We start from the raw sequence: 230686 nt of genomic DNA, 5'->3' as shown, positions 1-230686 counted from the left end.
TCAATCTGCATGATTGGAATAACCGGTTCCCGTATTGTTTGCTACAATGTACTGGCGTTTGCCATCCACCTGGGAACCACTTCGATCTGCGTGATTGAAATTACCGCCCGTATTATTTGCTATGAGGTGTTGGCATACTCTTACCTCCGGGGCGCTACGATCTGCATGACTGGAAGACCAGGTTGCCCAATGGGCCCCTCCCAAAGGTTCGTCCCTATTTATTGTTTTACGGCATTCAACGCAGTTGTCCATTCCGTAAAAAACACCATTCCCGGGAAACCCATCATCAGGTCACAAAATGCCGGCTTTCCCGCCCGACCGGGCTTCTTAGGGTTTGCCAATTTCCAGGGCCCTGCCGCGCCCCTGCTGCATTCCGTGTTCAGGGCAATGACAGCGCAGCGCAAGCCCACTGACGCTCAGGTATTTAGCAAAATTTTAAAACCTTTTCTGAAATATTTGGATAAACCGTGGATTAAGTCTATTTTTAGTCCACAATTCCTGTAGACTATATTAGTATTATAATTTATGTCGCATAATGAGGTGATCGATAAGGTTGAACAACGCGTTGCCACCGTTGAAACACAAAAGGTGCTCATAGACCTCGTGAACGAGGACAATAAAAAGCAGCACTGGATTTGGGTGTTCATTGGTTTATCCGTGCTGGTGGTGGCCGGCGGGCTGTGGTTCACCTATAATTACGGCATTTCCCAGGAATCGCAGACGCGCATCACCCAGTTCGTTCAAAATACATTTACGGAAAAGCTCCTGTTTTTTATGGGCGTGGGGCTGATGGCGCAGATGGTAGACGGCGCGCTGGGCATGGCTTACGGGGCAACTTCTTCTTCGCTCCTGCTGGGCCTCGGTGTTTCCCCGGCTATGACCAGCACCAGCGTACACGTAGCCGAAGTATTCACCACCGGCGCCTCGGGCATCGCCCACTTCAAACTGGGCAACGTCAACAAAAAACTCTTCCTCCACCTGCTTATTCCCGGCATGATCGGCGCTGTTACCGGCGCCTATTTACTGTCCGACAAAATAGACGGCAATGTGATCAAACCTTTCATGAGCGCATATCTCATGATACTCGGCATATTGATTCTCCGCAAGGCCCTGCAGCGCAACAAGCCCAAGGCAAAAACCCGCAGACTGGGGCCCCTGGCCTTCTTCGGTGGATTTATGGATGCCGTGGGCGGCGGCGGATGGGGACCTATCGTAACCTCTACCCTGCTGAGCAAAGGGCGTACCGTCAACTACACCATCGGTTCCGTAAACGCCGCGGAGTTTTTTATCTCCGTTTCCAGCGCAGGCACTTTCCTGTTATTCAATGGGGTCGATAGCTGGCAGGTGATTATCGGGCTAATCCTCGGCGGGGTGATCGCATCGCCTTTTGCGGCCGTGCTGGTGAAGCGGATGAAACGCAAACCACTGATGATATTGGTGGGCGTGCTTGTTATCGCCATGAGCCTCCGCACCATTTTGCTGGTATTCTGGAAATGATTCTTTCACTTTGCTTCCATAAAAAAAGCGCCCGTTCTTATAACCGGCGCTTTTCTTTTTCAGCTTTGTCTATATCAGATTTTTCCTACCATTTTGCTCGGGTCCACCCAGGCGTCGAACTCTTCAGCCGTCACATATCCCAGCTTCACCGCCATTTCTTTGAGGGTGGTGCCTTCTTTATGCGCTTTCTGAGCAATTTCAGCGGCCTTGTAGTATCCGATTTTTGTATTCAGCGCGGTCACCAGCATCAGTGAATTGTCTACGTGCTTTTTGATGTTGGCTTCGATTGGCGCCAGCCCTTCTGCACATTTATCGTTGAAGCTTACACAACCATCACCCAGCAAACGTGCGGAGTGCAGGAAGTTGTAGATCATCATGGGTTTGAAGACGTTCAGTTCGAAATGGCCGGTAGCGCCGCCGATGTTGATGGCTACATCGTTCCCCATTACCTGTGCGGCAATCATGGTGAGCGCCTCGCACTGGGTGGGGTTTACTTTGCCGGGCATAATGGAAGAGCCGGGCTCGTTGTCCGGAATGAACAGCTCGCCGATGCCGGAGCGCGGGCCAGAGCTGAGCATACGGATGTCGTTTGCGATTTTCATGAGGCTCACCGCTACGGTTTTGAGCGCGCCGTGTGCTTCCACGATCGCATCGTGCGCAGCCAGCGATTCGAATTTATTTTCAGCCGTAATAAAAGGCAGGCCGGTCAATTCGGCGATTTTTTTGGCTACGTTTTCTGCATACCCATCCGGGGTGTTGATACCGGTGCCAACTGCTGTGCCACCCAGCGCCAGTTCAGACAGGTGGGGCAGAGTATTGTTAATCGCGCGCAGGCCGTGATCCAGTTGGGATACGTATCCGCTGATTTCCTGGCCGAGGGTCAGGGGTGTAGCGTCCATGAAGTGCGTGCGGCCGATTTTTACCACATGCATGAACTCTTTGGATTTTTTCGCCAGGGTATCGCGCAGCTTTTTGATGCCGGGAATGGTTACTTCCAGCAACATTTTGTAAGCCGCGATATGCATAGCCGTGGGAAAAGTATCGTTGGACGATTGTGATTTATTCACGTCATCGTTGGGATGTACCGCTTTATCTTTATCGGTGAGCTGGCCGCCGTTGATTACGTGGGCACGGTAGGCCACCACTTCGTTTACGTTCATGTTCGACTGGGTGCCGGAGCCTGTTTGCCATACTACCAGCGGGAATTCCGCGTCGAGTTTGCCTTCCAGTATTTCATCGCATACTTTACCGATGAGCGCTGCTTTTTCAGCGGCCAGTACGCCGGCTTCCTGGTTGGTAAGTGCCGCGGCCTTTTTCAGATAAGCAAATGCACGGATGATTTCTTTCGGCATTTTGTTGATATCCTGCGCAATTCTGAAGTTGTCGATGGAGCGCTGGGTTTGTGCACCAAAGTACGCATTCGCCGGCACCTTCACCTCTCCCATCGTGTCTTTCTCTATCCTGAAATCCATGTTGTAAATATTTTGGGCCACAAATTAATCAATTACCGGCTATTCTCCCCTGAATTTGGCGGCCCGCTTTTCAATAAAGGCGGAAGCGCCCTCCTGGAGGTCCTGCGTGGCAAAGCAGCCGGCAAATTCCTCTACTTCGGTCTCAAACCCGTTGATGTCGTACACAAAGTAGTTGTTCACGCATTTGATCACCTTGGCGATGGCCAGCGGGGCCTTTGTATGGATTTTCTGCAGGATGGAGCGGGTTTTATCGAGCAGCTCCGCGGGTGTGGTGACGTGGTTGACAAGCCCCAGCCGGTGAGCTTCTTCGGCGCCGATCAGATCGGCCGTCATCATTAATTCGAGCGCCTTCCCTTTGCCGACCAGTTGAACCAGGCGCTGGGTACCCCCATAACCGGGAATGATCCCCAGGTTCACTTCGGGCTGGCCGAATTTGGCATTGTCGCTCGCCACCCTGAAATGACAGGCCATCGCCAGTTCACAGCCGCCTCCGAGCGCAAACCCGTTCACCGCCGCAGCAATAGGCTTATGGCTGTCTTCAATCCGCTGGAAAATGACATGCCCCCTTTTGGCCAGCTCGGCGCCCTGTTCGGGCGAAAGCGTCAGGAATTCGGAGATATCAGCCCCGGCGATAAACGCTTTGGGACCGCTGCCCGTGATGAGCGCGCTTTTGACGTCCTTGTTCTTATATACCTCGTCGATAGCCAGGGCCAGTTCCTTCATAACTTCCTGGTTCAGGGCGTTCAGCTTGTCCGGGCGGTTAATGGTGATCTCCAGGATGCCGTCTTTCAGTTCGGTGGTGATGGTATTGTACATATAATGAGTTGTTTTTACCTCCGACTAAATTAACGAAAAAAGGGGCGCAACCCGTGCGCCCCTTTGCTCAAAGCAGTTGGCATACAATTATTTAATCGGTCACCGTCTTTTTTTCGATGATCACCTTGGTGCCTTTGCGATATTTGTCATGATGTCTTTTGTGATAGCGGTCCGTTTCCCAGCGTACACCGAAGTTGTAGCTCAGTGTCACAAACATCATTTTTGCCTTCAGGTCTTTATACGGCTGCTCTTTCACGCCGTTAACCGTTTGGGTGTAATCTTTATTATAGAAATCGTTCAGGTAGTACTGCACTTTCAGGCCAAAACCGGGGCTGAAGCGGAAACCGGCAAAAACAGACGGCATCAGCAGCGGGGTGCGGTCGCTGAACCACTCGTTGAATTTGCTCTTTTTGTCGCCGTGGAGGAAGAATTTCTCCTTGTAATTGAATGCCAGGTCATATTCCCCGCCCATGAAAAAGAAGAACCCGTTGCGCATGTTCCCGAATTTCAGGCCCAGGGGCACACCCAGGGTGTAGACGCGCTGCTTCAGTTTCACGGAATCGTTGGGTTTGGTGATGAGGCCTATATTTTTGATGTTCAGGCCCGAGAAAATGCCGAAGTTATTGGTGAAATCATAATTGTAATTGGTGCCGACGTTAAAAAACACGGTAAACCGGGGGATGTTGCGCACGTGCTCCCCGGCTTTGTCTACATTGGCGAAAGACAGCAGGGGGCCGTTGCCACCGGCGGTGATATAGCCGGTACGCGGTTTGGCGGGGGCATAAAAATGGAAATGGTAAGACACCCGTTTTTTTGGTGCGGAAGAGTCTTCCTGTGCCCGCAGGCCTGTAGTGGTGGCTAACAGCATCAGGATTATTGCGTAGCGGATCACTTTCATAAGTCAATCAATTTTGGAGATGAATGGAATAGGTAACGGCAGGGGATACCCGTCAGCATGCTGCCGTTTCAGAGATTAAGACGACTGGCCTGTAAAAAAGTTTCAAAAAAGTTAAAATTCCCTGTTTTTTTGGGTCCATGCAGCGATATACCCTGCAATTTCCTGGGTATTGGTGCCCGGGGGGAACAGCTTTCCCACGCCCAGGGCGTACAATTCCTGCATATCGGTATCGGGGATGATGCCGCCGCCAGTCAGCAGCACGTCATTCATCCCTTTTTCTTTCATAAGGGCGATAATTTTCGGGAACACGGTCATATGCGCCCCGGACAGGATGCTGATGCCGATGGCGTCCACATCTTCCTGCAAAGCGGCGTTGACGACCATTTCCGGCGTCTGGCGCAGGCCGGTATAAATCACCTCCATCCCGGCGTCGCGCAGGGCGGCCGCTATCACTTTGGCGCCGCGGTCGTGGCCATCGAGGCCCACTTTGGCGACCAATACACGGATGGGGCGTTGAACTGGATTGACCATATTTTCTGATTGGATTGTAAATGTAGGGTTTTCCGGCAAAACAGGCTTACCGGGGCCCCGGCACGTTTTTCCGCGCTTTTTCCAGTTTATCTTACATTTGCACTTCGGAAAAAGCTACAAAATATGAGCGAAGAAAGGTCACTGAACTTCTTAGAACAAATCGTGGAAGATGATATTGCCAACGGCGTCAACGGCGGCCGGGTACTTACCCGCTTCCCGCCCGAGCCCAACGGCTACCTCCATATCGGCCATGCCAAAAGCATCTGCCTCAACTTCGGACTGGCCCAAAAGTACAACGGCCAGACCAATCTCCGTTTTGACGATACCAATCCCGTGACGGAAGATACCGAGTATGTAGACTCGATCAAGGCGGACATCCAGTGGCTGGGGTTTCAGTGGGCCAATGAATTCTATGCTTCCGACTATTTTGAACAGCTGTACAATTTTGCCGTGGAGCTGATTAAAAAGGGCCTGGCGTATGTGGACGATTCCACCGCCGCCGAAATAGCCGCCCTGAAAGGCACGCCCACCGAGCCCGGGAAAGACAGCCCGTACCGCAACCGCAGCGTGGAAGAGAACCTCCAGCTGTTTGCAGACATGCGCGCCGGCAAATATCCGGACGGCGCCAAGGTATTGCGCGCCAAAGTAGACATGGCATCGCCCAACATGCACATGCGCGACCCGCTCATGTACCGCATTAAACATGCCCACCACCACCGCACCGGCGATGCATGGTGCATTTACCCGATGTACGACTTCGCCCACGGGCAGAGCGACAGCATCGAGCAGATCACCCATTCCATCTGTACGCTGGAATTTATCCCGCATCGTCCGCTGTACGACTGGTTCATCGAAAAACTGGGGATATTCCCCTCCCGTCAATACGAGTTTTCCCGCCTGTCCCTCAATTACACGGTGATGAGCAAAAGGAAACTGCTCCAGTTGGTGAACGAAGGCCATGTGACCGGCTGGGACGACCCCCGCATGCCTACCCTGAGCGGATACCGCCGCCGCGGCTACACCCCGTCCAGCATCCGCACCTTTGCCGACCGGATTGGCGTGCAGAAGCGCGATAACCTGATCGACGTAGGACTGCTGGAATTCTGCATCCGCGAGGAGCTGAATAAAACCGCCAACCGGGTGATGGCCGTGATGGACCCGGTGAAACTGGTGATCACCAGCTTCCCTGAAGGGCAAACGGAGGAACTGCAGGCTGAAAACAACCCGGAAGACGAATCCGCCGGTCACCGCAAAGTGACTTTCAGCAATACGCTGTACATTGAAAGGGAAGATTTCATGGAAAACCCGCCGAAGAAGTTCTTCCGGCTGGGGCCCGGACTGGCTGTACGTTTGAAGTATGCTTACATCATCAAATGCGACAGTTTTGAAAAAGACGAGGCCGGCAACGTGACCACCATCTACTGCACCCACCTGCCCGAAAGCCGCAGCGGTGCAGACAACAGCGGCCTGACGGTAAAAGGCACCATTCACTGGGTGAGCGCGGCGCATGCCGCACAGGCCGAAGTGAGGCTGTACGACCGGCTCTTTTCCGTGGAAAACCCCGCTGCGGAAGAAGGCGACTTCAAATCGTTCATCAACCCGAATTCCCTGCAGGTCATCTCTAACGCCATGGTAGAGCCTTCATTGCTCGAAGCCAAAGCCGGCGACCGGTTCCAGTTCCTGCGGAAGGGTTATTTCTGCGTGGACCAGGACTCCACACCCGGCAAACCGGTATTCAACCGCACGGTTACCTTAAAAGACACCTGGGCGAAAGAAGCCAAAAAGTCATAACAATAAAAAACTCCGGAAGCATCGCCTCCGGAGTTTTTTTTATGGGAAGAACCGCGCTTATGCGAAAGCCGCCAGTCCCAGTTTGATCCTTTCAATCGTTTCCGCTTTGCCCAGCGTTTCCGCGATCACAAACACCGGCGGGCCGAATTTGCCGCCGCAGAGCATGATGCGGAAGGGCAGCTGCAGTTCGCCCGGTTTGATGTTTTTTGCCGCGGCCAGTTGTTTGAAACTGTCTTCCAGCGGTGCGAAAGTAAAGTCTTCCAAACCTTCCAGCACCTGCGCCCACTCTTCGAAGAAAGCCTGTTTCTCCGCACTCCACTTGGGTTTCACCGCATCGGCATCGTACTTTTCAGGGCGTATGAAGAAAAAGAAACCGTGGTCCCATATCTCATTGATAAAATGACATCTTTCTTTCACCAGGCCTGCGATGCGGGCCACGAAGGCCGGCTCCGCCACCATGCCTTTCTCATCCAGTACCGGCTGGAAAAGCTTGGCCAGCAAGGCATCGTCGGTTTTAACGATGTACTGGTGGTTGAACCATTTCGCTTTATCGTAGTCGAACTTCGCGCCGCCTTTGTGCACCCGTTCGATGGAGAAATGTTCGATCAGTTCTTCCATGGAAAATATTTCCTGGCCTGAACCGTCGTTCCAGCCCAGCATGGCCAGCATATTCACGAATGCTTCCGGCAGGAAGCCGATTTCGCGGAAACCGCGGGTCAGTTCGTTGGTTTTCGGGTCCGTCCAGTTCATGGCATAAACGGGGAAGCCTAAACGATCGCCGTCGCGTTTGCTGAGTTTGCCGTTGCCGTCCGGTTTGAGGATCAGCGGCAGGTGCGCCCATTGCGGCATATCCGCTTCCCAGCCCAGGTATTTCCAGAGCAGGATGTGCACCGGTGCGGAAGGCAGCCACTCTTCGCCGCGGAAAGCGTGGGTGATCTTCATGAGGTAATCGTCTACCACCACGGCCAGGTGATAGGTAGGCATGCCGTCTGCTTTCAGCAGCACCTTATCGTCTACCGTCGATGTCTGGAAGCTCACTTCGCCGCGGATCATGTCGGAAAAGCGCAGTTCTTCGTTCTCCGGCATCTTGATGCGGATTACGTGCGGCGCGCCTTTTTCGAGCAGTGTGGCTACTTCCGCAGCGTCCAGCACCAGCGAGTTGCGCATGGTTTTGCGTATGCTGTAATTGTATTGGGGAGAATGGTTGCCCCGCGCTTTTTCCACTTCGCGCATGGCCTCCAGTTCCTCGGGCGTATCGAATGCATAATAGGCATATCCTGCGGCCACTAACTGTTCCGCATACTGGCGGTACAGCGCTTTCCGTTCACTCTGGCGGTAAGGCGCATAAGGACCGCCTTTCAGCGGGCTCTCATCCGGCTCCAGTCCGCACCAGCGCAGACATTCCATGATATATTCCTCCGCACCCGGCACATAGCGGGTTTGGTCGGTATCTTCTATTCTCAGCACAAATTCACCGCCGTGGTGGCGGGCAAACAGGTAATTGAACAATACGGTGCGCACGCCGCCCAGGTGTAAACCGCCCGTAGGGCTGGGCGCAAAGCGCACTCTTACTTTTTTCTGACTCATACGGGGCAAAAATAATAATTTCGGGTCAGGGAACGCGCTGTAAATCCTGATTCATATGTTCTATTTGACGAAAACACCCGGCATCCTGAAATCGCTCTACAAAAGCTGCATCTGGAATTTCTCACCGGCCACCAACGCCGTGTACCTCACTTTCGACGACGGCCCGCACCCTGAAGCCACACCTTTCGTTTTGGAACAATTGAAGAAATACGATGCCAAAGCCACCTTTTTCTGCATCGGCAAAAACGTGGTGGAGCATCCCGATATTTATCAGCAGATATTGCTCGACGGCCATTCCGTGGGCAATCATACCCATAACCACCTCAACGGCTGGAACACTTCTACAGACAAGTACATCGCCAATATCAGGGAAGCTGCGGGTTACATCCGATCCGACCTTTTCCGGCCGCCTTACGGGCGCATCTCTCCCTTCCAGGTAAAAGCGCTGAAAAAAGATTACCGCATCATCATGTGGGATCTGCTGAGCGCCGATTTCGACACCGACATCACCGGCGAAACCTGCGTACAGAATGTAGTATTCAAGCTGCAACCCGGCTCCATCGTGGTTTTTCATGACAGCCGGAAAGCCTGGGACCGGATGAGCTATGCCCTGCCCCGGGTACTGGAACATTGCAGGCGCAAAGGCTGGAAGGTGGAAGCCATCGTATAAAAAAGCGCGGTCCGGATACAGCACGAAGAACTTCCTCGTTTGCCTGCTTCAAAATATCTTCCCGACCATTTTTCACAAGAAAAATACCCGGTCACTGCATCAAACCAGCATGAACAACAATGCCCTCATAAACAGGGATGAAATTTTTCTATACAGTTAGCGACATTATGTTAAGCTGCTACCTCAATCAACTGAATAGCAACTGTTTGGAGTGGATTCCCGGGAAAAGGGGCACTTGCGCACCATGTCCATCAGGCAGGTTTGAAATTATTGATAACCAATGGTCTACCAAAGCCTCTTCAAAGCCCCTCCGGAGATGCGCCGTAGATGAAGCATAGCCCCAGCGTAGATGAAGCGTAGATACCACCAGATGCAATTATGTTGCAAATCCAGGATGACACCCCTCCTTTTAAAGCAAAAAGAGGACGCATACCGCATCCTCTTTTTAACTGTTCAGCAGGTTTATAATGACTTATCTGGGCAGTGTGATCTCTTTCGTTTTATCGCCAACGGTCAGTATCGCTTTGTTATCGCATTCGCCGTTACCGTAATCCACTTTCGCCGCATGGCCGTTAGCCGTTACGGTGAGGATACCTTTTCCAATGTAAGCGCAGCTGAGTTTTCTTACCAGGGCGTTGTTGATGGTAACGGTGGCGGTTACGCTGCTGTCTTTCAGCGTGGCGTTGCCGGTCAGTTCATACACATCGTCGTCGATATCGAAAGGCGTTGTTGAGCCTTCTTTCTGGATGAGGTTGCGGGTACCGCCGTATTCATACACTTTGCCATCGGGGTAAGTCAGCTTGCCGGCAGCCACGGTGTACGAATAACCGAAACCGGAAGTACCGGAAAGATTGGTGAGCGTTTGGGTGCCTTCCACTTTGATATCGTTCACAAAATAATTTTCAAAAGTAACGGTGGCTGTGGCGCCGGTGGTGAAAAACAGTTTGCTCACCACGATCTTGATTTTGCCTTTGCGGGTGGGGCCAACAGGGTCTGTGCAGCCAGTGCCGAAGTCGATCACCACCGTTTTCGGGAAAGTTGTATTGTCAACCGGGTAAAATTCCACCGAGCCGCGGCAGCGGGCAGTGTTCGGCGCTTCGGGGGCTTTACGCACCTGCCCGTTGAGGCCGGTGTGAAAGGAATTCGCATCCAGCACTACGCCGAAGGCATCTTCGTATACAGCATTTATTTCAGTTTCTTTTTGTGCAGCAGCGATCGTTTGATTGTCCCTTTTTTCATCTGCACCAGCCTTATCATCTTTCTTACAGGCGAAGAAAATGGTGATGGCGCCAATGGCAAGGGCAGTTACGGAGAGCACCTTATTGGTGTTAAAATAGTGTTTCATCATAGTAGTTTTTATAGGTATTGGCTAATTGAGACTGTACCTTTGTGAAAAGGTTTACTTTAAATATTAACTTTTTTGCGAAAATAAAGATAAACAATTAATTGAAAAAAACCATATATAATGAATTGGATTGACACGCATGCCCATTTATACTCCGCTGAGTTCGACAGGGACCGTCCCGAGATGATCGACCGGGCCATCCGCCAGGGGGTAAACAGGCTGCTGCTGCCCAATATCGACGAAACGTCCATTCCCGGCATGCTGCAGCTGGAGGCCGATTATCCGGAGGTTTGCCTCCCGATGATGGGGCTGCATCCCTGCTACGTGGGAGAAAACGTGGAAGAACAGCTCACTATTGTGCAAAACTGGCTGGAGCAGCGGAAATTCTGGGCTGTGGGTGAAATCGGGCTGGATTTCTACTGGGACAAAACGCAACTCGACCGGCAGTACCTGGCTTTCCGCCGGCAGATCAGCATGGCCCTGGCGTACGACCTGCCCATTGCCATTCACAGCCGCGAGGCCACCAGGGCCTGCATAGATGTGGTGAAGGAACTGCACGACGGCCACCTCACGGGGGTATTCCACTGTTTTTCCGGCACCCGGGAAGAGGCACAGGAAATCATCGACATGGGTTTTTATCTGGGCATCGGCGGGGTGGTGACTTTCAAAAAAGCCGGCCTCGACGTACTGCTGGCCGATATTGATCTGGAGCACATCGTACTGGAGACCGATGCGCCTTACCTGGCGCCGGTTCCATACCGGGGCAAAAGGAACGAAAGCGCGTACATCCCATTGGTGGCGGAACGCATTGCAGATGTAAAAAATCTAAAAATTGAGGAAGTAGCTGCAATTACGACGGGCAATGCCCAGAAATTATTCAAAATGCTCTAACTGATTAGTGAATACATTTGCATGCAATTCCATAAGAGATAAATGACGAAGATTCTTATCATCTATACCGGTGGTACCGTGGGGATGATTTACGACGAAAAAACGACAGCACTGCGGCCCATCGGCTTTAATGAGATCAGGAACAACCTGCCCGAGCTCTACCGTATGGGAATCGATTTCTACGTGTATGCCTTCAATCCGCCGATGGATTCGTCGGACATGAACCCTGAAATCTGGTCGGAGCTGGCGGGCATTATTGAAGACCGGTACGACCGTTATGATGGATTCGTGATTCTGCATGGTTCCGACACCATGGCTTTCACGGCTTCCGCACTCAGCTTCATGCTGGAGAATTTATCCAAACCCGTTATCCTTACCGGCAGCCAGTTACCGATCGGCAAGATCCGGACCGATGCGAAGGAGAACATCATCACCGCCATGGAAATCGCTTCCACCAAAAGCAATGGCCATTGTATGGTGCCCGAAGTTTGTATCTACTTCGACTTTATGCTCTTCCGCGGCAACCGCGCCAAAAAGTACAACGCCGAAAAATTCGAGGCCTTCTACTCCATGAACTACCCGGCCCTGGCCGAAGCCGGCATCGACATCAAATACAAGAACAATTACATGCTGCCCGCTCCCGTGCAGCCCCTCATCGTGCATAAGAACATGGACGCCAACATCGGCGTGCTCAAAATATTCCCCGGCATCACCCGCCGCGCGGTAGAAGCCATCGTCAACACCCCCGGCATGCGCGGGCTGCTGCTCGAAACCTTCGGCAGCGGTAACGCCACTACGCAATCGTGGTTCACGGAATGCCTGCAGAAAGCGGCAGACAGAGGGGTGATTATGGTAGACATTACACAGTGCGACGGCGGTTCGGTGGAGCTCGGCAAATATGAAACCAGCCAGCAATTGCAGAAAGTGGGCGTAGTCAGCGGCCACGATATGACCTTTGAAGCGGCAACTACCAAACTGATGTTCCTGCTCGGCCAGAAGCTGCCGCCGGAAGAAATCAAACGCCTCATCGAAGTGCCGATGCGCGGTGAACTGACGCCTGCCACGCCGGAGCTATAAACCGGTCGCGGCCAGCATCCCACGCAGGGTCTGCACGTCTTTTTGTAACTTTTTCAGTACGATCTGTTGTTTTTGCGCTGCCGGCAATGTTTCCTCCTGCCTGCTCAGCAGCTCGTATTCCAGGTGCAGCGAGATCGGCACATGGATATTCAGCTCCTTCACTTTTTTAAAGAACGCCGGAAAATTCACCATTCCTTCGCCCAACGGGGTGTTCTGCAGGATGTATTTCCCGTTCTGCTCCACCCACTTCGCGTCCTTGATCACGAGGGTGTTGATGTGCGGTCGCACCAGCTCCAGCCCCAATGGCCAGCTATTGGCCCCTTCCACGGTGGCATGCCGGATGTCGTACTGTACGCCGGCATAAGCAGTGTCGGTGTCTTTGATCATTTCATATAAATCCCAAACGGAAGCGCCTACCCGCACACCTGCGTGGTTCTGGTAGGACGCCCGGATGTTCAGTTCCCGGTTGAGCGTGCGAAGGCCTTTCAGCTGCTGTGCGCAGGCCTGCAGGCTGGACAGCAGCGGTTTTCCTTTCTGATAATCGTACCAGCCCATCCGGTAGAACTGAATCCCCTCTTTGGCGGCGGCTTTGAGTACCGCGGCCGTATATGGCTCCTGCGCATCGCGGATGGCGGTGGTCATCAGCGCTGTTTTGAGCCCCGCTTTACGGGCCGCAGCGGCGGCTTTGGGCAGGTCCGTGGTTACTTTCTCCGGCAATACATGCCCATCAGGCCGCACGGTATAGTCCACGCCGGTAAGTCCCGCCGCGGCAAACGTCTCGCAGAGCAGGCCGTAATCCATCCACTGGAAAGGTTTGGAAAAACAGTGTATTTCCCACTCCTTTGCCGGCAGGGCAAAAGAGCGCAGGGGCAGCGCGGCGCCCGCCAAGGCGAGGGTCTGGATAAAATCCCGGCGGTTGTATGGCATAATACTGGGTTTTCAAACAAAATACAAAACCCCTTCCTGCCGCGCAAGAAAGGGGGATTTTTGGTTAATTTTACCTCCCGAAACCCTTCTTGTCATGAAAAAAAATTTCAGCGGATTAAAGCGCCAGAAATACCCGATGCCGGAGTTCATTGCCGAGGCCCTCACCCAACACAAGCTGTTTGAGCGGTACGAAAACCGGCCGGCCTACCAGCAAAACGACTATATCTACTGGATCAGCAGCGCCAAAAGGGAGGAAACGCGGCAGAAACGCCTCGCCCAGATGCTGGAGGAGCTGAAAGGCGGCAACAAGTACATGAACATGGTTTATAAAGGAGATTAAAAGATTTCTTGGATTTTTTGGGCAAAAGGTTATCTTTGCAGCCCTGAATGAATAATTCAACCGAACGGAGGAGTGCAGGAGTGGTTGAACTGGCACGCCTGGAAAGTGTGTATAGGTGAAAGCCTATCAAGGGTTCGAATCCCTTCTCCTCCGCAGATTCCCCTGATGATCGCCGATCGTCAGGGGTTTTTCTTTATACCCAGAGCAGTTTGGCGCCCGAGACCCTTTACCAGCTTAACCCACCCAAATCGTTTTAATCAATTTTCATAATCAACCTCCAAAATTCAATTCACTAATCCTTTTAATGCGTTTTCTGCCCTTCCTGTTGCTGACGGCAACAGCTGCATTATTTATGAGCTCCTGTGGTAAAGACGGAGATGTTGGCCCCGCCGGCGAAAAAGGTGAGAATGGAGATACCGGCGCCGGTGGCCCTGCCGGTCCCGCCGGCCCTAAAGGCGACCCCGGCACTGCCAATGTTATCTATTCCGACTGGCTCAATGTTATCTTTAAACCCGATACAGTTCATCGTCCCGGTAACGTAATCGACACCCTGGGTTATTATGTCTGAATAAAATGGCCCGCACCATCCGGTGCAGGCCATTCAGCACTTAATAAAATACCGGCGGCGGGTTCAATGTCAGGTTCTGGCGTTGGTGCCAGTATGGATAAATGGGCGGTAATTCACTCGCCGCATCCAGCTTTTTTACTTGTTCAGTCGTCAGCTGCCAGCCCACCGCCTCCAGGTTCTGCAGCAACTGCGCTTCGTTCCGGGCGCCGATGATGATGCTCGATACGGTGGGGCGCTGCAGCAGCCAGTTGAGCGATACCTGCGCCACCGTTTTACCGGTTTCTTCGGCTACTTCGTCGAGCGCGTCGATGATGTTATAGAACACGTTTTCGTTCACCACCATTTCCGGCACCGGGCTTCCGCCCTGCGCCACACGGCCCTCCGGCGGCAATGGCTGGTTGCGGCGGTACTTCCCGCCGAGGCGGCCGGCAGCCAGTGGCGACCAGATGATGCCGCCCACTTTCTGATCGAGCGCCAGCGGCATCAGTTCCCATTCATATTCCCGGTTGGCCAGCGAATAATACACCTGGTGGGCCACATAACGGCTCCATCCGTATTTCTCCGAAATGCCGAGCGATTTCATGAGGTGCCATCCGGAAAAATTGGAAGCGGCGATATAGCGCACCTTGCCGCTTTGCACGAGATGATCGAGCGTGCTCAGGGTTTCTTCCACAGGGGTATTCCCGTCAAAGCCATGCATGTGATACACGTCGATGTAATCGGTGCCCAGCCGTTTGAGACTGCCCTCGATCTGCCGCAAAATATGGAACCGCGATGAGCCCTGGTTATTGGGCCCCTCGCCGAAAGTAAAGGTGGATTTGGTGGACAGTATCAGCCTGTCACGCTGCCTGCCTGCGATCGCCCTGCCCAGCAGGTCCTCCGCAAGCCCATCGGAATAAACATCCGCGGTGTCGAAAAAATTGATGCCCGCATCCAGGCAGATATCGATCAGCCTTTTTGCTTCTTCGCCCTGCGTGCTTCCCCATGCTTTGAAAAAGTCGTTGCCGCCGCCGAAAGTGGCGGTCCCAAAACTCAGCACCGGCACCTGCAGGCCCGATGCGCCCAATTGTCTGAATTCCATTTGCTGTTCCTTTTATATTTCAACACGATTGTTCGGATATCAAATCTAAGGGAAACACAAATGGTTTACGTCACAGTATTGTAGGATGCCGGTGCTGACGGATTACCGGATCGCTAACAGCATCTTTTCCAGTTGCTGATAGTCCGCATCTGTCAATGGTTGCAACGGACTGCGCAGATAACCGCTTTCCACGCCCAATATTTTCAGGCCGGCTTTGATCGTCCGCGGCAATCCTTTTCCTACAATGAACTGCAGCAATTCAAACTGGCGGTAAAAAATGTCCTGTGCCTGCTGCAGCTGGTTTTCGCGGATGGCTTTATACAATCCATTATTTAACTCCGGTATGAGGTTCGGCGCAGCCGTGCACCACCCTTTCGCGCCGGCTGCGAAAGCTGCGAGCGCAAGCGGGTTGGAGCCGTTGTAGAAGGCCACCTCTTCTCCCAGCTCCCGGCGCAGGTAGTGCATGCGCTGTACGTCGCCGGTGCTTTCCTTGATCATCGTTACATTGGGGATCCGCAGCAGCCTTTTCAACAGGGCGGCGGACATATCAATGCCGCCGGTGGCCGGGTTGTTATAGGCCATCACCGGGATCGAAATGCTGGCGGCTACTTTGTCGTAGTGGCGGAATATCTCATCGTCCGTTAATTTCCAGTAGCTCATCGGGATGATCATGACCGCGTCTGCCCCGGCTTTTTCGGCGAACTGCGCATGGTAGATGGTCCTTTCGGTGGTGAGGTTGGAAACACCCACCAGTACCGGTATACGGCCATTCACCTGTTTCAGCGCGGCTTCCGTTACGGACTCCTTTTCTTCGTCGTCGAGATAGGGCATCACGCCGGTACTGCCAAGCGGTGCAATACCATTCGCACCGGATAATACCAGTCGTTCGATCAATAGTTTGAAAAGGGGAATGTTCACCCTTTCCTGCTGGTCAAATGGCGTAATAGGATACGCAATGATACCCTGGAATACTTTCTTATCGTTCATTGGGTTGATTTGGTAGTTTAAAATATCAGGCGGGTGGACGAACCGCCCCCTGATCAGCGTTACAGATCGCGTCCTTCTTCTTCTCTTAACGCCACGCCGAGGTTTTGCAGTTGCGGCGCGTTCTCGCAGGCTATATATTTTGCAGGCTCACTGTCGCTCAGGTTCTGGTGACGGTGCCAGGCCCAGCTGGGAATGTACACGGCGTCGCCGGCCGTCCATTCCACCTTCTCGCCTTCAATTTCCGTGTAACCGTTGCCTTCTATCACGTACAGCACCGTTTCATAAGTATGGCGATGCCGGTTCGTGAGCTGGCCCGGTAATAATCCGCCGATCGTCATGCTCACGTTTTTAGTGGGCAGGTCTACAAAAAATACCGGGTGCTTCCGCTCAGTGGAAAACTGGTTGTGCTCTCCCGCCTGTTCTACGTTGCGGTGAATCAGTTTGGTTGGCGGCACGTATACCGGGCGCGCAAAAGTCTGGTGAAAATCTTTGGAAGAAAACTGCGCAGGTTTCTTTTCTTTCAGCTGTTCCATGTTATGAAGATTTAATGATTAAGAAATAATGCCGGAAGGCGTTTTGACCACACAAAATTTGTGTATTTTTGGATGACGTTAATAATCCAGTTTTAACTAAAACAGATGGGCCAATGTTAAGACCATGGCATACCATTCTTCCCATAGACTTCGGGAATGAGCTGGCCGTTTACCAGCAGATCGCAGACGGTATTATTGCGGAAATCAAAAAGGGCCGCCTCAGGCCGGGTACGCCTTTACCCGGCAGCCGCGTGCTGGCAGACGACATCGGCGTGAACCGGAAAACCGTGGTGCTGGCCTATGAAGCACTGATCGCCGAAGGCTGGCTCGAAACCACCGGCAAACGGGGCACCTTTGTGTCGGGCGAACTGCCGCGCTTCAAAAACGAACCGCCGCGCACCGGTAGCAGCTTCGGGTTCAACGACTATCATACCATACAACCGATGCAGGGCTCCGTCACCGCCAACCTCATCGCGTTCAACGACGGCCTGCCGGACGTGCGCCTCGCCCCCATGGAAGAACTGGCCCGCGCCTACAAACGCATCTTCAAACAGAAAGCGCGCTGGCGGATGCTGGGATATGGCAGCGAAAAAGGGGAAGAAAGGCTGCGCCTGGCCTTGACGGCCATGCTTTCGCACAAAAGAGGCATGAATGTTCATCATAACGATATCTGCATCACGCGCGGCAGCCAGATGGCGCTCTACCTCACCGCCCACACGCTCATCAGCAACGGCGATACCGTTGCCATGGAATCGCCGGGTTACCTGCCCGCGTGGCAAACATTCGGTAAAGCCGGCGCAAAGCTGGTGCCGATTAAAGTGGACGATAAAGGGATGGTCATCGAAGAACTGGAACAACTCTGCAAATCGCGCCGCATCAAAGCGGTGTATGTCACCCCGCACCATCAGTTCCCTACTGCCGTGAGCATGAAAGTGGAGCGCAGGTTAAAACTGATCGAACTGTCCAATCGCTACGGATTCGCCATTATTGAAGACGATTACGATCACGAGTTTCACTTCGAGGCAAAAAGCCTGCTGCCTTTGGCGAGTAACGCGCACGCCGCCAATGTGATTTACATCAGCTCGCTCAGTAAACTGGTGGCGCCCGCCGTGAGAATAGGCTACGTTACCGGCCCGGCGGCTTTCATCCAATCGCTAGCCAGCCTGCGCTCGATCATCGACCGGCAGGGCGATACCATTATGGAACAGGCCATTGCGGAACTGATGGAAGAAGGCGCCATTAACCGCCACGCCAAACGCGCATTCGGTATTTATGGGGAAAGAAGGGAGTTGATGGACCAGTACCTGACCACCCATTTGTCGAAACGCGTCACCTATCAGAAACCGGAAGGAGGACTGGCCTTCTGGGTGCGCTTCAACCAACCCGTCGATACAGAAGAACTGCGCGGCAAACTGTTGAAAAAAGGTGTTTCCATTATGTCGACCGAGCGGTTTTCCTTTACCGGCGAGCCACTCAATGCGTTGCGGCTGGGATATGCGTCGCTGACGCAGACAGAACTGGAAGAAGGCATTAAAACGATTGCGACGGTCGTAAAGCGATAAAGAATTGGCTGCACAACAGAGTGCCTTCCCGGGCTGTAAAAGGTTTTCGGACGGATGATGCAAAGTGCTCCAATGACTGTAAGTATAAAAACGCGCATCGCAGGAACGGCCGAAACGATTTCAGGCGACAAAAAAAAGTATTACACTGCAAGACAATAATTGTAGAAAAATAAAAGAAACGCCCCACCGGAGTGATTGGATACAGTGCGAGGTTACAATGAACAATAGTATTGTACGATAAGGCGATGATTACTGAAAAAATAAAGGAAGTGCCCCATCGGGGTGATTGAACACAATGCGGGGTAACAATAAATAAAAGTATTGTACGATAAGACGATGATTACTGAAAAATAAAAGCAACACCTCATCAGAGTGATCGAACACAATGCGAGGTAACAATAAATAAAAGTATTGTACGATAAGACGATGATTACTGAAAAGTAAAAGAGGCGCCCCGGTGGGGCGCCTCCTCCAAATGGTTTGAAAGGCACAGCTATTTCAGGTCTTCAATGCCGGCGCCGTAGTTGATGTGCAATACGTTACCGGTAGGGGTTACCAGTGCCGGCACCGACTTCACACCCAGCTTTTCCGCCTCACCGATCTTTCCTTTATTTTCACCCAGGTGAATTACTTCCACTCCATCTTCCCCGATCAGTGAAATGATTTCCTGTTCAGCGGTCACACATACCGGGCAACCCGCATGATAAAACTTTGCTTTGCTCATAATGTTGTGTTTAGGCCACAAAACTACGTCGAAGCACAACGGGATGGCCCATCCAGAATTCAGCATTCCGGCCAAAAAAGGACCAGCGGGTTATTGGAGATATTGCTCTACCGGCATGCATTGAATCCCTTCCACCAGCCTGAATGAACTGGTCGTGTAAATCGCATCCACCTCGCTGATAACGGTGCCTTTGCTGAAAATACCATGACTGACAACCAGCACCACTGTTGCAGCCCCTTTATCTTTCAGCAGTTTCGCCGTACCGGCAAATGTTCCGCCACCATCGCAGATATCGTCCACAATAAAACAGGTTTGGCCGGAAAGGTCCGCTGCAGCTGTTTTGAAGCTGGTGAGCGCCCCGGTTTTCACATCGCGTTCTTTCATGCACTCCACCACATTTTCTATCTGCAGCGCCTGCGCCACCTTGTGAATCTTCTTCAAAGCCCCGGCGTCGGGAGATACCAGGCAGAACGGCGTTTTACCATGTTTGCTGAAATAATCGTCCAGCACATCCTGCACAAAAGCATGGTTGGTAACCGCATAAGAACGATCTATCAGCGCTGTGCTCACTTCGGAATGCGGATCGAATATTTTGATCTTCTTAAATCCGCCACCGTTCAGAATAGCCGCCACCACTTTCAGTGAAAAAGGCTCCCCGTCCAGCATCACACGGTCCATCCGCGCAGCCATCAGGTACGATACGTGCAGTTCGATATGTTCAAACTCCATGTAATCGAGTGTGTTTTTGACGAACAGCGCCAACAGCAGATCATTGGCATTGTTCAGACGGGTGAGTATCCTCAGCGGCGCCTTCCGGCCGGTTTGCGCTGCGCCCGCGGCATCGATCTTTACGTGCGGCTGGCCATCGGGGAACACCATTGCGGAAAACGGGATGTCCGATTGCGCGGGGTTTATCAGGTTGAATGTCGTCATAGTTTTCTATTGGAGTTTATCCCTGGTTTCCATTAATGCATAACCCAGCAGGTTTTCGCCTTTCCAACGCGTGGGATTCTCAACGTCTTTATGATCACCGGCCATGCCGATGCCCCATATCTTGTCGACAGGACTGGCCTCCACCAATACACGGTCCCCTGTGTTCAGCAAAAAAGCCAACAGATCCGCGTGTTGCGAAAATTTATGCAGGTTGCCTTCGACTACGGATTGATATTTGTTTTCGTCCCACAAGGCAGGCTCAAAGTTTTTGACCAGCCGGCCTATCTTTTTCGCTTCCGCCGGTGTTTTGGCCACCAGCACGCGCTGCAATGCTTCGTCATCTCCGAACAGACGCGCCTTTTCGGCCATCATCCAATGCTCTGCAGATGGATACAGTATCCCGTCGACAGTAAACGGCGACAGCCACCATTGACTAAAACAACTTTTGGTGACGGTTGCATCCTTTGAAGGCTGATGCCCCCAGAAAAAGAGAAACTTCAGTCTTTCCCCTGTATTATATTTTTCGATTAACCAGGTATTACTATAATTCATGTCAAATGCTTTACGCGCTTACCGTTTGCGCCTTGTTTTCATTTTTCTCCGACTGCTCTACATGTTCCTGCACGCGGGCCCTGATGTCGGCCAGCGTCCAGTCGGTAAGGAGGCGGCCGTCTTTAAACACCGTCTTCAGTTCACCCTGCGCTTCTTCTTCCCAGGTGCATTGGTCTTTCAGTTCGAGGCGGCCGGTGAGGGTGTTTTTGAACACCTGCATCAGCCCTTTCGCTGATTTCTTAGTGCCGTCGTCGGTTTTGGGGTCTTTAAAGATATCCCTGCCCACGCCGTTCACTTCACCGTAGGTGGCTTTCATCGCAAAACCAAACGTGTCACGGGTTACGTACTCGTAAGTATAAGAGCCGATGCCAAGCACCACGTTGTAGCTGGCGAATCCTTTTTGCTTCAGGCCTTCGAGTATGGCGAGCTGGCGTTCGGTGGTGATGCTGTCGCCGTAAATGAGGCCGATGTGCCCGTCGAGCAGTTTGTAACCCTGCGTGGTGATGGTGCCGCCGAAGGTTTCCCACATGCATTCGATCGCGCCTTTGTAAGCCGGACTTCCAACGGGTGCTGCATCGTCACCGACGATGATTTTCACGGGGTCGCCACTGTCGGGGCGGATCACCACTTTCCCATCGCGGGCAAGGATTTTGTCTTTCAGCGCCGGCAAAAACTCCGTGATCACCTGCCAGAAATCCCAGGTATCGCTTACGATCGAAACAATCCCACCCGGATACACCTGTGTGATCAGGCGTTCGAAGGTGTCGATCTCCGCATCCTGCGTGCCCATGCACATCACGCTGTGCTCTGTGGCCGCTACCGAACCGCCGATCAGTTCTTTTTCACAGTCCGCGTTGTAGAATGCTTCGAGGAAGTCGATGGCGGGAATGGTATCCGTTCCGGCGAAAGACAACAAGTGCCCCGCGCCGCTCATCACCGCATCTTCCACGCCGCTCATGCCTCGGAAGGAAAAGTCATGGCCCTGCCAGGGAATAAAACCTTTATCGTCCCCCACCGTTTCACGCGCATACCGCGTGAAAGTTTTCAGGTATTGAAAAGCCGTGGTGGCGGATGTACAGGGTTTCCAGAGAATGGCGCTCAGCAATGTTTCCAGCATATTGGTGAGCCAGAAAAATTCAGGCACCGTGTTTTTGATGGTGAAGATCGGCACACGCATGGGCACCAGGGAGCCTTCCGGCAGCGCCTTGATTTCAAGCGGCAGATAACCCAGGTCGTGCAGGTCTGTCATGTGCTGGTAGGTGATACTGTCTTTACCGAGGTAATTGTCGATTCGGCGTGCGTACTGGCGCAACACTTCTTCTTTCGGTTTTGAAAAGAAGTAATCATTAAACTGACGCACCAGGTATTCTTTTATAAAATACTGCAACCCGAAAAATACGATCTCGTCGATTTCAGGGTTCCGTGACTTCCGCGGGGTCAGATTGGAATAAACAAGCGTAGTGCCTTCCGGGTACTGGAATTTGTGCCCTACTTTATAGCCATCCTTCAATAATACGGGTGAAGTTGTCATAGTTAACTGATATTAAGTTGAAAATTATTCCGTTTCAGTTTTTTGTTGAATTTGTACAGTTCTGCGGGGCGGTTCTGCAATCCTTCGCGTTTGACGCCGGTATTGATGATGTATTCCGAATCCAGGATCTTCCGGCGGAAGTTCCTGCGGTCGATGCCGATACCCAGGATACATTCGTAGAGCTCGTGCAGCTCCGTCATGGTAAACTGTTCGTCGAGCAATTCGAACCCTACCGGGAAATACAGGATTTTAGAACGGAGGCGTTGTAGCGCAACGCCGAACATCTCTTTATGATCGAAACCCAGCGCCGGTAGTTTTTTAACGGGGAACCACCTGACGTCGTTGGCCATCTGACCGGCCACCACCTCGAATTTTTTCGGGTTGATGAGGGCGTAGTGCGCAACGGCCACCACCCTTCCCCGCGGGTCGCGCTGCGGGTCGTCGAAGGTATATAGCTGCTCGAGGTACACTTTGTCCATCCCCAGTTTGGTGGTGAGAATCCTGGAGCAGGCCTGCTGCAGGGTTTCTTCCATCTGCACGAATGCGCCGGGCAGGGTCCAGCAGTCTTTGAACGGCTCGGCCTTGCTGTTCAGCAGTAAAACGGACAAGGTGTTGTCATAATAACCAAACACCACCAGGTCTGCTGCAAGGGCGGGATTCTGATATGAAGAAAATGGTTTCATTATGTTTGCGTTATTATGACACAAAGTAAAATAAAGTTTCCGGTATGACCAAATTTTCCTTTATTCCGGGTAAAGATCGGGGTGGGCAAGAATTCATTGTTATCCACCGGTTTCCGTTCGTACCGGTAACAGAAGCTACGTCTATCGTATCAATGTCCTGATATCCATCGGAAAAAAACAGCTGCCGTAATCAGGCACATCGCAGGTTCTTCATTCGCACCGATACAAAAAGATCAGGCTACCGTATGAATGTCTCAATTCCTGATATACGCTGAAAAAGAAAGCAACTGTCGCAATCAGGCACATCGCAGGTTCTTCATTCGCACGGGTACAGAAAGATACGGCTATCGTATGAAAGTTTCAGTTCCTGGTATACGTTGAAAAAGAAAACGACTGCGGCAATCAGGCACGTCGGCAGGCTCTTCATTCGCACCGGTACAAAAAGATACGGCTATCGTATGAATGTCTCAATTCCTGGTATACGTCGAAAAAAAACGCCGCAATCAGGCACATCGCAGGCCCTTCATTCGCACCGGTACAGAAAGATCCGCTATCGTATCAATGCCGCAATTCCAGGTATACGTTGAAAAAGAAAGTACCTGCCGCAATCAGCCACATCGCCGCTACAGTGCGTTGTTTCACTATGGGTTTTACGTGGAAATAATGCATGATCTTCTCTTTCAGTAAAAAATACAGGAAAGCGGCGTTCAGCGCCAGGGAAAAGACTAACCAGATGTAGTCCGTTTTGAAAAAGGACTGCAATTTATAGGAATAATACCAGCCAATCAGCCCGTTCACCACGGCGAGGGTGCAGCCCAGCACGAGCAATATCCAGCCCCAGCGGTTCCTTTTGATCAGCAGGTAAATCAGGCAAGGCGTATAGGCGAACTGCAACAGGTAAAGCACATAACCACCCGGCAAACCGCCAAGGCCCTCATATTGCACCATCCTGACGAAGGCGACAGTGTTTTCGAAAAGTTTCCAGACATATTGCAACCCCACAACTGCGACGAATATTCTGATCCAGATGGCGGGCTTCACCTCTCCGCCAGGCTCCAGCACATGTTCCAGCGTTTCTTTCGCCTTCGTTTTGTAACCGTCGATTTTGTTGCGGCGGGCATGCGCTTTGTCGGCGTCCTCCAGGATGGCGGCAGAGGCCTCCGCTATTTCGGCCTCCGGCACCTGGCGGGCTGCCAGGATGCGCGCGGCGGCATCTACGGCCTGTGGGTCATAGGTATCGGGGTGGAGGGTGATTTGTAACAGTTCCGTTGTGCTGTAATCTTTGAATTGCAATGCGAAGTCAAAAGTCATCAATAGTGGTATTTTCAGTTGTCATAACAGGTTTCAGCCGGCGGTGCTGCCCCGCGGTATCAGCACGGAGGGAATGACCATCTCCGCTCCCTTTACATCCGTTCCCTTGATTGCCTTCAGCAGCAGGCTCGCAGCGGCGCGGCCCATTTCAAACGCGGGCTGGGTAATGGTGGTAAGGGAAGGATGCAGGATGGTGGCGATTTCAAGGTTAGAAAAACAAACCACTTTAACGTCGCGGGGAATCTGCAGGCGGAGATCGTTGCAGGCCTGGTATACGGTGGTGGTCAGTTTTTCAACGGAAGCCACGATGCCGTCCGGTTTCGGCGCTTTGCGCAGCAGGATTTTTTTTACGGCCCGGTAGTTCTCGGCCGGGTCGTTGGTACAGGCAACGATATTGTTTTCGGTGCATTTGAGGCGGTGATCGGCCAGGGCCTGCCGGTAACCCTCCATCCGGCGGTTGCTGATGGAAAGGCTCTTGGAAATGCCCAGGTATACGATTTCCCGGCAGCCTTTTTCGATCAAATGGGCGGTGGCGGCGTACCCGCTTTCGAAATCGTTCGTCACGATGCGGGGGGCTTGTACTTCTTCCAGCACCCGGTCGAAAAACACCACCGGCACGTCCTGCTCGGTCAGGCTGCGGATATGGTCGCCGTTCAGGGTTTCGCGGGATACGGACATCAGCACCCCGTCTACCCGCCCGCTCTGGAACTCGTTCAGAATCAGCTGTTCGTTATCAAACTGTTCGTGCGTCAGGCAAATAAGCACATGGTAGCCCATCGCTTTCATCACGGATTCTATCCCGTTGATGGCCAGTGAGAAAAAACTGTCCGCCACCTCCGGCACCACCACCCCGATGGTGCGGCTCTTTTTGCCCCGCAGGCTGCTGGCATACGGATTGGGCTTGTAGTTGAGGGTGGCCGCCAACGCCAATACGCGCTGCTTGGTTTCAGCACTTATTTCGTAACTGTCGCGCAGCGCCTTGGAAATGGTAGACACCGATAAATTCAACTCCCGGGCCAGCGCCCTGATCGTAACTTGCTTCATGCAGACGAAAACGGTTTCGTAAATAAAACTACTGCTATTCTGGAAAGAATCTGCAAAAAAACTGATATTTAGGAAAGTCGCTCACCGTAAATTTCACGTCATGGACACCCGACAAAACAATTTCACCGCTAAAGAAATCAATCCGCTGAACAGCCTCGACGAATGGGAAGACGCCGTACTGGAACGGTACCCCGAACCGGGCGCCATCGCCAAAGAAAAAACCGAGGCCGAATTCCGCAACTATGACACCCCTCAAAGGGATACGGTGAGGGAGTTCTACCGCCTCAATCATACTTACCAGACCTACGATTTTGTGCAGGAAAAGCGCGCCGCCTACCTGTCTTTCGATAAAAAAGAAATGCCGGTATGGGAAGCGTTCGACTTCCTGAACCAGCTGGTCGACGATTCCGACCCGGATACGGATCTCGACCAGTTCCAGCATCTGCTGCAAACGGCAGAAGCCATCCGGGCAGACGGGCACCCCGACTGGATGGTGATGGTGGGCCTGATGCACGATATGGGCAAGGTGCTATGCCTTTTCGGTGAGCCCCAGTGGGCCGTGGTAGGCGATACTTTCCCCGTGGGATGCGCCTATTCCGATAAGATCGTCTATCCCGAGTTCTTCAAAAACAACCCGGACTTCAACAATCCAAAATACCAGTCCCGGCTGGGCGTGTACACCGAAAACTGCGGCCTGCGCAACGTGCATATGTCGTGGGGGCACGATGAATACGTGTACCAGATGATGAAAGACCATCTGCCGGAGCCGGCGCTGTATATGCTGCGCTATCACTCGTTTTACGCCTGGCACCGCGAAGGCAGCTACGACTACCTGCTCGATGACCACGACCGCGAGATGCTCAAATGGGTGAAACTGTTCAATCCGTACGACCTCTATTCAAAATGCCCTGTGCCTCCGGACTGGAAACAGCTCCGGCCGTATTATGAAGACCTGGTGGCAAAATATCTCCCGCGTACATTAAAATTCTGATCGTTACATTTAGCCAGGCCTGATTCCACTGCGTATGAATAAACTGCAAGCTGCGGATTACATTGTATTTTTTATCTATTTCTTTGCCATTGCAGCCTATGGGTATTACGTGTACCATAAAAAGAGGAATGCATCTGCCAGCGCCAGCGAATTTTTCCTGGCTGAAGGCTCGCTGACCTGGTGGGCCATCGGCGCATCGCTGATCGCGTCCAACATTTCGGCGGAGCATTTCATCGGCATGTCGGGCTCCGGCTTTGCCCTCGGGCTGGCCATTTCCACATATGAATGGATGGCAGCCGCCACCCTCATTATCGTGGCCATATTTTTTATCCCGCTCTATCTCAAGAACAGGATCTTTACGATGCCCCAGTTCCTGGCCAAGCGGTACAACGACAAGGTGAGCACCGTGATGGCCGTATTCTGGCTGCTGGTATATGTTTTTGTGAACCTGACCTCCATCATTTATCTCGGCGCCCTGGCCATCGCTTCCATCTCCAATATTTCGTTCGAATGGTGCATTGCCGGGCTCAGCATTTTTTCGGTGATCGTAACGCTGGGCGGGATGAAAGTAATCGGGTACACCGATGTGATCCAGGTGCTGGTGCTGATCGTCGGCGGGCTGGTCACCACCTACCTCGCGCTGTCGCTGCTGGCGGACCATTTCGGGTATGGCGGCAATATCCTCAAAGGTTTGTCCGTATTAAGAAAAGAAGCGCCCACCCACTTCCATATGATATTCGACAAGAGCAATCCTTATTACAAGGATCTGCCCGGCTTGTCTGTGCTTATCGGCGGGATGTGGATCAACAACCTCGCGTATTGGGGTTGCAATCAGTACATCACGCAACGCGCGCTGGGCGCCGATCTGAAAACGGCCCGCAAAGGCATTCTCTTTGCCGCTTTCCTGAAACTGCTCGTACCCGTGATTGCCGTGCTGCCCGGTATCGTGATGTATGTGCTGCACAAAAACGGCCTGTTCGCCCAGGAAATGCGCGACGCCAACGGCGTGCTGAAGCCGGACCATGCGTACCCCACGCTCATGAACCTGCTGCCGCCGGGACTGAAAGGCGTGGCCTTCGCCGCGTTAACGGCCGCCATCGTAGCCTCCCTCGCCGGAAAAGCCAACAGTATCTCCACGATTTTTTCGCTGGACATCTATAAAAAATACTTCAACAAAAACGCTTCCGAAAGGCAACAGGTGCTGATCGGCCGGTGGGCGGTGGTGATTGCCATGCTGCTGGCCGCCATCGTAACGCCGGCGCTGCGCTCGCTCGACCAGGCGTACCAGTTCATCCAGGAATATGTGGGCTTTATTTCGCCGGGTGTGCTGGCTATCTTCCTGATGGGGTTCTTCTGGAAACGCACTACGGCCGGAGCCGCCATGACGGCTGCACTGCTGACGATCCCCATTTCCACGGTACTGAAGTTCCTGCCGGTATGGACAAGCGGCGCGTTCCCGGATTTCCCGTTCCTCGACAGGATGAGCATTACGTTTGTGGTACTTATCGTGCTCATGACCGTCATCAGTCTGACGAAACCCGCACCGGCAAAACCGGTCATCGAAATAGACACGAAGATGTTCCGCACCTCGCCGGGATTCATCGTGGGGTCCATCATTATCGTCGGAATTCTAACGGCGCTGTACACCGTATTCTGGTAGCGGCTATCGCTTGCCGCGAATCATCACGCTCATTTTACATATAACTATCGCAAGGCAGGTAATTTCCCCGGGGCACTCCACCCGTCATCGCACCGTGCGCAGTTCCCTTGCCGAAAGGCGAGCCCATTGGGCGTGCAGTTTTCTGACGTATCGCGGGTGTAATTCAATTTCATCTTTTGCGGCCTGGAACTGCGCCGCCGCTTCCTGCGGGCGGTTGAGCTGCTTCAGCAGCAGGCCGTACCGGTAACGCCCTTCGAGCGAGTGATGCAGGCGGATGATGCGTTTATATTCTTCTTCCGCCTTCTCTGTTTCCTGCATGCCTTCCAGCGCCCGCGCCAGCAGCAGCTCATCGTCCGGGTTGTTCATCCGGTTTTTGATGCCCAGTACTTTCTGAAAATTTTCCGCGCTTTCTGCAAACCGGCCGCTATGGAACTGCATCCTGGCCAGCGGCAGGATGATGCCCGCATCGTTGGGGCGCAGTTGCAGGCAGGCTGTGGCCTGGGCCATCGCCTCATCGTACCGTTTGAGCAACATGAGCTCTTCGGCCAGGTTCATTTTGTTGGTGATGGTATCCGAAATGCGTACGCGCCGCTCCAGGTCGCGGAGGCGGGCGTTCGGGAAAAAGAGGCGCTGCAGGTTTTCCCAGAATACGCCGCGGTTGATCTCGGGCAGCATCTCTTTGATGAAATACGCCACCGCACCGGCAACCGGTAAAAAGAGAATGATGTAAATCCAGTCGCGGCGACCGGTTTTGAGGGCATGCACAATACAGAACACCTGGGCTATCCCAAACAAATAATAATAGTTATTCCACCACGGAAAGGGCATAGGTATGATGAGGTTTAAGACCATGCCAAATTAATCAAATCCGGCCAGGATTCAAAGTGCCGGCCCGCTTCCCTGCGCGAGCAGCCGGCGGATAACCGCTAAGTGGCTGAATAGCACCAGCGGCACGATGCAGCCGGGCAACCACACAAAAGGGAAATACAACACACCCCGGTTGGGCTGGTCGAACGCCAGTTGCTGGAAAGGGGTGGGCGCGGATAAGATGGCGTGTATCACGATGTTCAGCAGCAGGGCCAGGCAAATGAAATTCCAGGCGAGCAGCACGCTTTTGGGGAGCCGGTGCCGCATGTATCCGAAGATGGCAACGAGCGGGGCAGTGAGGCCGCTGAGGATATCCGGGTTGCGGCCTTCGAACGTCATCAGCTGCGGCACCAGTTGCTGCAGGCACAGCCAGTACAATACCAGCTCCACGGGCACCCGCACCACATGCAGCCAGGTGAGCCGGCTGTCGCTGAACGTATCCATCCAGGCCCTTCCCTGTTTTGTCAGGAAAATGAGGAGAATGGTCAGCAGGGGCGGGAGCACCAGCAAAAGAAAACGCGGCGGCAGGGTGTTGGTAACGGTGTAAAAGCCGGTAGCGGCAACGGCGCCCTGAAGCGCCAGCCAGCCTGCTAACACAATCAACGCCGCTTTGCTGCGGGTTGCACGGTAAAATAACCATACGGCCACGAAAGTGGCGAGCACAAAGGTAACAGGTATGTACAGGGGCATGGCAGGCATCACTGCGGATTTATAACGGAATATACGCCTTCGCCGCCTGTTTTTTCCTGACGCCGGTCATAAAAAAGCTGCTATCGCGCTTGCATGGGCATAAAAATGCTGCTAACTTGTCCGGCACTCAAATCGATTCAATCCTTTTTCCATGACACTACAGATTTTCAGGCGCTGCCTTCGCCCGGCGCTGTTTTTATGGGCCATGCTGCACGCCCTTTCCATCAACGCCCAGCAGAAATATACTCCGCCTGCACTCAGCGCGGCCGACTCCTGGTCGATGATACTGGTGCCGGACCCGCAGACCTATAACAAATTCAGCCGCAACCAGCCGCTGTTCGAGCTTATGACACAGTGGATCGCGGAGAGCATCGATTCGCTGAAAATAAAGCTGGTACTGTGTACCGGCGATCTCGTTGAACAGAATGAATTCATCAACCCGGACGGCAAGGTGGGGAACCAGCCCAGCAAAAGACAATGGGAAGCCGTTGCCCGCGCATTCAGCCACCTCGACGCCAGAGTGCCCTACATCGCCGCCACCGGCAACCACGACTACGGCTACAAAAGCGCTGAAATCCGCATCACCCGCTACAATGAATACTTCCCGGTAGATAAAAACTTCCTGACGCAGAAAATGCTGCGGGAGGTAACCCTGAACGGACAAGGCATTCCCACCATGGAAAACGCCGCCTTCGAATTCACCTCCCCGCACGGTAAAAAAATGCTCGTGCTGAACCTCGAGTTCGCGCCCCGCGATACCGTACTGACGTGGGCGGCGGAGGTGGTCAACCAGCCGAAATACAAGGAGCATTTTGTGATCGTGCTGACCCACTCCTACCTCAATGCACAGAACGAACATATCGTCAGCGAAAAATATCTGCTGAAGGACCGTAACTACGGCGCCGCCATCTTTGACAAACTGATCAAACCTTCAAAGAATATCCGCATGGTGTTCGGTGGGCACATCGGTGCACCGGACGATCCAAAGGCGCACCTGGCTTTCCGGACCGACCTGAACGCGGCCGGCAAAAAAGTGCACCAGATGGTGTTTAACGCGCAGGCGCTGGGCGGCGGATGGTTTGGCAACGGCGGCGACGGATGGTTGCGGATACTGGAGTTTACGGCCAACAATACGGTGAAAGTGAAAACCTTCTCTCCCCTGTTCGCGATTTCTCCCACCACCCGGCAATTCGCCTGGAGAACGGCGGACTACGACCAGTTTGAAATAAAACTCGACTAAACGCACGCGCATAAAAAAAACGGGTGTTCCGCTATGCAGGACACCCGTTTTTTTATCGGTCGTGATACGCTATTTCTTCCGGCACTGCTGCAACGTCCATTTCACCAGGTCGTCCGCCGCAGCAGCATTCTGATAATCCGCAGGTATCCTGGTGCCATCCGTATATTCATTGTACAGCCAGGGGTCGCCCACGGCAAACACCGTTCCCTTCCCCACTTTCGATACGGCGACGATCACATCATCCCCTATCTTCACCATGGCCTTTGCGGGTGGCTTCACGTCCAGTATGCTGAGCTCCTTCAGGTACACTTTTTTAACAGAGGGGAAGATGGCGTGTCCTTCAGGGATGAGCACCGATCCGGTCCGATAATCCTTTCCTTTCACCATATTCCTGCTGCGGTTGCTGAAGGTAATCCCGAATGCCTGCGACAACCGGCTGAAATGCGCCAGTTCCGCATTGGCGCTGTCGTTGCCCATCAGCAGCAATACGCCGCCTTTTTTCACCCATTCTACGATGGCCTTGATATCGGTACCGGACACCAGATGCGGTGCAGGATTTTCTTTGGCATTGTCAGGATCCACGATGATGTACACATCCGCATGTTGCAGGCTGGCTGCGGTAGGCGGACCATACAATGTGGCCGTGTCCGCCCCCTGCTGCAAAAACTTTCCACCTAATATGGAAAAGCCGCTCATGGCCGTTTCCTCCCATTTGTAATGCCAGGAATACGGTTTACCGGCCGCATCTTTTTTGATCTCGTTGTTGAAATAACTGTCGAGCACCACTTTTTGCGCGGCCGCGCCAAGGGAGGCCAGTAACAGTATGGCGGAAAGGACTGCTTTCATATTTGTATCGGTTGAGAACAGTCAAAATACGATGGATTCCCCGGAAACGCAAACGTTTGCAGTCACTCAATGCTGCATTTCAGGTATCAATTCCGGCGATTCAGCGGAAAGTGCTCGTCCGGGCACGGTGAGGGTGATAGTTTTGCATGGTTACCCCGGGGCCCCTGCCCCGCCTGCGAACATTGATCTAAATAACTTCAGGATGAAAAAATTCTTCTACGCCGTGCTCTTATGCACGTTCATGGCTCCGCTGGCGCTTCCGGCGCAAACACCTTTGCCATACTGGACGGTAGAAACCGGCCGCACGCCCCATCCTTACACCATCATCCGGTTTTATTCCGCCGGTCATGAGCAGCTGATGGAAAGGAAAATAGAAGGCAAAACGCTGCACATCTGCCGCAAACAGGTGCGCCGCCAGCTCAACTATGAACTTGAAAAGTTTTTGCGGCAGCAGCCCTCACCGGCGCTGGCGTTTTTCAATGTGTATTGATAACAGCCCGGCATGCACGTCGTGCCCATTGATTGCGGACTACTGCCGGAGGTATAAGTGTTGCCGAATTTCCCGGCAGGCACCCCGGTAGCCATATACCATGCCGCTGTTTACTGTTTCTTCACATGCCAGATCGTATTCGCCGCATCATCGGCCACCAGCAGGGAACCATCGGGTAAAATGGCCAGGCCCACCGGCCGGCCATACACTTCGCTGGCGCCTGCATTGGCGATAAACCCGGTCAGGAAATCTTCCGGCTGGCCGGGTCTGTTATTGGAGAAAGGCACGAATACCACCTTATAGCCGGATAATTGCGCCCGGTTCCACGACCCTCTCTGCCCCACAAACGCGCCGTTGTGGTATTTGGCAGGGAAACTCCGGCCCTTGTAAAAAACGAGGCCTAATGAAGCCGTATGTGCCCCCAGCGCACGGTCAGGCGTAATCGACTTTGCTTTCAGGGTAGAATCCGGACTGGTGAGGCGCGGGTCTTCATGATGGCCCCAGTAATACCATGGCCAGCCATAAAAGCCGCCATCCCGCACACTGGTGAGGTAGTCGGGCACGAGGTCATCTCCCAGGTTATCGCGCTCGTTTACCACGGTGTAAAGCGTATTGGTGCCGGGCGCCCAATCCATGCCCACAGGGTTACGCAAGCCGGACGCAAAGATGCGCTCCCCGCTGCCGTCGGGGTTTATTTCAAGAATGGCGGCGCGGCGGGCTTCATACGCGATGCCGTGTTCTCCCACATTACTGCCGGAGCCTACACTTACATATATTTTGGATCCATCCGCGTTCGCCACGATGTTGCGCGTCCAGTGATTATTATATCCGCCGGCAGGCAGGGTGAGGATTTGTTTGCCTTTCCCCGCAGGCTTCTTTCCCTTTTCGTACGGGAACACCAGCAGGGCGTCCGTATTGGCGACGTAAAAATTATTGCCCAGCACCAGCATCCCGAAGTTGGAGTGCAGGTTTTCCAGGAAGGTTTCCCTTGTTTCCGCCTTGCCATCGAGATCGGCATCCCGCAACAAGGTAATGCGGTCGGCACTGCCGCTGCCGCTTTCAGACCTGGCTTTACCGCTGATCACCGCTTCTGCTTTTTTGGCGAGGTTCTGTTTCTTTTTGGCTTCGGCCACCAGCACGTCCCCGTTTGGCAGTACGTAGAGCCACCTCGGGTTACGCAGGCTGTCGGCAAACTTCGTGACCACAAACCCCTCGGGGGCCACCGGTTTTTTCCCATCGGGCCAGCCTATTACTTTGCTGAAATTCCTCACGGTGTCGGTCGCATACGGCTCGGGCAGCGAATCGACGTGAGCCGGGGCCTCCTGGGCAAGGGCAGTACTGTCTTCCTTTGCCGGCGTTTTTTGACCGGCGTTGTTGCATGCCGCCAGCGAACATATGGTGAGTATAAAAAGGGACTGTTTCATAAGACGATGGTTTAATGGTATAAGTGCCCACAAGGATGTTGCCAAAAAAAGTCAAAAACAAAGACGGCATTATTGTTGTTTTAACAGGAACTAAACCTCTATCTACATGGAAATCAAATCCTCCACGAAGTACTTTGCCGAATTGATCGGCACTTTTTCATTAGTATTGTTTGGTTGCGGTGCAGCCGTTGTTGCAGGTGTTTCAGCCAGCGGACCGGCCGGCCTGGGCCTCCTGGGCATCTCTTTCGCCTTCGGCCTGGCCGTGGTGGTGATGGCCTACGCCATCGGGGGTATTTCCGGCTGTCACATTAACCCTGCCATCACCGTAGCAATGCTGACGGCCGGTAAAATCAAGTCCGGCGAAGCAGTGGGCTACATTGTTTCCCAATTTATCGGCGCTACCCTCGCAGCCGGGGTATTATACCTGCTGCAATCCGGCAGCCCGGGCTGGGAACTGGGAGAATACGCCCTCGGTTCCAACGGATGGGGCGAAGGTTATGGCGGCGGGTACAATATTACCAGCGCTTTCCTCGCCGAGGCCGTGTTTACATTCCTGTTCCTTTTCGTGATTTTCGGCACCACTTCGAAGTGGGGTAACGGCACCATGGCCGGTCTTGCCATCGGCGTCACCCTGGTATTGGTGCACATGGTGTGCATCCCCATCACCGGTACTTCCGTAAACCCGGCCAGAAGTTTCGGTCCGGCGCTGTTTGCCGGCGGCAAAGCGCTGCAGCAGCTGTGGCTGTTTATTGTCGCCCCGCTCGTGGGAGGCATCGCCGCGGCCATTGTGTGGCGGGTACTGGAGAAAAAACCGTAATTCCATCGCTAAGGCTCCATGTACCAGGGTGTTAACCTGGTGCAGGGGCTGCGCCATCCAATTTCAAATAAAAGAGGGAAATGACGCCCTCAAACCCGCCACCAGCCAAACAATCAGAAAAACGGCCCACGCCAGGCGGGTGTTTGCACGGTGTTCAACGAACCTTCAACGAAGGACCAACGAACCTCCAACGAAGGATCAACTTTCCGGTGATCCTTCGTTGATCACCCAGGGAAGCTTCGTTGAAGCTTCGTTCAAACAGGCCCAATCAGGGCTTCCACCCCTTAAAAAAGGGCATATGGCAAAACCTGATGAGGCTGGGACCAATTATAAAAAAGGCTGGCCAGTGTAAAACCGGCCAGCCTTTTTATCAACAGGTGAAGCATTTACACCACCACATTTTCATTGAACAACACCCTGGCCTCCCTGGCGGCGGCCACCATGTTCTCCAGGGCCGCTTTCGTTTCCGGCCATTTCCTCGTTTTCAAACCACAATCCGGGTTCACCCAAAGATTCCGCACCGGCAGCAGTTGTGCCGCCCTGCGGAGCAATGCCGTCATTTCTTCCACACCGGGCACACGCGGGGAGTGAATGTCGTACACACCGGGCCCGATTTCATTGGGGTACCGGAATCCGGCAAAGGCTTCCAGCAGCTCCATCTGCGAACGGGAGGTTTCGATCGTGATCACATCCGCGTCCATGGCTGCGATGTGCTCGATGATATCGTTGAACTCACTGTAACACATATGTGTATGGATCTGTGTCTCGTCTTTCACCCCGCAGGCCGCCACGCGGAAGGCGCGTACGGCCCAGTGCAGGTAGGCTTCGCGATCCGCCCTGCGCAAGGGCAGGCCTTCGCGGATGGCCGGCTCGTCGATCTGGATGATGCCGATACCGGCACGTTCCAGCGCCTGCACTTCGTCGCGGATGGCGAGTGCTATCTGGTAAGTAGTTTCGGAACGGGGCTGATCGTCCCGTACAAACGACCATTGTAAAATGGTTACGGGACCGGTGAGCATCGCCTTCATGGGCAACTCCGTCTGCGCCTGCGCGAACTGCGTCCAGCGAACGGTCATATCGCGCGGCCGGCTTACATCGCCGTAAATAACCGGCGGTTTCACGCAGCGGCTGCCATAACTCTGCACCCAACCGTTCTGCGTAAACACAAAACCGTCCAGCATCTCGCCGAAATACTCCACCATGTCGTTCCGCTCAAACTCTCCGTGCACCAGCACATCCAGGCCTACTTCCTCCTGCCAGCGGATAGCCGACAAGGTTACCTCCTCGATGGCCGCATCGTATTGTTCGGCCGTGATAGCCCCTTTCCGGAACTGCGCGCGCAGCTGGCGCACCTCATCGGTTTGCGGGAACGAGCCGATGGTAGTGGTGGGCAGCAGCGGCAGGCGCAGCTTTTCGGTTTGCACCCGCTGCCTTTCCGGGAAAGCGCTCAGCCTGGCGGCGTCCGCATCCGTAATGGCCTGCGTGCGCTGCTTTACAGCGGGCACGTGAATCCTGGCCGATGTGCGGCGGCCGGCAATGGCCACGCTGTTGGCTTCCAGCAGGGCGGTATTCCCCGCAACAATCGCATCGAGCTCATACACTTCATGCAACTTCTGTTTGGCAAACGCCATCCACGAGCGCATTTCGGGGTCAAGGGCGGTTTCGAGCGACAAATCAGCGGGGGAATGCAGCAGCGAACAACCCGGTGCGATCATCACCCGGTCCTCCCCCAGCACCGCCACTGCTTTCCGTATATGCGACAACGATCGTTCGTAGTCGTTCTTCCAGATATTCCTTCCGTCTACCACGCCTAGAGACAGCGACGTTTTGGGCGGCATGGCTGCCAGTACGGCTTCGAGTTGATGAGGGGCGCGCGTCAGGTCGAGGTGGAGGCAGCATACCGGCAGGTTCACGGCCAGCTGTATATTATCGCGCAACCCTTCGAAATAGGTGGCGATCATCAGTTTCAGGCCTTTGCACTTGCGGGCGATTTCCGCGTAGGCGTTCCGGAAAGCCGCGGCTTCCGCCTCGCTGAGGTCCATCGCCAGGAAGGGCTCGTCGAGCTGCACCCATACGGCGCCGGCTTCCTGCAGCTTCTGCAACACCTCGATGTACACGGGCAGCAGTTTTTCCAGCAGCGATATCCGGTGAAAACCGCGTTCCTTTTCCTTGCCCAGCAGCAAATACGACACAGGGCCGATCAGCACCGGCTTGGGAATGGTGCCGGTGGTATGCCTGGCCGCGTCGAAAGCATTGAATACCTTGTTGGAAATGATGCGGAACTGCTGGTTGGCGGTGAATTCGGGAACGATGTAATGATAGTTCGTGTCAAACCACTTGGTCATCTCCATGGCGGTGATATCGAGCCCATGCTGCTGGTATCCCCTGGCCATGGCAAAATAAAGGTCGATCTCCGCGTTGCCCGGGACGTCCGTTACCACGGGGGCATAACGGTCCGGTACGGCGCCCAGCAAAAGGCTCATGTCGAGCACATGATCGTAAAAACTGAAATCGTTGCAGGGGATGAGGTCCATCCCAGCCTGTTGTTGCAATTGCCAGTGCTCCTCCTGAAGGCGCTTGGCGGTTACAAATAATTCACTGCGGCCGATGCGGCCCTGCCAGTACTGTTCGCAGGCTTTTTTAAGCTGGCGTGCGGCTCCCATCCTGGGGTAGCCAAGGTTGTGTTTAAGCATACGCATAAAACTTTTTAGTGAAACATTAATGTGCATTAATGTCCCTTACAGTTTCCGGTACGCTTTCAGGAATTGGGTAGAAGGTGAGGAATGATGAGACACGACGGGGCATGCCCATCCGTTCCCGACTACTGCTTCATTTCGCGAAAGCATTTGTCTTACACAGTGGGCAAGTATCCTGGCTCGTAACATTACTGCCGTTCTTCTCGTATTGTTCAGGTCAATACAATGAACATCGATGGCAGTAACACGTTGGTTACTTACAGTTGCGCGACAGCCCGTGATTTACACACGGTTCCTTATTAAAGACGGCTTTCACCGCCTACCGCACTGTGGAAAGAAAAGAAATAAGTAAAGAACTCAGGGGCAAATATAATAAGTTCCGTATAAAACAAGAGGCCGGTTTATCACCGGCCTCTCAGGGTTTTGCTACATCGCCTTAATTTCATCCATCAGTTTCTGTGCCAGTCCCTGTATCTTTGACGTTTCCTTCAGGGCCAGCTGGTATGTTTTTTCAGCGGCCTTCAGGGCCTCTTCCTTATATCCCATTTCCTGGCAGGCTTTCGCGTAGGTGCTTTGATTGCTGTATTCCCCGGGGGCAATTTCCGCTGCGCGCTTCGCCATTTTATAGGCCTGCTCCAGTACCTGCCTGTTTTTACCAGCCATATAGCTGCATCTGCGGGCCACGAAACTAAGTCCCATGTCGTCATTTTTCATGGCACCTTCCAGGGCTTCGTTGGTCAGTTTCACAAAGTCCTTCACATTGCCGCTGGTGAGGTAGTATTCCGCTTCCATCTGGAAAGCTTTCTTCTGCAATTCCTGCTCCGGCGATTGTTTCCAGGGGGCCAGCCGTGTAAAGAAAGCTACCGAGTCCTTTTTACGGATGAGGCCATAGAGCGCGGAGGAGATGAGCCTTTCATGCATCTTCTTCACCGGTTCTTCCCCGAATTTCTTTGCATACGCTTCGCGGTGCCGGATAAAATAAGCGCCCAAACGGTCGGTTTCGCTCCAGGTAAACTGCTGGATCGTTTTCCACCCGGTCGCTGTCAGCAGGTCTGTATCCTTCAGCTGCGCAATCAGCAACTGGCCTACGGAATCCGCCTTTTGCCGGTTAAAGTGCTGCAGCGCGATGGCGTATTCCAGCATCACTTCATTGCTGCGGTTACCGTCGTTGAATTTCTTTTCCAGCGCGGTAAATGAACGTTTGGGGTCGAGTGCTTTGCGGGCTTCCTCCATAAACGCATCGGCTTCCATACGGGAAGTAGCCTTGTGCACTATTTCGCCTTTGCCGTTCAGGAACAGGTAGGTGGGATACACCTTAACGCCATAGCGCTTGTTCAGGGCAGGGCCTTCGCCCTTTTCCATGTCCATTTTATAATTCACGAAGCGGGCGTTGTAAAAGGCCGCCACGCTATCGTTGACGAATACATTTTTTTCCATCCATTTACAGGGCGCGCACCAGGAGGTGTAACAATCCATAAAGATGAGCTTGCCCGTTTTTTCGCTTTCGGCCAGTACGGCTTTGAATTCACCCTGGCTGTTGAAGCGGATGCCTTCCTGTGCCTGAGCGGTTGCAAAAATGCAAACGCTCAGGATGGCAGAAAGAGAGAGGGTTTTTAATGATTGGTTCATGTCGGTAGTTTTTAATAACCAGGGTTTTGTTCGGTTACATCGTTAGACAGGCGCACTGTTGCCAGCGGCAGCGGGAGGATGTAACGGTTTTCATGCTGTACATTCGGTTTATAGTCAGACACTTTCAGGTTGCCTTCGGTTGCGTAACGGATGAGATCGTACCAGTCTTCACCGCTTTCCGCTCCGAGCTCCAGTATTTTTTCAATGCGGATTGATTCCAACAGGGCCGCACCGCTGAACCCGGAAATCTCCGGCATCCGGGCGCGACGACGTATGGCGTTCAGCGCTTTTAAGGCCTCGTCGGTCTGGCCCAAACGAGCTTTGGCTTCTGCCAGAATCAGATAAATTTCATCGAGGCGCAGGAAATATTCGGTATCTGCGGTCAGCGTCTGGCCATTGAAGGAAGAACCGTTGAACTTGTTGTTGCGAATAGCGCCGCTGGGCAGCAGCACGGCGATGGCGGCGTTGTATCGTTTATCCGTTTTCATCAGGTTCACATAATAATCGGACGGTAGATAATAGGCACGGTACATAAAGGCCTTGTTATTCCTGTCCTGTTTATCATCGAAAGGCAGCTGGAAAAGCACTTCCTGTGTTCCGATGATCTTTTTCGTGAAGATATCCGCGTACTCGTTCTCAAGTTTAAATTTCCCCGATTTTATCACGGCTTCCGCAGCAACGGCCGCTTCGGCATATTCGCGTTTATATAAATGCACCTTCGCCTTTAGGGCCAGCGCGGCCTGACGTGTTGCATAAAAGGCAAGCCTTTTGGCGCTGGGCGTTGACCCGGCCACCGTATCGAGCATCTGCGGTCCTTTTTCAGCCGCATAAGCCAGATCCGCAAGAATATGATCGTAGGTTGTTTTCACATCGGCCCGGGGCTCTGCTTTCACTTCCTTCAACGGCATGTCGCGCAGCGTGATACCATATTTGGAGTCCTGTTTAAAGAACTGACCATACCGGCGCAACAGATAAAAGTGACTCAATGCACGAATAAATCTTGCTTCGGAGATGATCTCTTCTTTCCTGGGATCATCGGTTACGAGTTTGGAGGTTTTATCAATGATATGGGCCGCGTTGTTGAGTATCTTGTAGGAAGCGGTATACAGGTTGTCTACATGGTAATCATCAGGCTTGACATCGTTGTCGAAATATGCCTTTTCCGTACCTGCCGAAGGGCCCGGCTTCATGGTAAGCCCCAACAGGGCGGCATCGCCTCCGAAATAGGTGAGGTACTCCACCCCTTTCAATTGCCCATAACATCCATATAAAACGCTTTGCGCTTTCTGGACAGTGGTAATGGCATTTTCCTCGAATATTTTATTAACGGGCTCCACATCCGTTACGTTCACAAGATTGCAGGCGCCAAACGCAACCATGCAACCAGCCGACAGATATATTTTATGAAATACTGTTCTCATTGTTTCTTTTTTAGAAGTTCAGGTTAAGACCGAGTGTCACTGTTCTGGTTTGCGGGTACACGTTATTGTCAATCCCCTGCGCAAAAGTGCTTGCCGCGGCCGCATTCACCTCGGGGTCCAGCCCTTTGTAGCCGGTAATGGTCCACAGGTTGGTGACCGATGCATATGCCTTGATGTTATTGAGATATGCCTTGCGCAGGAACGGTTTCCTCAGCACGTAGCTCAGCTGGATATTTTTAAGTTTGAGGAAGGATGCATTTTCAATAAAATAATCCGATGCACGCTTGTTGTTATTCGGGTCGCCGAATACCACACGCGGTAATACTGCGCCTTTGTTATCAGGCCTCCAGGCATTGAGGATATCCGCACCGTAGTTATTCGTGTTGCTTGTAAATATCAGCAGGTTTTTGCGGCCCACGTTGTCGAGGTGGTTGCCAATGCTGAAATTGAAGAACACCGTCAGCTCCAGGTTACGATAGCGCAGGATGTTATTCCAGCCACCATAGAAATCAGGTTCCGCCTGGCCCAGGCGAACCAGGTCTGCGGAAGTGATAACGCCGTCACCGTTGATGTCTTCATATTTAAAGTCCCCGGGCGATGTTTTGGATTGCTGATAGGTACCGGTAGGCGATTTTCCGTTCAGTGCGTCAATCTCGGCTTTATCCTGGAAAATACCGGCTACCTTGTAACCTTCAAAATAGCCGATAGGCATCCCCACGCGCATGTTCAGATACCTGCCGCCATTCAGGCTTACCACTTTACTACGGTAACGGGTAATATTAAAATCAGTCAGCCATGAAAATGTTTTTCCTGTAATAACATCACTCCCGATCTGGAATTCCCAACCCTTGTTGGAAAAGTCTCCCAGGTTGAACTGTTGCGTGGTCATGCCGCTTTCGCGGATTACGTCGCGGTTCAATACCTGGTCTTTCGTGAGTTTGGAGAAGTACCCGATAGAGCCGCGGATTTTATTGCGGAGGAAATTGAAGTCTACCGCCACATCTAACTGGTAGGTAGATTCCCAGCGGGCATCGGGATTGGGAATACCGGGCGTGTACACACCATTGCTGTTATTGTAGAAACTCCCGGTTTCGAACATACTGGCATAAGGGAAATCTGCAAAGTTGGCGGATCCGGTTTTACCATAGGATGTACGCAGCTTCAGGTCCTGTACCCATTTAACGTCGTTCAGGAAATTTTCTTCCGAAAGGCGCCATGCGAGCGCTCCGGAAGGGAATACCGCCCAGCGGTAATTGGGGCCGAATTTGGTAGACTCATCCACACGGCCGGTAAACGTCACATAATATTTACCACTCCAGTTATAATTGGTCCGCAGGAAAAAGGACTGCAATCCGCTGTTGGTACCGCCACTGTTATATTTCTGGATAGAAGCGGCGCCACCCAGGTGATTCAGCACATCGTCGTTCTGGAACCCGGTAGATTCAATGAAACTGAAACGGGTCCGCAGCGTCGTAAAGCTCGCACCGCCTACGATATTTACATTGTGCTTTCCAAATGCATTCAGATAAGTAAGCGTATTTTCGAACAGGCGGGAAAATGAGTTGCTGCTGTTGTCTTTCCGCGATCCCGTTCTGAAGTTGCGGGCCTCAAACGGATCATAACTGGGTGTATAGTTTTCATTGTCGCCCCGGTTCATATTCAACGCGATGCTGCTCCTGAAGCGCAGCCCTTTCAACAGTTCCAGCTCTCCAAAGAAAGTGGTCATCAGCGACTGGCTGGCGATGGTAGAAAGGTAACGGGTACGTATGTATGGGTTGGCGGTAACACTGTCCGGTGAAGCGCCATATTTGCCGTCTGTCTGAAACACCGGCACGTCCGGACGGTATTGCATGATGCTGTAGAACTGGCTCTGGCTGCTGCCGTTGTTATTCAGTGCGCTGAAGTTGATGTTTGTACCTATTCTTATTTTGTCAAACAACGTTGTTTCAAGGTTTGTGCGCAGGTTATACCGTTTGAAGCTGGAATGGCGGATAACACCCTGCTGGTCGGTGATGCTTCCTGAGAAAGAATACAGGGTATTGCCATCGTTCGTTCCGCCGTTGATGTTGAGATATACGTTCTGCGAACTGCTCGTACGGGTGGCCGTTTTCACCCAATCCGTATTGGCCCCCGGGTAAGCGATGTATCTTTCCGGCAGTGCGGTCACCGGTGTGGTGTTACCATATGCCTGCTTTACCACATTGTGATACTGCTCCGCATTCAACAGCTTGTAAGTACTAGGGAAATCATCGAAAGCAATATTGTACCCTGCGGTAATATTGGGCTTGGGGCCTGCTTTACCGCGCTTGGTGGTAATGATCACCACGCCGTTCGCAGCCCTGGAACCATAGATGGCCGCGGATGATGCGTCTTTCAGAATGTCGATCCGCTCAATGTCTTCAGGGTTCAGTGAAGAAAGCGGTGAAATTTTGCTGCTGTAATCCGTGATATAGCGGTCGTTACCGTAGCCGTCTCCCAACTCAACCGGGATACCGTCGATCACATACAGTGGTTCGTTGGTGCCGAATGCTGAAGTGCCGCCCCTGATACGGATGGAGGCTACCGCCCCGGGAGCGCCCGAAGACTTCACCACCTGCACGCCGGGTGCACGGCCCACCATCGCCACGTCGAAATTGGAGGCGTTCAGTTTATTCATTTCCTCCGGGTTGATAGACGATACGGAACCGGTCAGGTCTTTCTGCTTAACGGTACCATAACCTACTACCACCACGCCGGAGAGCGTTTTGGGATCATCTTCCAGCACGATGTTCATCTGCAGGCCGGTGATCGTGGTTTCTTTCGTGGTCATGCCGATGGCAGAGAACACCAGCGTGTGGCGGTCTGCCGGCACGGCCAGCGTGAAGTTGCCATCGGCATCCGTGGTAACGCCTTTGAAGGTGCCCTTCACCAGTACGGACACGCCGGGAATGGGCTGTTTGTCCTTACCGCCCGTTACCTGTCCTTTGATCACCTGGTCGGGCGCCTTGGGCTTCTGTTCCTGCAGTTTGGTAAAAATGGCCACGCCGTCGGGCATGATCCGGTAGGCGAGGTTGGTGTTTTTAAACAGTGCATCGAGGATACCGGTGATGCTGGTTTCATTAAAACTCATGGTGTTAATGGAATACTTCTTCACCTCGTTGGCATTGTACGAAAGGTTGATGTTGCTCTTCACCTGCAGTTTCTCCAGGCAGGAAGCGATCGTTTCGTAGCTGAAGGCGATAGTGATGCGCTTGTCCAGGTAATCCTGTGCGCGCACCTGCATGCTTAAGCCTGCCAGCAAAAGGCAGGTCATGATCCATAGTTTCCCGGCACTTCGGGAAAGGCGGTTGGTTGATTCAAATGCTCTCATCGCGGGATGTTGATTGTGATTTTGAAAATGGCATACTTAGCATCCGCTGCCACGCAGCGTGATCTCTTTATCTTTTATTTGGTACTCTACCTTGTTGATGAGCTTCAGCAGCTCCAGCACTTTGGTGACGGGCTCGCGCTCGGAGAAGCGCAGGCTGTTGACGCAGTTTTTCAGGCCTTTATCGGCAAACACCACTTTGTACCCGTAGATCTGCTCGAGGCGGATAGCCAGCTCTTCGAGGCTGATGTTGGTGAGGTAAAACTCCCCGTTCCGCCAGCTGTCCGTTTGCGGGCCGTTGGCTGTTCGTTTGACGAAGTCGGCGGCGTTGTTGTAAACGATTTCTTCATTGGCCCGTAATATCACGTTGCAGGCGCCGGAATCGAGCACCTGCACGGAGCCGCCGGACACGGTGATTTTTTCTTTCTGCAGCTGTTTGTAAGCGGCCACATTGAAGGAAGTACCGAGCACTTTCACGGCGAGGCGGCTGGTGCGGACGATGAACGGCCGCGCGGCGTCAGGCGCTACTTCAAAAAAGGCTTCGCCTTCCGTGAGGCGGCACTGGCGATTCCCGGCAAACGCGGCATCGTATTCCAGGCGGGCGCCGCCATTGAGCCAGATGGCGGAGCCATCGGGCATGCTTACTTTCATTCTTTTGTTGGGAGGGCATTCCACCACCGTCCAGCTTTGTGCCGTGGTAGCGGCGGGCGGTGCGGTGCGGTTCATCAGGTAACCCGTGCCCAGCAGCACCAGGCCTACAGCAGCGGCGGAAAGCGGCCAGCGTAACCGCCTCATCAGCGATTTAGGTTTTATGTGCTGCTCCAGGCGCTGCCAGGTTTCCTCGCGCAGCGGCGCCGGCGAAGAAATTTCCGCAGGCAGGTCGTCGAGGCTCTGGTACCAGGCATCGAGCGCTTCCGCTTCTTCGGGCGTCAGCGGCTCCTGCTGCTGTTTTTTGATCAGGTATCGGATATATTTTTCATTCAGCATAATACACGGCTATGCCTTAAGTACAGGTTGGAGGCCTGAACGTACCATGCTTTACAGAAAAATAATTTTCAGGAAGGGGTTACCGCCGGCAAAACCAGCAGCAACACGGCGGGGTTGACGTGAATGCCCACGATGCGCCGTACTTTTTCGGTAGCGCGGCTCAACTGGTTCTTCACGGTTTGTACGGAGAGGGATAATTGCGCGGCAATCTGCGCGGGCGTCATTTGTTCTTCGCGGCTCATGCGGAAGATCTGCTGCATTTTGGGGGGCAGTTGGCGGATGGCCTTTTCCAGTAGTTCCTCCACTTCTTTGAGCGCCACCAGCTGGGCGGTGTTCTCATGCGTAGTAACTACATCGTCCTGCAACTGGAGGATGTACTTCAGCTTCACTTCATTACGGGCGTAAATATTGAGGATGCGGTTCCTGAGCAGTACCTGCAGGTATGGCAGCAGGGAATCGCGCGGTTCGAGCGTGTGCAGCTGATTCCAGAGCGTCATAAAGACTTCCTGTACCAGGTCCTGGGCTTCGGCCGCGTCCTGCAGTCTTTTTACTGCCATGTTAAAAAGCAGCTCCCAGTACTTATCATATATCTGCCTGAAACCGGCCACGGGCTCCTCCCTTGCCAGTTCCACCAGTTCTCTGTCCGTTTGAGTAGCCATACCACGCAAATGTAAGGCAGTTAGGGGGAAAGCGCAAGGCGAGGCTTGTTAACAGGCTGATTAACATTTCGGTCGGGCATCGCGGCCGGTATATATCTTTGCAGGATGGAACCATTCACCGTCACCATTGCCGGGCAGTCGTACGAAGTGCAGCCCTACGCCAGCAGTTACAGCGTGTCGTTTCATATCACTGCAGGCGATACGACGATCATTTTTGAGCTGGATGAGGAAGACAACCTGCGTGCCCGCACCACCGGAGTGCCGGCGGATGCCGCGCTGGTAGGGCAGCTGGCGGAAGAAATCACCCGGCATTTCAGCAGGTAACGGCCTCCAGCGATTCATTCAGCATGGAACTGTGCAGGTATTTATCGATCACCATGCGCAGTTCGTCGAACTGCACCGGTTTGATGAGGTATTCGTGCACGCCTTCGCGCAGCACCTGTTCCCGCTGCTCGGTAAAAGCGTCTGCGGAAATGACGATCACCGGTACGTGCTGCAGCAGCGTATCCTGCCGGATGGCGCGGATCACGTCGCGCCCGTCGAGTTTGGGCATGTGCATATCGAGAATAATCATGTCTGGCAGGTGTTTGCGGGCCATCTCCAGCCCTTCTTCCCCATTACCGGCTATCAGCAGCGGAAGGCCCATGTAGCTGAAAAACTCCTGCATCACCATCTGGTTCACCGTACTGTCTTCCATCAGCAGTATTTTTTTCCCGGTCTGGACCGGCGCCTTTTCCGTATTGGCGGGCATAACCGTTGCCGCGGCGCGGCTCAGTGTCTTATTGACCTGGAGGAGCGGCAGGGTGACGGTGAAGGCAGTTCCGGCACCGGGCTCGCTCCAGACGGAGATCCGGCCGCCGAGCAGCTCGGTGAACCGTTTGGAAATGGCCAGTCCCAGCCCCGTACCGCCAAACCGCTGGTGAATGGTATGGTCGGCCTGTTCAAAGGGTTTAAAGATGAGCGCCTGTTTTTCCCCGGGGATGCCTTCGCCCTCATCGGTGACCCGGATGCACCAGGCTTCCGCGCCCTGGCGGAAGCAGGAAAGGGTCACCTTTTTCCCGGCCGGCGTGAATTTGATGGCATTGGTCAGCAGGTTGTTGACCACCTGGGTCAGGTGCACCCGGTCGCCCAGCAGCTGCGCCGGCAGTTTGTGGTCCACCTGCACGTGTATGCTCACATTTTTGACCTTTGCCGCATGCTGGTAAATACCGGCGATATTGTATATCCAATCCCGCAGCACAAAAGGTTCCTGGCAAATATTGTCGGTTTTGCCCGCTTCAATGCGCGCCAGTTCCAGCACGTTGTTGATGATCTCCAGCAAATTATGCCCGCTGGTGCTGATATTCTCGATATAATTCACGACGCCCGGCGGCAGCTCGCCATGCGTATGCCGGTCGTTCAGCATGAGGTAGCTGATACCGATGATGGCGTTGAGCGGGTTCCTGATTTCATGGCTCAGTTCGCGGAGGAAGGAAGATTTGGCCGCATTCGCGCGCTCGGCCTCATCACGGGCATGCAGCAGCTCGGCTTTGACGGTTTCCAGGCTGGCTACATATTCATTCAGCTCATCCTCTTTCGCTTTGAGCCGGCGCAGGCTCGTGTTGAGGTCCGTCAGCATTTTTTCCTGCACCAGATTGTTGTCCATCAGCTGCCGGGTGCGCTGCTCCACTTCGCGTTCCAGCATTTCGTTGTAATTTTCGAGCCGGCGGTTGGCTTCCTTGAGCGCGTCTTCCTGCCGCTGCACCATTTCGTTCCTCTTCCGCAGCGAGTCGTTCCGACGGTGCAGCCGCTTGAGCAGGCTGTTGATATTATGCTGGTGAAATGTGATCACCATAAAGTTCAATATCACCACCACCGTCATAATCAGCCAGCGGAACATATAAGTGGTGTTCCGGTCCATGTCCATCGGCGTAAACACCTGGTAGTAATAATTGGTTTCGAGCAAAAACAGCGTGAGCAAAGGCAAGGTCAGACAAAGGCAGCGAAGGGCATTTTCTTTCCGGGAACAAATCAGCAGCGGCACCCCGATCAGGAAAAGCCCGAGGAAATGCACCTGTGTGCTTTCGCCGAACACGCAGCCATAGTAGAGCATCACGGAACAGAACACGAACTGCAGCCCGAATTTGGCTATGGCAAACCGGCGTTTTTCATTCAGCCATAAAATGCTGAGAAAACCGCACACAAAGCCCATCGCAGTGTAAAAAATCAACCAGTCGCCCGATATAACGGAAAGGGATATCCCGCAAAAAGTGCACAGCAGCGCGGTCAGGAAGCTGAACGAATTCACCACCATGATCTTGCGCGCATCATCTTCATGCACGGAAGCCGTGAGCCCTGTTTTTTTGATGTTATTGAACCGGTGACTGATCATTTTCTACCGTTGTTTTTGATCATTCGCGCAACAAATGATTAACAAAATACACGGGTTGTACCGCCCGTTGAGATGAGTGGGTGTTAACTGCTTTTTGTCTTTCCGCAGCGATTATTTCTTTGGTTGATACAAAACCACGCCCTTCCTAAATTAACAACACACCACGGTTGGATTTGTTAAACGTTGGTTAACGAAAACAGGGCTCGCAATATGAAAAAAGGGCCCGGGGAGAACCCCAGGCCCAACAATACGCTCCAATTTTATTCATTGCAGCTTTTCGGGCCGCAATTGATTCAAAATTATATTTCCGGGGTCCGGATAGGTGTTAAAAATTTGTTATTGATTGGAAATCAAGGCGCAACGACAAGCAAAAAAGAAGCCCCGGCAAAGAATTGCCAGGGCTTTACCATTTAACCTAACTATATGCTGTAACAGCAACTAGTACTTTACAACCCTTTAACAGGTTGAATATCTTTGAGAAGGGGTGTTTTTTGTAGTATTAGACGTCGTTATCTGCAAATACATTCGTGTTGAAACATCTTTTTTTAACAGATCATACTATTAGACAGAGGTATCGCCCGTAAGTTTAAATACGTATAAAAAATTCGCGGCGTTTGCTCAACCGCGGGAAAATGTAAATTTGGCGTATGAATCGAATCGACCGGCTTACTGCCATCCTTGTTCAGCTCCAGGGCAAAAAAATCGTCAAGGCCCAGGAAATCGCGGACCGTTTCTCCATCAGCCTCCGGACCGTTTACCGGGACGTGAAGGCGCTGACGGAGGCGGGCGTGCCCATTGGCGCGGAAGCCGGCACCGGTTATTATATCGTGGACGGATACCACCTGCCGCCCGTAATGTTCAACCGCACCGAAGCGGCCGCCCTGCTCACCGGCGAAAAGCTGATGGAACAGCACAGCGACCATTCCAACCGTCAGCAGTTCAGCAGCGCCATGCAAAAGATCCGGGCGGTGCTGCGGGGGAGCGATAAGGATTTCCTCGAGTCGCTCGACGAAAACATCGCCGTGCTGCGCAGCCCGCGCGAGGAAAGCCAGTTCCCCAACCGTTTCCTCAGCGACATCCAGGATGCCCTGGCCCGGCAACGCGTGCTTTCCATCGAATATTACTCGTTTTACAGCGACTCGGTCAGCCGCCGCGAAGTGGAGCCTATCGGCATATTTCACATGAACAGCAGCTGGCACCTCATCGGGTATTGCCGCCTCCGTAAAGATTACCGCGACTTCCGGGCCGACCGCATCAAATCGCTCAGCCTGACCGATCAGGGCTTCGACAAGTCCGCCCGCATCACCCTGCAACAGTACATCTCGAACGAATTCCAGTCGGACCCCGACCAGCCTATCCTGATCAGGGTACAGTTCCGGCACGACATTGCCCGGTGGCTCGGCGACCAGAAGTATCATTTCGGCATGGTGCAGGAAAAAACGGAGGAAGATTATGTCGAAATCACTTTTATGCACAACAGCCTCAGTTACTTTTCCCGCTGGATGCTGATGATGGGCAACCGCGCCACCGTGGTGGAACCGGAAGATCTCAAGGTTTTAATGCGGCAGCACCTCGAAGAATTACGCGGGCACCTCTCCTGACATAAGGCTGTCATCACCCCCGCTTTATTTTGCATAAAACACCTGAACTTTATGCAAAAGACAGACCTCGCCAAAGAACAGAAGCATTACTACCGCGCCAAACCGATGCCGGAACTGGTAACGATCGCCGCTGCCGGTTACCTGGCGCTGGAAGGCCATGGCGACCCTGCCTCTCCTGTATTTGCCGGCAAAATCAAAGCGCTGTATGCCTCCGCCTATAACGTCAAGAAAATCTGCAAGCTGCAGGAAATGGACTTTAAGGTAGCCCCGCTCGAAGGGCTGTGGTGGACGCCCAGCGGAGAACCGCTTGCGCAGGTACCGCGGGAGGAATGGTTCTGGAAACTCTCCATCCAGCTGCCGGGTTTTGTGACGGCGAACGACTGCAAGCAGGCCGTTGCGCTGGCAGGCAACAGAAAACTCCCGTATCTCGACGAACTGGTGTATGAACAGCTGCCTCCCACGCTGGCGGTACAGCTGTTACATATCGGTCCCTATAGCGAGGAAACGCCGTCGCACGAAAAACTGTACCATTACATCAACCAGCACCACCTGGATGTGAACGGCGCGCACCACGAGATATACATCAATGATCCCAACAAAACGCCGGGAGAGCGGTTGAAAACGATTTTGAGAGTGGATGTGCGGACTAAGTAAGTGGTTATTTGGTATCGTCCGTACCAATACCCAGCAGTTCTATCGCCTGGGAGGCGGCAATCTGGCTGGCGTCTTTTTTATTGAAGGCTTTGCCGGTGCAGATCAGTTCACCGTTCAGCATGGCGCCTACGGTGAAAATGCGGCGGCCGTTGTCCATTTGTTCCTCGATCAGTTCAAACTCCAGCGTTTTGCCGTTTTTGTTGGCCCAGCCGTAGAGTTTGTTCTTGTGGTTCATTTCCACGGTTTCGAGCGCTTCCAGGTCGATGTAGGGTACCAGGATGCGTTTGTGCACGAACTGTTTGGTCTGGTTATAACCACGGTCGAGGTACACGGCGCCTACGAGGGCTTCGAGGGTGTTACCGAATATCTGGCTGATTTTAAGGAAGGAATTGTATTTGTCGTAGATGGTGAGCTTGCGCAGCCCCATTTTGATGGCGATATCGTTCAGCTGTTGGCGGTTAACGATTTTGGAGCGCATTTCCGTGAGGTAGCCTTCCGTTTTGTAGGGGTATTTTTTAAACAGGTAGTCGCCGATGATGGCGCCCAGTATGGCATCGCCGAGGTACTCCAGCCGCTCATTGCTTTCGAGGAATTTTTCCTTGCTGGAGCGGTGGCTCAGGGCGACTTCATACAAAGCCAGGTTGCCCGGGTGAAACCCCAGCAAATTGTAAAGGTCTTTGTATAACTGCCTTTTCCCGTATATGAGCTTATATAAATATCCTGGAAGTATTTTCACACAATCAAGGAACAAATTTTTTGAAAACTACCGAAGCGTTGTGCCCGCCAAACCCGAAGGTATTGCTCAGCCCCGCTCTTACTTCTCTCTTTTGTGCAACGTTAAAGGTATAATTCAACCCGGCATCCAGTTGGGGATCGTCTGTGAAGTGGTTGATTGTAGGCGGAACAAGGCTTTCCAATATACTTTTAATAACGGCGATGGACTCTACTGCGCCCGCCGCTCCAAGCAGGTGCCCGGTCATGGATTTGGTGGAACTGATGTTCAACCGGTAGGCCGCTTCGCCGAAAACCTGCTGTATCGCCTTCACTTCCGCTATATCACCCAAAGGCGTAGAGGTTCCGTGAACGTTGATGTAATCGATGTCTTCAGCCTGCAGGCCGGCATCGTTCAGCGCCTGCGTCATTACACTGCGCGCGCCCAGCCCTTCGGGATGGGGAGCGGTAATGTGGTGGGCATCTGCGGTTGCACCGCCGCCGGCCAGCTCAACATAAATTTTGGCGCCGCGGGCCATGGCATGTTCGTAGCTTTCCAGCACCAATGCGCCGGCGCCCTCGCCCATTACAAAACCGTCGCGGTCCAGGTCGAAAGGCCTGGAAGCTGTCTTGGGATCGTCGTTCCGCTCACTCAGCGCCTTCATGGCGTTAAAACCGCCAACACAGGGCTCGTTGATGATGTTCTCGGATCCACCGGTAATAATAACATCCGCTTTACCGTAGCGGATGGCATACATGGCTTCAATAATGGCGTTAGTGGCAGAGGCGCAGGCAGAAACTACCGAAAAGTTGGGGCCTCTGAAACCATGCCGCATGGAAATATGCCCTGCGGCGATGTCCAATATCAAACGGGTAATCAGGAAAGGACTGAAACGGGGCGTACCGTCGCCCGCGTGAAACTCCTTTAACTCATTCGTGAAGTTGATCATCCCCCCAACACCGGTGCCCCATATCACCCCAACCCGGTCCACATTCACGGAGTTCCGGTCTATTTTCGCGTCGGCCACTGCCTGGTCCGCCGCAATTACAGCTGTTTGGGTAAAAGGGTCCATTTTGCGCGCGTCCTTTTTGTCCATGTACTGGGCAGGATCAAAATCTTTCAGTTCGCAGGCAAATCGGGTCTTGAATTTGGAGGCGTCAAACTGCTTGATAAAATCAGCGCCGGATACACCGTTCGCCAATCCCTGCCAATAAGCATCAACGGAATTGCCGAGCGGTGTCAGCGCGCCTAAACCTGTAACGACTACTCGTCTTGGTTGCATTAAAACAGTTCTGGTTTGTTGGATTATTTTACGTGTTCTTCCAGGTAAGCTACTGCCTGGCCAACAGTGGTGATGGTTTCTGCTTGTTCGTCAGGAATGGAGATGTTGAATTCTTTTTCGAATTCCATAATCAGTTCTACCGTATCCAAAGAGTCAGCGCCTAAGTCGTTGGTGAAGCTGGCTTCAGGAGTTACCTCGGCCTCGTCAACGCCTAATTTGTCAATGATGATCTTTTTAACTCTTGATGCAATGTCTGACATAATTTTAAGTGTTTTTGGTTTAAAACTTGACTGCAAAAATATAATTTTTATTCAATTGCCAAGGACATCGCCAAATTTTAACCCAGATTTTCCGTTTCAATAACATATGTACTATCGCTGCAAATCACGCGCGTAGCGGGTTACAAGCTCCTTTCCTCCCTTTACCGTATACCTAAAAAACATCATGTTTGTGCCCCTGTTCGGACCATTATACACCCTCTTTACACCTTTATATATATAATATGCCCCTTTTTGTCTGATTATGTGTTACGACATACAAGTTGACCATTCAAACCCGTATTCCACCACTTAACCATAAATAGAACCGGTTTCGGGACGGCTTGACGTCCAATTATTAAATTTGTCCGCCCACGAAATCATGTAATTTGCATTAGTCTTTATATACACACGAAAACATGCGCAATAAGACCTTTAGAATCGTACTGGTATGCCTGCTGCTGGCCGTTGCCGGCTTCTTCATCTACAAACTGACGGCCAAAAGCAATCCTAAAGAGCCCGCGGGCCCTCCTGCCGCAGCGCGCGGCGCCGGCCGCCCCATTCTGGCCGATGCCTATGTGGTCAAACCCGTGAAAGTCGACGAAATCATTGAAGCCAGCGGTACCCTGCAAAGTTACGAAGAGGTGGAACTGAAACCCGAAATCAGCGGCCGTATCACCAAAATATACTTCAAGGAAGGCACCAAAGTGGGCAAAGGCGCCCTGCTGGTGAAAATATATGATGGCGACATCCTCGCCCAGCTCCGGAAACTGGAACTGCAGCGTGAACTGGCCAAAACCACCCTGGCCCGCCAGGAAAAACTGCTCAAGATCAACGGTATCAGCCAGCAGGATGTGGATGTGACCAGCAACCAGGTGAGCGCCTACGGGGCAGACATCGAATACAACCGTGCCCAGCTGCAGAAAACCGAAATCCGCGCCCCCTTCAGCGGCACCCTCGGCCTGCGCAACGTGAGCGAAGGCGCCATCGTGGGCCCCGCCACCATCATGTCGACCCTCCAGCAGCTCGATCCCCTGAAAATCGACTTTGCCGTGCCGGAGAAATACCGCAACGCCGTCCATAAGGGAGATGCCGTTACGTTCACCATCGCCGGCGACACCCTCCGCTACACGGGCAGCGTTTATGCCATCGACCCGAAAATCGACCTGGCCACCCGCAGCGTGAAGCTCCGCGCCACCGTGCCGAACCCGGCCGGCAGGCTGTTCCCGGGCGCTTTTGCCAAAACCTCGATACAACTGAAAGATAATCCGAACGCTATTATGATTCCTTCACAGGCCGTTATCCCCGGCACCCGCTTCAAGCAGGTGATTGTGGCAGACAGCGGCCGCGCCAGGTTCGTGAACGTCGAAACAGGCTTCAGGAACGAAAGCAGTGTGCAGATCACCAGCGGCCTGCAAATCGGCGATACCGTTATTACCAGCGGCATATTGCAGCTCAAACCCGGTATGCCCTTTAAGTATAATAAAGTGCAGTAGAGAATAACGCTAAAAGAGATTATCATGAGTTTACCTTCCATATCCCTCAAAAGACCCGTATTAGCCATCGTGATGAACATCATCATTGTGATCTTCGGTCTGGTGGGCTTTTCTTTCCTCGGCGTACGCGACTTCCCCGCGATTGACCCGCCGGTGGTGAACGTGCGCACCTCCTACCCGGGCGCCAACTCGGACATCATCGAAACACAGATCACCGAAACGCTCGAGAAAGCCATCAACGGCGTGGCCGGTATCAAAAATATCTCGTCGCTCAGTAGCCAGGGCAGCAGCAATATCACCGTGGAGTTTGAACTGGGCGAAGACCTCGAAGCCGCCACCAACGACGTGCGCGACAAGGTATCGCAGGCGCAGCGTAACCTGCCTACCGACCTCGAGGCGCCGCCCGTGGTATCCAAAGCGGACGCCAACTCCGACGCGATCATTTCCATGACCGTGCAGAGCAATACCCGCAACCAGCTCGAGATCACGGAGTATGCCACCAACGTGCTGCTGGAAAAACTGCAGACCATTCCCGGCGTGAGCGCCATCCAGATATGGGGTGAAAAAAAGTACGCCATGCGTATCTGGCTGGACCCCGCCCGCCTGTCGGCTTACAGCCTCACCCCCGGCGACGTGCAGCTGGCCCTCCAGCAGGAGAACGTGGAACTGCCGTCCGGTAAAATCGCCGGCAACGCCACGGAGCTCACCGTGCGAACTTTCGGCCGCCTCGACACGGAAGAGGAATTCAACGAACTGATCATCAAAAACGTCAACGGCGCCCAAATCCGCCTCCGCGACGTAGGCCAGGCCGTGCTCGGCCCCGAAAACGAAGAAACGCAGCTGAAGGAGTCCAACATTCCGCAGATCGCGCTGGCCCTTATTCCCCAACCCGGCTCCAACTACGTGGCCATTTCAGAGGAATTTTACAAACGGTACGAAGACCTGAAAAAGGAAGTGCCCGACGACTTTTCGCTGAACATCGCCATGGACAATACCGCCTTCATTAAGAAAAGTATCCACGAAGTACAGGAAACCCTGATCATCGCACTCGTACTGGTGATCCTGATCGTATACCTGTTCTTCCGCGACTGGCTGATGGCGCTTCGCCCGATCGTCGACATTCCCGTGTCGCTCATCGGTGCGTTCTTCATCATGTACGTATGCGGCTTCACCATCAACATCCTCACCCTGCTGGCGATCGTACTGGCCACGGGCCTGGTGGTGGACGACGGCATCGTGGTAACCGAAAACATCTACAAAAAAATAGAAGCGGGCCTGCCGCGTATGCGCGCGGCCAAAGAAGGTTCCGAAGAGATCTTCTTTGCGGTGATCGCCACTTCCATCACACTGGCTTTCGTATTCCTGCCGATCATATTCCTGCAGGGATTTGTGGGCAGCCTTTTCCGCGAGTTCGGCATCGTGGTGGCCGGCGCGGTACTGATTTCCGCATTCGTGTCGCTCACGCTCACGCCCGTGCTCAACGTTAAACTGGCGCGTAAAACGCACAAACATTCCTGGTTCTACGAAAAAACGGAGCCCTTCTTCCGCTGGATGGAAGACAGCTATAAAAATTCCCTGACTGCTTTCATGAAAGCCCGCTGGATAGCCGTGGCGATCATTTTTGTGTGCCTCGGCATGATCTACTGGCTGTTCAACACCCTGCAGTCCGAGCTGGCCCCGATCGAAGACAGGAGCATGTTCCGCCTGTCCGTCACCGCCCCCGAAGGCACCTCTTACGATGCCATGGATAAATACGTGACCGACCTCGTGAGTTTCATGCAGGATTCCATTCCTGAAAAGAAAGTGATCCTTTCCGTGACCGCTCCCGGCTTCTCCGGCGCCGGTTCCGTGAACACCGCGTTTTCATTTGTGACGCTGCCCGAGCCACAAGACAGAACCCGTTCCCAGAAAGATATCGTGAACATGGTGAACCGCAATATGTACCGGTTCCCGCAGGGCAAGGTGTTCGCCATTGAGCAGCAAACCATCCAGGTGGGGCGCCGCGGCGGCCTGCCGGTGTCGTTCGTGTTGCAAAACGTGAACTTCGAAAAACTCTCGGCGGTGATACCGCAATTCGTGGATGCCGCTTCGGCCAACCCTGTGTTCCAGGGCATTGACGTTGACCTGAAGTTCAACAAACCCGAGCTGCGCATTCACATCAACCGCGCCAAAGCCAGCGAGCTGGGCGTTTCCGTGGCGGATATTTCTTCCACCCTGCAGCTGGCTTTGAGTAACCGCCGGTTCGGTTATTTCATCCGAAACGGCAAACAGTACCAGGTAATGGGCCAGGTGTTCCGCTCCGACCGCGACGACCCCGTGGATCTGCAAAGCATTTACGTGCGCAATGCCCGCGGCGAAGCCATCCAGCTCGACAACCTCGTGAGCATCGAAGAAGAAACGAGCCCGCCGGTTATCTACCACTACAACCGTATGAAGTCGGCCACCATTTCCGCAGGCTTGGCCCCCGGCAAAACCATCGGCGACGGTATCGACGCCATGAACGCCATTTACGCCAAGCTGAAGCAGGACAAGGTGATCGACGAAAGTTTTGATACCGCGCTCAGCGGATCGTCCCGCGACTACGCCGAAAGCGGCTCCAACACCATGTTTGCGCTGGTGCTGGCGCTGATATTGATTTACCTCGTACTGGCCGCGCAGTTCGAAAGCTGGATAGATCCGTTCATTATCATGCTCACCGTGCCGCTGGCCTTTGCCGGCGCACTGCTGTCGCTTTGGGTATTCGGGCAAACCTGGAACATCTTCTCGCAGATCGGCGTAATTATGCTCATCGGCCTGGTAACGAAAAACGGTATCCTCATCGTGGAATTCGCCAACCACATGCGCGATGCGGGTAAAGAAAAAGCCGCGTCCGCCATCGAGGGCTCCGTGATGCGCCTGCGCCCGATCCTGATGACCAGCCTCGCAATGGCCCTCGGTGCGCTGCCCATCGCCATGAGCCTTGGCGCGGCCTCTACCAGCCGCATTCCGCTGGGTATCGTAATCGTGGGCGGTATCATGTTCTCGCTGGTGCTCACGTTGTACGTGATCCCCGCGATGTACACCTTCCTCAGCCGCAGGAAAAAGAATGTGGAATTTGAAGAAGCGCTTCTTTCGGAAAATCCGGAAGCGGCCGCTGCTGCAGCCCACGCATAACATCTCAAAAGATATCTGATGACATTGACAGGAAAAATATTCACCGGTCTGCTTTTCACCCTGTTCGCCTCCGGCGCACAGGCGCAACGCGTGCTGACGCTGGAGCAGGCCATCGACCTGGGCCTGAAGAACAACTACGACATCCGCATGGCCCGCACCGACGCGGACATTGCAGCCAATGATTTCGATTACGCCAACTTCGCGTTCGCTCCCCGCGTAAACGCCACCGCCGCCAAAACCTGGAGCCGCACCGCTACCAAACAGGAATTCGGCAACGGCAACAAACGCGATACCAGCGGCCTCAAGAACCAGCAGCTGCAGGCAGCCGTGAACCTCAACTGGACGCTGTTCGACGGGCTGAAGATGTTCGCCACCCGCCAGCGTTTCCAGGCCATCGAGATACTCGGCGAGCTGAACGTAAAAAACCAGGTGGAAAACACCATTGCCAACATCATCAACAGTTATTACAATATCGCCCAGCAGAAACAGCAACTGCGCGCGCTGGCGGAGCAGATGTCGATTTCGGACGAACGGGTGAAATTGTCCGACGCCAAATTCCAGACGGGCCTGGCGCCGAAAACAGATTACCTGCAGGCGAAAGTGGATTACAACGCCCAACGCGCCATGTGGCTGCGCCAGCAAACCGTCATCGAACAAAGCAAAGCCGGCCTCAACCAGCTGCTGGCCATCGCCGATGAAAGCACGAACTACGACGTGCTCGACACCATCCCGGTAGACCTCGGACTGGTATTCGGCGACATCATCGCCAACATCCGCAACACCAACCCCCAACTGCAGGTGGCGCGCCAGAATGTTGAAATTTCGCGGCTGACGGTCAAAGAACGGAAAGGCGACTTTTTCCCCGTGCTCTCTTTCAACTCCGCGTACAACTTCAACGAATCTCGCGCGAGTGCGGCCGTGAACCAGTTCAGCCCCGTCTTTAACCAAACCCGCGGCCTCAACTACGGCTTTTCCGCCACTATCCCGATTTTCAACGGCCTCAACGCGCACCGCGAACTGAAAAATGCGAAACTCAACCTGGCCTACCAGCAGCTGGCGCTCGAAAACCAGCAGTCGCAGGTAGACCTGCTGCTCAAAAATGCATTCAAGGATTACGAGTACTATAAAATGGCGCTGACGCTGGAAGAGGAAAGTGTGGAACTGGCCCGCGAAAACACCATGGTGGCGCTGGAGCGGTTCCGGGAAGGGGTCTCTACCACACTCGAAGTGAAAGAAGCGCAGCAAAGTCTCGAGCTCGCCATGTACCGGCTCATCCAGGCACGTTACAATACGAAAGTGGCTGAAACGGAACTGATGCGATTGAAAGGCGGTTTACTGAAATAACCCACACAAAAGAATATACGAAGGCCGGTTACCGTTGGTAGCCGGCTTTTTTGTTGGGCGCCGGCGGCAGTAATGCTATTCGGCCGCCGTTGTGTCACTCCCTTCAACGTTGGGAAGAGGGATTGGGCGTGTTGGGTGGTTAGGTGTACAGCAGGTAATCGGATATGTGAATGAGATGCTGACTGGGTTTGTCGCAAGTAATCCGGGGTCGGGAAAATTGGGGAGATTGCACGAAAATGTTGCCGCTTTGGTTTGATATAGTGCTCCCCGCTTGGGCGCTTCGTGCCTGTTACCGGAAATGTCGCATGCTTGAGTTTGCCATAAGTATTGTGCCGCTTCCGGATTGTGTGGCTTTGCATGTCGCAGGAAATGTCGCGTGCCCTGGGCTGCCGCTAGTACTTTGGCAATCCCGGGTTGGGCAGTTTGTGCATATTGTAGGGAAGTTGGATGCTCAGATTTACCGCAAGCGATAAGGGCAGTTCTTTTTTATTGCTGCGGTTCGGTGGAATCCTTCGGCAGCAGTCCTTTCTGGCGGCTGAATTTATCGAACGACTGTTTGATGAACAACATCAGGTCGTATTCCGACGCATTCAGCAGGAAGTTGTAGCTCGGGCGGTAAGCGTACATGAAGGAATCGAGCATCGGCGGCTCAAGTTTGGTGATGCGTGCCACCAGGTCGGGGTTATAGCGGTAGTCGATGTGCTTTTCCGCTTCCCAGTACCGCAGCTGCTCTCCGAATTTTTCTTTCCGTTTGCGCGTTTTGCTGGGAATGAGATATGTCAGTGCCGTGATGGGGTTGCTGGGAAGGGTTTTCAGCACGTCCATCGCACCGGGGCGCTTGTAATCGAAGTATTTGGCGTATTCGTCGCGGGTAGCCAGCGAGTCGCGGCGGTAGATGCGCCCTTTTACGTTGACGGCCTGCAGGCCGAACACATGCCGTTTCAGTTCCACATTCTGGGTGCTGGAAATCCCGGACGCAACGATCTGCGTGCGCACATAGCTGATCATGGAAAACTCGATGGTATCACCCGGCAGGGCCTCGATGTAATACCGGCCCGTTTCATTACTGACAGTGCCCACCCCCGTTCTTTTGTTCCAGATACTCACCGATGGCAGGCCGGTACGGGTATCCGCATCGGAAACCATACCCATGATGCGCACCTGTGCCGTTGCCTCCTGTAAGGCAGGTACTACAAATAGAATGAGTGCAACAGCGTATCTGAACAGAACATACTTCATACGAATCTCTCAAAATTAGCGTTCCAAGCTCAAAAAAAACGTTAAAAATTTTCTTAAAGCAAGCCAAACATCGGTAAAGTTTATATTTTTTAAATCCCTAAATTGGTGGTTTATCACCCGAAACTGTGCCCATGCCTCCAAAAATACTGTTCTGCACCCAGCGTTACCAATATCTGAAAGACCGGGTGCTGACCCAGGCCCCTTCCGGCTGGGAAGATGGCGCCATGACCATCCGCGATTTCCCGGACGGGGAGCACTACCATCGTATAACCAGCAACGTTAGCGGCAAAGAGGTCATCCTCATCGGCGGCACCATCGACGACAAAGAAACACTGGAACTGTTCGATATCGCCAACGGCTGTATACAGAACGGCGCGCTCTGCCTCAACATCGTTATCCCCTATTTCGGCTACTCCACCATGGAAAGAGCCGTAAAAAACGGGGAAATAGTCAAAGCCAAGAACCGTGCCCTCTTATTTTCCGCCCTGCCGGGCACCAGCGCAGGCATCAAAATCATCATGATAGACCTGCATGTGGACGGTATCACCTATTATTTCGAAAGCAACGTGCGCCCCGTGCACCTGTACGCGAAGCTGATCGTCCGGAATGCCGCGCTGGAACTGTCGGCCGGCAAACCCTTCGTACTGGCCAGCACCGATGCCGGCCGCGCCAAATGGGTGGAGTCTCTGGCCAACGACCTCAATGTGCAGGCGGCTTTTGTTTTCAAACGCCGCCTGTCCGGCGAAGAAACGCAGATCACCGCCATCAGCGCCAATGTGGAAGGCTGCATGGTGATCATTTACGACGATATGATCCGCACGGGCGGCTCGCTCCTCCACGCCGCCCAGGCTTACCGTGATGCCGGGGCCGCCAGCATCGCCGTGATCACCACCCACGGCATTTTCGCCGGGGATGGTTTCGAGAAAATACGTCGCAGCGGGCTGGTGCAGCACCTAGTATGTACGGATACACATCCCAACGCCCTGCAGATCAGCGATCCGCTGTTGAACGTAAAATCCGTTGCACCACTGATCGTAGACTATTTTCAAGAGAATCCATAGTACATTTGTCGCATGAGCCAACTTCGCATCATAGAATTCGGCAGTTGCGATTACCAGGCCATGATCGCACTGCGCGACAAGATCCTGCGCAAACCGCTGGGCCTCACTTTTTCACCCGAATACCTGCAGCAGGAAATCAACGATGTGCTGATCGGCTATTTCGACGGCACCACCATCCTCGGCTGCTGCATTTTGAGCCCTTCTACCGAAACAACTGTACAACTGCGGCAAATGGCGGTAGACGATAGTTTGCAGGGGCAGGGCGCAGGCAGCAAAATTCTTGCTTTCGCGGAAGCGCAGGCACGCACCGCCGGTTTCACCGAACTGATGATGCATGCGCGGAAAGAGGCCGTACCTTTTTATCTCAAAAACGGATACACGGTGAGAGGGGAAGAATTTGTGGAAGTGGGAATTCCGCACTATGAGATGTACAAAGTTTTATCCCCCTGAAATATCAGCTGATGCACCGTTGAGCATTTCTTCCGTTGGGGAGCGCCCTGCATGGGATAGAAATGTATTACTCTTGTGAGAAGTGCATCATACCGTAATGTGCAGCATTTAATTCACTGAAATACTTCAAATGTAAAAGGAATTACCACCGGTTAGGAAACATTCTACCGTATCGCTTCCCGCATCACCCACGTGCAACGTTGAAGCTTCTGAAATACTTGAAATAAAAAGAGAATTACCACCGGTTAGGAAACATTCTATCGCCGGTAATCGGTAAAAAGCGCTTGCAGCAGTTCGCTGAACGCCAATGGGTCTTCTTCATTTTCAAAGGCGCTGGTGGGGGATGAATCGCTTCCCGTATCACCCACGTGCAACATTGAAGCTTCTGCAATACTTGAAATAAAAAGGGGGAATTACCTCCGGTTAGGAAACATTCAACCGCCGGTAATCGCTGAAAAGCGATTGCATCAGCTTGCTGAATCCTAACAGGTCTTCTTCATTTTCAAAGGCGCTGGTGGGGATGAGAAAAAAGCTCCGTTTATCGCGGTACAGAAAAAAGAAAGATTTCGTTTCAACGATCTGCGAAAAGCGTTGCCAGGGTACAGCACTTTCTCCCTGGCCGGTGGCAATGGCCATGCCTTCTTCATTGTAACGCAGTCTTATTTTGTCTTTGAAAGTAGCGGCTTTATTGTAGGTAGAAACGGGCAGCAGATACCAGAACGCCCAACCGACCAGTAGCATCATGAGCGCAATGCCGAGCAATGCATTAAAATTCACCAGTCTGAACAGGTAGCCTGCAACAGTGGCAATCAGCAGAATAATAAGGGTATTACGAAATACCTTTATTTCGCCGCGGCGCAGAAAGTGGAAACGTAATGCATGAATAACCTCTTCCTTATTGTAAGTGAACTGCAGAAAATGCATTCAACGAACTTACGAAATTATTTTGAAGCGCTCAAGGAGACGGGGGCATCTAAATCAGGCGAATAGGATACCGGTGCAGTTTTTCTGGCAGATGTGGTATTGCGTTTGTCGGCCAGGTCTTCTTCATTCAGGCCGGGGAAATTCTTTTTGATAAATTTCAGGTACTGCTGTAAAACTTTGCGGTCTACTTTGAAGGGAGCAACAATATTATCGCTTTCATCGCCGGTGGCGGATGAGCTGTTATTAATCCTTGTTTCGTTTTGTAAATACCATTTATAAAGATCCACGATGGCTTTCTGCACATCGTTTTCTTCCACTTTTTCTGCTCTTGCAGACTGCGGAAGGGTCCAGATGAACTCTTCGAGCCTGTTGGCAGTTTTAGCTTTAGTCCCTTTATCGGTTTTATCGCCGTTATTAAATCCTTTCTCGCCATTACCGGCGAACGCTGAAGCGGTGGTTACCATACCCAGTACCAACAAAAACAACAGCTTTTTCATACGGGTAAATTTTAATGACCTAAAAATACAAAATAAAAAATATAAAACGGTAACGGTGTTACAAACAGGGCTTTTCGCGGTACAAACTGCGGGTTTTCCGGTATTTCCTGTCCCGTTATATCAAAAAGACGAGCCGGCTGCTAAAAAGTTGCAGCACTGGCGGATCTTTTTTGAGGCGGGGCGACGGCTTTTTGGGTCGGGGACACGTCCATATCTCCATAAGTAACTGTGAATCAACTAGGAATCACAAACGAATGACCATTTTATGTCAGGAAACTATTTTCGTACCGACCGCCTTACCGGCCAGCGCGGCATCAACCGGCTTAATGGCCGGCCTGAGGATACCAGGGTATTCCCAGCCTCATCGTAACTCTTTCTGGCCCACTTCAAAAGTTGCCAGCTCTTTCCGGTTTTTGTCGATGAACACCACTTTCAGCTTCCGGTCGCCTTTCTCGCCGGAAACGGTCACTTTCGAGAAATTCTGGGTCACCACCAGGGTGCCGGGCACACGGTAGGGATTGTCTTTTTCATTCCCCCGCAAAACGCCGCCCACCCCGGAGGTCAGCGGAGAGCTGGTGATGTCGTACAGCGGATAGGCACCTTCCCGTGGTAGTTTCACTACTTCAGAGTGATGGCGGTCGCCAGTGAGGAACAACACTCCCGGGATTTTATACTCCCGCAGAAAGTTCATAAACGAATGATATTCAATAGGAAAATGATGAAAGCTGTCGAAAATGGAAATGGGATTCAGCGCCTGGCTGCCGGTCACGATGATCTTGAAAGAAGCGTTGCTTTGCAGCAGGGCATTACGGAGCCACTCCATCTGGGCATCGCCGTACATTTTTTTTGCCGGGTTCGGTTGGCCCCCGATGCTGTCGGCCATTTCACCCGCGCTTGACCAGTAGCGGCCGTCGAGCAGGAAAAAATCCACGTCGCTGTAACTCATGCGGGTATAAATCCCCTCTCCTTTTTCCCCGAAACTCGGGTTGGCCCAATAACGGGTAAATACCTCGCGCGAGGCGTCCCGGAAAATGTAAGATTTGTTCGCATTATTAGGCCCGAAATCATGATCGTCCCAGATGGCGTAATGCGGCATGGCCTGCAGGAATGGTTGCAAAACAGGCAGGGAGCGGTCGCGGTGCGCCCGGTATTCCAGGCCGGGAATGGAGGCATAGTCAACGTCGCGGGTATACCAGTTATCCCCCAGCCACATCATAAAATTCGCAGGGGTAGCGGCCATGGTTTCAAAAATAGATGAATCGTGCCCGTAAGGCACGCCCGGCCGGTCATATGCCGGCTCATTAAAATAAGCACAGGAACCGGTGAGGAAAGAGAAATCGGGCGCCGGTTGCCGGTACTGCCAGAGCGGTTTGGTGGTAAAATGAAGGGCGCGCGGCAGGGAGGCCTTCTGCCCGTTCAGGACAATTTCATATTGATAGGTAGTGCCCGGCTCCAGGTTCACCAGTTGTATCTTGATAGGATTGTATCTTTTGCCCAGTTCGCCTGTGTAGGTTTCAGTGCGGCTGCTGCCAGGCTGACCGTTTTTGTAATAACGGACGGCCGCATTTTTTACCGTTGGCGCCACTTCGAGCCAGATGATCGCGTCGCGCAGTTCCACCGAGCCTGTCATAGGACCGGCTACGATTGCTTTTTGTTGCGCAACGGCAGGCGTAAGCATCAGCAACAGGAGAAAAAGGGATACGATGGGCCGGAGGGACGGCATGGTGAAAGCGTTATTCATATACCAAATATAGGATGTCAAGGTGTACCCGGAAAAGGGGAATTCGCTTAATTTTACGTTAAATGAACGCATACATAAACTGGAGCGGCGGGAAAGACGCCTCATTTGCCCTCTGGCAACTCCAACAAGATAAGAATTTCAGCATAAAATACCTTTTCACGACTTTAAGCGAGGCCTACCGGCGTGTATCCATGCACGGCGTACGCGAGGAATTGCTCGACGAGCAGGCCCGGCAAACCGGCATCGCACTGAAAAAGGCTTACCTGCCCGAACATGCGTCGATGGAAGATTATAACCGCATCATGACCGAACAACTCACCGCACTGCAGGCAGAAGGCATTGAGCATGCCGTGTTCGGTGATATTTTTCTGGAAGACCTGCGGGCATACCGCGAAACCCAGTTGGCCAGAGTGGGCATGAAAGGCGTTTTCCCGCTCTGGAAAAGAGACAGCACCACCCTGGTGCGCGATTTCATCAAAGCCGGTTTCAAAGCCGTGATCGTCTGCGTCAACGCCCGGTACCTGCCTGCATCCTTTGCGGGCCGGCTCATCGATGAAGCCTTTCTCGCCGATCTCCCCGCCGGGGTAGACCCCTGCGGAGAAAACGGCGAGTTCCACAGTTTTGTGTTTGATGGGCCCCTCTTTGCCGCACCGGTGGCATTTCAGATCGGTGAAACGGTTGAAAGAGTGTACACCCCGGCCTCCAGCCAGGGAGGTAATTGCTATAAAGATGATGGTGAAAATGACTGTTCCGTAAAAGAGGAACCAGATAATTGGGATACCCGGTTCTTTTTTTGTGACCTGATTCCAGCCTGAGCGCCTTCCGTTTTGGGACTCAATACTTCCTTCCGCCACACTGCCTTCCTCTGTAAAAAACAAAAGCAATGGAAAAATCCATTGCTTTCGAGAGTCATTTACTTTGCAAGAAGATTCTCGCGGTGTAGGAATATTTGGTTTTTCATAGGACAGTAACCATATAAAAATTAATACTTTAACAAATATAAAATAAATTGAATAACTACAAGCATGTAACCAGGAATATTCAAAATTGCCAAAATATAGCCCGTTAAATAAAAAAAAACAAAATTAAAGACCGTTTTTTGAACAAAATCGAATAAGAAAGTGAGGTTTATGCGATCGTTTGCAAGCTTACAATAGTGTGTATATTAACAAATGAAGATATTTCTTCGTTTACGGGATGAAAAGTGGTCATTTCATGTACAGGTGTGAAAAAGCGAAATGAAATGATACTGAAACCCGCGAATGCCTTTTTATTCATCCATTTAAAAATGAACGGAGCACCAACCTTTTCAACAAACATCGCTCCTCCCATATTTCGCGCGCCGGACGGCTTAAAACATTGCAACTCTCTGCGAATATGCAGCATCGTTCTTTCTCCGGTGTAGCCCGCAGTTTTTCCCGGAAAGCGGAAATACATACTACGCCTCACTTTCCCGCCGGCTGCATCCCAGCATCAGGAAAAACCAGGCATGTATTCGAACAAAATAAATAAACGGGTGCAGGTGGAATGAAGCGGCGGGGCACAAAAAAAGGAAACATCACTGTTCCCCGCAAAGCCGCTACTACAGGGCTAAGAAAAGAAAAAGGGCACTTAGAAAAGCGCCCTCAATTTGTTACTATCCTATGAAAACCCTATTTGTATACAAAGGTATATCAGTGTTAACTTTATTTGAAATTTTCAGCGCTGAATAACAAATAATTAACAAAGTATTTGTTTCATTCGATCGCCAGAAATCCAATACCACCGCTGCTTTCAGGACACCCCTCATTTTCTCTTTTTCAGCGGTGTTTGTTAAACGCTCCTAAATTTCTCAGCTGCAACCCATGCTGTTCCCGCAATTCAGGCACTTATAACATGTGCCGGAGCGAACGGTGATGTGGCCGCAGGTGTTGCATGCCGGCGCATCACTCTGCATGCTCCGCATATAATCCTGCGTGCTGCTCTCCCCACTGGAAGCCGCTACAGCATATGGTTTCGCTGCCTTGGGGCTGCCTGGCGCAGGCGTGTTGCCGACTACCCGGACATTGGACAATTCAGGTTTTACCACCGGCTCATCCCACTCATCTTCCCCGGTATTGCCCGGCGCATCCAGGATGTGCACCAGGTCGGTGCGGCCCAGGTATTCGTATCCCAGCACCCTGAAAATATAATCGATCAGGGAAGTGGAAGAGCGGATATTCGGATGGTCTACCATGCCTGCCGGCTCAAACCGTGTAAATACAAACTTATCTACAAACTCCTCCAACGGCACACCGTATTGCAGGCCTACAGATACTGCGATGGCAAAACAGTTCATCAGGCTGCGAAGGGTGGAACCTTCTTTCGCCAGGTCAATGAAGATCTCCCCGAGCGTGCCGTCGTTGTATTCACCGGTGCGCAGGAAGATGGGCTGGCCGCCTACTTTGGCTTTTTGTGTGAACCCGCGGCGTTTGGCGGGGAGCGTTTTCCGCTCTACTATCCTCGACAATGCTCTTTTCAGCGAAGTATCCGAGCTGGCGATCATTCTTTTGTTCAATTCTTCCAGCAATTCGTCGATGGTGAGCTGGTTCATATCAATGATCTGCGCTGCGGCTTCAGCAGGTGCCGCTTCGCCGGCGTCCGCGCTTTTTTTCCTTTTGTCGCTTTTGTTGCTGAGCGGCTGGCTCAGCTTCGACCCGTCGCGGTAGAGGGCACAGGCTTTGAGGCCCAGTTCCCAGCTGAGTTTGTAGGCATCCGCAATTTCTTCCACCACCGCTTCGTTGGGGAGGTTGATGGTTTTGGAAATGGCCCCGGAAATAAATGGCTGTGCTGCGCCCATCATGCGGATGTGGCCGTGCGGGTGAATGTAGCGCTCGCCTTTTCTACCGCACTTGTTGGCGCAGTCAAACACCGGCAGGTGCGCTTCCTTCAGGTAAGGCGCGCCTTCCACCGTCATGGTACCGCATACGTAGTCGTTGGCGGCTTCTATCTGCTCGTCAGTAAAACCAAGCTCGTGCAGCAGGCTGAATTCCATGCTGAAATATTGCTCGGGCTTGAAACCAAGGCGCTGCAGGCACTCTTCACCCAGGGTATACACGTTGAACACAAAACTGATGTCGAATGAAGAAGCCACGGCAACGTCGAGCTTTTTCAGCTCTTCTGCCATCAGCCCTTTTTCGCTCAGGGTTTGTGTATTGATATAAGGCGCTCCGCCGAAATTGCCGCTGCCTTTGGCATAATCCACGATGGCGCGGATCTCGTTTTCTTTATATCCCAGGTTGCGCAGGGCGGAAGGAATGGACTGGTTGATAATTTTGAAGTATCCGCCGCCGGACAATTTTTTGAATTTCACAAGCGCAAAATCGGGCTCTACGCCGGTGGTATCGCAGTCCATCACCAGACCGATGGTGCCGGTGGGCGCAATCACGGTGGCCTGTGCGTTGCGGTAACCGTGCTTTTCACCCAGTTTTACCGCATCGTCCCAGGCCTTGGTAGCCGCGGAAAGCAGGTAATCGGGGCAGAAACGGGCGTTGATGCCCTGCGGTTTTATCTCGATGCCTTCGTACGCATCGGCCGCGTCGTAAGCCGCGGCGCGGTGGTTGCGCATCACGCGCAGCATATGTTCTTTGTTCTCGGCATATTTGGCAAAGGGCCCCAGGTGGCTGGCCAGCTCCGCGGAGGTTTTATAGGAAACGCCCGTCATGATAGCCGTGATGGCCCCCGCGATCCCGCGCGCTTCATCACTGTCATACGCGATGCCGCTCACCATCAGCATGGAGCCCAGGTTGGCATAACCGAGGCCCAGCGTACGGTATTCGTAGCTGAGCTGCGCTACTTCCTTGGAGGGGAACTGCGCCATCAGCACGGAAATCTCCAGCACCACCGTCCACAGCCTCACCGTATACTCAAACCCATCCACATCGAAGCGGTTGTTCTCTTCGCTGAAAAACCGGCGCAGGTTCACGGAAGCCAGGTTGCAGGCGGTATTGTCGAGGAACATATATTCCGAGCAGGGGTTGGACGCGTTGATGCGGCCTCCTTCGGGACAGGTATGCCATTCGTTGATGGTAGTGTCGTACTGGGTACCCGGGTCTGCGCAGCGCCAGGCGGCGTAGGCAATCTGGTTCCAGAGATCGGACGCCTTTACGGTTTTCACGGTTTTCCCGTTCATCCGGCCTTTTAATTCCCAGTCGCCATCGGCTTCCAGCGTGTGGAAAAAGCTGTTAGGAATTCTCACGGAGTTGTTGGAATTCTGGCCCGATACGGTTCTGTACGCCTCCCCTTCATAATCAGAGGAATAGCCGGCTGCGATAAGCGCCGCCACTTTCTTTTCCTCTTCCATTTTCCAGTTCACGAATTCGAGAATTTCCGGATGGTCCAGGTCCAGGCACACCATTTTAGCCGCGCGCCGGGTGGTGCCACCGCTTTTAATGGCGCCGGCGGCGCGGTCGCCGATTTTCAGGAAACTCATCAGGCCGCTGGATGTACCGCCGCCGCTGAGTTTTTCACCTTCCCCGCGGATTTGTGAGAAGTTGGTGCCCACACCGGAGCCATATTTGAAAATACGGGCTTCGCGTACCCAGAGGTCCATAATACCGCCGTCGTTCACCAGGTCGTCGCTCACGCTCAGGATGAAGCAGGCGTGCGGCTGAGGCCTTTCGTAGGCGGAAGTGGATTTTTCCAGTTTGCCGGTGCGCTGCTCCACATAGTAGTGACCCTGTGGTTTGCCTTTGATGCCGTAGCTTTCGTACAGGCCGGTATTGAACCATTGCGGTGAATTGGGCACACAGGCCTGGTTGAGCATACAATAGGCAAGCTCTTCGTAGAACACCTGGGCGTCGGCCGCAGAGGCGAAATAATCATACTTTTCACCCCAGGCGCGCCAGCAATTGGCCATGCGGTGCACCACCTGTTTCACGGAGGTTTCGCGGCCCAGCGAGCCGTCGGCCTGCGGTACGCCCGCCTTCCGGAAATATTTCTGCGCCAATATATCAGTAGCGATCTGTGACCATGCTTTGGGCACCTCCACGTTATTCATCTCAAACACTATATCTCCGCCAGGGTTGCGGATAACCGACGATCGCATTTCATATTCAAACTGATCATAGGGGCTAACACCATCCCTTGTAAAGTGGCGGGTAAAAGCGAGGCCGCCAGCCTTCTTGCTTTGATTTTTCATATGCCCTAGAAAATTTAACAGGATTAAACAAAATTTAGAAAAACGGTTACTCTCGAAGTGGGATTACTAAAATAATTTTAAATGAAGTCCGCACCCATTTTTCTTATCCACAGGCTGTGCATAATAGGAGCACCGGCAGACCATTAACAAACGGCTGTTTTCGGCCCTCTTTTTGCTTCATTTTTCCTCATATCAGTTGCAAAATCAATACCATGCATATTTATTTAGCACTGTGGCTTATTAGAAAAAAATTTATACATTTGCTTCAACCGGAACAATGCATAATTAATGTACAGAAAAATATACAGTTCCTTTATTGACAGAAAGGCAAAAGGTACAAAGTCATTCGCAGTTCTGATCGATCCGGACAAGGTTACACCTGCCGGTATCGCCGATCTGACCGCTAAATGTACTGAAGCGAAGGTTGATTACATTTTTTTGGGCGGCAGCCTGGTGATTACCAATCATCTGGATGAGGTGGTGCAGCAGATCAAGGCCACCTGCTCCATCCCGGTGATCCTCTTCCCCGGCAGCCCCTCGCAGGTTTCGCGCTATGCCGATGCCCTGCTGTATCTTTCTATGATTTCCGGCCGCAACCCGGAATTACTCATCGGCCAGCACGTTGTTTCTGCGGCTGCTGTTAAAAAAAGCGGCCTGGAGGTAATTTCCACCGGCTATATGGTGATCGACGGCGGTGCCCCCACCACCGTTTCCTATATCAGTAACGCCACTCCCATTCCTGCGGATAAAGACGACATCGCTATGTGCACTGCCATGGCCGGCGATATGCTGGGCATGAAAGTCATCTATATGGACGCCGGCAGCGGCGCCCGTAAGCCCATTACGGAAAGCATGATTCACCGGGTAGCCAGCCAGGTGGACGTGCCGGTTATTGTAGGCGGCGGCATTAGGGATGCGGAAAAAGCATACCTGAATTGCAAGGCAGGTGCAGACATCATCGTGGTAGGCAATGCCATCGAAAAAGACATTTCACTGATCAAGGAAATCGCAGATGCCGTGCATCGCGCGCCTGTGACTGCTAACCGTTAACCCCTTCAGCAGCAGGCTGTTATCTTTCATTTTATCCAGCGAGGCCCTTCCAGCCTCAAAAAATACCTATAAATAAGTATTTCCGCAGCTTCGGTCATTAAAGTGTAGAAAAAACCGTTTGGGTTATATATCTTGCACGAGCGCTTGAATGCTTTGTTCAGGCGCCTCAAAAAACCAACCAAAACCAAAGTATCCCTGGCTACCGAGCTATGTGCGCGTAATTGATAATTGTGTCCGTCCCAGCGGGTTATTTTCCGTTTTGAATCTATGACTGCTTTTCCTCCGGGCTTCTGTTGCACCTGCCAATAGAGCTGCTGCCACTATTTTGCCCGGCCGGAAGCGTCTTCCAACATTGGTTAATTGGCCCAAAAGGCCTTTTTTCATAAGCATAATTTAGCGGGCCGTCTTCTCCAGGACGGCCCTTCTCTTTCCCGGTATTATCCTAAAAATAAAGCAGGAAAACGGAAAGGCAGCCCTCTCCTGATTCCCTGCTTTACCTGCGATGTATGCTCCCTTTTACAGGCTCATCATTTCCTTAAACTTCACCGCCTGCCTGCGGCTTACTTCGATTTTTTCACCGCCGCGCATTTCCAGCAACAGCCCGCCGTTGAAATAGGTATCTATCCGCTCTATCATCCGCAGATTCACGATGTGCTTACGGTTGGCACGGAAAAACACCCGCTCATCGAGCCGCTCTTCCAGAGCATTCAACGATTTGAGAATCAGTGGCTTATTGGTTTCAAAATACACCCTCGCGTAGTTGCCCACGCTTTCGAACAGGCGGATTTCCTGCAGCTTCACAAACCAGCAGCGGTCGCCGTCTTTTACAAACACCTGGTCATTTTCACCCAGGATGTTACGGATGCCGGAAGCAGCGGCCAGGCGTTCCTTTTCGTCGGCCTGGTGGAGCTTGTGTATGGCATCGGCGAGCCGTTTGGGCTCGATGGGCTTCAGCAGGTAATCCAGCGCATTATATTCAAACGCCTTCAGGGCATATTCGTCGTAGGCAGTGGTAAAGATCACCTGAGGCGACCGCTCGAGTTCCGCCAACAGGTCGAAACCGGTCTTATCGGGCATCTGAATGTCGAGAAACAGCAGGTCGGGCCGCAACGTTTCTATCTTCTCGATACCGTCTTTTGCATTCACCGCTTCCCCTACCACCACTATCTCCGGGTGGTCCGCCAGCAGCTTTTTCAGCTCGCTCCTGGCCAGTCGTTCATCGTCTATGATCAATGCTTTTTTCATACTGAGACTTTGCGTTATTGGTTGATGACACTTTAAAATTACAGCAGCGGCATTTGCACCCTGGCTTCCACCGTTGCTTTGTCAAAATTGTATATTTCAAAAAAGGCGCGGTTGCCGAACAGCAGGCTCAGCCGCTGTCTTGTACTGGCCAACCCCAGGCCCAGGCCGTTCATATCTTCCACAATCTGGCCCGTATTGCGGATGGTGATTTCATGCTGCATATCGTGCACGTGGGAACTGATCAGTATCAGCCCTCCCCTCACTTCCCGGGAAATGCCGTGTTTGATGGCGTTTTCCACCAGGGTCTGCAGCATCATGGGCGGAATGGGTAATTCCAGCGTTTCCGGGTCAATATCGTACTGCACTTTCAGCCGTTCTTCAAACCGGATATTTTCCAGTGCAAGATAATCTTTTACGATGCTCAGTTCGTTTTCCAGGCTTACCGTCTCGGCCTTGTCCGCCTGCATGGAGTTCCGCAGGATGTTGCTCAACTCCGTGATGGCGGTACGGGCCCTCCGGGGGTTTTCGTCCACCAGCGCCCGGATGCTGTTCAACGCATTGAAAATGAAATGCGGGTTCAGCTGGGATTTGATCGTTTTGAGCTCCAGCGTGCGTACCGTAGCCTCCAGCTTCAGCTGCCGCACCTGCGAGTTCCGGCTCTCTTCCACGTAATGCCAGAGGAAATAAATCACCGCCCATAAAGCCAGGAACACCGTCTGGTGGATGAAAGACCGCAGCCAGGCATCCCTGAAATTCAGCTCGTGATCTTCCGGCGTAATCAGCAGGCTTATCCACGTCAGCAGGAAGGAGTTAACCGTTGCGCATACCAGGATGCCGAAAAAGAAGTAGATGGCCACATTTTCGAACGGCTTCTCAATCCATCTGTATTTGACGATAACCGCACGGAAAGCATGCGTAATGAGCACCCCGAGCACTACCACGCACGGTACATACTGCACTACAAACGTAACATCCACAATGTTGAAGAAGAAGGCGAAAATGAAGTAAAGAAAAGCATAGGATCCCCACCCCAGTATTTGGCACCACCAATATTTCGATATGCGTCTAAACATTCCCAAAAGTTAGCAAAGTCCGCTGACTAAATAAAAAACCTTGCGATTCTTCCAAAAATACCATCTGCGCAGGTTGGCGGCCAGCCAATTTTTATCAATGGCGGAATAGGCGGTTAAATGGGGGGCTCCAAATAGCGTAAAAACATGTATTTTTGGGCATTAAACCCTAATGTTGATATGGAAATTACGGCCGGTCAATTACTGAGCCAGATCGAATACCCTTCGGATCTGCGAAAATTGAACAGGGAGCAGCTGCACCAGGTGTGCGACGAGTTGCGCCAGTTCATTATTGACGTGGTGAGCGTGCACGGCGGCCATTTCGGGGCCAGCCTGGGTGTGGTGGAGCTTACCGTGGCACTGCACTATGCCTATAATACTCCTTACGACCAGCTGGTTTGGGACGTCGGCCACCAGGCTTACGGCCATAAAATCCTCACCGGCCGCAAAAACGTGTTCCATACCAACCGTAAGTACAAGGGAATCAGCGGTTTCCCCAACCGGGGCGAAAGTGAATACGATACCTTCGGCGTAGGGCACTCCAGCACCTCCATCGGCGCGGCACTGGGCATGGCCATCGCCTCCAAGAACAAAGGAGAGCACGACCGCCAGCACATCGCCGTAATAGGCGACGGGGCTATGACGGCCGGGATGGCTTTCGAAGCCCTCAACCACGCCGGCGTCTCCAATGCCAACCTGCTCGTGATCCTGAACGACAACTGCATGTCGATCGATCCCAACGTAGGCGCCCTCAAAGAATACCTGACGGACATTACCACCTCCCATACTTACAATAAATTCAGGGACGATGTGTGGAACCTGCTTGGCAAACTGCCGGTGGGCAAGAAGTTCACACGAGACATGGCCTCCAAACTCGAAGCCAGCGTAAAGGGCATGGTGTCCAAATCCAGCAACCTGTTTGAAAGCCTCAACCTGCGTTATTTCGGCGCCATCGACGGGCACAACATCACCAAACTGGTGGATACCCTGCAGGATCTCCGGAACATTCCGGGCCCCAAACTGCTCCACATCGTAACCACCAAAGGCAAAGGGTACGCCCTCGCCGAAAAAGACCAGACCAAGTGGCATGCGCCCGGCCTGTTCGACAAAATCACCGGGGAGATCTTCAAGAAAAACATCGAAGCGCCACAGCCCCCCAAATACCAGGACGTTTTCGGCCATACCATCATCGAACTGGCTGAACAGAATAAATCCATCATGGGCATTACGCCCGCCATGCCTTCCGGCTCTTCCCTCAAATTCATGATGGAGAAAATGCCGGACCGCGCCATCGACGTGGGTATCTGCGAACAACACGCCGTTACCCTGTCTGCCGGCCTGGCCACCCAAGGCATGACTGTATTCTGCAACATCTATTCTTCTTTCATGCAACGGGCTTACGACCAGGTGGTGCACGACGTGGCCATCCAGCACCTGCCCGTTATTTTCTGCCTCGACCGGGCCGGCCTGGTAGGGGAAGACGGTGCCACCCATCATGGCGCCTACGACATTTCATACATGCGCAGCATTCCCAACATGATCGTGAGCTCGCCCATGAACGAGGAAGAATTGCGCAACCTGATGTATACCGCCCAGCTGCCCTCGAATAAATCACCCTTTGTTATCCGCTATCCGCGGGGCGAAGGCGTGATGCCCGACTGGCGCAGGCCTTTCAGCCCCATCCGTGTGGGCACCGGCCGTAAAATCCAGGACGGGCGCGACCTCGCCATTCTTTCCCTCGGCCACCCCGGCAACTTCGTTACCGAAGCCATGAAGGAACTGATGACAGACGGGTTGCAGCCTGCTCACTACGACATGCGTTTTGTGAAGCCGCTTGATACCGAGATGCTGCACGATATTTTCCAGCGCTTCGACCGTGTGATCACGGTGGAGGACGGCGCCCTGCAGGGCGGTTTCGGCAGCGCCATCCTTGAATTTATGGCCGACAACGACTATAAAGCCGATGTGAAGCGCCTGGGCATCCCCGACCGTCTCATTGAGCATGGCAAACCCGCCGAACTGCAGCGCGAATGCGGGTACGACGCCGCGGGCATTGCTGCCGCCGTGCGGGAAATGCTCCGTTCCAAAATCACCGTTACCGCCAGCTGATAAACACATTATACCGCTGCCATAGCCGCATATGCGCTATGGCAGCGGATTCCCACCATGCGCGATCTCTACATACAGTTACGCATCACCGAGATTATACAGGAAACGCCCGATACGTTTACCTACCGGCTGGAGGCCGCTAACGGCCAGCCCGTGAAATACCAGGCCGGCCAGTTTCTGACCTTCCTGATTACCCTGCACGGCACCGAATACCGGCGCTCTTACTCGTTCAGTTCCACTCCCGGCATCGACCCGTTTATGTCGGTCACCATCAAACGCATCACCAACGGCGAAATATCACGCCACATCCACCGCACCTGGCAGGTGGGCGACGTGGTCACTTCCCTGCTGCCATCCGGCCGCTTCACGCTGGACGAACTGCCGGATACCGAAAGGGATATTTTTTTTCTCGGCGCCGGCAGCGGCATCACGCCCCTATTTTCCCTGTTGCAGCACGCGCTCCATTTCGAGCGGGCCGCCCATGTCACCCTTATTTACAGCAGCCGTAACCCGCAGCATACCATCTTTTACCAGCGCATCCTGGCCCTGCAAAAGCAGTTCCCCGAACGGCTCACCGTCCTGTGGCTCTTCAGCGACCCCGGCGACGAACCGGTGGCCTTCCGCCGCATGAGCAACAGCCTGCTGGAAATGCTGGCGCCCAAACACCTCAAATATGCCCGCGAGCGGGCCCAGTTTTTTATCTGCGGCCCTTCCGAATACATGCGCATGGCGCAGTTTACCCTCACTTTCATGGGGTTCCAGGCCAACCAGCTGCATAAGGAAAATTTTGTGGTGAATACCGCCGCGAAAATTTCCAGGGTGCAGGTGCCGGACGATGCTTCCATCAAACAGGTGCTGCTCCGGCACGAAGACAAATCGCAACTGTTACCTGTGCCGGGTAACGAAACCATCCTCCATGCCGCCCTCCGCCAGGAGATGCACCTGCCCTACAGCTGTAAAGGCGGGGTATGCGGCTCCTGCATCGCCAGATGCACGGAAGGCAAGGTTTGGATGTCTGTCAACGAAGTACTGACCGACAAAGAACTGTCGCAGGGCCTCATCCTTACCTGTACCGGGTACGCGCAAAGTGATTCCGTTACCCTGGAGTGGTAATGGAGTTGGCCGTTTTCCGGAATTTACATACATTCAATTCAAATTAAGGCTATGGGCGCTACTGCACTGAAGGTAGCCGGTCTCTACCTCGTAATCGGCTGGGTATGGATCAGCACTGACAGCTGGTTGTGGCATTCTCTCGCAGCACAATTTCCCCTGGTTAATCCCGCGTTGCTACAGTACACCGTGCATGCGGCCTTTGTTACGGCGTCGGCCGTGCTTATTTACGTGCTCGTCAGAAACAGCAACAGCAAACAAAACAATTTCCGGATGCTATTCTATGAGCATCCGCTGCCTATGTGGATCTACCAGTGGGATACCCTTCAATTTCTTGCCGTGAACGACGCTGCCGTAAAAAAATACGGTTACACCAGGGAGGAATTCATGCGGATGACCATCCTGGAGATCCGCCACCCGTCTACCATCAACCACGTATTGGAAGATGTACGCAAAACCAACAAGGAATTTGTTTACCGCGGCGTTTGGCAGCATCAGAAAAAAGACAAATCCATTTTTCCCGTAGAGATTTACTCGCACACCACTCATTTCAGAGGATTGGAAGCCAGGCTGGTGATGGCGGTGGATATTGATTCGGAAATACGCTCCACCGTGATGGCTAAAGACATCGGCACCCGCTACGAGTTGCTGGCACAGGTTACGCAGGACTGCATCTATTACTGGGATATGGTGGCAGACCATACAACCCGCAACCACGGGCCGTCAACGCTGTTCGGGTACGATGAAGCGGACATTCGCGACAAACGCAGCTGGTGGGACGATCGTGTGCATCCGGACGATGTGTTGCCCATGCTGCAAAAATTCGAGGCCACCCTCCGTAACAACCTCGTTCACTGGGACGCGGAATACCGCTTCCGCTGCGCCAACGGCGAATACAAACACGTGCACGACCGCGGGCATATCATTTACAACGAAAAACGGCAAGCCGTCAGGATGATCGGCGCCGTACAGGATGTGACCGAAAAGCAGCAATACGTGCAGCAGCTCAGGCAGCAGAATGAAGTGCTGCAGGACATTGCCCATATCAATTCACACGAAATACGCCGCCCTGTTTCGTCCATCCTGGGTATTATGTCGATGTTCGACCTGGACAAAAACGAGCCTGCCCTTAACAACCGCCTGTTGGGATTGTTAAGGCAAAGCACGGTTGAGCTGGACGGGTTGCTGCACCAGATTCAGCACAAACTGAAAAAATTAAATAAATAAAGCACTACCGGTAAGATTGAAACCGGGTAAATTCTCCCTTTAGCTCGTTGTGTAGTTTGTGAAATACCTGCATACGGTCGTGCAGGGTATCGAAGTCGTCCACCGGCCTGTCGTGATGTACGATTACCGGCTTGTTGTTGGTGAAGCTTTTGGCGGATTGTTTTAAATCGTGGAACATTTCATCCGCTACTTCCAGCTGTCTGATAAACTGGTTCTGAAAGTGTTCTACTTCGACCATCTGTTCATGGTTGGGATGCCGCCCGGCGGCCATTTCTTCTAACCTGCTGCGCATCTGCCGCAAATCTCCACGTACCTCCTCAACTTCACTTTTCCATGTGCTGAGCTGTGCCTGCAGGTCAGTAGACTGTGTTGGTACTTCCATGATATATTGATTTAAGTTAAACGATGACGATAGCTTGTAGGGAAGCTGTATCCATCATGCATCCATGCTTATTGGTCAATATCCTGTCCCTCACTTCTAATTTACGATTCTTTTTGTTTCCGGCCCTCAAACTGACCGCGGAAATTATCCACCGCTCCGCCCGGACTGAATTGTTAACAAACAGTACAGGAATGAGAAAGACCGTTGCTCCGTTCGCCTGTCGAATACAACCGGAGCGTGGTTAATCTGTGTTGGAACAGATAAGCGGTTTTCATAATGCGGATTATTCGAAAGTCCGAAGATAAGGCGCTTGATGGTGCCATATTGCTGATAAAAGCAGCCTTTGCTACAATTGAAAAAGTTATACCGCAGAAGATTCCTGACGAGGCTGATATATTGCAGATGGTGCCTTACTGTAGTTGAAAAGCAGCCTTCACACGATGCCTGACAGGCATGAATTGCCGCGAAAAAAAGAAACCGGTCTCCCGTAAAACTTCCTTTACAGATGACCGCAATGCAAAAAAGCCAATGCACCTGCCGGGCATTGGCTTTTAAAAATGACACTAACACTAACGTATATACGTATATATTACTGCAGCATGGGAACGTCCATCAACAGGAATTCTGTATCATCTTCCGCTACGATCTGCAATTGATCGTAATCCGTAACGCCGATCGCGTCGCGGCTTTCGAGCATTTCCTCACCTATTTTCACTTTCCCGCTCAGTACAAAAAGATAGGCGCCGTTCTGCGGCCGTTTGGTATCGTAAGTAACAGACTGGCCCTTGTCGAATTTACCGAGCGAAAACCATGCATCCTGGTTGATCCACAGGGTGTCGTCGCTTTGGTCAGGCGCCACGACGGTTTGCAGCCGGTTGACACGGCCCGAAGGGTCGAACGTTTTCTGGTCGTACCGGGGAGTAATGTCCTTTTCTTTCGGGAATAGCCAGATCTGCAAAAATTTTACCGGGTCTTTTTTGGATGCATTAAACTCGGAGTGCTGAATGCCTTTACCGGCGCTCATGATCTGTACGTCGTGCTGGTTGATGATTTTGTGCCGGCCCGTATTGTCTTTGTGCTCCAATGCGCCAGACAATGGTATGCTCACAATCTCCATATTGTCGTGCGGATGCGCGCCGAATCCCATACCACCTTTCACCGTATCGTCGTTCAGTACGCGCAATGCGCCGAAGTGAATACGCTCGGGATTGTAGTATCCCGCAAAGCTGAAGGTGTGATAAGACTGCAACCATCCGTGGTCTGCAAATCCGCGGGTGTTACCGCGATGGATAATCGTTTTCATATGATGTTCCTCCTGTTATTTTTCTGATGCAAAGATCCGATGTTTGGAGGGGGGTATCAATGGACAAACCCGCTAAAAGAATGGACAAATATTTGGCCCTTAAAACACAGGCCGGACGCAGGTTTCAGCTGATCGTCCGGCCCGTTGGGAATATTTTCACTGGTCTTTTTATTATACCAGTTTGGCATCCATGGTGATGCTGGTGTTAAGCAGTTTGGAGATGGGGCAGTTGGCGCGCGCATCTTCCGCCATTTCCGCAAATTTCGCCGCATCAAGGCCGGGTACGCTCGCAGTTACTTCCAGGTGGATATTGGGAATAGCACCTGCTTCAAACGTCACGATCGATTTGGTATCGATGCTCGTGGGCGTGAGGCCTGCGCCGGAAATGATAAAGCTCAGTTTCATACTGAAGCAGCCTGCATGCGCCGCTGCGATCAGCTCTTCGGGGTTTGTGCCGGTACCGCTCTCGAAACGGCTGCTGAATGAATATGCGGTATCTTTCAGTACGCCGGTTTCGGTAGAAACGGTGCCTTTTCCTTCTTTGCCGGTGCCTTTCCAGTTGGCAGTTGCGGATCTTTTCATGATTAAAACTTTTTTACGGGTGAGATGATTAGAGGGTTTAAAAATAATGAAATAAGATTAAAAAACCGGGCGAAAAACTCGCCCGGTTTACCTAAAACCTCTGACTTCCTGTTACACTAATTCCACAAAATCTTCCAAAGGCTTTCTCACTTTCTTCGCATGCTGCATACCATCTTCATCCGCGCGAAATCCAATCGCTGCAAGTACTACCGTGCGCAGGTTCTTCTCTTTCAGTCCTAAAATCTCATCGTACGCAGCTGCGTTGAATCCTTCCATGGGGCAGGCATCAATACCATCCGCCGCACAGGCCGTCAACAAAGTCCCCAGCGCCAGATACGCCTGTTTGCCCGTCCACGCTGCCGCCGCCTCACTGTTCAATCTACTTACCGTACCTTTCACTATATCCTCAAATCTGCTCAGTTGCGCTCTTTCCATTTGCCGGGTGCTGGCTATGTTGCTGATGTACTGCTCCACATGTTGTTCCTGCAGGTTATCATAGCGGGCGAATATGACCAGATGCGAAGCATCGGTGATTTGCCCCTGGTTCCATGAAACCGCTTTCAGTTGTTCCCTTACAACCGGGTCGGTGACCACGATTATTTTGTATGGCTGCAATCCGTAGGAAGAAGCTGACAGGCTGGTTGCTTTCAAAATCCTTGTCAACTGCGCTTCTGCTAACTTCTTCTCGGGATTGAACTTTTTGGTGGCATACCGCCACGTCAGTTTTTCCAGGATATCCATTGTTATCTTTTTATGCTTGTTTGATCATTTGCACGGCCAGAATCAGGCGCACATCGTCGCTCACTACCAGGCCGCCGGCTTCTGTGGTGGCAGACCAGGTAAGGCCGAAATCTTTACGGTTGATTTTGCCGCTAAGCTCAAAACCCGCTTTGGTCTGGCCCCAGGGGTCAACAGTAACACCGGCGTATTCCACGTTCAGTTCCACGGGTTTGGTGGTGCCGCGGATGGTGAGGTCCCCTTTCAACACGAAGCTGTCTGCATCTTTCTTTTTCACTTCCGTTGACTGGAAGGAAATTTTCGGATGATTCGCCGCATCAAAGAAATCCTCGCCTTTCAGGTGCTCGTCGCGTTGGGTGTTTTTGGTGCTCACGCTGTTCACATTCGCTTCAAAAGAAATGTTCGCATCGGTGAAATCGTCTTTTGAAGTGGTGAGGGTGGCATCGTATTCCCCGAAGTGACCCGTTACGTTGGTGATCATCAGGTGCTTTACTTTAAATTCAATTTCGCTGTGGGCAGCGTCAATTTTCCAGGTAGTCATTGTGTTATAGTTTTAAGTTTGATGATAGTCTGTGTAAATCTGTTTTTCCGATTGACAACACAAAATTACATGTTGTAACATCTATTATAAATGGATAGATCGACGGAAAGAGTGTACTTTTTTATAACACCCTTTTAATTTGCTAATAATCAATAACTTAAACTAAATACCCAGCAGGCCCGGGCAGACTTAAATCGGAAAACCGCAGCAGATATATTAAATAATTCTTATCCAAATAACGAAAATCTGTCGGCCCTCCGGTAAAGGTCAATCTCTTATACCCTTGCCAGTTCCTTGAACTCGGAAGGCGACTGGTTCGTATACTTTTTAAAGAAGCGGGAGAAATAATGAGGGTCTTCAAAGCCCAGTTTATAGGCGATTTCTTTTGCGGTGAGGTCGGTATTATACAGGTAGCGCTGCGCCTCCAGTATCACCCGGTTGCGGATGTGCTCCCCTGCCGTGATGCCCGACAATTGTTTGCTGATTTCGTTGAGCAGCACGGGTTTGATATGCAGCAATCCCGCGTAATCGGACACGTTTTTAAGTTCGCGGTACTTTTCTTCGATGAGTGTTTTAAAATTCATGAACAACACGCTGTTGTGCCTGCTCTGGTACTCCGGCATCACGGTAACAGGGCGCACGGCATTGCGGGAGGCGACGATCAGAAAGTACTGCAACAGGTTCTGGAAGGCCACTTCATAACTCGGAGGTTTATTATCTACCTCCTGGATCATCCGTTTCACCATCCAGTCGAGCTCCTTTTCATCTTCTTCGTTATTGATCTGGATAACGGAGCTGAAGCGGTCGTTCACAAACAGCCCGTTGCGTACGCTGGCCATGTCGGACTGGTCGCTGGGGCACATCAGGGAATCGTGGAAGGCGATCATATAACCGTCCACCTTTTCCGAAAACTTCATCTGGTGAACCTGGCCCGGTGCGAGGAAAAAGAGGGTGTTCTTCTTCACCACGTGGGTTTCTGTATCGATGGTATGGGTGAGCTGGCCTTTTTTGATCCAGTAGATCGTATAAAAATCGTGGCGGTGCGGGGCATTCTGGTGCTCAAAAAAGCCCAGGCCCAGGTTGCAGAGGGTAGACACGCTGAATTCCGCCTTTTCGTGGGCGTTCTGGGCATATGCCGGCAGCGATACGATTTCTATCTGATCTTTTTTGTCCGCCATGGTCTTATTCTTCAAACACTACGGGCTCCCCTTCCGGTCGTTCGGAGGGATCCACAAATTCAATGATAAAGTTATTCCGTCCTTCGCCCACCATGATGCTCAGGTATTTGGCCTGCACCAGTTCCAGCATGCCCAGGAACAGGAAAATGGCGTGTACCCGGTCTTTACAGTGGTCGAAGATTTTTTCGAATGCGATAGTTTTTTCCGCGCGGGCGAGGTCGAGCATATACTCGCGGGAGCCTTCCATGGTATAATCGTATTTATATACCACGTGCTGGGGTTTGTTGGTCCGCTCTTTTACCCGCTGCATCACCTTTTCGAAGGTTTTCGTGAGTTTAAAAAGCGTGAGCGTCTGTACTTCTGTGCCTTCGCTGGTCACTTCCCCGATTTCCGCCAGTTCTTTGGCGATATTGCCGCGTTTGATCTGCAGCATACGGTTGGCTTCCTGCTCGGCCAGCTCGGCGGCTGCCTGCTTGTACCGCTTGTATTCCAGGATTTTATCCACCAGTTCCTGCCGGGGGTCAATTTCGTTCCCCGCCTCGTCCAGCTCCTTGCGCGGCAACAGCATTTTGGCCTTGATGCGCATCAGCGTGGAGATAAACAGGATGAATTCGCTGGCCAGTTCAATGTTCAGCGCCTCCATATGATGGATGTAGTCCAGAAAGTCGTTGGTCAGGCCGGTAATGGGGATATTGTAGATATCCAGCTCATCCCTTTCAATAAAGAACAGCAACAAATCAAACGGCCCCTCGAACTGGGGTAATTTGATTTTGTAAATTTCTTGTTCGTTGCTCATAGTTAAATTTAAAAAACCTGCCGGGCGTACCCCGACAGGTTTATCAAAAATAAGAAAATTCCGGCACTTAAAACTTCGCGGTAAGGCCGATGCCCAGGACCTGCTTTATCTGCAGCCGCGGGCCCATCACCCCCGTTTTCGTGTTTTCGAACTCTTTCACGTCGTCGTCGTAAATCATATCCAGGCTCACATTGGCGCTTAACCATTTGTTAACCTTCATGCTGAGCACGTTCGTCCAGAAAACGTCGATATTCTGCGGGTTCTTTTTATAGTTGGAAAAGAGCTCGAGCTTGGTTTTATAGGTCACATTCTTCAAGATTTCCTTATTCCAGGTGGCGGTTATAAAGGCGCCGAACTCGCTTTTCACGTGTTTGCCCGTGTCCACGCCATAGGCGCCCCTTGCGGAAAGACTATCGTCCATCACCACTACCCAGCGGGCGGTAATCGGCGACATAAAGAGGGAGAACTCCTTGTTCGGCATGTAATCAACACCTGGCGACAATACGATATAGGCCGGGGCGAAAAACCGGGATACCAGTTCGGGTGTTGTGTCGGCCGGGTACAGGTACCCATCGGTGAACTGCGTCCGCAGGTTGAACAAACCGCTGAGATACCAGTGATTGCCGATATCATAACCATATTTGGAGGTAAAGTCAATGCGGTCGTCATTTTTGCGGGTGCCCAGGCTGGTGGTATTCACGTAACCGTAAGCCAGGTCGAGGTTATTATCCCAGGAGTGCCTGTCTTTTTTATAGTTCGCGAATACGTTGAGGGTGCCCAGCAGGGAAAGCGACAGTTTGTCGCCACCCGCCGCCCAGTTGGTCAGCGAGCCCTGGTTGAACATCAGGTTAAAAGTGGCCCCCTTTTTCCAGAGCCTTCCGGTGGTGTCTTTTTCCCCGTTTTTGATTTTCTTAGCGGTTTCCTCGCGCAGTTTCCGCATGGAATCGTCCTGTGCATGTAGGGCCGTGGCAGCTAGCAGCATCATGGTGGCTGCCAGGTAAACTTTTTTCATTATTGGTCAGGTTAAACTGTTAAATAGTAACGGTTGGCCGCAGATGCAGCCAACCGTTCAGACTTTTGTGCAGGTTATTTTTGTTTAAGCTCGTCGCGGATTTCCATCAGCAATTTTTCCGTTGCTGTGGGCTCAGCCGGTGCTGCCGGTGCTTCCTCTTTTTTGTTGAACCGGTTGATGGTTCTTACTACGAGGAAGATGGCAAAAGCAATGATGATGAATTCCACCAGCGATTGGATGAATAAGCCGTACTTCACTTCAGCTTCTCCTACCTTGATCATTTTTGCCTTGAAATCGACCCCCTGCAGCAGGATACCGACCAGGGGCATGATGATGGCCTCCACCAGGGAATTCACGATTTTCCCGAAAGCGGCGCCGATAACAACGCCCACCGCCAGGTCGATCACATTTCCCTTCATGGCAAAGGCTTTAAATTCACCGAAAAAAGACATACGCTTAGGTTTTAGAGTTAAAGAAAGGTGGTGTAACAGGTGCGATATTAATAATTTACGGCTTTTTATCCGCATTATTTTTTCCGCCATTCAGCTTCGGAAACTTCATTTTCAACGATTTCAGTGTATCCAGCACCGTTTTAGCGATCACATATTCCTTGTACCAGTTATGGTCTGCCGGTACAATAACCCATGGCACGTCGTTGCAGTATTTGAACACATCTTCGTAGGCTTTCCGGTATTCCTTGTGCAGTTTGGCTTCCGCAAAGTCCTTCTCATTGTACTTCCACATTTTGCGCGGGTCTTTGGTGCGCTCTTCGAGCCGTGCCCACTGCGCCTCGGCAGATACATGCAGGTAAAACTTCAGGATATGTGTGTTGTTGTGCTGTACCAGCAGTTTCTCGAAATCATTGATGGCGTTAAACCGTTTGTATGCGGTTTTTACATCTATCCAGTTATGCACGCGCTGTATGAGCACATCTTCGTAATGCGAGCGGTTAAACACCTGTATCATGCCTTTGGCCGGCGCGTGCTGGTGAATCCTCCAGAGAAAATCATGATCCGCTTCCTCCGGCGTAGGTGCTTTAAAAGGCTGTACCCGTACTCCCATGGGATTCATGGTACCGAATACGTCCCGGATCACACCGTCTTTCCCGCTGGCATCCATGCCCTGTAATACAACCAATAAACTGTGTTTATGTTCGGCGTACATTAAATTCTGAAGGTCGTCCAGCTCTCCGAGAATGGCGGTGAGGCGTTCTTTTGTATTGTCTTTCCCGAACTTTTTTGGTGCCGTGGTAGGGATGGCGGCGAGTTTTACACTAGGCATATGCGTGAGTTGTTTCTTAAATTTAAGGAAAATGCGCCACAACAGGTTGGGATGTATGGAATCGGTATCTTTGCAGCGCTATGGACCAACGCTTGCTTAACTGGGGGATCTTTCTGCTGCTATGCCTGACCTGGGGCAGTTCATTTATCCTGATGAAACTCGGGCTGGTATCCTTCAGCCCCTACCAGGTAGCCAGCCTCCGGCTTATTTCCGCAGGTGCCGTACTACTCCCGTTTTTCTTCCGGTTCATCCGGCAAACGCCCAAAGGCAAAATACCTGTCATTATCCTTTCAGGCCTGCTTGGTAACGGTATCCCTGCCTTTCTGTTCTGTATTGCGGAAACGAAAATAGACAGCTCACTGGCGGGTATGCTCAATTCCTTTACGCCCGTATTCGCCCTCATTTTCAGCCTCCTGCTCTTCCGTTCGCCTGTGCAGAAACGCCAGTTGACGGGCCTCGCCATCGGTTTTGTAGGCGTCATCTGTCTTTTCCTCGTAAAGGGAGTAGACGCTAATCAATATTGGTATTATGGTTTGCTGATCGTGGCCGCCACCGCGTGTTACGGCCTCAACATAGCCCTGGTGCACAACTACCTCAAAGGATACACCACCCTGCAGCTGGTGTCCATCTCGCTGTTTTTCATGGCGTTGTTTTCCGCACCCGTGCTTATTTTCAGTGATTTTGCGGCTACGTTCCGGCAGGCAGACAGTGCCTGGATGAGCCTGGGCGCCGCCATGGTCCTGGGAGTACTGGGAACCGGCGTGGCCTCCCTGCTGTTTTACCAGCTCATCCGCTCCGCAGGCGCCATGTTTGCTTCGATGGTAACGTATGGCTTACCCATAGTGGCCATTGGCTGGGGACTGGTAGCGGGAGAACACATCAATGGCTGGCAGGTGCTTTGCCTGGCCGGCATTATGGGTGGAGTATACCTGGTTAACCGGAAATAAAAAAAGACGGGAGCTGCCCGTCTTTTCTGCATATGGTAAGCCAGTATTAAATGGCCATGATTTCTTTATCTTTTGCGACGCAATGTTTATCCACCATCTGAATAAAGCGGTCGGTCAGTTCCTGCACGTCGGACTCTGCGTCTTTGGCGGTGTCCTCACTTAAGCCGTCTTTCTGCAGTTTCTTAATGCCTTCGATCGCATCGCGGCGGATGTTGCGGATAGCCACTTTTGCATGTTCCCCTTCGCCATTCACTCTTTTCACCAGTTCTTTACGGCGTTCTTCGGTGAGGGGGGGCAGGAACAGGCGGATGATGATACCGTCGTTCTGGGGGTTCAGCCCGATGTTGGAAGCGATGATAGCCCTTTCGATGGGTTGCAGCATATTCTTTTCCCAGGGCTGGATGGTCAGGGTACGGGCATCAGCCACGCTGATATTGGCTACCTGGTTGAGTGCCGTCGGTGCGCCATAATAATCTACCATAATACCGTCCACGATCTGGGGGTTGGCTTTGCCGGCCCTTATCTTTGTTAATTCCACCTCCAGATGCGAAATGGCCTTTTGCATAGAGTCCTTCGCGTCATCCAGAATTAAATTAAGTTCGTCTTGCATAAGAATTAATACTTAGAGTGCCTGCAAACCTACATGAAATCTTTTAATCATCAAAGGATGAACAGGACAAGGAAAGTGTGCGGGGAGGATACGCGTTATTTATCCTGCAATATGCTTTCGGTGTTTACGCGGAGAATTTTGGGTTTGGTGATGCTTTCGCTGGGAATTTCCTGAGGCTCCGGAACCAGTATGGCAGCCCGGGCTTCGTTTTCCTTCCTTTTTTTCAGCATGAACAGCACTGTAGTAGCGCCCAACGCCAGTCCGCCGATAAGGCAAAGCAGGGTAGTGGTGCCCAGATCCTGGAGACCGAATGCCAGCACGATAAACCCGATATTGGATAAAACGGCTACCAGAGTAGCCTGGCTGTGTGTAAGCCCCAATGCCAGCATATAGTGGTGAATATGGTGCCTGTCTGCCGTAAAGGGAGAACGCCCGCGCGACATGCGGATGGCAAATACACGCAGTGTGTCGAACAGGGGAATGATCAGTATGGCAAAGGCGATGGCCGGTACGGACTGAATAGGCATTTTGCCCGCAGGGTTACCGGCTACTTCAATGAATTTGACAATGAGGGCGGCATTTACCAGGCCAACCAGCAAGGAACCGGTATCACCCATGAAGATCCTGGCAGGTGTGATGTTATAGATCAGGAAAGCAGCCAGGCCCGCCGCCATGGCAAAACCCATCACGGCATACAACAACTCGTTGGTATACAGGAAGTAAGCGCCGAGTACGGCAGATACGAGCAGCCCAATGCTCCCGGCAAGGCCATCGATACCGTCTATCAGGTTGAATGCATTGATTACTACGATAAAGGTAAAGTAAGTAAGCAACAGGCTGAAGTGATAAGGCAGCTCCTCCATCCCGAAAAAGCCATACATGTTCCTGATCTGCAAATTACCGAGGTAAATTACGGCAAAAGCCGCTACCAGCTGGCCTACCAGCTTTTTCATCGGGGAAAGACCAACAAGGTCATCTTTTATGCCCACGATAAAGATCACGAAAAATGCTGCCAGCAGGTATTGCAGGGGAAATGCCTGCTGAGATGGTACACAAACAGCAGATGCCAGCATAAAGCCGGCAAAGAAACCCAGGCCACCCAGGGTGGGGATGCGGGATTTGTGAGATTTACGCTCATCCGGTTCGTCATAAAGATGCTTCAACTCTGCTACCCGTATCAATACAGGAATTGCAAAGTAGGTTATAACGAAACTCAGGACAGTCGCGATAATTACATTCTCCATACGGGGGGTTGTGGTGCAAAGATATTAATTTCAGCGATATGCGTATCAGTTTTTTTTAAAACCCATGGATTTTGCCCATTCTTCTAAAAATTTGACTAATACACTGAAAATCTGGTCAATTTCTTATTACTTTTGCGGCTCATAAAACGCCAATTATCATGCCAGAGCTGAAAGATATAGCCACACAGATCAGGCGGGACATCGTTAGAATGGTGCATGCCGTACAGAGCGGTCACCCCGGCGGTTCCCTGGGTTGTACAGAATACTTTACCGCCCTGTTTTTCAAGGTCATGAAACACCAGCCGGTGCCTTTCGAGATGGACGGCAAGGGGCAGGACCTGTTTTTCCTTTCCAACGGCCATATTTCTCCGGTGTATTACAGTGCGCTGGCCCGTTCAGGGTATTTCCCGACGGAAGAACTGGCAACCTTCCGTAAAATCAATTCCCGCCTGCAAGGCCATCCCACCACGCACGAACACCTTCCCGGCGTACGCATCGCCAGCGGGTCGCTCGGCCAGGGCATGAGCGTTGCTTTGGGCGCTGCACTGAGCAAAAAACTGAATAAAGATCCCCAGATTGTGTTTTCCCTCCACGGCGACGGAGAACTGCAGGAAGGGCAGAACTGGGAAGCGATCATGTTCGCCGCCCATCATAAAGCAGACAACCTCATCGCGACGGTTGATTACAACGGCCAGCAGATCGACGGGCCTACCGATAAGGTAATGAGCCTGGGCGACCTCGGCGCCAAATTCACCGCGTTCGGCTGGAAAGTACTGCACATGAACGGAAACGACATGGACGAAGTGGTGGCTACCCTCGAGTCTGCCAAAAGCCAGACCGGGCAGGGCCAACCCATCGTAATCCTCATGAAAACCGCCATGGGTAAAGGAGTTGACTTCATGGAAGGTTCCCACGAGTGGCACGGCATCGCCCCCAACGACGAGCAGCTGGCCAAAGCGCTGGCACAACTGCCGGAAACGATCGGAGATTATTGATCTTATCGGAATAAACAGGAAAGGGCTGACTATGATCATAGTCAGCCCTTTCTTATTATATCGCCTCCGGTATTAAGTCGCTTTCAGGGTGATTTCCTGCCGCGCCGCGCGCGACGCCGGGTACCAGCTGGCCAGTACGCCGATGACGAGGATGGTCAAACTCACCAGCACAAAGTCCTGCAGGTGCATTTCCACCGGGAACGCATCTATGAGAAAGGAACCGCCACCCAGCTTGATAAGGCCGAAATGCTGCTGTAGCAGGCATATCGTCACGGCCAGCGTGAACCCGATAATGCTCCCTGCGCCGGCTATAATGAGGCCTTCGCTGAGAAAAATGCGCTGGATGAGGCTGTTACGGCCACCCATGGCCTTGAGGATGGTGATGTCTTTTTGTTTTTCTATCACCAGCATCGACAGGGAGCCGATCATGTTAAAGGCCGCAATCACCAGAATAAAACTCAGGAATACGTACGTGACCCACTTTTCGGTCTGCATCACATTATACACCGTCACATTCTGCTCCATGCGCGTTTGCACCTTCACCCCTTCTCCCAGCAGTTCCTGCAGCCTGCGCTTCACTTTCCCATCGGACGCGCCCGGCTCCACCTCGATCTCAAGGGCCGATATTTCACCAGGCGCCATATCCAGCAGCGTACGCATGAAATTGATATCCACCAGTACATACCGGGCGTCAAATTCCTGCTGGATGGCAAAGGTGCCGGCCGGGTAAATGACGCCGTTGTTGATGGACTGTTCGGGCATGCCGGGGTTGAATGAAGCGTCGCGGCGGGGAATATATACGTTGACGGGAACCTGGCTATGCTCTACGTCCACACCCAGGGCCGATTCGATGCCGAGGCCTATCACAGCCAGGTAGCCCAGGTCGCGGCCAAGGTCGAATTTTCCGCGCACGATCTTGTCCTGAACGCCGGCTACTTTGGTAAAGCCGCTATCCACGCCTTTGAGCACCGCGATCGTTTGTTCGTTGCCGTTACGCAGCACCGCTTTTTCTTCGATGGAACGCGACAGATAGGCTACGCCAGGCGTAGCCGCAATGGCTTTCAGCTGCGAATCGGTGAGAAGCAGGGTTTTGCCTGTGGCGGGCACCACTTTCAGCGTGGGGTAAAAAGAAGAGTATAGGGACTTCACCAGACCGGTAAAGCCGTTGAATACGCTCAGTACGATAATCAGCGCGGCCGTGCCCACGGCAATTGCGCCCACGCTCACCCATGCAATGATGTTGATGGCGCTGGTGGATTTACGGGCCCGGAAGTAACGAAGCGCAAATTGCCAGATCATGTATTATTTCTTCTCCTTTTCGTCGTTGATCTTTTTAAACAGTTCTTCCATCCGGAACACATGGTCGAGGGTATCGTCCAGGAAAAAGATCAGTTCCGGCACCCGGCGCAGCTGCTTGGCCACCCGGTTTCCCAGCTCACGGCGTATCTCTCCCATCTTGTCCTTGATCCTGCCCATCATCTCTTCAGGCTGCGCAATCTGGAACATGCTGAGATACACCCTCGCCTCCAGCAAATCCGGCGTCATCTTCACCGATGAAATGGAGATCATCCCTCCTTCGGTTATATTGAATCCCATCCGCATGAAAATATTGCTGAGCTCTTCCTGCACCAGCTGTCCCACCTGTTTTTGCCTTTTAGTTTCTGACATGTTTCTCAATTTAAGCTTAACAATCTGCCCTCTTCCCGTCAAAAACAGGAATCGGCCCAAAATTAACCAATTTAACCGGTTATAAGCATTACGCCCGCCCATACCTGTTTCCCGGCAATATTCCCTCATTTTACCGTACTTTTGCGGATTATCAACACAAAAGGATGAAGACTTTCAAGCGCCTGCTCAGGTTCGTACAGCCACTGCGTCATTATCTGCCGGAATATTTGATCTATACCATTATAGGCGTACTGTTCGGCGTCATTAATTTCGCCATGCTGATACCGATGCTGCAGATCATGTTCGATCAGAAAGATACCGTGGAGCCCGTTGTTGCATTGCCGGTGTTTTCGCTCAGCATCGACTATTTCACCGATGTATTCAAGTATTACTTCCTCCGCTTCATCACCGAAAAAGGTGAAATGTATGCGCTGGGGTTTGTCTGTGTGGTGATCTGCGGCGCCTCCATCCTTGCCAATTTTGGCCGGTACATGAGCTCGCGCGTGATGGTGCGTATGCGGATGAACGTGCTCGAAAGGATACGTAACCTGCTCTACAAACAGGCCACCGAACAATCGCTTTCTTTTTACAACAAACGGCGCAAGGGCGATATGCTGTCGACCATGACGAACGACGTGATGGAAGTGGAATCCACGCTGGTCAACGCCATCCAGGTGTTGCTGCGCGATCCGCTGATCATCATCGTTACTTTTATCGCCCTGTTTTACATTTCGGCGAAACTGACGCTGTTCACGCTGATCTTCTTTCCCATTTCCGGTTTCCTCGTTTCTTACATCTCCAAGCAGCTGCGCAAAAAAGGGTTCTACAGCCAGGAAATGCTGGGCAAACTGCTGAATGTATCGGAAGAATCGCTGAGCGGCGTGCGGGTGATCCAGGGCTTCACCGCTGAAAAATACGTGCAGCAGAAATTCGGCGGCCTTACCCGCCAGTTTACACGGCTGAGCAAATCCATTTACAACCAGCGGGAGCTCGCCTCGCCGATATCTGAGGCGCTGGGCGTGTCGCTGGTAGTAGTGCTGGTGATGGTGGGCGGTTATATGATATTACACGGCAAAGAAATGACCGGCTCCGTTTTCATCACTTACCTCGGCCTGTATTTCACCATCCTGCAGCCTGCAAAAAATATTTCCAACGCATTTACATTGATGCAGAAAGGCATCGTGGCGGGAAACCGCATTTTCGGCATTCTCGACGAGCCGGTGGAAATCAAAGATAAACCTGGCGCGCTGCCGCTGACCGGTTTTGAGCGCAGCATTTCATACGATCAGCTGTCGTTCCGCTATGCAGACCAGTATGTGCTGAAAAACATCAACCTGCATATCAAAAAGGGCACTATGGTGGCGCTGGTGGGCCGCAGCGGCGCCGGCAAATCGACCATGGCCGACCTGCTGCCCCGGTTCTATGAGGCCACCGAAGGCCGCGTGGCCATCGACGGTAAAGATGTGCGCGACCTGAAGCTGCACGATGTGCGGCAGCTGATGGGCATCGTATCGCAGGAAGCCATTCTCTTCAATGATACCGTCACCAGCAACATCGCGTTCGGCCACATCAACCCCGACATGGAAAAGGTGAAAGAGGCCGCCCGCATCGCCAATGCGCATGAATTCATCGAACAGCTCGAAAACGGGTATAACACGGAGATCGGCGACCGCGGCAGCAAACTCAGCGGCGGCCAGCGGCAACGCCTCACCATCGCGCGCGCTATCTTTAAAAACCCGCCCATCCTTATCTTAGACGAAGCCACCTCCGCACTCGATACCGAATCGGAAAAACTGGTGCAGGACGCATTGGACAAACTGATGCAAAACCGCACCACCATCGTTATCGCCCACCGCCTTTCCACCATCCAGCACGCACATGAAATTATTGTGATGGATAAAGGAGAAATTATCGAAAGAGGCCGCCACGATGAATTGCTCGCGCAGCAGGGCGTATACAGGAAACTGGTGGAGATGCAGGAGTTTAAATAGTGTAAAAATATACACAGCGTGATATCGCTGAAATCGCAGGCCGGGAAACCCCGGCCTGTTTTTGTCTGCAGCCGATTTAATGGTACCATTTTTGGTGTCTAGGAGGGCGCCAGAAGGTACCTAATTTGTTCACTAAACTATTGACACCTATGATCTCGGTAATTATACCAGTGCTCAACGAAGGCGCCACCATACGCCAGGTAATTAAGACAATCAGGAAAACCTCCCGACCCATTGAGATTATTGTTGTGGACGATAATTCGACAGACAATACGGTGGAAGAAGCGATGAAGGAGAAAGTAAGAGTGATCACCAGCAGCCAGCGCGGAAAAGGTATTTCCATGCGCGAAGGCATGATGGCGGCGAAACATGATATCATTTTATATGTGGATGGCGACATACTCACCTATCCGGACAATCTTGTAGACCTGCTGGCCGACCCTATTGTGAATAATGAAGCCGACTTTACGAAATCGTTCTTCGAGCGGCAGGCGGGCCGCGTAACACAACTGGTAGCCAAACCGCTGCTGAGCATTCTTTTCCCGGGCCTCGCGGGTTTCAACCAGCCGTTGAGCGGCATGATCGCCGCGCGTAAATCTTTTTTGCAGCGCGTGCATTTTGAAAACGATTACGGGGTAGACATTGGTCTGCTGATCGACATGCACCTGCTGCAGGCGCGCATCGCGGAAGTCAATATCGGCCGGCTCGAAAACGCCATGCAAACCTGGGAGCAGCTGAGTAAAATGAGCCGCGAAGTATCGCGTACGATTTTGCGCAAGGCCGAAAGCATTCCGCAACAGAACCTCGAAACACTGGGCAACATCAATATTATCCGCGAGCAGATGGAGTTCTCGATCCTGGAGTCGATCGACAAACTGCAGAAGATGGTCATCTTCAATCTCGATGAAACCGTGTTTACGCAAAACTACACCTACCTCGCCGCGGTGGCCTTTGAGCAGGAAGCGGCGCTGTGCCAGGTGCTGGAACATTATTCAGACCCCATATCAATATTGAACCGTTCCGCCGCACTTTTCCAGGGCCGCAACCTGGCGGAGCTGCTGGAAGTGGCCGACAGTATTCCCGTAACGCCAGACATCCGGCATGTGATCCGGGAGTTGAAGCGGCGGGGATACGTCTGCGGATTCATCACGGATGGTTTCGAATGTGTGGCCAACCACATGAAAAACAAACTGGGTGCGGATTTCGCGTTCGCCAACCGCTTGCATCTGATACACAGTGTGGCCACCGGCGAAATCACCATTCCGGAGTATTTCCTGCCGTCCGACAACGGTACGCCGGTGTACGACAAAAGCCATATCCTGCAATACATCACGGAGAAATATCACATCGCGCCACAGAACGTGATTTATGTGGGCAACGGAGAAAGTGACCAGGTACTGTTGCAACAGGCGGGCATCGGTGTGGCGTACCATCCACAATTTGTGGATGCAGAAACCGTGGCCGATAAAGTTATTGAGGACATTTGTATGGCGCCGTTACTGGATATTGCGCAGGCAAGCCCGCAACGGAAAAACGGCCGCTGGCCGTCGAAGAAGCAGGTACGCAATATCGGCCTGGGCAGCCTGGCCGTTGTAGCCACCGCGGGCCTGCTATACCTGGCGGCGCGCCAGATCAGGAAGGCCGTGAGCCCCGATTGCAGCGATGCGCCGGCGTTGAAACCAGCATGACAGTAAAACCCTGTTCAGATAACGAATGCTTCCCTGCGTAAAAACGGGGAAGCATTTTTTTTGAGAAAATACCGGTGAAACCTGAAATATTTACCGGGAATCCTGATAAAGTATCGGCTCCAAAATGCTGGTTTGTAAAGGCTTACAGCGAAATTAGCAGAAACACATCTTATGAAAATATCTACAATGCGCAGCCGCCTGCACGAAGCCATCGACCTGGCGCCGGATGCAAGAATCCGGGAATTATTCGACACTATTCCGCTGGAGGTCAGCCGGAGCGAGTTCCTCACACTGGAGCAAATACAGTCGCTCGTAGAGGATGCGGAGAATTTCATCCGTCAGTCTGCCGCGCCGGAGCAGGAAGAGAAAACCACGGAAGAGCGCGACGGGCGGATGAAGAAAATACTGGTGATATTAATGAAACAGGCAGGCGCCGCTGCCGGAGCTGACTAAAAAACCAACCACATCTGAATGTTTCATGATGGGCTGGATCAGCGTAAACACCGGGGCCGGGATCACCCGGCCTTATATTGCACTTTGGCAGATGGGGACGGGTGAATCTGCGATGGAGGATGCCATCGCTTGGCCTTATATAGCACTTTAGCTGATGAGGCCTGCGGTTAGCGCAAGTGAATCTGCGATGGAGGGCGACTGCGACTTGATTCAAGTATTGCCGTGCGGGTATCGCTCCATCATATATAGCTGATTCCCTATTGGAGTATTGCCGTGCAGATATAAAGCCGTCTGTATAGCTGATTTCCTATAGGAGCATTGCCGTCGGCTCCTGTGTATACATGTGGGAACTCAGCAAAAAGATATAAAAATCTGTCCGGCTATACCAGCCGTGATATCTACATTCCAGAAGAAAAAAAGGGCCGTTCTTCCGAACGGCCCTCCTGTTATTTTATCGCTTGTAGCGCAATCTGCTATTTGCTTTTCGCCAGTTTCGCCTCAATGCTGAGGGTGGCGTGTGGCACCGCTTTCAGGCGGGCTTTGTCGATCAGTTTACCTGTTACGCGGCAAATGCCGTAGGTTTTGTTTTCGATACGCACGAGTGCTTTCTCGAGATGATCGATGAACTGGATCTGGCGGCTGGCCATCTGGTTCAGCTGTTCGCGTTCCTGGGAACCGCTGCCGTCTTCCATGCTCATGTATTTGTTTTCGGTATCATCTGTGCCGGCTTCGTCTTTCCGTGTGATGAGGCCCTGGAGGTAAACCAGTTCTTTTTTCGCCGCTTCCAGTTTTTTGAGAATGATCTCCTTAAACTCCTGTAATTCAGGATCGCTGTAACGGTATATCGGACCGGAAGGTGTTTCCGGCTGATCAAGTACGGATTTGGTGAACTCCGGCGCGTACGTCACGGTTTTCATCGCCGGGCGGTTGCTGTTGGAAACCTTGGAAGCAGTTCTGGTAGTAGGCCTTTCAGATACCCGTTTAACAGGCTCCTCTATCTTGGTCTTCTTAACTGGTTCCTTTTCTGGTTTTTCCTGTTTATTCTTTGATGCCATCGGATCTACTTTTTCAACGGGTTTAGAAATCACCGGTTCTGTTGGTTTCGCTGCTGGTTTAGGGGCAGGTACCGGGACCGGTTTTGCCTTGGGTGCCGGGGCCGCTGCTTTTTTCACAGGGGCTTTGGCTGCAGGAGCCGCCTTTTTCGGCGGCGCTGCCGCTTTTTTAGCGGGAGCTTTGGCTGATTTGGCAGGCGCTGGTTTAACAGCCGCCTTTTTTACCGCAGCTTTTTTCGGAGCGGGTTTAACAGAAGATTTGGCCACCTTCGGGGCTGCCTTTTTTGCTGCTGCTTTCTTAGGAGCCGGGGCCGCTTTTTTCGCAGGCGCAGGTTTAGCCGCAGCCTTCTTGGCCGCAGGCGCCTTCTTTACCGGAGCTTTCTTCGCTACAGCTTTCTTGGCAGGAACCGCCTTTTTGGTAGTCTTACTAGCAACCTTCTTCTTTGTTGCCATGGGATTAGCTTTTTTTGTTAACTAATACGTTGAATTTAAGATCGTTAACTTCTACTTCGATGCCCTCCTGTAACTGCGGCACAACATCCAAACTATCTGCCAAAATTTCCGTGCAAATATAGTCATTAAAGTTAATTATCGCCGTTTTCAAGCTGTCTACCTCCGCCACTTTTACAGCTATGCGGTCGGTTAACTCAAAACCACTGTCTTTCCGTATCTTCTGAATCCGGTTTACCAGTTCACGGGCATTGCCCTCGTCCAGTAATTCAGGTGTAATGGTAATATCCAGGGCCACGGTCAGCGCAGCTTTATTGGCGACCGTCCATCCCGGAATATCTTCAGAGATGATCTCAACATCCGCTAATTGAATCGGAACCCGTTCATTATCAATTATTAAGCCAAATTCACCGTCCTTTTCAAGCGTGGTGATATCGTGCTGGCCGAATGCTGCAATGGCGCCGGCAACTGCCTTCATCTTTGCCCCCATTCTGCTGCCCAGGGTTTTGTAGTTCGGCTTAATCTTTTTCTTGATAAAACCTTCGGTTTCCGTAAGATACTCAATTGTTTTTACATTCACTTCGCTTTTTACCAAATGTTCCACCAGCTCCAGTTGCTCCCGCATATGAGGGTTCAAAACAGGTATCAGTATTTTCTGTAACGGCTGGCGCACCTTAATGTTCGTTTTTTTGCGAAGCGACAACACCAAAGAGGAAATATCCTGCGCCAGCTGCATCCTTTCCTCCAGGTCAGGATCGATGGCAGTTTGGTCGGCCACCGGGAAATCGGACAGATGCACGGAGGCTGCCGGCAGGCGGCCGCTCACGTTATTCAGGTTGCGGTACAGCCAGTCGGAGAAGAACGGCGAAACGGGCGCCATCAGGTGCGCGATTTTCTCGAGGCACTCGTACAGCGTCTGGTAAGCGCTGATCTTGTCGTGCCCGTACTCCCCTTTCCAGAAGCGGCGCCGGCAAAGGCGCACGTACCAGTTGCTCAGATGCTCGTCCACAAACTCCTGCACTGCACGCCCGGCCTGCGTAGGCTCGTAATCTTCCAGGCTCCCCGTCACCTGTTTTACCAGGGTGTTGAGCAGGGAAATGATCCAGCGGTCGATCTCGGGACGATCTTTCAGCGGGATGTATGCCTCCTTGAACCCGAAATTATCGAGATTGGCGTACATCGCGAAGAAGTTATACGTATTATATATAGTGCCGAAAAGTTTGCGCTGCACCTCCTTGATGCCGTCCAGGTCGAACTTCATGTTGTCCCACGGAGAGGCATTGGTGATCATATACCAGCGGGTGGCATCGGCACCGTACTGCTGAATGGTGTCGAACGGATCCACTACGTTCCCCCAGCGTTTGCTCATCTTGCTGCCGTTCTTGTCGAGCACCAGGCCGTTGGATACCACGGTTTTATACGCCACGCTGTCGAACAGCATCACGCTCAGGGCATGGAGGGTGTAAAACCAGCCACGGGTCTGATCTACGCCTTCCGCGATAAAATCGGCGGGGAAGGCTTTGCCCTGCTCCAGCATTTCCTTGTTTTCGAAGGGATAATGCCATTGGGCAACGGGCATCGCGCCGCTGTCGAACCAAACGTCCACCAGGTCGGGCTCCCTGCGCATGGGTTTGCCGGTGGAGCTGACCAGGATGATGTCGTCCACATACGGTTTATGCAGGTCGAGGATGCCCTCGTGCAGGTAATTTTTATTGACGTCGCCTCCGAGCACTTCATTGGCAAGGCGGATGCCGGCGTTCAGCTCGGCTACGCTGCCGATGCAGATTTCTTCCGTGCCGTCTTCCGTACGCCAGATAGGCAGCGGGGTACCCCAGTAGCGGCTGCGGCTCAGGTTCCAGTCTACCATGTTCTCCAGCCAGGTGCCGAAACGGCCGGTGCCGGTGGAAGCGGGTTTCCAGTTGATGGTTTTATTCAGCTCCACCATCCGGTCTTTCAGCGCGGTTGTTTTGATGAACCAGGCATCGAGCGGGTAATAGAGCACAGGTTTGTCCGTTCTCCAGCAATGGGGATAGGTGTGCTCGTATTTTTCAACCTTGAAGGCGCGGTTTTCTTTTTTCAGTTTGATGGCGATATCCACGTCCACGTCCTTGTAGTCGGGATCATTTTTATAATCCTTCACATAACGGCCGCCGAATTCACCCACCTCATCGAGGAACTTGCCCTGGCGGTCTACCAGGGTGAGGATGCCGATGCCGTATTTTTTGCCGACGCGGCTGTCGTCCGCACCAAACGCCGGGGCGGTGTGCACGATGCCGGTACCGTCTTCGGTGGTCACAAAATCCCCAAGCAGCACACGGAAGGGGTCTCCTTCTTCGGGCTGCACGTAAGGCAGCAACTGTTCGTAACGGATGTTTTCGAGCTGGCTGCCTTTGAAATGGGCCAGTACGCGCCAGGGCAGTATTTTATCTTCGGGTTTGTATGCGTCGAAATCGCCGTTCTCCCCTTCCGGTTTGAAGTACTTGCCGGCCAGATCTTTGGCCAGCACTACGTTCACCGGCAGGTGGGTGTACGGATTGAAGGTTTTCACCAGTACATAGTCGATATTCGGCCCCACGGTCAGGCCCAGGTTGGAGGGCAGGGTCCAGGGGGTGGTGGTCCAGGCCAGGAAAAATACCTGGTCGCTGCCGGCCGCTTCGAACAGAAATTTCGACAGGTCCGATTCCACCGCTTTGAACATGGCCACGATCGTGGTGTCTTTCACATCTTTATAGGTACCGGGCATGTTGAGCTCGTGGGAACTGAGGCCGGTACCGGCGGCGGGAGAATACGGCTGTATGCTCACGCTTTTATAAAGGAGCCCTTTTTTATATAGTTGTTGCAGGCACCACCAGAGGCTTTCGATATAATCGTTCTCGAAGGTGATGTAGGGGCGTTGTAAATCAACCCAGTATCCCATTTTACGGGTGAGCTCTTCCCAACGGTCTTTATATTTCAATACTTCTTTCCGGCAGGTATCGTTGTATTCGGCGATGGAGATTTTTTTGCCGATATCTTCCTTGGTAATGCCCAGGGATTTTTCCACGCCCAGTTCCACCGGCAAGCCGTGGGTATCCCATCCGCTTTTACGTTTTACCTGGAAGCCCTGCATGGTTTTATACCGGCATACCAGGTCTTTCAGGGCGCGGGAAATTACGTGGTGAATGCCAGGCAGGCCGTTGGCGCTCGGAGGGCCTTCGTAAAACACGAAAGGCGTCGCCCCGTCGCGGTTCGACACGCTTTTTTCAAAAATCTGGTGCTGTTCCCACGCTTGCAGTATATCCTGTTCTATTTGCGGTAAATTCAGTTGACTATATTCCTGATATTTGCTGGACATAAACAAAATCACCCTCCGGGCTCATTAAAGTTTGGTATTTGAAATAAAATTCTGCGAAGTTACGAAAATACAGGCAGGTTTTGGAGTGGCCTTACCATTCATAAAAAATAAGAGATTTATGCGCAAAATGAGGCAAAAATTAGCTATTTTACAATAAACTATGCTTACTTTGCGTTTTTGGCATTGTTTTGGTTAAGAAGTTAGAAGAGTATCACGCAGAAAAACCATATCTTTTATGAAAAAAGTAACGTTATTTATATGCGCTGCCGTCTTCACTTCAGGCATCGCGTTTTCACAACAGAAATCATCGAAAAAGAGCAAAACCGTAGCCAAAAAAGTAGAGGCCCCCGCCGCTGTGAAAGAGGCATTTGGCCAAAAGGCCGAATTTTCGGGCACTACTGACGCTGTTTGGACCAAAACAGCTGGTGGCAACTGGGTAGCAGCTTTTAATAAAGAAAATGTAAAAACCAGTGCCGAGTATAATGCTGAAGGCGCATGGATTGCAACACGCAGTGAGTATCAGGCAGGTGCGTTGCCCGAAACAGTTTTAGGGACTTTAAAGAACAAATATCCTTCCGCCGTTGTTAAAGAAGGGTGGAAAATTGAGAGAGCGGACGTGGCTGCATATTACAAAGTAAATATTGACGACAATGGGACTGCCAAAACGGTACTTTTGAACGATGCTGGCACTATTGTTGATTAAGGATATTTCAGATAAAGATTTTAATTAAGTATTTCATAGGTATAGGGATAAATAGGACAGACCCTGCTCTTTTGGGCGGGGTTTTTCTTTTGCCTTAAGTGCTGCTTTGCTTTTATCGCTCCTCATAATGTAACCTCACCTTACCCCGATTTTCAGTCATCACCCCCACCCGCTATCAGCCTTTGTGGACGCTATTCCCAGCGGAGCAGCCAAAAAAAAGCCGCTACTCGAAAAGTAACGGCTTTATGCAAATTACGGGGGAAAAACTTACTGACTGGCAATACAATACCTTAGGTCATGGTGTTTGATATGCGTATTGCGTTTAATAATGGCTTTACTATCGTCTGCAAGCCTTCCCAGGTCAAATCTGATAAGGAAGCTTATGAAGAACCCGGATAGATATCCGGTGATCGTGATACAAAGAAAGCACAAACCACATAAACGCATTTGTCAATTCGGGAAAAGTAATGATCGTAAAGGGAAAAAGGAAAAAGGAACAAACGCGCCGGCCCGCCTGGCGCGGCTATTCAGTGACCGGCCTGTGTATGTAAATGAAAACACAGAAGCTGTTGCCGGTACCCGCCCACAGGATTTTAAACGCTGCGGGGCATGAAAAACAACCGCCACTACATGTTTTAATCCCGGAGAGGTGATAAAAACGGAAACGCCGTCTTCCGCGGCCCCCCGGATACTTTCTTTGCTATTCAACGATGTAAATGCGGAAAACACTGCTTATCTATCGCAGCAGCAATTCACAGGGCTTCAGGCCGGTGTGTTTTTTAAATGCAGTGGAGAAATGGGAAATGCAGGAGTATCCCATCATAATGGCTACTTCCGAAACGGAAAGCCCTTTTTCATACAGCAGCCCTTTGGCTTTTTCCATTCTTTCTTTCTGGAAATAATCATAAATGGTGGTACCGAACATGGCTTTGAAACCCTTTTTCAGGTAACACTCATTCATGGCCACACGCCTCGCCAGGTCGCGGATCGTAATGGGTGCATCAAGCTGCTCCAGCAGGATGCTACGCGCTTTTTCGATCTTTTCCCGGTCTTCCATCTGCGTGAGGAAACGGCAACCGTAACGCTCGTCCGTATCGTTCTGGATGAACTGGTCGGAGCTGAAAAGCAGCAGCTCCAGCGCCTTGCTTTGCAGGAAGATATTTTTGAGGATGCCTTCGTAATTGTGATGCACCATCTGCTCCAGTATGGCTTTCGACTTGGTGCAGGGCTGTATCGTTTTTACAAAAGGTTTGCGGGATTGCAGTTCGAACAGGGAAAACGAAGTATTCCCTTTCTGGAGGGTCTGGATAAACGCGGGCTGGAAACGCACGGTGATCATGTCCACAGAAGGCAGCTTGTCGTTGCACTCTTCATTTTTCCTTTTCTCCGCGCACACCTGGTCGGTACAACCGGGGTTTTTACAATATTTGCTGCCGGCCACACAGTACCGCAGCTCGATGGCAGCGCTCTGCCCCCTCTTGGCAGGCTGGTACACCACCATGGCCACATCTTCCACCGGCAACGGGCGGTCGTATACGTAACGCTGCAGGTCATAATCCAGACAGTCAGGAACGGTCACATGGTCCGCTTCCGCGAGCTGCAACTGGTCGCTCATAGCGGGTTGCGGGATGGCCAAGTTGAGTATTTCCTGTACTTCTTTCATATTGTGCGCCACAAAATTAACGAATCATTGTTATAATCTTATTAGTTTGACACAATGGTTACAATTGCCCCCGATTGGTATAATATTAGCAATTCAACAGTCATATGAAAAGGACCTGGAAGATCATTCTAACGGCAGGGGCTATACTGGTATTGCTGGTGCTGGGCGCGGCCTGGTATCTGAACGTACACTGGAAAGGATTACTGGACAAGGAACTGCGCAAGTATGTGGCGGAAAGCTCCGACAGCCTGTACACCCTGGCTTACGGCAAAATCAACCTCAACCTCCTCACGGGCAACCTCGCCATCCATAATGTGGCCCTCATCCCCGACAGCGGCGTGTATGCCCGTATGGTGCAGGAACAGCGCGCGCCGCAGGTACTTTATCACGCCAGCGCCAGCCGCCTGCAGATCACCCGCATGAAACTCTGGCGTTATTTCCTCGGCAAACAGGTGGATGCAGGGGCTTTCATCCTTTCCGACCCGGAAATCACCATCACGGAAGACCGCCGCAGCGTAGACACCGGCCGCCAGCGCAGCTTCTACGAGGCCATCAATAAAAACATCGCCAGCTTTGATGTGGACCGCATTTCCCTTCAGCAGACCAGGCTGCGTTATACCCGGATCGCGGAAGACAGCAGCAAACAGATGACCCGGCTCGATAACCTGGACGTGGAAGTGCGGGGCCTGGAAATAGACTCCCTCTCCCAGCACGACCCTACCCGCTTCTTATACGCCCGCAATTTTGACATCAATCTCGATAAATGGGACTATCGCCTGCCGGACAGCCTGTACTGGCTGCATGTGAGCAAGATCAGCTACCACGCCATCGAACGGTCGCTCGACATCGGGGAGATACGCCTCGACCCGCGGTACGACCGGGCCGCGTTCGATAAAAGGATCAAATTCCAGCAGGACCGGTACGACCTTGCGGTCCGGAACATCCGGCTGGAAGGGCTGCCCCGCATGGGTTTGCTGCAGAAAAAGATACTGGCCGACAAAATGTCCATCAACGGCGGCCACTTCCACGCTTACCGCAACCGCGGCGTGCCGATGGCGCCGGGCGACAAATACGGGCAGTTCCCCAACCAGGTGCTGGCCAAATTCGAGATCCCCCTCCGCATCGATACCCTGCAGGTGGCCGGCCTTGCGATCAGCTATGCAGAACGGAATCCGCAAAACGGGGAAATCGGGCAGGTGGATTTTCCACGGGCCGGGGGTACCTTCCTGAATATCACCAATATCGATTCGCTGGTGCAGCGTAACGGGCACTGTATTGCCGACCTGCACGCCATCCTCATGCAAAGCGGCAAACTAAAAGCCCGCTTTGATTTCAAGCTGGGCGCGAAAGACGGTGCGTTTGCCGTGAGCGGCCAGCTCAGCGATATGGACGGGCGGGAATTCAACAAAGCCACTAAAGCGCTCGGCATGGTGGAAATCCGCTCCGCCCGCATCAAACAGCTCGATTTTAACCTGCAAGGCAATGAGCGCAGCGCGGCCGGCATCGTCAAAATGCAATATTCCAACCTGCGGATAGCCATGCTGAGAGAGGAAAAAGACGGGAACGGCTCGGAAAGGAAGGGGCTTGCGAGCCTGCTGGCCAACCTCATGGCCATCCATAATGAAAACCCCTCGCCCGGCCAACCGATGCGGGTGGCAAAACCGCGTTATACGCGACACCCCCAGAAGTCGTTTTTTAACCTGTTATGGAAGACCATTTTTACCGGCGTAAAACAGACAGCCGGTACCGATATGCTGGAAAACTTCGGAAACCAGCAATAAGCAATATTCACATACTATCCACCTCCCCCAAAAAAGCCTTGTTTTTCATGGAAATTAGGCTGATTTTGCTTATTTTTGCTGGATTGTCTACTGATTTGTTAAAAACGATTTTCTGCTAAAAATATGAGTGAAGAACTAGTGCAAACAACTGCCCCCAGTAATGGTTACGACGCGGGCAGTATTCAGGTTTTGGAAGGACTGGAAGCCGTGCGTAAACGTCCGGCGATGTATATCGGGGACATTGGCGTGAAAGGTTTACACCACCTTGTATACGAAGTAGTCGATAACTCCATCGATGAAGCGCTGGCCGGCTATTGTAAGAATATCGACGTTACTATTTGTGAGGATAACTCCATCCGCGTGAAAGACGACGGACGCGGTATCCCTACGGGTATGCACGCCAAGGAGAAACGTTCCGCCCTGGAAGTGGTGATGACGGTGCTCCACGCGGGCGGTAAATTCGACAAAAACACCTACAAGGTTTCCGGCGGTTTGCACGGTGTGGGCGTGAGCTGCGTGAATGCGCTGAGCGATCCCCTGCACGTAACGGTTCACCGCGAAGGCAAGATATTCGAGCAGGAATACAGGATGGGCATCCCCCAGTATTCCGTACGTGAGATCGGTGACAGCGACATTACCGGCACCATTGTGCACTTCAAGCCGGACGGTACCATCTTCAACGAAACCACTTACAACCGCGAAACCCTGGCGGGCCGCCTGCGCGAACTGGCCTTCCTGAACAGGCGTATCCGCATCACCCTCACCGACGAACGCGAAAAAGATGAAAACGGCAACGCTTTCAGCGAAACCTTTTTCAGCGAAGGCGGTATCGTGGAGTTCGTGGAGCTGATGGACAAAAACGGCCGCCGCAACCCGCTGGTGGCGCAACCCATATTTATCGAGGCGCACGACGCCGCCAGCAACGTGGCGGTGGAAGTGGCCATGCTCTATAACGATTCCTTCAACGAGCACATCTTCTCCTACGTTAACAACATCAACACCATCGAGGGCGGCACACACGTAGCCGGCTTCCGCAGGGCCATCACCCGGGTGTTCAAGGCGTATGCAGATAAAAACAAGATGTTCGAGAAATCGAAAGTGGAAGTGGTGGGCGACGACTTCCGCGAAGGCCTCAGCTGTATCGTGAGCGTGAAAGTGCCCGAGCCGCAGTTCGAAGGCCAGACCAAAACCAAACTGGGCAACTCCGATGTAATGGGGGTGGTAGACAGTGCGGTGGCCAACGTGCTCGACGCTTATCTCGAAGAGCACCCGAAAGAAGCCAGAACGATCATCAACAAGGTGGTCCTGGCCGCGCAGGCCCGTGAGGCGGCGCGCAAGGCACGCCAGATGGTACAGCGCAAGAGCGTGATGACCGGCAGCGGACTGCCCGGCAAATTGGCGGACTGCTCCGACAATGACCCCACCAAATGCGAGCTCTACCTTGTCGAAGGTGACTCGGCAGGCGGTACGGCCAAACAGGGCCGTAACCGGAACTTCCAGGCCATCCTGCCCCTCCGCGGTAAAATCCTGAACGTGGAAAAAGCCCTGGAGCATAAAATCTACGAAAACGAAGAGATCAAAAATATCTTCACCGCCCTCGGCGTAACCATCGGCACCCCCGATGATGAAAAGGCCCTCAACCTCAGCAAACTCCGTTATCACAAGCTGATCATCATGACGGATGCCGACGTGGACGGAAGCCACATCGCCACGCTCATCCTCACTTTCGTGTTCCGTTACATGAAAGAAATGGTGGAACAGGGTTATGTGTACCTCGCCCAGCCCCCGCTGTACCAGGTGAAAAAAGGCAAAGACTTCATCTACGCCTGGAACGACGAACAGCGCAAGGCAGCCGTTACCAAACTGGCCGGCGGCGGTAAGGAAGACAACGTGAGCATCCAGCGGTATAAAGGTCTCGGTGAAATGAACGCGGAACAGCTGTGGGACACCACCATGAACCCGGATGCCCGCACCCTCAAACAGGTAACGATTGACAGCGCTTTTGAAGCCGACCGCATCTTTACCATGCTGATGGGCGACGAAGTACCTCCCCGCCGTGAATTCATCGAATCTCACGCCAAATACGCAAAAATCGACGCGTAACACGCGGAAAGAAATACCTGAAAAGGGCTGCACCTCACCGGAGCAGCCCTTTTTTCATGGGCGTTACTATAAATAACAAATTTTATTAATGAAATAATTTTATAATCTGTATAAGTTTGCTATATTGCATGTAATTAGACGTACCTATGAAATCCAAATCCCTGATCCCGGGCCTGGCACTGCTGGCTGTTGCCCTCTTTTCCGCCTGCGACAAAAAAGACATCTTCGACGATAACCACGTGAAAGGGCACTTTTCCTTGAAAGTGAACGATTCCCTCGTCACGGTGACCAAACAGCTCACGGCCAGCCTGTACGATTCAACGGGTAATTATGTACTGGTCATTTCCGGGCTTACCGCCAGCAACCAGGGCCTCACCGTCAATGTGGTGTTCCCCGGCAAACAGCTGAAAGCGGGCGAATATAAACTAAGCGCCACCGATATGAATTACATCGCGTGGATGAAGAAGCTGGGCACTTCAGACAATTATTCGGCAGACGATGTGAACCTGAATGCCGCAGCCACCATCACTATCGAGAGCATTACGGAGTCAAAAGCCAAAGGCACATTTTCCGGCATCCTGGTGCACGATGTGGTGGCGGAAGACAAAAAGACCGTTACCGGCGGCACTTTTGAAGTAAGCCCGATCATCAGAATGAACTAAGTTCTTTTTAATCATATCATGTCCTATTTATCCCAACTTACCTGATTGTGGCCCGCCCGCCGGGCGCGCGGCGCCATAGTAGCAAAATAGAATTACAGACAGTTTAATTGACAGTAGAACACCATCGTCACGCGGCTTCCGCCGCTTTGTGACCTGCAGAACAGACTAAAAGGAAAAGGGCTACCGGTGACGACCGGCAGCCCTTTTCCCTTTGATGACGATACCTCTTCCTGATTATTTAATCCCGAATACAGCCCTGATCTCAGCGCGTATTTTGATGGTCTTGAAGTCGATGTTGGAGTCCGGCACACCGGCGCCCATTGCATCGGCAGATTTGTACATCCGTACATTCGCCATTTCGGGGCGTACGTCGCTGTACTGGTCGGTGTTGAATTCCTGCACCTCAATCACACCGGCGATTTTTTCATCGATCGCACCGAGCAGGTATTCCGCTTTGTTTTTGGCCGCTTTCAGCGCATTCATTTTTACCTGTTTGCGGTACTCGTCCATTTTGCTGTGGGTGTAAGAAGCGATGTTCACGCTTTCGATGCCTTCATCGTCTACGGCAGCAAGGATGGCGTTCACCTTGTCGAGGCGGTTCAGCTTCAGGCTGTACTGTTTGCGCGCCATGAAGTCCACATCATTTTTCTTTTTACGCCACCACTGGTCGTAGTTGTAACCGAATACATTGGCGATGGTAAAGTTCTCTTTCGGGATACCCGCATCGGCCACGGCTTTCTGCAGCTGCGCTTCCAGGGTGGTGATGGCCACTTTGCTCGTTTTATTCTTCATGTACTCACGCAAGGTGATGTTGAGCGTAATCTCGTCGGGGGTGATTTCCATTTCAGCAGTGCCCGTCACTTCAATTTTTTTCACCGGCGGTTTGCTGTCGGTTGTTTGTGCGAATGATGTTGCTGTCATAAAGAGTCCCATTAATAATACGGTTAATTTTTTCATTGCTTTCAGTTTTAAATTCAAGATCAGGATGCAGGGTCACTATTCAATTCCATATGCCCGTGCAGGCTTTAACTTTTCTTTATGTTTTTAGTGAAGTAATGAGGGTGTAACGTACGAGGCAAATATATGTTACATTCATCAACCGCGCGCGTCGGTCATTTTTTTGAGGAAGCTGTAGATGTCGTTCATGTCCTTCATGCGGTCAATGATGAGCATGAAGTTTTTGCCCAGTTGTTTCAGCCTTGCATTGTTGGTGCGGGTCTGGATATAATGCAGGATGTGCTGGAACGTGGGTGATTCAAAATAGGGACTATCAGGGTTGTTGATGAAATAACAACGAAGAGTTTCTTCTTTCAGGATCATTTTTTCAAAGCCCAGTTCGATGGCCATCCAACGGGTGCGGATGGTGGTAAACAGGTCTTTCACCGGTTCCGGCACGGGGCCGAAGCGGTCTTCCATCCCCTGTTCAAATTCCACGAGTTTGGCTTCCTGTGTGATGTTGTCGAGTTCCTGGTAGAGGTTGAGCCTTTCCTGGATGCTTTCCACATAGGAGTCCGGGATGAGGATCTCGAGGTCCGTATCGATGGTACAGTCGCTGATAAAATCTTTTTTCTCTTCCAGCTGATCTTTGAACAGGTCTTTAAAGTCGGTCTGTTTCAGTTCGCGGATGGCTTCGTCGAGGATCTTCTGGTACATATCGAACCCGATCTCGGCGATGAAGCCGCTTTGCTCGCCGCCCAGCAGGTTGCCGGCGCCGCGGATGTCGAGGTCGCGCATCGCTATCTGGAAACCGCTTCCCAGCTCACTATGCTGCTCCAGCGTCTGGAGGCGCTTGCGGCTGTCGGCCGGCAGGGTGCTCATGGGTGGTGCCAGCAGGTAACAGAATGCTTTTTTATTGCTTCGCCCAACGCGGCCGCGCAGCTGATGCAGATCGCTCAGGCCGAAGTGGTGCGCGTTATTGATGATGATGGTATTGGCGTTGGAAATATCCACCCCGCTTTCCACGATGTTGGTACAAACCAGCACGTCGTACTTGCGGTCGATGAAATCCATGATCACTTCTTCGAGCTTATGCCCTTCGAGCTGGCCGTGGGCCGTGGCGATGGAGAGGTCGGGGCACAGCTCCTGAAGCAGCCCTGCCATTTCCCGCAGGCCGTTGATGCGGTTGTGGATGAAATACACCTGGCCGCCACGCTCGGTTTCATAATAGATGGCGTCGCGTATCTGATCTTTATCGAACACCAGCACCTCCGTTTCGATCGGCTGCCGGTTCGGCGGCGGGGTGTTGATGACGGACAGGTCGCGGGCGCCCATCAGGGAGAACTGCAGCGTTCTGGGTATAGGCGTGGCCGTTAGGGTGAGCGTATCCACGTTCACCTTCATCGTTTTCAGCTTTTCCTTGGCGGTTACGCCGAACTTCTGTTCTTCGTCGATCACCATCACGCCAAGATCCTTGAACTTCACGTCTTTTCCCAGCAGCGCATGCGTGCCGATGATGATGTCCACCTTCCCTTCTTCGAGGCGTTTGAGCGTTTCCTTTTTCTCTTTGGAAGATTTGAAACGGTTGATGTAATCCACCGTGCAGGGGAAATCTTTCAGCCTTTCGGAAAACGTTTTATAGTGCTGGAACGCCAGGATAGTGGTGGGCACCAGCACGGCGGCCTGTTTGCCGTCTACCACGGTTTTGAAGGCAGCGCGCACGGCCACTTCCGTTTTCCCGAAGCCCACATCGCCGCAAACGAGGCGGTCCATCGGCCCGGGCGATTCCATATCGCGCTTCACATCGGCCGTGGCCTTGCTCTGGTCTGGCGTATCCTCGTAAATGAAAGATGCTTCCAGCTCCGTTTGCAGGTAGGTATCGGGCGTATGCGCGAAACCCTGCTGGGCTTTACGGGCGGCGTAGAGTTTGATGAGGTCTTTGGCGATATCCTTGACCTCGGTTTTCGCTTTCTCCTTCAGTTTTTCCCAGGCATCGCTGCCGAGTTTGTTGACCTTCGGAGATACGCCTTCCTTGCCGGTGTATTTGCTGATCTTGTGCAGTGAGTTGATGTTCACATACAGCAGATCGTTGTTTTTATAAATGATGCGGATGGCTTCCTGCATTTTGCCGCCCACTTCTATCTTCTGCAGGCCGCTGTACACGCCCACGCCATGATCGATATGGGTCACGAAGTCGCCTGCCTGCAACTCCTTCAGCGTTTTGAGGGTGATGGCCTTGTTCTTGTTGTAGGCCTGTTTCACCTTGTATTTGTGATAACGCTGGAAGATCTGGTGGTCCGTATAACACACCAGTTTCATGTCGTTATCGATAAACCCGGTGCTGATGGCAACGGGAATGGGATAGAACAGGAAATCCGCTTTCAGGTCCTCGAAAATGCTCCGCAGCCTTTCGAGTTGGCGGGGGTTTTCGGCGAAAATGAAAAGGGATGATTTTTCCGCGTTATGGCGTGCCAGGTCTTTGATCAGCAGGTCGAACTGGCGGTTGAAAACGGGCTGTTCGGTGGTATTGAACACCACGGACTGCACCGCGCCGGGTACCTTTTCGAAATTGAAATGCGGGCCGAACACCACGCAGGAGCGCTGCAGCAGCTGCTCCATGAGCGTGCCGCCTTTTACGAAATCGTCTTCGGTGAGCGCGATTTCCTCATCCTCGTTCACCCGTGCCCGCTGGCCGGTTTGCAGCCAGTCGTCGAGGCGTTCCTCCATCTGCCCGATCACGCCCTGCACATAAGCGGGGTCTTTGATCCAGATCACGGTATTGGCCGGCAGAAAGTCGGGCAGGCTCATTTTCGCATGCGTGGTAGCCCTCGTGTCCATATTGGCGATGAGGGTCACCTGCATCAGTTTCCGCTCGCTGAGCTGGGTTTCGGGGTCGAAGAGGCGGATGGAATCCACTTCTTCACCGAACAGCTCGAAGCGGTACGGTTTTTCGTTGCCGAAAGAATAGATATCGAGAATGCCCCCGCGCACGGCAAACTGGCCGGGGCCATATACGAAGTCTGAATGTTCAAACCCCCAGCCCGTGAGTTTCTCCAGCAGGCCGTCTATTTTCAGTGTTTCGCCCACTTTGATGTTCACCATGTTGGCGTTGTAGGCGGTATTGCCGGCCACTTTTTCGTAAAGGGCTTCCGGGTAGGTGACGAGCGCCTTCCGGTGTACCTGGCCGCCGGTGAACTTCATGAGAGCCTCGGTACGGAGCATGCTGTGACTGCTGTTCAGCTCCTGGAACTGGCCCGTTTTTTTGAACGAGTCCGGGAAGTAGAAGATGTCCAGCGCCTGGGTCAGCTGCTCCAGGTCGTTGTGAAAATAGGCGGCCTCTTCCCTGTCGTTCAGGATAAAGAGGTGGTTGAGGTCTTTTGCGCTCCAGGCGGAGGCGGCCACAAAGGCCGCGGCGCTGCCGGAGAGCCCGGTGAGGTGAAAATAGGCAGGCTGAGGCGTAGCTATCCCGTCCGTCAGCAATTTCAGACGGCTGTCGCGCTCAAATAATTGTAAAACTCCCTGCAAATTCATGAAGGATGCAAAGATAAGGCATTTTTGGTTGGGGCGGGCCTCATTACTGCATGTAAACCTTTCTTCAGGCGATACGCCCGGTGCGAGTCCTCGATCAAAATAATTTCATCTTAGGGTATTCTTAGGGTTATTCTTGGGTTATCATAGGTAATTATTTGAAAAAAGCCTAAGAAGACCCTAGGAATACCCAACTTTTTCCCTGAAAAGTCGTTAGGATGAATAAACAATCACTAAAATCTGTCTATTATGGCGATCAGCGAACATCTTTTATTGAAGAAGCTGTCCGGGCACGTAGGCCGGGAGGTGACGGCGACAAGACCGTGGTGGGTAAATACCAGGATATGAGCAACCGCACGCTCAGCCCGAAGCAGGTGCGAAATAACGAGATCATGGAAGAGGCCAACAACGAGGCCAAGCGTATTATGGCGGATGAAGAGCTGCGCCATGCCGCACAGGTGCGGCTGAATGTGACCAGCAACAAATTGTACACCTCACTGGTGAGGGAGTATTTTAAAGCGGCGCGGGATGCGGGTAATAAGGAAACGACCATTCCATAAAATAGCGCCTCGCCGGAGAGCGCGTATTTCAAAGGGACGCGGGCAACAATAGCAAAGCCCCAAGCCGAAATGTTTATTTCCCTGCCGGTGCTACCCTTCAGGAATTTTGCGTAATTTAAAAGCAGGGAAGCATCTTTTTACATAAATACTTCATAACATGCTCGAGCAATGGTACACTGGCGTGGTAACGAAGATTGTGGATGAAACGTATAATACGAAAAGGTTCTGGATACAGATACCCGAAAAAGCCAGCTTTGACTTCAAACCTGGCCAGTTTGTAACCCTCGACCTCCCGATTCACGAAAAGAAAAACAAACGATGGCGCAGTTATTCCATCGCCTCGCATCCGAATGGCAGTAACGAAATCGAACTGGTGATCGTACTGCTCGAAGGCGGCCTGGGCTCCACCTACCTGTTCACGCAGATCAAGGAAGGCAGCGAGCTGACGCTCCGCGGCCCGCTGGGCGTGTTCACGCTGCCGGAAGTGATGGAGCGCGACCTGTTCCTGGTATGCACCGGTACGGGCATCGCGCCTTTCCGGTCCATGGCGCATCACCTCCACCTGCATGGCATCCCTCATCCGAATATCTACCTGATCTCCGGCTCCCGCTACGAAAAAGACCTGCTGTACAAAACCGAAATGATGCAGCTGTCTGCCGACATGCCGGGATTCCAATACATCCCTACACTTTCCCGCGAAGACGCGCCTTCCTGGACCGGCCGAAAAGGCTACGTGCATGCCGTGTACGAAGAACTGCTGGCCGACAAACGGCCCGCGCATTTTTTCCTCTGCGGCTGGAAAGCGATGATCGATGAGGCGCGGCAGAAGATCGTGGCCATGGGATACGACCGGCACGATATCCATTTGGAGTTGTACGGATGATGGTTATTTTTGCTTAAAATCCTTTTATCTATGAAAAAATTCCTGTTCTCCATTGTGGCCATAGCCTGTTCGTTAATTGTCCGCGCCCAAAACCCACACATTGCGGATAATTACATTCTTCAAACTACCACCATCAACCCGGCCGCCAATCATGTTCCGTTATATACCGTCTGGAAATATAATAATCAGCAGGTAGGCTCGATTGGATATGGTTCCGATAATGGTGGATTGTACATGAGCAACTCCATAGGGGATATGTTTTTAAGTACCACAACGTCTACAAACAGCATCCGGTTTAATACGAATAATTCCCAGGCAATGCGTATTTCTCCCGAAGGCCGGGTGTCCATTGGTAGAAATGATGCCAGGTTTACACTCGATGTAGAGGGTGCTACCGGCGTAAAAAGTTCGTTGTGGGTGAAAACGAATTCAACTAATTCCAGTGAGATTATTCTTGAAAAACAAAATCAGAGTTATTATAGTATCGTTGCTAATAATGCAGGCTTTCTCTTCTATAACCACGGTACCGGCAACTCTTTTCTCCAGGCAGATGCTAATGATAATATTGGATTAGGAACCGCCGATACAAAAGGGCACAAGTTGGCCGTATCCGGCAGCATCATTGCAACAAGAGTAAAAGTGCAGCAAACACCCTGGCCCGATTACGTTTTCGAGCCAGACTATCAGCTCCCGTCCCTGGCAGCACTGGAAACTTATGTAAAAACACATAAGCACCTCCCCGGCGTTCCGACTGCGAAAGAAGTCACGGAAAACGGGCTGGATGTGGGCAGCACGCAGGCCGCGCTGCTGGAAAAAATCGAAGAGCTGACGCTCATCATCATCGAACAGCACAAAAAACTTGAAGCGCAGGAAAAACGGCTGAAGGCGGTTGAGAAGAAGCTGTATAAATAGGCGCACCGGTGGCATTGTATGCGCGAGAAACTCCGCTTCGGCCTGCCACCAACCACAGCATCCGGCAAACCGGGAGCGGGCATTACGCTATCTTAAACGCATAAAAAAGAAAACGGCTAAGCGCATCACTGCACTTAGCCGTCGCTTTATCCAGGAATCCGTTTATTCCATTATTTTCCTCATCACCATTTCCTTCACCTGCGCCAGGGGAATGCGCTCCTGCTCCATCGTATCACGGTAACGGATGGTAACGGTGCCGTCTTCCTTCGTCTGGTGGTCGATCGTTACGCAGAATGGCGTACCGATCGCATCCTGGCGGCGGTAGCGTTTACCAATCGCATCCTTTTCTTCATAAAAGCAGTAGAAGCTGGTTTTACAGGAGGCCATCAGTTCTTTGGCGATTTCGGGCAGCCCGTCTTTTTTGGTCAGTGGGAAGATGGCCAGTTTGATCGGCGCCAGTTTTGCCGGGAACTTCAGTACCACGCGGCTATCCTGTTTGTCTGCCGTGCTGAGGTCCTGCTCTTCATACGATTCGCTCAGGATCATCAGGCAGCAGCGGTCCAGGCCGATGGACGTTTCAATCACATACGGGATGTAGTTCTGGTTGATTTCGGGATCGAAGTACTGCATCTTCTTACCCGAGAATTTCTGGTGCTGGCTCAGGTCGAAATCGGTGCGGGAGTGGATGCCTTCCACTTCCTTGAAACCGATGGGGAAATTATATTCGATGTCCACCGCGGCGTCTGCATAGTGGGCCAGCTTCACATGGTCGTGGTACTGCAGGTTGGCCGGGTTGAGGCCCAGGCTCTGGTGCCATTTCATCCTTTCTTCTTTCCAGTAGGCATACCATTCCTTCTGGGTGCCGGGGCGGATGAAGAACTGCATTTCCATCTGTTCGAACTCGCGCATGCGGAATACGAACTGACGCGCCACGATCTCGTTACGGAAAGCCTTGCCCACCTGCGCGATACCGAACGGTATTTTCATGCGGCCGGTTTTCTGCACGTTGAGGAAGTTCACGAAAATCCCCTGTGCGGTTTCGGGGCGGAGGTATATTTCACTGGCTTCTTCAGATACGCTGCCCAGCTGGGTGGAAAACATCAGGTTGAACTGGCGCACGTCCGTCCAGTTCACCGTACCGCTTACGGCGCATTTGATCTGGTTATCTTCGATCAGCTTTTTCAGGCCGGCGAAGTCGTTTTCCTTCAGCAGCGCTTCCATATCGGCGATCAGCGCCGCAGCGGCATCAGCCGCCAGTGTTTCGGCGAACCCTTCAATGAGATGGTCTACCCGGTAACGTTTATTACTGTCTTTATTATCGATCATCGGGTCGCTGAAATTATCCACGTGCCCGGATGCCTTCCAGATAGTAGGGTGCATGAAAATGGCGGAATCGATACCCACGATGTTTTCGTGCATCTGCGTCATGCTCTTCCACCAGTAGTCACGGATGTTTTTCTTCAGCTCCGCGCCATACTGACCGTAGTCGTATACCGCGCTCAGCCCGTCGTAAATTTCGCTCGACTGGAAAATAAAACCGTATTCTTTACAATGCGAAATGATCGCCTGGAACTTGTTCTGATCTGTTGCCATAGGGCGCAAAGATAAATTTGAATTTTGAAACAACGTATTACAATAAAGTTATATTCATCTTAGTTTTTCATTATCCTTATGCCGGTTCGCGTCCCGGACGTTCTTTTTCTCGAAGTTCTTTTCCAGGGCTGCGGTGAGGTCGATGCCCGTCTGGTTGGCCAGGCAGAGCAGCACCCACATCACGTCGGCCAGTTCGTCGGCCAGCTCCTTCTTTTTATCCGATTCCTTGAACGACTGGTCGCCGTACTGCCTGGAGATGATCCGGGCCACCTCTCCCACTTCTTCGGTGAGAATGGCCATGTTGGTCAGTTCCGAGAAGTAACGCACCCCGGTGGTTTGTATCCACCGGTCCACTTTTTCCTGTGCTTCCTGGATTGTCATGCTCATTATTCGCGGTTTTTTGTATCGATGATGATGGTGACGGGGCCGTCGTTCAGCAGGCCCACTTTCATATCGGCGCCGAATTCCCCTGTACTGATGGTTTTACCCAGGTCTTTTTCCAGCTGCGATCTCATTTTCTCGTATATCGGAATGGCTGTTTCCGGTTTGCTGGCTTTGAGGTACGAGGGGCGGTTGCCTTTTTTCGTAGCGGCGTGCAGGGTGAACTGGCTGATCAGCAGGATGCCGCCGCCCGTGTCGAGCACGCTTCGGTTCATGACGCCCGCTTCGTCGTTGAATATCCGCAGGTTCACGATTTTATTGCTGAGCCAGGCGATGTCTTCATCCCCGTCTGCGTCCTCTATGCCGATCAGTACCAGCAGGCCGCCGTCTATGGCCGATTTCACCGTACCGTCGATGGTGACGGATGCGCTGGTAACACGTTGTATGACTGTTTTCACGGGATTCCCTTTACTTTTGCGTTTAAAGATAAGAAATGCTTTATGCCTGACGTATCATCGGAAATAAAATTCAAAACAGCGCGCAGCGGCGGCAAGGGCGGCCAAAACGTGAACAAGGTGGAAACCATGGTGGAAGGCTATTTCGACATCGCGGCGTCGGCCATTCTCAGCGGGGAGCAGAAAGCCCGGCTGCTGGAAAAGCTGGCCGCCAAACTGAATGCGGAAGGGCTGTTGCAGGTAAAGTCGCAAACAGAGCGCAGCCAGCTGGGGAACAAGGGAGAGGTGATCCGGAAAATGAACCACCTGATAGCGCAGGCGCTGATAGTGCCCAAAAAGCGCATCAAGGTAAAACCCACCAAAGCCATGATAGAAAAACGCATCCAGTTCAAAAAGCGGCTCGGCGAAAAAAAGAGCAACCGCCGCAATAACTTTGGAAACGAATAAGCCAACTCCTATTTTTGAAACAAAATCAGCGCATTGGGAAATATTAAAAAACTGGCGGGGCAAACCATCTGGTATGGTATTCCGACCATCGCCCACCGGTTCCTCGGATTTGTACTGCAGTTATTTCTTACCGGGCTTTTGCCAGCCGACGAATATGGGATCGTTACCCAGCTGTACGCCGCTATCCCCTTCCTGAACATCATTTTTACCTACGGCCTCGAAACGAGTTTTTTCCGGTTTGTGCAGAACACCGACCGGTCGAAGCTGTACAATACCCTTTGTGTGTCGATGCTGGTGAGTACCACGGTATTCACGCTGATACTGCTGGCGGGGGCGGGGGAAATCGCCACCGTGCTGGGCATCCGCGGTCATGAAACGCTCATTTTGCTCACAGCCGGCGTGATATTTTTCGACACCCTGGCCACCCTGCCCTTCGCTATGCTGCGGCAGGAAGGCCGCCCACGGAAATACGCCATGGTCAAGGTGCTCACGATCATTTCCCAGATCGCGCTGAGCGTATTTTTCCTGGTAGTATGCCCCGAGCTGGCCAAAAGAGGGCTGGCCGACTGGTACAATCCCGCGTTCAACGTGGGCTATTTTGTATTGTCGAACCTGCTGGCCAGTGCGTTGGCGCTGGTTTTCCTGTATAAAGAAATTTCCGTTTTCCGGTGGGTGTTCGATAGAGTGCTATGGAAGGAAGTGATGCACTACAGCCTGCCGCTGCTCATTGTGGGATTTGGCGGGATGATCAATGAAATGCTGAGCCGGCTGATTTTTGCCAGGGTGTACCCCTATCCCGAAGAGGAAACCCTCACACAACTGGGTATTTTCGGGGCGGGTTACAAACTGACAGTGCTGGTCAACATCTTCATCCAGGCCTTCCGGATGGGGGCGGAGCCCTTCTTTTTTAACCAGAGCAGCCGGGAAAATGCGCCGCAGACTTATGCCCGCGTCATGAAATTTTTTGTGATGGTATTGGGGGCGGTGTTCCTGGGGGTATCCCTCTTCCTCGACCTCTGGGGCCTCATCATCACCCTCGGGTCTGAAAAAAGGTACGCCGAAGCCCTGGGCATCGTACCGATACTTACCATGGCCGCGGTATTCCTGGGTATTTATTACAACCTCACCATCTGGTACAAGCTCACCAACCGGAACATGACCGGGGCCTACATCACCCTGGCCGGGGCCGTGATCACCATCGGGCTGAACTTCTGGTGGATCCCGGAATACAGCTACACAGGCTCATCCTGGGCCACCTTCATCTGTTACGCCTTTATGATGGTCGTATCTTACCTGCTGGGTCAGAAATATTACCCGGTGCCCTACAACGTCAAACGCATCCTTTTTTACCTGCTGCTGGCCGCGCTGATCTATGCCGGCCATGCGTGGCTGCGGGCACAGCACCCCGGCATGCTTGCCCTCCATGGAGCCGGCGCCGTAGGACTGGGTATATACATGGCCGTTATACTCTTTATGGAGCGGGACGAAGTACGCAGCCTCCTCTCACGCAAACCTCGTTGAGGGGTCTTCCGGCACAAAGGGGTTATGCTCCTTCTCGAACCCGATGGTAGTGGAAGGTCCATGGCCCGGGTACACCACGGTATCGTCCGGCAGGCGGTACAGCTGCTCCCGGATGCTGCGGGCCAATGTTTCAAAATTCCCCCCGGGGAAGTCAGACCGGCCCACACTCTGTTTAAATAACACATCTCCGGCAATGACAAACCCCTGCCGGGCACAGTAGAACGACACGCTGCCCGGTGAATGCCCCGGCGTGAACAGGATCTCCAGCTCGTCATTGCCCAGCACCACCTTCTCCCCCTCTTTCAGGTAACTTTTGGGCATCGGCGAGGGCTCAAATGGCAGGTTATACATCAGCCCCGACTGGGGCGACCGGTCGAGCACCACCTGGTCCTTGGCATGTATTTCCAGCCCCGTTCCGAACGTTTTCGCCACCAGGGCGTTACCGAATATGTGGTCGAGGTGACAGTGGGTATTGAGCAAACGGACCACTTTCAGGCCGTTTTCCTGTATAAACCGCAGAAATTCCGCCCGTTCATTTTCATAATAAAATCCCGGATCTATAATGATACACTCCTTTTTTTCGTTTATAAGAACGTATGTGTTTTCCTGAAGGGGATTCACCGTGAAATATTTGATTTCAAGCATTGTTGAACGATTTTTGCTAATTTTAATTCACAACACAATATTATCAATACTTTCCGTATGAACCGATTTATTACCAGGTCATTCATCCTTTCCTTTATCCTATTGATTGGCACGTTACACGTTCAGGCGCAGACTAATACGGTTGAGTTTGGTCAGAACCGGGTTCAGTACAAAAACTTCAAATGGCGCTTCTATACCACCCGCCACTTCAATACCTATTTCGCGCAGAACGGCCTGGAACTCGGAAAGTATGTAGCACAGACCGCCGAAAAGGAACTTCCCTCCCTGGAGGAATTTATGGAGTACACCTTCCGGCAGAAGGTAAATATCGTGGTGTATAACAACTTCGGCGAATTCAAACAATCCAATATCGGGATAGGGATCGACTGGCAGAATACCGGCGGGATCACCAAGCTGGTTGGTAATAAGCTGCTGGTGTACTTCGACGGCGACCACGCCAACCTCCGCCGCCAGATCCGCCAGGGCATTGCCCGGGTAATGCTCGAAACCCTCCTGTTCGGGGAAGACATCGGGGAATTTGCCGGCAACGCCGTACTGATCGACTTCCCCAACTGGTTTACCGACGGGTTCATCGCCTACGCCGCCGAAAACTGGACGGCCAAGCTCGACGACGAACTGAAATCGACCCTGCTTTCCGGCAAATATTCCACTTTCAACCAGCTCGCTTTCGATAAACCCCTCCTGGCCGGCCAGGCTTTCTGGTATTACGTGGAAAGCAAGTACGGCAAAGACGCGGTGCCTTATCTCATGTACATCACCCGCATCAACCGCGGGCTCAAAAAAGGCTTTGAACAGGTGCTGCATATGACGCCCAAAAATGCCATGAAAGATTTCATGACCTATAACCTGCGGCGCTACCAGCAGGACAACCGCCGCCGCCGCCAGGTTACCCGCGGTACGGGCGTGATCTCCAACGAAATCGGCAAAAAAGATTATTTCCGTTACCAGGCCAATCCTAAAAACAGCATGTATGCCGTAGTGGAGTATACCAAGGGCCTCTATAAAGTAAAAATCAACCTGGGCTGGAGCACCACCAAGGTGTTGCTGAAAAGCGGCGTACGCCAGCTTACCTCCAAACTCGATCCCAACTATCCCCTGCTGGCCTGGAACCAGAAAGGGAACCGCCTCGCCATTATTTACGAGCACGAAGGCAAAACCAAACTCATGGTGTACGACCTCATTTCGAAAATCACCATCCGTCAGGACCTTCCTCAGTTCGACCGGGTGATCGACATGAAGTATTTCTTCGAGTTTGATAACTCCCTGCTGCTGTCTGCCGTGAAAAACGGGCATACTGATATTTTCACCTACAGTATCAGCAACGGTAAAACCGAGCAGATCACCAACGACGTGTACGACGACCTCGACCCTTCGTTTGTGGCCTTCCCCGGCAAAAGCGGCATCATCTATTCCTCCAACCGGCCGGGCCCCAAGGCCCGCAGTGCAGATACCGTGCTGCCGCACAACCGGTACAACATATTCCTGATCGACAACTGGAACAAATCGTCCGAAAAACAGGTGTCGCAGCTCACCAACCTGCCCTACGGCAACGCACGCCTGCCGGTGCAGTACAATACCACCCACTTCACATTCGTGAGCGACGCCAATGGCATCAATAACCGTTATGCAGGTTTCTTCAAGGCCGAAAGAGCCGGCGTGGACTCGCTGTTTTTCGTAGGCGCCGAAATCCTGCACAATCCCGATAAGGAAGAGCTCGATTCCGCCCTCGCCGAATACGGCAGCACAGCGCCCGATTCCGTGCAGGCCATCACCATCACCAACGATTCCACCTATGTATTCCCCGTTACCAACTACCAGTATGGTATCAAGGAATCAAGGATCGCCGGCGACCAGGGGCTCGTTTCCGAAGTGGTACAGGTCGGCGATTACAAACGCCTGTATAAACTGAAAGTGGATACCAACACCCTTCGCAGAAGGAACGTAACGGCACGGCCCACTACTTTCATGGCGCGGAAAATGCATGAAGACAGCCTGAAACTCGGGCTGCCCAGCTACTACCAGCAAAAAGACACCGCGTCCAAACAAAACGACTTTTTCCTGAACGAGTTCGGCAACGAGCCGGTAGACACTACTGCCAAAGCCGCCGAACAGCTGATACCCGGCCGCGAGGAGCCGCCGGTACTGAAACAGGCACGGCTGAGCAATTACAAGCTCAAATTCTCGTCCGATTACCTGGTGGCCCAGCTCGACAACTCCGTGATGATGAACCGGTACCAGCCGTATTTCGGCCAGCCGTCGAGCCCCATCCGCCTCAACGACCCGGTGAACGGCCTGGTGCGTATCGGCGTGAGCGACCTCATGGAAGATTATAAATTTTCCGGCGCGTTCCGCATTCCGCTGGCGCTGGACGGTACGGAATATATGTTCTCCATGTCGTACCTGAAAAGAAGGTTCGATTATAAATTCACCTACTACCGGAAGGTAGACAAGGCTACCCTGGGTATATCGACCGACTCCACGGAGGCCGGCTACCCCATCAAGAACAAAACCAACATCTTCCAGCTGGAAGTGCGGTATCCCTTTGATGTGGTGCGCAGCATCCGCATGACGGGCGGTATCCGCACAGACGAAATGGTGGTGCTCGCCAACGACGAGCCTTCGCTGAAAATGCAGAACTTCAAGGAAACCGCTGTGATAGGCCGCCTGGAATATGTGCACGACAATGTGCTTAACCCGGCCATCAATATTTACAAGGGCACCCGCTATAAACTGTACGGCGACCTGCTGGCGCAGATCAAAAGCAACCGCAACACCCTGTTCAACAAGGTAACGCCCAAAGGCAAGCTGACCTACAATATGGGCGGTGAAATCCGCCACTACGTTGAGATCCACCGGAACTTCATCTGGGCCACCCGTTTTGCCGCAGACGTGAGCTGGGGCAGCCGCAAGCTGATCTATTTCCTCGGCGGTGTTGACAACTGGCTGATCAAACCGGACATCTACCGCAACAACCTAGTGGGCAACGACAATTACGCCTACCAGACGCTCGCGGTGAATATGCGCGGATATAAACAGAATGCCAAAAACGGCAACAACGTGGTATTGATGAACACCGAGCTGCGCCTGCCGGTGCTCACCACTTTCCTCGATAAGCCCATCAACTCCGCATTTTTGCGCAACTTCCAGCTGATGACCTTCATCGATATCGGTACGGCATGGAACCAGAAGCTGTCGTTCAAAGACGCCAACTATACCACTTACTCCACGCCGGACGGCATCGTGGTGCGCATCAAGGAAGGTTTCCTCGGGCCGTTTGTAGGCGGTTACGGATTCGGCGCCAGAACCACGCTGCTGGGCTACTTCATGAGAGTAGACGCAGGCTGGCCAATGACCGGGTTCTTCCGCGGCAAGCCGCTGGTAACGCTGGCGATGGGCGTAGATTTCTAAACAAGATATTTCGCATAAGCAAGAGGCTGCATCTGAATGGATGCAGCCTCTTGCTTTATACGGTAAGTTGTTTTTGGAGTGAAGGTATTGCCCCCGGAAGATTTGCTTTGTCAGGATGAATGTTGCGGAAGAAGGTTGTTGCGGTATTCGGAGGAAACGCTTTTAGGAGCATTGCAGGTGGTAAGCGGTCTTTAGAGTGAAGATATTGGCGTTGACGGTTAACTTCTTCAGGTTGAATTTGCGGCAGAGGTTTGTTTCGGGTTTTCGAGAGGAAACACTTTTAGGGGCATTGCAGGCGGTAAGTGATTGGGGAAAGTAAAGATGCTTGCGCTGGCGATTACTTCTTCAGGTTGAATTTGCGGCAGAGGTTTGTTTCGGGTTTTCGAGAGGAAACACTTTTAGGGGGATTGCAGGCGGTAAGTGATTGGGGGAAGTGAAGATGCTTGCGCTGGCGATTACTTCTTCAGGTTGAATTTGCCGAAGAAAGTGTTGCGGTATTCGGGAGGAAATCTTCTTTACGGAGCGCCCGACCTGTTCAGATCAACTTCGGAATAAAAATCAGCCCCCCCACTACCGCGGCCGCCAACGCAGCCACCAGTACCGCCCCTGCCGCCACGTCTTTGATCCATTTAACGGAGCTGTGGCGTTCGGGATGGAGGAGATCCATTGTTTTTTCGATCGCCGTGTTGAGCATTTCCGTGACCCAGACGAGGGCCATGGCGAAGGTCAGGAGTGCCCACTCCGTGAGGGTGCATCCGAGCCAGCTGGCCAGTGCAACCACTGCGATGGTGGCTACCAGGTGAATGCGGCCGTTGGGCTCGCTGCGCAGGAAGGCCAGTATGCCGTTAAAGGCGAAACGGAAGCTGCGCAGCCTGTTTCGGAGTGTTTGCATGAAGAGGATTTACTGGCTGAATTTGATCATGGCTTCGAGCGCCGCGAGGTGCCCTTTGAACGCCTTTTCCCCGGTTTTGGTAATGGAATAGGTGGTATTCGTTTTCCGGCCGATGAACCCTTTGTGCACCTTGATATACGCATTCTCTTCCAACGTGCTCAGATGCGAGGCCAGGTTGCCGTCCGTCACTTCCAGCACCTCCTTCAGATCGTTGAAGCTCACTTCCTCGTTGACCATGAGCACACTCATAACACCCAGGCGGATGCGGCTTTCAAATACTTTATTCAGATTACCGATCGGGTTCATACCTTGCTGATTTGTTAGGCGGCTTTTCGTTCATATTTCCACCACATGATGGCGCCATACAGAATGTGCATCACACCAAAACCGAGTGCCCAGAAAAAGAGGCCGTTGTACAGGTTGAACAGGGCGATGATGCCCAGCACAACTTCCACATAGCCCAGGTAACGTATATCCGTAAGCGTGTATTTGCTGGCGTTGACCAGTGCGAGGCCGTAAAACACCAGGCACGAAGGGGCTACAAGGCCTACGTAACCAAGATCCAGCAGGCCGAGGATAAAAAAGCCACCGGCTCCCAAGGGGATGGCAAGGTTGATGAACACTTTCCGCGCCGACGCGTCCCAGATAGGAAGGCCCTGCTGCCGGGCCTTGCGCCAGGTAAAGTAGAAACCGGCGCTCAGTGCGGCCACCAGCACGGCGCAGGCAATCAGCATGAGGCGGAAAACCAGCACGGTTTCGCTGGTACGCTCGTAGCCGTAGCCTCCCCTGCCACCTCCATCGTTCAGCAGATCCCAGGCAAAGTAAGCGCCGACCAGCGCGCTCACCCCGGCGCCAATACCGCCCAGGCCGCTTAGCGACATAAAGCGGGTGCTCCGCTCCATCAGGCGTTTGATATCACTCAGGGTGTCGAGGTGTTGTTGCTCATTCATAGAAAAGCACTTTGTGCATCAAAGCTATGAAATATTTGGCACGTTATTCATAGTATATGGGCGTGTCTGGGGCTGTTTCCCGGGTTTACACCGGTAAATGCCCGGATAGCGGAGAACTGTGCCGGCTTTGCCATGTCATTTAACGCAGATGGCAGCCTCCGTTTGCAGAATGCATGATGGCCAGCAGCTTCCAGACCACTCAAGGTATGACCTGTTTACAGGATGCATCGCGCCGGAAGGCACTATCGGAATGGCGCTCCGGCAGACAATGCCGCCACCGGTCCGTTATTTCACCAAATAATACCGGTCGCGCCCTTCATCCAGCCTGCCGGGAAAGATAAAAATTTGTTATAAATATGTCGTTTTACCCTTCATTGAACGTTGTATCTGTGAAAATATCTAATTTGCCTCGTGTATGACCGGCTGGAAACGAACCATAGCTTTGATTATTTGTACCGTCAGCTTCTTCCCCCTTAGCGCTCAATATAAGATCAGTGGAATTGTAAAGGATGCGCATACGCAGGAACTGATTCCCTTTGCCACCTTGCAGTTTGTTGGCACCAACACCGGTATGGTCACCGATGCAAACGGCGCATTTCTCTTCGAACTGCCCTCGATTCCGTCAGACTCCCTGCTGGTAAGGGTCATGGGTTACGGCAGGATGGTCCTGTTTGTGAACCGGCAACTGAAGGAACAAACGCTCAATTTTGAAATCACCCGTGGCGACGTTTCGCTCAAACAATACGAGGTAAAGGCGAACGTCAATTTCGCCCTCATCCTGCTGCGGCAGATCATCCGGCGCAAACCGTACAATAACTACGACCGCCTTGACAGTTATACCTACGAGGTGTACAATAAACTCGAGCTGGACATTAAAAACCTCAATACGGTGAAACTGTCCAAAAACCGCTTCACCAAACCCTTTTCCTTCATCCTGAAAAATATCGACAGCACTACTGAAAACCAGCCCTTCCTGCCGGTATTCCTCACGGAAAGCATATCCGACTACTATTTCCAGAAAGACCCTAAAAAAACCAAGGAAGTTATCAAGGCCAGCCGCACCTCGGGGCTCGATAACGAAAGCGTGACCAAGTTCCTCGGCGGGATGTACCAGAACATCAACGTGTACGACAACTTCATCCCCGTTTTCGACAAGAGTTTCGTAAGCCCGGTGAATAACAGCGGCGCCCTCTATTACCACTACCGCATTACCGATACACAGTACGTCAATAACTTGCGCTTCATCAAACTGAACTTCGAGCCGCGCCGCAAAGGCGAGAACGTTTTTGTGGGCGAAGTATGGGTGCAGGATTCCACCTACGCCATCCAGAAAATGAGCCTGTCGGTGCCCGGTGACGCCAACATCAATTTCGTGCGAAAAATAAGCCTGGTGCAGGAGTTCAAGCCGATGACCGACAGCAGCGGGTGGTTCCTTGCCAAGGATAAGTTTATCGTCGACTTCTGGACGCCCAGCCCGAAACCGACCAAAACCATCGAGTTCATCGGCCGGAAAACCACTTCCTACAACAACATCAAAGTAAACGATACCGCCGCCACCAATATCTTCACCGAAAAACGGTACCCTCAGAACATTGTGGTGGCAGACAGTGCGCGCAACCGGCCGGACGATTTCTGGGCCACCCACCGGCACGATTCGCTGACCAAAAATGAGGTGGCCATTTACAAGATGGTGGATACCCTGCAGAAAATCCCCCTCTTCCAGAAATACTCCAATACCATCCGCTTCCTCGCCACCGGCTATAAACCCGTGGGCCCGATCGAATTCGGCCCCTACTGGTACCTGTTCTCGCAAAACAGCCTCGAAGGGTTCCGGATGCGGCTCGACCTGGGCACCACCCCGGAATTCAATAAAAACATTTACCTCAACGGTTATCTCGCGTACGGCTTCGGCGACGACCGTTTTAAAGGCAAAATATCAGCCCTCTGGCTGCTGAAACGCCACCCGCGCATGTATGTGTACGGCTCGTTCATCCGCGACCTGGACAATGGCGCCAACTACTACGACGAAGTCGGCACCGATAACATCTTTTCGCTGGCCATCCGTAAGCCGAACATCCCGCAGAAGTTCATGCTGATCGATGAAAAACGCGCGGAATTCTATAAAGAATATTTCTCCGGCTTCTCCCATCACTTCTCGGTATCGCACAAACAATTCCTGCCCTTCCCGCCGCTGCCCGCGGGCGACTTCTTCCCGCATAACGGCGAGGGCCTCGACCCGCTGACCAATATGGAAGTGGCCGTAAAGCTGCGTTATGCCTTCCGCGAAGAATTCCTTGAAGGGAATTATTACCGCTTCAGCCTCGGCAGCAAATACCCGATTGTCGAGTTCAAATACGCCCTCGGTGTAAAAGGTTTTATGAAGAGCAACTACAACTATCATAAAACCGCGCTGACCGTGTCGGACTACATCAAACTGGCGCCATTCGGCCAACTGTACTATAATTTCTTCGGCGGTAAGATCTTCGGTTCGCCGCTGCCTTATACCCAGCTGGAAATCCATCCCGGCAACGAAATCTACTATTACAATAAGTACGCGTTCAACATGATGAACCGCTACGAGTTCATCAGCGACGAATATGCTGGCTTCAACCTGGAGCACACCATCGGCAGCGGCATTTTCAATTACATCCCGCTGGTGCGCAAACTGAAGTTCCGCCAGTTCTGGACCGCCAAAGGCGTGATAGGCCGCTTGTCCGAAGCCAACAGGAACATGAACCTGACCGCAGGTTATCCTTTCAAAACCCTGCAGGGCAATCCCTACATCGAAGTAGGTACCGGCGTGGAGAACATTCTCAAATTCATCCGGGTCGACTTTGTATGGCGCCTCGCCCCCAAACCGCTGCCCGACGAACCGTATGAAAAGCGCTTCGGCATCTTCGGCAGTTTCCGCCTGCAGTTTTAAGGTGTAACAAACAATGGATGATGTCCCTTCACAACTGGAATGAATATCCCGCATCAAAGACGATGTTTTCCCACCATCAAAGCAACCGGGAAAGATAGACATCTTCAACCCGTTATATTGAGGAGTGTAACAAACAATGGATGTCGTGCCGGAGCTACTGCAAACGCTGCAACTGTTTTTCTATGCCGTCCATTTTTTCCAGCAGGTGATGCACGCCGTCCAGCAACGCGTTTATACCCGACGCTTCCAGCGTTGCATCATCCCCCAGCAAAGCCGTATAATGCACGTGCAGCAGTTTTGCAATAGCCATCAGCATCGGCAGCGTTACCCTTTTGATCATATTCCTTTCTATATTTCCGTACGACGTTTTGCTGATCTGTAACCGGGAAGCCATATACTCCTGCGTTACATTTCTGCTTTCGCGAATCTTCCTGATCTGTGAACCAATATCCATGATAAACACTGCTATAACGGCAATATTAACGGCATAAAAAACACGCGCCAAAACAAATTGGTGAAAGCTGAAATAGTATCGGGATTATCGAATAAAAAGTCGGAGAGAGGGGAAAAATTCGCAAAAAAAATGCACTCAATTTGAGTGCATTCATATCATTTTGAAAGCCGGAAATATTATTTGAGAAAGCGCCTGCCGATCAGCCCGAAAATCAGCGCGCCGGCCAGTGCGCCCGCACCGTCGGCCACCACATCCCAGATTTCGAAACTGCGGTTGGCGGTGAAATACTTCTGGATAAACTCGATGGCCAGCCCGTAGAGCGTAACGAAAAGGGCGAGGTAAAAAAGCCCGGAAGTACTGACGCGCCCGCGCTGCCGGTGATACCCGTACGCCAGCAAAATAACGGTGCCGCCGAATAAAAAGAAATGCACGATTTTGTCGAGGTGGATCAGGTCAAGCCATGAAGTGGGTTTCACCGCCGGCACCGGCATCGTGCACAAAAAAAGAATGAGGATGATCCATCCTAACGCGGGTAAGTAGTAACGGATCATCCTCATTTTATTTGAATTCGCTTCGTTCATTATTATTCGCCGATCAGCGCTTTATAAGCATCTGCGGTCAGCAAAGCGTCCACATCTGCCGTGTTTTCCACCTGAATGGTCACCATCCAGCCTTCGCCGTACGGGTCGGTATTCACGAGCTCCGGATTGCCTTCGAGGCGGGGATTGATTTCGCCCACCGTGCCGGATACCGGTAAAAACAGGTCGGATACGGTTTTTACAGCCTCCACGGTGCCAAAAATCTCTTCTGCTTTCAGGGCTTTGCCTACGGTGTTGATGTCTACAAATACAATATCACCGAGCTCACGCTGTGCAAAATCGGTAATACCCACTTTAGCAGTATTCCCTTCGAGCAATACCCACTCATGGTCTTTTGTGTAACGCAGTTCTGACGGAAAATTCATGTCAATTTTGATTTTGAGCCGTAAAAATAAAGATTTACGGGCAGAATAATAAAAAACTTCTTCGTTAACAATGGCTTAGAAAAACAGGAATTTCTTGACGAGCCTGATTTTCCGGATGCGCACGTCCTGCACGGGCCGGTTGTTTTTGTCGGTTTTTACCGCGGCAATGCTGTCGATCACGGCCAGCCCGCTGACCACTTCCCCGAATACGGTGTAACTCTGATCGAGGTGCGGCGATCCGCCGATCCTTTTATACGTTTCCCGCTGGTCGACGGGTATCTTGCGGCCCCCAAGGCGGGTTTGTTCCAGCGTATCGAGCTGGCCGTCCGTGAACTTTTTGCCCTGCACGATATAAAACTGGCACCCGTCGGAGGCTTTGGCGGGATTGTTATCGCGCGCCGCCGCCAGCACGCCTTTTTTATGGTACAGGTCGAGCTGGAACTCGGCGGGCACCGTATATCCCACGCTGCCTTCACCCAGCAAAGTACCGGCCGCGGCCCTTTTGGACGAGGGGTCGCCGCCCTGTATCATAAATTGTCTGATCACCCGGTGAAACAACAGGCTGTCGTAAAAACGGCGCTTCACCAGTTTGATGAAATTGTCGCGGTGCTTCGGCGTCTGGTCGTACAGCCTGATCACCATGGTGCCGTAATCGGTGGTCACCTTTACTTTGCGGTTACGTTGGGCGTTGGCGGCCAATCCGGCCAGCAGCAACAAAGCAATGAGCAGGGTTTTATGCATGAGGTTTGTTTGTTGTGGTGGAACGGGCGGCGGGATCCGGGCCCAGCAGCCGTTGCGTCGCACCCTTCAGCGATAGTGGGGCATGCGGCGGATTAATATCTCCGGTTTTACTCCTCCTCGAAATAAGCGATCACATGCTCCTTTAAAAACCGCTCCTGCTCTTCGAGCCCCATCTTGGGCACGGGCTGCAGCTCTTTGAAATGCGGCCACCCGTCGCGGTCGCGTCCTTCCGGTTCATAATACCCGCTCTGGGTCAGCAGCGTACACACGGCGATATGCATCAGGTCCTGTTTCTGTTCCTTGGTGAATTTCGTTTTGGGGCTGTTCAGCTCCTGTATCCCGATCAGTAAAAGAATGGCCTCCATGTTCGGCGTTTTGCCGAAACGTTCGTGCAGCAACTCCTCCACTTTCTTCCATCTTATTGCAAAGTCTTCCTGTTCCATCCCTTGGTTTTTAGTGTTTTAGATTCATGGCATAACGGTTGCAGCCATAAACGGATGACAAATGTACGGTTTACATAAAAACCGCCGCCAAATTACCTTCGTCCGCAAGTCAAATACATTTTCACCATAATATGAAAACCCATCGCCCAAATTTGTACATTTAAGCATATAACGAAACCCCATTGAACAAAAAGCTGTCTTCCATATTGGGTTTATGGCTGTTTACACTCTGCACATCCGCTGCCATGGCGCAGTTGCCAGACTACCATGTCCGGCTTTTCGACGATAATTCAGGCATACGCACCGTTGGCTTGCGGCGGATAACACGGGATCGGAACGGGTTCATCTGGCTGTTGTACCACAACCAGGTAAAACGTTTCGACGGCAAACGGATCACCGTCTTCTTCCCTGGCGAAAGGCTCGGCTCCATCCTCTGCGACCGTCAAAACCGGATTTGGGTCACCGGTATCAAGGGGCTTTACCTGTTTAACGACGACCAGGCCGACTTCCGGAATGTGGCTGTGGATACTGTCTGGCGCCCCTCCCCCGGAAACATTTTCGAACTGCCCGGCCAACCGGTACAGCTGCTCACTACGCGCGGCATTTATACGTACGACAGTCTTACCGGCTCATTCCGCCCCCCCGCGGGGGCATTCCCGGGTGCTCCGCCCTTCCATACCAGACAGTACTCACTGAGTACTTTCGGCAATACCGTTTTTTACTGTGCAGCCGGTAACCTTTATCGAAAAAAACCCGGCTATTGTGACTCGCTTCCCGTCAGCGACCTGTATTCGGTCAATGCCCTCAGCGAACAGGCAGCGCTGGTTTCCAACTGGAAAAACCAGTCGTTCCTGTACGATTTTTCCGCGCAGAAAATATCGCCCGTAAACATCTGGCAGCATCTTCCTGACGCGGCCGATAATTTCCTCCTTATCAACGACGTGCAGCCCCTGGACGCCAGCAGGCATCTGCTCGCCACATCCAAAGGATTACTGGAATACAACGGTGTTACCGGGAAATACCGCGCATGCAGGTTGTTCCACAACGGCCGGCCGCTGTTCAACCAGGAAGGGCTTGTAGATCTTTACCTCGACGAACATCGCCAGGTATGGGCCTGTAACGATTTCAGCCTGCTCTCTTTCCGGCCGGGCCAGCAGGAAATAGGCCTTATCCGGAACTGGGAAACCGATCCCGCCAGGTATTTCAGCAACCATGTGCGGGGTTTCGCGGCAGATGAAAACGGGAACCTCTGGCTGGCCACTATCAACGGCATCGCCTACTTCGATCTGCAGCGGGGTACTATCCGGCCTGTATTCCCCACGTCCGGCGCTTCCGATAAAATGAACCACCCTTCCGTTCGCGGCATCGCATACGATGGCCGTTATGTGATCATCGGGCAGACCAATCGCGGGGTGTGGCTTTACGAGTCATCCACGGGCAGGTACAAAAGGCCTTCGTTCCCGGCAGGGCCGGCGGGAGACAACCTCCGGTCCAAACTGGAAAATGATTTTATCGACCAGATTTTTACGCTACACAATGGCCATCACCTCATTGCCGCGCGTGACGGCGGTTACCTGATGAACGGCCGTGATTACACCATCACACCTGTCCGCTTCCCGGGAGAAAAGGAAAATCTCAACTTTTGCTATGAAGACGATCTTCACCAGATATGGATCGGTACCGAAAAAAGCGTGTACTGCCTCGATTCGGCCCTGACACTACGCGCCGCCCTGTCGACCCGTCTTCCCGGTCCGGCCCGCTGCCTTTACCAGCTATCCGGGCACGAATATATTCTGGGCACCAAAGGCCTGTACCTGCTCACACAAAAGGGCCGGCAACTCACGCTAAAAAAACTCAGCCCGCACTTCGACCGGGTGTTTATCCATTCCGTGTGGAAAGACAGTACGGATCGCCTGTGGCTGGCTACCGACGATGGTTTGTACCGATATAACCGCCTATCGGGAAAAACGGATTTCTTTGACCAGTTCGACAACATCCAGGGGAACCATTTCTATCAAAACAGCCTGTATTATAGCCGCGGAGGCGTGTTGTTCCTTGGCGGGTTCAACGGCATCAATTATTTCAGGCCCGAGGCCGTAAGGGCGGCGGACGATTCGCTGCAGGTGACCGTCACCGGCGTGCGCATCAACAACGAACATGTTGCCCATGACAGCCGCCAGGGCACCGTCAGGCTTCCCTATGATCAAAACTCCATCGACATCGATTTTGTTGCGCCTTACTTTTCCAACACGGGACGGGTGCAATACCGGTACAGATTAGCGGGCCTCGATGGTCAGTGGGTGGCTCATGGCAATAACAACAGCGTCCGGTTCAGTTCGTTGCCGCCCGGCGCGTACACCTTTGCCGTTGCGGCAAGCACCAGCGGGGAAAAGTGGTTTGAAGCGGCCCGGCCGTTTTCCTTTATCATCCGCCCACCTTTCTGGAACACCTGGTGGTTCTTCATGATCGCTGCGGCTGTTTCCACTTTTCTATTATTCCGCCTGGTGAGGCGCCTGCAGGAAAAAATCAGGTCGGAAAAAGTGCTGAACTATTTCGCCACTTCGCTCTATGGACAAAATACGACCGAAGATATTCTCTGGGACATCGCCGGCAACTGCATCTCGCAGCTGCAGCTGGAAGACTGCGTCATCTATGAATACGACGAACAGCGTGGACTGCTGGTGCAGAAAGCGGCCTACGGGCCCAAGAACCCGATGAAAAGAGAAATAATCAATCCGCTGGAAATACCGCTGGGTAAAGGAATTGTGGGCGCTGTCGCCCGAAGCCGGCGGGCAGAGATCGTCAACAATACGGCGAAAGACAAACGTTACATTCTCGACGACCGGCAGCGGCTTTCGGAGATCGCCGTACCGATCCTGGCAGACGGGAAATTATACGGCGTCATTGATTCCGAGCACCCGCAAAGGAATTTCTACACCAAAAGGCACCTGCAACTTCTCACCAAAATAGCCGGCATCTGTGCCGCCAAAATCTCCAAATACATGGTGGAAGAAAAGCTGCGGAGCAGCATTGCGCGCGACCTTCATGATGAAATCGGCTCCACCCTCACCAGTATCGATATTATCAGCAAACTGGCCATGCAGCAGATGCCTGCGCACGATGCCGCACAAAGCCACCTGCTGCGGATCAGGGAACATTCGTCGCGCATGATGGAAAGCATGAGCGACATCGTCTGGGCCATCAACCCCGCCAATGATACGATCGAAAGGATCATGATCCGCCTGAAAGAGTTTACCGCGGAGATGCTGGAGCCCGCACGCATCCGTTACATTTTCAATGAAGACGGCCAGCTGGACAATATCCGGCTTAACCCCGGGCAGCGGAAAGACATCTATCTGATTTACAAAGAAGCGATCAACAATATTGTCAAATACAGCGAAGCCACCGGCGTCCATATCAAGTTACGGCGGGAGCGGGACACGATGCATATGGTGATCGCCGACGACGGGAGGGGATTCGATGTATCAGGAACCGGCTCCGGCAACGGTATCAGGAATATGCATAATCGTGCCGCCGCATTGAACGGAACGCTTGTGATACGCTCCATTCAGGGCGGCGGCACTACCATTGCGCTGCAATGGCCGGTATGAAAATAAGCCGCTTTATTCAGGTGTGATTTTGCGGATGCAGTGATTATGGGTATCGGCAAGATATATATTCCCCTGCTTATCCACCGCCACGCCGCCGGCGTGCCGAAACTTCGCTGCCGTCCCGCTGCCATCCAGATACCCCGGAGGATAGCTCCCGGCTACCGTCAACACCTGACCAGCCGGAGTTACCATACGCACCTTTTGCGAACCACCGTCTGCCAGGTAAATATTTCCCGCGGCGTCTGTACCCAGGTTGTATATAAGTTCGATTTTTGCCGTACCGAGATCGCCGTCCGCATCGCCCGTTCCGCCCCGCAGCAATGTGCTGATAATGACTTTGGTGGTAGGGATAGTCGTTGCGGTATCTTCATCTACCAGCACGCCCGTGGCTATACTTTTGAACTCCAGTTTGCGGACACCGTTATCATAGCCATCCGCAATGTACACCGCGCCGCCGGGGCTTACAGCGATACCCCACGGGAACGCGAATTTCGCATCGGCGCCTTCCCCATCTGCCCTTCCTTCAAGCCTGCCTGCCAGCGTCGTCACCTGCCCGTTCCTGATCTTGCGGATGCGGTGATTGGCCTGGTCCACTACAAAGATTGACCCGTATTTGCTGACGGCAACATCGTAAGGATGATAAAACCTCGCCTGCGGCGCCGTTGTGTCTTTAAATCCTGCCTGCCCGTTACCGGCAATGGTAGTTACCCAGCCGTCGAGCGCAACTTTGCGGATGCGGTGACTCGTTTCATCCGCCACGTAAATACCGCCGCCGCCCATGGCAACACCTCTCGGCATGCTGAACTTCGCGCTGACGCCGTGGCCGTCTACATACCCCAGTGTGCTGCCGGCCAGGGTAGTCACCACACCCGCCGGCGTAACTTTACGGATGCGCTGGTTGAGCCTGTCCGCTACGTACACATTTCCGTCGTTATCCGTACATACATCCGAAGGCGAATCGAACATGGCCGCCGCCCCCGTCCCGTCTGCATACCCTTTGGTGCCGCCGGCGAGCGTCGTAACGGTAAAGCCGTATTGATAGGTAAACGCGGGGCCGTTGGCTGTTTTTCCATTAACCGTTACCGTTACAGGGCCGGTACCGGCGCCTTTCGGCACCATAACCACCAGCTTGCCGGTTTCCGCCTGGGTGACGGTCGCGGCCACATTGTTGAACGTAACGGTATTATTGCCGGGAACGGCGGAGAAATGAAGCCCGAGGATGGTGACGGAAGTGCCCTGAGGGCCTTTGTCGGGGCTGATGGACTGGATGACGGGAAGCTCTCTGGTGTTGTCCTGGCCGCCGTTATCTTTTGTGCAGGCCGCAGCCAGCAGCAGGCTCCATGTCAGTAACTTTCGGGGTACAATGTTTTTCATCGCGCTGTGATTTTGCTGAATGCAAAGTTGGCGACGGCGGTAAACCAAAACAATACCGTAATGATGTGGCGGGCTATACCAGTTTTTCGTTGATCGCTTTGCTCACCGCTTCGATTTGGGAACGAACATGGAGTTTATCGTAAATACGTTTGATGTGGGTACGCACCGTGTCGAGGCTGATGCCCAGGTCTGCGGCAATCAGTTTGAAGCTGTTTCCCCTGGAGAGGGATTGAAGAATTTCTTTTTCGCGGTTGGTGAGCTGGTAATCGTTCCCCGTCCCGGGCTGCTGCATGCTGGTAATGACCATGCGCGCGATGGAAGGGCTCATGGGGGCTCCTCCGTTCAGTACTTCCTGGATAGACGGCACCAGCCTGTCTGATATGTATTTTTTCAGGAGATATCCGTTGGCCCCGGCGCAAAGCGCCTCGAACACATGGTTGTTATCGTCAAACACGGTCAGCATTATGATCTGCACCGCCTGGTCAAAGCTGCGGATCTGCTTTACGGCGCTGATGCCGTTGACGCCCGGCATGTCGATGTCCATCAATATAACATCGGGCCGCAACTGCGCCACCTGTTCTTTCACCAGGGCGCAATCCGGCCAGGCGCCCGCCACCTGGTATATCTCGGTCAGCGAAAGCAGGTTGGCCAGGCTTTCCCGCAGGCTGGCATTGTCTTCATAAACAAGTATGTTAACCGGCATGTACAACAATCATTTAGCGGAAAGAACACCTGCAACTTACACCCTTTTTCCCTGTTACGGGTACCGCAATCATGTGATGCCGCATTACCCGTCAGCCGGCGGCGCCTAACCCGAACATCCACAACTCTTTAATGCAGCACCGGCATGCCCGGTCATCAAATATTATTTTAAATATTTTTATAATGCTTTTTATTTGAATACATTCGGGAATTGGGTACGGGTTTTGTTTGATGTGTGCGGTTTCCGGAGCATTATCCATATGATGGCAGTGGGCAAGAGGCGGGCGGCAGATAATTTTAAGTACATTTTGCTTTCCGCTTGTAAAATATCAATCCGCTTTCTTAAATTGGAATTTTTTTTAAACCATATCTGTTTACGGGGGAGGATGTTGAATGGGCGTTTTTAACAGCAATTTAACGGCGCATACCCGCCATGGCAGTAGGTTTAAAGAGCAGAATCATTATTTTAGCAACCTCGAAATGTAAATACATGGAAAATACATCGTACGATATCCGCCAACTGAACGACAGGATTCACCAGGCCAGCTCATTTGTAGACATCCTGAACCTGGAAATCAACAAAGTGATCGTAGGCCAGAAGTACATGGTGGAACGCCTGATGATCGGCCTCCTGGCTCAGGGGCACGTGCTCCTCGAAGGCGTACCGGGGCTGGCTAAAACGCTCTCCATCAAATCCCTGGCTTCGGCCATCAATGGCCGCTTTTCCCGCATCCAGTTCACCCCGGACCTGCTGCCGGCCGACGTGGTGGGCACCATGATCTACAACCAGCAGCGCAATGAGTTCATGGTAAGGAAAGGGCCCATCTTCGCCAACTTCATCCTGGCGGACGAGATCAACCGCGCCCCGGCAAAAGTGCAGAGCGCCCTGCTCGAAGCGATGCAGGAACGGCAGATCACCATCGGCGATACCACTTTCAAACTCGAAGAGCCTTTCCTCGTACTGGCCACACAAAACCCGATAGAACAGGAAGGTACCTATACGTTGCCGGAAGCACAGGTAGACCGTTTTATGCTGAAAGTCGTGATCGGCTATCCCACCAAAGAAGAAGAACGCCACATCATCCGCCAGAACCTGCAGCCCGACGGCCAGGCGAAAGTAAACCCGGTAGTCAACCCTGCTGAGATCCTGGAGGCCCGCAAGCTGGTGCGCGAGGTGTACATGGACGAGAAGATCGAACAATATATCATCGACGTGGTGTTTGCAACCCGCAACCCCGAAGAATATAAACTGGCCAAACTCAAGCCGCTCATCGCTTACGGCGGTTCTCCCCGCGCCAGCATCAACCTGGCACTGGCCTCCAAAGCCTACGCCTTCATGAAGCGCAGGGGGTACGTGATTCCGGAAGACGTGCGCAGCGTATGCTTCGACGTGATGCGCCACCGCGTTGGCCTCACCTACGAAGCGGAAGCCGAAAACGTAACGAGCGAAAACATCCTCAGCGAAATTCTCAACGCAGTGGAAGTGCCATAAACCGTAAGCCATGGAAACTTCAGAAATACTCAAGAAGGTCCGCCAGCTGGAAATCAAAACCAAAGGGCTTACCAATCACATATTCGCCGGCGAATACCACAGCGCTTTCAAGGGCAGGGGGATGTCGTTCAGCGAAGTGCGCGACTACCATTTCGGTGACGACGTACGGTCGATCGACTGGAACGTGACCGCCCGCTTCAACCATCCCTTCGTGAAGGTGTTCGAAGAAGAAAGGGAGCTTACCGTGATGCTGCTCGTCGACGTCAGCGAAAGCGAATCGTTCGGCACCGCCACCCACACCAAGCGCAGCCTCGTTACCGAGCTCTGCGCCGTACTGGCGTTTTCGGCCATCAAGAACAACGATAAAGTCGGCGTCATCTTTTTCAGCGACGGCATGGAGAAATACATCCCGCCTAAAAAAGGAAAGTCGCATATCCTCTTCATCATCCGCGAGCTGCTGTCGTTCAAACCAAAACGAAAAGGCACCAACATATCCGAAACGCTGCGCTTCTTCAACAATGCCACCAAAAAACGCAGCATTGTTTTTTTGCTGAGCGACTTTTTCTCCGGCAACTACCAGGACGCGCTCAACATCGCCGCCAAACGGCACGATGTGGTAGGCGTACAGGTGTACGACCCGCGCGATAAAGAACTACCGCCCGTAGGCATGATCCGGATGACGGACGGTGAAACGGGCGCTTCGCAATGGGTAGATACCGGCGATAAAAAAATACGGCAGTATTACACCCATCAGTTTCAACAACACGCACAGTATTGCCGGAGCGCATTCCTGAAAAGCGGGGCAGAACTGATCAGCATCCGCACAGACGAAGATTACGTGAAAGCATTGCAAACATTTTTCCTGAACAGGGTTTAAGATAAAAACTGATCACTGCCACACCGGATGAAAGTAAGACAGAACATATTCATTTTTACCACGCTGGTTTGCCTGCTGGCCGGCCGGCCATTAATGGCGCAGCAGTACGAAGATTATTTCCAGGTGAAGGCCGTGCCCGACACCACCAAAATACGCCTCGGCGAACAGGTGAACATTTCCGTGACCGCCAAGGTGATGCTTTATGCCCTGAAAGGGGCCAATCTGAAGGTGGTGTTCCCGAACCTCCCGGATTCGCTGAATCACCTCGAGATCGTTTCCCGCACGCCGCTCGATACTACGGGCACCAATGAGCAGCAGAAAGTCTGGAAACAGATCATCACTGTGACCAGCTTCGACTCCGGCCGCTGGGAAATGCCGCCCATGAAGTTCGAAGTATTTTCAGTCACCGACGGGTCGTACGACTCCGTGTTCACCGATCCCATCATGATCGATGTCAACACCGTTGCCGTCGATACCAGCAAAGCGTTCAAGCCCATCAAGCCGCTGCGCCGCGTAGCCTGGAACCTGCTGGACTACTGGCCCTGGCTGCTCGGCATCCTGGTGCTCGTAACCGCGGTGGTGCTGTACTTTGTATACTGGCGTAAACGCAAGCCCGCGCCCAAACCGCTGCCCGCCAAACCGGCCAAAACGCCGTACGAGGTAGCCATCGAACACCTGGCGCAACTCGGAAAAGACAAACCCTGGAACACCGATGTGAAGCTGTATTACACCGAGCTCACCGACGTGCTCCGCCAATATTTTGAACAGCAGTTCCATATCGCGGCGCTGGAGCAGACCAGCGCAGAGTTGCTGCAGAACATTAAACCGGTTACCGTGCTCAACCAGCAGCGCGACAAATTGCAGAGCATCCTGACGCTGGCCGACCTGGCGAAGTTTGCCAAACTGCAGCCGTCGCCGCAGGAGCACGAAGACTGCCTGCAAAAGGCCATCGCCGTGGTGGAGTGGACGAAAGCCGCCGCCACCGCCGTTGTTGAGCCGGAAGGCACAAATCATCAGACGAAATAACATGAACTTCGATAGCTGGAAACATATCGCATTCGCATACCCGGCCTTTTTCTGGCTGCTGCTGCTCATACCCGTTATGATCTGGTGGGCCTACCAGGGCGGCCGCCGGTTCCAGGGCGCCGTACAGATGTCTTCCCTGCAGGGGCTGAAAGGGCTGCCTGTTTCGTGGAAGGTGCGCTTCCGCCCGCTGCTGCTGGTGTTGCGTATCGTCGCTTTCGCCGCACTGGTGACCGCGCTGGCGCGCCCGCAAACATCCAACACATCTGAAAGCATCGACAGCGAAGGCATCGACATCGTGCTGAGCATAGACATATCCGGCAGTATGCTGGCGGAAGACCTCCGCCCCAACCGCATGGAAGCCGCAAAAAAAACAGCGATGGACTTCGTGGACAGCCGCATCAGCGACCGCATCGGCCTCGTGATCTTCTCCGGCGAAAGTTTCACACAATGCCCCATCACCATGGATCATGGCGTGCTCAAACAACAGCTCATGCAAATCAGGAGCGGCCTGCTGCAGGACGGCACCGCCATCGGCATGGGCCTCGCTACCGCGGTAGACCGGCTGCAGGGCAGCAAAGCCAAAAGCAAGGTGATCGTGCTGCTGACGGACGGGGTGAACAACACCGGCCTCGTAGACCCGCTCACCGCGCTCGAAATCGCCAAAGCGTACAAGATCAAAGTATATACCGTAGGCGTGGGCACCATCGGCAAAGCCCCCTCTCCCGCCACCATGCCGGACGGCAGCATCCAGATGCAGATGGTGGACGTGCAGATCGATGAGCCGCTGATGAAAAAAATCGCCTCCGAAACGGGCGGCCGTTATTTCCGCGCAACCGACAACACCTCGCTCAAAAACATCTACCACGAAATCGACAAACTCGAACGGTCGAAAGTGGAAATCACATCGTACAAACGTTTTACGGAACATTTCTTCCCACTGGCGATGATAGCCCTGGCGTGCCTGCTGCTCGAAGTAGTGCTGCGCTATACGCTCTTCAGGAGATTGCCGTGATTTGATTTACCTTTACGCCGTGCAAGCAACCATTTACAAATCCACCGGCAGCTGGTATGTGGTCAAATCGGCCAACGGCGACTTTCTGCAGGCCCGCCTGCCGGGTATTTTCAAGAAAGACGGGGATATCACGTCCACCAACCCCATTGCCGTAGGCGATGAAGTCTCCATTGCCATGGAAGACGGCGGGCAGGATACGGCCATGATAACGGACATTGCCGGACGAAAAAACTACATCGTCCGCAGTTCCCCTCAAAGCAAATACAAAAAACATATCGTAGCCGCCAACCTCGATCAGGCGGTATTGGTCTGCACGGTCAAAGAGCCCCGCACCTCACAGGGCTTCATCGACCGCTTTCTCATTACAGCCGCGGCATACCACATTCCAGCCGTGCTCGTTTTCAATAAAAGAGACGTGTACAAGGCGAAAGACATGGAGCAATATGAACACTGGAAAGAAGTATATGAATCCATGGGGTATACGGTGCTGCTCACCGCCGCCGCATCCGGCGAAGGGATCGACGCCCTGCGGGAGGTGCTGCACGATAAAACGAGCCTGATTTCGGGCCACTCGGGCGTAGGCAAATCCACCATTATCAACAACATGCTGCCGGAGCTGCAGCTGAAAACAAAAAACGTCAGCGGCTGGAGCGGTAAAGGCATGCACACCACCACCTTCGCCGAGATGTTCGACCTGCCGGGCGGCGGCCGCCTCATCGATACGCCGGGCCTGCGGGAATTCGGGATCGTAGACATCCCCAAAGCCGAACTATCACATTATTTCCTGGAAATGCAGCCTTTCCTGGCCAATTGCCAGTTCAATAACTGCCAGCACCTCGATGAACCGGGGTGTGCGGTAAAAGAAGCGGTGGAAGAAGGAGAGATCGATATGGACCGGTACCTCAGCTACGTGGCCATCTGGCACACGATTGACGAGAAAGGGTATTAACATGCCCGTGAGGCCCGCCTCGCCGTTATCCCCGTCTCCTGAACAATCCCTTCTTCGGCGGTTTATTCATTTCATCAAATACCTTCTCGGCGCCCATGTTCCTCGGCGGTGTTTTGCAGCCGGTTTTCTGCGTGCGGCACCCTGTAAACAGGATGCCGGCCGTTAAAGCCAGTAAAATTGTCCATTTCCGCATAAGCGCCCGTTTAAAACAGTTTCATTTGTTTCCCCGCCCTGCCGTTTTGTTTGGCATTGCCGGCGTTATAAAATGTACTGCCCGGGCAACCCGACTTCTGCGTGGCGCAGCCGGCCACCAAAAATGCCAGCCAGCAGCCTAACAACCATTTTCTTTTCATAGGAGGGATATTTCAGTCTATGCAATATAACACTTTTTCCTAAAGTGTGCGTCTCAGACCTGGTCGCGGAACCAGTCCGCATACATGATATAGTTATTGGCGATACGGTCTATTTCACCGTGAATCAGTTCCTGGCTGACGTTTTTCACCTTTTTGGCGGGAACACCGGCATAAATGCTGCCGGCTTCCACCTGGGTGCCTTCCAGCACTACCGCTCCGGCGGCGATGATGGTATTGCTGCCGATGTGCGCATTGTCCATCACGATGGCCCCCATGCCGATCAGTACGTTGTCTTCCACGGTGCAGCCGTGTACGATGGCATTGTGGCCGATAGACACGTTATTGCCGATGTGCGTTTTGGTTTTCTGGTAAGTGGCGTGAATCACGGCACCATCCTGGATATTCACCTTGTCCCCCATGCGGATGCTATTCACATCGCCGCGAACCACGGCATTGAACCACACGCTGCAATCCTTTCCCATGATCACATCTCCCACGATGGTGGCGTTGGGCGCTATAAAACAATTGTCTCCCATCTGGGGGAGCACTCCTTTTACGGGTAATATTACTGGCATAGTACAAATATAGAACTTCACTAACTTCGCCCCAATGAATAACAGGCAGCTTTTTTTACAACATAACGCGCAAACCTCCGACGCCCCGCTGGCGTTGGAAATAGTGAAAGCGCAGGGGATGTACATGTGGGATGCGGATGGCAAAAAGTACCTCGACCTGATTGCCGGCATTAGCGTTTGCAACGTGGGCCACTGCCATCCGGCCGTGGTAAAGGCGATCCAGAAGCAGGCCGCTACCTATATGCACCTGCTCGTGTATGGGGAATTCGTGCAATCGCCACAGGTGGCCTATGCCAAATACCTGGCGGATCATTTGCCTGCCTCCCTCAACAGCGTATACTTTACCAATTCCGGCAGCGAGGCTACCGAAGGCGCCATGAAACTCGCCAAGCGCCACACCGGCCGCACGGAGATCATCGCCTTCAAAAACAGCTACCACGGCTCTACCCAGGGCTCGCTGAGCATCATCGGCGACGAGTACTGGCGCAATGCCTACCGGCCGCTGCTGCCCGATGTGCAGCACCTGCAACACGGCTCAATGGACATGATCGGCCGGATCACGGAGCGCACCGCCTGCGTCATCGCGGAAACCGTGCAGGCGGAAGCGGGCGTGATCGCCCCTTCGCAGGAATGGATGCAGGCCCTCCGCCGGCGCTGCACTGAAACCGGAACGCTGCTGGTGCTCGATGAAATTCAGTGCGGATTGGGCCGCAACGGCACCCTGTGGGCATTCGAACAATACGGCATTGTGCCGGATGTGCTGTTGCTGGGCAAAGCCCTCGGCGGCGGCATGCCGCTCGGCGCTTTTATCGCCAGCCGCGACGTTATGTGGAGCCTGACCAACCAGCCGGTATTGGGCCATATCACCACTTTCGGCGGCCATCCCGTTGCCTGCGCCGCCGGCCTCGCCGGCATGAAAGCGCTCATCGAAGAAGATCTCACGGCGGCCATTCCCGCTAAAGAAAAACTGTTCCTCCAACTGCTGCAGCATCCCCGCATCAAAGCGGTACGCGCACGGGGGTTGATGCTCGCCATAGAGCTGGATGATTTTCCGTCCAATAAAAAAGTGATTGATTATTGCATTGCCAACGGCCTGATCACCGACTGGTTTTTATTCGCGCCGCAATGCCTGCGCATCGTGCCGCCGTTGATTATTTCGGAAGAAGAAATCCGCGAAGCCTGCAGGATTATCCTGGCAGGGCTGGACACGCTGGGGGAGCAATAAAGCGAATCTGCAGACACTACGGAATGTTGGAAATGTTGGCGTAATGCCGATCATTTCAGGAGAGAACCCGGCAGGATTGTTCCTGTCAGGTTAGAAACGTCGAAATAAAGCTGATGCCATTCATTCTCCGAATCACGAACTGGTGAAGCCTGGTTGTGCTATCCCGCCAAACGTGCACCAGCGCTATAAAAAAAGAAACCTCCCGGAAAGCCGGGAGGTTCGTTTCAAACTGCTTATGAGAAAATTCAACTAAAAACTTATTGCTGGCCTGCTTCTCTCTTCGCTTCAGACTTCATTTTGTCGTTCGCAAAAATTGAAAACTCAACACGGCGGTTCTGTGCGCGGTTCGCTTCGCTGTCGTTGGGGTATTTAGGCTGTGTTTCGCCATACCAGAACGTTTGGATACGTCCGCTGGATACGCCTTGTTTTGCCAGGTATGCTGCTACGGATTTGGCGCGGCGCTCAGACAGGCTGTAGTTATAAGCATCTGCACCAGTATCGTCCGTGTGGCCTTCAACGCGTACATGGGTATCGGGGTATTTATTCAATACCTCCGCCAGTTCGCGGATATTGCTTTGTGCGGTAGCGGTCAGGTCAGATTTGTCGAATCCAAACAGCACGCCTGAGTTGAAGGTTACGTTGATACCTTCGCCCACACGCTCTACCGTCGCATTCGGCACTTCATTTTTGATCTCTTCCGCCTGTTTGTCCATTTTTTTACCGATCAGTACACCGGCAGTACCGCCCACGGCAGCGCCGATGATAGCGCCAAGGGCCGTATTACCCGCCGCCTTGCCGATCACGGCGCCGGCTGCTGCGCCGCCGCCTGTGCCGATCACAGCGCCTTTTTTAGTATTGTCCATACCCTGCCAGGTGCTGCAGCTGGCAAAAACCATCATTCCCGCCAGTGCCATCGCCGCCAATGCATTCATTCGTTTCATGCTAGTAAGTTTAAACATAAAAGTTTATTTGTGATGATTGCTTGAACAAATATTCTGCCAAGATCAATTTTCATGACTAAATAACTGGTAATCAGGGAAAGAAAAATTAAAAATAACGAACAGGTGAGGGTACCCCGCCTGTCCGTATCGTAGATTACCGGCCGAAGAGACCGCCTAAAAGACCGCCCAGGCCGCCATTGCTTTGCTGCTGTTTGGCGCCATTGCTGATCATGCCCATAAGGTCCTGCATGTCCACATCGCCGTCGCCATCTTTATCAAGGCCGCCGGCAAATTTGCCCAGCAGGCTGCCGAGGTTCACGCCGTTGGTAGATCCGCCCGTGAGGGAGCTGAAAATACCGTCGAGCGAAAACCCGTTGTCGGCCGGATCGTTGGTTTTCTTGACCAGGGAGCCCAGCACGGCCGGAATGAGGGAACCTGCGATGGAAGCCGCGGTACCGCTGTTCAGGTTAAATTTCTCCGTAAGGCTGCTGATGAGGTTGCCTGAAATGTTGTTGACGAGGGGGTTGCTGTTGTCCACCTGGCCATTGGAATTGAACAGGCCCATAACTTCCTGTACGTTTCCGCTGGCGAGCGCATCCTGCAGGCCGGCCGCAATAGAGTGGGAAGCTTCGCCGATAATGGCGTCGTTTTGTTCATTGGGCACCGCAGGGTTGGCAACGACAGTTTGCTGGGCATTCTCGCGCACCAGTTGTACTAATTGATCTAGCATGTCTGACATGGTTTTGGAAGGTGGATAATATGATTACGGTAAAAATTGGCCACCATGATAACAATTCCCCCTGAAAAATTGTTGCAGGGGGAAGAGGGTTCATTCAATATTAACATATCGGTTAACTGCCGCCAGGCTTACTGCTGGTCGCCCTTCATCTTCTCCGCATTCTCCGCAAACTGGAGGGCTTCCACCATATCGCCGATCTCCCCGTTCATAAAAGCGTCCATATTGTAGACGGTCATACCAATCCGGTGGTCGGTGATACGGCCCTGGGGATAGTTGTAGGTGCGTATTTTAGCGGAACGGTCGCCGGTAGATACAAGGCTTTTACGCTGGGAGGCGATGGCGTCTTCATGTTTCCGCACGGCGGCCTCGTAAATACGGGTACGCAGCATGCGCATGGCGATATCGCGGTTGGAGTGCTGGCTGCGGCCTTCCTGGCATTCCACCACCACGCCGGTGGGGATGTGCGTGAGGCGCACGGCAGACTCGGTTTTGTTTACGTGCTGGCCACCTGCGCCGGAAGAGCGGAAAGTGTCCATTTTAATATCGGCTTCCCGCACGTCCACGTCCACATCTTCCGCTTCGGGCAGCACTGCCACGGTGGCTGCGGAGGTATGCACACGGCCGGAAGCTTCCGTGGCGGGCACCCTTTGCACGCGATGCACGCCGGATTCGAATTTCAGCGTACCGTACACATCGTCGCCGGTCACTTCCACCACCACTTCCTTATAACCGCCTACGGAACCGGGATTCTCGTTCATGATGGACGTTTTCCAGCCCCTGTTCTCACAATAGCGCAGGTACATGCGCAGCAGGTCGCCGGCAAACAGCGCTGCCTCATCGCCACCCGTGCCGCCCCGGATTTCCAGGATCGCATTTTTCTCATCCTGCGGATCTTTCGGGATCAGGAGGTTGCGGATGTCGGCCTCCGCTTTTTCTTTCTGCTCGGCCAGGCTTTCCGTTTCTTCTTTCGCCAGTTCACGCATCTCGTCATCACCACTCTCCAGCACTTCCCTGTTAAAGGCGATAGCATCCAGCAAATTGCGGTAGGCATCGTAGGCCTTCACGATTTTTTCCAGCTGGCGGTACTCTTTACTCAGCTTGCTGAACTGCTTGTTATCTTTCACCACCTCAGGGTTGGTAAGGGCCAGGGCTACCTGTTCGTACCGGCCTTTGATGGCATCTAGTTTATCTATCATGATTTAATTAAGATTGTAGATTGCGAATTACCAGCGAAAATTGCGTAATTCGTAATTGCTTTGGGTTGCAAAATTACATTTTTAGGAACAATAAAAAGGGGAATGCATGATTAAGCTGACGGCAGATGACATTTTTGACGGCAAACGCTTTCTGGGCCCGGACCGGGTGCTGGTGCTCGACGACAACGGCACCGTTTCGGCCGTGGTGCCCCTTTCCTGGGCGGGCGAGGGCGTCCGCCGCGTGGAGGGCGTGCTCTGCCCCGGCTTCATCAACACGCATTGCCACCTTGAACTATCGCATATGAAAGGTGTGATCCCGGAAGGCACCGGTCTCCCCCGCTTTCTCACCGCCGTGATGGAGCAGCGCCAGCCTTCCGGGCAGGATGTGTTGCAACAGGCCATGGCCGATGCCGCAGGGGCCATGCAGCAGGAAGGGATCGCGGCCGTCGGCGATATCTGCAACACCACCGCCACCATCCCGCTGAAATTAAACTCTTCTCTCTACTGGCACAGCTTCGTGGAGTGTATGGGGTTTGTGGACGCATCGGCACCGCAGCGGCTCGAACATTCGCTGATCGTGATGTCGCAGTTCAGGGGCTACAAACTGCCGGGCTCCCTCGTCCCGCATGCTCCCTACTCGGTTTCCGCCACGCTTTTCCGGCTCATCGCGGGCATCGATAACAATGCCCCCCTCAGTATCCACAACCAGGAAACCGCGGGCGAAAACGAACTGTACAGCAACAAAACGGGGCCATTCCTCGATTTTTTCAGGCACTTCAACATCCCGGCCACTGAATTCCGGCCTACCGGCCTCAGCAGCCTGCAGAGTTACCTGCCCTATTTCAGCAGCGCGCAACGCATGCTGCTGGTGCATAACACGTATACAACGGAAGCGGACATACGTTTTGCGGAAGCGGCTTCTCCCGATGTTTCGTGGTGCCTTTGCCCGAACGCCAACCTGTACATCGAGGGCACGCTGCCGGACGTGGGAGCGCTGCACCGCGCCGGCGCACACATCACACTGGGAACAGACAGCCTGGCCTCGAATCACCAGCTGTCTGTCTGGTCTGAAATGCAAACTATCCGCGCCCGCTTCCCGGACATTCCCCTGGAAACCCTGCTGCAATGGGCCACGCTCAACGGCGCGGAAGCGCTCGGCATCAGCGGGCAATTCGGGAGTTTTGAAAAAGGGAAAAAACCGGGCGTCGTACAAATCACCGGCGATACCGCCAAAGCCTTCAATATCTGAATTACAGCATAACTATGAACGACTTTTTAAACCATGTGATCCTCGACAATACCATCCGCAATTACAGCATTGTGCTGGGTATCGTATTGTTCGTATTCTTCATCCGCCGCTTTCTGTCGAAAAACCTTGCCGCCGGCCTCTTCAGGCTGATCAAACACTGGTCGCCGCAGATCAAACAACACGAGTTCGTGGAGCTGCTGCTGCGCCCGATCGAATACTTCCTGCTGCTGACGGCTTTCATTATGGCCAGCAATCACCTGGTTTTCCCGGCAGACGTCAACATCACGCTCTACAACCGTCCCACTGGCCCGTACCAGCTCAAAGACCTGACGCAGCTGCTGGTGAAGGTGACGTTCAGCATCACCATCATCTGGATCATGCTGCGCCTCATCCACTTCATCTCCCTCATCCTCGAAAGGAAGGCCGACCTCACGGAAGATAAAACCGACAACCAGTTCATCGTTTTTTTCCGCGACTTCTTCAAGGCCATCATCGTGATCCTCGGCGCGATGGTGCTGATCAATATCCTGTTCGGGAAAGAGCTGGTGGAAAAGCTCGTGGCAGGCCTCGGTATCGGTGCGGCGGCCCTCGCCCTCGCCGCCAAGGAAAGCATTGAGAACCTCATCGGTTCCTTTATCATATTTTCAGACAAACCCTTCCGTGTGGGAGATTCCGTGAAAGTGGACTCCTTCCAGGGCACGGTTGAAAAAATAGGTTTGCGCAGCACACGCATCCGCACGCTGGAAAAAACATTCGTGACGGTGCCGAACAAAAAGATGGTGGACTCCGTGCTCGACAACCTTTCGCTGCGCACCCAGCAGCGCGTGGCCATCAAGATGGAGCTGGCGGCCGACACACCGGCTGCCGCCGTTACCCAGGTGGTGAAAAGCATTCATGCCTATCTCGAAAAACATCGCGACGTGGAGCCGGGTTATTCGGTGAACCTGTTCGATTTTAATAAAGATTCTTTCGTGCTCCAGATCATTTACATGACGAACATCCTCGACGGCAACCGGTACCTCGATCTGCGTGAGAACGTGAACCTTGCCGCCATCGGCATACTTGAACAGAACGGCGTGCGCCTCGCCATGAAAACGGACGCAGGCCCTGCGGCATAAATTACCGCATAAAAAAAGAGGGCGCTCCATAATGGATGCGCCCTCTTTTTTTATGCCTTTACCAGGCTTTATTCAGATTTTTTCTTGGCATTCATTTTCATCAGGATCTGTGCGATGTCCTGCTCTACGGATTCTTTCGCGCCGCCGCTGATGCGGCCCTCTTCCTTACCGTCCTGCAACACGAGAATGGTAGGATATTTTTTCACCTTGAAGCCGTCTGCCGCCGGGTTGCCGGTGTCGCCGGAAGCGTCCACGCCGAACATCTGGATATTTTCTTCGGGCACGCTGGCCAGGATCATCACTTTATAAAAAGCGGGCAGCAGTTTGCGGCTGGCTTCGTCGGCAGTGTTCACCAGCGCCACCAGTTTGATTTTGTCTTTGTTCGTTTTGATGTAATTCACCATGTTGGCGTTTACATCATATTTATTCACGCCGGTGTAAAACCAGGCAAAGGCAGAATCGTTGCTTAATTGTTTCAGTTCCAGCTTGCCCTTCACCACTTTGGGACCGTTCTGGCCCATGGCTACGGTGGACAATAACAAACCGCATCCTAATAATACTCTGTGTAAACGCATAATATCTGGTTTATAATTGATCTTTTAACTCTGTTAAAAATGCTCTTACTTTCTGCAGCGACTTCACCATTTCAAAATTGCGTGAGGCCGACCGTTTGTCTTCGCGCAGCTTCTGCTTCGCTCCTTCGATCGTGTATTTGCGCTCGCGCAGCAAATGGTAAATCAGTTTCAGGTTGTGAATGTCTTCCTGGCGGAAGAGGCGGTCTCCTTTCCGGTTCTTTTTCGGCTGGAGGATATCGAACTCATTTTCCCAATACCGCACCAGGGAAGTATTAACACGGAACATGCCGGCCACTTCGCTGATGGAATAATACTGTTTGTCGAGCGTGAGTTTTTCCAGTTCCTGGATAACGGTCGGATCGCCGGCCAGCTCCTTGAGGCTTTTGCGGCCGCGTTTTTTGCCCTTGCCGGGAAACTCCACAACGCCGGCTGCGCCGGTCGCCTGGCCGTCTGCCGCTCCCTGTGCATCCTTATCTTTATCCGTTACAGGCGGCTGGCCCGCTTTGGGCGGTACGGGTGTTTGCGGTTCTGTCGCAAATAAATCCAGTTGCTGCATCATAACCGAAATCAATTGTAATTGAAAGAATACAGATACAATATTACGGAATCGCTCACGCATCCTGCCCCGCCAAACCGCCTATTTTTTTGCACAACCGGGCATTTCCTCCAATAATCATTCCATTAATCGAATGACTGGTTGCCGGAGCGGGCAATTTTCAGCATACGGTCGAACTGTTCGGGGGTGAGGTCGTTATAAAAGAAATACACGGGATCTACTTTTACCCCGTTTTTAGAAACTTCGTAATGGCAATGCGGCCCGGTGCTTTTGCCGGTGCTGCCTACCCAGCCGAGCACGTCGCCGCGCTTCACCGCCTGTCCCCTTTTCACTTTCATGCGCACCATGTGGCCGTACAGGGATTTGTACCCATACCCGTGGTTCACCACCACATGGTTACCATAGCCTACATCGCTCAGGCTGGCTTCCTCGATGGTGCCGTCGCCCGTGGCGTAAATCGGCGTGCCGGACGGGGCGGTAAAGTCGAGCCCGCTGTGGAATTTCATCGTTTTGTAAATCGGGTCAATCCGGTACCCGAAGCCGGACGCGATCCGGTCGAGGTCTTTATTCGACACCGGCTGGATGGCCGGGATGGAAGCCAGCATTTTCTGTTTGTTCTTGATCAGGTCTTCTATCTGCAAATACGATTTTTCCTGCACCTGCACCCGGTTGGTCAGCTCCTTCAGCATTTTTTCGGCGCTGGCGATGATCTCTTTGTTGTCTTTCCGTTGCAGCTCGTCGTCTTTCTCCGGCTTGCCGGCACGCACACTGTCGGGGATGGGCGCCGCCTCGAAAATCACCCGGTAAATGGCGTTATCGCGGTGCTGCAGCTCGTCGATCTGGGTTTTGAGTTCCGCCATACGCCCCTTCAGACCGTCGTATTCCTCTTTCATGTTGTCGATATCGCGGCGGAGCAGTTTTTCCTTGGGAGAGTCGAGAAAACGGTAGGCAACCGACAGGAACAGGATACCTGTAACGATTGCGGCTGATAGAAACCCAAGTATCCGGAGAATTTTCACCCGCAGGGATACTACGAGCTTTTCGTACTTGAGCGTTTGTGTATTATAGAAATATTTGACTTTCTTCATGAACCCGTTGGCTTGATATGGCGTGTGCGCATTCCCGGTTTTTTCACAGGAAAACGGCGGTTATAGCATGTTTTTGATTATTTCGATATTTTTGCACCGCGTTCAACCAGCCCTTTAAAATTGTTCGGTCAAATCGGAGGTGTACAAACCTAAGTGAATTAGGCTAAAACGGCAACCTTTTGAACGCCAATTTTCCCGGCGTGCCACTTTGCATAAAATACAAATAAACGCCAAATTTAGGAGCGACGCAATTATAAAGTTAAAATTAGATATTAATACGTAGTAATATTTTATGACCGCAGCCGAGATCAGACAACAATTCCTGGATTTTTTTGCTTCCAAAGGCCACCACATCGTGCCTTCGGCCCCCATCGTGGTGAAAAACGACCCTACCCTGCTGTTTACCAACGCGGGCATGAACCAGTTTAAGGACATTTTTCTCGGCAACAAACCGGCTCCCTACAAAAGAGTGGCAGACACGCAGAAATGCCTGCGCGTAAGCGGAAAACACAACGACCTGGAAGAAGTAGGCATCGACACCTACCACCATACCATGTTCGAAATGCTCGGCAACTGGAGCTTCGGTGACTATTTCAAGGAAGAAGCCATCGCCTGGAGCTGGGAACTGCTCACCGACGTGTACAAACTGCCGAAAGACCGGCTGTATGTCACGGTGTTCGAAGGCGATAAGGCGGAAGGCCTGGAGCCGGACAGTGAAGCGATGGCCTTCTGGAAAAAACACATCTCGGAAGACCGTATCCTGCTCGGCAACAAAAAAGACAACTTCTGGGAGATGGGCGATACCGGCCCCTGCGGCCCCTGTTCTGAAATCCATGTGGATTGCCGGAGCGAGGAAGAACGCGCCAGCGTACCGGGGAAAGACCTCGTGAACAACGACCATCCCCAGGTGATCGAAATATGGAACAACGTATTCATGCAGTTCAACCGTCTGAAAGACGGTTCCCTGGAATCCCTGCCCGCTAAACACGTGGATACCGGCATGGGCTTCGAGCGCCTCGTGCGCGTATTGCAGGGCAAACAGAGCAATTACGACACCGACGTGTTCACCCCCGTGATCCGCGCTACGGAAAAACTCTGCGGCAAACAATACACGAATTCCGATACCGGCAAGGCAGACATTGCCTTCCGCGTAATCGCCGACCATATCCGCGCCATCTGCTTCACCATCGCAGACGGGCAGTTGCCCGCCAACAATGGCGCGGGTTACGTGATCCGCCGCATCCTGCGCAGGGCCGTGCGGTACTATTTCTCTTTCCTCGACGTTAAAAAGCCTTTGCTGCACGAGCTGGTGCCCGTACTGGCAGAGCAGTTCGGCAATGTATTCCCCGAACTGCAGCAGCAGGTGGATTTTGTGAAGAAAGTGGTATTCGAAGAAGAAAACAGCTTCCTGCGCACGCTGGACAGTGGACTGGGCAGGATTGAAGCGATAACGGGCGCAACAACCTCGGCCGCAAAACCGGTCATTGAAGGCAAAACCGCTTTTGAGCTGTTCGACACCTATGGCTTCCCCATCGACCTGACCAACCTCATCGCCACTGAAAAAGGCTATGCTGTTGACATGGAAGGTTTTGAGGCCGAAATGAAAAAGCAGAAAGACCGTTCCCGCGCCGCTACCGAACTGGATATGGGCGACTGGACGCTCCTCGACGAGCAGCCCTCCGGTATCTTCACCGGCTACACCGAACTGACGGCCGACGCGAAAGTGCTCAAATACCGCAAGATCAAAGCCAAAGGGAAAGAACAATACCAGCTGGTGCTCGATAAAACGCCCTTCTACGCCGAAAGCGGCGGTCAGGTGGGTGATACCGGCACCCTGACGTTCAACGGTGAAACCATCGCCGTTACCGATACCAAAAAAGAAAACGACCTGATCGTGCACTTCACCGATACCCTGCCGGCGCAAATCGACGGCGTGGTGAAAGCCGAAGTGGACGCAGCCAAAAGGCAGGGCACTGCCCGCCACCACTCCGCCACGCACCTGCTGCACGCGGCGCTGCGCAACGTATTGGGCACGCACGTGGCGCAAAAGGGCTCGCTCGTGAACGCGGACTACCTGCGCTTCGACTTTTCGCATTTCGCCAAAGTGACGGACGAGGAACTGGCCGCCATTGAAGCGATGGTGAATGAAAAAATCAGGGAAAACATTCCCGTGGTGATAAAGGAACTGCCCCGTGAAGAGGCCCTAAAACTGGGCGCCATGGCGTTGTTCGGTGAAAAATACGGTGAAACCGTGCGGGTAGTGACCATCGACCCGAATTATTCCATCGAACTGTGCGGCGGTACCCATGTGGGCAGCACCGGCGAACTGGGACTGTTCAAATTCCAGTCGGAAGGCGCTGTGGCCGCGGGCGTACGCAGGGTGGAAGCCGTTACCGGCGCCAAAGCGGAAGCTTTTGTGAACGAACAGCTCCAGCAGCTGAAAGCCGTGAAAACCCAGCTGAAAAACCCGAAAGACGCCGGCGTGGCGGTGGAAAACCTCGTCAGCGAAAAAGCCGCGCTGGAAAAACAGCTGGCCGCCCTCGAACTGAAACAGGTTCAGATGCTGGCCGCTTCACTGCCCGCCCAGGCTGTGACCGTCAACGGCATCCAGTTCATCGGCGCACAGGTAGACGCTTCCAGCCCCGATATGCTGAAACAGTTTGCCCTCGCCATCAAAGACCAGCTGGCCGCTCCTTACCTGGTAGTGCTGTGCGCCAATGCGGGCGGCAAAGCGCAGGTGGCCATCATGGTGTCTGACGACCTGGTGAAAAACAAGGGCCTCAACGCCCAGAAAATCGTCAAGGAACAGGTGGCCCCGCTCATCAAAGGCGGCGGCGGCGGACAACCCGTACTGGCCACCGCCGGCGGGCAGGACGCCAGCAACCTCCCGGCCGTGATTGAAAAAGTAAAAGGGCTGCTGTAAGGCAGTGCCTTCGCGATAAAATCAGCTGAAAGGCCGTCCGGAAACACCCGGACGGCCTTTTTTCTTTTCCGCCCGCCCGTCTATTTTAACATTTTCTTACCCCTCTCCCTCCTTAAATTTGCCAAAACCAATACCTGTTTTTTTATGCGCAGAATATTGTACATCCTCAGCATGGGCGCCCTGACCACCACCCTGGCGCTGCCCGCCGCCGCACAGGAAAAACGCTCCGGCAAACTGGGAGAGTATGATGAGATCATTATCAAAAGAAAAGGCGGCAGTGAAGACGCAAAAGTCACCATTGAAATCAAAGACGGCGAAGTGCTCGCAGACGGTAAAAAGCTCGACGAGTACAAAAACGGCGATGTGATCATCCAGCGCCGCCGCATCGTGCCGCGCAACGGCAATATGGGCGGTATGCCTTTTATTTTCGATGAAGACGGCCGCGATGAGGAACAGACCATCACCCTCGGCGGCAATAAAGCCGTGCTGGGCGTCATCACCGAAAAGAAAGAAGCCGCAGGGGCCACGGTAGTGGAAGTGGCCGATGGCAGCGCCGCTGAAAAAGCCGGCCTGAAGGAAGGCGATGTGATCACGGCGATCGACGATAAAAAGATCAGCGAGCCGCAGGATTTATATGAGACGATCGGCGGAATGAAGCCCGGCGACAAAATAACGGTGACGTACAAACGCGGCGGCAAAGAAGCCAAAGCGAACACCACGCTCAACAAAAGGGAAGAATCCGCTCCCCGGGTGTTCAGCATCCCGCAGCGGCCCGGCCAGCCCTTCCGTTTCCGGGAAGACATGCCCTCCTTCCGGGGCTTTTCACCCGAAGGCAGAAGCGGCCCCCGTCTGGGCTTATCCGTGCAGGACACTGAAGAAGGCAACGGCGCCAAAGTACTCGGCGTCTCCAAGGGTTCCCCCGCCGAAAAAGCGGGTTTCCAGGAAAACGACCTGATCACGGAGCTGGACGGCAATACGGTGAAGAACGCCGGGGAAGTAGCTGATGCCTACCGCGCCCAAAAAGAAGGCAGCACCATCAACGCAAAGGTGCTCCGTAACGGCAAGTCCGCCACGCTCACCATTAAGGTGCCTAAAAAACTGAATACCGAAAATCTGTAAGTATAGTTTAAGTGTAAGCCAAAAGAAGCGGCCCGCGTAATGCGGGCCGCTTCTTTTATTTCATTATCATTTTGGCGAGTCTGATCTTGTTGCCGAAGGGCGGGTATTTCACCGGCACATCCAGCCAGGTGGCCGTTTTCATCACACCTTTCATATGCGTGAATTCCTCGAAGCTGGAGCGGCCGTGATAACGCCCCATTCCACTGTAGCCCACGCCGCCGAAAGGGAGTTCCGCATTGGTAAAATGCACCAGCGTATTGTTGATGCAGCCGCCCCCGAATGCCACGCGTTCTATGAACGTTTTTTCGGTTTTACTGCTGCCGGAAAACAGGTAAAGCGACAGGGGATATGGGTTTTTTGCGATCATCGCCACGGCCTCGTCCGTTTCCCGGTAAGGGATCAGGGGCAGCACGGGCCCGAAAATCTCTTCTTTCATCACCGGCGCATCGAATGAAACGTTGGTGAGAATGGTGGGGGCGATGTATTTACCGGCCCGGTCGGTAACGCCGCCCGTTTCGATGGTCCCCTGCTGAAGATAAGCCGTCAGCTGGTCGAACCTCTTTTCGTTGATGATGCGGGCGTAGTCGGGGCTTTCCGCGGGATTGTCCCCGAAAAACTGTGTGATGGCCGTTTTCATATGCTCCAGCAGCGGCGTTACGATGCTGTGGTGCGCCAGCACGTAATCCGGCGCAATACAGGTCTGACCCGCATTCCAGCATTTGCCCCAGATGATGCGGCGGGCGGCCGTTTTCAGGTCGGCCGATTTATCGACGATACAGGGGCTTTTTCCGCCCAGTTCCAGGGTGACGGGGGTGAGGTGGGGCGCGGCCATTTCCAGGATTTTACGGCCCACCGGGATGCTGCCGGTAAAGAAAATATGATCGAACCGGTGCTGCATGATCTCCGGGATCACCAGGTGCCCTTCGCCCGTTATCACCGTTACAAACGCCGGGTCGAACGCTTCGGCGATCACCTTTCGGATGACGGCCTCCGTTTGCGGCGCCATTTCAGAGGGTTTGAGGATGGCGCAGTTGCCGGCGGCGATAGCCCCGATCAGCGGGTTGATCAACAGCTGGAACGGGTAATTCCAGGGCCCGATCAGCAGGGTCAAGCCCTTGGGCTCCGGGTATATTTTGCTGCCGGAGGGATAATGCAGCAGCGGCGAACTTACCGGCTGCGGCCGCATCCATTGCCGGAGGTTGGTCAGGGTATGATCGATTTCATCGTATAACAGCCCCACTTCGCTCCCGAAGGCCTCCATGGGATGTTTGTGCAGATCTGCGTACAGCGCCCCCAGGATGGCCGCTTCGTGGCGTTTGATCACTTTTTTCAGCTGTTTGAGCTGCGCCTTGCGGAAGGCGTACGGCCGGGTAGCGCCGGAGTCGAAAAAACGCCGCTGGGCATTGTAAGTATCAGTAACTGCATGCATGGGAATCGGGTATGTTCCCCGTAATTTCGTGAAAATTCCCTGCTTTTTTGCAGTTTGAATATCTTTGTGGGAATCAGTCCGGAGAAAATAGTATGAGCGCAAGCATCGATTATAACAAGTATGAAGCCGTGATAGGCCTGGAAGTTCACGCCCAGCTCTTAACGCAAAGCAAGCTTTTCAGCAGCGACAGCGCTGCTTTCGGCGGTCAGCCGAACACCCACATCAGTCCCGTTACGCTGGGCCACCCCGGCACCCTGCCCTTCCTTAACCGGAAAGCGGTAGAGCTGGCCATCAGGCTGGGGTTTGCCTGCCATTGCGAGATCGAGCGCGAAAACTTCTTCGCCCGCAAAAACTACTTTTATCCCGATCTGCCCAAAGGGTACCAGATCAGCCAGCATACGGCCCCCATCTGCCTGGGCGGCTATGTGCCCATTTTTGCCGACGGCAAAACCCGCCATGTGCAGCTGAACCGCATCCACCTCGAGGAAGACGCCGGCAAATCGATGCATGACCAGGACCCGGACAATACCATGGTAGACTACAACCGGGCAGGCGTGCCGCTGGTGGAAATCGTGACCGAGCCCGATCTGCATCATGCAGACGAAGCCTACGCCTACCTGACGGAACTGCGCCGCCTCGTGCGCTGGCTGGAAGTGTGCGACGGCAACATGGAAGAAGGTTCCATGCGTTGCGACGCCAACATCTCCATCCGCCTGAAAGGCGATACCAGCCTGGGCACCAAGGTGGAAGTAAAAAACATGAACTCCATCCGCAACGTGAAACGTGCGATCGAAAACGAAATAAAACGGCAGATAGAACTGGTGGAAGCCGGCGAAAGAATCGTGCAGGAAACCCGCAGTTTCGACGCTTCCAACGGCAGCTCTTTCCCCCTCCGCTCCAAAGAAGAGGCGAACGATTACCGCTACTTCCCGGAGCCGGACCTGGCGCCGTTCCGCATCACCGAGCCGTTCCTGGACGATATCCGGTCCGCATTGCCCGAGCTGCCCGAAGAAATGGTGCAGCGCTACATGCGCGACCTGCAGCTGCCGGAATACGATGCCCGCGTGATCTGCGACGATAAACCCACCGCCGTCTATTTTGAGAACCTGATTAACGCCACCCCGCATCACAAGGCCGCGGCCAACTGGATGCTGGGCCCTGTTAAATCGTGGCTGAACGAACAGAACAGCTCCATCGAGCAGTTCCCGCTGCAGCCCGCGGCATTGGCGGGTCTCATTGCGCTGATCGCAGACGGGAAGGTGAATTTTTCCATCGCCTCCTCCCGCATCCTGCCCGCCATGATGGAAGCGCCGGGTAAAACGCCATTGGCCATTGCCACCGATCTCAACCTCATCCAGGATACGGATGAAAACAGCATATTGCCCGTGATTGAGGCCGTACTGGCCAAATACCCCGGCAAAGTGGCCGAGTTCAAAGCCGGCAAAAAAGGCCTTATCGGCCTGTTTGTGGGAGAAGTGATGAAAATGAGCGCCGGAAAAGCAGACCCGAAGCTCACCAACGAGTTACTGCTCAAACAGTTAAACAGCTAGGCCTGCCGTTCATCCCAAATTATGTGAATGGCCGGGCAAACTGCCTTACGGCCGCAGCATGATCATATAAGTTACACTGTTCACACCCGTAACATGCCCGCACGCCGGTTACATAATTTAACAAAACTGCGGGGGTGCATCCGGGTATTTAACCCTATTTTTGAATTTGTCATACGAAAAAAGAAAAGTCATGAGAAAATTAGCCCTATGGATTTCCGGCGCGGCCCTGCTGGCCGGATGTGCGAGCCACCAGGAGAAAGGAGCCTTTAAAATCGACGTCAAGCTGGCCAATGCCCCGCTTGAAAAAGTGTACCTGGAAGAAATTTCCGGCCAGGCGCCCAAAGTAGTGGATACTACCGCCGTGAAAGACGCCTCCGGGAAAGTGGAGCTCGACGGCATGGTAACGGAACAGGGTTTATACCGCATCCGCTTCGAAAGCGGCAAATACATCCTGCTGGCCCTCGATGCCGGCGACATGAGCATCAGCGGTGATTACAACGAACTGGAAAAGATCAATGTAAAGGGCTCCGAAGCAACTTCAGAAGTACAGCAACTGCTCAATCAATACAGCGAAAAAACACAGGCGCTCAGCAAAGAAATGCAGGCGATGGACAGCCTGCGCATCGCCAAAACGCCGGACAGCCTGATGGCTGCGCGCATGGACGCCTTCGAGAAAAAAGAAGCGCAATACAAACAGTATTTCCTCGACGCTGCACTGAAAACCAAACACCCCGTTCCGGCCGTGTTTGCCATTAACCTCGTAGGTTTTAAAGATGCGGAAGACATGCTCTCCCACAAAAAGGAGCTGGAAGACATCATTAAACGCTTCCCCAACAACGCCATGGTAAAGGATATGCAAACATTCCTGGCCGACGTGCAGAAAGAAAAGACCACCGCTTCCGCGGAAGGGCCGGAATCTTTCATCGGCAAGGACGCGCCTGATTTCACGCTCCCCGACCCGAACGGCAAAAACATCAGCCTCAGTTCTTTCAAAGGGAAATATGTGCTGGTGGATTTCTGGGCCAGCTGGTGCGGCCCCTGCCGCCAGGAAAACCCGAACGTGGTGAATGCTTTCATGAAATACAAAGACAAGAACTTCACCATACTGGGCGTTTCCCTCGACAAAACAAAAGACGCCTGGCTGAAAGCGATTGCGGACGACGGGCTGAACTGGAACCACGTCAGCGACCTGAAATTCTGGGAATCGGCTGTTGTACCCCTGTACGGCATCACCGGCATCCCTACCAATATTCTCATCGACCCGCAGGGTAAAGTGGTAGCCGCCAACCTGCGTGGCCGCGGCCTCGAAACCAAACTGAGCGAAGTGCTCAAATAAAAAATATTCCATCAGCAAAAAGGGCCGGCTTTGCAGCGCGGCCCTTTTTTTATGCTTCAATCAGTATCCGGGATTTTGTATCAGTTGTGGGTTTTGTTGCGTGTCCACAAAAGGAATCGGGAATATTACCAGCTGCGCGTTCCAGGCGATCTCTGCCTGGGTAGGCGGGCGGGCGGGGATGTTCCTTTTGGTCCGCAAAAAGTCGATCATGCCATGTCCTTCAAACGCCAGTTCGATCCTTCTTTCCGTCAATATCAGGTCAACCAGTGCTGCCTGCGTAGCGGGCGGCACGAGTGCGCCGGCGTTGGAACGCGTGCGGATTTCCAGCAGCGTAGCCAGCGCGGCGGGATCTGCAACGGCCGGGCTCAGGCGCGCGAGCGCTTCGGCTTTGATCAGTTTTATTTCACCCAGGCGCAGTACCGGTACCCACGAATCAAACGTGGTGGTATAATATTTACCGGTCCAGTACGTGAGCGTGGTAGTGCCGGTGGTGCGCAGCAGCTGCGTGCGGCGCTCGTCGGTAGCGGAGAAATTCGCCAGGTTGCGGTATGCCGCACTCACCGAAATATCCCCACGGCCCAGCGGGCTGTAGTGCTGGCCAATGGCATTGTTCGTGTTCGGGTTGTCGGAAGAGTTCGTGGCCACTGAAAAAATGCCTTCCTTGTTGGTCGCATAATTATCCTTGTTGAAATAATCCCGCAGGTCGGCGGTGAGCGCGAAACCGCGGGCGGAACCGATCACCGCGTCTGCTTTTGCATTGGCGTTGGCCCACTGCCCCATCACCAGGTAAATCCTGGCCATCAGCGCATCGGCGGCGGCTTTGGTAGCCCTCGCATGATTGAAATAATCATCATTCCAGGTCACCGGCAGGGCAGCGGATGCATCGGTAAGGTCGGCCAGCATCTGGTCGTACACCTGCTTCACGGTCGCACGCGGAATTTTATTCGCGGCAGACAGTGCTTCGGCGCCGTTGGTAACTGCATCCAGCACCAGCGGAACACCTGGGTGGCTTGCATCGGCAGTGAACACGTACGTTTGCGCATATAGATTCACGAGGTAATAATAACACAATGCACGAATGAACTTCGCCTCGCCATAATACACGTTCGCGGCATCGGCGCCGATCACGGATTCGTTTTCCTTGAGTTTCTTCATGAAATAATTGGTCTCGAAAATGGTGCGGTAGCCGCCTGTCCATGCGTTCTGCGCAATGGCATTATTCGAGATCATGTTGAAGGTGGGCACATTACCGAAGAAGGTAGACACGTTCACATCGTTGCCGCGCTGGTCTACATAAATCAGCACGCGGCCGCCGAGGAACTCCGCATTCTGCAGGGCATTGTACATCCCGATGGCGGCGCTTTCGATCCGCTGAGGCGAGTTAAAGATCTGCGCAGGATCGATATTCACGAACGGCTCCTGCTCGTCTACCTTGGAGCAGGCCGTCATCAGCAGCAGGCTCGCCGCCAGGCAGCTGATATATCGGAGTATGGTATGTTTGATCGTCGTCATAATAGTAAGTTTTAAGCGTAACATCAAAACCGTTTAGAAACTGGCATTCAGGCCGATGGAGAATGTGCGCGGCAACGGCACGCCCCGGCTGTCTACGCCGAAAGCGATGTTGGCCGTGCGGTTGGTATTGATCTCCGGATCCTGCCCGGAATAACCGGTAAGCAGTGCGAGGTTATCGCCCGCCACATACAGCCGCAGATTGGTCATGCCCAGTTTTTGTTTGATGTTCGGGAAGGTGTAGCCCAGCATCACGGTTTTCAGGCGCAGGTAATCCGCTTTTTCCAGCCAGCGGGTGGAGGTCTGCGTGGTGATGTTGTCGGTCAGGAAAATCTTCGGTACGCTCGTATTGGTATTGGTAGGCGTCCAGCGCTTTTCGATTTCCACGATGTTGTTCTGCAGGAAGTTGGTCATCAGCCCCTGGCGGGTAGTGTTCAGTACGGAGTTGCCGCCACTGAACTGTACCTGGATGTTCAGCTCGAATCCTTTGTAGGAAAGCGTATTGTCCCATCCGCCGAACCAGGTCGGGTAACCGGTCACTCCTTCGAGATAAACGGCATCGCTGGCGGTAATGGCCGTCACTTTCGTACTGCCGTCCGGCGTCGTCCACCGGTCTGCCGTTGCAACGCCGGGTGAAGGGTTGTACATCTTCACCGTACCGGTTTTATCCATGAACAGCCCATAACCGGTCTGGGGGTTCACGCCTGCCCAGCGTATCATGTAGAACACACCGAGCGGACGGCCCACACTCGCGCGGTTGGAACCGCTGATGATGTCCGTCCCGTCTACCAGTTTTTTGATCTTGTTTTTGATGGACGTGAAGTTGGCGGAAGTTCTCCAGGTAAAGTCTTTGGACTCAACCGGCGTTGCATTCACCGTGATTTCAAACCCGGTGTTGCGCATGGCGCCTATGTTGGTGGTGACGGATGAAGCAGGCACGCCGACGGTTCTCAGCACAGGCGCGTCGAGCACCAGTTTGTCCACGTCGTTGTTAAAATAATCGAGCACCAGGCTGATGCGGTTCCGGAGGAAAGACGCATCCAGCCCTATGTCCAGCTTGCGGGATGATTCCCATTGCAGGTTAGGGTCGCCGATCTGCGCCATCGACAAACCGTTCACGTCTGCATACTGTCCGCCGCCATACAACGTGCGGGCAGCATACGGGCCGATCTCCGAATTCCCTACCACACCGTAGCTGGCGCGGAGTTTCAGGTCGTTTACAAAGTCGATGTTATCCTTGAAAAAACTCTCTTCATAAATACGCCAGCCCACGGAGCCGCTGGGGAAATACCCCCGCCGGTTGTTGATACCGAAGCCGGAGTAGGCATCCGCGCGGAAAGCAAACTCTGCATAATATTTACCGCCATAATTATAGGCCAGGCGCCCGAAATAAGAATCAAAAGCGCGGGCGCTCGCGGTACCGCCGGTAAACGAATTGTCCGTACCGGCAAACAACCCGTCATAGATGTACTTGAAATAATCATCGGCCAGGTTACCCTGCCCTGTAAATAGTTCTGTACGTTTACTGTATTGATATTCCACACCGGCGGTGAGTGTCATGTTATGCAGTTGTGCGAAAGTGCGGCTGTAAGATGCGAAGTTGGACCAGTTCCACTGGTTGAGCCGTAACAGGTTTTCCTGCACGAGGCCGTTGAAGCCGAAACCAAGACCGGCCTGATCGGGGCCGCTGTATTGGTCTTCAAAATTCTGGATGTAGTCGATCCCGAAACGGGAAGTGATTTTCAGTCCGGCCACCGGCGTCAGTTCTCCATAGATGCTCGCCAGGGTGCGGTTACTCTGGTTATCGTTGCGCCCCATGTACACGGTGGTCAACGGGTGGAAGAAACGGTTCAGGCGGAAAGCCACGTTGTTGTTGCCGTTACCGAGGTCGCGGTTGGCGGGATTGAGATAATAACCGCCATAGTCGCCGGTATTATTGTATATCGGCACATTGGGCGGCGCGTTGTAACCGGCTACGGTAGAACCGGCCAGCAAGCCGTCAGACAATACGCCGTTGTTCAGCGCACGCGATGCGTACAGGCTGATACCGGCCTTCAGCCAGGGTTTGGGCGTGAGGTCGAGGTTGATCCTGCCGGAGCCCCTGCGCAGGCGGTTGGTAACCACGAACCCCTTCATGTCTGCATACTCTGAAGAACCGTAATACTGTGCTTTATCTCCGCCACCGGAAAAATTCAGCTGGTGGGTTTGTGAGAAGCCGGTCTTGAACACTTCATCTATCCAGTTGGTGCGGTCGGGCTGGCCGTCCTGGTTCACGTCGATATCCGCGGCAACAGCGGCAATATTGGCGTTGGAAGCCTTCTCATTCTGGATGGCGATAAAGCGGTCGCCGTCGAGCACCTTCGGAATGCGCGCGCCTCTGGCCCAGCCGAGGGTAGTGTTGTACCCCACGTTCACCGCGCCTTTGGAGCCGCGTTTGGTGGTGATCACAATCACGCCGTTGGCTGCACGTGAACCGTACAATGCGGCAGCAGCGGCATCTTTCAGCACATCCACGGATGCGATGTCGTTCGGGTTGATGTCCGCCAGCGGATTGAAGCGCGTACCGTTGCCGCTATTGAACACATTCAGGTTAGTGGCAGTGTTGAGCGGCACACCGTCTACCACGATCAGCGGCTGTGCGCTGTTGCTGATGGAGTTGACGCCCCGGATGCGGATAGCCACCGCATCGCCCACCATACCGGATTGTACATTGACGTTCACGCCGGCGGCGAGGCCATCGAGCGCCTGGTCAAAACTCTGGATGGGCTTGTTGTTGATCTTGCTGCCGTCGATGTTGGCGGTGGAAGCCGTCACATCTTTTTTCTTGATGTCGACATACCCCGTTACCACCACTTCCTGCAGGGTGCGGTCGTCGATGACCAGTTCCACGTTGCGCAAAGCGCCTTCCGGCGCCGGTAATTCCTTGCTGCCGTAACCAATAAACGAATAGACCAACACGTCAGACGGCCCGGATATTTCAATCCGGTAGTCTCCGCTTGCATTGGTAATGGTGCCCTTGGAAGTTCCTTTAATGGAGACGGTAACGCCCGGCAGCGGAGCTCCGTCTTTTGCATCGGTTACCTTCCCGGTAATGACGCGCGACTGGGCCAGGACCTGCCCGCACATCAAAACCGAAAAGAACATGAGGAGTAACATTCTTTTCATCTCGAATGGATTTTGGTGAAGAAATCTTAACTGTTCAAATCAGGGATTCAACAGGACGATTTTGATTGCTAAAGGGTTATAGCCTATCCAAAGGATCGGGACAATAGAGCTATTGCAAAGACAGGTTAAAGATTTGCTGCTGCTTTCGGGTCACAAAGAGTTACAACGGTAATTTACTAAGAATTTGCGAATAAACCACCAATAAAAGTTAAAATAACACCATTAACACATATGTTATTTCAGATATAACAGGATAAGTTCATACTGAAAGAGCCGTGCTTCAGGGGCGGCAAAACAGTGCTTCCCGCAATGCAGAAAGCCGCTCCGGGGAAGGAGCGGCTTTCTCAACTTATCTTGAAAAATTACTGGTATTTGGGATGCTGGGTCATATTTTCATTGGCCTGCAATTCCCGGAGCGGGATGGGCATATAATACGCTCTCATATCCGGCGTGAGCGTAAGGGCGGAAGGCGCCTGTGCCGCGTCCTGCGGAATGCGGCTGATGATGGCTTTTTTCCTGCGCAGGTCGAAATACCGGTGACCTTCGAATGCGAGCTCTTTATACCGCTCTTCCATCACGGCGTCGGCGAGCGCCGCGTTACTGGCGAAAACGGTCGGTACATAGTTGCTGATTCTTTTCGCGCGCAGCGCATTCAGGTCGGCCGTACCGGGTACCAGGCCTGCGGCGCCGCTGTTCGCATACGCTTCCGCGCGTATCAGATACATTTCGGCCACACGGAACAATTTCACGTCGGCGAGGTTCGCCAGTGCGGGCTGACCGCCGATGTACTTGTTGACGGTCCAGCGGCCGGCGCCAAGGTCTTTGCACCAGGCTCCGAAACGTATATCGGTTGCGGCGTTCATGCTGTTCATGAGTTTGAAGGCAGGCGCATACATCACTCTCGTTCCCTCGCGGTAGAAGTCGCCCAGCTTCGCATCCTGCGCTTCGCGCTTGAGTTTCCAGATCACTTCCGCATTGCTTTTATCGAGCCAGATATCGGGAAACTGTGCGGCGGTTGCCAGGGGCATCGCGTCGATCACCGTGCCGGCATGCGTGATGGCGAGGCTCCAGCGCTGCTGCCAGAGGGCGGAGCGGGCCTGCATGGCTACCACGGCCAGTGCGGTAACATGGGTGTTGGCGGTGTAACTAACGGGAATGAGCGTACGGGCATCGGCAAGGTCGGCATCGATCTGCTCGAACACTTTACTCACCGGCACCCTGGCGGGTTTGCCCGCTTCAGACACCGTCATCACCGGCACGCCGGGCGATGCGGGATCATAATCCACCGCGTAATGCCGCAGCAGCTCAAAATGGCAATAGGCGCGGATGGCGAGCAGCTCCCCTTTCAGCTGGCTTCTCCTGCTTTCTTCCTGCCCCGTTACCACCACACCGTCGATCTCCGCGAGGATGCGGTTGGCGCGGTCTATCACCATGTAAAAATTCTGCCAGGCCTGGCCGATGTCTGCAATAACAGGCTCCTGTTTCCAGCTGAAAACCTGTACGCCTTTATTGGTGCTGTTTTCTACCGGCAGCATATTTTCATCGGCCATCAACGAACTGATGGTGATGCTGGAAGTGCCGAGGCCGGCATATACGCCGAGCACGCCGGCATTCAGGTCGTCGATGGTCTGGAACGCCACCGACTGATCCACGCTTTCGGTGGGTTTCACATCCAGTTCTCCGAGGCAGGATGTGGCGAGGCAGCAAGACAGTATTGCGAAGTAGGAATGGATTGCTTTCATGTGCTAAAATTGTATGCGTGCGCCGGCGGTAATGGTACGCGCGGCGGGGTATTCAAATAAAGCGGTGTTGTTGGTGTCTTCGGGATCGAAGCCGGTCCAGCTGGTGAACGTCAACAGGTTCTGGCCCTGCATGTACACCATGGCGCCACGCAGGATGCGGGTGCTTTTCAGCAGCTTTTCCGGAAAGGTGTAAGCCAGCTGCACGTTTCGCAACCGCACGAACGAAGAATTCTGCAGCTCGCGCGAACTGAACCCGAAGGGCTCGCCGAACTTCGGCTGATTGGTGACGTCGCCGGGCTTGCGCCAGCGGCTGAGCCATTTGCGGCTCTGGTTGCTGGCGGCATTGCCGTTGCTGTTGAGCGTGTAAAATTCTTCCGAATCATAGCGGTAATAATCCTGCGCGTAAGTAAACAGCACGTCGGCGGAAAAGCCTTTCCATTTTGCGCCGGTGGTGAAACCACCGAAGTACGGGGGATCGGAAGTACCGAATTCCGCCACGCTCTGTGCGGGGTTGGCCACGTTGGTGATGGATCCGTCGCGGTTATAATACTGTGGTTTGCCGGTTTGGGGATCCACGCCCGCCCATTTCACCACATAGTGTGTATTCACGGGAAGGCCGGTCCGGAACAGGTTGGTGCCCTGGGTGAATTCTTTGGTTTTACCGAGACTGATTATCTTATTCTTGTTGTACGTAAAGTTGATGCCGGCATACCAGGAGAAATCCCCGTTCCGCACAATATCCCCGCTGAGGTCGATCTCAATCCCGCGGTTGCGGATAACGCCGGCGTTGTTCATGCGCGAAGAAAAACCGCTCGTTTGCGAGAGCTGCTCTTCCACGAACACTCCTTCCGTGCGCCGGTTGTACCAGTCGGCCACGAGCCGCAGCCTTTGATCGAAGAGGGCTACGTCCACACCTGCGTTAAAAATTTTCGTGTATTCCCAATCGTAATTCGTATTGCCCGGGGAGGTGGGTATGATGGCGGGCGAGCCGTCGTACCGCGAAGCGCCGTAACCGGCGGTGTATGCAAAGTTACCGGGGAAAGGGGAAGCCGACGTGCCGTAGCTGGCCCGCAGGCGCAGGGTATTCAGCCAGGTCTGCGGTTCGAGGAAAGTCTCTTTGCTCATGTCGTACCCGGCACCGATGGAATAAAAACTTTTCCAGCGGTTTTGTTCCGGAACGGTAGAGGAGCCGTCGCGGCGGTAGGTAAGGTTCAGCAGGTATTTATCCGCGTAGCTGTAGCGTGCCAGTGCAATCCATGAGGCCATGGCGAGGCCTGTTTTGCCGCCGCCCACCTGCGGGATGAAACCGTTGAGCGCGGTGCCCTGTGTGATGCCGGACAGCGTGCCGTAGAGGCCGGGTGTAATGCCGTAACCGGTTACGCGCATGCCGGAGGTTTTCATGCGGTTGAACTCATAGAAGCCGCTGACGGTCAGGTTATGCAGTTGATGGAAAGATTTCGTGTAGGTGAGGCCGGTAGTAGCCGTAAACTGGTAATACCGTGTCATCTCTTCGCGGTGCAGCCCCTGCCCGCCGGGTGTGGTGATGGCGCTGTGCGAGCCGGGCTTCACGGTGCGCGTATCCACATTCTCCCGGTAGTCCATCCCGAAGTTGGCGCTGGCAAACAGCGAACTGAGGATATTGTAGCGCATGGCGGTGTTTACGAGGCCTTTCAGTTGGTTAACGCGGTAAGTGGTGTTCTGCATCCGCTCCAGTGCGTCGGAGCCTTCGCGGGTATCATACGCGCCGCCGAGGCGGTCTTTATTCCCGCTGTGCATCAGCTGCCCGTTCACGTAAGGCTGCTCGTAAGGCAGGGCATAATACACGGCGGCGAAAGGATTGCCGACATTGGTCAGGTTCTCGTTATCGATGAAGTCGTTATTCGAATAACCGATGGCGGTGTTCACCGAGGCCGAAAACCTGTCCGCGGTAAAATCGAGATTGGTGCGCAGGCTGTACCGTTCGATATCGGAACGGTAAGCTATGCCGGCCTGTTTCATGTAATTCCCGGAAGTGTAAAAGCGCACGTTTTCGGAGCCGCCGGAAGCACTCAGGTCGTATTCATGAAAGGGCGCTGAAGAACGGAGAAGATAATCGCGCCAGTCGGTCTGAATACCGCGCAGGCTGTCGAGAATAGCCGCGTAACGTTCTTTGACCGCCGGGGCAAGGTTGGCATTCGCGGGGTTTTTCGCTGAAAAGCGCCAGCCGGGGCCGAGTGTGCGCCCTCCTGTTTCGAGGCCTACCTCTTCTTCGAACTGCAGCCGCTCGGCCGTATTCATCATATCGAAGCGGTCGCGGGTGGGCACGGAAACACCGTGCCGTGTGTTGAACACGAGGCGCGCCGGGCCCATTTTGCCTCTCTTCGTGGTGATCAGTATCACGCCGTTGGCGCCGCGCGCGCCGTAGAGAGCGGTGGCGTTGGCATCTTTCAGGATGCTGACGGAAGCAAAATCGGAAGGGTTCATGCTCATAAAAACACCGCTCTCCACCGCAATACCATCCACTACATACAGTGGCGATACCACGCCGCCCAGATTGGCCTGTCCCCTGATAAGCACACGGCCCGTGGCACCCGGCTGGCCGGAAGATGCCGCCACATAAAGGCCCGGGGCCAGGCCCTGCAGCGCCTGATCGAAGGAGGCGACGGGCATCCGGCTTACCTGCGCGCCGGGAATGGTGGTAACGGCGCCGGTGTATTGTTTCCGGGTAGCAACGTTGTACCCGGCAATAACTACTTCATCGAGCAGCTTGGCGGCCGGCGCGGCGCTGTCTGCAACTGGAAGGGATTTTTGTGCAAAAGCGGGAATACTTATGGTGACTGACAGCCATAAGATCAGCGCATTTTTCATAGTGAATGCTTTCATGCCTCGTATACGGAAAAGTGATGTGACGGGATCAAGTCCACAAGATACTGATTGTCAATTGGTAAAGATACTACATAAACATGTGATATAAAAAGCCGTCCTGAATAATACGGAAAAATAACATGGAAAATCCCGAAATTCAATCTGTTTTAAACCCTTGTTACACCCTTATTCCAAGATCACGCTTAAAACATTCACCATGAACACCCAATGGAAACTTAATGCATGGCTATTGCCCGCTCTTATCCTTTTATTTTCAGCCTGTAAAAAAGAAACGAGGTCAAAGAATGAATCCACGCGAGTGACGGGAGCCCCGGCCTGCGTTGCCTGCCTCCAGGGCCCGGCAGGCACACCGGTTGTATTGGAAAATAGAAAAACAGGCAAAAAAACACCTGTTGTCGAGTACAACGGCGAATACTACCTACAGGGAGACATTGTGCTCAGCAAAGAGCAGATAGCATTCCTGAAAGGCGAAACGGAAGAAAATGCGCGCACCGGCGTTTCATCCTTTGCCAGAATGTGGCCCAACAGAACAGTATTCTACGCGATTCACCCCAACCTGCCTTTGGCCGACAGGTTCGATGTTGAAGATGCCATCAGCCACTGGCAGCAGCAAACCAATCTCCAGTTTGTTGTGCGCACCAGCCAGCCTGACTATGTTGAATTTGTTCCCAGCACGGTGTGCGCCGCCACATACGGAAAAATTGGAGGCCGGCAGGAGATCAAACTGGCGCCTGGTTGCGATGTCACCTCTGTTATTCATGAGATTGGCCACGCCATAGGTTTCTTCCATGAACAGTCCCGGAAAGACCGCTGGATGAGCATCGCCATCCATCCGCAGAACATGCAAAGCGGCGCGGCTCCCAATTTCTGGACCTGGGAAGAAATTGGCGTACCTGGTTTCCAGATCGGCACATTCGACTTCGCGTCGGTGATGCTATATGAATCCTTCGCTTTTTCTGCCAACGGCCAACCAACGATTACCCGGCTCGACGGCTCTACATTCGGCCGTAACAACTGGCTCTCCGTGGGAGACATCGATACATACAATCACATGTACAACCGCCCTTATTTTGTAATGGCAAAAACGAATGAACAAGTCATCAATAACGGCACTGAAATCGGTAGTACCTGGCAATGTGACCTGTGGGCCTATACAGACGCGAGTATGACGCAACTGGCTAATTTACCGTGGACACTCGAGCTCCTTGTGAGCGTTACTTGGGAAGATGACGATGCTCCCGGTGGCAATGCCTCCCCGCAAAAGTGGCTGCTGTCTCCCGGCACGAACCATATTGCCCTCGGCGAAGGTTATAGCATCAGGAACCGCCGCACCGGAGCGCAGCGTAAGCTCGACTTCGATATTTATAACAACGGTTTGTGGAGCTACTGAAACCGTCTTTTCTGCAAGGGTTATAAAACAAAAAGCGAGGCCGCCTCAAATGAGACGGCCTCGCGGCAATATGGTCGTTCGGAAGAGATTATTTATCCCACCAAACTTTCTCGTCGATTTTTTTGTTGCCGGGATAGTTGGCGTTCCGGGTCTGCTCTGTCTGCGGATAGAGGAAACGCGCGGGTTTCACGCCTGCGGGCAGTACGGATGCATAGGAATCCACCAGGAAGTCCGGGAAGCCGGTACGGCGGTATTCAGACCATGCTTCGAAGCTCTGGTTACCGCACATCGCGAAGTACTTCTGCGTGATGATGGCTTTAACCTGTGCAGCCACAGTACCTCCGGGCCATTTACCGGCGCCTGCGATATAAGTGTTCGCATTGGCGGGGGTGAGGCCATAGGCGGCAAAGCTGGCACGGATGCCGGCTTCATAGAGCGCCTGTGCGTTACCGGTACCCCAGCTTCTTGCTGCTGCTTCCGCCTGCAGGAAATAACTTTCCGCTTCGGAAATCAGTTTCACAGGAGCGGAGGCAGAAACGTCCGTACGTGCGTCGCCACCCAGCAGCGGGGAAGGACGGGACAGCGGCCTTTCGGTATTGGTGGTGTCAAAGCTGCCCTGGCGGGTGCTTTCCACGATACCGCCTACCAGCGTATAGAACTTGGTAAGGCGCGGGTCTGCGTTAGCCTTGAACTGGTTCACAGCGGTAGAGCTGGCGCGGATGTTCTGTACCCTGCTCAAACCAACCATTTCGGCATACAGCGGGTTCTGGTTGCCACCAGCGGTGCTGTAGCTTACTTTCGCATCGGTCGACAGGAATTCGGCACCTGCGGTGTACATGGCTGAAATGCCGGCCTGCGCACGGGGCGCGTCCACTTCGGAGAGGCGCATGTAAGCGCGCAGCTTCAGCGTGTTGGCAAACTGGATCCAGAATTCCATATCCCCTTCGCCTATCAGGTCGTCGGAGCCGGGAGTAAAGTCGGAATCAGGGTCAGACAAGCTGATGCTCCGGTCAAGCCATACGAAAATACTGTCGTACACTTCTTTCTGCGTATCATATTTCGGGCTCAGGTTCTTGTCGCCTTTCAGCGCTTCTTTCAGCGGAATATCTCCAAACGCGTCCGTGAGCAGCTGGAAAATGTAGGCGCGCATCGCATAACCGATGGCGGCGTAGTTTTCCGTCTTTTTTATGAACCTTTTGGAGATCAGGGAATCCGTATCGGAAAGTCCGCCCGCATACATCAGCGACCACATGGTGTTGAAATCGCTGGCGGTAGAAGCGTAAGAGTCGATGGTTTTATACTGGTTGGAGGTTTGCGCCTGCGTCCAGTACTGGGCCCACATACCGCCGAAAACCTGGTAATACTGCCCCGTTACGTAGGCCGCGCTCGCCTGAACAGCGGGAAGAATCTGTGCTTCACCGGCTTTTTCAGTAGCGTTCGGATTTTCGTTTACGTCCAGGAACTTTTTACATCCAGGCAGTACCAGCGCGGCAATGGCCAATCCTGCGAGATAATATTTTATGGTTCTTTTCATGGTTTGTTCTTTTTTACTGCTCAATGTTAAAAGGACACTTTCAGGTTAACGCCAAAGTTCCTCAGTGAAGGCTGTGCGGTAAAGTCAAAGCCCTGCTCGTTTCCTGCGCCGCCGGAGTTGATTTCCGGGTCTGCGAAGGAATTCTGTTTCGGTGTCCACAGGAACAGGTTGTTACCGAATACGCCAACGGTAGCATCGCCGAGGGCAGTGCGTGACAGCAGCGATTTCGGCAGACGGTAGCTGAGGCTGATCTCACGCAGTTTCACGTAAGAAGCGTCGATTACTTTCGTACCGGAAGGATCGAGCTGGTTGGTGTACCAGGATTCCATGTCGGTTTTCACACTGGTGTTGGGAACATATTTGCCGTTCTCCAGGTACACGCTGTTGGGCAGTACATAAGGCTGGCGGCCGAATTCTGAAGTTTCGGGAGTGGCGCCCACAAAACCAAGGATGTCTTTGGTGCGGGAGAAGAATTTACCACCCTGTTTGGTATCGAACAGCACGCTGAAGCTGATGCCTTTGTAAGACAGGTTGGTGCCCCATGATGCCTGGTACTTGGGATTGTAAGAACCCAGGTATTGCGCCTGATCGGTCAGCAACGGCAGGTTGGTGCCACCGTCGTTGTTGATCACGATGCGGCCCTGCTCGTCTCTCAGCACGTCTTCAGCATAGAAGGTACCGTAAGGTTTGCCTACTGCCGCTACGATGCTCATGCCGCCGAAACCGCCGATCACGATCTGTTCAACACCGTTATCCAGGGATACCACGGTGTTTTTGTTGCGGGTGTAAGTACCGAACAGTTCCCAGGTAAAGCCGGAAGCAGTTCTGATGGGCGTTACACGTGCAGCCAGTTCAATACCCTTGTTTTCCACCACGCCGGTATTGGTCACTTTGGAAGTGAAACCGATGGAAGCTGGTGTGGGAATAGCGAGGATCTGGTCTTTGGATTTGTTCTGGTAATAAGAGAAGTCGATAGACGCCCTGTTGTCCCAGAAGGCCAGTTCGGTACCTACCTCGAACGCGGTGGTGATCTCCGGTTTCAGGTTGGGGTTACCGATCACGTTATCCAGGCTCAGGCCGGGAATGCCGTTCAGCGGGAAAATGGTGGAGCTGAAACCACCGGCCACTACTGCTTTGGAGTAGTAGGATTTCAGCAGGTAAGGATCTGCATCGTTACCTACAGAAGCCCAGCTGGCGCGGATTTTACCATAGTTCAGGAATTCGGAGATTCTGGAATCCTTCATCAGTTCGGTAAACACGAACGCACCGTTCACGCTCGGATAGAAGAAGGAGTTTCTTCCTTTGGGCAGTGTGGACGACCAGTCGTTACGCGCGGTAGCACCCAGGAAGAGCATGTTCCTGTAAGCCAGGCTCAGCTCAGCATACAGGCCTACCAGGCGGCGTTTGCTGTAGAAGTTCAGGCTTTCAACGGGACCATTGCTGTTGCCGAGGTTATACCAGTTCGGTACAATCAGGCCGCCGGCGGAGTTGGTCACGGCCTCCAGCTGGTTAAATACACGCTGGCGCACGTTGTTGCCGAGCAACAGGCTCGCAGTGAAGTCTTTGCTGAAATCTTTTTTCATGTTCACCATGAAGTCGTGCGTAATGTCGCTCACGTTGAACTGGCTTTCGCCGTAAGCACCACCGTTGGTCTGGTCGTTCTGACGGTAACCGTTGTTGGTGCCCCAGGAAATGTAGTTGTATTTCGGCACCTTGGTTTTACGCTGGTCGGAATAGATGTCGCCGCCCAGTCTTTCGGTAAACGTCAACCAGTCAAGCGGTTTGTAGTTGATGGTGAAGTTACCGGTCACACGGTCAACGATATTTTCGTTCCTGAAATTTTTCAGGATGTAATACGGGTTGGTGGTGTAAGAACCATAGAAACCATAGAGCTCATTACCTTCTTCGTCGAAGAAACCGCCGAAGCTGTAGTAAGGATTGTTCAGGTCGCCCATTTTATCCAGGGGAATATCACGCGCGGTCTGCAGTACGTTGTCGTATACGGAACCGTCGCCCTGACCGCCCTGGATCATGCTGCTGTTGACACGGCTGTAGTTCACGCCGATGCTGGTCGTGATCTTGTTGGTCAGCTCGGTGCTACCGTTGAAACGCAGGCTGTATTTATTATACCGGTCGGTGCTGCCGGGCATTACTCCGTCGGAGTTAAGCGCGTTCAGTGAAAGGTAATAAGTGGTTTTGTCGGTGGCGCCGGACAGGGAGAGGTTGTTGTTGGTAGCCACGCCGAGGTCGAAGAATTTCTTCACGTTGTCGGGCTGGGCAACATACGGTTTTTTGAGGCGCACGCCGTTGATGGACTGGCCCCACTCCTGCATGGACCCGTCGAGTTTGGGCCCCCAGCTGAAGTTTTCACGGGGGTCGGGCGTACCGTGGCCGCCCTGTCCGTATTCATTCTGGAACGTAGGCAGTTTCAGGATGTTGGACATGGTAACGGAACTGTTGAACGTAACCTCGTTCTTCTTGTTATCGCCTTTTTTGCCTGATTTGGTAGTGATGATCACGGCGCCGTTGGATGCGCGGGAACCGTACAGCGCAGCTGCAGCGGGGCCTTTCAGGATCGTCATGGACTCAATATCGTCAGGGTTGATATCGTTGCCGCGGTTACCGAAGTCGATGGAAGAACGGCTGTCTCCGCCGCCGATGATGCTGGAGTTGTCGATGGGCACACCATCCACAACGATCAGGGCCTGGTTGTTACCGGTGATGGAAGAACCACCGCGCAGTACGATACGGGAAGAACTACCCGGAGCGGATGCGGTACTGGTGATGTTCACACCGGCCACTTTACCGGCCAGCGCGTTCAATGCGCTGGAGCTCTGACCTTTGGTCAGCTCGTCGTTTTTCACGGTGGGGGAAGCGTAACCCAGCGAGCGCTTGTCCCTGCGGATGGCGTTGGCGGTTACGACTGTTTCTGTAAGGGTGGTTACATCAGCGCCCAATACAACGTTCACTGTGGCGCCGTTGATTTTGGCTTCTGTATCTTTCATACCAATGAACTTCACAACGAGCACATCTACGCCGTCAGGAACATTCAGGGAATAAACACCTTCTGCATTGGTAACGGTACCGACATTGGTACCTTTTGCGATAACGGTGGCGCCAATAATAGGCGTTCCGTCTTCAGCCGCCGTAACCTTTCCTTTAACGGTTCGACTTTGCGCCATTACCTGTCCTGAGAGGCAAATCAGGAGCAGGAAAAGTGCGGTTAGACCTTTCCTCATAAGCATGATTTAGTAGTTTAACGAAATTTTAACAGTCAAATATAGTTCACTTAATGATTTCTTAACGCAATGCGCGCAAATTTTTTTTGGAGGTGCCATAGATTTTATTTTAAAAATGAATAAATGAAGACTGGTTTACGTATATGGATATGCGCCTGCAATTTGCTACCACAGCGGATTGGGAGGGTTACAAAAAGAAAAAGCAGGCGACAAGATTATCACCCGCTTATCATCAACCAAAATCTAAATCGAGACTCTTTAGAATATTTTGGTCGTTGAAGTTGCCTTCAACTGAATATGTTTTATGTGCTGAAACGCCGTCAGGCAATGAGATTAAGTGCTGTATCGTTTCTTTTGATGACATGGCGTATGCATACCATATCATAGCATTTGTTAATGTCTTTTTCATAAGCAACAGATTTTGGTAACCCAATCTACCTTACCGGCATCGAATTACAACTGTTACTTATTGCTGTCAGAAGCCGGTCAAGATAAGTTTAATGGGAATGTTTTCAAGAGATTGATCAACGTGGCATACAGGTCTTCGTTCCTGTAATTGTACCGGAACTCGCATTCCTTCAGATGCAGGTAAGCGGTGTTCCTGTTCAGTCCCTTGAATTTGGCGAGGCGGTGCTTGGTAAGGCCCCAGAAACCATCCACATCGTCGAGCATCGCCTTGCCGGCGTCGGCATCGTGATGACCGTTACCGATGTGGTACAGGCGGTACTGGCCCAGGTCCACCACCCCGTTGAAACGGCGGATCCTTTCGGCATTACCGACGGTTTCCAGTACGGAACGCCCGCGGGCAATAGCCTGGATCATGGAACGGCTGACGTCAGGAAGGATTTCTGTGAAAACTTTTTGCTCCAGCTTGTAGATACCGAAAATCACAGGCCGCACAATACGGTCAACATCAGTTTTAACCGCAACGGCCGTATCGTGATCGTGATGCCCATGGTCGTACCCACGGCTCACCCAGGATGCAGCATTGGCTGTAGATTCAGGCTGCAGGGACTCACAGTACCTGACAATCTGCATCCTTATCTTTTTCAGGTAACTGTTGATGGTTACCCTGCTGACACCACTGATATTCGCTATCTGCGTGGCTGTCAGATCTTCGGAGAACAGCTTTAGTATCTCCTTAAACTTGCGCTCGGACAAATGAGCGCCTTTTAGGAACTTATTTTTCATGGACTAAGAGGTTAGAATGGCATGTTAAACCTCTTACTTTTTCTCGGCTATATATAATGCTTTATTATAAGCGGCAGGATGCATATGATGAACGTGCCCCACTAGATTATTTTACGGCGGCATTTAAAAAAAATCCGTGGCAAAACGCCACGGATTAAGGTTTTTGGGTGGAGCATAGCCTAAAAAGTTATCATGCTCCAGTTATATTAAATTGTTTAAGCGGTAAAATTCAGGGATGAGCGAATCAGTCTTCTTTTTCGTCGAGCCCTATCTGATCCAGCTTCATATCGGGTTCGTCGTCGAGCGTTTTCCACAGTTCCTTCTTCCGCGCTTTTTTCTGCAGGGCCTTTTCCATCCACAACAGCATGGCCGGCAGAATGGTGAGGTTGGTCACCATGGCCATCACCAGCGTCAGCGACGTGAGCCAGCCCAATGCCTTGGTGCCCTGGAACTCGGAGAAGGCGAAAATCATAAACCCGGCAAACAGGATAAGCGAGGTATAAATGATGCTCAGCCCCGTTTCGTTGATCGTTTGCCGCACGGTGGCGGATATGTCATAATTATTGAGCGGCAGCTCCTGCTTGAAGTTGACGAGGAAACGGATGGTCACGTCTATCGCAATCCCCAGCGCAATACTGAAAACAAGTACGGTGGAAGGTTTGATGGCGATGTCGAGCCAGCCCATCACACCGGCCGTTACCAGCAGCGGGATGATGTTGGGCACCAGCGAAATGATCAGCATCCGCCATGAGCGGAACAGGTACAGCATACAGAATACGATCAGCACAAACGCCAGCAGGATGCTTTCCAGCAGGCCGTTGATGATGAAGCGGCTGCCCTCCAGGAAAATGATGCTGGTGCCGGTAAAGCTGACTTTATACTGGGCGGTGTCGAATATTTCATTGACGTGCGGGCGCAGGGAATCGATCAGCCTCGGCAGTTCCACAGACCCCACGTCGGCCATGTTCACGCTCATACGGGCGATCTGCCGCGTACTGTCCATGAACGACGACACAAGTTTGGTGAAGGTGGAAGCATTATCGCCGGCGGCGCCTTTCATGCGCAGGTAAGGCGCCAGGAAGCCGATGTCGAACTGGTTGGGTATGGCATAGTTCGAACTGTCGCCGCCGTAATAGGCCTGCTTGGCGAACTTGATGCCCTCGGCCACGGAGAGCGGACGGGCAAAGGCGGGACGGCTGGCAATGATACCGCTCAGTTCGTCCAGCTTGGTGAGCGTCTGCAGGTTCACCACCCCGTTTTTCTTTTTGGTGTCGATGGCGATCTCAAGCGGCATCACACCTTTGAAATGCCGCTCAAAAAACTTCAGGTCAGTGTATAATTTATCCTTTTTAGGAATGTCGTCTACGATATACCCCACCGGTTTCAGCCGCAGCATCCCGATGATGGCGGCAGCCACCATCAGCACGGTAAACAGGTACACCATGGGGCGGTATTTGAACACCAGGTTGTTCAGCATGTCCAGGATGGAACGGAACATTTTATTGTCGAGGTAGCTGGTGTGCTTAGTTTTCGGCGGCGGCAGGTAACTCAGTACGGAGGGCAGGAAAATGAACGAGATCAGGAAGATGAGCATGATGTTCACGCCGGCCACCACCCCGAAGTGTTTGAGGATTTCGCTTTCCGTGAAATAAAACACCCCGAACCCGATGGCCGCCGTCAGGTTGGTGAACAGCGTTACGATGCCCATGCGCTGTACCATCCGCACGAGCGCTTCCATTTTTTTGCCGTGGATGGCGTACTCCGTATGGTACTTGTTGAGGAAATACACACAGTTAGGAATCCCGATCACCACGATCAGCGGCGGAATGAGGCCGGTGAGCAGGGTGATCTTATAACCGCAAAGCACGATCGTTCCCACCGACCATATCACGCCGATGGCCACCACGATCATACTCATCAGCACGGCGCCGAACGATCGGAAAAACACCAGCAGGATGAAGGCCGTGAGCAGAAAAGAGATCCCCAGGAACATCTTCAGCTCGTCGGCCACCTTGGTAGCCATGATGGTGCGTATCATGGGCAGGCCGCTCAGCTTCACATCGAGGTTGTGCCGCTTGCCGAATGCCTCGGCGGTTTGGGTGATGGCCTGCACCACCTTGATCCTTCCCTTGGAATTGAGCACACCTTTATTGATATGCACAGCCATCAGGAAAGAAGAACTGTTGGTGCTGTAGAGAAGCCCGCGGTAAAAGGGAAGAGAATAAAATATCCGGGAAAGGCTGTCCAGTTCCGCCTGCGTTTGCGGCATAGGACTGAAAAGCTGTACGGCCTTCAGTTTACGGGTGCTGTCGTCTTTTACCAGGTTAATGGCCACGGGCACGCTGAGGGTATTCTCCACAGCGGGGATCTTGCGCAGGTCGTCGTTCAGCTTCACATAATCCTTAAAAAATTCCAGGTTGAAAACGCTGTCGGTTTCGATCCCGATCACCATCATATTACCGTCTTCGCCGAACTTCTGTTTGAACTGCTGGTACTCCTGCCATTTGGGATTGTCCCTGGGGATGGCTCCCGTAAATTCATAAGACAGTTCCACCTTGCTGGCGTACCAGGCCATAATGGCGGTGCCTATCATCAACAAAGCCAGAAGCCATAAACGGAATTTCAGAACAAAACCTGCCAGGCGTTGCCACATATATAATACATGATTTGGTAAAGGCCATAAAGGTAACCATTCATTATGATTTATGCATATTAGATAATCGTAATTATTACATTTGGGGAAGTATGTTCATGCGCCTGTTCCTTTGTTTTTTACTGTTGTTGCCATGGAAGGCCCGCTGCCAGCCCATCCCCATCGGGCACTGGCGGGAGCACCTGCCCTGGCGGCAGGCAACGGGCATTGCCGCCGCGCCGGACCGCGTGTACTGCGCTGCTTCCCAGGGCGTGTTTGCCGTGAATTTTTCAGACAACAGCATCGTCCGTTACACCAAGGTCAATGGCCTGCACGACGGAAACATCGCGGCCATCGGCCTGCACGAAGCCAGCGCCGCACTGGTCATCGCTTATGCCAACGGCAATCTCGACATCCTGCGGAACGAGTCCGTCATCAACATCCCTGAATTCAAACTGTCACCTGTAACAGGCGACAAACGCACCCGGCAGATCATCTTTACCGGTAATAATGCCTACCTGGCCACCGGGGCGGGCATTGTGGCCATCAACCTCAGCCGGCTCGAGATCGCGGACAGCTACCGCATCGGCGCCGTTACGGCCCTGGCGCAGGACGCACAATACTTTTACGCCGCCACCGCCGCCGGCATCCGGCGGGCGCCCCAACAGGGCAGCAACCTCGCCGACCCCGCCAGCTGGGAAACCATGAGCGCCTGGGGAGGCGCCACCGGCCTTGCCACCGTCAACAATCAACTGCTGGCGCTCCACCGCGACACGATATTCCTGCTGCAAAGCGGCGCACGGCAGCGCTGGTTCACCAACGGCTCCCCCATTTCACATATCGGCGTATCGGGCGGCGCGGTATTCGTGTCCCAGCCCGGCGGCCTGCTGCAGCTCTCGGCCACCGGCGCACCCACGGCCACATTTCCGACACCCGCCCCGGTAGCGGCCGCCGTCGCCGGGCAGGTTACCTGGGTGGCCGACGCACAAAACGGGCTGATAAGGTTCAGCAATGGCAGTTCCGCCAACTTCACACCCAATGCGCCTTACGGCATCGTCACCGGCGAGATGCAGGTGCACAACGGCGTGCTCTGGGCCGCATCCGGCACGGTGACCGCCAACTGGCAGGGCACCCGCAATACTTCGGGGCTGTATAAATTCGAACAGGAAGAATGGCGGCATCTCCCCTACCCGGACGCCCTCCGCGACCTGATCACCCTCAGCGCCGCCGGTAACGAAATGTTCGCCGGCTCTTTCGGCGGGGGACTGCTCGCCGTGGGCGCCAATACCACCGTCAAACCCGGTGGAGACTCCCTCCTCAGCGGTCTCGCCACCGACCGCGAAGGCCGGCTGTGGGTCAGCACCTTCGGGGCTGCATATAACCTGCATATGCGCCGCCCCGACAATACCTGGCTGGATTTTTCGATCCCCATATTTCATACGGGCAATGCCGTTAGCCAGGTGCTGGTAGACGATGCGGACCAGAAATGGATCGTATCCCCACGGGGTAATGGCGTATTTGTTTTCAACCACGGCACAGGGCCGGACAATGTCGCGGACGACCGCTGGAAACTCTACAAACCCGGCGCCGGCCAGGGCAACCTGCCGTCGGCCGACGTGCGCTGCATCGCAAAGGATAAAGACGGTTATATCTGGATAGGCACCGCCAGGGGAGTGGCCGTGGTGCAATGCCCCGCCACCATGTGCGAGGCCTACTGGCCCGTGCTGCGGGAGGATAATTTCGCTGGTTACCTGTTCCAGAACGAGCAGGTCAATGCCATCGCGGTGGACGGCGCCAACCGCAAGTGGGTGGGCACGCAGAACGGCGCCTGGCTGGTATCGCCCGCCGGGGAAAAGATCCTCGAACATTTTAACGCCGCCAACAGCCCCCTGCCTTCAGATATCATCCACCGCATCGTCGTCCACCCCGCCACCGGCGAGGTGTTTTTTGCCACGGCCGCTGGCCTGCTATCCTGGCGGGGCACCGCTACCGAAGGAGAAAACGTGCAGGGCGGCGAGGTGCTGGTATTCCCCAACCCGGTACCGCCCCGTTACGAAGGCACCATCGCCATCCGCGGCCTCGTGCAGAACGCGGTGGTGAAAATCACCGACGCTGCCGGCCGCCTCGTATATCAAACCCGTGCCCACGGCGGGCAGGCGGTATGGAATGGCAGGGATTACACCGGGCGCCGCCCGCAGAGCGGCGTGTATCTCGTTTTTGCTTCAGACGATACCGGCAGGGAAAAAATCGTCACAAAACTGGTATTTATTCACTGATAACCGACTTTTGCAGCATGCTGCATAAAACACCCGGAATAGTGCTGCGCACCGTCAAATACGGCGACACCAGCCTTATCCTGAGCATATTCACAGAGCTGTTCGGTATACAATCGTATATCGTGAACGGGGTGCGTTCCTCCAAACCGAAGGCGGCAAAGGGAAACCTGCTGCAACCCGGCAACATCCTCGACCTGGTGGTGTACCACCACGAACAGAAAAACCTCCAGCGCATTTCGGAATTCAAACTGGGACATGTATATACTTCCATGCACGTGAACATCGTGAAAAACACGGTGGCCCTCTATCTCATCGAACTGCTGCAGAAAACCCTCAAACAGCCGGAAGCACAGCCGGAACTGTATCACTTCGCGGCCGACAGTTTTAAAGCGCTCGACGCGGCCACTTCCGCCGCGGCGGCCAACCTGCCGCTGTATTTTACGCTCAGACTGGCCGCCCACCTGGGCTTCCACTTCGGGGGGCGCTATTCTTCCTACACTCCCTACCTCGATCTGCAGCAGGGCATTTTCACCGACCTGCCGCCGCACCATACCCAGTACCTCGACGAAGTGTCGAGCCAGATCACCGACCAGCTGCAGCAAATCCGCCATCCCGCCGATCTCGGGAAAATTGAATTGAATAAAGACAGGAGAAGGAATCTTTTGTACGCCTACCTCGATTTTTACCAGTTGCACATCCCCGATTTCACGGAGCTGCATTCGCCGCCGATATTGAATGAGATACTGAGCTAATGGGGAAATACACCCCTCTTCTTCACGCGCATGGCAGCTTTCTGAAAAATGGATTTGGAAGCAATGCTGTGCCCGGCTTTCCGGCTTATCGCCGTTGACAGCAAATGGCGGCCGGGATGATTTCCCGCTTTAGCGGCTGAACTGCCCGCGTCTTATTTCCCGTAGTATTTCAATGTAGTCGTTTGGCCGTCGAAGTCGGCGTAGGAATGGTAGTTCAGCCAGTCGCCGAGGTTGATGTAGCGACTGTTTTCGCCCACTTTCAAATCGAGCGGCAGGTGGCGGTGCCCGAAAATGAAGTAGTCGAAATGTTCTTTCTGCAGGATTTCCTTGCTGTAGATGGCCAGCCATTCATCCTCCTCGCCCAGGAATTCTTCGAGCTGCGAGCCGGTGGAGGCGCGGCTTTTACGGCTCCAGTAATTGGCCATGGCAATGCCCCAGCTGGGGTGAATGAGGGAAAAGAGAGAGCGGCATAGCGGGTTGCGGAACACCTTTTTCAGGAACTTGTAGCCGTGGTCGCCGGGCCCGAGGCCGTCGCCATGCCCGATGTAGAAACGTTTGCCGGCGATGGTATAGGTCTGCGGCTCGTAATACACGGGAATGTCCAGCTCTTCTTCAAAATAGCCGTCCATCCACATGTCGTGGTTGCCGATGAAAACGGAAATGCCGATGCCTTTATCGCGCAGTTCGGCGAGTTTGCCGAGCAGGCGGGTATAGCCTTTGGGGATGGTGTGTTTGTATTCGAACCAGAAATCGAACAGGTCGCCTACCAGGAAGATGTGCTGCGCGTCCCGGGCGGCCTCATCGAGCCAGCGCACCACCAGCCTTTCCCGCTCGCGGCTCTTTTCCATGTCGGGAGCGCCGAGGTGAAAGTCTGATGCGAAGTAGATGCGTTTGCCTTCCGGTAATAACAGTTCCATGGTACTTGCTTAAATGTAAAATGCAAAAGTGATGATTTCCTTTTGCATTTTACATGTATTGTATTCAATAATCATTCGCTATTCATCGAGCAGGAAAACGTACACTTCCTTCGGCCCGTGCACCCCTACCACCAGTGTTTTCTCGATATCCGCCGTACGGCTCGGGCCGGTGGCGAAGGAGATCATGGAAGGCAGCTGGCCCTGGTATTTGTCCTTTACTTTGGCGATGCCGTCTTTCAGGTCAAACACCAGCTGATGGGTGTAGGCGATCACGATGTGCACCGGCGCGAATACCGGCAGGGCGCGCCCGGAGGGCTGTGCGGCCGATAATACGAGGGTACCGGTACGGGCCACGAGGCATTCACAATCCGTGATGGCCGCATCGAGCGTGTACATATCGCCGACGTTCAGGTACGCCGGTTTGTAAGGTTCCAGTATTTTTTCGAGCGAAGGCGTTTTGCAGTGCACATGCGTCCACTCTTTGTTTTCCACAAGCGCCTGGAGGTTTTCCGCCAGTTCGTCGCGGCTGGAGCAGAAGATGAATTTACCCTGCAGTTTCGAAAACTCTTCGGCAAATTTCATTTCCAGTCCGTCGTGTTTGGTCTCGAACACCGGGTTGTTGCCTTCCGCGTTGGGAAACGGCAGTTGCACCGGCTGGCTGAGCGCATTCCTGACTCTTTTCAGGATATTTTCTTTGGCAGGAGATACTTTCATCCTTATTCTGAAATTACATTAGCCGGTGAAGGGTTGATGATGTCGGAAGGATGCACACCGTCGGTGGTCATGCCTTCTTTATTCAGATGATGCTCCTTGTGCGTATCGTAAGGACGTTTGCCGATGAGGCGCTCCAGGTCATCTTTATACAGCACTTCTTTCTTCAGCAGTTCCTGCGCAAGCAGTTTCACGTTGTCCATTTTATCGGCCAGGAGGGCTTTGGTGCGCTCGTAGGCTTTTTCGATCAGCAGGCGTACCTCATGGTCGATCATTTTGGACGTTTCTTCCGAATACGGTTTGGTGAACGCCTGGTCGCTGTTCGGGTCGTAGAAAGACACGTTACCGATCTTGTCGTTCATACCGTATACGGTTACCATGGCGTAAGCCATCCGCGTGATCACCTGCAGGTCGTTCTGCGCACCGGTGGATACTTTGCCGAACACGAGGTCTTCCACCGCACGGCCGCCGAGCGTCATGCAGATATCGTCCATCAGCTGTTCGGTGTTGTACAGGTACTGCTCTTTGGGCAGGTACTGCGCGTATCCGAGGGCGGCTACGCCACGCGGCACGATGGTTACTTTCACCAGCGGGTTGGCATGCTCGAGGTACCAGCCGCATATAGCGTGACCTGCTTCGTGGTAGGCGATCACTTCTTTTTCTTCGGGAGAAATGATCTTGTTCTTTTTCTCGAGACCACCGATCACACGGTCGATCGCATCGTTGAAGTCTTCCATTTCCACTTCCGTTTTGCCTTTACGGGCGGCGATGAGGGCCGCTTCGTTACAAACGTTGGCGATGTCCGCGCCGGCGAAACCGGGCGTCATGGAAGCCAGCTTTTTGATATCGAGGTTGGGGGAAGTTTTGATGGGTTTCAGGTGCACGTCGAAGATGTGCTCACGGCCGGCCAGGTCCGGTTTGTCGATGGAGATCTGGCGGTCGAAACGGCCGGGGCGCAGCAGCGCACTGTCGAGCACATCCGGGCGGTTGGTGGCGGCGAGGATGATGATACCGCTGTCGGTACCGAAACCGTCCATTTCCACCAGCAGCTGGTTGAGGGTGTTCTCGCGCTCGTCGTTGCTCATCATCACGTTTTTACCACGTGCACGGCCGATAGCGTCGATCTCATCGATGAAGATGATACAGGGCGCTTTTTCACGGGCCTGTTTGAACAGGTCGCGCACACGGCTGGCGCCCACGCCCACGAAGAGTTCCACGAAATCGGAACCGCTCATGGAGAAGAAGGGCACTTGTGCTTCGCCTGCCATCGCTTTGGCCAGCAGCGTTTTACCGGTGCCCGGAGGGCCCACCAGCAATGCGCCTTTAGGTATTTTACCACCGAGTGCGGTGTATTTTTTCGGGTTTTTGAGGAAATCCACGATTTCCATCACTTCCACTTTTGCTTCGTCGAGACCGGCCACATCGTTGAACGTGATGTTCACACGGGTGCCTTTGTCGAACAGGGTGGCTTTGGATTTGCCGATATTGAAGATGCCGCCGGGTCCGCCGCTTCCGCCGGAAGGGCCGCCCATTTTACGCATCAGCAATATCCACATGCCTATCAAAAGCAGAATGGGCAGTAAAATCTGCATCAGGGGATCGAACCAGTTCTGACGGTCCTGGTAAGACACGTTCATCTGGTCTGCCAGCGGCATATCCGCCTGTGCCTTGTCCAGTTCTTTCTGGAAGCTTTCCACGCTGCCGATGGTGAACTGGAAATGCGGACCGGGGTTCGCTTGTCCGAAACGGCTTTTTGAAACGGTTTCGTACTTGGGATCGTTCAACCGGTCTTTTTTGATGTAAACCTCCACCAGTCTTTTATTCACTACCACCAGCTTGTCAACGTCGCCTGTGCGCAGGTATTCCTGCTGGAATTGTTTAAAACCGGTCAGTTCCTTGGGTTTGTTGCCGAGATCAACAAAGTTCATTGCCAGCAAGGCAATGCCAATGAAGGCATAAACCCAGTATATATTAAACTTTGGCCCTTTTTTCGGAGATTTTTCTGATCCCTTACTATAGTTGTTGCCTCCTTTTTCCATGATCGTTTCGCTCCTTTACGTGAGTGTTGTTGTCTGTTTATACAAATAATTAATACAAAACCGGGGGTTTTGTTCAGTTTTCAAGGTGTTCCACCTGCTCCGCGTCACTCCACATCTCCTCCAGTTTGTAAAACTTACGGGTTTCAGGGATAAAAATATGTACTACAATGTTCACATAATCAACCAGAATCCATTGCTGCGCAGTAAATCCCTCATGCTTATACGGGGTTTCCCCTGTATGCATTCTCACTTCTTCTTCCACAAAGTCCGCTATGGCTTTTACCTGCGTATTGGAATTGGCCTCACAAATGATAAAGAAGTCTGCAACCGCTTCAGGGATCTTGCGCAGATCAAGGGAAACGATATTCTCCCCTTTTTTGTCCTGTATGGCCTTTATGATGGTAGTAAATATCTTGCTGTTCCGGGTGATGCGTGCCGCCGCTTTTTTCCTGCTATTAAGAATGGTCAAGGGTGCCAATAAATGCTGTTTTTGTTAAAAATAATCTTTAATCTCCAAAATTACTAAACCAGCGCCAAAATATCATATACGCTTATATATGAGAGGACGAATGAAGCGGTAAAAAATTGTTAAAATGCTTTACTTTGTTCCTCAACGATAAAACTGGCGGAGTGATCGGTAACCCATTTCACGTGCTGGACACTGTAGACAGCACCAATAACTATGCCATGGCCCGGGTGAACGAGGGCATGGTGGCAGACGGCGCCACCTGGTTTGCGATGGAGCAGACGGCCGGAAAAGGGCAGCGGGGCAAACAATGGCATTCCACCCCCGGCGAGAATATCATGTTAACAACCGTGCTGCAGCCCGCCCTGGCCCTGTCTGAGCAATTCATGCTGAGCGTGGCCGTGGCCCTGGGCGCACATGACTTCTTTTCTGCATATGCCGGCGACGAGGCCCGGATCAAGTGGAGCAACGATATTTACTGGCGTGACAGAAAGGCAGGGGGCATCCTGATAGAGAACGTGTTACGCGGCAATATCTGGCAATATGCCATAGCCGGCATCGGCCTTAACATCAACACCCCTCATTTCCCGGAAAGCCTCACCAACCCGGTATCGCTCCGGCAGATCACCGGGAAAACCTGGAACAGCGTTGACCTGGCGCATGAGCTCTGTGCCTGCCTCGACCGCCGCCGCAACCAACTGGAGCCCGGCCGGTTCGAAACCCTGCTCGGGGAATACAAAGCCGCGCTCATCCGCTTCAACGAGCCGGCGCTCTACAAAAAAAACGGCGAAATCTTCCAGGGCGTCATCCGCGATGTACTGCCCGACGGCCGCCTCTGCCTCGAAAAGGGACGCGACATGCTGGAACTGGGCTTCGGGGAGGTGGAATTCATTTTTGCACGGTAAACATCAGCAAACCGGGTGCCATCCAGTGTTTCAAGGGGGCAATCTGAAAAAACCCCCTATTTCCGGGGGTTACAGCGGGCTCACCTCCGTGTTCAACGAAGCTTCAACGAAGGACGAACGAACCTTCAACGAACCTCCGTTTTTTCGCTCATCCTTCGTTATTCCCCCAGTGTAGGTTCGTTCATCCTTCGTTGAAAACCGTTTTTCCGGGCTCCATAGGGCCCGTTTCTCCTGTCCGGCAACGTTATTTCTCCGTTCATGCACGATGTAACCGGTAAAAATGTGGGACCTTTACGCCGTAAAGGAAGATGCGGCCGTTTGCGAACGTGCCGCCTGCGAACGGAGCACCATCCAGCGATTCTGATGTATGGAGGTAAAACGCTGCCTGATAAAAAGCGATTCCCCCGTAACCGGCATTCGCCCGCACGCTTTAAACATCAGGAATATTCCCCGCGGAAGTGCGCAAAACAATCAAGGCTGATGGTGGGCAGAGGCAACGGTAAAGAGGCACGATAGTTTGCGTGATCTTTAAAAACGGCAACGGGATCAGCAGGAAGAAAAAAGGAAAAACAAAAAGCCAGTTAATTAGCAACTGGCTTTTGGAGAAGTGGAACTTGTAAAGACAACCGGCTTCTCCAAAAACGCCAGTCATAGGAAACGTGTCCCTGATTTTGGTCAATAAATGGAGGTGTACAAGATGGAATTTCTTTTCAAACTATCCAAATTAAAAAGTGCAACAAACGTTGCATTTCCTCCCAAACCCACGCGGGCACTGACACATTGATTTTTGCAATTTCTTGTTTGAATCGCGCAACACCGCACATTCCGGCGCCGCGTACATTTGTAACCATAAAATCCTGTTTTATTATGCAATACAGAACACTGGGAAAATCCGGCGAAAAAGTCTCAGCCATCGGCCTGGGATGTATGGGAATGGCGTTTGCATACGGGCAACGCGACGATGAAGAATCACAGGCCACGCTGCAGATGGCGCTCGACCTGGGCATCAATTTCTGGGACACGGCAGACATGTACGGCAAAGGCCTCAACGAGGAGCAGCTCTCCAAAGTACTGGCCACCCGCCGCAAGGATGTTTTTCTCGCCACCAAGTTCGGCTTCCGCGTCCGCGACGACAACAGCACCTATTTCGACGGCTCGCCCGCATATTTGAAAAAAGCCTGTGAGGCAAGCCTGAAGCGGCTTGGCACGGACGTCATCGATCTTTATTACGCACACCGCGTAGATGCGGAAGTGCCCATCGAAGAAACCGTCGGCGCCATGGCTGAACTGGTGAAAGAAGGGAAAGTGCGTTACCTCGGGCTCTCCGAAGCTTCCGCCGCTTCCATCCGCAAAGCCGATGCGGTGCATCCCATCGCCGCACTGCAAAGCGAATACTCCCTGTTTGTGCGCGACATCGAAAAAGAGATCCTCGGCACCTGCCGCGAGCTCAACATCGCCGTGGTGCCTTACAGCCCGCTCGGCCGCGGCGCGCTGACCAGCGCCATGAAAGACGTGAAAACGCTCGACGAGAACGACTTCCGCCGCAGCCTGCCGCGTTTCCAGGAAGATGCGTTCGCGCACAACCTGAAAATCGTGGAAGCGCTCGAAGCCGTAGCCGCAGGCAAACACTGCACCACCTCACAGCTGGCCCTGGCCTGGCTGCTGGCGCAGGGGAACGACATTATCCCCATCCCCGGCACCAAACGCCGGAAATACCTGCAGGAAAACGCCGCGGCAGTGGATGTGCAGCTCTCTGAAAAAGATGTGAAAGAAATCAACCAGCTGATGAGCGGGTATTCCATCAGCGGGGAACGCTACTCCGAAGGCGCGCTGAAACTGGTGAACCGGTAGCGGAAAGCGAACAACAGACCGCGAATGGCCGGGAAACCCCGCCGTTCGCGGTTTTTTATTTTGCTTTATAGCCCCAGTCCTGCAGCCACTTCACCACTTTTTCCCGGTAATCGCCCTGGATAAGGATGAGGCCGTCTTTGGCGCTGCCGCCGGTGCCGCATTTTGTTTTCAGGTCTTTGCCCAGTTTCTCAAGGTCTTCATTCGTTCCGATAAAACCATCCACCATGGTAACGGTTTTACCTGCGCGCTGTTTGGTGTCGAGTTTCACTTTCAGCTGTTGCTGCGCGGGCGGCAAGGTATTTTGTTCTTCGGGGATATCGTCCTGGTAGGAGAAATTCGGGTCGGTGGAGTATACGATACCGCCGCCTGTTTTTTTCTTGCTCATAATGCTGGTTTTTACTGCGCGGGCACCATCACCTGCAGGGCGCCCTGCGCAATGCGAAAATACACCGTTTTTCCGTTGGTGAGCGGCACGGCGTCGCCATCAACCTGCAGACAGTTGAGGTCGTCGCTGCTCACTTCGATTTCCTTACCGGTGAAGTGTTCCATGTAACGGCTCTGTTGAATGCTGCCGCGCAGCGAGCGGATGCTCAGGGGCAGCAGGTCCCAGAACCTCAGGGGCGGCACGAGGCAAACATCCAGCAAACCGTCGAACACGCTGGCCTGCGGGGCCAGCTTGAACTCGTAGCCGAACTGGTTGCCATTGGCCACCGTCATCAGGAAAGCTTTCCGGCCCTGCTCCTGCCCGTCTACACGGATGCTGTAGGCCGCGGGGCGGTAGCTGTAAAACCCGCCGATGACGAGGCGGGCATAATTGATGAGGCCGCGTTTTTTGCTGTGCCGGAAACGGTCGGCGATGAGGGCATCGAAGCCCACACCGGCATTGCTCAGGAAAAGGTGCTCATTGGCGAAGCCGGCATCCATGGGCCGCTTCTCTCCATTGGCTACCACTTCGAGCGCCAAACCAGCATCCAGCGGTATTTTGAGGGCACGGGCCAGGCCGTTGCCACTCCCCAGGGGCACAATAGCCAATGCCGTTCTGGAGCCCAGCAGCCCCTGTGCGATTTCGTTGATCGAACCATCGCCGCCCACGGCCACCACCGTATCCACGCCCCGCCGCACGGCGTCGCGCGCAAGGTCCGCCCCATGGCCGAGGTATTGCAGGTAGGTGGTTTCCACCGCAAACTCCCCGGCCGGTAAGTGCCGGCGGATGGCCTCGCCCAGCCGTTTCTCACGGTCAGTGCCAGCCTTGCGGTTAATGATGATGAGTATCTTCCTCAAAACAACTATTTGTGGGGGTTGATAACGGCTTTCAGGCTCAGGTCGAGGCTCACGGCATGGTGGATGATGGCGCCGACAGATACGAAGTCCACGCCGGTTTTCGCATAGTCTTCCACGTTAGCCAGGGTTATGCCGCCCGATGCTTCGGTTTCGTAACGGCCGTTGATGAGCGCCAGCGCGGCGGGTATCTGTTCCGGCGTGAAATTGTCGAGCATGATGCGGTGCACCTGGCCCACCGCGAGAATTTCCTTCACATCGTCGAGATTACGGGCTTCCACTTCGATCTGCAGGGAGAGGTTTTTCTGCCGGAGATAGGCCACCACATTATTCACCGCGGGGGTAATGCCGCCGCAGAAATCGATGTGGTTATCTTTCAGCATGATCATATCATAGAGCCCCATCCGGTGGTTCACCCCGCCGCCGATGCGCACGGCTTCCTTTTCGAGCAGGCGGAAGTTGGGGGTGGTTTTACGGGTATCGAGCACCCTGGTATGGTAACCTTTCAGTTTTTCGGTGTATTGGCGGGTAAGGGTGGCGATGCCGCTCATCCGCTGCATGCAGTTCAGCACAAGGCGCTCGGCCATCAGCAGGGTATGCACGGCCGCATCCACCTCGAAAGCCAGTTCGCCGACTTTCATATCGTCGCCGTCCTGTTTGAAGGGGCGGAATTCGGTGAACATGTCCAGGTACCGGAACACCGCTTCTGCTACTTCCATTCCGGCCAGCACGCCGTTTTCCTTGATCTTCAGCCGGGCGGAGCCACGGGCGGTGGGGGGAATGGAGGCAAGGGTGCTATGGTCGCCGTTTCCGATGTCTTCCGCCAGTGCCTTGCTGATAAAATCCGTCAGTATTGCTTTCTCTAACATGTAAATCTGAAAAGTTGAATGGCAAGTTACAAACAAAAAAGGCTTCCGCCATTGCGAAAGCCTTTTACAATTTCCTTGTTCTTAAGCTGAATTTCCGTTATTTATTCTCGAATCGTAATTCGTTCAGTACAAATGTGCTTCCTTTTTTCTGCAGGAAGAAAGAGGTACGGTAGTTTCCCCCGGAAGTCACCAGGTTCCCTACGCCAAACTGGGAGCCGCCCTCGGGGCCGCCTTTATGGATCAGTTCGAAAGATTTTACGCTGTTTTTGCCGAAAAAGTCCTTCAGTATGATTTCTGCCTGTGCCTTGCTGTAGGAATTGGACTTGCCCATCATATTGATCTCCACCGTATTGTCGAGGTGTTTTCCCAGATTACCGGCATCCCCCTGCTTAATGGCGCTGATCACGTCTTCAAACGGTCCCGCCATCAGGGTAAAAGCTGTGAACATACCACAAGCTGCCAGTACCCCCAGCAAAAAGATTAGTTTTTTCATTATCCGTTTTTTAAGTCGTATTATACTTTTATCAACAATAAAAGGTGCTAAAACTGTGCCAATTTGCTGGTGATCAGTTAATATCCCATCATTGTGCTATCATGCAGCGGCAAATCTATTATAAATGAATAACATGTAAAAATAAGTGCAGGATTACCGTAAAATGAAAATTTTAAATGCGGAAAGGGATGTTATTATTAATTTCACGACCCGATTCACTCAAAACGCACAACGGATTATTGTATGGAAAATAAAAGAGCGATCCTGATCATCATGGATGGCTGGGGCCAGGGCAAAGTTCCTGCCGCCGACGCCATAGAGCACGCCAACACCCCTTTTGTAGATAGTTTATACGAGCAATATCCTCACAGCTCCCTGATCACCTGTGGTGAAGACGTGGGGCTGCCGGAGGGCCAGATGGGCAATTCGGAAGTGGGGCACCTCAACATCGGGGCCGGCCGCATCGTGTACCAGGAGCTCCAGCGCATCAACGTCGCCGTTCGCACCGGCGAACTGGCTGCCAGCAAAGCCCTGAACGCGGCGATCGACTATGCCCTCGCCAACGACAAACCCCTGCATCTCATCGGCCTCGTGAGCGACGGCGGTGTTCACTCACACATCAACCATGTGAAAGCCCTCACCGCCATCGCGCAGCAGCGCGGGCTGAAAAAAGTATTCATCCACGCCTTTACAGACGGCCGCGATACCGACCCCAAGGGCGGGCTGGCCTACCTGGAAGACCTGGAGAACCACCTGGCGCAGACCACCGGGCAGATCGCTTCCGTGACCGGGCGCTATTACGCGATGGACCGCGACAAACGCTGGGAAAGGGTAAAACTGGCCTATGACGCCCTCGTGCATGGCATCGGCAATCCCACCCAAAGCCTGCTGACGGCGGTCAAAGCTTCCTACGCGGAAGGCGTGACTGATGAGTTCATCAAACCGATCATCGTTACAGACGCGGCGCAGCAGCCCATCGCCACCATCCAGGCCGGCGACGCGGTGCTGTGCTTCAACTTCAGAACAGACCGCTGCCGCGAAATCACCGAAGTGCTGACCCAACAGGCATTCCCCGAGTTCGGCATGCAGCCGCTGGCGCTGAATTATACTACCATGACCGAATACGACAAGTCGTTCCACGGCGTGCACGTTATTTTCGACAACGACAACCTGGTGATGACGCTCGGCGAAGTGCTGGAGCAAAACGGCAAAACGCAGATCCGCATCGCCGAAACGGAAAAATACCCGCACGTATCTTTCTTCTTCTCCGGTGGCCGCGAAACGCCTTTCAACGGAGAAAAGCGCCTGCTGGTGCCCTCCCCCAAAGTAGCGACCTACGACCTGCAGCCCGAGATGAGCGCCTACGAGCTCACCGACGCCATCGTTCCCGAACTGGAGCAAAAAACGGCCGACTTCATCGTGCTGAACTTTGCGAATGCAGACATGGTGGGCCATACCGGTATCTGGCCCGCGGCCATCAAAGCCGTGGAAACCGTAGACGCCTGCGTGGCCAGGGTAGTCACCACCGCCCTGCTGAACGACTACGTGATCTTCCTCACGGCCGACCACGGCAACTCCGATTATATGATCAACGAAGACGGTACGCCCAATACGGCGCATACGCTGAACCCAGTGCCCTTCTTCATTATCAGCCAGGACTTCAAAGGCGCCGTGAAAAACGGCAAGCTGGGCGACATCGCCCCCACCATCCTTCATTTCATGGGCCTGCCCGTGCCGAAGGAGATGACCGGCAACCTGCTGGTGTAACAGCCTACGTACAATTGATTCATAGTGAAGGGGATGCCGCGCGCATCCCCTTTTACATTATTTTCCCCCCGCTGTAACTTTTCCCGCACCCCTCCCGTTTAACCTTCAAATCCGTCCCCCTATGCGTAAGCTGCTTTGTATCTTCCCGTTATTGGCATTGGCTGCGCTGATGCTCGGTGGATGTGCGAAAGATAAGTGCAACAGGAAAATCACCACCAAACTGTATACCCCTGTTATGATGGCCCTGGCCGATGTAAGGGCGGCCGCCGGCGTGGCGCAGGCCCCGCGTGAAATCGGCAGCACCGGCAAAATTTACATCACAGGGCAATACATCCTGGTCAGCGAACCGGGAGAAGGCATTCATATCATCAACAACAGCAACCCTTCAGCGCCGGTCAAGGTGTCGTTTATCAGTATAAAAGGCAACCAGGATATGTCCGTGAAAGGCAACATCCTGTATGCCGATAGCTTCATGGATCTTTTGCTGTTCGATATCAGCGACCCGGCCCATGTGCGGAAGATCAAGACATTGGAAAACTCATTGGGTTACGCCAGTGACCGGGAGGGTTATATCATCGGTTACTCACATTACGGCAAGCCCGATTCCATTGTGGTGAGTTATACAGTGAGAGATACCGTTTACGATGTTGCATGTGTAACGCCAGGGCGTGAAGTCATGTTTTCCAACGCCGAAGCCAGTTCGATGGCCGGCGCGAAGGCCGGTAGCGGCGGACCAGGCAAAGGCGGTTCCATGGCCCGTTTCACCATTGCGAAAGATTACCTGTATACGGTGGATGCCAGTACGCTGCGCTCTTTCAGCCTGCAGAACCCGGTTGAGCCTGTAGCGGGCCCCGTTACACCGATAGGCTGGGGATTCGTGGAAACGATTTTCCCTTATGGCGACAACCTGTTCATCGGCAGCCGGACCGCCATGTACATCTACGGCCTGGCCGACCCGTCGAAACCCGAACGCAAATCGGTGGTGACGCACTTCAGGGCCTGCGACCCGGTGGTGGTGGAAGGCACCACGGCGTATGTGACCATCCGCTCCGGCAATGCCTGCCAGGGCACCCTGAACCAGTTACTGGTGTATGATGTGAAGGATGTGACCAAACCCGTAAAACTGGCCACATACAATCTCAAAAACCCGCATGGGCTGGCCATTGATAACGGGAAACTTTTCGTGTGCGAAGGAACGCACGGGCTCCGGTTTATGGACGCCTCCAGGCCCAACCGGATCGAAACCACCAAACTGGAGGAAGGCCTGAACGCTTACGACGTCATTCCGTTCGACAGCGGCAGCCGCCTGCTGGTGAGCGCCGCCGACGGGATTTACCAGTACAGCTACTACACCATGAACAAGCCTGTCATGGTGAGCAGGATCCAGATAACGAACAAAACACGCTGATCTTTCAGCGCCGTCATAACTTATTCCGACTGAATTGGCTCTCAGGCCAAGAATTTTAGTGCTCTCGACAGATTTGCTCATGCATCAGATGCGCCGTTTTCACGGCGCATTATTTTTTTGGGGTAAATTTGCGGGTAAGGCGTTGCGGCGCCGGGGATTGCCCCATCAATTGACTAATATTGTTCTGATGAAAACAAAGTTCCGTCAGACCGATAAAAAGACTAATAAATGAAGTGGATTGCGTACTTATGCCTGCTGACGGCAGCCGGTTGCGGCTTGCCAAAAGAAGAAATGACAATCACCCGAAAGGATACCAGCTACCGGGCACTGGGCAATTATTACTGGGATGAAATCGCCCGGCTGAAAAACCAGCAGCTGAACGTTAGCAAGGTGGTGCGCATCAATGGCCAGGCAGACTCCGCGCTCGTGCGCGACAGCGCCTCGCTGGAAGCGCTCTTCCGCCCACTCATGGATGCGGACATCAGCAAACCGTCCCTGGCCGATGCTTACGATGCCGATACCATCGTGAACCAGCTGGTGGCGGGTGACACCACTTTCATCCTGCAATCCAAAGGAAAACAAACCAATCCCTACCAGCTGATCCTCGATGTGGACCGCGACGGCCGCATCAAAACGGCGAGAGTAACCGCCTACACCAGCAACCTGGTGTATGAATACCGGCAGGAGATATTGTATGAGCGCAGCCGGCAGCTGCGGGTCAGCACCTTTCAGAAAATCATTTTTATGAAACCGGAGCACCTCGAAGTGCAGGCCTGGTTTCTCCCGGCAAAAGCGTAAACATGACAGCAGCGGAGTTTCAACAGATTTCTCATACCATTCCCACACAAGCGGGTATTTACAAATACTTCGGGGCCGACGGCGAACTGCTGTACATCGGCAAAGCCAAAAGCCTGCGCAAACGGGTCAGTTCCTATTTCGTCAAAAATCACGACAACTATAAAACCCGCAAACTGGTGGACACCATCCACCATATCGAGTTTACCATCGTGGATTCCGAGCAGGACGCATTTTTGCTCGAAAACTCGCTCATCAAACAGTTCCGGCCGCGGTACAACATCGAGCTGAAAGACGATAAAAGTTACCCTTACATCGTCATCAAACACGAACCTTTTCCGCGCGTATTCCTCACCCGCCGCCTTATCCGCGACGGCTCCGAATACCTGGGCCCCTTCACGTCCGTAGGCCGCGTGCGGGAGGTGCTCGACGTTATCCGCTACAACATCCCGCTGCGCACCTGCAACCTCAACCTCAGCCCGCAGAACATCAAAAAGGGGAAATTCAAGGTCTGCCTCGAATACCATCTCGGCAACTGCAAAGGCCCCTGCGAAGACCTGCAAACAGAGGAAGATTACCGCGAAGGGCTGCAGCAGGTAAAAGAGATCCTGCGCGGCAACCTCTCGCCCGTGCTCAATATTTTTAAAGCGCGCATGCAGGAGCATGCCGCCAATATGGAATTCGAGAAAGCCGAAATACAGCGTAAAAAAATAGAGAGCCTGCAGGCCTACCAGGCCCGCTCTACCATCGTGAGCTCGCGCGTGGGCAATGTGGATGTGTTCTCCATCATCACCGACGGCAACTTTGCTTACGTCAACTACCTGCGCGTGCTCAACGGCACCATCGCCGACACCAAAACCGTCACCCTCGAAAAACAGCTCGAAGAAAGCGACGAAGAAGTAATGAGCTATGCCATCGCCTATCTCCGCGACGCCTTCCAGAGCAACGCCCGTGAGATTGTGGTGCCGTTCGGGATTGAGTTTCCGGCGGAGGGCGTTACGCTGACGGTGCCCAAAGGCGGTGATAAAAAGAAACTGGTCGATCTTTCCACCAAAAACGTGGAGTACTTCCGTGAAGAGCTGCGCAAGAAAAAAATGCTGCTACTCGAAGGCAAGAGCGACATGGAAAAGAAAAAGGTACTGTACCAGTTGCAGGCCGACCTTGAACTACAGGAGCTTCCCGTGCACATCGAGTGTTTCGATAACTCCAACTTCCAGGGCAGCTATCCCGTGTCCGCCTGCGTGGTGTTCAGGGACGGCGTGGCGTCCAAAAAAGATTACCGCCACTTCAATATCAAAACAGTGGAAGGCATCAACGACTTCGCGTCCATGAGCGAAGTGGTATACCGCCGGTACAATCGGTTACTGGCCGAACAGCAGCCGCTGCCGCAGCTGGTGATCATCGACGGCGGCAAGGGACAGCTGGGCGCTGCCATGGACAGCATTTACAAACTGGGGCTCACCGGCAGCATGACGGTGGTTGGCCTGGCGAAAAACGAGGAAGAAATATTCTTTCCCGGCGATAAGGAAAGTATCAAACTCCCCTTCAACAGCGAAAGCCTGAAGCTCATTCGCCGCATCCGCGATGAAGTGCACCGTTTCGGCATCACCTTTCACCGGCAGAAGCGCAGCAAGGGCACCTTTAAAAACGAACTGGAAGCGATCAAAGGCATCGGCGAAAACACCGCCACACAGCTATTACAGCAGTTCCGGTCCGTCAATAAAGTAAAACAGCTGAGTATGGAAGAGCTTGTGAAAGAAGTGGGCCAAAGCAAAGCGCAACTGATCTGGCGGCATTTCCATGGCGAAGAAATGAACGGCAACGAGGAAACGGCATCATAAAAAACAACCGTACTGAAATAAAGAGAGCCCGGTTTGAGAACCAGGCTCTTTCCCCAAGTTAACCATTAAAAGACACAGATTTATTTTTGAAATGCCGTGAGCGGCATATTCTTTCACTAATTGTTAATACTAAAGTAGTATTCAACACGTATTACTATTGTTAAGTGTTTGTTATCGACAATAAAATGCCCGGTGGGCTGAAAGCCTTTACCACCGGGCATTTTAGAGAATCAACTATAATTTTAAAACTGCTGTTTTACAACACTGCATTAACATCGCAGTAATAAATGAAAACACGCAAACTCATTGGTCAATCAACCGGCGAGATACTGCATCGATACTGCAGTATTGTTGTTGCCTGTTGCCACCAGCAGTGCGCGCAATGCCTGCAATATATGCCTTTGTTCGTGCGCGATCAGGAACCTGAATGTATCTCCCGCAGACAATTTGATCAGCTTCGTCAGTGAAATCGGCACACGCACCCGCCCGATGTTTGTCCGTTGCGCACGTTCCAGCAGGCGCAGCAGCTGTTCCTGTTGTGCGGTGAATTCGGCGAGTACCTTCTCCGCATCCGGTTGCGGGGTGGGGCGGTGGTCTTTGGGCGCCTGCATCTTTGATTTCAGTGCGCCATCGGGCTTCGGTTGCATGAGGTTGGTGAAATAGTTACCGAGCCAGCCGCTTTTGAATGTTGCGGCTGCGGGAAAGCCGCGGTGCTCTCCCCTGTCGAGCGCCGCTTTCAGTTGCGGCAGGTAATACAGGCCATAGCTGTTCAGATGGTCGAGGCACTGGATAACGCTCCAGCTGCCGGGTGCGGGCGGTTGCAGCAGCGCGGCGCGGGGCTGGGGCATAATGCGGGAGTTGAGCACATTGAGGAGGCTGCTGACGTCGTTGTGAAGCTCCTGCAATAATGTTTTGCTATTGAAGGCGGGCATATGTTTGTTTTTAAATACGGTACAAAAGTACAGTGGCCGGCGGCGATAAATCTTTGCCTGCGCAAAGATTTATGGGATTCAGAGCGCCTACATTGCAGGCATGTTTACAGCCGTATGCCGCCGAGCAGGCGGCTGAAAGTGGCCGGGTCGAGGCCAAGGTACGAAGCGAGGTATTTATGCGGGATGAGCTGCAGCACATGGGGGCTGCGGGCCAGCAGGCTGCGGAATTTCTCTTCCGCGTTCAGTGTGAGCATTTCGATGTGCCGTTCCATCACGCCCGCCAGCGCCAGCATGGTGCTGCGCTGTACCCAGGCCATGATTTGCGGGTATTGCTGCATCAGCCGGTGCATGTCGTTATACCCGATGCGGAGCAGAGAACTTTGGGTGAGGGTTTCGAGGTAATACCGCGAAGGCTGCTGCAGGAAAAAGGAATCGATGATGCCGGAGAAAGAGCCGGTGTAGGAAAATACGAGCGTGGCTTCGCGCTGGTTTTCCGCGATGCAGAACGCCCGCTGCACGCCATCGAGCACAAAATACACGTACCGCTCCGTTTCACCGGCGGCGGTGAGCACGGTTTTGCGTTTGTGGCTCACGGGCTGCCAGCAGGGCGCCAGGGCTTCCCATTCCTCTTCCGGGAGCGGTAATACTGCGTTGATGGCCGAACGGAGGGCTTGCATACAGTTGCAATATATCATAAAAAAAGCTGCCTCCGTGCGGAGGCAGCTTCATTATTGTTGACAGGATTTGACGATGATATAAGATCAATATTCCCAGAGGTCCTGTTCTTTATTAAAGATCTTGTCTTTGATGGCCTGCCCTTCGAGGAGGCGCATCACGCCGTCTTTAATATAGTTGCTGATTTCGCGGTTGAAGGCGTTCTTTTCTTTCACTACGAAGCTGGAGAAAAAGCGCATTTCAAACAGGTCTTCCCAGGTCATGGTAGCTGCGTCGTTATTCTGGTTGTATACGTCGTATTTGGCCAGAACAGGGCGCAGGTCGGGGTAGTATAACCAGAACAAAGGCAGCGCGCCTCTGAAGGTGCCGTCGTCGTTCATACGGGATACCATGGGCGCGATGCCCAGTATCCGTACTTTCAACGCGGAGGCTTCCTGGTCGAATACCCATACTTCCTTGATCTTGTATTGTTTGATGGCTTCGGGGTTGAATTCGTCCCTGGTTTCCACCATTTTTTCTTCTCCTGTTACGGGGTCTACGCTTCTTACGGACCTCACTTCACCGGAAAGGCGGGTCATGATTTCGTCGTAAGAGATCAGGGTGCTGAAGCGGTCGTCCACAGCACTGAAGGCTTCCACTTCCTTGTTTTTGACTGCATTGAGCAGAATATTGATCAGCAGCTGGTTTACCCCGCTCTCATCTTCCACGTTGTACTGGAAGGGGAGGTTCATTTTTTCGCGCACGTCGATTACCTGCCAGATCTGTTTCTCCCAGAACTTGTCGTCTTCGCGGATGTGGTCGTATGCAATGGGCACACGGTCGCGGTTCGGGGCTCTTTCGGAAACACCATCTATACGGAGCGATTTGCGCGGGGTATCCACCGGGGTCCCTATACCATCCTGCCGGAGGGAAGGCGGTACGCCGGCCGGGGCCGCCTGTTGGGGAGGCGCGGCGGGAGGCGTTACCGTATTACCGGTAGCGGGATTGGTAACGGGTTGCTGCTGCTGTTGCGCAGGCGGATTGCTGGCAGGCGGGTTAGTTGCACCCCTGCGGCGCGATTGTGCGTCGGCCGAAGCTGCCAATACCAGCATTAAAAATGCACCCCAGCTGATTCTTTTCAATATTACTGCTCGCATAGCCCAGTAATTTTTTTTCTTTAATTGATCTTGAAATTAATGTTCTGCATCGCACGAACCCTGCCATCGGGGCCTTTTACCTTGATGTTGTCAAAGTAAACCTGGTCGCCCGGTTTCAGGCCTCGTATAGCATTTTGGATACCGGCGTCTTTCGGCCAGTATTCAGAATTGGCTTCACCTTCCACGTATTCCCGGCCCTTCGGCTCGATACCCATACGGTAACCTACTACGGCATACCTTACACCGTCGAAGAGGAAGTCTTCCAGGTCAGCGCGCAAACCGCCCTGTGCCTTAAAGTCCGCAGCCTTAATAGTCGGGCCTTTCGCAAACCCAACTTTCATGGCCGGGTCGGGAATGCTTTTCACACGGAACTCTTTGGAGTCGAGTGTTTTCACTTTCCCGTCCACTTCGGCTGATACGGAAATCACCGCTTTGCCGGTGCCGCCAACAGTTACGATGAATTCGCCCGCACCTCTTTTCGAGATGGAAGCGCCCGGAACGCCGCTGATGGAAGCCTGTATTTTTTCCGCCGGTACGCCCGCCGCCGTGATGGAGATCGGGTTTTGCAGCGCTACGTATAATACGTTCATTTTATCGGCGGAGATGGAAGTCGCAGAAGCGCCTACTTTGTAGGTTTCAGAGAAGGGGCTCGTTACTTTTTCGCCGTTGGGCTTCATCAGTTCCACCACGCCGGAAATGGTATGGTCGCCGATGGCGCCTACGGGGATGCGGTATGTAGCCTTACCTGCTTCTGCTTCCACGCGCTGGCCGTTGATGACGATGGTAGGGTTTACAGTGCTGCTGTAAGCGCCCATCACCACTTTGGCTTCCAGCTCCTGGCCGGTGGTAAAGTTTTTAGAGTTCAATGATACGAACGCCTCCAGCTTGTCGAACACAAAATCGTCTTCGGATACTTCCTTCAACAATTTGTCAATGATCATCGCTTCGGAGTTCTTGATATCGTTCTGGAATTTACCCAGGATGGTTACGGCAGCAATGGAGGGCACCATGTTAAAGTGGTACGTCGTCCAGCTTTTTTTCACGGGTCCTTTCAGTTCCGGATCGTTCACCCTCAAAGGCAGGTTGGCTTCAAAAGCCGCTTTGTCTTTCGGATTGATCACTGCCAGCAGCTGCTGACGCAGATCGGCCAGTTCCTTTTGCAGGGCGGGGCCTTTCTTCTGATTTTCCATGATGCGCGTAGCAGCATCCAGGTTGTCTTTTCCTTTAATTTCTCCTTTTTCGTCCAACCCGCCGCTCGCGGTGATAATTTCTTTTTTAAGATTTTCTATATAGGTATGGGCGGCCGCAGACAGGGCTTTCACCTTGTTGGCCTTTTCATTGAGGGGACCTACTTTCGCCGCGTCTGTAGTCATCAGTTTGGCAAATTGTTTATAGGTCACCTCATTTTTGTTGTCGATGGAGGTGTTGGAGGTATTGATAGAATTATTTACGATATCAAATGCGTTCAAAATTTCTGCGGACACGTTCAATGCCAACATGGCCGTTAGTACCAGGTACATGAAGTTGATCATCTTCTGCCTGGGGTCTTTTGGTAAAGCCATAGTTAATTACAAGTTTTAATGAATGTCTCTTGTTTGGTTACTATTGCGTTACCTATCTGCCCTGCATTGCGGTGAGCATGTTACCGTAAACGGTATTCAGGTTACCAAGGTTGCGTGCGAGAAGACTGATTTGCTCCTGTGTTTTCTTAGCATCGTCCACGCTGCCGCTCATAGCCTGAGATGCGGAGAGGAGGTTGCTGTAGAAGGTGTTCATCGCCTTCAGGTGGTTATTGGTATCCTGCAATTCCAGTTCATAGATGGCATTCAATGAGGCCAGGTTTTTGGTCATTGACTGCACCTGATCGTGGAAGTGGCGGGTAGATTCGGATGCGTTGTTGAAAGAAGACACCGCAGCTGCTGCGCTGGTGTAGGCCTGCGTTACAGAGCCGATGGCGCTGGCTGCTTCGCGTGTTTTCTGTGTATAATCGCCGGTGGCGGCTACCACGTCGCTGATGTCGCGCATTTTGTCCACGGTCTGACCCAGTTTGGAGAAATTGTCGCTCAGGCGGGTAAGGCTGGTCGGCGTGATGTCTGCTTCCTGGAGCATCTTGTCCATGTTCGCCAGTGCGGGCGTACCTGCCACACCTGCTACAGGGGCTGCCGGCGCGCTTGTATCCGGTACAAAAGCGTACACGAAGAAGATCAGTGCTTCCACACTCAGACCCAGGATCAGTGCTACGTCAGCACCAGGCCAGTGTTGCAATTTGAACAGGGCTCCGACGATCACGACAGATGCGCCGATACATACGAAGAAGTTGAGCCATTTCGCTGTGTTAGGATTCATAGCCATAGGTTAAAATTGTTTATGGGTGATTAAAAGGTAAAAAGCTCGTTTCAGGTTTGCCATAGTAGTGTGATTTTCAGCTATTAATTCCTATAATGGTTATTTACGGTTAAAGTCATTTTTAGACCTGCTCAGGAACGCGATGGTGCAGCGAAACCCGATGTAGGATTTTGCGCTGTCCTGGTACTCGTAAGAGCGCGTACCGTTCTGCAGGAAGTGCCCGATATCTTTCCAGCTGCCGCCCCTTACGGTCTTGCGTTTCATGCGCGGGGGCGCATTGTCGGCAATATCCATTCTCAGATAAGGGTTCATATCGGAAGTGAAAGAATAGGCATTCTGGTAGAAGATGTCCTGCGTCCACTCCGCTACGTTGCCGGCCATGTTGTACAGGCCGTAATCGTTGGGCCAGTAAGCATCGGCGCGCACGGTGTAAAAACCGCCGTCTTCCGGATAGTTACCGCGGCCGGGTTTGAAGTTGGCGAGCAGACAGCCTTTTTTGTTGCGGATGTAATAACCACCCCAGGGATACGGCGCCTGTTCGCGGCCGCCGCGGGCTGCATATTCCCACTGTGCTTCGGAAGGCAGCTGGAACTTGTCTTCCGTAAACTGCTTCTTGGAAGCACGGTAGTCTTCCCAGAATTTACTGCGCCATTCGCAGAATGAACTTGCCTGGTGCCAGGTTACGCCAACTACCGGGTAGTTGTCGAACGCCGGATGCCAGAAGTACATACGGGTCATGGGCTCGTTATATGCATAAGAGAAGTCGCGAATCCAGCAGAGCGTGTCCGGGTAAATGGCCACGTCTTTCTTTTCGATGAAGGAAGAACGGGGTTTGTCTTTATTCTCACGGAGCTTGGCTTTCTCCCAGTTAAAAGTTTCCTGGTGGTAGAGGAGCTTGCGCACATCCACTTCCTTGCGGCCGTACAAACGGTCTTCCGCCGAATAGATCATGGCGTCCACCTTTTCGTAGGTCGCCTTGTCTTTCCAGTTCACTTTCTGTTTCCAGTCCACATAATCCTGCCCGTCTTCGTTTTTCACATGGCCCATGAGCACGTGTGCAATGGAATCCGTTACCCAGTATACGAACTGGCGGTATTCATTGTTGGTGATCTCCGTAGCATCCATGTAAAACCCTGAGATAGAGATGGCTTTGTTCCTGGCGGTATAGGCATAGTTCACGTCCTCATCACTGGGACCCATGTGAAATGTGCCGGAAGGTACATACACCATTCCATAAGGTACGGGAGGGGAGTATTTCGGGCGGGGACTAACACCAATCAGCTGTCCCTGCGCATTTTTCGGGGTTTTACCACCACCGCAACTGGCCAGCAGTACCGGCAGCAGCATAACCATCAGCCCACTGCAATAATTAAGCTTCATAAGGGTGACTTTCATTAGAATACGAATTTTCTTTTAACCTTGCCAGATGCATTGGCCCACGCGCAATATATCTTTTTAGTCACACTTTTCACCTGGTTGTTTATCAGAAAGATAGCAAATGTAATAAATAATTTTAATCCGTAGTTAGTTTTCCCACAACTTTTTCAATTCCCGCTCTGCAGACCCACGTAACACATTTAAACGCGGCTTTTAACATTTTATTATGTACCCGGCCGTCGCTTTTTTTATTCAACCATGGCGGCATGCCCTGGGGGTCTGTCTCTAAAGGCTTGCCTGTCAAGGATATAGTCGCATTGAATATAAATATAATATTTATTTCGAAATATTCAATGTTAATTTTGGGCTCGAAATTCAAATATATCAAAGGGAGCGCAAATTACAACAAATATCAGATTAAATTAACAATTTCTGATATGTATTCCGCAGGCTTCATACAATGATAATCTTTGCATAGATAGATCAGTGTTTTCCCCGCCTGCAGCCGGTTTTGCAACAGCGGGATGCTCTCCTGGTTTTCATCGGACCCGAGCAACACCTTGCCGGGCACATACAGCTTGTTCAGTTCATCCATCATTTCCCTGTAGGCAGGGCCGGCCACCGCAAGTTCCGGGGTTCCCTGCACCAGCCGCAGCATCATGGCGGCCCACACACCGAACGAAGTGGGGTAACGCACCACCGACCCGGAGAGGCTGGCGGTCATGCCCAATGCCCTTTCGGCCCAGTCTTTCCTGTCATACACAACGGACAGATGCCAAAGGTTATGCGCCATCACGGCGTTGCCACTGGGCACCGCCCCGTCGTACACTTCCTTTTTCCGCACGATCACATCGGCCTGCCCGGTGGCGGTGTAATAGAAATAACGCGCAGTTTCGTCTCCAAATTGTTCGGTCACAAATTCTGTGATGCCGGCGGCTTTTTGCAGCCAGCCCAGATCGCCCGTAACTTCCTGTAACGCAATCAGCGCACGGATGAGATAGGCATAGTCGTCCAAAAACGCCGGGTAACGGGCGTCTCCCTTTTTATACGTATGCCAGAATGCAGAGGCTGCCCCGGGCTGCTTCATTTTTTCCCAGATGCAGATCATGGCCTTTTCAGCCATCGCTAGCCAGCGTTTTTCCCCGAAAGCCGCGTATGCCTTGCAACAGGCATGGATCATCAGCGCATTCCAGCCGAGCAGGATTTTATCGTCGAGGCCCGGGCGGATACGTTTGCTGCGGGCTTCCATCAGCACCTGCCTGCATTTTTCCATGTGCGCTTCCAGCTCCTCCGGCTGCATGCCCAGTTCCGCGGCCACCAGCTCCGGTGCGCGGGGCACCCAGAGAATATTCACGTCTTCCCAGTTGCCGTGGCGGCTCACGTCGTAATAAGCGCAAAACGCGGGCGCATCTTCGCCCAGCAGGCTTTCCACCTCGTCGAGCGTCCATACGTAAAACTTGCCTTCCACCCCTTCCGAATCGGCGTCGAGCGCAGCGTAGAACCCGCCTTCAGGCGAGGTCATTTCGCGCTGTATGAATTCGAGCGTTTGGGCTACCGTGCGCGCATATACGGGTTTGCCGGTAAGCTGCCAGGCTTCACAGAGCGTATCGGTGAGCAGGGCATTGTCGTACAGCATCTTTTCGAAATGCGGGGCCAGCCATTTTTCATCGGTGGAATACCGTGCAAAGCCGCCGCCCAGCTGGTCGTAAATGCCGCCGTACACCATTTTGTCGAGCGAGAGCAAAGCCTGCTGCAACGCGGTTTCGTCTTTTTCGGTGCGGTAATAACGCAGCAGGTACTGGATGGTGAACGACGCCGGAAACTTGGGCGCACGGCCGAATCCGCCCCACTCCTTGTCCGCCTGCCCCATGATGGCCAGCGTGATGGATTTGCATTGCGCGGGCGTGAACAGTTCGTCCTTGGGCAGCTGCATGTTCACCGCCTCCATACCGAACTGGTTGCTCTGGTGCAGGTGCTGCGTGAGATTGGAGGCCTGGCTTTCGAGCTCGTCGCGTTTGGTTTTGAATGCGTCGGCCACGGCCATCAGCACTTCTTTCCACGAAGGGCGGTTGAAGGCTTTTTTCGGAGGGAAGTACGTGCCACCATAGAAAGGCTGGCGGTTGGGCAGCAGGAACACGTTCAGCGGCCATCCGCCGGAACCGGCCATGGCCTGCAGCGCGTCCATGTAAATATGATCGATGTCGGGCCGCTCTTCGCGGTCTATTTTGATATTGATGAAGTGCTCGTTCATGATGGCGGCCACACCGGCATCTTCGAAGCTCTCCCGCTCCATGACGTGGCACCAGTGGCAGGCAGCGTATCCGATACTGACGAGGATGGGCCTGTCTTCCCGCTCGGCGCGCTGCAGGGCTTCTTCGCCCCAGGGGTACCAGTCAACGGGGTTGTGGGCGTGCTGTAACAGGTAAGGACTGGTTTCCTTGGCCAGGTGATTCATGTCTTCGGGAATTTGTATGAGGAAATATGCACCGCGCATTACTGCTGTTTCAGCAGCAACGGGCATTTCGTTTCAAATGTAAAACGAAAAAAGGGAGCATCGTACAATGCTCCCTTAAAATTATGTGATGTTATTACTTTTTCAGATTCTGCAGGAACTGCTCCAGTGCGGCTACCATGGAAGGCGCCTGGGGTGCAGGGGCTTTTACATCAAGCCGGAGGCCGGCTTCTTCCACTGCAGCGGAAGTAGTGGGACCGAAAGCCCCGATGCAGGTTCCGTTCTGTTTGAATTTGGGTACGTTTTCAAACAGGGATTTTACGCCGGAAGGACTGAAGAACACGATCATATCATATTCCGTTTTCGTCAGCACTTCTTTCACGTCGTTTGAAACGGTTTTGTACAATGAGGCGGTGGCATACTCGCACTTGTTGGCTTTCATCCACTCTTCAATGTCTTTTTTCTGGCTGTCTGAACTGGGGAAGAGGAACTTCTCGTTTTCCCGGTGTTTGTTCATCACTTCCAGCAGACTTTTGGTGGTGCCATCTGCCCCATAAAATACCTTGCGCTTCCGATAGAGGATGAATTTTTGCAGGTATAACGCAACGGCTTCTGTAATACAGAAGTACTTACAATCCTGAGACACCTTCACTTTCAGCTCTTCACAAATACGGAAGAAGTGGTCCACTGCATTCCTGCTGGTAAAGATTACCGCAGTATAGGTAATGATGTCCACTTTCTGCTTCCGGAAATCCTTACCTGGAACCCCCTCTACACGGATAAAGGGATGAAAATCCAACCGAACGTTGAATTTCTTCGCTAAGTCAAAATAAGGTGATTTCTCTGTCTCTGGCTTAGGTTGGGAAATTAGGATCGTTAGTTGTTTCTCCTGCAAATCTTTTTTTGGCCCGCCTTTTATCATACGTAATTTGCTCTTGTTTTAACAATAGCAGTAATCTTACGGATTACCAGTTAACCAAAGTAAAAGTACCTTTGTAATTATTAAAACCGGCACTACTTCGAATGCGCAAAGGTAAAGAAAAAAATGCAATTTGCTGAAAGAGAGATATTGACGGATCAGCGAATAAGATCTTACATACCGGTACACAACCAGTAACACTATAAAAAATATTGAAATATAGAGGCAGGTACCGGCTATTTCGGGCTTACAGAAGGCCAGTACCACTAAAAACGGCGCCAGCATTATCCCCAGCACTTTATTGATCAGGTACAGGATGAACACATAGGCATCGATCAGTTCTTCGTTGCCGAACAGCCATCCGCAGAAACGCAGCACCATGTACTTCACCAGGTAGATCACCCCCACCAGCACCATCAGGCCGGGAATCAGCATCCATGCAATGGCGTCGGTCGGGTAATTGAGCCGGTACATGAGCAGGTAGAGATACAGCCCCATGCTGATCGCAAAAAAGAAGTTCAGCAGGAAGTTGGGGAAGGGCGACTGGGACAGCTGATCCTTGAGCTGCCGCTGGCTGAGCGTGGGATTGAAGAAGGCCCTGAAGAGGTCAGAGAAATATTTCAGGTACGACGTACGGATAACGCCCAGCAACAGCAGCACGCCTCCCACGAGGTATACGAGCCAGTCCTGGCCGGGGTCCGGCCTTACCGGATTGATGTCGTATTGCAGGGTTTTACCTTCGGTATTGAGGAAACGGTTGGTTCTGGCGAGGCGTTGAAGAATGGTGTCGTACGCGTGCACTTTCGGCAGGGCCGCGGCTTTCAGCGAGTCGGCCACCCGCAGTGAATCGGCTTTATGCAAAGAATCCGCCGTAACTTTGGGCGCCTGTTGCCGGACCGTGGCGGTACGGGGGCGCCGGGCGCTGTCTGCCTGGCACCATGCCGGCAGCGCGCTACATATCATCAACATGAACAACAACCAGGTACGCAACGATTCAGTTTTTATGCTGTTAACTATTCTTGTTCCAAAAATATCAACAAAACTCACATGTATTTTCGAGGTTTGCAAATTATCGCGATAATTCTTTCTTAAAACAGATCATGGCCGGTATTTATCTACATATTCCTTTCTGCAAAAAAGCGTGCCACTATTGCAATTTCCATTTTTCCACTTCGCTGCAGCACCGCAACGAAATGGTGGAATGCCTGCACATGGAGGCGGCCATGCAAAAGGGTTATCTGGAAGGCCGGCCGGTGGAAACCATCTATTTTGGGGGCGGCACGCCCAGCATCCTGGCGCCGGCCGCGATCAGCGGCCTGCTGAATACCCTAAAAGCGCATTACGCGGTATCCCCCGATGCGGAGATCACCCTTGAAGCCAATCCGGACGATCTGACGCCAGCCACCCTTGAAGGCCTGCGTACGGCGGGCATCAACCGCCTGAGCATCGGCATACAATCGTTTTTTGAAGAAGACCTCCGCTGGATGAACCGCGCTCACAATGCCCAACAGGCGGAGGAATGCGTGCGGCAGGCACGTGCGGCGGGCTTCGACAATTTCAGCATCGACCTGATTTACGGCGGGCCTACCCTCAGCGACGCACACTGGCAGCAAAACGTGGCCAGGGCCGTGGAGCTGGGTGTACCACACCTCTCCTGCTATGCATTGACGGTGGAGCCCGGCACGGCACTCGACCATTTTATCCAGCATCATAAAATGCCGGCCATCGACCCCGACCGGGCCGCGCAGCATTTTGAAATGCTGATGCGCTGGCTGGAAGCAGCGGGTTACGAGCACTACGAGATCTCGAACTTTGCGCTGCCCGGCAAGCGTTCCCGGCACAACAGCAGCTACTGGCAGGGTAAGCCCTATCTCGGCCTCGGCCCTTCCGCCCATTCGTTCAATGGCACGTCGCGGCAGTGGAATGTGGCCAACAACGCCCTCTACATACAGGGCATCCGCAAAGGCAGCCCGGCTTTCGAAAAAGAAATCCTCAGTCCGCAGATGGCGCTGAACGAGTATATCATGATCTCGCTGCGCACGGAAGCAGGCTGCAACCTTGATACGGTGGCCGAGCGCTTCGGCGTCGAAAAGCAGCGCCAGCTGCATGCAGCGGGCAAAGAGTTTATCGAAAAAGGCTGGATGCGTGAAGAAGGTGCCGCGCTGCGCCTCACCCGCGAAGGCAAGTTCTTTGCAGACGGCATCGCGGCTGCGATGTTCTTTTAGATTCCCTGCAGCCAATGATTTTCCGAAGCGGCCGTGGTTGGCATCCCGACACGATGTTCCAACGCACCATACCTTTAAATCAGCCCCTTCTCCAGTTCCAGGAACGCTTCCTCCATATGCAGGTGCTCCCACAGGATCGCATATACTTTTTGCGCGATGGGCATATACGCGCCTATTTGCGCATTGATTTCGTAGATGCACTTGCTGGCGTAATAACCTTCCGCGATCATGTTCAGTTCGAGCTGCGTGGCTTTCACACTATACCCCTTGCCGATCATGTTACCGAAAGTGCGGTTGCGGCTGTGCAGTGAATAGCAGGTCACTAACAGGTCACCGAGATAGGCGCTGGCGTTGTAGTTGTGCACCATCGGCTCTTTGCCCGACCCCGCCTGGTTCTGTTCGTATTTTTCCAGGAACTCCTGCATTTCGCGGAAGCAGTTGGTAATGAACACGCTCAGGAAATTGTCGCCGTACTCGAGGCCGTGCGCAATACCGGCACCCATGGCATAGATGTTTTTGAGTACGGAGGCGAACTGCACGCCCATCACGTCTTTATTGACGATGGTTTGCAGGTAGCTGTTATTGAAGCGCGCGGCCAGGGTTTCCGTTTCCGCGGCATTTACACCCGAAAAGGTGAGGTAAGACAATTTTTCGTTGGCCACTTCTTCCGCATGGCAGGGGCCCGTAATCGTGAAGTATTGTTCGAGTGGCAGATTGAATGCGTCTGCCAGGTAATCGTTGATCAGCTGGTTAGTACCGGCTACAAGGCCTTTGATGGCCGACACCACTTTTTTCCCTTCAAATGCATTGGGGGGCAGCGTTTCCAGCACAGTACGCAGGAAAGCGGAAGGGACCGCCAGAATGATCGTATCGCTGGCTTTCACTACTTCTTCCACCCGGTGGTTCAGTTGTAAAAGGCCGGTATCGAAATAGACGGAGGTGAGGTAATGTTTGTTGTGATGCCGCAGCTGCATGTGGCGGATGGTTTCTTCATTGCGTATCCACCAGTGAATGTGCTGGTTGTTGTCTGTGAGTATCTTCGCCAGCGCCGTTGCCCAGCTGCCGCTTCCAATAATACCGATATGATTTCCCATGCTCAACGTGTCCTAAATTTCATGCAATGTAACAAAAAAGCAAAAGCCGGGGAAACTCCCGGCTTTTGCGATCACTTATATAGCGGCGGTTATTTACCGCCTTCGAAGAGCTGGGATTTGGGCACCACCTTTACCTTCTTGCCGTTCTCCAGCGTCCTGGAAATGGCCGTGTACGGGCCACTCACCACTTCCTCCCCTTCTTTCAGGCCTTTGGTGATCTGGATGTTGTTATCGTCCTGGATGCCGGTGCTTACTTCCACCATTTTAACGGTATTGTCTTTCTGCAGCACGAACACCACTTCGGTGAAGTCTTTCTTTTCATTACCGGTATCGCCGCCTGCGGTGTTCTGGTTGTCGGGTTTGGCTTCGTTTTTATCTTTTTTATCCTTGCCGCCCTTGGCAGTGTCTGCCGGGTTGCGGGTAGTTACAGCGTTGATGGGGATGGTCAGCACCTGTTTTTCAGTGCGGGTTTGAATGTCCACATTGGCGCTCATGCCCGGGCGGAAGGGGAACCGGCGCCCGTTGACGGGGTCTACCAGGTCTTTATAAGATTCGGGAACGATGCGGATGTGCACCACATAGTTTGTTACCTGCTCGGCGGAAGAAGTGGCGGCGGAAGAAGCCGCTCCTTTGCTGGAACTGGCGATCTGCGTTACCACGCCTTTGAACTTGCGGTTATTATAGGCATCCACTTCTATGATGGCGGAATCGCCGTATTTCACTTTGGGAATATCGTTCTCGCCTACGTCTACCTGTACTTCCATGGTATTCATGTCTGCAATGCGCAACATTTCCGTACCGGTCATCTGCGCGGTACCTACCACGCGTTCGCCTTTTTTAACGGAGAGCAGGGAAACGGTGCCGCTCATCGGCGCCGTGATGGTGGTACGGCCGAGGTTTTTATTGGCTTCCGTCAGGTTGGCTTGCGCACTGGCCACGCCATAGCGGCTGCTGTTGATGCGCTGCACGGCGGCATTGTAATCAGCCTGGGCCGCCTTGTAGGTGGCTTCGGCGGTTTCAAAATCCTGGCGGGAAATCACTTTCTGTTTCAGCAGCTCGTTATTCCGGTCGAAGGCGGCTTTGGCCTGGTCGAGCTTGGCTTTGAATGCATTGAGGGTGGCGCTGCTGTTGGCGAGCTCCGCCTGCTGCTGACTAACGGAGGCGGCCGCACGATCGCGCATGGACCCGTAAATATCCGCGTATATTTTCGCCACTACCTGACCTTTCTTCACGGAGTCGCCTTCTTCCACGGTGAGGTCGGTGATCTCTCCCGAAACGTCGGAGCTCACTTTCACTTCGATTTCAGGGAAGATCTTGCCGCTGGCGGAAACCACTTCGATAATATCTTTTTTGGCAGCCTTGTCTACCGCTACTTTGGTGCCATCGTCTTTCCCGGAGCCTTTGGCTAACAAGAACAGCACTATGATAAGTGCTACGCCTCCGATGGTCCAGTAAAGCAGTTTCTTCTTCTTCATATACGCTAGGTATTTCTGTGTCCGGCAATCGCTACAGCGATATTTTCTGGTCGCGGTAGAATTCCAGCAGTTTTACTTTAAATATGTAATCGTATTGGGCAGATACACGATCGATCTGCGCTTTAAAAAGGTTTGTCTGTGTTGTAATGTACTCTACGGAATTCATCAGGCCCACCTCGAAACGTTTGGTGGCAAAGTCGTACGCTTTCTGCGACGCTCTTTCGGTGGTGATGGCCGCATTGTATTTCTGCAGGGCGCCCACGGCGTCGGCATGTGCGGTATACACGTCCTGACGTAGTTTGAGGCGGTTTACATCCATGGTGAGCTTGCGGTTCTCCACCTCGATCCTGGCTCTTTCCACTTCCCCGCGCTGGCGCCATCCGTTGAGGATGGGGATGCTGAGGGTGAGTCCCACGTTCTGGCCGAAGTTGTTGCTGATCTGGTCTGGAAAGGGAATCAGCCGGGTGCCGGGCCTTTCAAAACCGGGCTTCACCACTTTATAGCTGGTGCCGTTGATATCCACAACACCTACCGTATCTACTTTTGGCCGGGGTACCCCGAAAGGTTCATTGTTCGTATTCGCATAACTGGTACCGGCGCCTGCACCGAAACGCAGGCTGGGATACAATGCGCCTTTGGCGGAAGCAAGGGAGCGGTCGGCGGCTTTCACCATCATTTCGTCCGATTTATACTGCGGCTGGTTTGCCAGGGCCGCGCTGAACACCATTTCCGGAGATGTTTCGGCAAGGTTCAGCACCGGTGCGCTCAACGCTGCTTCAGGCAGTTCCGTTTCAAAAGGCACGGTAAACTCGAGGTTCAACAGGGCCTTCATCTGCAACACCGTGGTAATGGCGCTGTTCTTCGCGGTAATGAGCGTGGAGCTGTCGCGGGCCAGCTGTGCTTCCATATCGGCCTGGTTGCTTTCGGGCACGGAGCCGGCGGCCACCAATTTCTTTGTGTTTTCAAGCTGCGCCTGGCTGAGGGCTACCTGCGACTTGCCGATTTTCACCTGCTCGTTGGCCAGCAGGATCTGCAAAAAGGCATTGGCAATGTTCATCCCCATATCATTCCGCGCTTTGTCAAGCAGGAAGTTCTGGGCATACAGCTGGTATTTGGACGCGGCGATGGCGTTCTGTTTGGTGAACCATCCAAAGATGTCGGCCGACATATCGATGGAGAAACCGGAGTTGAAGAGCGACTGGGTCACGAAGGTATTCTGCGTGGGGTCGATGGAACGGCCGAAGCGATAACCGCCGTTCATAGCGGCGTTCAGCGTGGGCAACTGCGACAGCCGGTTCTGTTTCAGCGTAAGCTCGGCCAGCCGCTTCTGCAGCACGCTCTGCTGCAAGGTCAGGTTATGGGCGAGCGCATAGTCCACACAACGCTGGTAACTCCAGGCATCCTGGGCAGCCAGGGGGCGTGGGTTCGCAAAAAGCAGCATTACTGAGATGGATGCAATTGCAGCGGACTTTAATTTCATATCCTGACAAAAATATATTAATTGAAATAACACCTTTCGCGCTTTCTTGATAAATGGCAAATTGTTATTAGGTGTGGCGCGGGGCCACACGAATTTAAGGCAAAACATCATATGATGAGTTTTTAACTTACGGATTTTACAAAAAGTGTTTACTGCACTTTCCCGTCTTTTATCTGGATGATCCGGTTCCCGTATGCGGCATTGACGTCCGAGTGGGTTACCTGTACAATGGTAATGCGTTCGTTCCTGTTCAGTTCGGCGAACAGCTCCATAATGGATTTGGCCTGGTCGGAATGCAGGTTCCCGGTCGGCTCATCGGCGAAAATGACGGCCGGCTCGGCCACGATGGCCCGCGCAATGCCCACCAGCTGCTGCTGGCCGCCGGACAACTGGTTGGGGAACAGGTCTTTTTTGGCAACGATGTTAAACCTGTCGAGTATATCGGCCACCCGGCTTTTCCGTTCGGAACCGGGCATGTTTTTATACAACAGGGGCGTTTCGATGTTTTCATACACCGTCAGCTCGTCGATCAGGTGGTAAGCCTGGAACACGAAGCCGATGGCGCCCCGGTGCAGCTGGGTGCGTTTTTTATCGTTCATCTTCTGCACCAGTTCTCCCTGGAAATAATAGTCGCCTTCGGAAGGCTCTTCCAGCAAACCGAGTATATGCAACAAGGTAGACTTCCCCGAGCCGGACGGGCCCATGATAGACACAAACTCCCCTTCATGGATGTGCAGGTTCACGTCTTTCAGAATTTCCTGTTTCCCAAACCCTACCGGGTAATGCTTCGTGATGTTGCGTAATTGAATCATGGTGGTAATTAAGTATGTTGATAAGTTTATTCCGTTCGTAATGATTTCACAGGGTTCATCAGGGCCGCTTTCACCGTCTGGAAGCTGATCGTGAAAGCCGCTACCAGCAGGGCGATGATGCCGGCTACCAAAAATACCCAAATATTCAGCTGGATGCTATAGGCGTATCCTTTCAGCCATTGGCTCATCAGCAGCCAGGCGATGGGGATGGCAATGACGATCGACAGCAATACGAGTTTAAGAAAATCTCTCGACACCAGGGTGGTAATGCTCCCTACGCTCGCCCCCAGCACCTTCCGCACGCCGATTTCCTTGGTGCGCTGGCCAATCGCCATCATGGCAATGGCAAACAGCCCCATGCAGGAAATGAGAATGGTGAGAATGGCGCCGCTCACGAATATCTTCGACAGTCTCTTTTCTTCATTATAAAGCCGGTTGGTGTTTTCATCGAGGAACGAACCGTTGAATAGCGTGCCTGGCGCGGCGCTCTTCCAGGCGGCCTCTATTTTCTGCATGGCCCCATTCAGGTTGCCGGGCGCCACTTTCACAAAAACATAAGACGGCGGCTCGTTGGCCTGGTTCAGAAACAGCGAGATGGGCGCTATTTCTTCGTGCAGCGATTTGAAGTGGTAATTCTTCACCACTCCCACCACGGTATAAGGCAGCTTGTCGTCTGCGTTGAACCTGAACTGGTAACCGATGATGTCTTTTTCACCCAGCTGGCGGGCCATGTTTTCGTTGATCACGATGGCCGTGGAGTCCCCGGCAAATGCGGGGCTCAGGTCTCTGCCCGCGATCAGCTGCAGGCCGACGGTTTTTACGTAGTCGTAATCCACGCTCTGTATGTGGGTCATCATCTCCTTTTCCTTCAGGTTGAAGGTGACGAGGGAGGTAGACTGGCTCCCGTCCCGGCCGCGGCCCAGGTTGGAGCCCGACGCGGAAACAGCCTGTATGTCGCTGTATTGTTTCAGCGCCGCACGCATGCGTTGCAGTACCTGGTGGCCGTTGTTCTCGGGCCCCACGGGAATGCTCACCACCTCATGCGTATTGATGCCGAGGGGTTTATTTCCCAGGTAGTTCATTTGCTGCCAGGCCACGATGGTGCAACAGATCATGATGCATGAGATCACGAACTGGGCCACGATGAGCGAATTGCGGAGGTAGTGTTTTCTGCCGGTGCTTATTTTCCCTTTCAGCACCTGCAGTGTTTTGGAGCTAGCCAGCACCATGGCCGGGTAACCACCGGCCAGCAGCGAGATCAAAATAAAACTGAGTGCAATGCCAGTGATGATTTCGGGCTTCAGCAACAGCGCAAAAGACAGTTTGTTGTTGAGGAAGGAGGTGAAAGACGGCATCAGGGTGAAAGCGATGCCCAGGCCGATCACCAGCGAGATAAAGAACAATATCATCGCCTCGCCGCACAGCTGCATCATCAGCTGCAATTTGGCCGCCCCCAGCATTTTGCGCATCCCCACTTCCTTGGCGCGGGTGAAGGCCCTCGCCATGGTGAGGTTCATAAAATTGATGCTGGCGATGAACAGGAGGAAAGCGGAAATGAACAGCAGCATGTACAGCACGGACGTTCTTACTTTACTGAGGGTAGAACGCGGATCGGTATGCACGTCTTCCATCGGTATGAGCCCCAGCCCTACTACGCTCCCATAACGGCCGGGCTTCGCGCCCTGCTTTTGCATCTCTTTCACTTTCTCTTCAAAATGCGTGTTCATAAAGGCCGGCGTATACTTCCCGATAGTCGCGGCCGTAGTGCCGGGTTGCAGCTGTACAAAGGTGTTGTGCCAGAAGTTCTCCCATTCGTCGCGATTCTCCGCATATCCCGGGTTATTTTCGATACGCGTCAGCACATCAAAGCGGATACTGCTTTCATCGGGAGGGTTTTTCAGCACAGCGGCCACTTTAAAGCTCTTCCAGTTTTGCCCGAGGCGCAGTAAAACGGTTTTGCCAACGGGATTGTCCGAATTAAAATACCGCTCCGCCGTTTTTTCCGTAATCACCACATCGTTCTGTTCGAGCCGGGTACTGCCGCTGATAGCGGGAAATGTGAACATGTTGAGGAAAGAACTGTCCACGCTGAGGAGCCCCACGCCTTCCGGCAAACCGCCTTCGGTACGCATGCTCGCGGGGTCGTTCGCCGCCCGCGCCACCGCCTTAATGCCCGGAATCTCCGTCATCAGTGCCGGCGCCATGGGCGTCGACATATTCGCATGACCACGGGGTTTATCTGGATAATTTTCTTCAATGCAAAGCTGGTATATATCCGCCCGGTTCACATGGAATTTATCGAACGTAAATTCACGGTACACCGTCAGGCAGAGCAGCAACGACACGGCTATGGCCACGCTGAGGCCGACAATATTGATGGCGGACACCTGTTTCGATTTCCAGATGCTCCTCCAGGCGATTTTGAGATAGTTCCTGATCATGGTCAATCGTTTTTTAATACCTGCGCGGGGTTAATCAATGCGGCTTTCAGGGACTGCACACCTACCGTCAGCAAGGCCAGCAGGGCTGCTGCCGCTCCCGCTGCGGGGAATATCCACCATGGCACCGCTATGGCGTAAGCAAATTTATTGAGCCATTGCTGCATGAGCCACCACGCCGGCGGTGATGCAATCACAAGGGCGATCAATACGAGTTTGAGGATGTTGCCGGAAAACAGCGACACGATGCTGAGCACGCTGGCGCCTAATACTTTCCGGATACCGATCTCACGGGTGCGCTGGCGGGTGGCATAAATGGCCAGCCCCAGCAAACCGAGGCAGCTGATTAAAATGGCCACGCCGGTGGCCCAGGCTAATAGTTTGATCAGCCTTGTCTCTTCCCTGTAAAAATGCTTTAAAGCTTCGTCTACGAAATTGTATTTAAAAGGCACACCGGGATACAGGCCGGCCCATTCTTTTTCAATTTTACCGAGGGCCGCCCGCATGTCGGTCCCCTTCTCAAAGGCCACATGCAGCATGTTGACGTAAGAACGGCCGGTGGTTAACATCAGCGGCTTGATGGGCTCCCGCAGGGACTTGGCATGAAAGTCCGCCACCACCCCGATCACGGGATAGCGGATGCCGCTGCTGGTCAACGACTGCCCCAGCGCGTCTTCCGGTTTTTTGTACCCGGCCTTGCGGGCGAACGTTTCATTGATCACCACTTCCCGCATGGTATCGGACGGCGCGAGATTGCGGCCGGCCAGCAAACGGAGGCGGTAAAAATTCAGGTACGCCGTATCCACATATTTCACCTCGATGGCGGACTCATCTTTGAGCGCATCGTGTCCCAATGCGGCTCTCGTAGCCGTGGTGCCTAGCGAAAGCGGCGCACCGAAACCGTACGTGGTAGCGGTTACCTCCGGCATCGCCAGCAGCTGGCGGCGCAGCACGTCCATCGTGGCGCTGCCGCGCGGTTTATACATGGCAATGCGGTTGTCTTTTGCAAAACCGAGCTCTTTATGCAGCGCGTAGCGCGTCTGTTTGCTGACGATGATGGTGGCCATGATCAATACCAGCGCAGCGGCAAACTGCGATACGGTCAGTATCTGGCGCAGCCTTGTTTTTCCTTTCACGCCGTGCAGGCTGTTCTTTAACGCCAGCACGGGCTGGAAGCGCGCCATTACAAAAGCGGGATATAAACCCGCCATCAGGCTTACGATCACAATCAGCAGCGGAATGAAAATGAACACCCGCCAGTCTTTCATCAGGGTCATGTTCACGCCCTCCGGGATAAAATCGCTGAACGTATGCAAAATGAAAGGCACGAAAACAATGGCAAGGCCGGCGGCGAAAATGGTGAGCAGCGCACTTTCTCCCAGAAACTGCATAATGAGCTTCCATTTGCTGCTGCCCATGGTTTTACGCACCCCTATTTCCCGGGCGCGGCCGGCGGCCTGTGCGGTTTGCAGGTTGATAAAATTAATGCAGCCGAGCAGGAGTAAAAACACCACCAGCGCGGAGAGGCTGTAAAGAGTCGTCATGTTCGCATGGCGCCTCTCGAATAGTTCGAACCGGCTGTCGAAGTGAAACTCCGACAGCGGCTGCAGGAAATAAATGTCTTTATCACCTTCGTTATAGCGGGCGGGAATGCCGGCCAGCTGACGGTTCACTTTTTCCACCGTTGTTCCGGGCCGCAGCATCACAAAGAGATTCGCCGACGTGTTGACCATGTTCCAACGGCCGATGCCGATATAGTCTCTGACGCCCTTGTGCGTGTGCGCGGTGGGCATCGACACAAATTCAGCAAAGTGAAAATCGGTGCGGCCGGGCAATGCCGCGATCAGCCCTGCCACGGTGAGGTGCAGCGAATCGTCATAAATCACTTCACGGCCGATCACTTCCCCGGCTGGAACGCCCGGAAAATATTGCGCAGCCCGCTCTTCGGTCAGCACCACCTGGTCGGGCGCCCGCAGCACGGCCGGAGAGCCGTACAACCATTCGTACCGGATGATATCGAAGTAGGACGCATCGGCAAACGCGATGCGTTTCTGCATAAAATGATATTGTTCCTTGCCGCCCTTGATGCTGACGTTGGGAACGAATTCGTATACCAGCGCAGACCTTTCGAGACCGCTCACTTCCTTGTTCAGCACATCCGCCACCGGCAAAGGAACCGCGGAGCTCATACCCCAGTCCGGCGACTCGCTCACCACCCGGTAAATCCGGTCACCGGCAGGATGGAACTTGTCGAACGACAGATCGAAATAAACCATCATCCATATCACCAGCGCGGCGCTGAAGCCGATGCTGAGCCCGAGCACATTGATGGCTGAAAGCGCTTTATGCTTCCAGAGCTGGCGGAACGCGATGCGGAGGTAGTTGCTAAGCATTATTCAGATCTTAAAGATTTAATGGGATTCATTCTCGCGGTTTTCACAGACTGGTAGCTAACTGTCAGCAAAGCCAGCACCAGGGCCAATATGCCGGTAACCACAAACACCCACCAGCTCACTTCGATATGATAGGCGAATTTGTTCAGCCAGTCGTTCATCAGGTAAGCCGCCAGTGGCATGGCAATGGCAACGGCGATGAGCACCAGCCGCAGGAATTCTTTGCTGAGCAGGGCCAGTATCTGGAGCACCGTGGCGCCCAGCACTTTGCGGATGCCGATTTCCTTGGTACGCTGCTGTGCCGTAAAGGTGGCAAGCCCGAACAAACCGAGGCAGGCGATAAAAATGGCGAGAGCCGTAAAAGCGGCCGCCAGCCTGCCGATCACCTGTTCGCTGGTATACATCTGGGCGAAGGTTTCGTCCATATACTCCAGTGTGAAAGGGTATTCAGGATTAAATTGTTTATATGCTTTTTCGATGCTGGCCACTGCTTTCTCCATCTGGCCCGGCTGTATGCGCACCAGCACGTACCAGTTGCCCGAAGGCTGGTAACGGATAAGCAGGGGCCCTGTTTTGATCTGGGCATGGTTGCTGCTGAAATCTTCCGTTACGCCAAGGATGGGGCGTTGCTCACCAGCCACTGTGATGATGCGCCCCACATAAGGCTTTTGCAGCTTCATCAGTTTGGCGGCCGTTTCGTTGATCACCACACCTTTTCCATCGTTAGGAAATGCTGCCGAGAACGTCCTGCCTTCAATCATTTCCAGCTGCATGGTTTTGTCGAAATCGTTACCCACCCAGAGAAAATCGATCAGCACTTCTTCGTTCTCCGCTTTACCCGGCCACGACACGCCCTGACCGTTGTTGCCCACACGGATGGGCAACTGGTCTGACTCCGTAGCCGCCACGATGCCGGGCATCCCCAACAGCGCGCTTTTGAAAGCAGCGTTGTTATTGGCGATGCTGCCCTCGTTCCGGAAATACACCACCTGGTCTTTATTCAGGCCCAGGTTCCTGTTTTTGATGAAACTGATCTGCAGGTACACCAGGAACGCGCCTACGATCAGCGTGGTGGACACCACGAACTGGAATATCACGAGGCTCTTCCGCAGCCAGATGGCGCTGGTGCGCAGGCGAAGCATGCCGCCCTTGAGGGTGGCCACTGGGTCGAGCGAAGAAAGATAAAAAGCGGGGTAGCTGCCGGCCACAAAGCCGGTAAACAAGCCGAGGAAGAACAAGCCGGCCATATTGTACCAGGTGAACAGTTCCACCGATAATTTGACATTCACCATGCGCTCGAACGCGGGCGTGAGCACCCATACCAGCAGCAATGCGAGGGCGGTGGCGGCAAACACCAGCGCAAAAGACTCACCCATGAACTGCCCGATCAGCGAGCTTTTGTCTGCACCGATGCTTTTGCGCACCCCCACTTCCTTACTACGCTGGATGGCGCGGGCGGTAGAGAGGTTCATAAAGTTGATGCAGGCGATGAGCAACACAAAAATGGCCACCACAATGAAGAGGCGAACATATTCGACGCGGCCGCCGGTTTCGTGCCCGTCTTCAAAACGTCCTTTCAGGTAAGTGTCCTGGAAGGGGTAGAGAAACACTTCTGTTTTGGAATCTTTGAGGTTGCGTTGTATGATGCCTTTTACTTTCGCATTCAGTTTGTCGATGTCGGCTTTCGGGTCGGCCAGCACATAGGTGCGCGGCGCATTCGCGTCCCACTGTTTCAGCCATTCATTTTCGTCCACCAGCCGCTCCATGGGCAGCAGCCATTCGAATTTGAACATCGAGTTCAGGGGATGGTCTTTGATCACGCCGCTGACTTCGTAATCCATTTTATTGTCGAGCCGCACGATCTGCCCCACTGCGCGGGCTTCACCAAAAAGGCTGTGCGCCAGTTTTTCGGTGATCACGATTTCGTTCGGGCTTTTCAGTGCTTTGGCGGGGTCACCTTCCAGGAAGGGAAAAGAAAATACATGCAGCAGGTCGTTGTTCGCATATTGCCCGGCCATTTTCACGTTTTTCTCCCGTACATTCAACAGCTTGTCAGAGATCCACGATAACACGCCCGCTTTCAGGATACCCGGCGTTTCGGCTTTCAGCTGGTCGGCCAGCGGGCCCGGCGTAGCTGTCACCGTAAATACATCGCGGTTGGCGTAGTACTGATGCTCATATACCTGGTAGATGTTGGGCAGTTGCTGGTGGTTGCGGTTGTAGTTCCATTCGTTGGCCACCCACAGCAGGATGAACATACAACAGGTGAGGCCCATCGTGAGCCCCGCAATGTTGATCACCCCGAACATTTTATTGTTCCAGAGGTTCCTCCATGCTATTTTAATATAGTTTCTCCACATGTTGACGTTGTTTTAGCGGTTATTCCGAACGCAGTGAGCGCACGGGATTCAATAAAGCGGCCTTGATGGCCTGGAAACTGATGGTAACGAAGGCGATGAGCAGAGCCCCGCCGCCCGCTGCAATAAAGGCCCACCAGGGCATGCTGATCGGAAAGGCAAAATTCTCGAGCCACCTGCTGGCAGCATACCAGGCAATGGGGGCCGCAATAAAAATAGCGATAAACACAAGCTGCAGGAAGTCTTTCGACAGCAAGGTCATGATACTGCTCACTGAGGCGCCCAGCACCTTGCGGATGCCGATTTCTTTGGTGCGCTGGCGTGCTACAAGCATGGCCAGGCCGAACAACCCCATGCTGGCGATAAAGACCGCCAGGCAGGCGTAGGCGCCGAAGAGGCTGCCCGTCCGTTTTTCCTGCTCATATTCATTGCCTATTTCAGATTCCACGAAACGGTAGTTGAAAGGAAATGCCGGCATCATCCGCTGCCAGATCTCCCCGATGCGGGCCACCTGCTGCTGCTTATCACCAGGCGCCAGGCGCACCATCAGCATGCGGGCCTGCGCGGGCCGTATCATGGCCACCATGGGCTCTATCGGTAACCGGAGGCTTTGCATGTTAAAATCTTCCACCACGCCTATCACCGTGCCCTTGCGGGGTACGGGGCCTCCACGCCATTCGATGCGGCTGCCCACGGGATTTTTAAGCCCCAGGATGGCAGCGGCCTTTTTGTTGATCACAAAAGCGTCGATGGAGTCCGTGGGAAAGCGGGCGTCGAAATCGCGGCCGGCGGCTATTTTTACGCCCATATTGGTGAAGTACGAGAAATCGGCGTTCACGATTACGGAGAGTTTGCTGTCTTCACTTTTGGATCCCTCCAGCCCTACCGGGTTCACGCTGGTAAAACCAACGCCGGGCGGCATGCTGGTATAGGCGGCGCTTTGCACGAACGGAAGCCGTTCCAGTTCTGCTTTGAATGCGGGGCGCAGACCGGCCTGTTTGGGATTGTTCAGGTTGAAGTTCACCAGCCCGGCTTTGTTGAAGCCGAGGTCTTTCCGTTGCATGTAACGCAATTGGGAATAAATCACCACCGTGGCGATGATCAATGCAATAGCAATACTGAACTGCGACACCACCAGCACTTTCCGGAACAGCGACCTGCCTCCGGCGCTTTTGGCGCCTCCCTTCAGGATACGCACGGGTATGAAACCGGAAAGATACAGCGCAGGATAACTACCTGCCATCAAGCCCACCACCACGGCCAGCAGCAGCAATAACGACAGCAGCGGTACGTTGCCCGGCTCAAAAATCGTCAGCGTTTTGTCCGTTACGTAGTTAAAGCCCGGCAACAGCAATTGCGCGAGCAATACGGCCAGCATAAAAGCCAGGATGCAGATCACCACGGATTCCACCAGAAACTGTACAATGAGCGCCTTTCTCTCAGCACCCATCACCTTCCGCAGGCCCACTTCCATCGCCCGTTCATGGCCCCTGGCCGTTACGAGGTTCATGAAGTTGATGCACCCGATGAGGATGATGAACAGCCCGATCACACCGTAGAGATATAATTTGGTGCTGGCCTCATCCGGCGCGAGATCGCCCTCGGGTTTGAGATGCATGTTGGCCAGCGGCTGCAATTGATAGCTGAATTGCTCGCCCAACGTTTTGGCGATGGGGGTTATATACCGTTCCACCAGGCCGTTCAGTTCGCCGCGGATTGAATTGGGCGTTGTGCCGGGTGTCAGCGTCACGAAAGTCTGGTTGTTGGAAAAAGCATACCAGCTGCTTTCTGGATTGCTGCCTGTTTTGGCGGCATTCTGCAAAATGGTTTTGAAAGAAAATAAAATATCGAAATCAATGTCGGAGTTGGAAGGCACATCTTTTACGACGCCGGTCACGATGCAATCATAGTCATCCTGTACCCGCAACGCTTTGCCTACGGGGTTGACGGTACCGAAATATTTTTTAGCGGTCGATTCCGTGAGCACCACGGAGTAGGGATCTTTGAGCGCAGTGGCCGGATTGCCTGCTGTCAGCGGAAAGCTGAAGACGTTGAAAAAGTCCTGATCCACGAACAGTACATTCTGTTGGCGGTACGCTTCTCCCGCCGCCGCAATCACCACTTCCCGCGCGTTGAACACCCGCACGCTTTCTTTGATGCCCGCCAGCTCGCGCTTCAGCGCCGGTGCCGCGGCGAACTGGGTACTGGTGCCGTACTCCACCAGCCCATCCGAGTGTTTCATGTCATATACGAGGCGGTAAATCTCCTTTCCTCTGGCATGAAAATTATTGTAGCCCAGCTCGTGCCGGATGAACAGCACAATCAGAATACAACAGGCCATCCCGATGGCCAGCCCCGCCACATTGATAAAGGTGATGCCTTTATTGCGCAGTAAATGGCGCAGGGCCACTTTGAAGTAATTTCTGAGCATAAGCAGTTATATCATATTGTTTGTTCAGCTGGACTTCAGAGAACCATCCGGCCGTATCGATCAGTGTTTCAGTTCTCTTTTCCTGTAAAGATTGATGAAGTAAAGGCCTCCGATCAACACCAGCAGCACGGGAATGGCCATATAGGGAAGCATGTTGAACAGCTCGTTCGCCGTGGGCGAATAGCCGTTGCCGTCTGCCGTATAACCGGGGTTGAGCTGGGCATTCATCAGTTGGTTCATGAAGCACGATAATGACTTTTCCATGTTACTCTGATTTTAAGGAGTGCACCGGGTTCACCAGTGCGGCTTTTATAGACTGGAAGCTGACGGTGAACAGCGCTATCAGCACCGCTACTACACCTGCCGCGGCAAAGGCCCACACGGGCACCGGTATACTGTAAGCGAAACTGCTCAACCACTGCTGCATGGCGTACCAGGCAATCGGCGTAGCGATCACGATGGCAATCAGCACCAGCTTTAGAAAATCTTTCGAGATCAATTGTATGATATTCGGCACCGAAGCACCCAGCACCTTGCGGATGCCGATTTCTTTGGTGCGCTGCGATATGGAGAAGGTGGCCAGGCCGAAAAGCCCGAGGCACGACAGGAACACGGCCACACCGGCGAATGTCAGGAACAGTTTACCGGTACGGGCCTCGCCGGCGTACATGGCGGAATAGCTCATATCCAGGAACGACGGCTCAAACGGATAATCCGGGTTATAGCGGCTCCAGATCTTCCCGATGGAATCCACCACGGCGGCCGTGCGCTGGCCATCCGTTTTTACATAGAGCTGCCATCCTTCCGGCTTGTAAAACATCACCAGCGGCCTGATTTTATAATGCATATCGCCGCTGTGAAAATCTTTCACTACACCGATCACGGTACCCTCGGTATCATACAGCCTGAACCGCTTGCCGACAGGATCTTTGAGGCCGGTCAGCCTCACTGTTTCTTCGTTGAGGACGTATGACGCGGAATCCGCGGGGCCCGGCCGGAAAGCACGGCCCTCTTTGATCGTTAATTTCATGGAGGGAACGAAGTCGGCATCCGCCCCGATCACGGTCACATTGAGGCTCTGGCCGGGTGCCTTGCCCTCCCAATCCGTATCGCTCGTGGAGCTGCCCACATTCATGATATTGGTATGCCCGTAGGTTACCGCAGTTACTCCGGGAATGGCTGCCAGCTGCTGTTTAACGGCGGCGGCATGTTCCTGCATGTTCCGTACGGGGAAGATAAATACATTCTCTTTGTCGAACCCGAGCGGCTTATTGTGAATATAGCGCAGCTGCAAACCGATCACCAGTGTGCTGCCGATCAATACCACGGAAATAACAAACTGCGTCACCACCAGTCCTTTGCGGAAGAAACCTGACCGGCCGGCAGCGGTGATTTTTCCTTTCAGTGCGTTCAATGGATCGAAAGAAGTCAGCAGCAGCGCCGGATATACGCCGGCCAGCAGCAGCATGAATAAAATGCCGAAGCCCAGAATGCCGAGAATCCGGCCGTCGAGCAGGCTCAACGTCATATTTTTACCCGTGAGGTCGTTGCAGAACGGCAGCAGGAAATACAGGAGCGCCACTGCCAACACCACGGCAATACCAAACACCAGCACCGATTCGCTGATGAACTGCCGGAAGAGCTGCACGCGGTTGGCGCCGATGGCCTTGCGCACGCCCACCTCTACCGCGCGTTGGCTGGCCCTGGCGGTGGACAGGTTAATGTAATTGATGCAGGCAATAAGCAGGATAACGATCGCTATCAGGAAAAAGACGCGGATAACCCTGATCAGCCCTTCTTTACCGTTCACTTCGTAAAAATGAACGTCGGTCAGGGACTGCAGCAGGTAACCCCGTCTTTCGATACCCTCGTTGGGGCTTTGCGTCACCCACAACCTGCCCAGCCGCGCAGCTGTCGTGTCCAGGTTAGTCTCCGGCTGCAGCTGCAGATAAGTACGTACATAGAAATTGCCCCAGTCTTCGTCCGCTGTTTTCCAGTAACCATTGGGAGCATATGATTTGACAACGCGGTCGAAGGGGAACAGCATATCGTACCGGATGCTGGAGTTTAACGGCATGTCTTCCATTACCCCCGTTACGGTAAACTGGTGTTTGCCGTCGATGGTGATCACTTTCCCGATCGGCTCCTCGTCTTCGAAATATTTTTTTGCAATGGATGAAGATACCACTACGGAGTTATTGTCCCTGAAGGGTTTGTTACGATCTCCTTTCAGCAACGGAAAGTTGAACAGGGAGAAAAAGCGCTCGTCCACATACCCTGTCTGTTTTTCAAAAAAGACCCGGTCGCGGTACTGGAACCGGCTCATGTCCTGGTTGTACGACACGCGCACGGCTTCTTTCACGCCCGGCACAGACCGCAGCGAATGGGCGGCCACGGCTGCCTGTGTATTTATCCAGTGCACCATCGAGCCTCCTGACTCGAAAGTGCTGTGTACTTCGTATATATTTTCCTTCCCCGGATGAAATGCATCATAACTCAACTCATCCTGCCGCCACATCAGCAGCAGGGTGGTCACCGCTAGGCCAATAGCCAGGCCGCCGATGTTGATGGCGGCATACAACTTTTGTTTACTGAGCGTTCTCCAGGCAATTTTGACGTTATGAAACATAGGGCAGCGGGTTATACGTGAAATTGTTCTTTGATGTTTTCCGTAACGACTTTACCGTCGAAGAGGTTGACGATGCGGTGGGCGAAACCGGCGTCGTAGGGGGAGTGGGTTACCATGATCAGGGTGGTACCGGCATCGTTGAGCTCCTGCAGCAGTTTCATCACTTCTTCCCCGTTAGTGGAGTCGAGGTTACCCGTCGGTTCGTCCGCGAGGATCAGTTTCGGTTTGGCCACTACGGCGCGGGCGATGGCCACACGCTGCTGCTGGCCGCCAGACAGTTGCTGGGGGAAGTGATTGCGGCGGTGCATGATGTTCATTCTTTCGAGCACTTCCTCCACCCTTTTTTTCCTTTCGCTGGCAGGTACTTTCAGGTACAGCAGCGGCAGCTCCACATTTTCAAAAACAGTCAGCTCGTCGATGAGGTTAAAGCTCTGGAACACGAACCCGATGGCGCCTTTCCGCAGCTGGGCACGCTGACGTTCGCTCATGCGCGCCACTTCCTGGCCCCAGAAATGATATTCGCCGTCTGACGGGTTGTCGAGCAACCCCAGGATATTAAGCAGGGTGGATTTACCGCAACCGGAGGGACCCATGATGGCTACAAACTCGCCGTCCTGCACTTCCATATAAATACCGTTCAGCGCCGTAGTTTCCACTTCTTCGGTCGTAAAGAGCTTCTGTAAATTGACTGTTCTGATCATTGTTGTTGTTTGTTTGTGATTGGATTGGTTAAGGTTAAAACTCCAGCACTTCCTTGTTGCCGAAATTCTCATAGGGCGATGTGATCACCTGCTCGCCGGGGTTCAGCCCTTCGAGCACTTCGAAATATACCGGGTTTTTGCGGCCCAGCGAAATGTTGCGCTTCACCGCACGCTTTCCGCCTTTTTCCACTACGTACACCCAGTTTCCCCCGGTATCTGAAAAGAACCCGCCCACCGGCAGTAAGAGAGCTGAAGACGACTTCCCTAATTCGAGGCGGATAGGAGAGGATTGGCCGCGACGGATCCCTTCAGGTGCTCCGGAAGAAAAATTCATATCTACTTCAAACCGCCCGTTTTTCACTTCGGGATATACTTTGGATATCACCATGTCGTTGTTTTTGCCGTTGAACTCGAAATTGGCCTTCAGGCCGGCAAATACACGTGAAATGTAATGTTCGTCCACTTCCGCGCGCATCTTGAAACCGTTGAGATCGTCGATCTGGCCGATGTTCTGGCCGGCGGAAATGCTGGTGCCCACTTCCACGTTGATAGACGACAGCTGGCCGTCTACCGGGGCACGCACCACCAGGTTATTGAGGTTCTCCTTCATCAGCGACAGGTTCCGCTGCGTTCTGGCAATGGTCCCTTCCAGCTGGGAGATCTGCGTTTGAGAGTTGTCGATCTGGTAAGCCTGCGATTTCACTTCGATTTCTCGCTGGCGCGTCAGTTTTTCATAATCACGCTTGGATCTCAGATACTCCTGCTCGGCGATCACCTTGTCTTTGAACAGTTTGTGGTTCCGGTCGAACAGGTCTTTGGCCTGGTCTACCTGGTAATCGAGGTCGCTGAGCGTCTTTTCGAGGGCAAAACGGTCCTGGCGCAAACGCAGGCGGGTGTTCTGCAATTCGTTCAGCAGGCGGTACATTTCCGTTTCCCTGTTTACAAACTCCATCATCAGCCGCTGGTTTTCGAGGCGGAGGATGGAATCGCCCTGTTTTACCATGCTGCCCCCTTCGAGGAACTTGCGGGCCACATACCCGCCCTCGATGGCGTCGAGGCGGATGGTTTTGAGCGGATGCACCACTGCCGTCACCACGATATATTCGTCGAACGACCCCTGCGTTACGGTAGAGATCGTGATCTTGTCTTTTTCAACATTCAGCTTGCTTCTTTTGTCGGCAAAAATGAAGCTCCATAAAACGAGCAGTACCAGCACGCCACCTCCGCCAACGAGAAAAATGCGTTGTTTGTTCCAGTATTTCTTTTTGAGTTGTCTATCCATGATTGTAATTGCTGCGGACAAATACCCAATCCATGTGCCAAGCCATGCCAAAGAGCCAGATTACGCACCATGGCCCATTTGGCGGAAACGCCCAATGGGCGGCCTGTTCCAAAGCGGACAGGCGGTGTCCGTTTCCGGACACAAAACAGCCCTCCCGCCCCGCCTCAAAATAACCCCCGAATCAAAAAAATCTTTGTTTAATATTGCTTCCGGGGCCGTTTTGGGCCGTTCAACCACCCCGGCTTTCCGGCATAACCCGCCGGAACGGAATATGATTTGCAGTATTTGCTAACCAAGGAAACAAAATACCGATGAGTACACAGCAAGGAAAAATCCTGATCGTTGATGATGATGTGGATGTATTAAGAGCAGCACGCCTGTTGTTAAAAAGGCATTTCGCCCAGGTGGACTTCGAAAAGAACCCGCAGAAGATCCCCTACCTGGTAAGCAATTTCGAGTACGATGTGATTCTGCTCGACATGAATTTCACCCGCGACCTCAGCAGCGGCAAAGAAGGATTTGAATGGCTGGACCGTATTCTGGACATCAATCCCAAAGCCACCGTGGTGCTGTTTACCGCCTACGGCGACGTGGAAATGGCCGTTCGCGCCATCAAAGCAGGCGCAGTGGATTTTGTGCTGAAACCCTGGGAAAACGATAAACTGCTGGCTACCATGCAAACGGCGGTGCTGACCCACCAGGCCAAACAGGAGAAAAAGGCAGGCGGCGCCACCCTTCATACCGATAATGTACTGATCGGCGACAGTCCCGCCATGCAGGAAGTAATGGAAACCGTATCCCGCGTAGCGGGTACCGACGCCAACATCCTCATCCTCGGCGAAAACGGTACGGGCAAAGACCTGCTGGCGCGGCACATTCACACCCTCAGCCAGCGGAAAGAAAAACCTTTCGTGAGCGTAGACCTTGGCGCCCTCAGCGAATCACTGTTTGAAAGCGAGCTGTTCGGCCATGTGAAAGGCGCGTTTACCGATGCCCGCGACGATCGCAGCGGGCGGTTTGAAGAGGCTAACGGCGGCAGCATTTTCCTGGACGAGATCGGCAATATTTCCATTCCCTTCCAGGCCAAACTCCTCACCGTGCTGCAGAACCGTTCGGTGACGCGTGTGGGCTCCAACAAAGCCGCCGCCGTGGATGTGCGACTCATCTGCGCCACCAACCGCAACATCCAGCAAATGGCGGCCCAGCACCTGTTCCGCCAGGACCTTTTATACCGCGTCAACACCATCGAAATACAGCTGCCGCCCCTGCGCAACCGCGTGGAAGATATCGTGCCGCTGGCAGAATATTTCCTCGGCATGTACCGCAAAAAATACAACCGCCCCGTGGCCTTCCTGCACGAAACGCTCATCGCCCAGCTCGAGAAATACGACTGGCCGGGCAACATCCGTGAGCTGCAGCACGCCATCGAACGAGCGGTCATTCTTTGCCAGGGCAAAACCCTCATGCCGAAAGACGTATTCGTGAAAACGAACGCTGCCGCCGAGCAGTTCGACACCGGGTTTAACCTCGAAGATATGGAACGGAACATGATCTCGCAGGCCCTGAAAAAGTGCAACGGCAACATCACCGATGCCGCCAAGGAACTGGGCCTGAGCCGGGCTGCGCTGTACCGCCGCATGGAAAAATACAATCTCTGATACCCGGTGCCCGCTGATATGAAGAACGAATATTCCCAGACGACATGAACCGATTCAGCCTTAACATTTTATTGCGGATAGTGGTGCTCATCGCCACCATCATGGCCGGCTGCTGGCTGTGGTGGAACGGCTACCAGCTGGTGATCCTGCTGATCGTACCGTTTATCATCGTGCAGGTGTTCGGTTTGTATTATTACCTCAACCGGGTGAACCGCAAATTAACCCTGTTCCTGGAGGCTATCCGGTACGAGGACTTTTCGATCCGTTTCAGCGCAGACAATAAGCTGGGCAAGAGTTTCAGTGCCCTGAACCACCAGTTCAACGAAGTGCTTGAAGCCTTCCGCCAGACGCGGGCGGAAAGGGAGGCCAATCTCAAATACATCGATACCATCATCCAGCATATCAGCATCGGCGTACTGTCTTTCGACTCGGACGGCAAAATTGAGCTCATCAACCCCGCCGCCTTCCGGCTGATGGGCATCTACCGCCTCCGTTACCTCGACGAACTGAAACACCCCCACCCTGACCTGGCGGAAACACTGCTGCAGCTACCGGCGGGCAGCAAAGCGCTGTACGCCACGCAAAACGGGCAGCAGCTCACCATCCAGGCCACCACCGTGCGCTTGCAGGGGCGGCTGGTAAAGCTCATTTCCCTGCAGAACATCCATGCGGAGCTGCAGCAGAAAGAGCTCGAGGCCTGGCAGAACCTCACCAAGATCCTGCGCCACGAAATCATGAACTCCGTAACCCCCATCGTGAGCCTCATCGGCACCATGCGCGAAATCGTGGAGCACGACATGGGGCCCACCCCGGAACAGACGGAAGCGGTGGAAGACCTCAAGGAAGCCCTCGAAACCATCGAAAGCCGCAGCAAGGGCATCATGAACTTCGTGAACGCCTACCGCGATTACACCACCCTGCCCAAACCGCAGTTCACCAACGTCAACCTCAAACAACTCATCAACTCCGTGAGCAACCTGCTGCAGTCCGATATCCGGGCAGCGGGCATTACCTATACGGCGCACGTGTCGCCAGATAACATTGAGATTCATGCAGATGAAACGCAATTGCAGATGGTGCTCATCAACCTCGTAAAAAACGCCATGGACGCGCTGGAGCATACGGAAAAACCGCGCATACAGGTAAAAGGCTCCATGGGCAACGCGCAGCAGATCATCATCGAGGTGACCGACAACGGGCCCGGCATCGAGCCGGAAGCCCAGGAACGGATCTTCATCCCCTTCTTTACCACCAAAAAGAAAGGCTCCGGCATCGGGCTCAGCCTTTCCCAGCAAATCATACAAATGCACGGCGGCCAGCTGAAAGTGGCCAGTCCCCCGGAAAAGGGTACAACTTTTTACGTATTGCTCACTAATTAAAATGGAGTTAAGTTGCAGCTACAATTCCGCGATCTTATGCAACCGAAAAACTGGGCAGTACTGTACTTCCTGGTGCTGCTGGCAGACCTTTGCGTGATAGCCTTCGACATTCCCCATGCCCGCTTCGCCACCAAACCATTGATCATGATCGTGCTGGGTTTCCTTTGCTGGGCACATGCCGCTCACTTACACCTTCGTGCCAGGAACTTCATTTTTGCCGCCATCATTTTTTCGTGGGGCGGCGATGTACTGCTGCTGTTCCCGCAACATTTTGTGGCGGGGCTGATCAGCTTCCTGACGGCGCACATCCTGTACATGATTTTTTTCCTGCAGGTGCGGCCAAAGGCCCGGATGAGCTGGCGCGAAGCGGCCACCGCAGCCGGCGTGATCGTATATGCCGTAGGATTAGTGAGTCTGCTGGCCCCTTACCTCGGTGAGCTGAAACCGGCCGTGATGGTGTACACGGTGGTTATTTCGCTGATGCTGCTGACGGCCCTGCGCACGTTCGGCTGGCGGAGCGGAAAAGCCGGCCTGCTGTGCGTAGCGGGCGCCCTCCTGTTTGTGATATCGGATTCCATACTGGCCATAGAAAAATTTTACACCGCCTTCCCTGCAAGCAGTATTTTAGTCATGCTGACATACGGCGTTGCGCAATGGATGATTGTGGAAGGCAGCATCAAACACCTGAAAACCGTACCATCATGAAAAAATTATCGCTCCTTTTATTTTCCGCCTGCCTGTATACCAGTGCGCAGGCGCAGACCTGGCAGGATACGGTAGCCAGGATAGAAGCCGCTTTCAGCAGATATAAACCCGACGGGCCCGGGGCGCAGATGGCTATCAGCCGCAACGGGCAGGTGATCTTTTCAAAAGCCTGGGGGTTGGCGGACCTGGAACATAACGTGAAGCTGAGCACCGCCTCGCTCATCGAAGCCGGCTCCGTCAGCAAACAATTCACCGCCGCGGCCATCCTGCTGCTGGAGCAGGAAGGAAAACTGTCGCTCGACGACGAAGTGCACAAGTATATTCCCGAGCTGCCGGACTACGGTACGCTCATTACGATCCGCCATTTGATGCAGCATACGAGCGGGTTGAAAGACTGGGGCAGCATTGCCGCCATCGCCGGCTGGCCGCGGGGTACCAAGGCGTACGACAATCTCGACGCC

Annotated in this window: 191 protein-coding genes, 1 tRNA gene, 1 pseudogene and 1 riboswitch (1 of these 194 running past the window's edge); of the genes and pseudogenes, 73 read left to right on the top strand and 120 right to left on the bottom strand. The window is 53.1% G+C overall.

What is annotated here, in order from left to right; translation table 11 throughout:
* The first annotated feature begins 9 nt into the window (after positions 1 to 9).
* On the top strand, positions 10 to 504 hold the full coding sequence (locus EGT74_RS10740) for a hypothetical protein (RefSeq protein ID WP_123846504.1): 495 nt from the start codon (positions 10 to 12) through the stop codon (positions 502 to 504).
* A 21-nt stretch (positions 505 to 525) separates the two neighbouring features.
* On the top strand, positions 526 to 1497 hold the full coding sequence (locus tag EGT74_RS10735; RefSeq protein WP_123846503.1) for a sulfite exporter TauE/SafE family protein: 972 nt from the start codon (positions 526 to 528) through the stop codon (positions 1495 to 1497).
* Between the two features lie 74 nt (positions 1498 to 1571).
* Here EGT74_RS10735 and fumC read toward each other — a convergent pair whose 3' ends face one another.
* From fumC to EGT74_RS10715, 4 genes are all read right to left on the bottom strand, one after another.
* Complete coding sequence (gene fumC / locus EGT74_RS10730; protein ID WP_123846502.1) at positions 1572 to 2969, bottom strand: class II fumarate hydratase; 1398 nt, start codon at positions 2967 to 2969, stop codon at positions 1572 to 1574.
* A gap of 39 nt (positions 2970 to 3008) precedes the next feature.
* A complete protein-coding gene (locus tag EGT74_RS10725) occupies positions 3009 to 3785 on the bottom strand; it encodes an enoyl-CoA hydratase/isomerase family protein (protein ID WP_123846501.1) in 777 nt (258 codons plus the stop codon).
* Between the two features lie 91 nt (positions 3786 to 3876).
* Entirely contained in the window at positions 3877 to 4683 is an 807-nt protein-coding gene (locus tag EGT74_RS10720; protein WP_123846500.1) for a porin family protein, read from the bottom strand.
* Between the two features lie 111 nt (positions 4684 to 4794).
* A complete protein-coding gene (locus EGT74_RS10715) occupies positions 4795 to 5214 on the bottom strand; it encodes a cobalamin B12-binding domain-containing protein (protein WP_123846499.1) in 420 nt (139 codons plus the stop codon).
* A 123-nt stretch (positions 5215 to 5337) separates the two neighbouring features.
* Between EGT74_RS10715 and EGT74_RS10710 the strand changes: the two genes are divergently transcribed.
* Complete coding sequence (locus EGT74_RS10710) at positions 5338 to 7005, top strand: glutamine--tRNA ligase/YqeY domain fusion protein (protein ID WP_123846498.1); 1668 nt, start codon at positions 5338 to 5340, stop codon at positions 7003 to 7005.
* A 57-nt stretch (positions 7006 to 7062) separates the two neighbouring features.
* On the opposite strand, the gene gltX is transcribed toward EGT74_RS10710, so the two are convergent.
* Entirely contained in the window at positions 7063 to 8592 is a 1530-nt protein-coding gene (gene gltX / locus EGT74_RS10705; RefSeq protein WP_123846497.1) for a glutamate--tRNA ligase, read from the bottom strand.
* 55 nt (positions 8593 to 8647) lie between these two features.
* Between gltX and EGT74_RS10700 the strand changes: the two genes are divergently transcribed.
* Positions 8648 to 9262 (top strand): polysaccharide deacetylase family protein, encoded by a 615-nt coding sequence (locus EGT74_RS10700; RefSeq protein ID WP_123846496.1) that lies wholly within the window; start codon positions 8648 to 8650, stop codon positions 9260 to 9262.
* Positions 9263 to 9734: 472 nt separating this feature from the next.
* Here the strand turns inward: EGT74_RS10700 and EGT74_RS10695 are convergent, their stop codons facing one another.
* The gene (locus tag EGT74_RS10695; RefSeq protein ID WP_123846495.1) at positions 9735 to 10610 is read right to left on the bottom strand and encodes a hypothetical protein; all 876 of its coding nucleotides are present in this window, start codon (positions 10608 to 10610) and stop codon (positions 9735 to 9737) included.
* 117 nt (positions 10611 to 10727) lie between these two features.
* On the opposite strand from EGT74_RS10695, the gene EGT74_RS10690 reads away from it, so the two are divergent.
* Together EGT74_RS10690 and EGT74_RS10685 are read left to right on the top strand one after the other, a co-directional pair.
* On the top strand, positions 10728 to 11498 hold the full coding sequence (locus EGT74_RS10690; protein WP_123846494.1) for a TatD family hydrolase: 771 nt from the start codon (positions 10728 to 10730) through the stop codon (positions 11496 to 11498).
* A 42-nt stretch (positions 11499 to 11540) separates the two neighbouring features.
* Positions 11541 to 12575: an asparaginase gene (locus tag EGT74_RS10685; protein ID WP_123846493.1), complete on the top strand. Its 1035-nt coding sequence runs from the start codon at positions 11541 to 11543 to the stop codon at positions 12573 to 12575.
* On the opposite strand, the gene EGT74_RS10680 is transcribed toward EGT74_RS10685, so the two are convergent.
* The gene (locus EGT74_RS10680; protein ID WP_123846492.1) at positions 12570 to 13502 is read right to left on the bottom strand and encodes a sugar phosphate isomerase/epimerase family protein; all 933 of its coding nucleotides are present in this window, start codon (positions 13500 to 13502) and stop codon (positions 12570 to 12572) included. The genes EGT74_RS10685 and EGT74_RS10680 overlap by 6 nt on opposite strands.
* A gap of 94 nt (positions 13503 to 13596) precedes the next feature.
* Here EGT74_RS10680 and EGT74_RS10675 point away from each other — a divergent pair, with 94 nt between their 5' ends.
* The 3 genes from EGT74_RS10675 (at position 13597) to EGT74_RS27060 (ending at position 14410) form a co-directional block, all read left to right on the top strand.
* Positions 13597 to 13842: a YdeI/OmpD-associated family protein gene (locus EGT74_RS10675; protein ID WP_123846491.1), complete on the top strand. Its 246-nt coding sequence runs from the start codon at positions 13597 to 13599 to the stop codon at positions 13840 to 13842.
* Between the two features lie 66 nt (positions 13843 to 13908).
* A tRNA-Ser gene (locus tag EGT74_RS10670) sits at positions 13909 to 13995 on the top strand.
* A gap of 151 nt (positions 13996 to 14146) precedes the next feature.
* Entirely contained in the window at positions 14147 to 14410 is a 264-nt protein-coding gene (locus EGT74_RS27060) for a hypothetical protein (protein ID WP_220392838.1), read from the top strand.
* A gap of 40 nt (positions 14411 to 14450) precedes the next feature.
* Here EGT74_RS27060 and EGT74_RS10660 read toward each other — a convergent pair whose 3' ends face one another.
* From EGT74_RS10660 to EGT74_RS10650, 3 genes are all read right to left on the bottom strand, one after another.
* On the bottom strand, positions 14451 to 15491 hold the full coding sequence (locus EGT74_RS10660; RefSeq protein ID WP_123846490.1) for an aldo/keto reductase: 1041 nt from the start codon (positions 15489 to 15491) through the stop codon (positions 14451 to 14453).
* A 102-nt stretch (positions 15492 to 15593) separates the two neighbouring features.
* The gene (locus tag EGT74_RS10655) at positions 15594 to 16478 is read right to left on the bottom strand and encodes a dihydrodipicolinate synthase family protein (protein WP_123846489.1); all 885 of its coding nucleotides are present in this window, start codon (positions 16476 to 16478) and stop codon (positions 15594 to 15596) included.
* 59 nt (positions 16479 to 16537) lie between these two features.
* Positions 16538 to 17011 carry a cupin domain-containing protein gene (locus tag EGT74_RS10650; protein WP_123846488.1) on the bottom strand — a complete coding sequence of 158 codons (474 nt, stop codon included), beginning with the start codon at positions 17009 to 17011 and terminating at the stop codon, positions 16538 to 16540.
* Positions 17012 to 17124: 113 nt separating this feature from the next.
* Here EGT74_RS10650 and pdxR point away from each other — a divergent pair, with 113 nt between their 5' ends.
* The gene (gene pdxR, locus EGT74_RS10645) at positions 17125 to 18573 is read left to right on the top strand and encodes a MocR-like pyridoxine biosynthesis transcription factor PdxR (RefSeq protein WP_123846487.1); all 1449 of its coding nucleotides are present in this window, start codon (positions 17125 to 17127) and stop codon (positions 18571 to 18573) included.
* 493 nt (positions 18574 to 19066) lie between these two features.
* Here pdxR and EGT74_RS10640 read toward each other — a convergent pair whose 3' ends face one another.
* The 7 genes from EGT74_RS10640 to EGT74_RS10610 all read right to left on the bottom strand — a co-directional run bounded on the left by EGT74_RS10640 (position 19067) and on the right by EGT74_RS10610 (position 25351).
* A complete protein-coding gene (locus tag EGT74_RS10640; protein WP_123846486.1) occupies positions 19067 to 19297 on the bottom strand; it encodes a thioredoxin domain-containing protein in 231 nt (76 codons plus the stop codon).
* A gap of 90 nt (positions 19298 to 19387) precedes the next feature.
* Positions 19388 to 20230, bottom strand: coding sequence for a ribose-phosphate diphosphokinase (prs, locus tag EGT74_RS10635; RefSeq protein ID WP_123846485.1), 843 nt, complete (start codon positions 20228 to 20230; stop codon positions 19388 to 19390).
* A gap of 6 nt (positions 20231 to 20236) precedes the next feature.
* Positions 20237 to 20782, bottom strand: coding sequence for an NADAR family protein (locus tag EGT74_RS10630; protein WP_123846484.1), 546 nt, complete (start codon positions 20780 to 20782; stop codon positions 20237 to 20239).
* A 10-nt stretch (positions 20783 to 20792) separates the two neighbouring features.
* The gene (locus EGT74_RS10625) at positions 20793 to 22313 is read right to left on the bottom strand and encodes a nicotinate phosphoribosyltransferase (protein ID WP_123846483.1); all 1521 of its coding nucleotides are present in this window, start codon (positions 22311 to 22313) and stop codon (positions 20793 to 20795) included.
* Between the two features lie 2 nt (positions 22314 to 22315).
* Positions 22316 to 22996: an NUDIX hydrolase gene (locus tag EGT74_RS10620; protein ID WP_123846482.1), complete on the bottom strand. Its 681-nt coding sequence runs from the start codon at positions 22994 to 22996 to the stop codon at positions 22316 to 22318.
* 558 nt (positions 22997 to 23554) lie between these two features.
* The gene (locus tag EGT74_RS10615; RefSeq protein ID WP_123846481.1) at positions 23555 to 24307 is read right to left on the bottom strand and encodes a hypothetical protein; all 753 of its coding nucleotides are present in this window, start codon (positions 24305 to 24307) and stop codon (positions 23555 to 23557) included.
* Positions 24308 to 24340: 33 nt separating this feature from the next.
* On the bottom strand, positions 24341 to 25351 hold the full coding sequence (locus tag EGT74_RS10610) for a LacI family DNA-binding transcriptional regulator (RefSeq protein ID WP_123846480.1): 1011 nt from the start codon (positions 25349 to 25351) through the stop codon (positions 24341 to 24343).
* Positions 25352 to 25451: 100 nt separating this feature from the next.
* Here EGT74_RS10610 and EGT74_RS10605 point away from each other — a divergent pair, with 100 nt between their 5' ends.
* Complete coding sequence (locus tag EGT74_RS10605; protein WP_123846479.1) at positions 25452 to 26342, top strand: inositol oxygenase family protein; 891 nt, start codon at positions 25452 to 25454, stop codon at positions 26340 to 26342.
* 34 nt (positions 26343 to 26376) lie between these two features.
* On the top strand, positions 26377 to 28002 hold the full coding sequence (locus EGT74_RS10600) for a sodium/sugar symporter (protein WP_123846478.1): 1626 nt from the start codon (positions 26377 to 26379) through the stop codon (positions 28000 to 28002).
* An 84-nt stretch (positions 28003 to 28086) separates the two neighbouring features.
* Here the strand turns inward: EGT74_RS10600 and EGT74_RS10595 are convergent, their stop codons facing one another.
* Together EGT74_RS10595 and EGT74_RS10590 are read right to left on the bottom strand one after the other, a co-directional pair.
* Entirely contained in the window at positions 28087 to 28797 is a 711-nt protein-coding gene (locus EGT74_RS10595) for a tetratricopeptide repeat protein (RefSeq protein ID WP_158618088.1), read from the bottom strand.
* Between the two features lie 84 nt (positions 28798 to 28881).
* Entirely contained in the window at positions 28882 to 29568 is a 687-nt protein-coding gene (locus EGT74_RS10590; protein WP_123846476.1) for a hypothetical protein, read from the bottom strand.
* A gap of 142 nt (positions 29569 to 29710) precedes the next feature.
* On the opposite strand from EGT74_RS10590, the gene EGT74_RS10585 reads away from it, so the two are divergent.
* Positions 29711 to 30799, top strand: a complete 1089-nt coding sequence (locus EGT74_RS10585) for a metallophosphoesterase (RefSeq protein ID WP_220392837.1) — start codon at positions 29711 to 29713, stop codon at positions 30797 to 30799.
* A 69-nt stretch (positions 30800 to 30868) separates the two neighbouring features.
* Here the strand turns inward: EGT74_RS10585 and EGT74_RS10580 are convergent, their stop codons facing one another.
* Positions 30869 to 31645: a DUF4350 domain-containing protein gene (locus EGT74_RS10580; RefSeq protein WP_123846475.1), complete on the bottom strand. Its 777-nt coding sequence runs from the start codon at positions 31643 to 31645 to the stop codon at positions 30869 to 30871.
* A gap of 202 nt (positions 31646 to 31847) precedes the next feature.
* On the opposite strand from EGT74_RS10580, the gene EGT74_RS10575 reads away from it, so the two are divergent.
* Positions 31848 to 32135 carry a hypothetical protein gene (locus EGT74_RS10575; protein ID WP_123846474.1) on the top strand — a complete coding sequence of 96 codons (288 nt, stop codon included), beginning with the start codon at positions 31848 to 31850 and terminating at the stop codon, positions 32133 to 32135.
* A gap of 110 nt (positions 32136 to 32245) precedes the next feature.
* Here EGT74_RS10575 and EGT74_RS10570 read toward each other — a convergent pair whose 3' ends face one another.
* Complete coding sequence (locus tag EGT74_RS10570; RefSeq protein ID WP_123846473.1) at positions 32246 to 33559, bottom strand: PQQ-dependent sugar dehydrogenase; 1314 nt, start codon at positions 33557 to 33559, stop codon at positions 32246 to 32248.
* A gap of 106 nt (positions 33560 to 33665) precedes the next feature.
* Here EGT74_RS10570 and aqpZ point away from each other — a divergent pair, with 106 nt between their 5' ends.
* Entirely contained in the window at positions 33666 to 34376 is a 711-nt protein-coding gene (gene aqpZ, locus EGT74_RS10565) for an aquaporin Z (protein WP_123846472.1), read from the top strand.
* Between the two features lie 386 nt (positions 34377 to 34762).
* Here aqpZ and metE read toward each other — a convergent pair whose 3' ends face one another.
* The 6 genes from metE to EGT74_RS10535 all read right to left on the bottom strand — a co-directional run bounded on the left by metE (position 34763) and on the right by EGT74_RS10535 (position 45114).
* On the bottom strand, positions 34763 to 37069 hold the full coding sequence (gene metE / locus EGT74_RS10560) for a 5-methyltetrahydropteroyltriglutamate--homocysteine S-methyltransferase (RefSeq protein ID WP_123846471.1): 2307 nt from the start codon (positions 37067 to 37069) through the stop codon (positions 34763 to 34765).
* 151 nt (positions 37070 to 37220) lie between these two features.
* Positions 37221 to 37415: riboswitch (cobalamin riboswitch) on the bottom strand.
* 83 nt (positions 37416 to 37498) lie between these two features.
* On the bottom strand, positions 37499 to 38701 hold the full coding sequence (locus EGT74_RS10555) for a thioredoxin family protein (RefSeq protein WP_123846470.1): 1203 nt from the start codon (positions 38699 to 38701) through the stop codon (positions 37499 to 37501).
* A gap of 11 nt (positions 38702 to 38712) precedes the next feature.
* Positions 38713 to 40122, bottom strand: coding sequence for a RagB/SusD family nutrient uptake outer membrane protein (locus EGT74_RS10550; RefSeq protein WP_123846469.1), 1410 nt, complete (start codon positions 40120 to 40122; stop codon positions 38713 to 38715).
* A gap of 10 nt (positions 40123 to 40132) precedes the next feature.
* Entirely contained in the window at positions 40133 to 43414 is a 3282-nt protein-coding gene (locus EGT74_RS10545; protein WP_158618087.1) for a TonB-dependent receptor, read from the bottom strand.
* 93 nt (positions 43415 to 43507) lie between these two features.
* Positions 43508 to 44455 (bottom strand): FecR domain-containing protein, encoded by a 948-nt coding sequence (locus EGT74_RS10540; protein WP_123846467.1) that lies wholly within the window; start codon positions 44453 to 44455, stop codon positions 43508 to 43510.
* A gap of 68 nt (positions 44456 to 44523) precedes the next feature.
* Positions 44524 to 45114 (bottom strand): RNA polymerase sigma-70 factor, encoded by a 591-nt coding sequence (locus tag EGT74_RS10535; protein ID WP_123846466.1) that lies wholly within the window; start codon positions 45112 to 45114, stop codon positions 44524 to 44526.
* 105 nt (positions 45115 to 45219) lie between these two features.
* Here EGT74_RS10535 and EGT74_RS10530 point away from each other — a divergent pair, with 105 nt between their 5' ends.
* Positions 45220 to 45438, top strand: a complete 219-nt coding sequence (locus tag EGT74_RS10530; RefSeq protein WP_123846465.1) for a hypothetical protein — start codon at positions 45220 to 45222, stop codon at positions 45436 to 45438.
* On the opposite strand, the gene EGT74_RS10525 is transcribed toward EGT74_RS10530, so the two are convergent.
* Positions 45428 to 47485, bottom strand: coding sequence for a hybrid sensor histidine kinase/response regulator (locus EGT74_RS10525; RefSeq protein ID WP_123846464.1), 2058 nt, complete (start codon positions 47483 to 47485; stop codon positions 45428 to 45430). The two genes, EGT74_RS10530 and EGT74_RS10525, sit on opposite strands and share 11 nt — an antisense overlap.
* 647 nt (positions 47486 to 48132) lie before the next feature.
* On the opposite strand from EGT74_RS10525, the gene EGT74_RS10520 reads away from it, so the two are divergent.
* Positions 48133 to 49086 (top strand): helix-turn-helix transcriptional regulator, encoded by a 954-nt coding sequence (locus tag EGT74_RS10520; RefSeq protein ID WP_123846463.1) that lies wholly within the window; start codon positions 48133 to 48135, stop codon positions 49084 to 49086.
* Between the two features lie 51 nt (positions 49087 to 49137).
* Positions 49138 to 49740 carry a GyrI-like domain-containing protein gene (locus EGT74_RS10515; protein WP_123846462.1) on the top strand — a complete coding sequence of 201 codons (603 nt, stop codon included), beginning with the start codon at positions 49138 to 49140 and terminating at the stop codon, positions 49738 to 49740.
* Positions 49741 to 49744: 4 nt separating this feature from the next.
* Here EGT74_RS10515 and rnc read toward each other — a convergent pair whose 3' ends face one another.
* The 3 genes from rnc to EGT74_RS10500 are packed head-to-tail and all read right to left on the bottom strand — an operon-like array spanning position 49745 to position 51994.
* Complete coding sequence (gene rnc, locus EGT74_RS10510; protein ID WP_246008177.1) at positions 49745 to 50476, bottom strand: ribonuclease III; 732 nt, start codon at positions 50474 to 50476, stop codon at positions 49745 to 49747.
* 4 nt (positions 50477 to 50480) lie between these two features.
* Positions 50481 to 51734: a beta-ketoacyl-ACP synthase II gene (gene fabF, locus EGT74_RS10505; protein ID WP_123846460.1), complete on the bottom strand. Its 1254-nt coding sequence runs from the start codon at positions 51732 to 51734 to the stop codon at positions 50481 to 50483.
* Positions 51735 to 51757: 23 nt separating this feature from the next.
* On the bottom strand, positions 51758 to 51994 hold the full coding sequence (locus EGT74_RS10500) for an acyl carrier protein (RefSeq protein WP_012788038.1): 237 nt from the start codon (positions 51992 to 51994) through the stop codon (positions 51758 to 51760).
* Positions 51995 to 52410: 416 nt separating this feature from the next.
* On the opposite strand from EGT74_RS10500, the gene EGT74_RS10495 reads away from it, so the two are divergent.
* The 3 genes from EGT74_RS10495 to EGT74_RS10485 are packed head-to-tail and all read left to right on the top strand — an operon-like array spanning position 52411 to position 57984.
* On the top strand, positions 52411 to 53487 hold the full coding sequence (locus EGT74_RS10495; protein WP_123846459.1) for an efflux RND transporter periplasmic adaptor subunit: 1077 nt from the start codon (positions 52411 to 52413) through the stop codon (positions 53485 to 53487).
* A 24-nt stretch (positions 53488 to 53511) separates the two neighbouring features.
* A complete protein-coding gene (locus tag EGT74_RS10490; RefSeq protein ID WP_123846458.1) occupies positions 53512 to 56640 on the top strand; it encodes an efflux RND transporter permease subunit in 3129 nt (1042 codons plus the stop codon).
* An 18-nt stretch (positions 56641 to 56658) separates the two neighbouring features.
* Positions 56659 to 57984 (top strand): TolC family protein, encoded by a 1326-nt coding sequence (locus EGT74_RS10485; protein ID WP_123846457.1) that lies wholly within the window; start codon positions 56659 to 56661, stop codon positions 57982 to 57984.
* Between the two features lie 486 nt (positions 57985 to 58470).
* Here the strand turns inward: EGT74_RS10485 and EGT74_RS10480 are convergent, their stop codons facing one another.
* Positions 58471 to 59223, bottom strand: coding sequence for a carboxypeptidase-like regulatory domain-containing protein (locus EGT74_RS10480; protein WP_123846456.1), 753 nt, complete (start codon positions 59221 to 59223; stop codon positions 58471 to 58473).
* Between the two features lie 131 nt (positions 59224 to 59354).
* Between EGT74_RS10480 and prs (EGT74_RS10475) the strand changes: the two genes are divergently transcribed.
* On the top strand, positions 59355 to 60284 hold the full coding sequence (prs, locus tag EGT74_RS10475; RefSeq protein ID WP_123846455.1) for a ribose-phosphate diphosphokinase: 930 nt from the start codon (positions 59355 to 59357) through the stop codon (positions 60282 to 60284).
* Between the two features lie 12 nt (positions 60285 to 60296).
* Complete coding sequence (locus tag EGT74_RS10470) at positions 60297 to 60734, top strand: GNAT family N-acetyltransferase (RefSeq protein WP_123846454.1); 438 nt, start codon at positions 60297 to 60299, stop codon at positions 60732 to 60734.
* Positions 60735 to 61157: 423 nt separating this feature from the next.
* Here the strand turns inward: EGT74_RS10470 and EGT74_RS10465 are convergent, their stop codons facing one another.
* From EGT74_RS10465 to EGT74_RS10455, 3 genes are all read right to left on the bottom strand, one after another.
* Entirely contained in the window at positions 61158 to 61658 is a 501-nt protein-coding gene (locus tag EGT74_RS10465) for a YcxB family protein (protein ID WP_123846453.1), read from the bottom strand.
* A 17-nt stretch (positions 61659 to 61675) separates the two neighbouring features.
* Positions 61676 to 62155: a hypothetical protein gene (locus EGT74_RS10460; RefSeq protein ID WP_123846452.1), complete on the bottom strand. Its 480-nt coding sequence runs from the start codon at positions 62153 to 62155 to the stop codon at positions 61676 to 61678.
* A gap of 361 nt (positions 62156 to 62516) precedes the next feature.
* Positions 62517 to 63896 (bottom strand): alkaline phosphatase D family protein, encoded by a 1380-nt coding sequence (locus EGT74_RS10455; RefSeq protein ID WP_158618086.1) that lies wholly within the window; start codon positions 63894 to 63896, stop codon positions 62517 to 62519.
* 62 nt (positions 63897 to 63958) lie between these two features.
* Here EGT74_RS10455 and EGT74_RS10450 point away from each other — a divergent pair, with 62 nt between their 5' ends.
* Complete coding sequence (locus EGT74_RS10450) at positions 63959 to 64711, top strand: Dph6-related ATP pyrophosphatase (protein ID WP_123846450.1); 753 nt, start codon at positions 63959 to 63961, stop codon at positions 64709 to 64711.
* A 313-nt stretch (positions 64712 to 65024) separates the two neighbouring features.
* Here EGT74_RS10450 and EGT74_RS10445 read toward each other — a convergent pair whose 3' ends face one another.
* Both EGT74_RS10445 and EGT74_RS10440 read right to left on the bottom strand, forming a co-directional pair.
* Positions 65025 to 65333, bottom strand: a complete 309-nt coding sequence (locus tag EGT74_RS10445) for a hypothetical protein (protein ID WP_123846449.1) — start codon at positions 65331 to 65333, stop codon at positions 65025 to 65027.
* Positions 65334 to 65727: 394 nt separating this feature from the next.
* Positions 65728 to 69054 (bottom strand): vitamin B12-dependent ribonucleotide reductase, encoded by a 3327-nt coding sequence (locus EGT74_RS10440; protein ID WP_123846448.1) that lies wholly within the window; start codon positions 69052 to 69054, stop codon positions 65728 to 65730.
* A 288-nt stretch (positions 69055 to 69342) separates the two neighbouring features.
* Between EGT74_RS10440 and EGT74_RS10435 the strand changes: the two genes are divergently transcribed.
* Positions 69343 to 70104: a geranylgeranylglyceryl/heptaprenylglyceryl phosphate synthase gene (locus EGT74_RS10435; RefSeq protein WP_123846447.1), complete on the top strand. Its 762-nt coding sequence runs from the start codon at positions 69343 to 69345 to the stop codon at positions 70102 to 70104.
* Between the two features lie 516 nt (positions 70105 to 70620).
* Here EGT74_RS10435 and EGT74_RS10430 read toward each other — a convergent pair.
* Positions 70621 to 71349, bottom strand: a complete 729-nt coding sequence (locus EGT74_RS10430) for a LytR/AlgR family response regulator transcription factor (protein WP_123846446.1) — start codon at positions 71347 to 71349, stop codon at positions 70621 to 70623.
* A gap of 38 nt (positions 71350 to 71387) precedes the next feature.
* The gene (locus EGT74_RS10425; RefSeq protein WP_123846445.1) at positions 71388 to 72422 is read right to left on the bottom strand and encodes a sensor histidine kinase; all 1035 of its coding nucleotides are present in this window, start codon (positions 72420 to 72422) and stop codon (positions 71388 to 71390) included.
* Positions 72423 to 72599: 177 nt separating this feature from the next.
* Between EGT74_RS10425 and dxs the strand changes: the two genes are divergently transcribed.
* From dxs to EGT74_RS10410, 3 genes are read left to right on the top strand one after another with little or no spacing between them, the layout of a single operon-like run.
* Positions 72600 to 74528 (top strand): 1-deoxy-D-xylulose-5-phosphate synthase, encoded by a 1929-nt coding sequence (gene dxs / locus EGT74_RS10420; RefSeq protein ID WP_123846444.1) that lies wholly within the window; start codon positions 72600 to 72602, stop codon positions 74526 to 74528.
* Between the two features lie 57 nt (positions 74529 to 74585).
* Positions 74586 to 75641 (top strand): ferredoxin--NADP reductase, encoded by a 1056-nt coding sequence (locus EGT74_RS10415; RefSeq protein ID WP_123846443.1) that lies wholly within the window; start codon positions 74586 to 74588, stop codon positions 75639 to 75641.
* 51 nt (positions 75642 to 75692) lie between these two features.
* Complete coding sequence (locus EGT74_RS10410) at positions 75693 to 76865, top strand: PAS domain-containing protein (RefSeq protein WP_123846442.1); 1173 nt, start codon at positions 75693 to 75695, stop codon at positions 76863 to 76865.
* 4 nt (positions 76866 to 76869) lie between these two features.
* Here the strand turns inward: EGT74_RS10410 and EGT74_RS10405 are convergent, their stop codons facing one another.
* From EGT74_RS10405 to EGT74_RS10360, 10 genes are all read right to left on the bottom strand, one after another.
* The gene (locus tag EGT74_RS10405) at positions 76870 to 77247 is read right to left on the bottom strand and encodes a hypothetical protein (RefSeq protein ID WP_123846441.1); all 378 of its coding nucleotides are present in this window, start codon (positions 77245 to 77247) and stop codon (positions 76870 to 76872) included.
* Between the two features lie 589 nt (positions 77248 to 77836).
* Positions 77837 to 78550: a pirin family protein gene (locus tag EGT74_RS10400; RefSeq protein WP_123846440.1), complete on the bottom strand. Its 714-nt coding sequence runs from the start codon at positions 78548 to 78550 to the stop codon at positions 77837 to 77839.
* A gap of 171 nt (positions 78551 to 78721) precedes the next feature.
* On the bottom strand, positions 78722 to 79132 hold the full coding sequence (locus EGT74_RS10395) for an OsmC family protein (protein ID WP_123846439.1): 411 nt from the start codon (positions 79130 to 79132) through the stop codon (positions 78722 to 78724).
* Between the two features lie 111 nt (positions 79133 to 79243).
* On the bottom strand, positions 79244 to 79873 hold the full coding sequence (locus EGT74_RS10390; protein ID WP_123846438.1) for an NAD(P)H-dependent oxidoreductase: 630 nt from the start codon (positions 79871 to 79873) through the stop codon (positions 79244 to 79246).
* A 10-nt stretch (positions 79874 to 79883) separates the two neighbouring features.
* Positions 79884 to 80411 (bottom strand): YceI family protein, encoded by a 528-nt coding sequence (locus EGT74_RS10385; RefSeq protein ID WP_123846437.1) that lies wholly within the window; start codon positions 80409 to 80411, stop codon positions 79884 to 79886.
* A 275-nt stretch (positions 80412 to 80686) separates the two neighbouring features.
* Positions 80687 to 81589: a helix-turn-helix domain-containing protein gene (locus tag EGT74_RS10380; protein ID WP_123846436.1), complete on the bottom strand. Its 903-nt coding sequence runs from the start codon at positions 81587 to 81589 to the stop codon at positions 80687 to 80689.
* A gap of 4 nt (positions 81590 to 81593) precedes the next feature.
* Complete coding sequence (locus tag EGT74_RS10375; protein ID WP_123846435.1) at positions 81594 to 82385, bottom strand: segregation and condensation protein A; 792 nt, start codon at positions 82383 to 82385, stop codon at positions 81594 to 81596.
* Between the two features lie 67 nt (positions 82386 to 82452).
* The gene (locus tag EGT74_RS10370) at positions 82453 to 83397 is read right to left on the bottom strand and encodes a DUF3078 domain-containing protein (protein WP_123846434.1); all 945 of its coding nucleotides are present in this window, start codon (positions 83395 to 83397) and stop codon (positions 82453 to 82455) included.
* Between the two features lie 74 nt (positions 83398 to 83471).
* Positions 83472 to 83849 carry a large-conductance mechanosensitive channel protein MscL gene (gene mscL, locus EGT74_RS10365; RefSeq protein WP_123846433.1) on the bottom strand — a complete coding sequence of 126 codons (378 nt, stop codon included), beginning with the start codon at positions 83847 to 83849 and terminating at the stop codon, positions 83472 to 83474.
* Between the two features lie 55 nt (positions 83850 to 83904).
* A complete protein-coding gene (locus EGT74_RS10360; protein WP_123846432.1) occupies positions 83905 to 84678 on the bottom strand; it encodes a PPK2 family polyphosphate kinase in 774 nt (257 codons plus the stop codon).
* An 80-nt stretch (positions 84679 to 84758) separates the two neighbouring features.
* Here EGT74_RS10360 and EGT74_RS10355 point away from each other — a divergent pair, with 80 nt between their 5' ends.
* Positions 84759 to 85625 (top strand): DMT family transporter, encoded by an 867-nt coding sequence (locus EGT74_RS10355; RefSeq protein WP_123846431.1) that lies wholly within the window; start codon positions 84759 to 84761, stop codon positions 85623 to 85625.
* A gap of 46 nt (positions 85626 to 85671) precedes the next feature.
* On the opposite strand, the gene frr is transcribed toward EGT74_RS10355, so the two are convergent.
* On the bottom strand, positions 85672 to 86235 hold the full coding sequence (gene frr / locus EGT74_RS10350; RefSeq protein WP_123846430.1) for a ribosome recycling factor: 564 nt from the start codon (positions 86233 to 86235) through the stop codon (positions 85672 to 85674).
* A 95-nt stretch (positions 86236 to 86330) separates the two neighbouring features.
* Positions 86331 to 87398 (bottom strand): MraY family glycosyltransferase, encoded by a 1068-nt coding sequence (locus EGT74_RS10345; RefSeq protein WP_246008176.1) that lies wholly within the window; start codon positions 87396 to 87398, stop codon positions 86331 to 86333.
* Between the two features lie 239 nt (positions 87399 to 87637).
* On the opposite strand from EGT74_RS10345, the gene EGT74_RS10340 reads away from it, so the two are divergent.
* The gene (locus tag EGT74_RS10340; RefSeq protein WP_123846428.1) at positions 87638 to 88474 is read left to right on the top strand and encodes a transketolase; all 837 of its coding nucleotides are present in this window, start codon (positions 87638 to 87640) and stop codon (positions 88472 to 88474) included.
* A 72-nt stretch (positions 88475 to 88546) separates the two neighbouring features.
* Here EGT74_RS10340 and EGT74_RS10335 read toward each other — a convergent pair whose 3' ends face one another.
* Both EGT74_RS10335 and rbfA read right to left on the bottom strand, forming a co-directional pair.
* The gene (locus EGT74_RS10335) at positions 88547 to 89773 is read right to left on the bottom strand and encodes an ABC transporter permease (protein ID WP_123846427.1); all 1227 of its coding nucleotides are present in this window, start codon (positions 89771 to 89773) and stop codon (positions 88547 to 88549) included.
* A gap of 3 nt (positions 89774 to 89776) precedes the next feature.
* Positions 89777 to 90142, bottom strand: a complete 366-nt coding sequence (gene rbfA, locus EGT74_RS10330; RefSeq protein ID WP_123846426.1) for a 30S ribosome-binding factor RbfA — start codon at positions 90140 to 90142, stop codon at positions 89777 to 89779.
* 164 nt (positions 90143 to 90306) lie between these two features.
* Here rbfA and EGT74_RS10325 point away from each other — a divergent pair, with 164 nt between their 5' ends.
* From EGT74_RS10325 to EGT74_RS10315, 3 genes are all read left to right on the top strand, one after another.
* Entirely contained in the window at positions 90307 to 92133 is a 1827-nt protein-coding gene (locus tag EGT74_RS10325; RefSeq protein ID WP_123846425.1) for an ABC transporter ATP-binding protein, read from the top strand.
* A gap of 149 nt (positions 92134 to 92282) precedes the next feature.
* Positions 92283 to 93821 (top strand): glycosyltransferase, encoded by a 1539-nt coding sequence (locus tag EGT74_RS10320; RefSeq protein WP_123846424.1) that lies wholly within the window; start codon positions 92283 to 92285, stop codon positions 93819 to 93821.
* 171 nt (positions 93822 to 93992) lie between these two features.
* On the top strand, positions 93993 to 94274 hold the full coding sequence (locus EGT74_RS10315) for a hypothetical protein (protein ID WP_123846423.1): 282 nt from the start codon (positions 93993 to 93995) through the stop codon (positions 94272 to 94274).
* Positions 94275 to 94747: 473 nt separating this feature from the next.
* On the opposite strand, the gene EGT74_RS27165 is transcribed toward EGT74_RS10315, so the two are convergent.
* A complete protein-coding gene (locus tag EGT74_RS27165; RefSeq protein ID WP_246008175.1) occupies positions 94748 to 95191 on the bottom strand; it encodes a TraR/DksA family transcriptional regulator in 444 nt (147 codons plus the stop codon).
* A 25-nt stretch (positions 95192 to 95216) separates the two neighbouring features.
* Here EGT74_RS27165 and EGT74_RS27160 point away from each other — a divergent pair, with 25 nt between their 5' ends.
* On the top strand, positions 95217 to 95804 hold the full coding sequence (locus EGT74_RS27160) for a hypothetical protein (protein WP_246008174.1): 588 nt from the start codon (positions 95217 to 95219) through the stop codon (positions 95802 to 95804).
* On the opposite strand, the gene ileS is transcribed toward EGT74_RS27160, so the two are convergent.
* Positions 95784 to 99110 carry an isoleucine--tRNA ligase gene (gene ileS, locus EGT74_RS10305; RefSeq protein ID WP_123846421.1) on the bottom strand — a complete coding sequence of 1109 codons (3327 nt, stop codon included), beginning with the start codon at positions 99108 to 99110 and terminating at the stop codon, positions 95784 to 95786. The genes EGT74_RS27160 and ileS overlap by 21 nt on opposite strands.
* A gap of 235 nt (positions 99111 to 99345) precedes the next feature.
* Between ileS and EGT74_RS10300 the strand changes: the two genes are divergently transcribed.
* Together EGT74_RS10300 and EGT74_RS10295 are read left to right on the top strand one after the other, a co-directional pair.
* Positions 99346 to 99813 (top strand): PepSY-like domain-containing protein, encoded by a 468-nt coding sequence (locus EGT74_RS10300; protein ID WP_123846420.1) that lies wholly within the window; start codon positions 99346 to 99348, stop codon positions 99811 to 99813.
* A gap of 382 nt (positions 99814 to 100195) precedes the next feature.
* The gene (locus EGT74_RS10295; protein ID WP_123846419.1) at positions 100196 to 100426 is read left to right on the top strand and encodes a hypothetical protein; all 231 of its coding nucleotides are present in this window, start codon (positions 100196 to 100198) and stop codon (positions 100424 to 100426) included.
* 123 nt (positions 100427 to 100549) lie between these two features.
* Here EGT74_RS10295 and EGT74_RS10290 read toward each other — a convergent pair whose 3' ends face one another.
* On the bottom strand, positions 100550 to 101476 hold the full coding sequence (locus EGT74_RS10290; protein ID WP_123846418.1) for a helix-turn-helix domain-containing protein: 927 nt from the start codon (positions 101474 to 101476) through the stop codon (positions 100550 to 100552).
* A gap of 104 nt (positions 101477 to 101580) precedes the next feature.
* Between EGT74_RS10290 and EGT74_RS10285 the strand changes: the two genes are divergently transcribed.
* The 3 genes from EGT74_RS10285 to EGT74_RS10275 all read left to right on the top strand — a co-directional run bounded on the left by EGT74_RS10285 (position 101581) and on the right by EGT74_RS10275 (position 106022).
* Positions 101581 to 103257: an AsmA family protein gene (locus EGT74_RS10285; protein ID WP_123846417.1), complete on the top strand. Its 1677-nt coding sequence runs from the start codon at positions 101581 to 101583 to the stop codon at positions 103255 to 103257.
* Between the two features lie 123 nt (positions 103258 to 103380).
* Positions 103381 to 105360, top strand: coding sequence for a DNA topoisomerase (ATP-hydrolyzing) subunit B (gene gyrB / locus EGT74_RS10280; protein WP_123846416.1), 1980 nt, complete (start codon positions 103381 to 103383; stop codon positions 105358 to 105360).
* Between the two features lie 146 nt (positions 105361 to 105506).
* On the top strand, positions 105507 to 106022 hold the full coding sequence (locus EGT74_RS10275) for a hypothetical protein (protein WP_123846415.1): 516 nt from the start codon (positions 105507 to 105509) through the stop codon (positions 106020 to 106022).
* A 234-nt stretch (positions 106023 to 106256) separates the two neighbouring features.
* Here the strand turns inward: EGT74_RS10275 and EGT74_RS10270 are convergent, their stop codons facing one another.
* Together EGT74_RS10270 and mfd are read right to left on the bottom strand one after the other, a co-directional pair.
* Positions 106257 to 106943, bottom strand: coding sequence for an SIMPL domain-containing protein (locus EGT74_RS10270; protein ID WP_220392835.1), 687 nt, complete (start codon positions 106941 to 106943; stop codon positions 106257 to 106259).
* Between the two features lie 174 nt (positions 106944 to 107117).
* Complete coding sequence (mfd, locus tag EGT74_RS10265; RefSeq protein WP_123846413.1) at positions 107118 to 110489, bottom strand: transcription-repair coupling factor; 3372 nt, start codon at positions 110487 to 110489, stop codon at positions 107118 to 107120.
* 341 nt (positions 110490 to 110830) lie between these two features.
* Here mfd and EGT74_RS10260 point away from each other — a divergent pair, with 341 nt between their 5' ends.
* From EGT74_RS10260 to EGT74_RS10250, 3 genes are all read left to right on the top strand, one after another.
* Positions 110831 to 111046 carry a hypothetical protein gene (locus EGT74_RS10260; protein ID WP_123846412.1) on the top strand — a complete coding sequence of 72 codons (216 nt, stop codon included), beginning with the start codon at positions 110831 to 110833 and terminating at the stop codon, positions 111044 to 111046.
* Positions 111047 to 111203: 157 nt separating this feature from the next.
* Positions 111204 to 111929, top strand: coding sequence for a ferredoxin--NADP reductase (locus EGT74_RS10255; protein WP_123846411.1), 726 nt, complete (start codon positions 111204 to 111206; stop codon positions 111927 to 111929).
* A gap of 30 nt (positions 111930 to 111959) precedes the next feature.
* The gene (locus tag EGT74_RS10250; protein WP_123846410.1) at positions 111960 to 112841 is read left to right on the top strand and encodes a hypothetical protein; all 882 of its coding nucleotides are present in this window, start codon (positions 111960 to 111962) and stop codon (positions 112839 to 112841) included.
* Positions 112842 to 113003: 162 nt separating this feature from the next.
* Here the strand turns inward: EGT74_RS10250 and EGT74_RS10245 are convergent, their stop codons facing one another.
* From EGT74_RS10245 to dtd, 3 genes are read right to left on the bottom strand one after another with little or no spacing between them, the layout of a single operon-like run.
* Positions 113004 to 114434, bottom strand: a complete 1431-nt coding sequence (locus EGT74_RS10245) for a glycine--tRNA ligase (protein ID WP_123846409.1) — start codon at positions 114432 to 114434, stop codon at positions 113004 to 113006.
* 54 nt (positions 114435 to 114488) lie between these two features.
* On the bottom strand, positions 114489 to 114821 hold the full coding sequence (locus tag EGT74_RS10240; protein WP_246008173.1) for a nucleotide pyrophosphohydrolase: 333 nt from the start codon (positions 114819 to 114821) through the stop codon (positions 114489 to 114491).
* Entirely contained in the window at positions 114821 to 115273 is a 453-nt protein-coding gene (gene dtd / locus EGT74_RS10235) for a D-aminoacyl-tRNA deacylase (RefSeq protein WP_123846408.1), read from the bottom strand. Before dtd ends, EGT74_RS10240 begins: the two co-directional genes overlap by 1 nt.
* 57 nt (positions 115274 to 115330) lie before the next feature.
* Between dtd and arfB the strand changes: the two are divergent.
* Positions 115331 to 115717 (top strand): annotated as a pseudogene (arfB, locus tag EGT74_RS10230) (alternative ribosome rescue aminoacyl-tRNA hydrolase ArfB); the annotation flags it as partial.
* 33 nt (positions 115718 to 115750) lie between these two features.
* Positions 115751 to 117238 carry a lipopolysaccharide biosynthesis protein gene (locus EGT74_RS10225; protein WP_123846406.1) on the top strand — a complete coding sequence of 496 codons (1488 nt, stop codon included), beginning with the start codon at positions 115751 to 115753 and terminating at the stop codon, positions 117236 to 117238.
* On the opposite strand, the gene EGT74_RS10220 is transcribed toward EGT74_RS10225, so the two are convergent.
* Positions 117221 to 117883 carry an MBL fold metallo-hydrolase gene (locus EGT74_RS10220; protein WP_123846405.1) on the bottom strand — a complete coding sequence of 221 codons (663 nt, stop codon included), beginning with the start codon at positions 117881 to 117883 and terminating at the stop codon, positions 117221 to 117223. The two genes, EGT74_RS10225 and EGT74_RS10220, sit on opposite strands and share 18 nt — an antisense overlap.
* 57 nt (positions 117884 to 117940) lie before the next feature.
* Between EGT74_RS10220 and EGT74_RS10215 the strand changes: the two genes are divergently transcribed.
* Entirely contained in the window at positions 117941 to 121312 is a 3372-nt protein-coding gene (locus EGT74_RS10215; RefSeq protein ID WP_246008172.1) for a TolB-like translocation protein, read from the top strand.
* Between the two features lie 535 nt (positions 121313 to 121847).
* Here the strand turns inward: EGT74_RS10215 and EGT74_RS10210 are convergent.
* Genes EGT74_RS10210 through EGT74_RS10200 form a run of 3 tightly spaced genes read right to left on the bottom strand, consistent with a single transcriptional unit; the run spans position 121848 to position 123154 of the window.
* On the bottom strand, positions 121848 to 122204 hold the full coding sequence (locus tag EGT74_RS10210) for a diacylglycerol kinase family protein (protein ID WP_123846404.1): 357 nt from the start codon (positions 122202 to 122204) through the stop codon (positions 121848 to 121850).
* A gap of 9 nt (positions 122205 to 122213) precedes the next feature.
* Positions 122214 to 122510: a winged helix-turn-helix domain-containing protein gene (locus tag EGT74_RS10205; RefSeq protein ID WP_123846403.1), complete on the bottom strand. Its 297-nt coding sequence runs from the start codon at positions 122508 to 122510 to the stop codon at positions 122214 to 122216.
* A gap of 14 nt (positions 122511 to 122524) precedes the next feature.
* Positions 122525 to 123154: a hypothetical protein gene (locus EGT74_RS10200; protein WP_123846402.1), complete on the bottom strand. Its 630-nt coding sequence runs from the start codon at positions 123152 to 123154 to the stop codon at positions 122525 to 122527.
* A gap of 442 nt (positions 123155 to 123596) precedes the next feature.
* Here EGT74_RS10200 and EGT74_RS10195 point away from each other — a divergent pair, with 442 nt between their 5' ends.
* Complete coding sequence (locus tag EGT74_RS10195) at positions 123597 to 126077, top strand: DUF5686 family protein (RefSeq protein ID WP_158618085.1); 2481 nt, start codon at positions 123597 to 123599, stop codon at positions 126075 to 126077.
* Between the two features lie 154 nt (positions 126078 to 126231).
* Here the strand turns inward: EGT74_RS10195 and EGT74_RS10190 are convergent, their stop codons facing one another.
* The 5 genes from EGT74_RS10190 to EGT74_RS10170 all read right to left on the bottom strand — a co-directional run bounded on the left by EGT74_RS10190 (position 126232) and on the right by EGT74_RS10170 (position 128679).
* The gene (locus EGT74_RS10190; protein ID WP_123846400.1) at positions 126232 to 126531 is read right to left on the bottom strand and encodes a helix-turn-helix domain-containing protein; all 300 of its coding nucleotides are present in this window, start codon (positions 126529 to 126531) and stop codon (positions 126232 to 126234) included.
* Between the two features lie 176 nt (positions 126532 to 126707).
* Complete coding sequence (locus EGT74_RS10185) at positions 126708 to 127082, bottom strand: VanZ family protein (RefSeq protein WP_158618084.1); 375 nt, start codon at positions 127080 to 127082, stop codon at positions 126708 to 126710.
* A 32-nt stretch (positions 127083 to 127114) separates the two neighbouring features.
* A complete protein-coding gene (gene gcvH / locus EGT74_RS10180; protein ID WP_123846398.1) occupies positions 127115 to 127495 on the bottom strand; it encodes a glycine cleavage system protein GcvH in 381 nt (126 codons plus the stop codon).
* Between the two features lie 75 nt (positions 127496 to 127570).
* Positions 127571 to 128236, bottom strand: coding sequence for a peptidylprolyl isomerase (locus EGT74_RS10175; protein WP_123846397.1), 666 nt, complete (start codon positions 128234 to 128236; stop codon positions 127571 to 127573).
* 107 nt (positions 128237 to 128343) lie between these two features.
* Entirely contained in the window at positions 128344 to 128679 is a 336-nt protein-coding gene (locus tag EGT74_RS10170; protein WP_123846396.1) for a hypothetical protein, read from the bottom strand.
* A gap of 182 nt (positions 128680 to 128861) precedes the next feature.
* Here EGT74_RS10170 and EGT74_RS10165 point away from each other — a divergent pair, with 182 nt between their 5' ends.
* Positions 128862 to 132290: a triple tyrosine motif-containing protein gene (locus tag EGT74_RS10165; RefSeq protein WP_123846395.1), complete on the top strand. Its 3429-nt coding sequence runs from the start codon at positions 128862 to 128864 to the stop codon at positions 132288 to 132290.
* 12 nt (positions 132291 to 132302) lie between these two features.
* Here the strand turns inward: EGT74_RS10165 and EGT74_RS10160 are convergent, their stop codons facing one another.
* Complete coding sequence (locus EGT74_RS10160; protein ID WP_123846394.1) at positions 132303 to 133664, bottom strand: IPT/TIG domain-containing protein; 1362 nt, start codon at positions 133662 to 133664, stop codon at positions 132303 to 132305.
* A gap of 73 nt (positions 133665 to 133737) precedes the next feature.
* Positions 133738 to 134367, bottom strand: coding sequence for a response regulator (locus EGT74_RS10155; RefSeq protein ID WP_123846393.1), 630 nt, complete (start codon positions 134365 to 134367; stop codon positions 133738 to 133740).
* A 489-nt stretch (positions 134368 to 134856) separates the two neighbouring features.
* Here EGT74_RS10155 and EGT74_RS10150 point away from each other — a divergent pair, with 489 nt between their 5' ends.
* From EGT74_RS10150 to rsgA, 5 genes are read left to right on the top strand one after another with little or no spacing between them, the layout of a single operon-like run.
* Positions 134857 to 135858: an AAA family ATPase gene (locus tag EGT74_RS10150; protein ID WP_123846392.1), complete on the top strand. Its 1002-nt coding sequence runs from the start codon at positions 134857 to 134859 to the stop codon at positions 135856 to 135858.
* Positions 135859 to 135868: 10 nt separating this feature from the next.
* The gene (locus tag EGT74_RS10145; RefSeq protein WP_123846391.1) at positions 135869 to 136735 is read left to right on the top strand and encodes a DUF58 domain-containing protein; all 867 of its coding nucleotides are present in this window, start codon (positions 135869 to 135871) and stop codon (positions 136733 to 136735) included.
* A 27-nt stretch (positions 136736 to 136762) separates the two neighbouring features.
* Positions 136763 to 137761: a hypothetical protein gene (locus EGT74_RS10140; protein ID WP_123846390.1), complete on the top strand. Its 999-nt coding sequence runs from the start codon at positions 136763 to 136765 to the stop codon at positions 137759 to 137761.
* 1 nt (position 137762) lies between these two features.
* Positions 137763 to 138773, top strand: a complete 1011-nt coding sequence (locus tag EGT74_RS10135; protein WP_123846389.1) for a vWA domain-containing protein — start codon at positions 137763 to 137765, stop codon at positions 138771 to 138773.
* A 19-nt stretch (positions 138774 to 138792) separates the two neighbouring features.
* Positions 138793 to 139722 carry a ribosome small subunit-dependent GTPase A gene (gene rsgA, locus EGT74_RS10130; protein WP_123846388.1) on the top strand — a complete coding sequence of 310 codons (930 nt, stop codon included), beginning with the start codon at positions 138793 to 138795 and terminating at the stop codon, positions 139720 to 139722.
* A gap of 25 nt (positions 139723 to 139747) precedes the next feature.
* Here rsgA and EGT74_RS26895 read toward each other — a convergent pair whose 3' ends face one another.
* The 3 genes from EGT74_RS26895 to EGT74_RS10125 are packed head-to-tail and all read right to left on the bottom strand — an operon-like array spanning position 139748 to position 140650.
* The gene (locus tag EGT74_RS26895; RefSeq protein WP_158618083.1) at positions 139748 to 139915 is read right to left on the bottom strand and encodes a hypothetical protein; all 168 of its coding nucleotides are present in this window, start codon (positions 139913 to 139915) and stop codon (positions 139748 to 139750) included.
* Positions 139916 to 139925: 10 nt separating this feature from the next.
* A complete protein-coding gene (locus tag EGT74_RS26890) occupies positions 139926 to 140075 on the bottom strand; it encodes a hypothetical protein (RefSeq protein ID WP_158618082.1) in 150 nt (49 codons plus the stop codon).
* 53 nt (positions 140076 to 140128) lie between these two features.
* Positions 140129 to 140650 (bottom strand): gamma carbonic anhydrase family protein, encoded by a 522-nt coding sequence (locus EGT74_RS10125; RefSeq protein ID WP_123846387.1) that lies wholly within the window; start codon positions 140648 to 140650, stop codon positions 140129 to 140131.
* Between the two features lie 34 nt (positions 140651 to 140684).
* Here EGT74_RS10125 and EGT74_RS10120 point away from each other — a divergent pair, with 34 nt between their 5' ends.
* Positions 140685 to 141875, top strand: coding sequence for an aspartate aminotransferase family protein (locus EGT74_RS10120; RefSeq protein ID WP_123846386.1), 1191 nt, complete (start codon positions 140685 to 140687; stop codon positions 141873 to 141875).
* Between the two features lie 257 nt (positions 141876 to 142132).
* On the opposite strand, the gene EGT74_RS10115 is transcribed toward EGT74_RS10120, so the two are convergent.
* The 3 genes from EGT74_RS10115 to prfA all read right to left on the bottom strand — a co-directional run bounded on the left by EGT74_RS10115 (position 142133) and on the right by prfA (position 144751).
* Entirely contained in the window at positions 142133 to 142816 is a 684-nt protein-coding gene (locus EGT74_RS10115; protein ID WP_123846385.1) for an OmpA family protein, read from the bottom strand.
* A gap of 154 nt (positions 142817 to 142970) precedes the next feature.
* Positions 142971 to 143546, bottom strand: coding sequence for a DUF937 domain-containing protein (locus tag EGT74_RS10110; protein ID WP_123846384.1), 576 nt, complete (start codon positions 143544 to 143546; stop codon positions 142971 to 142973).
* A 137-nt stretch (positions 143547 to 143683) separates the two neighbouring features.
* Positions 143684 to 144751, bottom strand: coding sequence for a peptide chain release factor 1 (gene prfA / locus EGT74_RS10105; protein WP_123846383.1), 1068 nt, complete (start codon positions 144749 to 144751; stop codon positions 143684 to 143686).
* Between the two features lie 106 nt (positions 144752 to 144857).
* On the opposite strand from prfA, the gene EGT74_RS10100 reads away from it, so the two are divergent.
* Positions 144858 to 146000, top strand: a complete 1143-nt coding sequence (locus tag EGT74_RS10100) for an amidohydrolase family protein (RefSeq protein WP_123846382.1) — start codon at positions 144858 to 144860, stop codon at positions 145998 to 146000.
* Between the two features lie 14 nt (positions 146001 to 146014).
* Complete coding sequence (locus EGT74_RS10095) at positions 146015 to 147118, top strand: mechanosensitive ion channel family protein (RefSeq protein WP_123846381.1); 1104 nt, start codon at positions 146015 to 146017, stop codon at positions 147116 to 147118.
* A gap of 68 nt (positions 147119 to 147186) precedes the next feature.
* Here the strand turns inward: EGT74_RS10095 and EGT74_RS10090 are convergent, their stop codons facing one another.
* From EGT74_RS10090 to EGT74_RS10080, 3 genes are all read right to left on the bottom strand, one after another.
* Positions 147187 to 147693 carry a thioredoxin domain-containing protein gene (locus EGT74_RS10090; RefSeq protein WP_123846380.1) on the bottom strand — a complete coding sequence of 169 codons (507 nt, stop codon included), beginning with the start codon at positions 147691 to 147693 and terminating at the stop codon, positions 147187 to 147189.
* 10 nt (positions 147694 to 147703) lie between these two features.
* The gene (locus EGT74_RS10085) at positions 147704 to 148252 is read right to left on the bottom strand and encodes a MerR family transcriptional regulator (RefSeq protein WP_246008171.1); all 549 of its coding nucleotides are present in this window, start codon (positions 148250 to 148252) and stop codon (positions 147704 to 147706) included.
* Positions 148253 to 148374: 122 nt separating this feature from the next.
* Complete coding sequence (locus EGT74_RS10080) at positions 148375 to 149337, bottom strand: M23 family metallopeptidase (RefSeq protein WP_123846379.1); 963 nt, start codon at positions 149335 to 149337, stop codon at positions 148375 to 148377.
* Positions 149338 to 149629: 292 nt separating this feature from the next.
* Here EGT74_RS10080 and alaS point away from each other — a divergent pair, with 292 nt between their 5' ends.
* Both alaS and EGT74_RS27155 read left to right on the top strand, forming a co-directional pair.
* A complete protein-coding gene (gene alaS / locus EGT74_RS10075; protein WP_123846378.1) occupies positions 149630 to 152260 on the top strand; it encodes an alanine--tRNA ligase in 2631 nt (876 codons plus the stop codon).
* A gap of 144 nt (positions 152261 to 152404) precedes the next feature.
* The gene (locus EGT74_RS27155) at positions 152405 to 153379 is read left to right on the top strand and encodes a PDZ domain-containing protein (RefSeq protein ID WP_123846377.1); all 975 of its coding nucleotides are present in this window, start codon (positions 152405 to 152407) and stop codon (positions 153377 to 153379) included.
* 55 nt (positions 153380 to 153434) lie between these two features.
* Here EGT74_RS27155 and EGT74_RS10065 read toward each other — a convergent pair whose 3' ends face one another.
* Complete coding sequence (locus EGT74_RS10065; protein WP_123846376.1) at positions 153435 to 154808, bottom strand: aldehyde dehydrogenase; 1374 nt, start codon at positions 154806 to 154808, stop codon at positions 153435 to 153437.
* Positions 154809 to 154900: 92 nt separating this feature from the next.
* Here EGT74_RS10065 and gatB point away from each other — a divergent pair, with 92 nt between their 5' ends.
* On the top strand, positions 154901 to 156358 hold the full coding sequence (gene gatB, locus EGT74_RS10060) for an Asp-tRNA(Asn)/Glu-tRNA(Gln) amidotransferase subunit GatB (protein WP_123846375.1): 1458 nt from the start codon (positions 154901 to 154903) through the stop codon (positions 156356 to 156358).
* Between the two features lie 190 nt (positions 156359 to 156548).
* Positions 156549 to 157694, top strand: a complete 1146-nt coding sequence (locus EGT74_RS10055) for a redoxin domain-containing protein (protein WP_220392834.1) — start codon at positions 156549 to 156551, stop codon at positions 157692 to 157694.
* 60 nt (positions 157695 to 157754) lie between these two features.
* Here EGT74_RS10055 and EGT74_RS10050 read toward each other — a convergent pair whose 3' ends face one another.
* The 4 genes from EGT74_RS10050 to EGT74_RS10035 all read right to left on the bottom strand — a co-directional run bounded on the left by EGT74_RS10050 (position 157755) and on the right by EGT74_RS10035 (position 166972).
* On the bottom strand, positions 157755 to 159206 hold the full coding sequence (locus tag EGT74_RS10050; RefSeq protein WP_158618081.1) for a RagB/SusD family nutrient uptake outer membrane protein: 1452 nt from the start codon (positions 159204 to 159206) through the stop codon (positions 157755 to 157757).
* Positions 159207 to 159239: 33 nt separating this feature from the next.
* On the bottom strand, positions 159240 to 162368 hold the full coding sequence (locus tag EGT74_RS10045; RefSeq protein WP_123846373.1) for a SusC/RagA family TonB-linked outer membrane protein: 3129 nt from the start codon (positions 162366 to 162368) through the stop codon (positions 159240 to 159242).
* A gap of 362 nt (positions 162369 to 162730) precedes the next feature.
* Entirely contained in the window at positions 162731 to 164110 is a 1380-nt protein-coding gene (locus tag EGT74_RS10040) for a RagB/SusD family nutrient uptake outer membrane protein (protein WP_123846372.1), read from the bottom strand.
* A 3-nt stretch (positions 164111 to 164113) separates the two neighbouring features.
* Positions 164114 to 166972, bottom strand: coding sequence for a SusC/RagA family TonB-linked outer membrane protein (locus EGT74_RS10035; RefSeq protein ID WP_123846371.1), 2859 nt, complete (start codon positions 166970 to 166972; stop codon positions 164114 to 164116).
* 361 nt (positions 166973 to 167333) lie between these two features.
* Here EGT74_RS10035 and EGT74_RS10030 point away from each other — a divergent pair, with 361 nt between their 5' ends.
* A complete protein-coding gene (locus tag EGT74_RS10030) occupies positions 167334 to 168365 on the top strand; it encodes a M12 family metallopeptidase (protein ID WP_158618080.1) in 1032 nt (343 codons plus the stop codon).
* Positions 168366 to 168453: 88 nt separating this feature from the next.
* On the opposite strand, the gene EGT74_RS10025 is transcribed toward EGT74_RS10030, so the two are convergent.
* The 5 genes from EGT74_RS10025 to EGT74_RS10010 form a co-directional block, all read right to left on the bottom strand.
* A complete protein-coding gene (locus EGT74_RS10025) occupies positions 168454 to 169899 on the bottom strand; it encodes a SusD/RagB family nutrient-binding outer membrane lipoprotein (RefSeq protein ID WP_123846369.1) in 1446 nt (481 codons plus the stop codon).
* Between the two features lie 26 nt (positions 169900 to 169925).
* On the bottom strand, positions 169926 to 173138 hold the full coding sequence (locus EGT74_RS10020) for a SusC/RagA family TonB-linked outer membrane protein (RefSeq protein WP_123846368.1): 3213 nt from the start codon (positions 173136 to 173138) through the stop codon (positions 169926 to 169928).
* 232 nt (positions 173139 to 173370) lie between these two features.
* Entirely contained in the window at positions 173371 to 173547 is a 177-nt protein-coding gene (locus tag EGT74_RS26885; protein WP_158618079.1) for a hypothetical protein, read from the bottom strand.
* Between the two features lie 77 nt (positions 173548 to 173624).
* Positions 173625 to 174329, bottom strand: a complete 705-nt coding sequence (locus EGT74_RS10015) for a hypothetical protein (RefSeq protein WP_123846367.1) — start codon at positions 174327 to 174329, stop codon at positions 173625 to 173627.
* A gap of 244 nt (positions 174330 to 174573) precedes the next feature.
* Entirely contained in the window at positions 174574 to 176982 is a 2409-nt protein-coding gene (locus tag EGT74_RS10010; protein WP_123846366.1) for an efflux RND transporter permease subunit, read from the bottom strand.
* A 92-nt stretch (positions 176983 to 177074) separates the two neighbouring features.
* Between EGT74_RS10010 and porZ the strand changes: the two genes are divergently transcribed.
* Both porZ and recO read left to right on the top strand, forming a co-directional pair.
* Complete coding sequence (gene porZ / locus EGT74_RS10005; RefSeq protein ID WP_123846365.1) at positions 177075 to 179237, top strand: type IX secretion system anionic LPS delivery protein PorZ; 2163 nt, start codon at positions 177075 to 177077, stop codon at positions 179235 to 179237.
* A gap of 17 nt (positions 179238 to 179254) precedes the next feature.
* Entirely contained in the window at positions 179255 to 179989 is a 735-nt protein-coding gene (recO, locus tag EGT74_RS10000; protein WP_123846364.1) for a DNA repair protein RecO, read from the top strand.
* Between the two features lie 152 nt (positions 179990 to 180141).
* On the opposite strand, the gene EGT74_RS09995 is transcribed toward recO, so the two are convergent.
* From EGT74_RS09995 to rsfS, 4 genes are all read right to left on the bottom strand, one after another.
* Positions 180142 to 180906, bottom strand: a complete 765-nt coding sequence (locus EGT74_RS09995; protein ID WP_123846363.1) for a UDP-2,3-diacylglucosamine diphosphatase — start codon at positions 180904 to 180906, stop codon at positions 180142 to 180144.
* A gap of 78 nt (positions 180907 to 180984) precedes the next feature.
* Positions 180985 to 181620 carry a LutC/YkgG family protein gene (locus EGT74_RS09990; RefSeq protein ID WP_123846362.1) on the bottom strand — a complete coding sequence of 212 codons (636 nt, stop codon included), beginning with the start codon at positions 181618 to 181620 and terminating at the stop codon, positions 180985 to 180987.
* A 2-nt stretch (positions 181621 to 181622) separates the two neighbouring features.
* Complete coding sequence (gene ftsH, locus EGT74_RS09985) at positions 181623 to 183656, bottom strand: ATP-dependent zinc metalloprotease FtsH (protein WP_123846361.1); 2034 nt, start codon at positions 183654 to 183656, stop codon at positions 181623 to 181625.
* A 73-nt stretch (positions 183657 to 183729) separates the two neighbouring features.
* A complete protein-coding gene (gene rsfS, locus EGT74_RS09980) occupies positions 183730 to 184125 on the bottom strand; it encodes a ribosome silencing factor (protein ID WP_246008169.1) in 396 nt (131 codons plus the stop codon).
* Between the two features lie 161 nt (positions 184126 to 184286).
* Here rsfS and EGT74_RS09975 point away from each other — a divergent pair, with 161 nt between their 5' ends.
* Together EGT74_RS09975 and EGT74_RS09970 are read left to right on the top strand one after the other, a co-directional pair.
* Positions 184287 to 185027: a biotin--[acetyl-CoA-carboxylase] ligase gene (locus EGT74_RS09975; RefSeq protein ID WP_123846359.1), complete on the top strand. Its 741-nt coding sequence runs from the start codon at positions 184287 to 184289 to the stop codon at positions 185025 to 185027.
* A gap of 867 nt (positions 185028 to 185894) precedes the next feature.
* A complete protein-coding gene (locus tag EGT74_RS09970) occupies positions 185895 to 186878 on the top strand; it encodes an aldo/keto reductase (protein ID WP_123846358.1) in 984 nt (327 codons plus the stop codon).
* A 55-nt stretch (positions 186879 to 186933) separates the two neighbouring features.
* Here the strand turns inward: EGT74_RS09970 and EGT74_RS09965 are convergent, their stop codons facing one another.
* The 4 genes from EGT74_RS09965 to EGT74_RS09950 all read right to left on the bottom strand — a co-directional run bounded on the left by EGT74_RS09965 (position 186934) and on the right by EGT74_RS09950 (position 189518).
* Complete coding sequence (locus EGT74_RS09965; RefSeq protein WP_123846357.1) at positions 186934 to 187263, bottom strand: translation initiation factor; 330 nt, start codon at positions 187261 to 187263, stop codon at positions 186934 to 186936.
* Positions 187264 to 187274: 11 nt separating this feature from the next.
* Positions 187275 to 188159, bottom strand: a complete 885-nt coding sequence (locus EGT74_RS09960) for a diacylglycerol/lipid kinase family protein (protein ID WP_158618078.1) — start codon at positions 188157 to 188159, stop codon at positions 187275 to 187277.
* 5 nt (positions 188160 to 188164) lie between these two features.
* Positions 188165 to 189025: a carboxylating nicotinate-nucleotide diphosphorylase gene (gene nadC, locus EGT74_RS09955; protein WP_123846355.1), complete on the bottom strand. Its 861-nt coding sequence runs from the start codon at positions 189023 to 189025 to the stop codon at positions 188165 to 188167.
* A gap of 97 nt (positions 189026 to 189122) precedes the next feature.
* Positions 189123 to 189518, bottom strand: coding sequence for a DUF4783 domain-containing protein (locus tag EGT74_RS09950; RefSeq protein WP_123846354.1), 396 nt, complete (start codon positions 189516 to 189518; stop codon positions 189123 to 189125).
* Positions 189519 to 189761: 243 nt separating this feature from the next.
* Here EGT74_RS09950 and gpmI point away from each other — a divergent pair, with 243 nt between their 5' ends.
* The 4 genes from gpmI (at position 189762) to uvrC (ending at position 195329) form a co-directional block, all read left to right on the top strand.
* Positions 189762 to 191285, top strand: coding sequence for a 2,3-bisphosphoglycerate-independent phosphoglycerate mutase (gene gpmI / locus EGT74_RS09945; protein ID WP_123846353.1), 1524 nt, complete (start codon positions 189762 to 189764; stop codon positions 191283 to 191285).
* A gap of 121 nt (positions 191286 to 191406) precedes the next feature.
* Complete coding sequence (locus EGT74_RS09940) at positions 191407 to 192693, top strand: LVIVD repeat-containing protein (protein ID WP_123846352.1); 1287 nt, start codon at positions 191407 to 191409, stop codon at positions 192691 to 192693.
* Positions 192694 to 192921: 228 nt separating this feature from the next.
* Positions 192922 to 193491: a hypothetical protein gene (locus EGT74_RS09935; RefSeq protein WP_123846351.1), complete on the top strand. Its 570-nt coding sequence runs from the start codon at positions 192922 to 192924 to the stop codon at positions 193489 to 193491.
* Positions 193492 to 193493: 2 nt separating this feature from the next.
* Positions 193494 to 195329 carry an excinuclease ABC subunit UvrC gene (gene uvrC / locus EGT74_RS09930; protein ID WP_123846350.1) on the top strand — a complete coding sequence of 612 codons (1836 nt, stop codon included), beginning with the start codon at positions 193494 to 193496 and terminating at the stop codon, positions 195327 to 195329.
* Between the two features lie 314 nt (positions 195330 to 195643).
* On the opposite strand, the gene EGT74_RS09925 is transcribed toward uvrC, so the two are convergent.
* The 9 genes from EGT74_RS09925 to EGT74_RS09885 form a co-directional block, all read right to left on the bottom strand.
* Entirely contained in the window at positions 195644 to 196261 is a 618-nt protein-coding gene (locus EGT74_RS09925; protein ID WP_123846349.1) for a DinB family protein, read from the bottom strand.
* Between the two features lie 104 nt (positions 196262 to 196365).
* Positions 196366 to 196938 carry a Crp/Fnr family transcriptional regulator gene (locus tag EGT74_RS09920; protein ID WP_220392833.1) on the bottom strand — a complete coding sequence of 191 codons (573 nt, stop codon included), beginning with the start codon at positions 196936 to 196938 and terminating at the stop codon, positions 196366 to 196368.
* 84 nt (positions 196939 to 197022) lie between these two features.
* Positions 197023 to 198072, bottom strand: a complete 1050-nt coding sequence (gene porN / locus EGT74_RS09915) for a type IX secretion system ring subunit PorN/GldN (RefSeq protein ID WP_123846347.1) — start codon at positions 198070 to 198072, stop codon at positions 197023 to 197025.
* A 20-nt stretch (positions 198073 to 198092) separates the two neighbouring features.
* Positions 198093 to 199634 carry a type IX secretion system motor protein PorM/GldM gene (gene porM, locus EGT74_RS09910; RefSeq protein ID WP_123846346.1) on the bottom strand — a complete coding sequence of 514 codons (1542 nt, stop codon included), beginning with the start codon at positions 199632 to 199634 and terminating at the stop codon, positions 198093 to 198095.
* A gap of 52 nt (positions 199635 to 199686) precedes the next feature.
* Positions 199687 to 200418 (bottom strand): type IX secretion system motor protein PorL/GldL, encoded by a 732-nt coding sequence (gene porL, locus EGT74_RS09905; protein WP_246008168.1) that lies wholly within the window; start codon positions 200416 to 200418, stop codon positions 199687 to 199689.
* Positions 200419 to 200517: 99 nt separating this feature from the next.
* Positions 200518 to 201813, bottom strand: a complete 1296-nt coding sequence (gene porK, locus EGT74_RS09900) for a T9SS ring complex lipoprotein PorK/GldK (protein WP_246008167.1) — start codon at positions 201811 to 201813, stop codon at positions 200518 to 200520.
* Between the two features lie 394 nt (positions 201814 to 202207).
* Entirely contained in the window at positions 202208 to 204250 is a 2043-nt protein-coding gene (locus EGT74_RS09895; protein WP_123846344.1) for a thioredoxin domain-containing protein, read from the bottom strand.
* A 133-nt stretch (positions 204251 to 204383) separates the two neighbouring features.
* Positions 204384 to 205046, bottom strand: a complete 663-nt coding sequence (locus EGT74_RS09890; RefSeq protein ID WP_246008166.1) for a uroporphyrinogen-III synthase — start codon at positions 205044 to 205046, stop codon at positions 204384 to 204386.
* A gap of 159 nt (positions 205047 to 205205) precedes the next feature.
* Positions 205206 to 206135, bottom strand: coding sequence for a DUF4271 domain-containing protein (locus tag EGT74_RS09885; protein WP_123846342.1), 930 nt, complete (start codon positions 206133 to 206135; stop codon positions 205206 to 205208).
* Positions 206136 to 206266: 131 nt separating this feature from the next.
* Here EGT74_RS09885 and hemW point away from each other — a divergent pair, with 131 nt between their 5' ends.
* Positions 206267 to 207391: a radical SAM family heme chaperone HemW gene (hemW, locus tag EGT74_RS09880; protein ID WP_123846341.1), complete on the top strand. Its 1125-nt coding sequence runs from the start codon at positions 206267 to 206269 to the stop codon at positions 207389 to 207391.
* A gap of 74 nt (positions 207392 to 207465) precedes the next feature.
* Here hemW and EGT74_RS09875 read toward each other — a convergent pair whose 3' ends face one another.
* From EGT74_RS09875 to EGT74_RS09820, 12 genes are all read right to left on the bottom strand, one after another.
* Entirely contained in the window at positions 207466 to 208485 is a 1020-nt protein-coding gene (locus tag EGT74_RS09875) for an NAD(P)H-dependent glycerol-3-phosphate dehydrogenase (RefSeq protein ID WP_123846340.1), read from the bottom strand.
* An 89-nt stretch (positions 208486 to 208574) separates the two neighbouring features.
* Positions 208575 to 209960, bottom strand: a complete 1386-nt coding sequence (locus EGT74_RS09870) for an efflux RND transporter periplasmic adaptor subunit (protein WP_123846339.1) — start codon at positions 209958 to 209960, stop codon at positions 208575 to 208577.
* Positions 209961 to 209991: 31 nt separating this feature from the next.
* Positions 209992 to 211440, bottom strand: a complete 1449-nt coding sequence (locus EGT74_RS09865) for a TolC family protein (RefSeq protein WP_158618077.1) — start codon at positions 211438 to 211440, stop codon at positions 209992 to 209994.
* A gap of 149 nt (positions 211441 to 211589) precedes the next feature.
* Positions 211590 to 212252, bottom strand: a complete 663-nt coding sequence (locus tag EGT74_RS09860; RefSeq protein ID WP_123846337.1) for an ABC transporter ATP-binding protein — start codon at positions 212250 to 212252, stop codon at positions 211590 to 211592.
* 26 nt (positions 212253 to 212278) lie between these two features.
* A complete protein-coding gene (locus EGT74_RS09855; protein WP_123846336.1) occupies positions 212279 to 214693 on the bottom strand; it encodes an ABC transporter permease in 2415 nt (804 codons plus the stop codon).
* Positions 214694 to 214695: 2 nt separating this feature from the next.
* Positions 214696 to 217083: an ABC transporter permease gene (locus EGT74_RS09850; RefSeq protein ID WP_123846335.1), complete on the bottom strand. Its 2388-nt coding sequence runs from the start codon at positions 217081 to 217083 to the stop codon at positions 214696 to 214698.
* Positions 217083 to 219443 carry an ABC transporter permease gene (locus EGT74_RS09845; RefSeq protein ID WP_123846334.1) on the bottom strand — a complete coding sequence of 787 codons (2361 nt, stop codon included), beginning with the start codon at positions 219441 to 219443 and terminating at the stop codon, positions 217083 to 217085. Before EGT74_RS09845 ends, EGT74_RS09850 begins: the two co-directional genes overlap by 1 nt.
* A 19-nt stretch (positions 219444 to 219462) precedes the next feature.
* A complete protein-coding gene (locus EGT74_RS09840) occupies positions 219463 to 221871 on the bottom strand; it encodes an ABC transporter permease (RefSeq protein ID WP_123846333.1) in 2409 nt (802 codons plus the stop codon).
* Positions 221872 to 221931: 60 nt separating this feature from the next.
* A complete protein-coding gene (locus EGT74_RS09835; RefSeq protein WP_123846332.1) occupies positions 221932 to 222135 on the bottom strand; it encodes a hypothetical protein in 204 nt (67 codons plus the stop codon).
* Between the two features lies 1 nt (position 222136).
* Positions 222137 to 224500, bottom strand: a complete 2364-nt coding sequence (locus EGT74_RS09830; protein ID WP_123846331.1) for an ABC transporter permease — start codon at positions 224498 to 224500, stop codon at positions 222137 to 222139.
* Positions 224501 to 224511: 11 nt separating this feature from the next.
* A complete protein-coding gene (locus EGT74_RS09825; protein WP_123846330.1) occupies positions 224512 to 225201 on the bottom strand; it encodes an ABC transporter ATP-binding protein in 690 nt (229 codons plus the stop codon).
* A gap of 34 nt (positions 225202 to 225235) precedes the next feature.
* Positions 225236 to 226483, bottom strand: a complete 1248-nt coding sequence (locus EGT74_RS09820) for an efflux RND transporter periplasmic adaptor subunit (protein WP_123846329.1) — start codon at positions 226481 to 226483, stop codon at positions 225236 to 225238.
* A gap of 311 nt (positions 226484 to 226794) precedes the next feature.
* Here EGT74_RS09820 and EGT74_RS09815 point away from each other — a divergent pair, with 311 nt between their 5' ends.
* The 4 genes in view from EGT74_RS09815 to EGT74_RS09800 are tightly spaced (at most 44 nt apart) and all read left to right on the top strand, a layout consistent with a single transcriptional unit that may run on beyond the window.
* Positions 226795 to 228141: a sigma-54-dependent transcriptional regulator gene (locus tag EGT74_RS09815; RefSeq protein WP_123846328.1), complete on the top strand. Its 1347-nt coding sequence runs from the start codon at positions 226795 to 226797 to the stop codon at positions 228139 to 228141.
* 44 nt (positions 228142 to 228185) lie between these two features.
* Positions 228186 to 229520, top strand: coding sequence for a sensor histidine kinase (locus EGT74_RS09810; RefSeq protein ID WP_123846327.1), 1335 nt, complete (start codon positions 228186 to 228188; stop codon positions 229518 to 229520).
* 36 nt (positions 229521 to 229556) lie between these two features.
* Positions 229557 to 230225, top strand: coding sequence for a lysoplasmalogenase (locus EGT74_RS09805; protein WP_123846326.1), 669 nt, complete (start codon positions 229557 to 229559; stop codon positions 230223 to 230225).
* A protein-coding gene (locus EGT74_RS09800) for a serine hydrolase domain-containing protein (protein WP_158618076.1) crosses the window boundary here: on the top strand, positions 230222 to 230686 show its start. The gene runs 1161 nt beyond the window's last position; 465 of the gene's 1626 nt are visible here — the first part of the coding sequence; it begins with the start codon at positions 230222 to 230224; its stop codon lies beyond the right edge, outside the window. Before EGT74_RS09805 ends, EGT74_RS09800 begins: the two co-directional genes overlap by 4 nt.

The sequence above is a fragment of the Chitinophaga lutea genome (assembly GCF_003813775.1).
GTDB lineage: Bacteria > Bacteroidota > Bacteroidia > Chitinophagales > Chitinophagaceae > Chitinophaga > Chitinophaga lutea.
The sequence above is the reverse complement of the archived record's forward strand: the minus strand, read 5'-3'. Positions and strand labels throughout refer to the sequence as shown.

Bases quoted from the DNA above. Each gene is read 5' to 3' on its own strand.
- EGT74_RS10740 (WP_123846504.1), top strand. From the start codon at position 10: ATGATTGGAATAACCGGTTCCCGTATTGTTTGCTACAATGTACTGGCG.
- EGT74_RS10735 (WP_123846503.1), top strand. From the start codon at position 526: ATGTCGCATAATGAGGTGATCGATAAGGTTGAACAACGCGTTGCCACC.
- fumC (WP_123846502.1), bottom strand. From the start codon at position 2,969: ATGGATTTCAGGATAGAGAAAGACACGATGGGAGAGGTGAAGGTGCCG.
- EGT74_RS10725 (WP_123846501.1), bottom strand. From the start codon at position 3,785: ATGTACAATACCATCACCACCGAACTGAAAGACGGCATCCTGGAGATC.
- EGT74_RS10720 (WP_123846500.1), bottom strand. From the start codon at position 4,683: ATGAAAGTGATCCGCTACGCAATAATCCTGATGCTGTTAGCCACCACT.
- EGT74_RS10715 (WP_123846499.1), bottom strand. From the start codon at position 5,214: ATGGTCAATCCAGTTCAACGCCCCATCCGTGTATTGGTCGCCAAAGTG.
- EGT74_RS10710 (WP_123846498.1), top strand. From the start codon at position 5,338: ATGAGCGAAGAAAGGTCACTGAACTTCTTAGAACAAATCGTGGAAGAT.
- gltX (WP_123846497.1), bottom strand. From the start codon at position 8,592: ATGAGTCAGAAAAAAGTAAGAGTGCGCTTTGCGCCCAGCCCTACGGGC.
- EGT74_RS10700 (WP_123846496.1), top strand. From the start codon at position 8,648: ATGTTCTATTTGACGAAAACACCCGGCATCCTGAAATCGCTCTACAAA.
- EGT74_RS10695 (WP_123846495.1), bottom strand. From the start codon at position 10,610: ATGATGAAACACTATTTTAACACCAATAAGGTGCTCTCCGTAACTGCC.
- EGT74_RS10690 (WP_123846494.1), top strand. From the start codon at position 10,728: ATGAATTGGATTGACACGCATGCCCATTTATACTCCGCTGAGTTCGAC.
- EGT74_RS10685 (WP_123846493.1), top strand. From the start codon at position 11,541: ATGACGAAGATTCTTATCATCTATACCGGTGGTACCGTGGGGATGATT.
- EGT74_RS10680 (WP_123846492.1), bottom strand. From the start codon at position 13,502: ATGCCATACAACCGCCGGGATTTTATCCAGACCCTCGCCTTGGCGGGC.
- EGT74_RS10675 (WP_123846491.1), top strand. From the start codon at position 13,597: ATGAAAAAAAATTTCAGCGGATTAAAGCGCCAGAAATACCCGATGCCG.
- EGT74_RS27060 (WP_220392838.1), top strand. From the start codon at position 14,147: ATGCGTTTTCTGCCCTTCCTGTTGCTGACGGCAACAGCTGCATTATTT.
- EGT74_RS10660 (WP_123846490.1), bottom strand. From the start codon at position 15,491: ATGGAATTCAGACAATTGGGCGCATCGGGCCTGCAGGTGCCGGTGCTG.
- EGT74_RS10655 (WP_123846489.1), bottom strand. From the start codon at position 16,478: ATGAACGATAAGAAAGTATTCCAGGGTATCATTGCGTATCCTATTACG.
- EGT74_RS10650 (WP_123846488.1), bottom strand. From the start codon at position 17,011: ATGGAACAGCTGAAAGAAAAGAAACCTGCGCAGTTTTCTTCCAAAGAT.
- pdxR (WP_123846487.1), top strand. From the start codon at position 17,125: ATGTTAAGACCATGGCATACCATTCTTCCCATAGACTTCGGGAATGAG.
- EGT74_RS10640 (WP_123846486.1), bottom strand. From the start codon at position 19,297: ATGAGCAAAGCAAAGTTTTATCATGCGGGTTGCCCGGTATGTGTGACC.
- prs (WP_123846485.1), bottom strand. From the start codon at position 20,230: ATGACGACATTCAACCTGATAAACCCCGCGCAATCGGACATCCCGTTT.
- EGT74_RS10630 (WP_123846484.1), bottom strand. From the start codon at position 20,782: ATGAATTATAGTAATACCTGGTTAATCGAAAAATATAATACAGGGGAA.
- EGT74_RS10625 (WP_123846483.1), bottom strand. From the start codon at position 22,313: ATGACAACTTCACCCGTATTATTGAAGGATGGCTATAAAGTAGGGCAC.
- EGT74_RS10620 (WP_123846482.1), bottom strand. From the start codon at position 22,996: ATGAAACCATTTTCTTCATATCAGAATCCCGCCCTTGCAGCAGACCTG.
- EGT74_RS10615 (WP_123846481.1), bottom strand. From the start codon at position 24,307: ATGACTTTTGACTTCGCATTGCAATTCAAAGATTACAGCACAACGGAA.
- EGT74_RS10610 (WP_123846480.1), bottom strand. From the start codon at position 25,351: ATGAAGCAAGTTACGATCAGGGCGCTGGCCCGGGAGTTGAATTTATCG.
- EGT74_RS10605 (WP_123846479.1), top strand. From the start codon at position 25,452: ATGGACACCCGACAAAACAATTTCACCGCTAAAGAAATCAATCCGCTG.
- EGT74_RS10600 (WP_123846478.1), top strand. From the start codon at position 26,377: ATGAATAAACTGCAAGCTGCGGATTACATTGTATTTTTTATCTATTTC.
- EGT74_RS10590 (WP_123846476.1), bottom strand. From the start codon at position 29,568: ATGCCTGCCATGCCCCTGTACATACCTGTTACCTTTGTGCTCGCCACT.
- EGT74_RS10585 (WP_220392837.1), top strand. From the start codon at position 29,711: ATGACACTACAGATTTTCAGGCGCTGCCTTCGCCCGGCGCTGTTTTTA.
- EGT74_RS10580 (WP_123846475.1), bottom strand. From the start codon at position 31,645: ATGAAAGCAGTCCTTTCCGCCATACTGTTACTGGCCTCCCTTGGCGCG.
- EGT74_RS10575 (WP_123846474.1), top strand. From the start codon at position 31,848: ATGAAAAAATTCTTCTACGCCGTGCTCTTATGCACGTTCATGGCTCCG.
- EGT74_RS10570 (WP_123846473.1), bottom strand. From the start codon at position 33,559: ATGAAACAGTCCCTTTTTATACTCACCATATGTTCGCTGGCGGCATGC.
- aqpZ (WP_123846472.1), top strand. From the start codon at position 33,666: ATGGAAATCAAATCCTCCACGAAGTACTTTGCCGAATTGATCGGCACT.
- metE (WP_123846471.1), bottom strand. From the start codon at position 37,069: ATGCTTAAACACAACCTTGGCTACCCCAGGATGGGAGCCGCACGCCAG.
- EGT74_RS10555 (WP_123846470.1), bottom strand. From the start codon at position 38,701: ATGAACCAATCATTAAAAACCCTCTCTCTTTCTGCCATCCTGAGCGTT.
- EGT74_RS10550 (WP_123846469.1), bottom strand. From the start codon at position 40,122: ATGAGAACAGTATTTCATAAAATATATCTGTCGGCTGGTTGCATGGTT.
- EGT74_RS10545 (WP_158618087.1), bottom strand. From the start codon at position 43,414: ATGACCTGCCTTTTGCTGGCAGGCTTAAGCATGCAGGTGCGCGCACAG.
- EGT74_RS10540 (WP_123846467.1), bottom strand. From the start codon at position 44,455: ATGCTGAATGAAAAATATATCCGATACCTGATCAAAAAACAGCAGCAG.
- EGT74_RS10535 (WP_123846466.1), bottom strand. From the start codon at position 45,114: ATGGCTACTCAAACGGACAGAGAACTGGTGGAACTGGCAAGGGAGGAG.
- EGT74_RS10530 (WP_123846465.1), top strand. From the start codon at position 45,220: ATGGAACCATTCACCGTCACCATTGCCGGGCAGTCGTACGAAGTGCAG.
- EGT74_RS10525 (WP_123846464.1), bottom strand. From the start codon at position 47,485: ATGATCAGTCACCGGTTCAATAACATCAAAAAAACAGGGCTCACGGCT.
- EGT74_RS10520 (WP_123846463.1), top strand. From the start codon at position 48,133: ATGAATCGAATCGACCGGCTTACTGCCATCCTTGTTCAGCTCCAGGGC.
- EGT74_RS10515 (WP_123846462.1), top strand. From the start codon at position 49,138: ATGCAAAAGACAGACCTCGCCAAAGAACAGAAGCATTACTACCGCGCC.
- fabF (WP_123846460.1), bottom strand. From the start codon at position 51,734: ATGCAACCAAGACGAGTAGTCGTTACAGGTTTAGGCGCGCTGACACCG.
- EGT74_RS10500 (WP_012788038.1), bottom strand. From the start codon at position 51,994: ATGTCAGACATTGCATCAAGAGTTAAAAAGATCATCATTGACAAATTA.
- EGT74_RS10495 (WP_123846459.1), top strand. From the start codon at position 52,411: ATGCGCAATAAGACCTTTAGAATCGTACTGGTATGCCTGCTGCTGGCC.
- EGT74_RS10490 (WP_123846458.1), top strand. From the start codon at position 53,512: ATGAGTTTACCTTCCATATCCCTCAAAAGACCCGTATTAGCCATCGTG.
- EGT74_RS10485 (WP_123846457.1), top strand. From the start codon at position 56,659: ATGACATTGACAGGAAAAATATTCACCGGTCTGCTTTTCACCCTGTTC.
- EGT74_RS10480 (WP_123846456.1), bottom strand. From the start codon at position 59,223: ATGAAGTATGTTCTGTTCAGATACGCTGTTGCACTCATTCTATTTGTA.
- prs (WP_123846455.1), top strand. From the start codon at position 59,355: ATGCCTCCAAAAATACTGTTCTGCACCCAGCGTTACCAATATCTGAAA.
- EGT74_RS10470 (WP_123846454.1), top strand. From the start codon at position 60,297: ATGAGCCAACTTCGCATCATAGAATTCGGCAGTTGCGATTACCAGGCC.
- EGT74_RS10465 (WP_123846453.1), bottom strand. From the start codon at position 61,658: ATGCATTTTCTGCAGTTCACTTACAATAAGGAAGAGGTTATTCATGCA.
- EGT74_RS10460 (WP_123846452.1), bottom strand. From the start codon at position 62,155: ATGAAAAAGCTGTTGTTTTTGTTGGTACTGGGTATGGTAACCACCGCT.
- EGT74_RS10455 (WP_158618086.1), bottom strand. From the start codon at position 63,896: ATGAATAACGCTTTCACCATGCCGTCCCTCCGGCCCATCGTATCCCTT.
- EGT74_RS10450 (WP_123846450.1), top strand. From the start codon at position 63,959: ATGAACGCATACATAAACTGGAGCGGCGGGAAAGACGCCTCATTTGCC.
- EGT74_RS10445 (WP_123846449.1), bottom strand. From the start codon at position 65,333: ATGTATTTCCGCTTTCCGGGAAAAACTGCGGGCTACACCGGAGAAAGA.
- EGT74_RS10440 (WP_123846448.1), bottom strand. From the start codon at position 69,054: ATGAAAAATCAAAGCAAGAAGGCTGGCGGCCTCGCTTTTACCCGCCAC.
- EGT74_RS10435 (WP_123846447.1), top strand. From the start codon at position 69,343: ATGTACAGAAAAATATACAGTTCCTTTATTGACAGAAAGGCAAAAGGT.
- EGT74_RS10430 (WP_123846446.1), bottom strand. From the start codon at position 71,349: ATGAAAAAAGCATTGATCATAGACGATGAACGACTGGCCAGGAGCGAG.
- EGT74_RS10425 (WP_123846445.1), bottom strand. From the start codon at position 72,422: ATGTTTAGACGCATATCGAAATATTGGTGGTGCCAAATACTGGGGTGG.
- dxs (WP_123846444.1), top strand. From the start codon at position 72,600: ATGGAAATTACGGCCGGTCAATTACTGAGCCAGATCGAATACCCTTCG.
- EGT74_RS10415 (WP_123846443.1), top strand. From the start codon at position 74,586: ATGCGCGATCTCTACATACAGTTACGCATCACCGAGATTATACAGGAA.
- EGT74_RS10410 (WP_123846442.1), top strand. From the start codon at position 75,693: ATGGGCGCTACTGCACTGAAGGTAGCCGGTCTCTACCTCGTAATCGGC.
- EGT74_RS10405 (WP_123846441.1), bottom strand. From the start codon at position 77,247: ATGGAAGTACCAACACAGTCTACTGACCTGCAGGCACAGCTCAGCACA.
- EGT74_RS10400 (WP_123846440.1), bottom strand. From the start codon at position 78,550: ATGAAAACGATTATCCATCGCGGTAACACCCGCGGATTTGCAGACCAC.
- EGT74_RS10395 (WP_123846439.1), bottom strand. From the start codon at position 79,132: ATGAAAAGATCCGCAACTGCCAACTGGAAAGGCACCGGCAAAGAAGGA.
- EGT74_RS10390 (WP_123846438.1), bottom strand. From the start codon at position 79,873: ATGGATATCCTGGAAAAACTGACGTGGCGGTATGCCACCAAAAAGTTC.
- EGT74_RS10385 (WP_123846437.1), bottom strand. From the start codon at position 80,411: ATGACTACCTGGAAAATTGACGCTGCCCACAGCGAAATTGAATTTAAA.
- EGT74_RS10380 (WP_123846436.1), bottom strand. From the start codon at position 81,589: ATGGCGGACAAAAAAGATCAGATAGAAATCGTATCGCTGCCGGCATAT.
- EGT74_RS10375 (WP_123846435.1), bottom strand. From the start codon at position 82,385: ATGAGCAACGAACAAGAAATTTACAAAATCAAATTACCCCAGTTCGAG.
- EGT74_RS10370 (WP_123846434.1), bottom strand. From the start codon at position 83,397: ATGAAAAAAGTTTACCTGGCAGCCACCATGATGCTGCTAGCTGCCACG.
- mscL (WP_123846433.1), bottom strand. From the start codon at position 83,849: ATGTCTTTTTTCGGTGAATTTAAAGCCTTTGCCATGAAGGGAAATGTG.
- EGT74_RS10360 (WP_123846432.1), bottom strand. From the start codon at position 84,678: ATGCCTAGTGTAAAACTCGCCGCCATCCCTACCACGGCACCAAAAAAG.
- EGT74_RS10355 (WP_123846431.1), top strand. From the start codon at position 84,759: ATGGACCAACGCTTGCTTAACTGGGGGATCTTTCTGCTGCTATGCCTG.
- frr (WP_123846430.1), bottom strand. From the start codon at position 86,235: ATGCAAGACGAACTTAATTTAATTCTGGATGACGCGAAGGACTCTATG.
- EGT74_RS10340 (WP_123846428.1), top strand. From the start codon at position 87,638: ATGCCAGAGCTGAAAGATATAGCCACACAGATCAGGCGGGACATCGTT.
- EGT74_RS10335 (WP_123846427.1), bottom strand. From the start codon at position 89,773: ATGATCTGGCAATTTGCGCTTCGTTACTTCCGGGCCCGTAAATCCACC.
- rbfA (WP_123846426.1), bottom strand. From the start codon at position 90,142: ATGTCAGAAACTAAAAGGCAAAAACAGGTGGGACAGCTGGTGCAGGAA.
- EGT74_RS10325 (WP_123846425.1), top strand. From the start codon at position 90,307: ATGAAGACTTTCAAGCGCCTGCTCAGGTTCGTACAGCCACTGCGTCAT.
- EGT74_RS10320 (WP_123846424.1), top strand. From the start codon at position 92,283: ATGATCTCGGTAATTATACCAGTGCTCAACGAAGGCGCCACCATACGC.
- EGT74_RS10315 (WP_123846423.1), top strand. From the start codon at position 93,993: ATGAAAATATCTACAATGCGCAGCCGCCTGCACGAAGCCATCGACCTG.
- EGT74_RS27165 (WP_246008175.1), bottom strand. From the start codon at position 95,191: ATGAAAACCGTGACGTACGCGCCGGAGTTCACCAAATCCGTACTTGAT.
- ileS (WP_123846421.1), bottom strand. From the start codon at position 99,110: ATGTCCAGCAAATATCAGGAATATAGTCAACTGAATTTACCGCAAATA.
- EGT74_RS10300 (WP_123846420.1), top strand. From the start codon at position 99,346: ATGAAAAAAGTAACGTTATTTATATGCGCTGCCGTCTTCACTTCAGGC.
- EGT74_RS10295 (WP_123846419.1), top strand. From the start codon at position 100,196: ATGAAGAACCCGGATAGATATCCGGTGATCGTGATACAAAGAAAGCAC.
- EGT74_RS10290 (WP_123846418.1), bottom strand. From the start codon at position 101,476: ATGAAAGAAGTACAGGAAATACTCAACTTGGCCATCCCGCAACCCGCT.
- EGT74_RS10285 (WP_123846417.1), top strand. From the start codon at position 101,581: ATGAAAAGGACCTGGAAGATCATTCTAACGGCAGGGGCTATACTGGTA.
- gyrB (WP_123846416.1), top strand. From the start codon at position 103,381: ATGAGTGAAGAACTAGTGCAAACAACTGCCCCCAGTAATGGTTACGAC.
- EGT74_RS10275 (WP_123846415.1), top strand. From the start codon at position 105,507: ATGAAATCCAAATCCCTGATCCCGGGCCTGGCACTGCTGGCTGTTGCC.
- EGT74_RS10270 (WP_220392835.1), bottom strand. From the start codon at position 106,943: ATGACAGCAACATCATTCGCACAAACAACCGACAGCAAACCGCCGGTG.
- mfd (WP_123846413.1), bottom strand. From the start codon at position 110,489: ATGAATTTGCAGGGAGTTTTACAATTATTTGAGCGCGACAGCCGTCTG.
- EGT74_RS10260 (WP_123846412.1), top strand. From the start codon at position 110,831: ATGAGCAACCGCACGCTCAGCCCGAAGCAGGTGCGAAATAACGAGATC.
- EGT74_RS10255 (WP_123846411.1), top strand. From the start codon at position 111,204: ATGCTCGAGCAATGGTACACTGGCGTGGTAACGAAGATTGTGGATGAA.
- EGT74_RS10250 (WP_123846410.1), top strand. From the start codon at position 111,960: ATGAAAAAATTCCTGTTCTCCATTGTGGCCATAGCCTGTTCGTTAATT.
- EGT74_RS10245 (WP_123846409.1), bottom strand. From the start codon at position 114,434: ATGGCAACAGATCAGAACAAGTTCCAGGCGATCATTTCGCATTGTAAA.
- EGT74_RS10240 (WP_246008173.1), bottom strand. From the start codon at position 114,821: ATGAGCATGACAATCCAGGAAGCACAGGAAAAAGTGGACCGGTGGATA.
- EGT74_RS10220 (WP_123846405.1), bottom strand. From the start codon at position 117,883: ATGCTTGAAATCAAATATTTCACGGTGAATCCCCTTCAGGAAAACACA.
- EGT74_RS10215 (WP_246008172.1), top strand. From the start codon at position 117,941: ATGAACCGATTTATTACCAGGTCATTCATCCTTTCCTTTATCCTATTG.
- EGT74_RS10210 (WP_123846404.1), bottom strand. From the start codon at position 122,204: ATGCAAACACTCCGAAACAGGCTGCGCAGCTTCCGTTTCGCCTTTAAC.
- EGT74_RS10205 (WP_123846403.1), bottom strand. From the start codon at position 122,510: ATGAACCCGATCGGTAATCTGAATAAAGTATTTGAAAGCCGCATCCGC.
- EGT74_RS10200 (WP_123846402.1), bottom strand. From the start codon at position 123,154: ATGAATGAGCAACAACACCTCGACACCCTGAGTGATATCAAACGCCTG.
- EGT74_RS10190 (WP_123846400.1), bottom strand. From the start codon at position 126,531: ATGGATATTGGTTCACAGATCAGGAAGATTCGCGAAAGCAGAAATGTA.
- EGT74_RS10185 (WP_158618084.1), bottom strand. From the start codon at position 127,082: ATGATCCGTTACTACTTACCCGCGTTAGGATGGATCATCCTCATTCTT.
- gcvH (WP_123846398.1), bottom strand. From the start codon at position 127,495: ATGAATTTTCCGTCAGAACTGCGTTACACAAAAGACCATGAGTGGGTA.
- EGT74_RS10175 (WP_123846397.1), bottom strand. From the start codon at position 128,236: ATGCATAAAACCCTGCTCATTGCTTTGTTGCTGCTGGCCGGATTGGCC.
- EGT74_RS10170 (WP_123846396.1), bottom strand. From the start codon at position 128,679: ATGGAACAGGAAGACTTTGCAATAAGATGGAAGAAAGTGGAGGAGTTG.
- EGT74_RS10160 (WP_123846394.1), bottom strand. From the start codon at position 133,664: ATGAAAAACATTGTACCCCGAAAGTTACTGACATGGAGCCTGCTGCTG.
- EGT74_RS10155 (WP_123846393.1), bottom strand. From the start codon at position 134,367: ATGCCGGTTAACATACTTGTTTATGAAGACAATGCCAGCCTGCGGGAA.
- EGT74_RS10150 (WP_123846392.1), top strand. From the start codon at position 134,857: ATGGAAAATACATCGTACGATATCCGCCAACTGAACGACAGGATTCAC.
- EGT74_RS10145 (WP_123846391.1), top strand. From the start codon at position 135,869: ATGGAAACTTCAGAAATACTCAAGAAGGTCCGCCAGCTGGAAATCAAA.
- EGT74_RS10140 (WP_123846390.1), top strand. From the start codon at position 136,763: ATGAAAGTAAGACAGAACATATTCATTTTTACCACGCTGGTTTGCCTG.
- EGT74_RS10135 (WP_123846389.1), top strand. From the start codon at position 137,763: ATGAACTTCGATAGCTGGAAACATATCGCATTCGCATACCCGGCCTTT.
- EGT74_RS26895 (WP_158618083.1), bottom strand. From the start codon at position 139,915: ATGCGGAAATGGACAATTTTACTGGCTTTAACGGCCGGCATCCTGTTT.
- EGT74_RS26890 (WP_158618082.1), bottom strand. From the start codon at position 140,075: ATGAAAAGAAAATGGTTGTTAGGCTGCTGGCTGGCATTTTTGGTGGCC.
- EGT74_RS10125 (WP_123846387.1), bottom strand. From the start codon at position 140,650: ATGCCAGTAATATTACCCGTAAAAGGAGTGCTCCCCCAGATGGGAGAC.
- EGT74_RS10120 (WP_123846386.1), top strand. From the start codon at position 140,685: ATGAATAACAGGCAGCTTTTTTTACAACATAACGCGCAAACCTCCGAC.
- EGT74_RS10115 (WP_123846385.1), bottom strand. From the start codon at position 142,816: ATGAAACGAATGAATGCATTGGCGGCGATGGCACTGGCGGGAATGATG.
- EGT74_RS10110 (WP_123846384.1), bottom strand. From the start codon at position 143,546: ATGCTAGATCAATTAGTACAACTGGTGCGCGAGAATGCCCAGCAAACT.
- prfA (WP_123846383.1), bottom strand. From the start codon at position 144,751: ATGATAGATAAACTAGATGCCATCAAAGGCCGGTACGAACAGGTAGCC.
- EGT74_RS10100 (WP_123846382.1), top strand. From the start codon at position 144,858: ATGATTAAGCTGACGGCAGATGACATTTTTGACGGCAAACGCTTTCTG.
- EGT74_RS10095 (WP_123846381.1), top strand. From the start codon at position 146,015: ATGAACGACTTTTTAAACCATGTGATCCTCGACAATACCATCCGCAAT.
- EGT74_RS10090 (WP_123846380.1), bottom strand. From the start codon at position 147,693: ATGCGTTTACACAGAGTATTATTAGGATGCGGTTTGTTATTGTCCACC.
- EGT74_RS10085 (WP_246008171.1), bottom strand. From the start codon at position 148,252: ATGATGCAGCAACTGGATTTATTTGCGACAGAACCGCAAACACCCGTA.
- EGT74_RS10080 (WP_123846379.1), bottom strand. From the start codon at position 149,337: ATGAAGAAAGTCAAATATTTCTATAATACACAAACGCTCAAGTACGAA.
- alaS (WP_123846378.1), top strand. From the start codon at position 149,630: ATGACCGCAGCCGAGATCAGACAACAATTCCTGGATTTTTTTGCTTCC.
- EGT74_RS27155 (WP_123846377.1), top strand. From the start codon at position 152,405: ATGCGCAGAATATTGTACATCCTCAGCATGGGCGCCCTGACCACCACC.
- EGT74_RS10065 (WP_123846376.1), bottom strand. From the start codon at position 154,808: ATGCATGCAGTTACTGATACTTACAATGCCCAGCGGCGTTTTTTCGAC.
- gatB (WP_123846375.1), top strand. From the start codon at position 154,901: ATGAGCGCAAGCATCGATTATAACAAGTATGAAGCCGTGATAGGCCTG.
- EGT74_RS10055 (WP_220392834.1), top strand. From the start codon at position 156,549: ATGAGAAAATTAGCCCTATGGATTTCCGGCGCGGCCCTGCTGGCCGGA.
- EGT74_RS10050 (WP_158618081.1), bottom strand. From the start codon at position 159,206: ATGACGACGATCAAACATACCATACTCCGATATATCAGCTGCCTGGCG.
- EGT74_RS10045 (WP_123846373.1), bottom strand. From the start codon at position 162,368: ATGAAAAGAATGTTACTCCTCATGTTCTTTTCGGTTTTGATGTGCGGG.
- EGT74_RS10040 (WP_123846372.1), bottom strand. From the start codon at position 164,110: ATGAAAGCAATCCATTCCTACTTCGCAATACTGTCTTGCTGCCTCGCC.
- EGT74_RS10035 (WP_123846371.1), bottom strand. From the start codon at position 166,972: ATGAAAGCATTCACTATGAAAAATGCGCTGATCTTATGGCTGTCAGTC.
- EGT74_RS10025 (WP_123846369.1), bottom strand. From the start codon at position 169,899: ATGAAAAGAACCATAAAATATTATCTCGCAGGATTGGCCATTGCCGCG.
- EGT74_RS10020 (WP_123846368.1), bottom strand. From the start codon at position 173,138: ATGAGGAAAGGTCTAACCGCACTTTTCCTGCTCCTGATTTGCCTCTCA.
- EGT74_RS26885 (WP_158618079.1), bottom strand. From the start codon at position 173,547: ATGAAAAAGACATTAACAAATGCTATGATATGGTATGCATACGCCATG.
- EGT74_RS10015 (WP_123846367.1), bottom strand. From the start codon at position 174,329: ATGAAAAATAAGTTCCTAAAAGGCGCTCATTTGTCCGAGCGCAAGTTT.
- EGT74_RS10010 (WP_123846366.1), bottom strand. From the start codon at position 176,982: ATGTGGCAACGCCTGGCAGGTTTTGTTCTGAAATTCCGTTTATGGCTT.
- porZ (WP_123846365.1), top strand. From the start codon at position 177,075: ATGTTCATGCGCCTGTTCCTTTGTTTTTTACTGTTGTTGCCATGGAAG.
- recO (WP_123846364.1), top strand. From the start codon at position 179,255: ATGCTGCATAAAACACCCGGAATAGTGCTGCGCACCGTCAAATACGGC.
- EGT74_RS09995 (WP_123846363.1), bottom strand. From the start codon at position 180,906: ATGGAACTGTTATTACCGGAAGGCAAACGCATCTACTTCGCATCAGAC.
- EGT74_RS09990 (WP_123846362.1), bottom strand. From the start codon at position 181,620: ATGAAAGTATCTCCTGCCAAAGAAAATATCCTGAAAAGAGTCAGGAAT.
- ftsH (WP_123846361.1), bottom strand. From the start codon at position 183,656: ATGGAAAAAGGAGGCAACAACTATAGTAAGGGATCAGAAAAATCTCCG.
- EGT74_RS09970 (WP_123846358.1), top strand. From the start codon at position 185,895: ATGCAATACAGAACACTGGGAAAATCCGGCGAAAAAGTCTCAGCCATC.
- EGT74_RS09965 (WP_123846357.1), bottom strand. From the start codon at position 187,263: ATGAGCAAGAAAAAAACAGGCGGCGGTATCGTATACTCCACCGACCCG.
- nadC (WP_123846355.1), bottom strand. From the start codon at position 189,025: ATGTTAGAGAAAGCAATACTGACGGATTTTATCAGCAAGGCACTGGCG.
- EGT74_RS09950 (WP_123846354.1), bottom strand. From the start codon at position 189,518: ATGAAAAAACTAATCTTTTTGCTGGGGGTACTGGCAGCTTGTGGTATG.
- gpmI (WP_123846353.1), top strand. From the start codon at position 189,762: ATGGAAAATAAAAGAGCGATCCTGATCATCATGGATGGCTGGGGCCAG.
- EGT74_RS09940 (WP_123846352.1), top strand. From the start codon at position 191,407: ATGCGTAAGCTGCTTTGTATCTTCCCGTTATTGGCATTGGCTGCGCTG.
- EGT74_RS09935 (WP_123846351.1), top strand. From the start codon at position 192,922: ATGAAGTGGATTGCGTACTTATGCCTGCTGACGGCAGCCGGTTGCGGC.
- uvrC (WP_123846350.1), top strand. From the start codon at position 193,494: ATGACAGCAGCGGAGTTTCAACAGATTTCTCATACCATTCCCACACAA.
- EGT74_RS09925 (WP_123846349.1), bottom strand. From the start codon at position 196,261: ATGCCCGCCTTCAATAGCAAAACATTATTGCAGGAGCTTCACAACGAC.
- EGT74_RS09920 (WP_220392833.1), bottom strand. From the start codon at position 196,938: ATGCAAGCCCTCCGTTCGGCCATCAACGCAGTATTACCGCTCCCGGAA.
- porN (WP_123846347.1), bottom strand. From the start codon at position 198,072: ATGCGAGCAGTAATATTGAAAAGAATCAGCTGGGGTGCATTTTTAATG.
- porM (WP_123846346.1), bottom strand. From the start codon at position 199,634: ATGGCTTTACCAAAAGACCCCAGGCAGAAGATGATCAACTTCATGTAC.
- porL (WP_246008168.1), bottom strand. From the start codon at position 200,418: ATGAATCCTAACACAGCGAAATGGCTCAACTTCTTCGTATGTATCGGC.
- porK (WP_246008167.1), bottom strand. From the start codon at position 201,813: ATGAAAGTCACCCTTATGAAGCTTAATTATTGCAGTGGGCTGATGGTT.
- EGT74_RS09895 (WP_123846344.1), bottom strand. From the start codon at position 204,250: ATGAATCACCTGGCCAAGGAAACCAGTCCTTACCTGTTACAGCACGCC.
- EGT74_RS09885 (WP_123846342.1), bottom strand. From the start codon at position 206,135: ATGTTGATGATATGTAGCGCGCTGCCGGCATGGTGCCAGGCAGACAGC.
- hemW (WP_123846341.1), top strand. From the start codon at position 206,267: ATGGCCGGTATTTATCTACATATTCCTTTCTGCAAAAAAGCGTGCCAC.
- EGT74_RS09875 (WP_123846340.1), bottom strand. From the start codon at position 208,485: ATGGGAAATCATATCGGTATTATTGGAAGCGGCAGCTGGGCAACGGCG.
- EGT74_RS09870 (WP_123846339.1), bottom strand. From the start codon at position 209,960: ATGAAGAAGAAGAAACTGCTTTACTGGACCATCGGAGGCGTAGCACTT.
- EGT74_RS09865 (WP_158618077.1), bottom strand. From the start codon at position 211,440: ATGAAATTAAAGTCCGCTGCAATTGCATCCATCTCAGTAATGCTGCTT.
- EGT74_RS09860 (WP_123846337.1), bottom strand. From the start codon at position 212,252: ATGATTCAATTACGCAACATCACGAAGCATTACCCGGTAGGGTTTGGG.
- EGT74_RS09855 (WP_123846336.1), bottom strand. From the start codon at position 214,693: ATGATCAGGAACTATCTCAAAATCGCCTGGAGGAGCATCTGGAAATCG.
- EGT74_RS09850 (WP_123846335.1), bottom strand. From the start codon at position 217,083: ATGCTTAGCAACTACCTCCGCATCGCGTTCCGCCAGCTCTGGAAGCAT.
- EGT74_RS09845 (WP_123846334.1), bottom strand. From the start codon at position 219,443: ATGTGGAGAAACTATATTAAAATAGCATGGAGGAACCTCTGGAACAAT.
- EGT74_RS09840 (WP_123846333.1), bottom strand. From the start codon at position 221,871: ATGCTCAGAAATTACTTCAAAGTGGCCCTGCGCCATTTACTGCGCAAT.
- EGT74_RS09835 (WP_123846332.1), bottom strand. From the start codon at position 222,135: ATGGAAAAGTCATTATCGTGCTTCATGAACCAACTGATGAATGCCCAG.
- EGT74_RS09830 (WP_123846331.1), bottom strand. From the start codon at position 224,500: ATGTTTCATAACGTCAAAATTGCCTGGAGAACGCTCAGTAAACAAAAG.
- EGT74_RS09825 (WP_123846330.1), bottom strand. From the start codon at position 225,201: ATGATCAGAACAGTCAATTTACAGAAGCTCTTTACGACCGAAGAAGTG.
- EGT74_RS09820 (WP_123846329.1), bottom strand. From the start codon at position 226,483: ATGGATAGACAACTCAAAAAGAAATACTGGAACAAACAACGCATTTTT.
- EGT74_RS09815 (WP_123846328.1), top strand. From the start codon at position 226,795: ATGAGTACACAGCAAGGAAAAATCCTGATCGTTGATGATGATGTGGAT.
- EGT74_RS09810 (WP_123846327.1), top strand. From the start codon at position 228,186: ATGAACCGATTCAGCCTTAACATTTTATTGCGGATAGTGGTGCTCATC.
- EGT74_RS09805 (WP_123846326.1), top strand. From the start codon at position 229,557: ATGCAACCGAAAAACTGGGCAGTACTGTACTTCCTGGTGCTGCTGGCA.